Raw genomic sequence first — 206,150 nt, forward strand, 5'->3', positions numbered from 1 at the left:
GTTTTTTATAAGGTGTATATCGGACCGCTGAACAAGGACGAACAGGGAGCAACCTTGGAGACTTTCCAAAAATTGGGCTTTAAAGACGCGTTTTTGAAAAAGGCTCCTTAATATTCCGGTATGATAACGGCCGATAGTCTTTGAAAATATTACGGAGAGGTGGGAATGGATTTCCAACGGAAGAAGGATTTTTTAGTCTGTATCGATAGCGACGGCTGTGCTATGGATACGATGAACCTCAAGCATTACCGCGCTTTCGGGCCGGAGCTGGTAAAAATATTCAATTTACAGGATCATGCGGAACCGATACTGCACTATTGGAATAAAGTAAACCTGTTCAGCAAAAAACGCGCAATCAACCGCTTTAAGGGCTTTTTTGAAGTATGCCGGTATATCGATAAGCATTTTATTCCCGTCGACGGATTGGCAGTGTATGAGGACTTCTTAAATTCCGGCGGAAAGTTATCGAACGAAGGTATCAGGCTGGCGTATCAAACTTCCGGGCATCCCATTTTCGCGCTTGCCGAACAATGGTCGATAAATGTAAATAAGGCTATCGCTTCCATACCGTTGGAAGATAGGATTCCTTTCCCGTATGTCTACGAAGCCGTCGAGGCTGTCCATGCCGTTGCCGACATAGCGGTTGTCAGTTCCGCTCATAATGCGGCCGTTACTGCCGAATGGGAGCAAGCCGGTTTAACAAAGTTTGTTACCGGTATCTTTACCCAAGAAAGCGGCAGTAAAAAACAGGTGATTGCGTCATTGGTGCAGACCGGCGGTTATGGCAGCGGATGTATGTTAAAACTCGGAGACGCTCCCGGCGATTTACAGGCAGCTCAAGGTAACGGAGTGTTTTTTTATCCGATAATTCCCGAAAAAGAGGCGGGAAGTTGGCAGCAGTTTAAGGATACCTATTTACGTCTTTTTATTGACGGACGGTATGCGGAACAGGAGCGGCAGCTTATCGATCGGTTTTATTCGGAACTGGAAGACTAACCGCCCCATTGCGGGTGGTTCTGCGGTTTATTCTTCTCCGGAGCTTTCTCCTGCGCCGGCAGCAAATTCGTCAAGCTTTCTATGCAGGGTTTTACGCCCGATGCCGAGCACGTCGGCGGTTTTCGATTTATTTCCGTTATAGGCTGCGAGGGTTTCCATGATGATATGCCGTTCCGCTTCGGCAAGGGGAGTCCCGATTTGGATGCGGACGGAAGCGCTTTGTTCCGCTTCGCGTACCGGCTCCGGTAAATCGGATAGGCGGATGGTATCGTCCGAGCTCATCACCACAGCGCTTTCCAGACAGTTCCGCAGCTGCCGGATATTGCCGGGCCAATCGTAGGCGTAGAGCGCCGCGCGGGCTTTCGGCTCGATGGCGGCAATGTGTTTTGCGTTTTCTTCCGTAAATTCTTTGATAAAGGCGGCAATCAGCAGCGGAATATCTTCTTTGCGTTCCCGCAGCGGCGGCACGTGGATGTGCACGACATTCAGGCGGTAGTAAAGATCGCTTCTGAACGTACCGGCAGCGACCTCCTTTTCAAGGTCGCGGTTGGTCGCGGTGATAAGCCGGGTATCTACCGTGATGGACTTTTCTCCGCCGACCCGCTCAAACTGTTTTTCCTGCAGTACGCGCAGTATTTTTATCTGCAAACTCTGATTGATTTCCCCGATTTCATCCAAAAAGATTGTGCCTCCGTCGGCGAGTTCAAAGCGTCCCCGTTTTTGACTGACCGCGCCGGTATATGCGCCCTTCTCGTGCCCGAACAGCTCGCTTTCCAGTAGGCTTTCCGCAAGCGCGGCGCAATGTACCTTTACATAGCTTTTGTTTTTCCGCGGAGAAAGGTTGTGTATTGCGCTCGCGATCAGTTCCTTGCCGACGCCGCTTTCCCCCGTGATGAGCACGGAGGCGCGGGAGGGCGCGACCTTTCTAATCATCTCAAAGACGTGCTCCATCGCCGCGCTTTTTCCGATGATATGCTCGAAGGTTTTATCCGACTGCATCTGCTCCACGAGCTCACGGTGCTGCAGCACCAGTTCCCGGTTTTGCAGTGCCCGCTTAACTAACAGCGAAAGCCGGTCAAGGTCGAGCGGCTTGGTTAAAAAATCATAAGCACCCATGCGCATCGCTTCGACGGCGGCTTCGACGGTGCCGTGTCCCGTCAGCACGATAACCGGTACGCCCGGCGTTTCCGAAGTTACCCTGCGTAGGATTTCCTGTCCGCCGACACCCGGCATTCGAAGATCGGTGATAACGAGGTCTACCACCTCCGACAAGGCTTTTTGCAGTCCGTCTGTTCCGTCTTCCGCGGTCAATACCTCGTAACCTTCATCCTCAAGCGCCATTTGGAGCCCTTCGCGGATGTTTTTTTCGTCGTCGATGACTAAGATTTTAAACTTCATGCTTTATGCTCCCCAAGCGGCGATATCCCGGCCGACGATGTCCCGGCGGTACTTTGTGTACTACGCGCTTCAATTAAAAGAGGCTTTTCGCTTCGGGTAATAGGCAGCATCAAGGTAAAGCGGGTACCGCTGCCGACTTCCGAATGCACCTGAATATCGCCGCCGTGCTCCTTAATCACCTTGTATGTCATGGTAAGCCCGAGGCCGCTGCCGTCCGGCTTTGTCGTAAAATACGGTTCAAAAATCTTATGCAGTATGTCAGGCGGAATACCTTTACCGGTATCGGTAACGGTGATGTATACTTTTTCTTCGTCAAACCGCGTTGTAACGCCGAGCTCCCCGCCCGCAGGCATCATCGCGGCCTTGGCATTGGTCAGGATATTCATCAGCGCTTGGCGTAAAAAACGTTCGTCCGCTTGAATAACCGGAAGCTCGCTGTCGAGCTGAGAAACAAACGTAATGCCCGCCGCGGAAAATTCTTCCTGAAAGGTTGCAAAAAGATTTTTGATCAGTTCGTTGACATCGACCGGCGCAAATTCGCATTGGAGCGGACGGACGGCAAAGAGAAAATCCACTACAATCTTATTTAACCGCTCGATTTCTTCTTCTACTACATCAAGGTGTTTTTGCGCCTTTGCATTAATCTCCAAATTGCACGCTTTAAAATTTTTCCGCAGCAGCTGCACGTGGATACTGATGGCCGCAAGCGGATTTTTTATTTCGTGAGCAACCGCCGCCGCAAGGTTGGTAAGGCTTGCAAGGTTTTCAAGCCGACGGTTATTGATTTCCTCGCGTTTCCGTTGCGTAATATCTTCAACGGTAATAATCGTGCCACGCACCCTTTTTTCTTTTACGAGCGGCAGCACCGAAATTTCAATATATTGATTTCCTTCGTCGGCAACGATGATAAATTCTTCCGCCGTTATGGCTTCTTCACTTTTTATGACCGTATGAATAAAATCCGCCAGCTTGGTATCGGAAATGGATGCCCACAGCGGACGGTCGGGACTTTCGGAAAGCGGAATGCCGAGAATACGCGAGGCCGCGCGGTTTGTTTTTATAATCGCATGGTTGGAATCTAAAATGATAACGCCGCTTGTAAGCGAATCCATCATTGCATCGAACAGCGCATAGTCGTCGGCAATCAGCTGAATAAAAGAGCGCAACTGCGAATCGTTCATACGCGGCAATTTTCGCAGCGCGCGGCTCATAAATTCTCTCATGCGGCAAGTATAGCGTAAAACGGTAAAAAGCGCAATTTTTGGCAGACCCGCAATTAGAGTTAGGCGATGGGGAACCTCTAAAAATCTAACCGAGTTGTTAGAGATGCCCTATAATACAATTATTATGGATTCATCCCTATTGATATTTCAAAATTAATTGATACATTGATTGAATTATGGAAACAATTATATTGGGACTCGGCTCCAATCGCGGAGATTCAAAAGAGATCCTTACAGGGGCAATTAAACTGCTCACATCATTTTTACAGGATGTCCGTACTTCATCTGTTTATATTACAAAACCGCAGGACTATACCGATCAAGACGATTTTTACAACATGGTTGTAGCTGGGTTTTACGCAGGTAGTCCTTCTTCGCTGCTTAAAGCGGTGCAGCAGGTTGAAGCAGCTTACGGCAGAAATCGAAAATACGAGATTCCGAAAGGCCCTCGTACACTCGACATCGATATTCTCTTTTTAGGTGCGCAAGTAATTACACTTGATAATCCGCCGCTCATTATTCCTCACCCCGCAGTATACCGGCGAGCCTTTGCACTTATTCCGCTGCTGGAACTCTATCCCGATTATATTGATCCTATTACTCAACAGCCTTTAGCCGCTGCACTCGCTGCCCTGCCGGATCAAGGTGTACGAAAAAGTAATTGGACGCTCTAAAGACCTCAGTTTTTTGCGGATGTCATTATATCCTTTGCCGGTAGCGTTTGTCCTGCAGTACGGCAGCTTTACTTCGCTTGTTTTGCCGCTTCTACGGCAAGGGTGTCGCACAGCTCATTGTAGCGGTTGCCGGCATGTCCCTTTACCCACATCCATTCAAGGCTGATCTGGGAGGCAAGCGAATCGAGCTGCTGCCAAAGGTCTTGGTTTTTTACCGGTTCTCTGGCGGCTGTTCTCCAGCCGTTCAGCTTCCACTTTTTTATCCACGAAGAAATTCCCTGCTGCACATATTGAGAGTCCGTATGCAGCGTTACCGGACAATCGGCATAGCGGGGTAATATCTTTTCCTGATAGGCTGTAAGCGCTTGAATAACCGCAAGCAATTCCATTCTATTGTTCGTAGTCAATTTTTCCCCGCCGGAACCCCGCAGCAATTCCTGCTCCGGCTGTCCGCCTTGAATGTCTTTCAGAATCATCACAAATGCCCAGCCCCCCGGACCGGGGTTTTGAGAGCATGCTCCATCGGTGTACAATTTAATTTTTGCTGTCATAAAACTATCTCCGAGTACAGGACAAGCGCGTCAGACATCATTGTGAATATCCACGCAGAATAATGGGGCTGCTCAACCAGAGTTGAACCACTTCGCGGTTCAAATGGTATCGCAACCCCATTATTCTGCGATTTTTATCTATCTATCTGTCTGATGCGCTTATCCTTCCTTTAAATAAACCGTGCGAAATTTTTGACAAAATTTCGCACGGTAAAGAAGGCAACTGCTTGATATATTTCTAATGCAGTTGCTCTGCCCATAAAACTGCGGCTTCGGCGAGGAGGGATTCGGTCATTTCCCAGCTCATGCACGGGTCGGTAACGGATTTGCCGTATTCGCTTTTTTCGGTGCAGTGTTCCAGCGCGGCGGTTCCCGCCTGAATAAAGCTTTCGAGCATACAGCCTCGGATTGCCGCAAGCTGCGGCTGTTCCAGTCTTAGGCGGATGCTTTCCAACAGGATATCCCGCTGTTTTTCGGGATTCCGCTGCGAGTTGCCGTGCGAGCAGTCGATTAAAAGCGCCGGCCGTATTCCCCGTTCCGCTAAGGTACGGCTGCTTTCCTCTATCGAAGCCCTGTCGTAATTTATCCCGTGCACGCTTCCCCTCAACACAAGGTGCGCATATTCGTTGCCGCTCGTATGCATCACTGCGGGGCTGCCGTTTTGCATGATGCCGAGGAACGCATGCGGTTCCCGTGCGGAAACAATCGCATTTATCGCCGTGTTAATATCGCCGTCTGTGGGATTTTTAAATCCTACCGGCATCGACAGCCCCGAAGCAAGTTCCCGATGGATCTGACTTTCTGCGGAACGTGCGCCGATAGATGCCCAACTGATAAAATCCGCAGTATATTGCGGCACAATAGGGTCAAGCAGTTCCGAAGCGGCCGGCAGCCCAAGTTCGGTAATGGCGCTCAGCGTTTTTCGCGCTGTTTCCAATCCGCCGGCAATATCGATTACGCCGTCCATCCTCGGCTCCACAATCAAACCGCGCCAGCCCAAACCGGTGCGGGGTTTTTCAAAATAGACCCGCATGATAATGCAAAAGCTGCCGCTGTATTTTGTTCTAAGGCGCATCAATCGTTGTGCATAATCCATTGCGGAAACCGGATCGTGGATGGAACACGGCCCTACAATCAATAAGAACCGGTTGTCTGCGCCGGACAAGATTGCTTCCACCTCTTTTCTTCCGGTCAACACCGTTCGGCATGATTTTTCCGATACGGGAAGCTTTTCAAGCATTTGCTGCGGAGAAATCAACGGATGGATTCGCTCAATACGCCGATGGTATAAAAGCGGGCGATTGTTCATAATACTAAGCTACTCTTCAATATCCGTACTGTCGGAAGTCCGTGCAATATCGATCAATGTAAATAAAAGGATAACGAACATCGGGCCAAGCACGATTCCGTTCAATTTGAAAAAACGGATACCGCCGAGTATCGAAAAGAAAATCAGCAGCGGGTGTATCTGGATACGGTTTTGCAAGAACATCGGCCGTAAAAAGTTATCGATCGAGCTGATAAAAAATCCTGCGACGCATAAAAAGAGAATGCCTTTAAGCAAACCGGCCGTCAGTAGTATTTCGACACCGAGCGGCAGCCATACCAACGCGCAGCCGAAGAAGGGTAAAAACGAGCTGAAAAAAGTTAAAAAGGATAAAAGCAGCGCTCCTTCCACCCGAAAAATAGTGTATACGATAAACGCCGCGGCAAATTGGCATATCGAAACTAAAAAATAGCCCATAAAAAGATTGGTGATGGTATCTTTTATCTTTGCCGCGAGTTTTTGCCCTTCGGATACCTGAATCGGAATAGCCGTTACAAACACCGAACCGAGGTATTGCCCGTCGATAAACAGAAAATAGAGTGCAAAGCACATAAACAGAAGCGAAAGCACAAAATTACCGATGTTTTTTGCAATACCGGTTGCATAGCGGATAATCGTATCTGCGTATTGAAGGAAGAAATTCATCAGTTCTTTTTTTAAATCAAAGGACGATAAATCGATTGTTCCCATCGAAATCTGCATGACCAATTCATTCAGCGGCGAATCTTTTTCCATTGTAAGCAAGTGCGGATGCGTAATAAAAAAATTCATCACTTTTTTTACAAACATCTGCCCCTGTCCGATCAGTTTAATGAGAAAAAAGAACATAACACCGGCGACCAGTATGATAATACCGGCCGAAAATATAGCGGCGATAATTTTTTGCCGTGCTTTAAACCACCGGGACTCAGGGTTTAGTTTGGTAATCAGCTTATGGTATAACGGCCCGAACATAATGTAGAGGATTGCCGACCATAACAGTACGCTTGCATAAGGCAGAAAAACCCGCGCGACCAATGCAACGGTAATTGCCAATATGATAAAAAAAGAAACGGTTTGAAACTTGAGCGATTTTTGCATGCTTATTTTGAGCCGCCCGTTGAAATTGAAGATTCAATATCTTTAAAATACCGGACGGTTCCGACGCGGAGTTCATCGGTAGCCGGTTCATCGCACACGATTATTGCATGCGGATGCATCTGCAATGCAGAAATTGTCCAGATATGATTAACGCTGCCTTCTACCGCATGGCGCACAGCCCGCGCCTTGTTATAACCGGTTGCAAGGATCATCACCTCTTCCGCATCGGTGATAGTGCCTATGCCGACGGTAAGAGCCGTCTTGGGAACAGCCGCCGTATTGCCTTCAAAAAAACGGGCGTTCATCGCAATGGTATCCTGCGTCAGTGTTTTCTGCCGGGTGCGGGACGAAAGCGAAGAGCCGGGCTCATTAAAAGCGATATGCCCGTCCGCTCCGACTCCGCCCATGAATAAATGAATTTTTCCGTACCGTGCAATCGCCGCTTCGTATTTTTCACACTCCGCTTTCGGATCCTCCGCCATACCGTCTAAAATGTGGATGTTTGAAGGCTCGATATCGATGTGCTTAAAGAAATTTTCATACATAAAATAATGATAACTTTGCGGATGGTCGGGGGATAAACCGACATATTCGTCCATATTAAAAGTAACTACGTGTTTAAACGAAATCTTTCCTTCCCGATACCGCTTAATCAATTCTTTATAGACGCCGAGCGGGGTAGAACCGGTAGGCAGGCCGAGAACAAACGGTTTTGACGCTGCCGGAGCAAAATCAGTAATCTTTTTACAAATATAGTCCGCCGCCCATACGGAACAAGAATCATAATCGTTTTTTATAATTAAACGCATAACATCCTCCTATAAAAACATTTGCAGGAATTGGCAATTCCTTTCTTTAAAATAAAGTTTTTTTCAGATTTCCTTTTATGACCGTTGCAAGAATATTGAACTGCTTATCGAATACGATAAGATCTCCTTCGTACCCCGGCATAATGGAACCGCGTTTGGAATACCGCATAATTTCGGCAGGATTTGCAGAGCCGAAGCGGACAGCTGTTTCTACAGGGAAACCGAAAGACACAAGATTTTTAACCCCGCGGATCATCGAAAGACTTGAACCGGCAATAACGCCGTCCGCTTTACGGTGAAAGCAGCCGTCTTGGAACACAACCTCATCACCATTTGCAATCAGCTTACCTCCGCGCTGCTCCGTCGGTTTGAGGCTGTCGGTTACCAGAACAATTTTATCGATCGGCTTATCCCGTACCAAGAGCCGAATGAGATCGGGATGAACATGAATACCGTCCGCAATAATTTCGCAGGACATTTCGGGGTGGATTAAAATAGCTCCGACGGCGCCGGGGTTGCGGTGGTGCATCTGGCTCATTGCGTTAAAAAGGTGTGTTGAGTGTAAGATGCCTGCCTGCATTCCTTCCAGCATATTCTCGTAGAGCGCATTGGTATGCCCCGCTTGCAGTACAATATTCTTTTTGATGCAGTACAGAGCAAGCTCGCGCATATTTTTAAGCTCCGGAGCAACCGTCATATTAACGATATTTCCATTTGAAGCAGCCCAAAGTTTATCCATCAAATCAAAATTGACGGGACTGATTGCAGAAGGGCTTAATGCTCCGGGTTTTTCCGGCGAAATAAACGGCCCTTCAAGGTGCAATCCCATGATGGTTGCTCCCTCTTCATGTCCCATTGCATCGACAATTGCACGGATACATTGAGTCATGTTCTCCGGTTCGGTAGGATACAGCGTCGGGTTAAAGGCCGTTACGCCGTAGCCTGCGAGCGCCTTCGACATTTCGAGTATGGAATCGGGAGAGTTGTCTTCCGTTCCAAATCCGGCAAAACCGTGAATGTGGGTATCGATTAATCCGGGAGCAATATATGCTCTATCGACATCGATGATTCGCGCCTCCGATGGGAAGCGTTTATTTAAAAAGCGGCGTTCGCTAAAGACATCTTCAATTTTTCCGTCCTTAACATAGACACAGCTGTTTTCCATTAAGGAGTAACCGGTTACTACCGTCGCATTATGAAAACAAATTGTATTTTCCATGATTTTCTCCATAAACTTGCGCAATTTTATCAAAAAAACACTAAAAAGCCTAGAGAGAACTTGATAAGATTGAGAGAGTATACTGCATATTTTTCACTCTGCCTGTGGGAAATACAAGCAGAGTGCAGCGGGTATCGGCCGCATCGCTGCGCTGGGGCAAACGATGGAAACGGACACGGTTTGGGGTGATAAGACTGAGTTGCGGACTATTACTGATTATCGTCTGATTCGGAGTTTCCGTCTTCTTGGAACATGTCGACCATCGCGGTTAAATATTCCTGCGCAAATTCCATACTGCGCTCGTCGGCAAGCTCTTCGTTTGCGCTGCGCAGCTTTTGCAAAAGGCTGAATACGATATACGTCATCATCACCAATCCCGCCTTGGGATAAGCATTGATGTATTTTTTAAATTGACTACGGGAAAGAATCAGCACGACGGTATCTTCGGCTGCGCTGACGCTTGCGGTACTAAGTTCATCTTCCAACAATGCCGACTCGCCGACCGAGGCGTGATCGCGCAGCGTTGCGACGTGCACCTGCTTATTCCATTTTCCTTGTTTTACCACGTCGAGGGATCCGCTCATCAAGATATAAAAATTGGCGTTTATTGTGCCTTCCGCAATCAGAACTTCGCCTTCGTCAAGTGCGCAAAGCTGAGAAAACTGCGCGAGCGCGTCCAGTTCGTCTTCGGTGAGGCAGGATAAAAACGACACGGCCGACAGTTCGTTCCGCAACAGCGGCAGGGGAATTTCTACAATATTCATCTTCTACACTCCACAGGGTAATCATTCCGGACTGTCTCTTTAACACCCCGCAGGATAAGTGAGGCCATTCGACCAGAGTTGAACCTCTTCGCGGTTCAAATGGTCTCACGGCCTCACTTATCCTGCGATTCTTATTTGTCCGGATAGATTACCCTTTTCGTTAAAATAAAGGGGCTGTCCAAAAACTTCAGTTTTTTGACAGTTTCCTTAGATTTAAGTGCGATGTTTAAAATTAAGTTATTATTGTATAAAGACTTAATTTTAAACTCGCGAGGATGTCGAAAAAGTAACCAACTTTTGAGACATCCCCAAGGATGGATGGCGACCGCTTGAAATAATTCCGGGGCGGTTCTCTGTTACACTCCACTTATGTACACGCTTTATTTAGCGGTATGATTCAAAAAAGCTTTCTAGCGAAAAGCCGTTGATGACGGTGTTTTTGCCGTAGTGCTGCAGGATGTTTACCCTGCCTTCTTCCAGCTGTTCGGAGCGGATGCCGAAGTTGATGGAACTATCGGCTTCTACAAAGGCCGCTATGTGATCTGCCACGCGGATCAGTTTACCGTCAATCCCGTAAAACTCAGGCGCCGAGTATGTTGTATTCAGCTCTTCGCTTGTTACAGGGCGGGTTTCACCGTTCAGTTTAATACGGTTTTCAAATTCATCCTGAATAAAATACAGCACCTCTTCGCGGTAATATTCGTCCATCAGCGGCAGCAGCTCCTGCGCGACGATTTCGTCTTCAATATGCTTTACCACTTCGGGCAGCCGATCGGTGGCCTGTTTTACCGGAGAGATAATATCGCGGGTAACCGCTTCCGGTAAATCGTGAAACAGCGCCGCAAAAAAGTTAATCGAAAGCCGATACGGCGGCAGTTTAAGCGTGCGTGTCATTAAAAAGACCAGCGCGGCGACAAAGTATGAATGCCCGAGTACCGTTGTGGCCGGAACCCGCGGTGTCTGGTTCCAACGGGTTTGGAACCGCAGTTTTTCAATTTCCGTAATAAAATAGTACGGCTGCTGCTTCGCCGTCAAAAGCTGCAATCCCTTTAAATCCATAAAATCGGCAATGTCCGCTTCCAAGCATTTATCGATTTCGGTAAGCCGGAAAGGCTCGTTCACCATACGGATCATATCGAGTTCACGCATTGCCGAGTATTTATGTGCGGCGCGCAGTACCCGGAAGCTTATGTCCGTAGGGTCAACCGGATCGAAGAGGTAGGCAGCAAATTCGTCAAGAAACAGCGGGTCGGTGATAATCGTCTTGTATTTATCGAGCACCCAGCGGTTCAGTTTTTTGTATTCTTCGGGATATTCCGAGCGGATGATGCGCTGCACCGGAGACTTCATGTCGCATAGTGCGATGCGGCGCAGCAGTTCAAAGAACGAATGGTTAATAATGGTAGGCCAATTAACCGTCTTGCCGCTCTTTTCTTCATATTTACCGATGATAAAGCTAAGGAACATTTTTTCCGCGGTCTTGTCCATTTCAACGATATCGAAGGGGCGGACTAAATCATTCCACCGCTGAATGGAAAATGCTTCAAAGAGTTTGAATACTATTTCTTTACTGAACATTTTTATTTTGCTCCCGCTTGTCTAAAGGGAACCTCTAAAAATCTAACTGAATTTTTAGAGACGCCCTATGCTTTTTTCCGCCGCTGTAAATCCTTTTCCATTTTATCCGACCATATTCCGATTTGCCGTTTTACTTCTTCTGCGGCGCTCCGTTCATTCAGCAGGATATGCATACGCCGGGCAGCCTCCAAATATTGAATGGCAAGCCTGAAATCTTCTATACTGGAAGTTACCGTTTCGTACCGTGCACGGTATTGATCGGCCGCCTGCAGTAACAGCTTTTTTACCAGCTTGAGATGGAACATCGTGCTTTCGTAGTCGGGTGAATGAGGATCAAAACCTGTTTCCGCGCTATCCTTTAAATCGAGGATGTTTTTAGCGACCGTTGCGTACCGTCCTTGTATTTCTACAAATGACCACTTCCATTTCGTGTTATCGCTGTATGCCCGAATTACGAGATCTATCACTAAACCTAATTTCCGGATCAAATAAAACCGCTGTTTTTGAGGCACGTGCTCAATCTTGCGTACTTTTTCTTCATAGTCGGAAAAAGGAGCGTCGATAAAGTTTGAAACAATCTCTTCAAGGTTGATAATGACCTTATAGATTGCCTTTCGAGCTTCGTTGAGCATTGTTTCATTTTTCTTACCTAAAAAAGAAACCGCTATTTGATACTTTGCCAAATAGAGCGTTACCATGTATATCAATTCATCGACAAGCATGATCTTTTTATACATGCCACCTTCAGGACCTTTTGCGGTGAGCTCTGCCATCGCTTTTTCCTGTTTGAGTATTTGATCGATTTCTTCCTGATAGTAACGGAGCTTTTCTTCGTATACGTTTGTTCCCTGCTGTGGATTATCCATATCGCGCTATCCTATGCTTCCATACCTTGATAATAACTCTTTTGCGTGAATACGTGAAGCGGTACTAACCTCATCACCTGCGAGCATCCGTGCAATTTCTTCAATGCGGGCTTCTCCGTCTATTGTTTGAGCAGATGTGCGGCTTGCATTGTCGGATTGCATCTTCAATATCTTAATATGAGTATCGGCAGCAGCGGCAATAACCGCAAGGTGTGTAATACAGAGTATTTGTTTATTACCGGCTAAACTCTTGAGGTGTTCCGCGACGGTACGGGCAACCTCTCCGCCGATACCGGTGTCTATTTCATCGAACACAAGGGTATCCGCTTCATCGGCAGCCGTCAAGACGGTCTTCAGTGCCAGCATCACGCGTGAAAGTTCGCCCCCCGACGCTATTTTATTGAGCGGCTTGACCGGTTCTCCCGGATTGGTGCTGATTAAAAACTCCACCGAATCGAATCCGTACATACCGGCAATCTGCTTGTTTCCGTTCGGTTCGGCCGCCGTAACCTGCACGGTAAATACCACTTTAGGCATGCCGAGACGGGTGAGGGTGTCTTGAATTTTCCGCTGAAGTTCTGCTGCCGCAGTTTTCCGCTTTTGAGACAAGGCGGTACCGGCAGCAAAAAGCTTTGATTCAAGCGCGGGGATTTCCTTCTCCAGCGCGGTCTTATCCTGTTCGCTTTCACCGAGGGAATCCAGTTCCGCTTGTGATGCCTCCCGATAGGCGAGAATATCCTTGATGGTTGCGCCGTATTTTTTCTTGAGCTTATTGATAAGGGAAAGCCGCTCCTGTACCTGCTCCAGCCTGTTTGGGTCAAACACGAGCTTTGAAAGATAGGAGCTGAAAAATTCGCCGATATCCTGCATTTCGTAATAAGCGTTTTCTATGCGTTCGGCATATTCGTGCACCGTGGGGTCGATAGCGGTAACACTCTCGCTAATATGCTGCAATCGTTTAAGCTGCGGTACGATTCCTTGTTCCTGCGTACACAGGTTTTGCAGCGCATCGGCCTGCTCGTACAGCTTTTCATACTGGCAAAGCTTTGTTTCTTCCGCCTCAAGCGTTTCGTCTTCTTCGGGCTGTAAGCGGGCGTTATCGATTTCGTCGATAACAAACGCGAGATAATCGGTCCGTTCTGTCCGCTCTTTTTCGGAACGGCGTATCGTTTCCAGCCTTGCTTTTATTTCGGCGAGGCGGGTGTAAAGGACGCTGAATTCGCGTACCTCATCGAGGATACCTGCGTAGGAATCCAAGAAGCGGCGGTGTTCCGCTGTTTTAAAAAGAGATTGATGGTCGTGCTGGCCGTGGATGTCAACTAAAAAAGAGGTAAATTCTTCAAGCTCGGAACGGGACACTTGGGCATCTTGAATCCAGATGCTGCCGCGTCCGTTTTCTTTCAGCGTACGCCGTAACAGTATCCTGTTGTTTTCCGGCTCGATTCCCCGTTCATTAAGCCATGCGGCAGCTTCGGGATGGGTGTTGGCAAGGTAAAAAGTCCCGGACACCGCCGCTTCTGCAGTACCCGTCCGGATAATATCCGCCGTAACTTTTCCGCCGAGCAAAAAGCTGAGCGCTCCGATCAAAATGGATTTTCCCGCGCCGGTTTCTCCCGACAGTACATTGAGATGAGCGTTAAAATCGAGAGAAAGCTCGTCGATAAGCGCAATATTTTTTACCGAAATGGTTTCGAGCACATCAACCTCCGTGCTGTAGGCTTACTCCTGCAGCATACTTCCCGACCACGCCAATTTTGACCGGAGCGCCGTATAAAACGTCTCCGGCGAGCATCCGATAAGTTTTAACCGATGCCGCGACATCTTAATATCGATTTTGTCGCCTTCGCAGAGCGGAAACAGCTCCTGTCCGTCTATAGATACAATAACATCTTTTTGGCGATTATGCAAAACCTCTATACGCATGGTGCCGGAAGCGGGCAGCACAATCGGCCTATTCGACAGCGAAAACGCGGAAATAGGCGTAACTACAAAGGCTGCAACCGTCGGATCCATGATGGGGCCTCCGGAGGCTGCCGAATATGCCGTTGAACCGGTCGGGCTTGACACGATAACGCCGTCCGCCCGATAGACGCCGAAGGAGATGCCGTTAAACGAGAGTGCAAGGTTGACAAGCTTTGCAATGCCGTCTCCCGAAACCACGACATCGTTGAGCGCATCAAAAGCGCCGACGCATTTGTCTTCGCGGTACACGGCAGTGGAGAGCATCAGTCGTTCATGCTGTTCCGCATTGCCTGCAAGGTATTCGCTGAGCGCCTGTTTCCAATGTGTCTGCTCAACTCCGGCGATAAAGCCGAATTCACCGAGATTAATCGGAAACACCGGTATTTTTTTAGGCGCACAGTACCGCGCCGCGAACAGCACCGTACCGTCCCCCCCTAGGCTGACAGCAAAATCATACCGTTTCCGGATCGGTTTTGCAGGGGGTAGGCCGTCATATTCGTAGATGTCGGCTCGAATGCCGTTTTCGTGAAAAAAAGCGAGCAGTTCTTTGGATATCTCCGCTGTGTGCGGTTTATAGGTTGTCAGGATGATGATTGCATTCTTTTGCATACGCGTCCGTTACGGCAGTGTTCCCAGTACCTTTGCAATCTTTGCTGCGTTATTAAGCCCCAGCCGGGGGTAGAGCGGAAAAAGCACCGTCCGCAGCAAAAGAGACGCCGCACTGATGCATTTATTTTCTTCTTTTAAAAAATCCGCGATTGAATTGGTGAATGCAAGTTCTATTTCTATATCCTTGCGGTTGACATATTGTTTTACGTCCTTAAAACCGCTTTCCAGTATTACCGGGAAAGAATAAACGGGATTGCGCACTGCTTCGGAAAAGACCAACGGCTTATGCCGTGTCTGTAAAAGTGCACGGAGATACAGTTCCCGCATTTCGTCGCGGAGCTGGAGATTTTTTTCCATATTTTTAAGCTGCACAAAGGCAAGGGATGCATTGATGTCGGGTAAAAAGTCGGTTACCGGAATTGTTTCCGCCATGTTCTTTAACACAGAGGCATTGCGCCGTTCTACAGCAATCAGTATACCGCCGCCGCCGCCCGTTAAAATGTCGCGCTCTTCCAACCCCAATATTGCAAAGGATCCGAACGTTCCCGCCCGTTTTTCGCCGTATAAGGCGCCTGCGCTTTGAGAAATATCTTCTATAATCGGAACGGAAAGAGCGGAAAACGCTTCCATATCGGGCAGATTTCCGAGCGTTTCATGCAGTACCAGCACTCTGCCGCCCTGTTTAATGCCTTCTTCAACCGCTTCAAGCGTAACCAAACCGGTTAACGGATCGACATCCAAGACAATCGGCGTAAAACCGTTCCGCTGCACCTCGATATACTGCCACGAAGGCGCGAGCGCCGATAATAGTACGCCAGCCTTTTCGGGGAGATCGAACATTTTCAGCGCATACACCAAGGCCATCGCCGGGCTGCGTAATGCAAGCGCGCCCTCGGCTGCGTAAAGCTCGCGCACCAATTTTATGAGTTTTTGATTCATCTCTCCCGGGCCGATTTTTTCTTCGACCATACAGGTGAGCACTGCATCCATTTCCGAACGGCGGATAGTAGAGCTATAAACAGGTATCGGCATCTTAGAAAGAGGTGAGTTTCTGTAATTCTTTCGGATTAAATAATCTGCGGATATCCAAGAGGATTAAATATCCCGAATCTTGGCGGATAACCCCATTGATGTATTCGGTACCGATACCGGTAATCATCTGAGGGGGAGGCTGAACATCTTCCTGCCGTACCATAACGACACGAGCAATGCGGTCTATTACGATACCGATTTTGTATTTGCCGATTTTAAGGATGATAAATCCTCCCAAATATTCATCGTCGCCGTCTAAATCCGCTTTTTTAAGATGAAAGCGCTTATGTAAACTAATAATCGGTATAATTTCGTTCCGCAAGTGGAAAAAACCTTCGACATAATACGGTGCATTCGGGATCTGCCGGACTTCTTGAACCTTTACTATCTCTTTTACATCCATTATATCGACACCGTAAAGCTCTTCACCGAGCTGAAAGGTTACCAGTTGAAACTGCGCGTCAGTAATCGCCATATCTATCCTCCACTAAAATTGATAACGCCGAACGTGTGCGTTAAAGATACTATAATTTTTAACTTTTTTCAAGCATGGCGATAGGACTCGTGAATATGGAAATGTCGCAAAAATTGAGTGCTTTTTCGGCATTCCCGGAGAATTTAAAAGATTGTCGTTTTTTATAAAATAGTATATATTTTCACTATGCAAGAGACAGCTGATTTTTTTAACGACAGTGCAGTAATGCTTGCCGCCGAGGGGTGCCATAACGAAGCAATAGCGTGCCTGCGGCGCGGCCTACAGCTTGAACCGTACAGCAGTTTGATGTGGTTTAATTTGGGACTCAGCTACTATGCGCTTGATGATAAAGATAATTCTCTCTATGCGCTCTATCAGGCGGCGCGTTGCAATCCCTTTGATGCCGATATCTGGGATACACTGGGTGTTGTGCTCCATGAAACCGGCGAAATGGAAGCTTCGCGGCTTGCATATACCAAGGCACTTGAGCTGGAGACTGAAAACGGCCGAATTTGGAATAATTACGGTACGCTCCTTTTTAATGAAGAAAAATATGAACAAGCCCGCCGTGCCTTTGAATCCGCTCTGACCCTCGATCCCGAGTCTGAAGATACGCTTTTTAATTTGCGCGACACATATACGATGCTGGGGTATAAAACGCTTGCAAGAAAATGTTCTAAAATAATCGATAGAATGGCTTTAACAACGCCGAAAGCACCGGTAAAAAAGCAGGACAGACTGTGAGAATTTTTTATATCGCCGAAATTACCGGTAAAGTAGGCGTATGGGCTGTTAAAAAAAATATTGCGGAGATTAAGAACCGCTATCATCCCGATTTTATTATTGCAAATGCCGGTATGGCGACCGGCGCCGGCGGGCTTGGTAAACAACATGCCGGTTATCTAAAGAAGATGGGAATCGAATGCATCACCGGCGGCGATTGGATCTTTCAGAAGAAAGATTTGGTTGAAAATCTTCCGCAGATGCCTTTTGTGCTGCGTCCTTGCAATCTACCGGAGCAAAGCCCTGGGAAAGGGTATCGCTCTTTTACAACCCGAAGCGGAGAAAAACTTGCGGTTATTTCGCTTTTGGGACGGGTAGGGCACCACCGGCTTTTGGCCGACAACCCCTTTACTCTGATGCAAGGGATTCTGCCCGACATAGAAAGAGAAACGCCTTTTATCATGGTTGATTTTTCTTCAACCGCTACCGCCGAAAAACAAACTATGGCGTTTTTCCTTGCAGGGAAGGTTTCCGCATTGATCGGATCGGGTACGGGCGCCGCCACAGCCGACGAGCGGCTGATGTCCGCCGAATGCGGGTTATCCGCCGGTTTTGCCGCAGCGGAATATACCGACACGGCCGCGATGCAAACGGCATCTGCAGAAAGCGGAAAAAACGGCGGGCGGCAAAACCGAGAAACCGCCTATATCACTGATGCGGGGCGAACCGGCAGCTTTGACTCCGTCGGCGGACATGCCCCGTCCGGCAAGATACGGGAGTACCGTACCGGTCTTTTTGAATATCCTCAAGAGACATGGCAGCGGGTCTGTGTTCAGGGGCTGGTTATTGAATTGGACGGGGCGGGCGGCGCCCATTCGATAGAACGCGTCCGTATCGAAGTTCCGTCCGCTACGGCGCCTCATGTATCGGAGTAGCAGGCATTGCCGATTTATTTGATTTTGGAGGGTGTTATGGAAAAAACAGGAAGAATTATACGTATGCCGATAACAAAACGGAACGGTATGCAAATTGCGACCGTTCAATATGATACTCCCGAAGCGGATCTCTGCTCAATTAAATCTACCGACAGCCGCGGTGGCTGTCCGTCATGCGGAGGCGGCTGCCATGCGTGCGGAAAAAGCGATGCGGAAGGCTTACTTGCGGTACAGGGCAATGTTGTTAATGCGTTGAATGTTTCGGGAAAGGATCTGTGGATCGGAAATAAGGTCGGCGTATTTGTTTCCGAAAAGGCGGCGCGCTTTCAGGGGCTTTGCGCAGTCGGCATTCCGCTTATCCTTGCAGCATCTGCTTTTACTGCAATCTTTTTACGGACTCGAAGCGAGCCGCTTGCGCTTGCGGGTATCGCCGCAGGGCTTGCGGCAGGCGCCGCTATCGCTTTCGGGATTAGCCGAATATTAAAAGAGCGGGCTCTTCCGCAGATTGTTACCGTCTATGAATAAAAAAAATACTGTCGATACCGCTGATGTTCCGATCACGGAGGTACATTTAGCCGAAGCCCGGCTTCCGGTACGGAAAAAAATCGGATTTGGAATTGCCGACATCGGTGGAAATTTATTTTTTACGGCTATGGGGTTTTGGACGCTGACATATCTCACCGATACGGTGTACCTTGCACCCGCTCTTGCAGGAATCGCCGTTATGACGGCAAAAATATGGGATGCCGTGACCGATCCTATCGTCGGCTTTTTTTCCGACAATACCCGCACCCGTTTCGGACGGCGCCGGCCGTATCTGTTATTCGGAGCGTTGCCGTTCGGCCTTTCGCTCTGGCTGTTTTTTACCAAGCCTTCGCTTACCGCACAAACGGCGCTGTTTTGGTGGGCATTGCTGATGCTCTGTCTAGTGAACACGGCCATGACTCTTGTGAATATTCCGTATTCGGCGCTGACCCCCGAATTAACCTCCGATTATAACGAGCAAACCTCACTCAATGCATATCGTTTTTTATGTGCCGGCATCGGTACGATAATGGGAGCTGTCATCGTCATGCCGATTGTCAATATATTTCCATCCAAAGCATCGGGATTCTCCGCAGCAGGCGCCGTTATCGGCGGTATTATTCTGGTAACAACGCTTATCACTTTTTTTTCAGTGAAAGAGTCTGCCGTACCGCCGAAAACAAGTACGGGGAAGGCGAACGCGTTCTTTGCTTCCTACCGTTCGGTGTTTAAAAATTCCGCATATACGGTGCTTTTAGCGGTTTTTGTATTGCATATTACCGCGCTCAATTTTTTACAGGGAATGGTTGTGTATTACCTTAAATACATTTACCGAGCGGAATCTCTATCAAGCATGATTATGGGACTGTTGCTGATAACGGCGATTGTTTCAATTCCTATTGCGGCGAAATGTTCAAATCTATTGGGAAAAAATTTTTCGTACCGTACCGGACTTGCCGTGTTGTGTGTTTCTACTATGGTTATCTTTTTTATAGGGCACCGTATCGGCGTAACCGGTCTTGCAATCTCATTCGTATGCGCAGGAATAGGGGTCGGTTTCGCCTTTGCCACTCCTTGGGCAATGCTACCCGATGCGATTGCGTGGCAGCCCGATACGGTACGCAACGAGGGCTGTTATTACGGAGTGTGGACCTTTGCCAGTAAGCTCGGACAGGCTGTTTCGACCGGTGTTTCAGGTTTAATTCTCAGCGCTGCGGGCTATCATGCGGATACAATTCAGTCTCCTCAAACGATTTTTGCCATCAGGCTTATCGCCGGACCGATTGCTGCCGCTGCATGCTTATTGGGGTTTATACTTATCCGTTTCTATCCTATCGATAAAAAAAGAAAGGCGCTAGCATAATTCATACTTTTAGTTTATAATGATAGTATTAAAAATAGCCGGTTTATAACAGGGATGGTTTGTCATGCCCTTGTGATAACGGCATACAGTATGGAGAATTACAGCATGAAAGAATTAATTTCTCATCCCGGTGAAAAATATACCGAAGCGGTTCGTCTCGGTTCACTGTTTAAAAAAGCTGTCCATCATAAAAAATGTCTTTTTTCCGCCGTATTAGCGGCGTTTGTTTTTTTGGGAAGCGGCATGGCTGTCTATGCAGAAACTGCACCTACGGTACAAGGCGGCGTAATCGATTTACGAAACTGGAATTTTGATACCAAGGGAAAAGTGTCGCTTAACGGTACTTACGGCTTTTTCTGGAACGAATTTCTGGAAGATTGGAAAGAACCGTCAGACTATATAGCGGTACCGTCCTCTTGGACTGCTAAAGCAGCGGGACAGGGGAAAGCATATCCTTCAAACGGCTATGCGACATATGCTATAAGACTGCTGTTGCCTAAAGGAGCGCCTTCTCTTTCGCTGTATCTGAAAAACAGGTTCCCTTCGCTGACCGTATTTGCAAACAGTGTGCAACTTGACGCATATAATCCTTCCGGAAGAAAACTCACGGATGCGCAATCTTCTTGTTTTGTCTTACCCTCAGGCGAAACGCAGATCGATCTTTTGATTCAAATAAAGAGTATTGATCACAAAAAACAAGGTATATACAATCCTGTTATTCTTAATAAAACATCCGTCATCGAATCGTCGATATATCAGCGTAAGCTTATCGAAGCAATGATTTTCAGCTTTGCATTAGCGCTCGGTCTTTACCATTTGATATTGTTTATTTTCAGATCAAAAGAAATCAGTATTTTGTATTTTACCCTGCTTGTATTTATCGTTATGATACGAATACTTTCAACAGGGACGATGATCGGATGCGATTTATTCGGTTTTTCTTGGATGACAGCGCTTCGTATGGACTATTTCAGCTTTGCAACGGTCTCAATTCCTGTCATCCTGTACTTTTATGCGCTTTATAAGAAATATATTAATAAGATTATTGTTATCGTTTGGGTAGCAGAAGGGGTGTTGTACGGGATTTTGACGCTTGTTACAAAAGGTGCTTTTTTTACATCGTTTCTCTTTATACACCAAATGATTTGTATTTTGCAGGTTGTATACCTTCTCTATCTTATCATCCGGTTGATGTATAAAAAAGAAAAAGAGGCATCTTTCATTGCAACCGGCTTTGCCGTACTGACAATTACCGCCTTGATCGATATCCTTGAGGGAATGGATATTATTCAAACGCCGGCAATGCTTCCCTTTGGGCTTCTCTTTTTCCTGCTGATTCAAGCTGTCTCATTCGCAAGAATATTCTATTTTGAAAAGCGAGAGAGCGAATTGATGCGTGATAAAGTCATTGCTTCTTCCGGTCAATTGGGTACATTTATCACCGAAATTAAAAAAGTTATTGAAGATTTGGCAAACGAAGATACCGTACTGACTTCGAATATGCATAGCGCTCAGTCCTATGTAGATAAAATTTCAAGCTATATTAAGTTGGTACTCGAAGAGGTATCCTCACAGAAAACGAGTTTGATCGATACGGAAACCAATACTAATCATTTAAATACTTTCCTTGAAGGCTTGGATACTCAAATTACGCAGCAAAGTGAAAAATCAAAGGATGCAATGGATAAGCTTATGGACTTAATCCAAAACACGAAGCTGCTGACGGAAAAATTCAAGGTTATTCAAGATAACTTTATGAATATCTTCCAAGCGAATGAAGTCGGTAAGACGAACTTTTCAAAGATGACCAAGACAATATCCGATATTACTACCCGTTCCGCTGTTTTGCTTGAAACCAACCAGTTGATAACACAGGTCGCCGAGCAGACGGATATGCTCGCAATGAATGCTGCTATCGAAGCAGCGCATGCCGGAGATGCGGGAAAGGGATTTGCCGTTGTTGCCGAAGAAATCCGGAATTTGGCTGAGAGGGCATCTGCGGAATCGGATTCAACCGGAAAAATTATTAAGCAGATTACTGCTTCCATCGACGAAACCGCTTCTGCTACGGATATTTTAGCTCAGAGTTTTGCCGATATTAGCGATAAGGTGACGGACTTTGAACACATGCTCGCGGAAATCGCAACCTTTATCGGACATACGGATGCTCATACTACCCGTATGGAGCAAACGCTGAAGGAAGTATTGGAAGAAATGACGGCGTTAAAGAACGAAAATAGCCGCATAATTGAAACACGTGAAAATACGGTTTCCAGCTTTGGCCGCTTAACAAAGGCAACGGAAAGAGTTAATGCAGAAATCGATTCAATGCTTGACAATATTACCAACTTAATACGTATTTTTTCAAAAACGGCGGAATCGCAGGAACAAACACGGGAAATTATCGGCCGCTTAAATCGTTTATCTTTTCAGAATCGGGAAACGGTCCCTGATGAAAATGAAGTTCCTGAAATCTAATTTCATTTTCGGTATTTCTTAAAAATAATGGGAATCTCTAAAACTTCGATGTTTTGAGATTCCCCTTAAATATTTATGGATTAAGGAAAAATGATGGCTCAAAACAGTAAAATTACTCCTGAAGTATTTGACAATTTACTCTATCTTTCTCGCCTTTCTTCCAACGATAGCGACATGGAGTCTATTGCCGGACAGGTTGGTCAAATTGTTGAATATTTTGATATTCTTAAAAAGTATGATGTGCCTGCGGAGGCGGACAACGCGGCAATGCTTTCGCAAGGATTACTGCGCAGCGATACTATTGAGGCCGGTATAACGCAATCGGATTTGAAAAAAATGTCGAGCGAATATATGGACGGCTATTTCCGTGTACCTAAAGTTCTTGGGAGCGGGGTGTAATCATGAAGGATATTTGTACGGCAAGTTTAGCCGAATTAAAAACGTACTTGGAAGAAGGGGCGGTAACTTCCGTTGATATAGTCCGCGCATTAAAGGCAGCATATCAGGCGGATGAAAAGCAATCGACACCGCTGCACGGATTTATTGAATTTTTCGATGACGCGGAAATACAAGCAGAAAAAGCCGATGCGCTGCGAAAAGAAGGTAAGACGGCTGGAAAGCCGCTTTTAGGGCTTCCCTTTGCAGTGAAAGACAATATTTCCATGCGCGGAAAACTCTGTACGTGCTGCAGCAAGATATTGGAAGGCTATAGAGCTCCGTATAATGCGACGGTTATTACCCGTTTAATAGAAGCAGGGGCAATACCGATTGGTAGGGCGAATATGGATGAATTTGCGATGGGCTCTTCCACCGAGTATTCGGTATATGGGCCGTCTCGCAATCCGGTAGATCGCAGTCTTACTCCCGGCGGTAGTTCGGGTGGCTCCGCAGCGGTTGTTGCCGGGTTTCAGGCTCCTTTTGCACTTGGCACGGAAACGGGCGGTTCCGTTCGGCTCCCGGCCTCATACTGCGGAATATACGGCTTAAAACCCACCTACGGCGCTATCAGCCGGTACGGTGTAGTTGCATTCGGCTCTTCGCTCGATCAAGTGGGGCTTTTTGCCCGCTGTGTCGATGATATCGGTTTAGGCCTTTCTATTGCAGGCGGCGCCGATTCACACGATGAAACGAGCGTCCGGCATGATTTTTCTCCCTGCGCACGTTTGGAAACTTATACCGGCAGCGAACTGAAAAAACTCCGTATTGCATTGCCGGTCGAATTTACGCAAGCAAAGGGGTTGGATGCGAATGTTGCGGCAATATTTGAAAAATTCCGTACATGGTTTACTTCAAAAGGTGTGCAGGTAGATCCCGTTTCAATTCCCGTGTTGGAATCTTCGATTGCGATGTATTATGTTATCGCCCTTTCCGAAGCTTCAAGCAATCTTGCCCGTTTTGACGGTATCCGTTACGGTTTGCGGAAAGATCCGGGAAAAGGCTATGACGAGCTGTACTGTGCTACCCGTTCTGCAGGATTTGGACGGGAAGTAAAACGGCGTATCATAACCGGAAACTATGTATTGTCCCATCACCTATCCGGTGATTGTTATGAAAACGCGCTCCGTGTCCGCGCCCGTATGGAAAAAGAAGTTGGTGCGATTTTGCAGCAGTACGACTTTATTTTCTGTCCTACTGCGCCTACGCCTGCCTTTAAACTTGGAGAGCGTGTAGACGATCCTATGGCAATGTACCTTTCCGATCTGTTTACTACATTTGTGAATTTATCGCACATTCCGGCCTTATCGATACCTGCGGGGAAGGCAAAAGACGGCCGTCCGGTCGGTATGCAAATCGCGGGCGCAAAACTTTCCGAAGAGAAAATTTTGCGCTTAGCAAAAACGTTGGAGGCGGCACAGGTATGAGTTCGGAATTATCCTACGAAGTAATAATCGGTTGTGAAATTCACTGCCAACTGTTAACAAAGACAAAAGCTTTTTGCTCCTGCGAAAACCGTTACGGAGGAATGCCTAATTCGCGTGTTTGTCCGGTATGTTTAGGGTTGCCCGGAGCTTTGCCGTTTATCAGCGACGAATATGTGAAACTCGGCATTAAGGCCGGTTTTGCGCTCGGCTGCACCGTCAATGAATTCAGTAAATTTGACCGTAAGCATTATTTTTATCCCGACTTAGTGAAAGGGTACCAAATTACGCAATTCGATAAACCGATTTGCGAAAACGGCAAGGTTGAAATCAACATGGCGTCTCCCAATGAAGCACCCGAGATGCGGACAATCCGAATTGAACGCATCCATCTTGAAGAAGATGCCGGTAAAAGTCTTCATATTGAAGGATCGCATAGCTATGTAGATTATAACCGCTGCGGGGTTCCGCTTATAGAAATCGTATCCAAACCGGATATGAAAAGCCCTGAAGAAGCGGCGCAATATATGCAGACGATTAGGGAAATTTTAAAGTTTATCGGCGTTACCGACGGTAACTTGGAAGAAGGGGCGATGCGCTGCGATGCAAACATCAACCTGAAAGTATTTGAAAACGGCAAAGAATACCGTACGCCTATTTCCGAAATTAAGAATATGAACTCGTTTAGAACGGTGCGCGATGCGTGTGCGTATGAGGTTCAGCGGCAGCTTGAGGAGTTTAAAACGGATCGGCAGGAATATTCGGCCGACTTTAAGCGCACGATGGGGTGGGACGAACCGAGCGGTAAGACGGTTATCCAGCGGACAAAAAACTCCGCACTGGACTACCGATTTATGCGTGAGCCGGATATTCCCCCGCTTGTACTGAGCAGAGAATATATCGATTCGGTATGTAAAACCGTCGGCGAATTACCGGCAGCAAAACGGGAACGGTTTAAGAAAGAGTACGGACTTTCTCAATTCGATGTGGAAACGCTTACAGCCGAGCGAAGTTTGGCGGAGTGGTTCGAAGCCGCCGCCGTTAAGACGAAAGACCCCAAAAAAGTTGCCAACTGGGTTCTTGCGGAAGTTCTTGCAGTATTGAACGAAAAGCATATCGGGCTCGAGCAATTGCCTTTCGGTTCCGATCATATTGCCGAATTGGTGAATGCACTCGATGCACAGACTATTACCAGTAAGCAGGCAAAGGATGTTTTTGTAGAAATGATGGAAAGCGGCGAACATCCGCAGCAGATCATTAAAAACAGGGGCATGACGCAGGTAAGCGATGCCGGCGCTATCGAAAAACTGGTAGACGAGGTCTTTGCGGCCAATCCTCAAGCTATCGCCGACTGGAAAAAAGGCAAAACCAATGTTGCCGGATGGCTGATGGGGCAGGTGATGAAAAAGTCGCAAGGCAAGGCGAATCCCAATCAGACTACGGAATTGGTACAAAAAAAACTTGCGGCGTTATAAAAAGTAATAATCGGCACTCGCTAAAAACGATGATTGTTAGCGAGTGCTAAGGCCTTGTAGATGATTATGTATATAAAATACGGTAACCATGGTTCTTTTTGAGGGCGTGCATATTTCTTTTTATAAAAATCTTGCAGTAATTAGAAAGTTATAATAGAATTATAGAGTATAATGTAATATAATATAATAATGTAAGGATTTGATGATGGAGCAGAGACGGAGAGATGATTTTGCTTCTCCGGCAATGTTAATCATCCCAAATCCGAATGCGGAGCATTAGATGTCGGAACAAAAAGAAAAAAATCAACAGGAAAAGGTACGTTTTCCTATAGGCGCGAAATTGGTTATCATGATTTCCGTTTTGCTCATCATTGCGCTTGGCGCTATTACGCTGCTGGTAACATTATTCGGCAGTGAAGATGTTCAAATTACAGCCGAAGAAAACAACCGAACGGTGAACGCGCAAGCTGCAAATTCCGTTGAAAGCGAACTCTCTTCTATTAGAGCAAATGCTTTTTTGCTTTTGGATCTTATCAATACGGCTGAAAGTTCAAGCAGTTTTGCAAAACAGGCTGCAACCTTTTATTTTGAACGGAATCCTTCGGTTGCCGCCGTCCTTGTTACCGATTCGCGGCGTCCTGACGGTGTCGATCGTACATTACTGAATACGACATTCTTTTTATCCCATGAGCTTGATCCTTCATTGGTAGAAACATTTTTAAAACAGGAACGGGAGGCTGCGGGTCAGGTCGAGCAGGGAATTATGAAAATCCTCAATGCCGCTCCGCTTTTTAATCAGCCGATGCTCGTCTTATTTTATCCGTATAAAGAAAAAGGCCTTGCCCAAGGGCTTGCCGTGTTCTTTTCTGCAGAAAAGCTTTCCGACGGATTCGGGCAAGGAACATTGCAGACAACCTATCTGGTAAACGATACGGGTGATGTGCTTATCCATCCCGATTTCGATCTTATCCGCAACGGTACGAACGTGTCCTCTTTCGCTCTTTTTAAGCAGATGCGGGAAAACGGCGATACAAACCGGCAGATGTTATTTGAAGATGAGGCAGGTAAAAAATACTTCGGGTCGTACACACGGCTTTCGCTCGGCGATGCGGCGGTTCTTACTACAGCCGAAGCTGCACAGGTGCTTGAGCCCGTCAACGATACGGCGAAGCGGAATCTCTATTTGAGTATAGCGGTTCTTGCCCTTTCGGCAATGTTCGTGTGGTTTTTGTCAAAAAGCATCAGTACGCCGATTAAGCTGTTGACCGTTGCTGCTCATCAAATTGAAGCGGGCGAATATGAGCTTGACCTAAAACCGAAAACGCATGATGAGGTTGGGCTTTTAACGTCCAGTTTCGTACAGATGGGCAAGGGACTTGCAGAGCGGGAACGGCTCAAAGATTCGTTCGGCAGGTTTATCAATAAGGAAATTGCGGAGCTTGCCGCGCAGGGTCGGTTGGCACTCGGCGGCGAAACTAAGGAAACGACAATCTTCTTTTCTGACATCCGTTCGTTTACCGCTATTTCGGAAAAGCTCGAACCGTTTGAAGTTGTCGGTTTCTTAAATGAATATATGACGCAGATGGTTGAATGCGTTAACGACACGCACGGCGTTGTAGATAAATTTATCGGCGATGCGATTATGGCTGTATGGGGTGCGCCGACAAGTTCAGGCTCTCCTCGCCAAGATGCATTGAATTGTATCCGTGCAGCGCTCCGTATGCGGGCTGCGCTTATGCAATTTAACCGCGGACGGGGAGGGGATAAAAAGCCGATTATCCGTATCGGGTGCGGTATTAATTCGGGTCCTGTCGTTGCCGGACAAATCGGATCTCAAAAGCGTATGGAGTATACGGTTATCGGCGATGCGGTAAACCTTGCTTCCCGAACGGAGGCTTTGAATAAGCCGATGGGAACCGATATTCTTATCACCGAATACACGTATAAGCTTGTGCATGATGAGGTGCTCGTAGAAGAGATGCCGTCGGTTACCGTAAAAGGAAAAGAGAAACCGCTCCGTATGTTTGCGGTCATTAATATGCCCAACGAAAAAGGTATTCCGGGGGCAGGAGAACAAGGTCCGACAAGCCTTAACCAGATTAGAAACGTATTGGGTATTCCCATTCCCGATTTTGCAAAGGTGAATCTTAATGAAGACGAGAAAAAATACAAGATCCAATCCTAGTTTTACCAATGTCGGCGCAGATGTTTCCGTCGTTGTCTTGTCTCTTCTAGTGATTTTTGCCTCTTCGTTTTTGTTTGTGAAAAATTTAAACAGAACTTTTTCACGTAACGATAAGACACCTGTTGCAACCGTAACCTTTAAGTATAAATCGGTTCAGCGTAAATTTCTTGACCGTGCTGTCTGGGATCACCCGCAGCAGAATTCTCCCGTTTACAACGGCGATACCATACGTACATCCCCCGAAGCTGAGGCAACGCTGTATTTTGTTGACCGCAATGTCGTTGAACTCGGTTCGAGTACGATGATTCAAGTATTCGTTAATAATGAAGAATCCCGAATCGATTTGACGAGCGGGCTCGTGTCGGTTGAAACCTCCGATTCTTCCAATATGCTGGTCAGCTCGGAAAACACTACGGCAAAGATTTCTAAGGGCTCATCTTTCCGTGCCGATAAAAGCGGCGAGGGGAACCTTCAGTTAATTGTAGAAAAAGGTGAAGCCGCCGTTACCGGACAAGACGGTGCGGAAAAGGCAGAGGTCTTAACGCAAGGCGCCGTTATGCAGACAGGGGTACAGACCCCGTTGGTAATGGTAAGCCCCGGAAAAAGCGTAAAGCTGCTCAAACAGAGCGGAAACGGTGTAGATGTACCGTTTCAATGGTACAGTTCTTTACCTGCCGGTGAAGATCTAATACTGGAAACCTCACCGTTCAGCAGTTTTTCCGAAGCAACACAGGCCTATACGGTTACCGGTTTAACCGACTACACACTCGCAAAGCAAAACCAATCATTCTATTGGAGACTTTATTCTTCTACTGCCGGAACATCCGATGTTAATGTACAATCGGGTAAGGTCAATATTATCGACGCTCCCGCTCCCGTCTTGTTGGAGCCGGCGGTTGATGCGGAGTATACCTATACGACAACTCCACCTACAATCCGATTTTTATGGGAAGGTAATTCTCTCGTTGCGTCTTATTTGTTGGAAGTTTCCGACAATCCCGAGCTGAAAGACCCTCAGTTGAGCCGTTTTGTCAATACACAGTCGCTTACCTTATCGGACTTTGCTGAAGGAACATGGTATTGGCGTGTTACGCCCCGTTACCTTATCGGGGCTGAAAATGCACCGGAAACCTCGAAAATAGCTTTTTTTCATATAGAGAAACAAGCTATTGCAACGGAAACTGCTCAGATATTGTTCCCGCAAGCGACGGCGGAAACGGCGCAGGGAAAAGAAATGTCTTTTGCATGGAAAAATATCTCCGAGACGAAGTCTTATCGGTTGAGAGTTGCGAAAGACGCTCAAATGAAGACCATCGTAGTTGATACCATCGTTGAATCGAATTCTTTTAAGCTTGATAATGCAGCCGCGCTGCTTCCCAACGGCGACTATTACTGGACGGTGTCAGGTATTGATGCAAAAGGCACCGAGATGCCCGCGACGGCGCCGGTTAAATTTGAAACGGTTAATACCGATTATACGTTGCGCGGTATTTTCCCGCCTAGCGGATATGTGCTTGCGGATACTCTCTGTCCCGACACACGCTTTACATGGAAAACGAATGTTGAAACGGAGAAACACTTTCAAGTATCCGCTTCTGAGGATTTTGCTACGCTTGCCGTCGATGTAAAAACATCGGGTAACGGTATTGATGGCATTTCTTTACCGCAGGGACGATGGTATTGGCGGGTTGTCGCTGATAGTGCGGCAGGCCTCTTAAAAGCGGAACCCAAGCAGTTTACGATTGCGTCTCCGTTGGGAAAACCGAATTTATTCGATATCGGAAGCATGATAGTTGTCTTCCCCGAAGGAAAAACGAAATTTGTGTGGTCTCCGGTTAAGGGTGCGGATTATTATCAGGTTCGCATTGTAAAAATCGGTGATGAAGATTCTCCTTTATACGAAAATTTATTTATTACCGAAACTCAAGTGGAGATTGCTTTACAACGTGTCTTAGATGGCAACTACCGCATTAGCATCCAAGGATTTGCTTCCGCTTCTATAACGTCAACGCGGCGCTACGGCTTAGCTGTCGATCATAACTTTGTACTCAAGCATCTAAAACCGGTAGAACTGTTATATCCTGCAGACGGTGCAAGAATAGACGGACTTGAGGCCGCGCTTCATCCGTTTACCTTTGAATGGCAAACGATGGTGCCGCCGGCTTCGTCAAGGTTAATATTGCGGAAATCAGGTACTGCAAATCCCGTTTTTGACGTATCCGACCCTGCTGTGGAAATTCAAGCTCCTCCGCTTGAACAGGGACGATATACATGGGAAGTAAAGGCCGCCGTACCGGAAGGATTTGATATTTCATCACGCAAACGGTTTACGTTTACCGTTTTGCCGATACCGCCGCTGCCGCCGGTTACATTTAATTTCCCAAAAGCGGATGAAGTGCTTAATGCTTCTTTCTTTAAGTCGAACCGGAGTATCGATTTTAGATGGAATAGAGTACCGGATGCAACCCACTATCGGTTTAAACTTTCCGATTCTTCCGGGCGTTCAATATTTACAGCCGATATCCGTGCGGACAGCGCCGGACAGCCGGTTGTAAGTTTTAAAGATATTGCACGCTTATCTCCCGGAACCTTCTCTGCAGAAGTGGTGGCACAACGGCGGCTAAGTAACGGAAAGGTATTTCAAAACGGTACTGCCGCACGTTTACGTTTCCAAATAGATATTCCTAAGGGAAGAACGGTATCGACGGATGAAACGGGAGTTCTATATGGAAAATAAGCACGGTTTGCTACTTGCCGGTGTTCTTTTGTTGAGCCTTATCCCATTGTCCGCTCAAGAAGCTGCCCCCTCCGTGCAGGAAGTAAAAAAAGCAGGGAATGAAAAGAAAAATTATTTTCTCAAAGAGACCGATCAGGGCGTCACACTTGTCCAGCGTTTGTCTTGGGAAAAATTGGATGATATTTTAGGCTTTGAATTCGAACTTGAACAACAGGATAAAAAAACGAAAGTGTGGCGCTTAATTGATAAACAGACCGTAAAAACCAATTATGCGGATGTCTCTTTAGCGCCGGGAGATTACCGTTTCCGTGTACGGGTTATAAATCTTCTAGGGCAAAAAGAAGATGCAAGCGAGTATCGTAACTTTGCTATCCGTATTGCGTATCAGCCGGAAGTTACTGCGGTTTCTCCTCAAGTTATCAACTTTGATGAGCTCGAAGACCAGACGCTTACCATAACCGGTAAAAATTTCCATGAAGAAACCTCTTTTATTCTTACGAATAATTTGAGCGGATCCGTTTTACGCGGAACTATTACGGAATTAAAAGATAACGGTACTCATGCGGTTGTTACTTTTGATTTTATGAGGGCAAACCCGGGAATTTATACATTTGCAGCGGTTGATCCGAGCGATCTGTCGGCAGAAAAAGAAAATATTGTATTCCGATTCCAAAAACCGCTGGATGTATTTATTTCAGCTGACTATGTTTTTAACGGTTTTATCGGCAACCGGATATTAGGAAAGGAAGAATATTTCAATACGAATATTGCCCCTTTGGCAGGCGGTATACGGCTGACAGTTGTTCCGATAAAGCGGTTTTACGGCAATTTCGGGGTTAATTTTACCGGCTCCGGTACTTATTTAAAAAATAAAACCAATGGGTATACGCTAACGAGCGGTTTGTTATTTGCTCAACTGAATGCAGCATATTTTGTATCGATTATTAAACACCGGCTGGTATTTGACGTTCATGCGGGTATGGGAGCTGCTTTTCTGGTAAATACCCAGTTTTCCTATGATGCGGCGGAAAACATAACGAGCAATAAGGCATGGTATTGGGGCTTGACGTTTAATGCCGGTACAGCTTTGTATGTGTATGTATACAAGAAGCTCTATATTGAACTCAATGTTGACCACGTTATCCCAATCAGACAGGGAAACGGCTTCCCTATATATATTATTCAACCGCAGTTGGGTATCGGATGGGAATTTTAGAAAGTACTTAATCCTGATATTCGATGGCTTCTACCATCCGATCCTTTGATAACACCGTATTGGGGAATATCTCCTGTGCATCCTTTAAAAGCTGCTTTAAGTCATAATCCGTATAACGGGGACTGTAGTGGATAAGTGCCATCTTTTTCACTGCAGCATCCCGTGCAATTCGAGCAGCCTGTGTACAGGTCATGTGTTTTTTTTCGGCAGCGTCTTGTTCCATACCTTTTTCAAACATGGATTCGCATACTAAGAAGTCCGATCCTGCCACTTCCGGAGCGATGGTAGGAAGATATTTCGTATCGGTTACAAAGCTGAATTTCCGGCCGCTTCGGGGATGGCCGAGTACTTGACTGCTTTCCACGACAGTGCCGTCCGATGCTTCTACCGCTATTCCTGCCTGCAGCTTTGACCATAGCGGTCCGCACGGAACATTCAGCCTGCGTGCAGCTTCGGGATCAAAAGCTCCCGGACGCGGGAACTCTTCAAATACATATCCGAGGCAGGGTTTCGTATGCTCAAGCCAGAACGCCCGCACTTGAAACTCGTCGGTTTTATATACGATACCGGGTTCGGTAATTTCTTTGATAATGATTTCGTAATTGATATACATATCGAGAACTTGTCTGCTTGTTTCGATATATTCTTTAATTTTCGGCGGCCCGATAATGTAGAGCGGTTCATCACGATCAACCTGTGCTGATAACATCAGTATGCCCGGTAGTCCCGTTACATGATCCGCATGGGTATGGCTGATAAAGATAGTATTGATTTTTTTCCATCGGAGATTGAGACGGCGCAGGGAAACTTGAGTTCCTTCCCCTGCATCAAAAAGAAATAGGTCGCCTTCACGGCGAAGCAGTACCGAAGTAAGATGACGGTACGGTAAAGGCATCATGCCTCCGCAGCCCAAGATAAACGCTTCAAGATTCATAGATGGAAAACAGTATACCGATTTTGGGGCTTGACGTAAATAGTAAAATAAGATAAACTCTACTCCGTTATTTATTATATGCGGGCAATTAGCTCAGTTGGTTAGAGTACAAGCATGACACGCTTGGGGTCGCTGGTTCGATTCCAGCATTGCCCATCTCTCCGCATAATGTCTAATCGAACGATTGGTATACCGTATTAATATTCCTAATACATTCCGAACAAAGTGACGTCTGTTTTGTATCTTGTTCCGCAAGCGAATGTGCATAAGCTCGTGCGCAGCCTTTTATTGAACAGCGTGGAATACCGATGAGGTGTCCGGCAGAGGCCAGTCCCTGCATCACAGCACGGTTTATAATAACGCTGTTTTTTGCTTCGGGGGTGATAAAGCGGTGCAAACTCATAATAGCGATATGCCGGTCATATAACCCGAACAGAAAGTTATTATTATCTTCACCGGAGTAAATATCCTTTGATGTAATAGCCAACACTCCGATAATATTGGGGTTGGTAAGTTTTTGCTTTGTATATTGTCTTATTTGTCGTATAAGAGTATTTGCATCATATTGCATCGTATATTCTCGATTAAAATCTTCCCAATCTTTCCGGTCATATCCCGATTGGATAAAGGCATATTTCATAAATAATAATCTGTTCTGTTTTTCTTTTAAATCATCTTTTGTCAATCCTATTTCTTCCAAAATAGGTGCAAGTTCTGTTTCGCTGTGCTTCTCGTATAATTGGGTGATGTACTCGCGTATATATGCATCAAGGGTGTCTCTGGTATGCTCAGTGCTTTCAGGAACATCGATATACTCCTTGATGACTGATAGTTTAAAATCTTGCCGTATTCGTTCTGCGACTGCATCGGCTGCCAATGTGTGTGCATTGGGAAATACGAGGACAAGTATTGATTTTGCATACATCGGTTGGACGGTCTCTTTTTCAAGAGGCGTATTCGGAAACTTTGCCAATAGCTCAGTACAGCACTGTATGATTGATGAATCATTACAGGCTGTCAATATATATTGGAGACGCTCAAAAGCTTCTCTATATTTTTTAAGACAAAATTCAAAATAAGCAGCTCTATATTGATAGAAGTAGTTTGATGAATCGAGCTGTAATCCTTTGATAACGGTTTGATAGGCTTTTTCATATTCTTGTTTTTCAGCATATATGTCGGATAATGTAAAATAGACATCGACATATTTCCGGGCAGAAACATTGAACATTCCGTCAAGCTCCGCAGCTTGACGTTCTAATTCATGTAGGTTGTTGCTCTGCTTTTCAATTGACTGATTATTTGCAGTTGACCGGTTATTTGATGTACACGCACAAAATAAAAAAAATGTGATGACGCCGAATATCGTTCGGTATTTATTTTCTCTTTTCATCTTTTTTTGCTTCTCTTTTTAGTTTTGAGAGAGTTTCCTTAGATTTAGATGCGACGTTTAAGATTAAGTCATTGCTGTATAAAGACTTAATTTTAAACTCGACGGGGATGTTCCAAAAGTAACCAACTTTTGGGACATCCCCATACTGAACCTTTATTTATTCCATAGATTTTTTAAATACGTCGGTATTCCAGAAAAACGGAAATGTAAACCGAATTTTAAGTAGCAGAAAGCGGCAGTCCCGGCGATGAGTATGCCGAGTATGATGAACAGAGCTTTCCGTCCGTTTTTCTTGTCGGCAAAGGGGTCGATGGGAACCACAATACTTCCGAATGGAATAGCGGCAAGTTTTGTAAGCTGAGTTCCGAACGGAATATTGATTCTTGTGCGGATATTTACCGCCCAGCCGTTTGCTTCAAGAATCGGAGCAATACTGCGTTTGCGCAGCTTCATCGAAGCTAAGATCATCGATGGACCGGAAATACAGAGTAAAATGCCGATAAGTCCGAGCGGAACCCAAAAACCTAAGCCGAATAATGCTTGCAGAATACTGCCGATTAAGGCTGAAATACCGCCTAATGCAGTACCGATCAAGGCAATAGTTCCTAAGTCGAGTTTTTTGGTGGCTACAGGTGCGGCAGGTGCTGGGGCTATACCTGCTGCGGCTTGCTTGTCAGCGGTTGTAACGGTGGCGGCGGTCTTGGAAAGCAAATCGGCGGATTTTGCTTCGCCCGCTGCAGCTCGTGCCGCAATTTGGCTTTCGATCATTGCTGCTAATTGCTTATAAGGCATAAAGAACGCCTCTCGTACGCTAATCGAATTGGCAATAACCTTTGTAACGACTGCATTCCAGTCATTTCCTACGCGGTCATAAAAAATACCGTTTCTGCCGATTACGATATTGTCGCTGTCGCCGTTTGTAAACAAGGCGACGATTTTTTTACCCGTTTCTCCTTTTCGGCTTATGTCGCAATATACCAGATATGCGCCGGAAAGCGTGTCCAAGGTCGTATGGCGGGCATCACCGTTAAGTTCAAAGCATAAATCCGCTGCACGGGAATCAAAATACAACACACCGGCCTGAAAAACGGAGCCTTTTCCTTCATAAAAGTCGCTGAAGCTGATGTAGTTTTTCAGCAGTGTCACAAAATCGCGGCGCAGAAGTACAAGCTTTTCCAAATTGGATACATTTCCGCGTTCTTTTTCGATGGTTAATGCGTATCGAATGAGTGAGGAAACTTCTCCTTGTTTTTCGCCGTTTGTGAGTGCTTGTAAAAACGGGACACTGAGTAAAGCTGCCGATGTTGTAGGTTTGCTGTTCAAGCGTTCTTGATACGGTGCCAGTTTTTGTACGATAAGGGTAAATTCATCCTGCGTGATGTGCTCTTTTTGGCCGAGCAGCGGAATAACGGCATCTTCCGCAAAGGCTTGCAGTTTTGCCTTCCATGCGGGATTGATCCCCTGTGTTAACGGCAGCGGTTTATCGACGGCCGCAGAGGCGAGCGGTAGTGCATTGAGCGCTTCGTTGCTGCAGTGAATACTTTCGGCGGCAAGTTGTTGGAACACTTGCTCATCGGCAGACAAGGCAGCCGCTTTGTCAGGGGCGTATTCAATTAATTTACAGCGTAAAAAATAATCTTCCGCTTTCTCTTTTATAGCAGCGAGTGCGGCTACTGCTTTTTGCGTATGCTCTAAATCAAGCGGAAGGATTCCTTCTTCTTCCAGAGAAGTTTGCCACGTTAAGAAAGTTTGCGCATCCGTCATCAAATCCTGCAGGATATGCTGCTGAACGCCGTCTGCAAAAGTACCGTTTGCAATACAGGAAACAACGGCAATATTGATGATTTGTTTTAATTTGTCATCATCCGAACCGTCCGGCGGTATCGGTGCATTGCAATCCGGTGTATGCGCGTCAAAAAATTTTTTTTGCGTCTCTATATCCGCTATTGAAATTTCTTGGACATCATTTTTTTTAATATGATCCAACAGCCAACGTGCGCTTGCACGGAGCGTTTCATCTTTTATCGATACCAGCGGAACGGAATCTCCCGCTTCCATTAAGAGAGAGAGATCTACAAGTTGTGCCGTTATCCAATCGGCTGCAGCGAGAATTTCAGGCGGGCGGATAAAACCGTCTGCATCATTGTCAAGCAATGCAATTGTCTTAGGATCGAGAAATATGCCGTGCGTCGGCATTGCCAACACCGTCCATAATTTCAGGTCGAGTTCTCGCAAATGGGTAATATCATCCGCATCCTTCAGGAGAACTTGTGTAACACCGCCGAATCGTGAAAAATTCCACCGGTGTTGGTCAGTATTTGTTTGTAGTATCATAGTACCTCTCCTCTGCATTTTCGATAATTCCGTTTGAAATGTCAATCATGGATATGTTGCCTTGTTAAGCATAATTTAAATGCCGGCCATCATACATATTGACATAATGGCGTTTTATCGATAATATGCATTTCTGTTCTTGAAACAAAACGGGCAATAGCGCAGTTGGTTAGCGTACAAGTCTGGGGGACTTGGGGTCGCCGGTTCAAATCCGGCTTGCCCGATATTTTTTACTTTTCTTTTATAGTTTATCTTTCCCTGTATCCTTATCTTTTTTCTCCGGTTGTCAACAAAAAGGTTTGACATCTTTTTTTCTCAGGTTTGCAGAAGCACCGTCAATATGATATAGTAATAGTTGCATCTAAAAGTTTAATCGTTTTTTTAAGGTGCGTTTATTACATATTGATTGCCTATTTTATGGAGGTTCTATGTCAAATTTTTTAACGGTAAAAGATTTTATTGCTCAACAGAAAGATAAGATGATTGAGCTTGAACGGCTCTTGTGTTCCGTTCCCGCCCTTGCTCCCGATTCCGGAGGAGACGGCGAATTAAAAAAATGCGAGGCACTGCAGGCCTACTTGAAAAAGCTCGGATTTACTCAATTTGAACGGTTCGATGCGCCCGATACGCGGGTATCATCCGGCATACGGCCTAATCTCGTCGTTACCATTCCGGGAAAAGACGATTCAAAACGCATTTGGATAATGGCGCATACCGATGTCGTTCCCCCAGGCGAGGCGGCAAAATGGGAGAGCGACCCGTGGGTGTTAAAGCAGGACGGCGATAAGATTATCGGACGCGGAGTTGAGGATAATCAGCAAGGGCTTACCGGTGCGGTATTTGCCGCTTATGCGTTTATTGCGCTCAAGATTCAGCCCGCTCATACCGTAAAATTGTTGTTTGTGGCCGATGAAGAGGTCGGGTCGAGGTACGGAGTCATTTATCTTTTAAATAATCATAAGTTGTTTAGACCTCAGGATATTATCGTTGTACCCGATGGCGGCGATCCTTCGGGCGAGACGGTTGAAGTTGCGGAAAAAAATCTTTTATGGTTGAAGGTCGTGGTACACGGGGTACAGACACACGCTTCCCGTCCCGATTTAGGTAAAAATGCGCATATCGCTGCGGCGGATTTAGCGCTCCGTCTGAATGCGCTGGAAAGCTTTTTTTCCAGTCAAGACGATTTATTCGAACCTCCGTATTCAACATTGCAGCCGACAAAAAAAGAAGCGAATATTCCCAACATCAATACTATTCCGGGCGACGATGTGTTTTACATGGATTGCCGCATACTCCCGTGCTATACAGTCGCCGAGGTGATGGATAAGATCAAGGCGGAAGCTGTCGCGATTGAAACAAAGTACGGCGTACAGGTAGAGCTCATTATCGATGATTCGGCGGAATCCCCTGCGACGCCGGTCAATGCCGAAGTTGTTACGATGCTGGCAAAGGCTATTGAAAAAACGCACGGTAAGAAAATAAAGACCATCGGTATCGGCGGTGGAACCGTCGCGGCTCCGCTCCGTCAGGAAGGCTTTAATGCCGTTGTATGGAGTACGCTGGACGATATGGCTCATCAACCGAATGAATATTGCATTATGTCCAACTTAATAGCCGACTCACAGGTAATGGCGGCATTGATGTATGGGGTTGATGCGCTGTAAATGTCTGACGGAGGTATGAACGCCGCACAGCACGATAATTGGCGGGATGAAAATGATTCCCGTACGGTAATCCGCTTGCCGGAGCATGTTTCGCCGGCATTTCAGGCATTGATTACCTCCGCAGAACCTGCCGCTTCGGCTGCGCTCCGCCGGCAGGTTCTTTCCTCCGACAGTGAACAGCTCGTGTCGGAGGAAGAGCGGGGCGACCCGCTCGGGGAGGCGCGTTATTGCGTTACCCCGTATTTGGTACACCAATATCCGAACCGTGTATTGCTGTTAAGCACCGGCCGCTGCATTTCTTATTGCCGCTACTGTTTCCGGCGGGAGTTTACCGCCCGTTCAAGCGGCTTCCTTTCTGAGGCGCAAATCGGAACGGTAACATCATATCTTAAAACACATCCTGAAGTGCAGGAAATTCTTGTGTCGGGCGGTGACCCGATGAGCGGGGGCTTTGGCGAGATAAAACATCTGTTGGAATGTCTCCGCTCCGTCTGCTCCGATTTGCTGATTCGGCTCTGCACCCGCGCACCGGTTTTTGCACCGGAGCTTTTTACCGAAGCATTTATTATGCTGCTGCGTTCCGTCCGGCCGCTCTGGGTGATTGCGCATATAAATCATCCTGCGGAACTCGGCAAAGCGCAGCGGCAGGCTTTAACCCGCTGCATCGATTCGGGGATTCCGGTGCAAACCCAGACCGTATTACTGCGCGGCGTCAATGATGAGCCTGCCGTCCTTGCGGAGCTTTTTCATGCACTGGTATGTATGGGAGTAAAACCGGGCTATCTGTTTCAAACGGACTTGGCGCGGGGAACCGCTCATTTTAGGGTGCCGCTTGAAAAAGCCGCTTCTATATGGAAGGAATTGCGCACGCGCCTTTCCGGTTTATCCCTTCCGCAATTTGCGGTCGATTTACCGAACGGCGGGGGCAAGTTTCCGCTTTCAGCCCTGCTGCGTTATGAAGATATTATCTCCCCGTTACAAGACGGCCGCTTTTCGGCACGGGGTATAGACGGAAAGACCTATACCTATCCGAGGTAGTGTAGGGTGTATTGCCTAATGGCAGGCAAGGAGCGCCGGTATACCTGTATTTTAACTGTTTTGTATCACAACATGCGGCAAGCCGTGTACTGCGATACAGGTTAATCGCATAAACACAATATATTGAAGCAAAAATGAATCTATAAAATATAGGTGAAATTCTATAGGAGCGTGATGATGAATCTAAACATCAGTGAAATAAATGGCAAATTTTTTAAGTGGGCAGCAACCGTACTGATACTTGTTGGAATTATCAAAATACTGGAGCGGATTGGGCGTACCGAACTTAATGCCCTTGATTTCCTGCAAGTTGATATAGAAGACTTCCTGCTTCATCGGTGTTGTTCCGCCGAACTTAAAACGGCTGAACGTTTCTTTTAAGGCATCGCCGAAGCTGCCGCTGAAAAGAGAGGGAGCCGAACTGTTATCAACCTTAAAATATCCCGGCTCCGCCGTGTAGTCGATAATTTTTCCGCCGTCTACCAGCATCATAAACTGATTTTAATTAACGTGGATAATCGACCCGTTAGAAATCACATCGCTTGAACCTTTGGTATTCCTGTTGCGTTTATCCGTGCGCACCGGCACGCCCTTTGCGAGTACGATGCCCTCACCCATATCATCCGCTTCGACGACCTCAAGCCACTGATCCGCTAAACCGCCGCCTACCGCGCTGAGCGCCCCTGTTATCAATCCCATAGTATTACTCCTCTCTGTTTGTAAGATCTCTATTTTATAAGCTCTATATTATTATAGAAATGAAGAATCGGTAAAGAGGGGGAGATAAGTAGAACATGGAACTCAGTTTTTAAAAAGGCTACTCAAAAAATAAGCAATAATAAAAGATGGGATGGGATACACGTTTGCGACGAATGATGTCCCATGGGATGCCGGGAGGTAAACTTCTTGCAGAATGTATTAAAATATGCTATAACAGCACTAGCTTGTAAACCAAGGTAAACAAGAAGAATACATTGATGCTGCAAAAAAAATTCTCTGTTGAAACAGTAAAATATCTTGTTTTATTTTTATTCCTGATAGCGATAACGATTTTTTCCATATTTATTGCTGTTTCGCTCGGCCCTGTTAAAATCGGATTGGCAAATACATACCGGATTATGCTGGGAAAAGCAGTTGTCCCCAATTTACTGACCGGTATTTCAAACGCTGCTATTGCGATTGTATGGAATATGCGTGTACCGCGGGTTTTACTCGGGTTTTTTACCGGTACAGGGCTTGCCGTTTGTGGATGCGTTATGCAGACAACGGTCAACAACCCGATTTCTGAGCCGTACATTTTGGGTATTTCTGCCGGTGCAACATTTGGGGCTGTTGTCAGTATCATTCTCGGCTTTATTTCTGCCGTAGGGCTTGGAGCCTTTCTCGGCGCGATTGCCGCGACCATATTGGTGCTGATCATCGCTTCATCACAGCGAAAGATGACCACGACAAGTCTCATCTTATCAGGTACCGTGGTAAATGCCCTGTTTACGGCGTTTGCCAATTTTATCATTTCAATTGGGGCAAATTCTGACAGTATTATGACGGTTAAGTTTTGGACAATGGGTTCTCTTGCCGGTACTTCATGGTCATCACTCCCGTTACCGCTGCTCGTAGTCAGCCTTTCGTATTTTTTTTTCTTCTTACAGTACCGCGTTTTTAATGCAATGATGATGGGCGATGAGGTCGCGATAACGTTGGGGATTTCGCTCTACTTCTATCGGTATCTTTTTATGGCAGTCATTGCGGTAATAACCGGTGTATTGGTGTCTGTCTGTGGCATCATCGGGTTTGTTGGGCTGATTACCCCGCATATTGCCCGTACACTTGTGGGAGCAAACCATCGTAGACTCTTTCCCGTCGCTGCGCTCTTGGGTGCGCTTTTTATTATCTGGGCGGATGTATGTGCGCGAATATTGATTCAAAATGCGGAATTGCCGATCGGGATATTCACCGCATTGGTTGGAGCTCCCTTTTTTATCTTTATTGTTGCAAAGCATCAACGGGGAGCAGGGCAGTAATATGGATTTGATGTGCAAGGATGTCCACTGCAGTATCGCTCATAAAGAAATTTTACGAGGTATATCGCTCCATGCGGACGGGCATAAATTTTATACGATACTTGGCCCAAACGGGTGCGGTAAGACGACGCTCTTAAAAAATATCTACCGGATTATCAAACCGGACTCGGGTGCCGTGTATCTTGACGGAAAAGACATCCGTGCTGTCCGCCTCAAGGATTCGGCAAAGGAAATGGCAGTTGTCGCACAATTTAATACGCTGAATTTCAACTGTTCGGTACAGGATATTGTGATGCTGGGGCGGACACCTCATATCCGCTTTATGCAAACCGAACGGGAAGAGGATTTTACCATTATACAGGATGCACTGGCAAAGGTCGGGATGTTGACTCGAAAAGATCAGCCGTATCAATCGCTATCAGGGGGAGAAAAACAGCGAGTTGTACTTGCCCGTGCAATCGCTCAGCAACCTTCTCTCTTATTGCTGGATGAACCGACCAACCATTTGGATATAAAATATCAGCTGGAGATATTGCAGATTGTAAAAGATTTACGGATTAATGTACTGGCTGTGCTGCACGATATACAGTTGGCATGTCGGTATTCGGATTATTTGTATTTGATGAAAGACGGGGGTATTTTATATGAAGGAAGTCCTCGCACAACTATTACCGAAGAATCCATGCTGACGATCTACGGTGTCCGGTGCAATATCAGCTGGACAGAGGATTCGCAGGCGATGATTCACTATAGGGGGCCGCTATAATATCTTTGGCTATGCTATCTTTGATAGATAGAAAAGACATCGGCATCTCTAAAAATCTATATCTCAGTTTTTAGAGAGTCACACAACTCTCAGGAGGTTATTCAAATGAAGCAATGTATTAGTATTGCATTGGCTCTTTTTCTTGCTGCCGCAGTGAGTGCGGAAACGGCATATCCGGTCAGTGTTACCACCTATGACAAAGACGGCAAAGCGATAACACAGGTCTTTAAGCAAGCGCCTAAAAAGGTTATTACCAATAATCTTTCAATGACGGAAATGCTGATCGAACTCGGCTTGCAGGATCGTATTATCGGTATGCTGGATCCGGATAATGCAGTGACCGGTAAGTATAAGAAAGCGATCGATTCTATCCCTCATATCGGGAATAAGAAAACTGTTTCCCGGGAAGTGGTATTTTCGTATGAACCGGATGCAGTGCTCGGTAGAAACATGATGTTTTCCGAAAAATCTTTGGGTACGGTGAGCTTTTGGAACGAAAATGGTATCCCGATATATGCACAAAAAGCTTCGGTTTTAAATATCAAGCAAGACCTTCAAAATATTATCGCAGATGTGAGAAATCTTGGTATTATTTTTAATGTACAGGACAAGGCAGAAGCGTATGCAAAGCAACTCGAACAACGTTTGAATGCTGTGCTGCAACATATTTCAACAAAGGGGACTTCTTTAAAGAAGGCGCTTATTATGTGTGCATATAATGGCACAACGTTCGGGGCGTATAAATCTGCATTGCAAGAAAGTCTCCTGAATGTACTCGGTTATACCAATATTGCAACGGGTACGTCAGGGCTTACGACAGAAAATCTGATAACTATGAATCCTGAACTGATCATCTATGTAACGAGCGACCGGAATAAAAAATTAGACACAAATGCGGTTTCGTCTTTGCAGGCAAATGTAGTACTAGTTGACGTACCCGCTATTGCTCAGCGTAAAATTATGACGATTTCCTATGATGAGCTGATGGACTATGGTCCGGCTGTGCTGAATGCCTTGGAAGCTGTTGATGCCTTCCTGCGGAAGTAGCTTCAGTACGAAACGCAATATAACGAACCATATCAGTCTGTCCGGTATAGACATTACCGTGTCGGAACCTGCAGAATATAACCTGCAGTACCGTTATCCTGCGGTTTTTGTCAACGACGGACAGATTGAATATCTGGAGTCACTTGCCCCGAGTATTTTCTTGTTCGGGCTGCACGCACGCAACCGATTTGACGACTATACACCATGGACTGCCGAGTCATTCCGCACCGATTGTCCTCCTTTCGGCGGCAAGGGCGCGGAATATCATCATCTATTGTTCAAGACTCTACTGCCCGAGCTGAAAACTAAATATTCCCTTGACGATTCGAGGCTTGCATATGGCGGCTATTCCCTCGGGGGCTTAGCTGCCGTGTGGAGTTTATTCGAATATACCGATATACCGTATATATTTTCCCTTTGCGGTTCGTTTTGGTATCCCGGATTTCCGGAATACTGCCGTGAACACAAAGTTTTGCATAGCAATGCCTCTGTCTATTTGCTGAACGGAAAGAGAGAGGGCGGAAAACACGGCAACCGGTTAGAGAATGCGCCGAAATACGCAGCAGAAGTACATCAGGCGCTTAGAATGCAGATAGCACATACAACCGTTGTGTTCGATCCGTTCGGGCATCACGATAAAATGCTTGAACGCTTCAGGGCAGTACAGCAGTGGCTTACTGAATGCTGGCAGCTATAGAGCGATATTGATTCGTGCGGAGAATCAGTTAATCATAAAAAAATTTAGACCTTCCAAAATATTTTTAGTTTTTTTCTTGCGTTTTCTCCAATTCTATGGGATACTGAAAAGAGAGTATATTCTACCGGTGCTTGAGTACAAGCGTCCAAGTACTGTGTGTCAATCACATAAAAGTGGAGGGTTAATTCTATGTTATTAGTTGGAAACGGTATGCTTATCACCCGCGATCCGGACAAACCTTTTATCGAAAACGGTTGTGTCTGCATCGACGGCGGTTCCATTAAAGAAGTCGGTACCGATGCCGAATTGCGGGCAAAGTATCCCGCGGCGGGGTATATCGACGCAAAAAAACGGTGCATCATGCCTTCTTTTATCAACACGCATCATCATATTTACAGCGCCTTTGCCCGCGGTGTTGCGTTAAAAAACTATAACCCGCAAAATTTTTTGGATATTTTAAAAGGTCTATGGTGGCATCTTGATAATAATCTCCTTTTAGAGGACACAAAATACAGCGCGTATACAACGCTGATCGACTGCATTAAAAACGGCGTAACCACGGTTTTCGACCATCACGCAAGTTACGGCGAAACAACGGGAAGTCTTTTTACCCTTGCGGATGTCGCGGAGGAGCTCGGCTTGCGGGTGAACCTTTGCTATGAAGTTTCAGACCGGAACGGCGAGGCGGAAATGAAAAAGGCTGTTGCCGAAAATGCCGAATTTATCCGCGCCTGTCAAAAAAAGAAGAATCCCAAACAGGCGGCGATGATGGGGCTCCATGCGGCATTCACGTTATCCGATAAAACGCTCGAATATTGCGCTTCTCAGCTTCCGGCGGGTGCGGGCTACCACATCCATGTAGCTGAGGGTATGTCCGATGTATTCGATTCGGTGCAAAAACACGGGAAACGGATTGTGCAGCGCCTCTACGATTTTGATATCCTCGGTAAGCATACCTTTGCCGTGCACTGTATCCATATCAATCCTTTGGAAATGGATTTATTGAAGGAAACCGATACGATGGTTGTACACAACCCCGAATCGAATATGGGCAATGCGGTAGGCTGCCCGCCGGTATTGGAAATCTTTAAACGCGGTATTTTGATCGGGCTCGGCACGGACGGATATACCAGCGATATGCTTGAATCGTATAAGGTCGCGAATATCCTGCATAAGCACAATACCTGCGATGCCACCGCCGCATGGACGGAAATTCCCGAAATGCTCTTTACCAATAATGCAAAGATTGCCGCGCGGTATTTTGACGGTGAACTCGGCGTTCTTAAAGCGGGAGCAAATGCGGACGTGATTGTTACCGATTATAATCCGCTGACGCCTCTCCATGAAGGTAATGCAAACGGTCACATTCTGTTCGGTATGAACGGCCGCAGCGTAGTAACAACCATCGCGGCGGGCAAGGTACTGATGAAAGACCGCGTCGTTACCGTCGCCGATGAAGAAGCTATCTTTGCCAAATCGCGTGAAGTAAGCGCCGCCCTGTGGAAACGGCTGTAAGAGGCCGCCCAAAAACTTCAGTTTTTGGACGGTTTCCTTAGATTTAAGTGCGATGTTTAAAATTAAGTCATTATTGTATAAAGACTTAATTTTAAACTCGCGGGGCTGTCGAAAAAGTAACCGGCTTTTGAGACAACCCCATGTCGGTATCCATAAGAGTATGCATCTAAGAGATACCGGAAACATCGTATCGGACTCATGATGAGACGATGAGATAAGGGAGAAAATAGAGTATGAGTGACAGAATGAACCCGATACCGTTCAAGAATTTGATGGAATGGATTAGAACGGAGTATCAAACCGAGGGGACAATTTTCGGTGTGAAAAAACTATACCGCGCCGATCCCGCCCGCTCTATAGAGCTGTTCGGGCAGAAGTTTGAAAATCCGCTCGGGCCCGCGGCAGGGCCGCACACGCAGCTGGCGCAGAATATTGTGGCCGCTTATGCTGCGGGCTGCCGTTTCTTTGAATTGAAGACGGTACAAAAGATAGACGGAGAAGACCTGCCGGTCGCAAAGCCGTGTATCAATGCGGCGGACGAATGCTACAATGTCGAATGGTCTACCGAGCTGCGTGTGCCGCAGGCTTTTGACGAATACGTAAAGGCGTGGTTTGCATTAAAGGTTATTTCTCAAGAATACGGCTTCGGCAGTCCCGACGGTTTTATCTTTAATATGAGCGTAGGCTACGATCTTGAAGGGATTAAGACCCCGAAAGTTGACGCCTTTATCGAAGGAATGCGGAATGCCTCTAATACGCCGGTCTGGAAAGAATGTACCGACTACCTTTTGAGCCATACCGATCTGTTTCCGTCCGTGTCCGAAGCGTTCCTCGACAGTTTGCCGACGCAGGTATGTACGTCCATCACGCTTTCCACCTTACACGGCTGCCCGCCTGCGGAAATCGAACGCATCGCCATGTATCTTATCACGGAAAAGCATCTTCATACCTATATCAAGTGTAACCCCACGCTGCTCGGTTACGAATTTGCCCGCGACCGCATGAACAAGATGGGCTATGAGTACGTGCAGTTTGACGATCATCACTTTAAAGATGATTTACAGTTCAGCGATGCGGTGCCCATGCTTGAGCGGTTGCTGCAGGAGTCCGATAAACGCGGGCTGATGTTCGGGGTTAAGATTACCAACACCTTCCCCGTCGATATTGCCCGCGGAGAGCTGCCCGGACAGGAGATGTACATGTCGGGGCGGTCGCTGTTCCCGCTATCCATCGCCGTTGCGTTAAAGCTTTCGGAAGCCTTTAACGGAAAACTCCGCATTTCATATTCAGGCGGCGCGGATTACTTTAACATTGCCGATATTTACGAAACGGGGATTTGCCCCATTACCATTGCGACAACGATTTTAAAGCCGGGCGGATATGCACGCTGCAAGCAGCTGGTGGAAGAGTTGACCGCCAAGCCGTTCAATAAAGATTTTTCCATCAACCTTGAAAAGCTGCGCCGCCTTTCAAACTCCGTCGTTGAAAATCCGCGCCATCGTAAATCGGTAAAGCCGGAAGCATTCCGCAAGATCCCCGCAAAGGTGCCGCTCGCCGATTGTTTTGCCGCGCCGTGTATTTCCGGCTGTCCCATCAATCAGGACATTCCTGCGTATATCAGACTGACCGGCGAGCAAAAATACGAAGAGGCGCTCCGCGTTATCACCGACAAAAACCCGCTGCCGTTTATCACCGGCACGATCTGTAACCACCGCTGTATGACCGGCTGTACGCGGAATTTCTATGATGATCATGTGCATATTCGTGCCGTTAAACTCGAAGCGGCGCGCCATGCCATCGAAACTTTGAAACAAAACCTAAAGGTGCAAAAACCGGCGCAGAAAAACGGAGCGAAGGTTGCCGTTATCGGAGCCGGCCCTGCCGGTCTTGCAGCCGCCTATTTCTTAACCCGCGACGGAGCGGACGTTACCGTGTTTGAAAAGAAAGCGCGCGCCGGCGGTATCGTTCAGTACGTCATCCCTGAGTTCAGAATCCCTGCCGCGTCGATCGGGCAGGATGTTGAACTTGCCTCGTCCTTCGGCGCTTCCTTCGTGTATAACAGCGAGCAGCGTTCAGTCGAAGCGCTGAAAAAGCAGGGCTTTACCCATGTCGTGTTTGCCATCGGCGCGTGGAAGCAGAGTACGCTGGCCTTGGAAAAAGGCGCGGCTGCAAACGTTATCGAATTCCTTGAACAGGCAAAGCAAGCGCCCGAAACGCTCAAGCTGGGAAAGAATGTAGTGATCCTCGGCGCGGGAAACACCGCGATGGATGCCGCCCGCGTTGCAAAGCGCACCAAAGGCGTCGAGCATTCTTCTATCGTATACCGCAGAACCAAGCAGTTTATGCCCGCCGATGCGGAAGAACTGGAACTTGCCTTGGAAGACGGGGTTGAGTTTAAGGAACTGCTCGCGCCGGTTTCGTATGAAAACGGCGTTTTGCGCTGTGAAAAGATGAAGCTCGGCGAACGGGGGGCGGACGGCCGTCAAAAGCCGGTACCGTCGGGAGAGTTTGTAGATATTCCTGCCGATACCGTGATCGCCTCTATCGGTGAAAAAATCGACACCGATCTCTTTGCGGAATCCGGCATCGCACTGGATGGGAAGGGCAGGGCGCAGTACAACCCCGCAACGTTTGAAACGAATGTAAAGGGCGTGTATGTAATCGGGGATTGCGCCGCAGGGCCTGCGACAGTCGTACAGGCTATCGCCGATGCAACTAAGGCGGCAAAGGCAATTACCGAATCGGTAAAAGCCCGCGCATGGACGGCTCAATTTACGGCGCTTAATTATAATCCCGATACTGCGCCGGTTTATGCAAAGCGTGCAATCTTAATGCCGATGAACCTTGCCGGTTCCGGCGGCGTTGCAAAAGAAAGCGTCCGCTGTTTGGAATGCTCGACCGTTTGTGAATCCTGCGTCGATGTGTGCCCGAACCGTGCTAACCTTGCAATCACCGTACCCGGCATGCGTATGAAGCAGATCGTTCACGTGGACGGTATGTGTAACGAATGCGGCAACTGCGCGACATTCTGCCCCTACGAGAGCGCCCCCTACAAGGATAAGTTTACGCTGTTCCACTCGGAAAAAGACTTCCTCGATAGCACGAACGAAGGCTTCTTCTACCTTGACGATGCACGCAGCCGATGCAGGGTGCGGCTTTCCGGCGAAGTGCGGGACATTACGCTTGCAACGGAAACCGTTATGCCCAAAGAGCTCCTGCATATTATCAATACCGTAAAAACGCAGTACGCATATTTGCTGTAAGTGCAGCTCTCCGCCGGAACTTCAGGGAACCTCTAAAAACTTCAGTTTTTAGAGGTTTTCCTTAAGCTTATTTGCGATGTCTTTTGATCTGCGGAGATGTCTCAAAAGTTGCTTACTTCTTCGACATCCCCCTATCAGGTGTAAAACATTTTTCCTTCTGCACCTGTGCGGTTGTAAACCGCTCTTTACTCTTTGCTTGCCTTTAGCTCTGTATTTTACTATACTAATAGTATGCAAACGCAAAATTTTACCGTTACCGGTATGAGCTGTGCCGCATGTTCCGCTAATGTGGAAAAGGCGGTCGGCCGTCTTGCCGGTGTGGAAACGGTTCAAGTAAATCTTCTAACGAAGCGGATGGCCGTTAAGTATAATCCTGAGGCTGTTGATGAACATACCATCATACAAACAGTAGAAAAAAGCGGTTACGGCGCGTTTTCTCTTTCAGAAGGAAATACGGCTCAACCCCCTGCGCAACACGCTGATGCCGAAATAGCCGACTCCGAAAAAAAGCAGTTTATTTTTTCGCTTTTCTTCCTTATCCCATTGATGTATGTGTCTATGGGGAGAATGCTCAAGCTGCCCCAACCGCCCTTTTTTACGGGGGCGGAGAACGCGCTCATCTTTGTCTTTACGCAATTTCTGCTCACTCTGCCGGTTTTGGTGTTGAACCGCCGCTTTTTTATCAACGGACTTACGAGCTTATTCCACGGCGCTCCGAATATGAATAGCCTTATTGCCGTCGGTTCAGGCGCCGCAGCAATCTACGGTGTGTTTGCGCTGTACCGGATCGGATACGGCTTGGGGCACGGTCAGTTGGATATTGTACGCCTCTATGTAAAGGATTTGTATTTTGAATCCTCGGCGATGATTTTAACGCTGATTTCTTTAGGGAAATTTTTGGAAGCGCGGGCAAAAAAGAAAACCTCCGAAGCGTTGGAAAAATTGATCCAGCTTCGGCCTCGGACTGCACAAGTATTGCGGAACGGGATTGAGGTTGAAATTCCCGTCGAAAATATTGCGGTTGGCGATACAATTATTATTCGACCCGGACAAACGCTGCCCGTTGACGGTACTATTATAGAAGGAAGTACATCGCTTGACGAATCGGCCGTTACCGGAGAAAGTCTCCCCGTGGAGAAGACGGTGGGCGATTCAGTCATCAGCGCCTCGCATAATTTATCGGGCAGTTTTATCTTCCGTGCCGATAAAGTAGGAAACGATACGACATTGGCGCGGATTATTGCGCTTGTGGAAGAAGCGTCTTCATCAAAAGCTCCGGTTGCAAAGCTGGCGGATGTTATCAGCGGGTATTTCGTACCGATAGTTATGCTCATTTCGCTCGCAGCCTTTATCGGCTGGCTTGTCGCAGGGGCTTCTTTTGAATTTGCGCTTTCAACAGCCATTTCCGTGTTGGTAATTTCGTGCCCCTGTGCACTCGGTCTTGCGACGCCTACTGCCATTATGGCCGGTACGGGCAAGGGCGCTCAACTCGGCATCCTCATCCGTTCTGCGGAAGGACTGGAACTTGCCCACCGTGTTACCGCCGTTCTGCTCGATAAGACGGGTACCATTACGGAAGGAAAACCGACGCTGCAGCACATCGAAGTATTTTCTCCCCAATACACCGAGAATGATATTCTGTGGATTGCCTACAGTCTTGAACATTTATCCGAACATCCGCTCGCCCATGCAATTATCATGGCTGCAGAAGAAAAAAAACTGGCGCCGTTTAAGGTAAACGGTTTTATGGCGGTGCACGGAAAGGGAATTTACGGAACCGCCGCAGTCAATGACCTTAACGGAACCTCATCGATCGGAAATGTAAGGATCGGTGCAGGAAATACGAAGCTATGCAGCGAGTTAGGCATTCCGGTATCGGGGACTGTTCAGGCACGGCTTGCGGAGGCTGCCGAAAACGGCGCTTCGCCGTTGCTGATTATAATCGGAGATGAATGTGCCGGCCTTATCGCCGTCGCCGATCCGGTAAAAGAAGGCAGTATCCGGGCTATTCAGGATTTTCACGAGATGAGTATCCATACGGTTATGCTGACCGGCGACAATCAACGGACTGCAGAAGCCATTCAAAAGATTGTCGGCGTCGGGGAAGTCGCTGCGGAGTTATTGCCGCAGGACAAAAAGGCAAAGGTCGAATATTATCGCTCAAAAGGTTTTTCACCGGCCTTTATCGGCGACGGTATTAACGACGCACCCGCACTCACTGCTGCGGATGTCGGCATCGCAATCGGCGGCGGTACGGATATCGCAATAGAAAGCGCCGATATCGTACTGATGAACAACAGCCTCGAAACTGCGGTCACCGCAATTCAGCTTAGTAAGGCTGTTATGCGCACGATTAAGCAAAATTTGTTCTGGGCGCTTTTTTATAATTCGCTCTGTATCCCGCTTGCCGCCGGGGTATTTTATACCCTGTTTGGGCTAAGGCTTAGTCCCATGTTTGCCGCCGCCGCAATGAGCTTCAGTTCGGTGTCGGTGGTTACCAATGCGCTGCGGTTGAATAGATTCCGTCCTAAACATATTGAACAGACTGCCAATAATATGCAATACTGCGCCATCGCTACCGCGGAGCCGGCGGAAAAAACGGAAAATATAACTCATAAGGAGAATACCGATATGAAACAAATTACGTTAAATATTGAAGGAATGTCGTGCGGGCACTGTTCCGCTCGTGTTGAAAAAGCACTGAATACTATCGAAGGGGTTTCGGCAAAAGTAAATTTGGAGGCAAAGACCGCCGCTGTCACGTATCCTGAAAATGTAACCGTTGAAGCTCTTAAAGCTGCCGTAACCGATGCAGGTTATTCGGTAACCGGTTCACACTAAAGAGCATAACCTAACACAGATTAGATACGGATTTATATCGGTTCTCGCTGCCATGTATAAGTTACGGCTATCCCTTGCTGCCTTTATTTTTTCCCTCTTGATGAGCCCGCTTTTAGCGGCGGCTCCGGTAAAAATTACTTTTTCTGCCGATAAGATGCAGGGGTCCGGCCAAAAAGGGCAAAATTCAACCGCATTAACCGGTAACGCAAAGGTAAGTGTCGATTCTCTCAATATTTACGGTGAACGAATCGAGCTCTACGGTAAGGATTACCGGTATATCAGGGCAAGCGGGAACGTAACCGGAGAAGATGCCGAAAAAGGATTTACGTTTTCTGCAGCCTCATTATCTTATGACCGCGAAACGGAAGTAGCGGAGTTTATGGGGCAAGCAAAGGTCGAAGACACCAAAAATAAGGTTGAAACGGCGGCCGAGCGTATCGAATATAATCAAAAAAACGAAATTATTCTTTTACAAATGGCCGTAAAATTAAAAAGCAAAGATATTATCTGCGATTCGCTTTTTGCCGTGTATAACCGGAATACCTCTATGCTGGAACTCACCGGAAAACCCGCGGTTAAGAAAGGAAAAGATGAATTTAAGGCTGCCCGAATATCGGTTGACCTTGAAACCGAGGATATTAAACTTGAAGGAAAGGTGAGTGGTTCCGTTACGGAAGAAAAAGAAGATGCAACTGCAGCCGAAACTTCTGCAAAGGAAGAACCGAAAACACCATGAGCGATAGCCTTGAATATGTATCTCAAGAGAATGAAATGCAGCAGGATATTGAACATTCGGAACTGAATACGGAGATAGCGCTCATTGTTTCCGAGCCGTTTGATGAGCCTGATAGCCCTGATGTGCCGGTACAAAATAATTTTTTATACGGTACTCAGTGCTCTGCAGATTCTAATGTGCCTAAAAGTATCTTACGCGCAGAAGGTTTGAATAAATCATTCCGCAAAAAACAAGCAGTCAAGGATGTGAGTTTTTCTATGGCGCAGGGGGAAGTTGTCGGACTTCTCGGTCCGAACGGAGCGGGGAAAACAACCAGCTTTTACATGATTGTCGGGTTCTACACCCCGAATTCCGGCGGCATCTACCTTGATGACCGGCGTATTACCGAACTTCCGATGTATAAGCGTGCCCGCATCGGCATATCTTATTTACCCCAAGAGGCCTCCGTATTTCGTAAACTCTCCGTTGAGCAAAATATCGACGCTATTTTGGAAACACGGAAAGATTTAAGCCGTGCGGAGCGGAAGGAAAAACTCGATTCGCTATTGGAAGAATTCGGAATTACTGCCAATCGGAAACAACCCGCTTATACGTTATCCGGCGGAGAGCGTAGACGTACCGAAATTGCGCGGGCCCTTGCTATCGAACCTAAATTTTTATTGCTCGACGAACCCTTTGCCGGTATCGATCCGATCGCCGTACACGACATCAAGTTGATTATCAGATTACTTGCACGGCAGAACATCGGTGTGCTTATTACCGATCACAATGTCCGCGATACCTTGGAAATTACCGACCGCGCATACATTATCAATAAGGGCGAAATTGTGGAACAGGGGCCGCGTGATAAGATATTGGAATCCGAGATTGCACGGAAAGTCTATCTCGGAGAAGAATTCAGAATGTAATGGAGATTCTATGAAATATATTTGGCTTGCGGCCGGCTGCCTTTTTTTAGGATTCGGCCTCGTCGGTGTTGTGCTGCCTATTTTGCCCACAACCCCCTTTATACTTGTTGCGGTTTTTTGTTTTGCAAAAAGTTCTGAGCGTATGCATCGATGGCTGCTTTCTACCCAATTGTATCAGAAACACGTTAAAAAGTTTAACGAAACCCGCACAATGACGCTTAAAGAAAAAATAACGATTTTAGCTGTCGCATCCGTGATGCTGCTTGCAGGATTTTATTTTTCAAAGCAAATATATGCCCGCATCCTTATCATCATTGTGATGTGTATTAAATATTATATCTTTATTTTTAAGATAAAAACCGCTCCCGGCAAAACGAAAAAAGAAATGCCGGAAGTATCGGCTATTGATTCGGATCGGCAGAACTAGGCGAGAGTTCTTCTTACTCCTGCTCATTAAGGGAGTTTTCGTTTCCCTCATCGGACGCAGGGGCTTCCGGCTCCGCATCTTTTACAGAAAAAAGCTGCATGGTCAGCTTTTTTCCCATACCGTCTACCGCTAAGGTAAGGTTACAGGTATCAGGGCTGAGCGTTCCCGTTAAGACTGCCTGAGGTTTGGACATCGCAACCTTATAAATTCCTACAAGGCTGTCAAGTGCATATCCGCCGCCGGCCTTTTGGGCTACTTCTTCTTGCGGAATAAGAAATTGAAAAGATGAAGCAAACGGCATCTTTCCCAGCTTAAATTTTTCCGATTGTATTTCAATATCGCCTGACGGAAGTGAGGTTACAATCAGCGTTATTTTATTCTCAACGGTTTCTTTCCCAACGGTACTGTAGATAGTTTTTTCTACGCCGTTGGAAAGTGCTTTAACATTGACCGTTTGGCGGTACAAAACCGTACTTTCGGCGCCGAAGACAAGGGCTACAGCGCTTAGATAAAAAAAGGTTAATAAAACTTTCATATTTTTTCATCATAATATCGGCATAAAAAATGTCAAGGCTTGATTACAAAGATGCTGCAATACGTCTAAGCCTATTTCTGATATACCAGTTTGATGGGACAATGATCGGAGCCTAATACATCAGCCATAATTGACGATTCACGGATATTCGGTAAAAAGGCGTTATCAACGCAGTGATAATCTATCCTCCATCCGATATTTTTCTCACGGGCATGGAAACGGTAGCTCCACCATGTATACCGGTGAGGTTCCGCACAAAAATGCCGAAAGGTATCGATATATCCCGCCTGTGTAAAAGTATCCATCCATGCCCGTTCTTCGGGTAGATAACCGGGGTTTTGTTCGTTGGATTTCGGATTAGCAAGATCGATAGGTTTATGGGCGATGTTGTAGTCCCCGCAGAGTACGATATGCCGGCCATCCTTTTGTAACGCATTACAAAACTCAAGCATTGCGGCGCAAAAATCAAGCTTATAGTCGAGCCGGGCGCCTCCTTCTTGGGAGTTCGGAAAATATGCAGAAATAACCGATACCGTATCGAAATCGGCGACAAGAACCCGCCCTTCATCATCAAAGGCGGGTAGATTCATCGTACGGATATTGAGCGGTTCTTTTTTACAGAAAACTGCTGTTCCCGAATAGCCGGGCTTTTTAGCGGCCTGCCAATACGTTTTATACGTTCCTTCTTTCCAAGCAGGGGTTATCAGCTCCGAAGGCAGCTGCTCTTTACGAGCCTTCGTTTCCTGTAAACAAAGTACGTCGGGGCTTTCGGTATAGAGCCATTCCAAAAAGCCTTTTTTTTGGGCTGCCCTAATACCGTTTACATTCCATGATATAACCGAAGTCATAGTTCGTTATTCGATTGCAATACCGTGGCGTTTTTTAGGATACTGTTTAAGCATCGCAATTGAATTTCGTTTATCGCCGAATACAAAGCCGCCGTTCCAATACTCAAGCGCAGCAAATAAAGCGTTTCCGCCGTCGTTGTCATCGCTTTGAGCCGTTCTAAAAGATACATAGTCGCCAAGGTTGGTAAAATCCTGTTTATGCAAACATTCAAGCCGTTTTCGGTTAAACTCGTTCCATTTTTCTATGTCCTGAAAGCCCGCTCCTTCATCTTCTACAATGAGGTGGGCATGTTCGGAACTGAATTCGTACCATACCTTTACCTTTTTTTTAGGATCGCATTTATTCCCGTGTTTTACGGCATTTTTGATGATTTCGCTAATTTGCTGTTCCAGCAAGTTAATTCCCTTAATTTCCAGCGGGGCTGATTGCACAATTAAAAGGGTAAAATAGCGAATCTGCCGAAAATCGGAAGGAAATTCCTTGTAAAGCATACCGGTTTTATCGAATAACGGATCCTTTCCGTCAACGCGTAATTCTTTAATCATAGTATAACATTCTCCTATTGACTATTCGCTAATTTTTGTAAAGCTTCTTCCAAACTATTGGTAATGGGAAAGAAACCCATCAGCTTTGTTAATTCGATAACTTTTTTTACCGAACCGTGAATATTGGTAATATACAATTTCAAATTTTTCTTTTTTAAGGTGGAACAGATATAAATCAGCGCGCCGATGCCGGAAGAATCGATGTATTCAACTTCTTCAAGGTTGAGTACAATACATTTAATCTGGCGTTCAAGCATCTTTGCAATCAATTCCTTTAGTTTATAGGAATTGTACAAATCCATCTCCCCGCTTATATCAACAATGTACACCTCTTTGTTTTTTCGAATTTTCAGTTCCATACTCTGTTCTCCTTAACGCTACTTTACCTTAATAATCATCACCGTTTGGTCATCATGCGGTGAGGTTTTTCCCATAAAGATTTTTAGTTGTTTATTAATTGTATCGGTAATCGCCTTTGCAGGCAATGAGGCATTTGCAGCTAAAAGTTCAGCAAGCGCCTTGAGGCCGAACGGTTCTCCCCGATCATTAAGCGTTTCAATAATGCCATCGGTAAATAGCACTGCAATGTCTCCTTTTTCAACAGGAATCTTTTTGCATGTATAGACCGATTTAATATCGACGCCGATAGGATCGGATTTTTGCTCAAGCCGGACTAATTTTTTGGCTGAAGCTTTCCACAAAAGAAGCGACTGCGTGCCTGCATTGACATATTCGATACTCTTCTCTGCAGGAATATACGCCAATAACGATATGCTTGCATAGTGATCGATTGAAATTTTACCGGTAATTCCCTTATTCAAAATATCGAGAATACTCTGGGTGCTCTGTGCCGTATTGGTGATAAGATAGAGCAGCGAGCGAATCATCACCATAACGATACAGGCATGGATACTTTTACCGGCAACATCGGCCGTAATGCAGAAAAGCCGATCTTTCTGATTCTGAATAATATCGTAATAATCGCTGCAAACGCCCCGCGCCTGATTAAGAAGCACCGAAAAATTCAAGTCGGGCGTATCGATAAGCTTCTTAGGCAGTAAAATTCTCTGAATACGGCTTGCAATATCGGTTTCGTTTTCAATCGTGTTTAATTCGGTTTCTTCCTGCAAGTCATATATCAGTTTAAGCGCTGCCGTTGCATAGCTTGCCAGTATCTCGCCGATTTTGACGTCCGCTTCGGTAAAAGGCGCATGATCGGTACTGCGTGATAAAGAAATAAGCCCTTCTACCGTATCACGGTATACCATCGGAATGGTCAGCAATGAGCCCGGTAAAAGGAACGGCTCTTTACCGTTAACAACAATTCTACTGTCCTCTTGCGCATTTTCGATGAGAATCGGTTTTGCCGAACGTGCTGCTTCGCCGAAAAACGAATTATTAAGCGGAAATTCCGCATATCTGAAATTAGTTGCGACCTGCTCCTGTTGGTGCGGTACATCGTTGGGCAGCTTATACGGCGGCGGGTAATTTCCTCCGTATGCTTTAACAGTGAGCACATCTTCAAATTCTCCGATGGTAAGAATAACTCCTCCATCCGCGAAGAGCCGTTCAATCATGATTTTATTGATAAAACCGAGAATCCCTGCCGTATCCATTTGCTGCCGTATTGCTTCCGCCGCTTTTATCAGGAAAGTATTGCCGACAGGCAGCAGCTCTTTTGCTCTCATAGCGGTTTCATCGGGGCGTTGTGCCTTAATCAGTTCTTCCTGCATCAGTTCCATCTGAGTTTTAAGCGCCGTATATTCCCGCCGGTAGACCGCATCATTTGAAGCAATTACCACCAATAGAATAAAGCAGAGAGCACCGAGCGCTAACGAAGCAAGCGGGATAGAAACATGTTTGAAGGATCCTGCTGCCGCTATAGACAAGAGCATAATCACAACCAGTGCAATATTATATAATTGAACCGATCGCGTATTTTTTCTGTTCTTTATCGCCCGTATTCCGAAAAACACGCAGCATACTATACTTACCGCAAGAAACACCATTGCGGCGGGAACTATTTTCATAAGCGCAATTCTATCATCTATTACGGGTATCGTCAATTATAAAACCCGTCAACTTTTCAAATATGCGACTTGTCTATATTGCTTTTTTTGAGTATGTTATGCCTTATATACTGGGAACCTCTACTGCCTTCACCGGAGTTTTGAGCGGAATCCTAAAGTAACAGAAAGATGAGGCAACGGCTATTATGAATCAGAATGATGATAAGAACAAAAAGGATCCGAACGAACAGGATCCCTTTAATTTTTTTAAGTTGAGTCCGGAACCGTCCAATAATAATAACAAGGATCAAAAAAAGCCTCGGCTGCCATTCGTGGCGATTATTATCGGCGTGTTTGTCGTGCTGCTTCTGGCAAACCAATTTTTAATGAGGCAAGACGCAAATATTATTCCTTTTTCGGAATTTAAGGATCGCGTTGCGTCGGGCGAAATCGTTAAGGTTATTATGGGGCCTACATATTTCATCGGGCAGACAAAGACACAGGCGAACAGCGAGCAAACAAAAAGCAAACTGCCGTTTTTACCGGCCGATACTACGGGAGATGCCTATCAAACGGTCGGTATCTATTCGGAATCGTTTTTACAGCTGCTGGACGAACACAATGTCATTTATTTGGTGCGCCCTAAAGAAAACAACCTTATCGTTGATTTTTTAGTTCAATGGATATTGCCGTTCGGCTTTATTTTCCTTCTGTGGCATTTTGTTATGAAGCGTTTTACCTCAAATCTCGGCGGACTGGGGGGCACTATCTTTTCGGGCGGACAAGCCCGCTCCGCAGCTGTTGAGGAAGGAAAGGTTACTACCCGTTTCAGCGATGTCGCGGGGGTTGATGAAGCAAAGGAAGAACTGGTCGAAGTTGTAGACTTTTTGAAGTTTCCGCAAAAATACACTGAAATAGGCGGTAAAATTCCGCGCGGCGTTTTATTGGTCGGTACGCCCGGTACCGGAAAGACACTCCTGGCGCGTGCCGTCGCAGGTGAATCGGGCGTTCCTTTCTTTAGAATCAGCGGCTCGGACTTTGTAGAGATGTTTGTAGGTGTCGGCGCTTCTCGTGTGCGCGATCTTTTTAAACAGGCACGGGAAAAGGCTCCTTGTATTATCTTTATCGATGAGCTTGATGCTATCGGTAAGTCCCGCTTAAATTCAATCCATTCAAACGATGAGCGGGAGCAGACGCTCAATCAGCTCCTAGTAGAAATGGACGGGTTTGATAACAGCACCGGACTCATTTTGCTTGCAGCAACCAACCGGCCTGATGTCCTTGACCCTGCGCTGCTTCGTCCCGGACGCTTTGACCGGCAGGTAGCGGTAGATCGTCCCGATATGAAAGGACGCGAGCAAATCCTTAAAATACACGCTAAGAATGTTAAGCTTGCAAACGGTATTGATCTCGGCGACACCGCGCGGATTACCAGCGGTTTTTCGGGCGCCGACCTTGCAAATGTGATTAACGAAGCGGCGTTACTCGCTGTACGCGGCGGCCGTAAAGAAGTTATCACGGAAGATCTCAATGAGGCGGTAGAAAAAGCTATTGCCGGTTTACAGAAGAAGAGCAGGGTAGTAAAGGAAAAAGAACGCCAAATTGTTGCCTATCACGAAACCGGGCACGCAATAACGGCCGCCTTCACCGACGGGGCTGATAAAGTCCATAAGGTCTCTATTATACCGCGCGGTATCGCAGCGCTCGGCTATACCTTGAATATCCCCGAAGAAGACCGCTTCCTGCGTACCGAAAAAGAATTGCTGGCAGAGGTTGACTGTCTCCTCGGAGGGCGGGCTGCCGAATTCGTGCAGTTCGGCGTTGTTTCCACCGGTGCGGCAAATGATCTGTCGCGTGCTACCGATATTATCCGCGGCATGATAACCGACTACGGTATGAGTGATCGCTTTAAGAACGTTGCGCTGTCAAAGCGGGGCAGCGGATACGGAGCGGGCGATCCCCAGCTGGTACGCGAATATTCGGAAACCACACAGCAGTATATCGATGAAGAAATTGCCCGCATTATGGAAGAACGATATGCTGTGGTTGTAAATCGTCTGAAAGAAAAAAAACCGCTGCTGGAATATATTGCAAAACGTCTGCTTGAGAAAGAAACGATCGATAAGCAGGAATTTGACGATATTATCAAGGCGGAATCTCAGTTGCCCCGGCAGCCCGCCCTTGAAGCGCCGGAGGCTGCAAGTTCCGGTGAAACTATTTAACAAGCAAGAATTTCTCTGCCTATCCGGCTCGTTCATAACTTTGCCGGATAGGCAGGGTGCTCATTTCTGCATCGCTTGAACACCGATAGCGGCTGTCCATACATAAGCGGTATTCATCGGCCGATTTACCGTCAAAAATCAACCGAAACCAAGAATTTCATTTTGCCGATTGCGCGTTGTTTTAACGGATGCGCATACTCAAGCCCGATCTTTGCCGAACCGCTTACCGTAACGGCTGCCCGCCCGTAAACCGACTGATAAACATAAGGCGTAAGCGGCGGCGCGCTGTTTCCCAAAAAATTAAGCACGGCTTTATATCCGGCGCTTATCTTTAGTCTATTGTAAAAAATCGGCAGCCATGAGCTGCCGGTTTGAATGTCATAACTCAAAATAGTGCACTCCGTGTCGAATGCAAAGCCGGCATTTATCGCGCCGCCGCTTGTGCTTATCGTTGTGTTTGATTGTAAGTGCTCCGGCATGGACGGAAGATATGCGTTCATCCCCATAAATGCAGGATTATTGAAAAAAGTATAGGAACCGAATTCAGGAACATAATAGGCATTGTAACCGGCGTATCCGCTGCATTGAATCGTGACGGGCAGCACCGGCATATATGCCGCTACGAGCGCTTGGACGACCGCTGCATTGGAGCAGCTTTCAAAATGGTACCCGTGTTTTATCCCTGCCTGTAGCTCGATCCCTGCTATCGATTTTGCAAAAAACGGCGTATCCAATGCAATGAACGGCCTAAGATAGGCATACCGGAAACTTATCTGCTCCGAAAGAACGGTATCTTTGAGCGCGTATCCGTAAAGCGTTTTTTGCACGGTATAGTCTTTGGGGAAGAAAGAGAATGCTTCCGCCGAGATTCCCGCATTGACAGCAATATGCCGGTACCCGTTCTTAGTCGGTATCGGGAAAGCCGCTCCCACGGAACCACCTACGGTTCTATAGCGGAAATGATTATTCAGATCGTATATTTGGAATGAAAATCCCACCGGTTTTGTATTAACGGAAAGGTTTGCATGTATTTGATAAAAAAACGGCTTAAAATAAAAGATAGACGCTGCTTTGAGGGATAAAAGCGCTGTCGGATCAATCCCGTAAATATCCAGCGCGAGACCGGTTTCATTCGCTTTTGTCATATCATCGGGAAGGGTAACATATAACAGCGGAAACACCCGCCACATCCATGAAAGATACCGATATTTTTTGGGGCTCAGCAACTCCGGCTTAGGCGCAATGCTTTGTACGTGCATTGCATCCGGCGTATAATCGGTGAGCGCTGCTTTTTCTTCGGTGAAAAGCCGTTCCGAGACCGTACAAAGCGTATTATACTTTGCGTGTACGCCGGTATAGACAAGCAAACCATCCGGCGTTCCGTTCTCTGCGGCGGGTATATCGGGAGACATCGGAGATGAACTGTCCCGTATCACGGCTGCAGCTGGTGCAGAAACTACGGTATCAAGCGGAGAGGCTGTATTCGGTAAGTGCAGATGCTCTTGGGGCAGCAGTACCGGATAAAAAACGCCGCCCGAAATATCTTCCTTTAAAACTTTCAGCATGTTCGTTGCCGGATTATATGTTGCCGCGCGGTACAGCATGCCTTTTTCCGCCCATGAAAAGGTAAGCAGCGTCCCCGAATCGGTGCTATTGGTCTGCAGACAGCGGATTGCCGGGAGCGGCTTTTCAAGCAGTAGCTTTTGGATATGCTTGGTGTTTTTGTTGATAAACAGAATATCGCGGTTAATACCGTTTGCCGCAATAAAAGCGATGCTATCTTCTCCCGCGTATACGGGATCATAGATGGCGGTGTAGGGCATACCGGGACCCGCAGAAAAAAGAGAGTCCTGTGTACCGGCATTTTGCATGTCGGCAATCACCAGATGAGAAAATTGCCCGTCGATTTTTACGCCGCAGATACGGCCGTTGTCGCAAAAAGCGGCTGTCCGCAATGAGTAATATTCGTCAGGTAAAAACCGTTTTGTACGCATATCAAAAATTGCCGACCGATGTTTTTCCCCTTCAAGCGATTGAATGGTATCCGTTACCAAAAGCCGCTCTCCGTCCGGCGAAAAGTTGAGATGAGACAGGGTTCGATTGGCGGTAAATAATTTTTCGGAGCCGCCGTCAGCCGTATAAAACCGGACATCCCCTTGCGTAAAATCATAACAGACAAAACCTTCGCGGTTGGCAGCAATCAGCATAAAGCCCGATTTACGCAGCTCCCGAAAAGGGACCGGCAAACGGATTACCGGCGGCGGCTGAATAGCCGTAAGAAATTCGCTCCACAGCGACTTAAGCGGTTTCCCGAAAATATGCTTGGTTTTACTCTGAGGAAAGAGAAAAAAGGAACTATGCCAATAGCGGGCGTACGATTCCATACCGTATTTTTTTTGAAGATAGTCGGCAAATCCGGCGCCGTAGAGGTAGCCCCAAAATGCACCCGGGTATACGTCGCGCTGCCCTGCAGCCTCCTGCCACGAAGGAGCGCATCCGTCGATTTTGCCCTGCATTAGATGATGGTAAAAGAGCGGATCATTCAATCGCCCCTGCTTACCGTCAAGGCTTTCATACGAAACGGCTGCACCCTCATTAAATGAAAGCGGCAGTACCGGTAAAAAATAGATCATCGATATTGCATGAGTTAATTCATGGTAAAAAACTTTCAGCATCGAATCGCTTAAATTACCGAGTGTGCCGTCGTCAGGCACGGTATCGAACACCACAATACGCGGATAGGGGAAAAAAGTAAAATATCCGTTTAAACTTTCGGCTCCGGAGAGGATGTACACCGGCATTCTGACTAAAATATTCTTGTTAAGACGGGAGGCAATTTCTTCGGCATAGCGGTCGGCATATTCGGCGAGCAGCGCAGCGCTTTTTTCGGATTCTTTTGCATAAATAATATCAAAATAACCCGTTTTATGTACTAAAAGTCCTGCGCCGAAGACATGGGATATGAGCCATAGAGAGTATAAGATGAAAAGAAACGATTTTTTACTCACATACATAGAAGAGCTGTAGCCGAAAAAAAACAGAATGTCAACTGTTCCGTGCAGGATATCCATATAGAGTGTGTTATAGAATGTGTTAAAAATAGGGTGGTTAAAACTTTTTACCCCGCCGGGAGAGCCGTACTGAAATATTTTGAATATTGCCCTGTTCAAATACTTGATTTCATATAGTGGTATTCATATAGTGATATACGTAGAATACGACAATTAGAGGTACAATATGAGAGCAGTAATACAGCGGGTTCGATCGGGAAGCGTTGCAATAGAAGGCTTTGAAACACAGACTATCGGCAAGGGCTTTGTGATTTTGTTGGGTATCTGCCCGGAAGATACCGATGATGATATTGATTGGTTGATTAAAAAAATCTTACAGATGCGGATCTTTGAAGACGATGCAGGCAAGATGAACCTCGCTCTCGCCGATGTGCAGGGCGATATTCTGCTGGTAAGTCAATTTACGCTGTTTGCCAGCACCAAGAAAGGGAACCGTCCGTCCTTTAATGCGGCGGCAGATCCTTCGATTGCGATTCCGCTCTATGAACGCTGCATCCGTAAACTGAGCGAAGCGCTCGGTAAGCCGGTAAAGACCGGCCAATTCGGAGCGGATATGCAGGTGGAAATTCACAACGACGGGCCGGTTACCATTTTAATCGATACAAAGGTAAAAGAATGATTTCGTTGATAGCATTTTTAGGAAATACCGGACGGGAGTATGGACGCACCCGGCATAACGCAGCGTGGATTGCTGCGGATCGGTTGAATATTTGCCGAGGAATTTCATGGCAGCATAAGTTCCGCGGATTGTACGGGCGGTTCCCGGCAGCGGTTACCGGAGGACAGGCTGTCCACGCTTTAAAACCGGAAACGTATATGAATTTATCCGGTGAGTCGGTAGGAGAGGCTGCACAGTTTTTTAAAATCCCGCCGGCAGAAATACTCATCGTGCACGATGAGCTTGAGCTGCCTCCTGCGGTGCTGAGCTTAAAATGGTCGGGTGGGCTCGGCGGGCATAACGGTCTCCGTTCCGTAAAGGCAGCGCTCGGTACGGCGGACTTTTGGCGGCTGAGGATCGGTATCGGGCGTCCCGGCGGGAAAAAAAGCAGCAGCGCCGATCATCCCGATATTGCAGGCTATGTACTCTCTCCGTTTTCTCAAGAAGAATTTACACTGCTGGATACGGCGCTGCCGCAGCTCGAACCGCTTTTTACGGCGCTTATTACCGAACGGAAAGAACCGCAAACGCTGCTGCCCGCATGGACTAAGGTGCTTCCCGGTACATCGGCATAAACTTCAAACAGTCTGATGCGATTGTTTTCCTTTTGCGTGAAATTTTCTTAAAATTTCACGCATCTTTTCCCTGCAGGAGGGTAATCGCATCAGACAGATAAATAAAAATCACAAAATAAATAGGCTATGAGACCATTTGAGCCGCAAAGCGGCGAAATTCCGGTTGAATAGCCTATTTATTTTGTGGGAAATATAGCAAAACAGTCTGATGCGATTACCCTACGGAGTCAGGTCGGTCAAAAGAGCTCGTTGTCGCCGTCAAAAGCGCTGCCGGGCTTCGATTTATGAGCAGATGATGCAGCCGAATCTGTGCTTGCATTTTTCGCATCTTCGGCTGCGAGAGCGGCTCTTTCAAGCATGGATTTTTTCCCTGCGGCAGAACCCGCTTCTTTGTCTGCCGTAGTGCCCGCCGTTTTTATGCCGGCTGTAGACTTTGCACCCGCCGCTTTTGCCGTCTGCGAGGCTTCTCCGGAATCCGCACCGGATTCCTGATTCGATATTGCAAAGCTCGACACATACTTTTGATTGGGAAAGAGCCGAGCCCGTAAGGTCTTTTCAAGATCGATTGCAACATCGGGATTGTCTTCCAAGAATTTTACGGCGTTGTCATGCCCTTGCCCGATTTTATCTTCTTTATATGAATACCATGCGCCTTTTTTGTCTATCAACTCATATTTCACCGCACAGTCCAGCAAGCTGCCGTAGGGAGATATTCCCTTGCCGAACAGAATTTCCAGTTCAACCTTCCGGAACGGCGGTGCAACCTTGTTTTTTACAACTTTGATACGAACCTTGTTTCCCCATGCTTCATCCTCATCCTTACCGAGCACTTCACCCTTTCGGACTTCGATACGTACCGATGAATAGAATTTAAGCGCATTACCGCCGGTGGTGGTTTCGGGGTTACCGTACGCAATGCCGATTTTCATACGGATTTGGTTAATAAAAATCAGAATACATTTTGAACGCGAAATAATTGCCGTTAATTTACGGAGCGCCTGACTCATCAATCGTGCCTGCAATCCCATGTGCGAATCGCCCATTTCGCCGTCGATTTCCGCTTGCGGCGTAAGGGCAGCAACCGAGTCTACAACGATAACGTCAACAGCGCCCGAACGGACAAGGTTTTCGGTGATTTCCAATGCCTGCTCTCCCGCATCGGGTTGGGCAACCCATAGTTCGTCGATATTGACGCCGAGCTTTTGCGCATACTGGGGATCAAGGGCATGTTCGGCATCCACGAACGCCGCAATGCCTCCCCGTTTTTGAGCCTCGGCGACAACGTGAAGGGCAAGCGTGGTTTTTCCCGATGATTCCGGGCCGAATATTTCGATAATTCTTCCGCGGGGATAACCGCCGATACCGAGCGCCTCATCGAGCAGAATGCTGCCTGACGGGATGACTTCAATACCGCTTGCCTCGGTTTTTGAGCCGAGCTTCATCAGAGAACCCTGTCCGAACTCTTTTTCGATTTGCAGGCGTGCGGCCTCCAATGCTTTGAGCTTTTCATCGGCATCGGTAATATTGGTTACCTGGTTTATTTCTGATTTTGTTTTTGCCATTTAGTGCCTCCATAACATAGTGCATTCGTCCGCCGAAATCGCATTTGCAATGATATTCTGCAAAAGCGCATTTTACTCCGGCGGCTTCCGAACGCTGCATCGCTTCTTATCTTTGTTATATGACTTTGCTGCGATTTTGGCTTGATAAAACTGATAAAAAATCACTTTTTTTAGAATTTTTTTACAAAGTATATCAGTCTACCACTGAATCTTAACTTATAACATAGGAAGGTAATATAAATCAATATTACGGAAGATTTACACTTTTGAAAGGGTACCGGCATCCATTCGGTAGGTTGTACAATGAGGATCCAAAATATTGGAATCATGCGTAACAATCAGTACGGCAGTTCCCAGCCGGTTTATATCCTTTATCGCCTGCATAACGCCTGTTGCGGTTTCCGCATCCAGATTTGCAGTCGGCTCATCGGCAATCAGCAGCTTTGGGTCATTCATCAGTGCACGGGCAATAAGCATCCGTTTTGTTTCTCCGCCTGAAAGATTTTTCGGCATTTCATCTTTTAAATGCGCTATTCCCATCACTTCCAGTAAACTCAATGCCCGTCCTTCGGTATCGCCGTCCCGTTCAAATAAAAAAAACGGTACACGCACATTATCAAGCACCGAAAGGTTCGGTAAAGCGCCGAGCGATTGAGGCACAAACCCTATCGATTCGTTGCGGTAATAACTTTTTTCGGTGTCGTCCATGAGTGTAATGTCTTTGCCGCCGAAAAACACAGTACCTGAAGTCGGCTTTAAAATTCCTGAAATAAGATTTAGCAGCGTTGTTTTTCCCGAACCTGAACGTCCTACAATAAATACAAAATCGGATGCGTCAATACTGAAATCGGCATCCTTGACGGCAAAGAAATCGGAACCGTTTCTGGTAAACGTTCTGGAAAGATTTTGCGTTTGCAATAACATACTGTAATGATCCTGTTGCCTCTTAACGATGTTTTTATCTTTTTCTGGTAAAAAATAGATAACCTGTATTGATTACGATCAGAATAATAGCCAATAACAGAATAACCGGTTTGGCATATACATTACAATGCATTGTAGGAGATTTACAAGTACCGATAACAACCGTTTGCAATAATATCAAACAAATACCGAGCCCGATATTGGAAAACGCGATACCGATTCGGGAACTCTTGAACAGTAAGAATACGACGCCTAATGCAGCAATTAAACCGCCGAGCATTCGGACAGCCTCGCCCATCCAATGGCACTTCATAAAACCGCCGTCAGCTTTCGGAAAACAGACATGTGCATATCCGAAGGGAGCAAATAAAACGAGCAAACCGACTATAACGATTAAAGCACCTACAACATATTTTTTCATATAAAACCTCACATTTGGAATAGGTCTAGTATATACGAAATACACTGAAAGTCAATCTACGGTTACTTTATTTCTAGGAATTTCCATCAGTTATTCTTGGCACTTTAAGGGGGAAGGGGGAATATGGAAGATAAGTTCAAGTTGATGAACTTATATAAAGAGCATCCTCAAAAACAAATAAATAAAAATCGCAGAATAAAGAGGCTGTGAGTTTTAAAAAAGGCATTTCTATTAGCCTTTTAAAAATAGGCGAGGTAAGTACGCGAAGCGAATAAAAATTAACCGCAGGCGTATCTTTGATACGTTGAGGATTAATTTTTACGAAGCGACAAAGTAATTATCCGCATATTTTTAAAAGAAAAAACGTCTGATGCGTTTGCCCTGCGACCCGTCTAATACGTCTTATTGTGCGGAAGGATGATCGGGAACAGCTTTACGTCCTTTGACTTTGCCGCTTCCATAACCGCTTCTCTTGTAATTGAACCTTGGGGGCGGGCATGGGGCGGGGCATCGCCGATTAAGATCAGTTTACGGTCGGTATCTTTATCGGTGCGCCATTCAAGGTCGAGCCCCGCATCGATGCCTTCATACACCGCTTCGGGAATATCGCGGCCGCCAAATACGCTAAATCCCCTCAAGGCAGCGGAAAAGCGGTTGATATCCGAGGTAAAATCGGTCGCGGTCTTCGTTAAAAAATCGTCATAGTAGTCTTTATAAAGCACAAGTCCTATGCGATATGAATCATACTTGGGCAGCACCTTATTTAGAGAATCCGCGAGCAGCTCCCTTATCTTTTGTATATCATCCTTCATACTTTCGGTTGCGTCGATGACAAATACCGCATCGAGTTTCTTATGTTTTTTCGGTGTAAGGATTACTTCGATTGCCGGCATAATACCGTCAACGGTGTCCGAATAGATCAGTTTATTTCCGCTCAAACGTGCCAGTTCCGAAAAAGCATCGGCGGCAGGAGTGCTAAAGGCCGGTTCATTCTTTTCTTTGATTGTCTTTTGAGTTACACGCAGCACGAAAGGGTTGTCGCTAAAAGAGCCGGTATAATCGGCATACGGTTTTTCAAATGCGCGGATATTAAAAAACGTGCCGTCCAATACCTGCACCTCACCGTGTCTGTCCCATTCATACCCGTAATAGATAATATACGGTACCCAGATATGGAATGCTTCGCCGAGCGGCGTGTCTTGTTCCGGTGTGGAATCTATCAAACTGTAGAGCCGTTTCCCGCGGGTGTCCAGCTCCTTGCCGTTTAAGATGCGTTTTTCATCGCCGTTAATGCTGTTGTATTCGGAATCGCGGTATGCAAAGTTATCCAGCCGCTTTTGAGGATCCTTTGTCGTCTCCGTCATCAAAATGGAAGCGATATCGGGTTTTTTCCGAATATAGAAGTGATATCCGGCTCCCTTGGGGTCTTGAATAACCGCGAGATCGCTTTGGTCAAGCTCTAAATCCGCTCCGAATAACGGGAACAGGAATCCGATAAGTGCAATAACCGTAACAATACCGTTCTTTTTCATACCTTTAATATCGAACGGATTACTTATGCGGCTTAATCTTTTTCCGCACTTTTTCGGTGTTTTCCTTTTTGCTTTCTTTGACATCCCACTCAACATCGATAAGGCGGGCGTCCAAATCGGGAATCCGTGTGAGGTTCCGGCAGGCTTTTTTATGGATGATAACGCCTCTGCCGTTGGCAACATAGCCGCAGATGGCGGAATCGGAGGTTGGTTTGCAGCATCCGGCAAAACGCACGGGAAAGTTGGTGGAACCGCCGATGCGTATCCGCAATGCGGGATTTTTATGAGGATCTTTTTGAGCTGCTTCAAGCGCTTGTTTTGCCGTTTCGGCTTCTTTCGGTGTTTCTTTAGGAGGCCGTGCCGCCTCTTTCGCTTGCTCATCCGTAAGATCCGTCCGTTGTTTTTCTTCTTTTTCGGTACGGAGGAGATTTTCGTTCAGCTGGAGCCATGCACGGATTTTTTGGCGAGCCCGCGTCGTATGGGCGTTTTCGTACTGATTGTGCGTGGGGTGCGCGTTCGGATGGGTGATAACCTCTACCACCTGCGTGTTTTTAAGCGGGCGGGACAGCGGGATGATAGCGCCGTCGGCCTTAGCGGATACGAGTTTTTCTCCGATCGACGAGTGGATACGGTAGGCAAAATCGACGGCGGTTGAACCTGCAGGCAGCTCTATAATATCGCCCTTTGGCGTAAACACAAAAATCGAATCGCTTAATAAGTCGCTTTTAAGTTCCGCAAGAAATTCTTCATTATTAAAGCGCTGCTGTGCAAGCGATTTGACTTGTTGAACAAACGATAATTCCTGCTCGTTTGCGGTCTTATTCTTACTGTGTTTTTTGTATACCCAGTGACTGGCGACACCCCGCTCGGCTATTTCGTGCATTTCGTGCGTGCGGATCTGAATTTCTAAGGTTTGACCGCCCTTGCAGATGACGGTTGTGTGAAGACTTTGATAGCCGTTTGCTTTCGGCATCGCGATATAGTCCTTAAAACGTCCTTCAAGCGGCTTCCATACCGTGTGCATCAGGCCGAGAATGGCGTAGCACTCGTTTACGGTTGTACATAAAATCCGCACGGCGAGAAGGTCGTATAATTCATCCGCCGCCTTGTTCCGCTTTTTCATTTTCTGATAGATAGACCAAAAATGTTTGGCGCGGCTTTGCACCTTAACCTTAATTCCCGCCTTTTCCATCGTTTGATAGATGGTTTTTTCGGCGCTCTGCAAAAAGGCTTCGCGTTCTTTTTTCTTTGCCGCAACGACATCTTTTATCTGATCGAATGCTTCGCGGTTGATATATTTGAGGCTTAAATCTTCAAGCTCATTTTGAACGGTGGAAATACCCATCCGCTGGGCAAGCGGCGCCCAAATTTCACTGATTTCTCGAGCGATGCCGCGCTGCCGTTCCGCAGGGTATTCTGAAATATACCGTATCTTATCGAGCCGGTCTGCAAGTTGGATAATCATCACCCGTAAATCGCTTACGAGCGAAAAAAACATCTTGCAAACCGTGTCGGTGTGTTCTTTGCTTTTGTTATAGAGCTTTACATCGGAAAATTTTGCCGCCGCATTCAGGATATCCGCCGTCATATTCCCGAACTGAGCCCGCAGCTGCTCGTCCGGTAAGGCAAAACTGCCGTCTTCGCTGTAAAGCAGTGCGCAGATGATGCTTTCGGAATCCATTTCCAGAGCGGCAAGGCTATGCACCATGCGCAGCGAATGAGCGGCATCGTGCGGAATGGGGGCATCTACTGCCGTATCGGGTATACGGTTTGTAAGCAAAAGATTCCACGCGGCGGTAATCCGCGCGGAATTCTCCGCATTTTCCGCTTCCGCATAACAAGGATACTGCGCAAAAAAATGTTCAAGACTGGTTAAGTTTTCAACTTTTTGTATCATCGTACGCCCTCCGGGCAATCACAGCAGCCATTTTTTTGAATTCCCCGCAAAATAATTGAGGCTGTTCGACCAGAGTTGAACCTCTCCGCGGTTCAAATGGCCTCACCGCCTCAATTATTTTGCGATTCTTATTTATATATTGGCTACTGTGATTGCACTTTGTTTAAATAGACTGTAAAAAATTTTGAAAATTTTTTACAGAAGGAATGCAACCGTACTGGAGATCCCATAAACAATGTACGTCTTTGCACATTGCTTGATGGCGAATTTGTGGCAAAACAAATTTACTGCTGCTTAATACGTTCGCATAATTTTGTATTAAGATAGAGCAATTGCTTCCACTTCTTGGACAGTTAAGCCGGTCGCCTGCATGATATTTTTACTTGATAAGCCCATAGCGCGTAAATTCCGTGCAGTTTCAAGTTTTGCTTGGCGGGAACCTTCAGCAAGGCCGCGTTCAAGACCTTTCCGTTCAGATTCGTTTATCATCGACAGTCGGTCGCTTTCATATTCCCATGCTGCTTCATACCGTTTCCGCTCTTGCTCATCCAGATAAAATATATCCATTACTTTATTCGCCTTTGTCATTACAGGATTTCCTTGTGCTAACATTCGTCTCTTCTCCTTGCTATCCGTTTTGATAAACATAAGCCATTTCTCTAAGCTTGTCAAATTCTCTTTCGGCAGTTTGGTTAAATCTAAAAAATGAATCTCCAATAGCTCATCCAAGAGTGTCTGTTCTTCGCTTTCCCGTATCTGATAAACCGAATGTACCTTACGGCTCAGTTTAAATAGACTGTTCAGCACATTGATTGCAATACATTTTTTCAAATCCATGTACTGTAAACCGCTGAAAAAATGCTCATGGATCATTTTTGAACAGTAAAAGACACTCCGTTTGGGATAGTAATCAAAATACGTGTTCTGCATTTCCACATCGATTTTTCGCCCATCGTTTAAGCGGATTTTTATGTCGAGCCGTCCGGTTTTATCGTTATAAAAGCGTGGAATCTGCTCGTTGTTGTCTATACGGACATCATCAAAATCATCCTGACTTAAGTGGGTTACCAACGAAAGAAATTCAATCATGATGTCCTTATTCTCCTCGGTACCGAAAAGTTTCTTGAACGCGTAATCATTTCGAGCGGTAAATCTCATCGGGCTAGTAGGGAATTTCTGCATTTTTTATGCCTCCATGCCCTCTATATAAAGCACAAATGGCAAAATGGCTAAGAAAATCGGCAGGTAATCATGTTTTTCTATAAATTTGTCCTTTTGAAATATACAGAACATCTGCTACGTCGCATCATTAAAAGTATACATCCGTTTATCTCTCTGATTGAATGCAATCGCTTTTAGCATTTTGGATTCGGTTACCCGGATACGCCCTCGATTAATCTGTCCTGGCCTGCTAGATCCTGCCGGATGCGGACGTTTGAAAATCCTGCATTTTCAAAGAGCCGGCGGGCGGCGTGGGCATGGTATTCTCCTACTTCGCTTAAAAGGACACCTCCGCCGTTCAGGACGGTACGGATATTATTTGTCAAAATGCGTATAAAATCAAGACCATCGGAGCCGCCGTCGAGGGCTAAGGCCGGTTCATTCCGACCGTCTTTGAGCAGTTCCTGCGTCAGTGCAGAGGGGACATACGGCGGATTGGCAGCAATAAGGTCGAAGCGGAGAATATTGGGGAGTAGGGAAGATGGAGATAGTGATTCTCTAACACGGGCGATTGTTTCCGGCAACGAGCGCATATCTCCTTCGATGAAGCAAAGCCGCCTTTGCGCTTCCGCAGAAAGGAGCCGCTCCGCATTGAGCCGGGCTATAGCGAGAGCTGCGGGGGAAATATCTACGGCAACGCAGACTATATTCCGGATACCTTCCACTTCAAGCGTATATAGAATGGAGATTGCAACGCAGCCCGAGCCGGTACAGGGATCCAGTAAGTACAAGGTTTGTTCCGGCGGCCGAAGCGCTTCCGCTTTTTCTTTTATGACGGCGAGGCTCCGTTCTACCAGCAATTCGGTGTCGGGCTTAGGGATAAGCACATCGGGGCTGACCTTGAAGGAGAGTCCCCAAAAGTCTTTTTCTCCGGTAATATAGGCAATGGGTAAACCGGTGCTGCGCCGTTCCACCGCCTCGCAAAATGTTTCCCGTATCGGGGAAATATCGGCATCGTCATGGGCAAAAAGCCATGCCCGCGGCTTATTCAGAAAGTGCTGCAGTAGTACATCCGCATCGAGCATTAATGATGAGCGGGCCTGCGTTTTCAGCCTTGCCGACCGTGCAAATAACTGAACGGCGTAGCGGCGGGCATCGGCGACGGTGAACATCCGGTTATGCTTGAGCCTTCATCATTTGCTCGCGGGCTGCAATGCAGAGCGCCTCGACAATTTCGTTAAGGTCTCCCTGCATGATTGTATCGAGCTTATACAGGGTAAGGTTAATCCGGTGGTCGGTTACGCGGTTTTGCGGATAGTTGTAGGTGCGGATGCGCTCGGAACGGTCACCCGAACCGACTTGATTTTTCCGATCTTCCGCCCGCTCCGACTGTTTTTTTGCTTCTTCCATGTCGTAGAGCCGGCTCCGCAGTACGCGCATCGCCTTTGCTTTATTCTTAATCTGGCTTTTTTCGTCCTGACAGATAACGACAAGCCCGGTCGGAATATGGGTAATCCGTACGGCGGAGTCGGTAGTGTTGACGCACTGACCGCCGGGGCCTCCCGCACGCATGACGTCGATGCGCAGGTCTTCCTGCTTGATAACGATTTCCGTTTCCTCCGCTTCGGGTAATACCGCAACGGTTACCGCGCTGGTGTGGATACGCCCCGAACCTTCCGTTTCCGGTACGCGCTGCACGCGGTGTACTCCCGATTCATAGCGGAGACTTCCGTATACGTACTTGCCCGAAATGGACAGCGTTACTTCTTTAAAACCGCCAAGTTCGGTTTCGTTGGAGGAAAGAATTTCATATTTCCAGTTTTTCAGTTCCGCGTAGTGCGTGTACATTTTTAACAGATCCGCCGCAAAGAGCGCCGCTTCTTCTCCGCCGGTACCGCCGCGTATTTCCATGATGATGTTTTTTTCTTCCAGCGGATCGGGAGGAATCAGCAGCACTTTAAGGTTATTCTCGCTTTGCTCAAGCTGTGCTTCAAGGTTATGCAGTTCTTCCCGCGCCATCTCTTTAAGCTCATGATCGGTTTCCTCCTGCATCATTGCGCGGGTTTGTATAATTTCCTGTTCAAACCGGAGATACTGCGCATATTCTTCCATCAGTTTTGAAAGGTATGCATGTTCCCTCATCGCTTCCTTGTAGCGGTTTTGATTTTTAATCAACGCAGGGTCTTGTATTTCTTCTTCCAGTTCTTTCCATCGAACCGATAAACTTTCAAGTTTTTCTTTCATAATAATTCACCTTATAATGTGCTTTTAGCCGATAAGACGGCTCATACTGTTTTGGTAGTTACAAGAAATGATAGGATAGTATCGGAGCCCAGCTAAGGCTGCTGCATGGCTTCTAAAATGTCTTTATTGTGGAACAGTTTTGCATAGCCGAGTGCCGACATACCCAGCACATCGGCAATATTGTAGTCTGCATGATGTTCGACGAGCAGCTTTACCATCGGAACATCTTGTCTGCCGACGGCAAGAATCAATGCCGTTTGTCCGTCCTTACTTTGAATGTCCGTATCTGCATCCTTTGAAAGGAGCAGCTGGGCTGTTTTTAAATCGCCGAGCTGAGCGGCTTCCATCAGAGCCGAATAAGAACGGTCTTCGGAGCAAAGATTGATTTCCGCTCCGTGGGTAAGTAATAATGATGCTATATCATACTGTGAATTTCTAACGGCAAGAGAAAGCAGCGGAGTTCCGCGTGTATCACGCTGGGAAGCATCAAAACCGGCCTCTAAAAAAAGCCGGACAATTTCGTATTTACCCTCCTGTACCGCTGCAGCAAAATTCGATTCAAAACAAGGAAAACCGCTGTTTAAAAGTTTTTCGCGGGCAAGCCGCTTGCGTTCTACCATTAGGAAATTTTGTTGTTCTTTAATAAAATACTCTTCAAATATATCGAGGGCAAGCGGTACGGCAAATTGCATACAATTTTTGGGTAAGGGTAATACAGTCCCTTGACCGAGCGTTAAGATCGGGAGATTTCTTCCGATACCGAGGCCTAAAAAGAAAATAAATGCCGAATTGAGTGTGGACGTATTCTTGGCAAAGACAAATAGAATATGCGATGCGTCCTGTAATAGTGAGGTAGGGGGACAGGTACTGTCTTCCCAGATTGTATCGGCTTGACGATATACGACATCACATTCATGAGATTCAATGATATGAGCGACAGCTTCGGATATTTTTTTTCCGTTTTTTTCATATAGGATAACAATTTTCATGGTAATTCCTAGATAGTATAATGTAAAACGGAAAAAATTTCAATGTAAATGCGCAGATTTGTATTCGGACATCAACTAGAACCGATAAAATGAGACCGGCGGGATTCGAACCCGCCACCTACTGCTTAGAAGGCAGTTGCTCTATCCAAATGAGCTACGATCTCTTACACTTACAGTTTGTTACTGCAAATATGCTATATGTATACAATAGGAACGAAAAAAAGTCAACCGCCTGAAAGATTTTATAATACGGGTAGTGGATACAATGCTTAACCATTTTTTTAATTAAAAATCATTCCGAATATTTGACATCTTGCCGTAAATTTACTATTTTGTGTGCATGAAAGTTAGAATATTATATGTATGCCTCGTTTTTAGTCTTTTTGTATTCGGATGTTCCGCTAAACAAACTCAATCGGCTGCATCCGCTTCAACACCTGAGCCGGGAACCCGGCAAACTGCTGCCGCTTCTGGAGTGCAAGTATCTACAGCTCAACAGTCTCATGCCGATTCCGTCTCATCGTTAAGCTCGCTCGGTTTCTATGTGTACGACACGCCGATCGATTTGCCCATATCTTCATCTATTCCTGCACTCGCAGGTGATTCTATTAAGGTTGGGGCATTTACCGGTAAAATCAGCCTTCTCAATTTTTGGGCGACATGGTGCCCGCCGTGCCGTGCGGAAATGCCCTCGATTGAGCGCTTACACAAGCAGATGAGCGGTACAAAATTTCAGATTATTGCCGTCAATTCAGGCGAGCGTCGCTCGCAGGTGGCCTCCTTTATCGAAAAAAATAAGTATACGTTCCCCATCTATTTAGATGAATCGAATGAGCTGTCGTCAATCTTTGCGGCGCGCGGCCTTCCGTCGACGTATCTTGTCAATAAAGAAGGAAAAGTTATTGCCGCCCGTATCGGAGCGATGGAATATGACCAAGCGGAATTGATCAAAGTGCTCAAGGAATTGGCCGATGGGTAATGCATCGCTTCCCGGCCTCTTCGGGGCCTTTTTTGCAGGGCTGCTTTCCTTTTTAAGTCCCTGCGTATTACCGCTTATTCCCGTGTACCTTTCGTTTATCTCAGGCGAATCTTTAGCTGAAATTCGGGAAGGCGGCAGCGGCCGTATGCGCCTTTTTTTACGCAGTATCAGCTTTGTATTGGGATTTACGGCTGTGTTTGTGCTGCTCGCGATCTTATTCGGTACGGGCGCCCGGTTTATCGGCAGTTCGGCTCCGCGTATGATTATGCGGGGTGCGGGAGTAGTTGTTATTATCCTCGGCCTTAACATGCTGTTTGATTTTATCCCTTTTTTACGCGGAGAGGTAAAAGCGCAGACGCCGAATAATGCCGCAAGTTTTTCAAAGGCATTCCTTTTCGGTATGCTGTTCGCTGCCGGATGGAGCCCCTGCATCGGGCCGATATTGTCATCAATTCTGCTCTTTGCGGCTCAAGCAGGGAACATCGTAAAAGCAGCCTTTTTGCTTGGAGCGTATTCGCTCGGGCTGGGGATTCCTTTCCTGCTGGTAGGGCTGTTTTTTGATAAAGCGGAGCCGGTGCTGCGGTGGTTTAAGCGGCATACGCGCGGGGTTAAGATAACCGCCGGATTGCTGATTATCTTTTTCGGTGTATTGATGGTAACGGCCGGTTTATCGAGCATCACAACCTTCTTTATTAAGATAGGCTATGCGCTCGAAGATTATGCTCAAACGGGAACTCCTCCGTTCAGCACTATTGCCGGAGCGCTAGCCCGCTGGCTGCAGTTCCAAGGAGTGTAAAAGGACTACGGGATGCCCCAAAGGGCACTTACTTTTTCCCTGTGGAATATGCAACGGCACAATCTAAAAATTCCTGTAAATATGTCGGGAGCGTGATCTTTTTATTCCATACCAAATAAAGATCTCTGTAGCGGTGCGGAATATTCTCAAGCGAGAAGGCTAGCAGCTCTCCGCGTGTAACCATATCGTCTACGGCAATTTTGGAAATAAATGAAGTGCCCGCTCCCTGCGCAACAAGCCGTTTTATCACTTCGATATTGTTAATCGAGGTGATAATATGGAGCGATTCCGTCGCAATATTCGCAGAGGTCAGCATGAGCTCCATATTTTGTTTTACGGCGGAACCGCTTTCCCGTACGATGAGCGGTTCCTGCGCCAGCCGCTTTAAATCGGGGTTTGTCTGCTGCAAGGCTCGATAATAGGGAATATTGGGGGTGATAAAGACAAACTCGTCTTGGTAAACCGCCCGGAATTCACAATTTTCATCATCGGTTTTCATTCCGACGATGCCTGCGTCAACCTTCCGTGCGGAAATCCGTTTAATCGTTTCGTAGCTGTTTTGCTCCTCAATTTGAATGAGGATGCCGGGATGGTCTTTTCTAAACCGGCTTAACATGAAAGGTAGTATATATCCGGTAGGAATGGTAGAAGAGCCGATCCGCAATACTTTTTGATTTGGATTGACAAACCGGTCGATAAGCGAGGCACGCTGCTGCAGCAAATCTTTTGCTTCGCGGTAAAGGGTTGTTCCTTCTTCGGTAATTTTTAATTCCCGTGTCGAACGGATAAAGAGGGGGGTATCGAGCTCTTCTTCAAGCTGTTTAATGTGTAAACTTACAGTCGGCTGCGAAATATTCAATTCTTCTGCTGCCACAGAAAAACTTAAATTTTCTACCAGCTTTACAAATACTTCAAGATGCTTAAATTCCATATTTTCTCCAACGGTATTAGGGAATCTCTAAAAACTGAACTGTTTGGATAGCTCCATGTCTTTTATTTCCCGCGCGGTGCCTTTGCAGGATCAAGCGGCTTATTGTTTTCGTATACCATAAAATAGAGCCTCGGCGTGCCTGTGAGGGAGTCTGATGCAAGAGTACCCAGTTTTTGCCCGACGGTAATTTGAGCGCCCGCTTGAGGAAGTATCTGCGCTAATCCTCCATACACATAGACGTGTTTTGTTTTGGATTGAATAAAGATGACCTGTCCGTATCCTCTATGCGGGCCGATGGAAATAACGCGTCCCGAAGCGATAGCCTGTACCGGAGCATTGGCCGTCGAATCGATAGCAACGCCGTAGAGTTTCCCCGAAAGATACGCAATATCGACGACGGAAACCGGCCACAGTAAGTTTTTATCTATCGATTTTTTGACGTAGGAACGTGGATCCTCCCACGACGCTTGAGAATTTTGCCGAGCAGCTGCCGCATCGGTGGAGACTGCTGCCGTATTGTTCGAGGAGCCGGCTGCAATACCGTTTTTTTTGCTTTCCGGGATAATCAAAATTTTTCCGACTTTTAGAACTTCCGAATTGGAAAGACTGTTCGCTTTCCGCAACGCTTCGACGGTAACTGAAAATCTTTTTGCAATACTGTAAAGCGTATCTCCTTTTTGTATCGTATAGGTTTCGGGAATATAAATTTTCTGTCCGGCGGAAATTTTCCCCGCATCGCTGATATTGTTCCGTTCAAGGAGAATAGCCACCGGTATCGAATATTTACGGCTCAAGGCATAGAGTGTTTCACCTTTCTCCAATATATGCAAGGTATCCGCGGCAGCGGCGGAATAAACGGCAAGAAAAAAAATAAAAAAGCCGATGGAATAACAACGCTTAGACATAGTCATCTATGAATATCGACCGATTATGCAAAAAATTCAATATCTGACTACTGGACATTTATACAACCTTTGACTATTATCGTAACCATTCTTATTTTAAGTTGTAGGAGTTGTTATGGAAAATTTAATCGGATCAAAGATTATCGACTTTACCTTGCCTGCATATTGCAAAGGGCGGTTTACAACCGTATCAAGCGAATCACTGCTGGGGAATTGGGCTGTGTTTATGTTTTATCCCGCAGACTTTACATTTGTATGCCCTACCGAATTAGCCGATTTGGGCAAGCTCTATTCGGAATTTCAAGAAATCGGATGCAGGGTGTTTTCCGTCTCTACAGATAGCGAATTTGTGCACAAGGCTTGGGCTGATGCAAGTGCGACGATCGCCAATCTCCCTTATGAAATGATTGCCGATAAGGCCGGCGTTTTTGCCTCTTCTTTGGGTATTCTTGTGCCCGAAACATGGGTTGCGCTCCGCGGCTCTTTTGTCGTCGATCCCGACGGTATCATTAAAGCGTATGAAGTGCATGATAACAGCATCGGCCGCGATGCTTCCGAACTGCTGCGCAAGGTGCAAGCCGCTCAATTTACCGCTGCACACGGCGATCAGGTGTGTCCTGCAAAGTGGCATCCCGGTGAAAAAACGCTGTATCCCTCCATCGATTTAGTCGGGAAAATCTAAAAGTTATTCACATACGTAATCGCCGCCGCCAGCGCATCGGCGGCATGATCGGGTTTAGGGATTGTTTTTAGCCCGAGCAGCAACTGAACGGTTAGCTGCACCTGTTGCTTTTCCGCCTGCGCGATGCCGGTAACCGCTTTTTTAATAGCATTCGGCGCGTATTGAAAGACGGGAACTCCCGCTTGCGCCAATGCAAGCAGCGTTACGCCGCGCGCTTCGGAAACGCTTAACGCGCTGGTTACGTTTTTTGCAAAATAGAGCGTTTCGATACCGGCGGCGATAGGATGATAGGCGCGAATAAGCTCGGTGAGCCGGTCAAAGACAATGAGCAACCGGTTCCCCTGTATCTGTCCCGCCTCCGTTTGAATAACGCCGTAGTCGATACAGCGCATCCTGCTGCCGGTTACGGCGATGATGCCGTAGCCGGTAGAGGCAAGCCCGGGGTCGATGCCCATAATAACCCGCCCTGCGGCTGTTCGTTGTTCCGTCATCGGAATATTCGCTTGCGCATTAGAGCGCCTGTGTCCGCTCTTTTAAGAATGCGCGGTGCGCTTCATCTAAACGGGGTTCCAAGGCGGTGCGAACCGTTTGATTATAATCGTTCAGCCATTTCAACTCTTCGGGCAGCAGCAGTTCTTTGACAACAGGCCGCGTGTCGATCGGGCAGAGTGTCAGCGTTTCAAACTCCAAGAATGTTCCGTATTCCGTTGTTTTCCATTCCTTTGTCAGCGTGAGGTTTTCGATGCGGATTCCGTGACTGCCCGCACAGTAAAAACCGGGCTCGTTGGAGGTAATCATTCCAACCTTCATCGGAATATCCAGATAGCGGAGCCCGATATTTTGCGGCCCTTCGTGAACGGACAGCACATATCCGACGCCGTGGCCGGTGCCGTGCTTATAATCCTTGCCGTATTGCCGGAGCGGATTGCGGGCGAGGATATCGAGCTTATAGCCGGTTGTGTTTTCGGGAAACTTTGCCAATGCGAGCTGGATATGCCCCTTTAACACCAACGTATAATCTTCTTTTTCTTCCGCTGTGAGCGGGCCGAGCGGAATGGTACGGGTAATGTCCGTCGTTCCATCTTTGTATTGTCCGCCTGAATCGAGCAGTAAAAAGCCTTTGGGCTGCAGCGCAGCGGCGGTTTCCTTTTTAGGCCCGTAGTGAATGATCGCCGCATTCGGTCCGTATCCGGCAATCGTGGTAAAGCTCGCTTCTATAAAGTCGGGCTGTTCGGCACGGAAACGAAGCAGCTGCTCGGAAACATCCCATTCGGTGATGCCGCTCGCGGCATGTTCTTCCGCCCATTTGAGGATTTTAACCATCGCGACGCCGTCTTTTAGGAAAGCATTCCGGTAGTTTTTCACTTCAATTTCGTTTTTAATTGCTTTCATCGTAGAGGTGATATTAAGACCTTCTACGATCTCCGCTTTTATCTTATTACGGAGGAAGACGTTTGTCCGTGCAGGATCAAGGTAGACCTTACCGCGCAGTTTTTCGGCGTCGGTAAAAACCGCTTCGTAGGGAGCAACCGAAACACCTTCTTTTTCCAACGCTGCCCGCACCGCATCCGTCATTTGCCGTGCATCGATGTAAAGCCGCGCGGACTGCATATCGATCAAGGCGTAGGCGGTAACAACCGGCGTACATTCAATATCGTTACCGCGGATGTTAAACAGGTAGCAAACATCCTCTAAAGCTCCGATGACCGTTGCATCCGCCTTTTTTCCCCTAAGGGCTGCGCGGACTTCTTTGATTTTTTCCGATGCGGATTTGCCCGTATAACGGACATCGAGTAAAAAGGCTTTGCTTAATACGGGCGCGGGGCGATCCGTCCACATCTCGCCGATAAGATCGCGGCCGGTAGCAAGCTTCATGCCGGGAAGCGATGTGTTAAACTGTGTAAAGGAGTTAACCGCCATAACTTTCCCGTCCATGCCGATCGTACTTCCCGCAGGAAGCGTTTGTGCAAGGTATTCAAATACGGTCGGTACTCCCGGCTCTCCGCTTTTTTGCAAAAGGATACCGCTTCCCTGTAACTCTTTTTCAGCCTGCAAAAAATACCGGCCGTCAGTCCACAAAAAGGCCTTGTCTTTTGTAACCAGTACCGCTCCTGCAGATCCGGTAAAACCCGAAATAAAAACACGCGTCTTATCGTGTTCGGCAAGATATTCGCACTGATGAGGGTCGGCGGTCGGAATATAATAGGCGTCGAAGCCGCATTCCGCCATATTCTTGCGTAATAAGTTAATACGTTCAACTATTGTCATACAAATCTCCTTAGTTTTTAGAGGTGCCCTATAGCCCTGCGTACATTCGGCGCAGCAGCTGGTCTATCTTATGCCCGTAAGCGGGATCGGATGCCCATGTTCCTGCAAGGTTGTAAATATGCGGCGCCTTGCCTTTGGGATTTACATAGCGGTAACGCGGATCAACGGAAGGTTGATTGAGCGGTTCGGCGCTGGCGTATGCTTTTAAGTGCTGAATATGCGCTCGGACTCCCGTTTGTTCGTCGGGAAATACCAACCCCGGATTTTCGGCATTGATGGCGCCGAGTCCGCAAAAATTGTTCATATCTGCGGTTACCAATCCGCCGAATTGTAAAAAGCCTGTTTCCAAACACATCTGCGCAAAAGCAATGTCGGCATTTATTCCTTCGGCGGCGGATTCTTTTACATAATATTCCGCCAGCCGTTTAACTTTCTCCTGATCGGCTTTGCCCGCTTGCGTTAAGGCTGTTTGGGTTAAAAAGAATGACGCAAGCTGCTCTTTGGTCATACGTCCGGTTCCCATAATCGTTCTCGGGATGGACGGAGGAACCGAGCGGCACGAAAAGCAGAAAAACACCGCAAGCAAAGCAAAAAAAAGAAAAAAGCGTTTTACGCGAAGGTTCGGAACGTTCATACGGCTACCGTTACTCCCATTCGATGGTTGCGGGGGGCTTGGGCGTAATGTCGTACACCACGCGGTTGATGCCTTTTACTTCGTTGACGATGCGGAGCGCAATCTTCTGCAGCAGCGGATACGGAATTTCCGCGACTTCGACCGTCATTGCATCGACCGAGGTTACGGCGCGGATTGCTATGAGATTATCGTAGGTCCTGCCGTCGCCCATTGCGCCGACCGTGCGGACATTGGGGAATACGGTAAAATACTGCCAAATAGAATCCGACAAGCCTGCCTGCGCAATTTCTTCACGCAGAACAGCATCGCTTTCGCGCACGAGGCGGAGTTTTTCGGGGGTAATCTCTCCGAGGATACGCACGGCGAGTCCCGGCCCGGGGAATGGCTGCCGTTTAACCAGTTCGTCGGGAATACCGAGCGCTTTGCCGAGTGCACGTACTTCATCTTTAAACAGCATCCGCAGCGGTTCTATCAATTCTTTAAAGTCGATATGTTCGGGGAGACCGCCGACATTGTGGTGGGATTTAATAACCGCGGCTTTTTTGCTTCCGCCCGATTCAATAACATCGGGATAAATGGTTCCCTGCACCAAAAAATCGACGGTGCCGATTTTTTTCGCTTCTTCTTCAAAAACACGGATAAATTCTTCACCGATAATCTTCCGCTTCCGTTCCGGTTCGGTAACCCCGGCAAGTTTTTTTAAGAACCGCTCGGAGGCGTCTACATGGATGATATTGAGGCCGAGCGTTTCGCGGTAGGTTTTCAGCACTTGTGCCGCTTCGTCTTTGCGTAAAAGTCCGTGGTCGACAAAGATACAGGTGAGCTGATCGCCGACTGCCTTATGCACCAGTACGGAAGCGACGGAGGAATCCACTCCACCGGATAGAGCGGAAATAACTTTTTTATCTCCGACTTTCCGTTTTATTTCCTGAATAACGGTGTCGGCGGCGGTTGCGGCGTTCCACACTTCCGTGCATCCGCAGATACCGCGTACAAAGTTTTTGAGTATTTGCGTACCGTATACCGAATGTAACACTTCGGGATGGAATTGTACGCCGTAGCATTTGCGTTCCGTGTTTGCCATCGCGGCGATGGGGCAGTTGTCCGTTTGCGCAATGGTGTTAAACCCTTTGGGGAGTGCGGCTACGCTGTCGTTGTGGCTCATCCACACAATAGAGTCCGCGGGACAATCTTTCCATAATGCCGCCGCCTCCGATTTTTCATCGATATGCAGCTTCGTTTTACCGAATTCGCTTTTTTCTGCAGGCTGTACTTTTCCGCCGAGTAAATAGGTCATCAGCTGCATTCCGTAGCAGATTCCCAATACCGGCACGCCTAAATTGAATATTTCGGGATTACAGGTTGCCGCGTCTTCGGCATATACGGAGTCGGGCGCTCCGGTTAAGATAATTCCCTTTAAAGAAACACTTTTTATACGGTTAAGTTCGGCGTCGAAAGGAAGGACTTCGCAATAAACTCCGCATTCGCGGACACGGCGGGCTATGAGCTGGCTATACTGCCCGCCAAAATCAAGGATAATAATTTTTTCTGTGTGCATATCCTACTATATCAAGGAGCGCCGTGTTAGACAAGCCGGAAAAACAGACGGAAAACAGGCAAGCCGGAAAGCGTTGAGCAGGAAAGCGCCGAGTGTTGAGCAGGGATGTGCCGGCACGCTTACCGTAAGTTAAGCTCTAGGACAAGAGCCGGAAAATCTGTTATAATCCGGTATGCACTTGCGGCTTGATTGCGGAAAAGGGCTTACAATAGAAACCGGTTTGCCGGCTTTTATCATGGGAATCGTTAATGCAACGCCCGACTCGTTTTATGAACCGAGCCGTTCCGTCGGTTTACAAAAAGGCTTGGAACGGGTATTAGCCTTGGAGGCGGAAGGCGCCGATATTATCGATATCGGGGGGGAATCGACACGTCCCGGCTCTTCGTATATCTGCGAAGCGGAAGAACTGGAGCGGGTTATCCCGTTAATCGAGGCGGTGCGGAAGCGTAGCGCGGTGCCCCTATCGGTGGATACGCGGAAAGCTGCGGTTATGAAGGCCGCTTTTAAAGCGGGCGCAACGCTCTGCAACGATATTTCGGCTTTAACCGACGACCCCGCACTCGGCACGTTGATTGCGGAAGAAGACGGCGCCGTTGTTCTTATGCATAAACGGGGAACCCCGCCTACAATGCAGCAGACAGTCCCGCAGTATCGGAATGTCATATCGGAAGTACGGGATTATCTTGAAGAACGGGCGGCCTACGCTTTAAGCTGCGGCATAGCGCGTGAGCGCATCATTATCGATTACGGTATCGGCTTCGGAAAAACAGCTGAGGATAACTACCGGTTGATTGCGGCAAGCGCGTGTTTTATCGGCTTGGGGTATCCGCTTTTGGTAGGGCTGTCGCGGAAGTCGTTTATCGGCGCCGTTACCGGATGTCCTCCCGAAAAACGGCTTGCGGGAACGCTTGCGGCAACGATGTATGCGGTGCAGCAAGGCGCATCAATCGTACGGGTTCACGATGTTGCGGAAACGAGGGAACTATTACTGGTGTTAAAGGAATTGCGAAAATATGGAACTACTTAGGGATATGCTGTCGTTCTACCTCTCCTATATCGGACCGGTGCTGGATGTGCTGCTCCTTGCATTTCTGATGTACAAGTCATATCAGATACTGATTAAAACGCAGGCTGCGCAACTTGGAAAAGGAGCATTGTTGATGCTCCTCATTTATGCGGTTGCCTTTTTACTGCACCTTACGACGCTGCTTTGGATATTGAATACGCTTGCGACGGGAGTTGTTATCGGTGCGGCAATTATCTTTCAGCCCGAACTGCGGAGGATGTTCCTGACGATGGGGCAGAACGACTGGTTCAGACGTTCCCGCTCTCAGCACAGCCATATCGATTATGTATTAACCGCCGCGGAACGCCTTTCTGCAGAACGCCGCGGTATGCTGGTTATATTTTTACGGCAGAATAATTTAAAAGAGATTATCGAAAATCCTTCCGCGACCCGCATCAATGCGGAAATCAGCTCGAACCTGCTTGTTACCATTTTTGAATTTGACACCCCGCTGCATGACGGCGCAGTCGTTATCGACAACGGACGTATTATTGCGGCGGGCTGCTATCTGCCGCTTACCAAGCAGGAAGATATCAACAAGAGCTTCGGAACACGGCACCGCGCGGCGCTCGGCATTGCGGAAGAAACCGATGCGGTGGTGCTTGTCGTATCCGAAGAATCGGGGGCAATCAGCCTTGCGTACGATTCAAAACTGTATTACGACCTTACGACGGATAATATTGAATCGGAATTGACCTATCTGCTTAAAGTCAAAGCAAAGACGCAAACTGCCGACAAATCCGAAGGAAGCGCTTCATGAACATAAAACAAATTCTACTTCGTCTTACCGAAAATTGGCCGGTTAAAATTATCTGTCTTGTATTTGCCGTTTTTCTGTCGGAGTTTTATCGCGGAAACCTTTTGGATAAGCGCTACCTCATCGTTCCGCTTACGGTTGTAAATAACGGCCCGCTCACACCTGCAGAGCAATATCCCACTAAGATAAAGGTTACGCTTTGGGGAGAAGCCATCGGAATCGGTTCTATCGGTGAAAATGATATTACGGCATCCATCGATATATCGGATTTTAAAACCGAAGGGACGTACCGGATTCCTATCGAAACTCGATTGCTTGGAACGGTAACGCCGCTCGGTAATATGGAAATCAGTACGGAACCGGCAATCTTAACGTTAAGGCTGACAACAAGTATACGCAAGCAGGTTCCCGTTACGCTGTCTCTTAAAGGAATTCCTGCGGACGGATATGAAGTAACGGAAAGCTCTCTTGATCCGGCCGCTGTAGAAATAGAAGGCCCCGCCGAACCGGTAGAAAAAATCGATGAGCTTACTACGGAGCCTCTTTCGGTAGAAGGGCGTACAAACGGATTTTCGGGAACGGCGGACATTATCAATGACGATCCGCTGGTTTCGATTGTCGGCAAGGCGCAAGTGCAGTCTACCGTTAAAATAAGTGAAACGACTATTCAAAAGCAATTTGATAATATCCCCATTTATTTTGAAAAGTCGAATAAAGAATTGTCGATAACCGCCGACAAAAAAACAGGTAGTTTAGAAGTACAGGGGCCGAAGCGATTGCTGGAAACGTGGACTCCTCCTCAAAATATCTTGACGGTATCGTGCGAAACCGTTACCGAACCCGGTGTGTATACGCTGCCGGTTGTGCCGGTTCTCTCGGTGGAGTATTCTAAACTCAAGATAGTGCAGGTTAATCCTAAATCGGTACAGATCACGGCGGAATTGCCGGAAGCTGCGGAAAGGGATACGGTACATACATGGTCGTCGGGTTCGGAATAGATGCCGTTGATATAAGCCGTATACGGCGGTGGATGGAAAACGCAGGGCTGCTTGCCCGTTTCTTTCATCCTCAAGAGTTGGCGGAAACCAAGAGTAGGGGTTTAACCGCCGCATACTCTTTGGCAGCACGCTTTGCAGCAAAAGAGGCTTATGGGAAAGCGCTCGGTACCGGATTAAAAGGCATAACGCTCAAAAATATTCTCGTTACCAATAATCCCAATGGCAAACCGGAGCTGACGCTCTTAGGCGATGCAGCCGTGCCGTTCGAGCGTATACACGGTACCCATATTCACCTTTCACTAACCCACGAAAGCAATATGGCTATTGCCGGGGTTATATTAGAAAGTTAAAAGGAGATCCCGTAATATGAAACGTGAAGAAGATCTACAGAGCAAAAAAGAAGCCGCTATTTCTTATTATTCTAAGGATCAGATTGAATGTCCCGTATGCGGAGCAAAATTTAAACGGGAAGAAATGTATTCAGGCGGCGGCCGCGTTATTGCGGGCGATTTAACGGAAGAACTGCGCCGTTTATACGAACCGTCGGCAAAATACGGGGAGGTATATCCGCTCATTTACAGTATGACCGTTTGCCCGCAGTGTCTGTACACAGGCTTTACGCAGGATTTCCGAGTAATTGAAAGACCGATTGCCGAAAAACTGCTTGAAGCAATGAATGAGCGCTATAACGCAATAAAAAATCTTTTCGGGCATATCGATTTTAATACTGCAAGGACGCTTCATGCAGGAGCTGCCTCCTATTATCTCGCCTTACTCTGTTACGATCATTTTGATTCCAAGTATTCTCCGACTATTAAGCAGGCAATATGCGCACTCCGCGCTGCATGGCTTTTTTCAACACTTGGGGAAAAAGAGCCGGAGGAAAACTACACTTATATTTCCAAACTCTTTTATCAAAAAGCCCTGTTTTTGTATCGGCGTGCTCTTGAATTGGAAACAACCGGTAAAGAGATGATTGCCGGTTTAAAATCATTCGGACCCGATGTGGATAAAAACTACGGCTACGACGGCGTTATCTATTTGGGCGCTTTGCTTGAATACCGGTACGGTCAAAGGCAGGATGCCGAAACTCGGCTTAAGCGGCTGGGAATGCATAAAATTGCATTGGCAAAAATGTTCGGCCTCGGAAAATCCTCCAAAAGTAAGCCCGGCCCGATTTTGGAACATGCCCGCGCCCTCTATGATGCGTTGAAGGTTGAATTACACGAAACCGATGACGACTGATTCCGCTTCTTTCCGTCGGAATATCCTGCTTCGGATATCGTATGACGGCACACGGTTCCACGGATGGCAAAAGCAGCTGCAGCACGGGGAAGAATCTTTCCGCACCGTACAGGGGGAAGTCGAGCGGGCGCTGGCGTTGCTGCATAAGCATCCCGTCGAGCTTTTCGGTTCGGGGAGAACCGATGCGGGCGTCCATGCCTGCGGGCAGGCTGCTCATTTTTTTACCGATATAGCGCGGATTAAACCGGAAAGTTTTGTACCGGCGCTCAATTCCGCCCTGCCTAAGGATGTACGGATTATCGAGGCAGCTCACGTTTCCGATAACTTACACGCCCGCTTCAGCGCCCGCTCGCGTACATACCGGTATTTTATTCACTGCGGCAAAACCGCCTTTGCGCATCAATTACCCTATTGCTGGCATATACGGCGCGAACCGGATATTAACCTGCTTAACCGGATGGCGGGTGTTTTGTCGGGAGAATTGGATTGCACAACCTTTTCCGCCGCCGGAGACCAGAGTAAGAGTAAATCGCGCTATATCTATACGGCGCACTTTTTTACCGACCGTGATTTTCTGGTTTTTGAAATTTCGGCAAATGCCTTTTTGTGGCGTATGGTACGCTCCGTCACCGGAACCTTACTGCATTATGAACAGCAAAACGGCACAAAAGAAGATTTCGAGGCTGTGCTCCGCTCAAAAGACCGCCGGAATGCGGGAGAAACCGCCCCTCCGCAGGGGCTCTTTTTATGGTCGATCGACTATCCGCAGCAGTTACTTACGCCGTAATGGCCGTCTATTTTCAAATGCCCCGATAAAATACTTCCATTTTATATTATTTTACAGTATATTACAAAACATTGCAGTTAACATTTGAGGAGAAATTATATGAAAAAACCATTAGTACCTATTACATTGCTCTGCGGGTACTTAGGAGCAGGAAAAACAACATTGATGAATATGATCCTTGCGAACCAAAAGGGTTACAAGGTTGCGGTGATTGTCAACGATATCGGCGAAATCAACGTCGATGCAAGTTTGATAGAAAAAGACGCCAATATTACGGATAAAGGCAGTCTCGTACCGCTTACCAACGGCTGTATCTGCTGTACGCTCAAAACCGATCTGGTAATGCAGATTGAAAACCTCATCGCGTCGGGAAAGTACGACTATCTGTTGATTGAATCGAGCGGCGTATGTGAGCCGATGCCGATTGCGCAGGCCATCGAAACAATCGAAAACGGATACTTGGATAATGTCGTAAGCGTGGTCGATGCAAAACGGCTGGTAGATGAATTCGCTGATGGTGCGCAGCTTTTAAAAAAAGATATGGGCGAAGAAGATATCGAGTCGCTGCTCGTACAGCAGATTGAGTTTTGCTCCACCCTTATTATCAATAAAAAAGATTTGGTAACGGAAGATCAGATGAAAAAAGTGCGGGCGGTTGTCAATAAGCTTCAGCCCCATGTTAAAGTGATAGAAACAACGCGGTGTCAGGTGCCGTTAGAGGATTTACTTGCAACAAAGCGGTTCGATTTTGAGAAAGTCTTTGAAAGCGCGGGCTGGGTTGCCGAATTGGAAAAGCGTGCGGAAGAAGACGATGATGATGAGTGCGAACATGAGCACGGTGAGCATGACGAACACGATCATCATGACGAACATGAGCACCATGGACACGAACATCACGACCATGAACACCACGATCATGATGAGCATGAAGAACACGGTCATCATCACCATCATCATCACGAGCATAAGCATGAAGGCGCGGATGAAGATGAATACGGTATCGGCTCTTTTGTCTACTACCGCCGCCGCCCGTTTAACAGGGAAAAACTTGAAAAATACGCAGGAGTATGGCCGCGCAATATTATACGGTGTAAGGGCGTAGTTTGGTTTAGCGATGAACAGGATATGGCCTACGTCTTTGAAACCTCAGGGCGGCAGATTCAGGCAGGCGCTTCCGGCAGATGGCTCGCATCGGTTTCCAAGAGAGAGCAGGAAAAAGTTCTTGCCCAAGAACCTCGGATGAGGGAAGAATGGGACGAAAAAGTCGGCGACCGGATGATTAAACTCTGCATCATCGGGCAAAAGCTCGATAAACAAAAGATTTCTGCAGACTTGGACGCCCTGCTCGATTAAAATCAATCAACATCCCCCGCACGAATAAGGTGATATAAAATGGAAGAAGTAAAGGCAAGGCCTATCGGTCCGGCTGAAAACAAAATGGGGATCATGCCGATTATGAAGCTGATCCTCAATATGTCGCTACCGATGATGTTTTCTATGTTGATTATGGCGCTGTACAACATCGTCGACAGTATCTTTGTCGCAAAAATCAGCGAGGATGCGTTGACGGCCGTATCGCTTGCCTTTCCTATTCAGAACCTGATGATTTCGTTTGCCGTAGGTACGGGCGTCGGCGTCAATGCGCTGCTGTCAAAACGGCTCGGTCAGCACAATCAAGAGGATGTCAATAAAACCGCGATGAACGCCGTGTTTTTGGCGGCTTGTAATTTTATCGTCTTTTTTATTGCAGGACTGATACTGGTACGCCCGTACCTTGCTTCCCAAGGCGTTGAGGCGAATATCATTGCGTATGGGGAAGAGTATTTGAATATTGTGCTCAGTATGTCGTTTGCGCTCTTTTTCGGCATTACCTTTGACCGTCTGCTGCAATCGACGGGACTGACGCTGTATACGATGTATTCGCAGCTTTCCGGCGCGGTTTTCAACGTGATATTCGACCCGCTTTTGATATTCGGCATCGGACCGTTTCCTAAAATGGGTATACGCGGGGCGGCGCTTGCGACCGTACTCGGGCAAATTATCGGTCTTTGCGTCTCCGTTTTCTGCAATCTGACAAAAAACCGCGAAATTCAGTTTAAGCTCAAGAATATTGTACCCGAACCGCGTATCATTGCGGAAATCTATAAAGTCGGGGTGCCGTCTATTCTGCTCAGTTCGATCACCTCGGTTACCACCTACTTTCTCAATATCATCCTCAGCGCTTTCTCAAGTACCGCAATCGCGGTCTATGGTGTGTACTTTAAACTGAACAGCTTTATCTTTATGCCGGTGTTCGGACTGAATAACGGTATGGTACCGATTATCGCGTATAATTACGGAGCACAAAACAGAAAACGGATTACGGTTACGATACGGAACGGCCTCCTTCTTGCGATAGGGATCATGCTGTTCGGTATGGCGCTTTTTGAACTGTTCCCCGCGCAGCTGTTGGGATTGTTCGACGCCTCTCCGGCGATGCTCGCAATCGGTGTTCCTGCAATCCGCATCATTGCATGCAGCTTTATCGGCGCGGCGCTCGGCATCACCTTTTCTTCGGTGTTTCAAGCCTTCGGCAGCGCAGTATACAGCATGATTGCAACGTTTGTGCGCCAAATCGTAGCGCTTCTGCCGGCCGCATATCTGCTTTCGCTTACCGGCGATGTAAATGCCATCTGGTGGTCGTATCTCATCGCCGAAGTTGTCTCCATTATTGCCTGTCTCTTTTTTATGCACCGCATTTACAAAAAGAAGATAGCGCCCATGCCGATGAATTAGCAATTAAGAATTATGAATTATGAATTATGAATTAGAGATAGGAGTTGATATGCAGGAAATTATCGATTTACTGGAAAATGATGCGCGTCTCACCCCGCAGGATATTGCCGCAATGACGGGCAAGTCCGAAGATGAGGTGCGCGCTGTTATTAAAAAATTGGAAGATGACGGAATTATCTTAAAATATTCTGCGGTTATCAACCGTGAACGGCTTGCGAGCAGCGACACGGTATCTGCGATGATCGAAATTCAGGCCGCCCCTGCGCGGGAACACGGATTTGACCGTATTGCGGAGCGGATATACCGCTATCCTCAGGTAAAAACAGTTCAGCTGATGTCCGGCGGATACGATCTGCACGTACTTGTAGAAGGAAAAGACTTAAAAGAGGTTGCCTTTTTTGTGTCGGAAAAGCTTGCGTCGCTGGAGGGGGTTATCAGCACGCGGACTCATTTCGTGCTGAAGACCTATAAGGAAAGCGGAACGTATTATATCGATCCGAAAAAAGACCCCCGTGAAGAGATTACCGCATGATGGACAGAGCAGATAAATTTTCCAACCGGATTGTGAATATCGCTCCTTCCGGTATCCGCCGCTTTTTTGAACTTGCCGCCGGACAGGATGACATTATTTCGCTGGGGGTAGGGGAGCCGGATTTTGCGACACCGTGGGTAATGCGCGAAGAAGCGTGGTATCATCTCGAATGCGGGCACACCTCCTATACTTCAAACTGGGGACTTGAACTGCTTCGCAAAGCGGTTGCAAGCTATTTAAACCGCTATGGTATGACCTATTCGCCTAAAAACGAAATATTGATCACCTTCGGCGTTTCCGAAGCAATCGATATTGTGTTCCGGTCTATCTTGAATCCGGGAGACGAGGTTATCGTTGCGGAGCCGTGCTATGTTTCGTATCAACCCTTGGTGGCTCTCTGCGGGGCAAAACCGGTTGCACTGGACACCTCGGCGAATCGTTTTATTCCGACGGCGGCTGCCATCGAAACGCTTATTACGCCGAAAACCAAGGCGTTGATTCTCTGCAGTCCGAACAATCCCACCGGTACGATGATCCCTGCTGATGAAATGGAAAAGATCGCCGCCGTCGTTAAAAAGCATAAGATTTGGGTGCTCTCCGACGAGGTGTATTGCGAACTTCGGTATGAAGCGCCGCATGTGTCCATCGGTTCCTTTCCCGGAATGAAGGATTACTGTATTATCCTCAACGGGTTTTCAAAGTCCTTTGCGATGACCGGCTGGCGTATCGGGTTCATTGCCTGCCCGCAGGAACTGATGGCTCAAATTCATAAAATTCATCAATATGCGGCAATCTGCGCCCCGATTATGAGCCAATATGCGGCGCTGGAAGGATTGGAGCGCGGCTGGGACGAGGTTGAAAAAATGCGGGTATCTTACCGGCAGCGGCGCAACTTGATGATGAAAAGTTTGGATTCGATGAACCTGCCGTATATTACGCCCGACGGAGCCTTTTATCTGTTTGTCGATATCCGCCGTACCGGTTTAAGCTCGGAAGAATTTGCGGTTAAGCTGATTACCGACTACAAAGTTGCGGTTGTGCCCGGTCACGTATTCGGAAGCTGCGGCGAAGGCTTTGTCCGTTGCTGCTACGCTACCGACATAAGCAAGATACGGGTTGCGCTTGAGCGTATCGGTAAATTGTTGAAAGGCGAGCCACTGTAATGGAAAAGTTGAAAAATATAGAAATTATCGCAATGGATTTGGACGACACCCTTTTGCGGGATGATCTGACGATTTCAGATTACACGGTGTCGGTTTTACAGGCCTTGATGAAAAAGGGTGTACTGACATTGCTCGCTTCGGGGAGAAGTCCCCGCTCGGTGCATTCGTATGCGCAGCGGATCGGTTCGGATAAAACCGAAAGCTATATCCTGTGCAACAATGGAACACAGATATTGACCTCCGATATGAAGCTGGAAATTATCAGCCGCTGCCTCGGCGCCGATCTTGCGCTTGAGATTTACGATTATATAGAGTCGCAAAATCTTTCCTGTCATCTCTATTTTGACGATACCATTTATATCGTTAAACGGACGGTTTTTTCGGATAGGGACGCGCATCTGACAAAAATGAAGATTGTCGTGCCGAAGGACTATCGGGAAATTTTGCGCACCAAGCCGGTGTATAAGCTGCTCATCCCTGCGGAGCCGGATGTTATCGCTGCCGTCGAGCCTGAGTTTAGAAAGCGGTTCGGTACGCGGGCTGTCCTGTTTACCAGTAAGCCGTATTTTTTGGAAATTATTCCGTTGGATACCGGCAAGGGGGAATTCCTGCAAGAGCTGGCATGGCTGCTTGGCATCAGAGATAAGGCAGTGATGGCCTTCGGCGACAGCATGAATGACGAAACAATGATCCGCTATGCGGGATACGGCATCGCTATGAAAAACGGCCTCGACGCTATCAAAGATATTGCGTATGCAGTAACAGACTACACCAATAACGAAGACGGTATCGCTCACTTTTTAGAGAAGTACGTGCTGTAGAGTATAAGGATGCGGTACCTTCTTTCTGTGCGAAATTTTGGATAAAATTTCGCACATTTTTTCTAGCAGATGGGTAACCGCATCAGGAAAAATTGATAAACATCGCAGAATAATTGAGGTCGAGAGACCATTTGAACCAACGGTTCAACTCTGGTTGAACGGCCTCAATTATTCTGCGGGGATAACAAAAAAGCCTGATGCAGTTACCCGGATTTTTTTTATAGGTGTACAGTTGCAAAAATTCGGTATTCGTGATACCGTGTTATACAGCTATTAAAAAAGGTTATAAATACAGTAAACTATCATGGAACAAAACAATTTATTGACCGTTAAAAATTTGCACACGGCTTTCCGTATCGACGGCAACTACTATGATGCCGTTGATGGGGTATCGTTTGACGTTCATCCCAACGAGATGCTTGCTATTGTTGGGGAATCCGGCTGTGGAAAAAGCACTATCGCAATGTCCGTTATGGGACTGCACGATATGCGTTTTACCCGGGTTTCGGGCGAAATCCTCCTGAACGGCAGGGATTTGCTGACACTACCCGAAGACGAGATGAACAAAATCCGCGGAAAGGATATCGGATTTATCTTTCAGGATCCACTTGCTTCACTTAATCCGTTGCAGCGGGTAGGGAAGCAGATTGAAGAAGCCCTGCTGTACCACACCAGCCTCAACGAAAAAGAGCGACAGGAGCGGGTTTTACAGCTTTTAAATGATGTCGGTATTCAGAACCCCAAGCGGACGGCGCAGCGGTTCCCGCATGAGCTTTCCGGCGGAATGAGGCAGCGGGTACTTATCGCAACTGCACTGTCTTGTAATCCGTCGCTTATCATTGCCGATGAGCCGACAACCGCGCTCGACGTAACAATCCAAGCGCAGATTCTCGATCTCATCAAAGACCTGCAGGAAGAACATAAGGCGGGTATCATCCTTATCACCCATGACCTCGGCGTCGTCGCACAGGTTGCCGACCGTGTCGCGGTTATGTATGCGGGGCAGATCGTCGAACTGACTACTGTGCAGGAATTGTTTACTCATCCCTTGCACCCGTATACCCGTTCTTTGCTTAAATCGATTCCGCAGGCGGATAAAGACGATGATATGCTGCACGTTATTAAAGGTATGGTGCCGTCGCTTAAAAAACTCAAGCATACGGGCTGTCGGTTTGCCGACCGTATACCGTGGATTCCGGCTGAGGAACACGAAGAGTCTCCGGTCTTGCACGAAGTAAGTCCCGGACATTTTGTCCGCTGCTCCTGCTGGAAAAATTTCCGGTTCGAGGGTGAGGTTTAGAGGAGGCGGATATGGCATTATTGGAAGTAAAAGATTTAAAAGTACATTTCCCTATCCGCGGCGGCTTTTTTAACACGATACAGGATCACGTACGAGCGGTAGACGGTGTTTCTTTTCAAATTGAAGAAGGAAAAACCTACGGTCTTATCGGGGAGTCCGGTTCCGGAAAAACCACCATCGGTAAAGCGATTGTCGGATTGGAACAGCCTACCGGCGGAGAAATCCGCTACGAAGGAAGTCTTGTAAATACCAAGGCACAGCGGAAAAAGATTAAATATAACGAAAACGTCCAAATGGTGTTTCAAGACGTCATGTCGAGCCTCGACCCTAAAAAACGTATCCGCGACATCATCGCAGAACCCATTAGGAATTTTGAACGGCTTTCAAAGCATGAAGAATTAAAAAAAATACTTTCGCTCTTGCAGATTGTCGGGATACCGCCCGACGGTTTATATAAGTACCCGTATGAGTTTTCGGGTGGGCAGCGGCAGCGTATCGGTGTTGCGCGTTCAATTGCCGTTAATCCGCGACTCATTGTGGCGGACGAACCGGTTTCCGCGCTTGACCTTTCGGTGCAGGCGCAAATTCTCAACTTTCTTAAAGAAATTCAGCGCGAATTTATGTTGAGCTATCTGTTTATTTCGCACGACTTAGGCGTTGTCAAACATATGTGCGATTACATCTACATTATGTACCGCGGCCGATTCGTAGAAGCGGGAACGCGGGAAGATATTTACCGTAACCCGATGCATATTTACACCAAGCGGCTTATCGCAGCTATCCCTGAAATGAATGTCGAAATACGCGAAGAATATAAAAAACGCCGTGCCGAAATTGAAGAAATATACAAGCGTGAATCGGAGCGTTACTTTAGTCCCGAAGGGCGAGTGTACGATTTAAAGAAAATAAGCGACACTCATTACGCTGCATTGAAGGATTAGGGGGAAGAGTATGTGGAAGACGATAGTACGCCGTATCCTTATTATGATACCGCAGCTGTTTGTATTGAGTGTTTTGGTGTTCTTAATCGGAAAAATGATGCCCGGTGATCCCTTTACCGGCCTGATAAATAATCCGAATGTCGATGCGAGCCGTATTGAAGAACTACGGGAAAAAGCAGGTTTAAACGATCCGTGGCCGGTTCAGTATAAGAATTGGATGGGGCGTATTCTGCTGCACGGTGATTTCGGTGTCTCTTATACGTATAAAATTCCGGTAAAAGATAAAATTCTATTACCGGCGCAAAACACCCTGTGGCTTTCGCTTTTAACCGTTATTTTGACGTATGCAATTGCCGTACCTCTTGGTATCCGCGCAGGGCGTTATAACGGATCGAAATTCGATAAGGCGGTGTTGGTTTATAACTTTATCACGTATGCAATTCCGACGTTTATCCTTGCACTTTTGAGTCTTTTATTATTCGGCTATCGGCTCAAAATTTTTCCGACGTCGGGTTTTGTCGGGCTGGATGCGATGGGACACAGGGGGCGCTTTATCCTAAGCCGTCTGTATCATATGCTGCTTCCTGCAATTACGGCGGCGGTACTGCGTACAACAAGTATCGTGCAATATCTTCGCAACGAGATTATCGATGCAAAAAGTCAAGATTACGTTAAAACGGCGCGGAGCAAGGGCGTACCGATCGACAAGGTGTATACGCATCATATTTTCCGAAATTCCTTATTGCCGATAGCGGCTTTCTTCGGCTTTACGGTAACGGGCTTGCTTGCCGGTTCAATATTCGTCGAAACGATTTTTATGTATCAAGGAATGGGCATGTTGTTCATCGAATCGATTATGTCACGCGATTATTCGGTTATCAATGCACTCACCTTATTGTACGGAACGCTGGCTCTGTTCGGTAGCTTGATTTCCGACATTATTATGATAATCGTCGATCCGCGGATCAGAATTGAATAAAATCATCAACTGATGTATCTCCTTGTACATCAGTTGATTTTGAGAGGGTATTATGGAAAAAACGGCATTTGATATTGATAGTATAGACGAAGCGACATTGAAAGAAATGACTTCCGTGCCGTCGTTTTGGAAGATCGTAAAGACGGAATTTAAACATGATAAAGCCGCAATCCTTGCACTCGGCATATTGGTTATTATTTTTGCAGTGATTATCATCGGCGGTTTTGTACTGGATACGGAAACGGTTATGAAGGTAAGCTTACGGGATAAGTTTTCGGTGCCCGGTAAAAAGTTTCTGCTCGGAGCAGATCTTGGTGGTCGGCCGATTTTGCCTCAGCTGATTATCGGAGCGCGTAATTCCATCCTTATTGCATTCAGCGTAACCATTATTACCGAAATCGTTGGCGTCTTTTTCGGCCTGATTACCGGTTTTTACGGGGGAAGGGTCGACAATGTCATCATGCGTATCTGCGACTTTATTATGATTTTGCCGGTCGTTATGCTGATTATCGTATTTGTAACGATTGTTCCCTCTTATAATATTTGGACGTTTATCTGTATAATGTCCTTTTTTTATTGGGTGCATATTACCCGGCTTGTACGCAGTAAGGCCTTGTCCGAAAACCGCCGCGATTATGTGAATGCATCGCGCATTATGGGAACAAGTGACTTTAAAATTATGTACGGCGGCATTTTGCCGAATATCGCTTCGATTATTATCGTTGACTTTACGCTCGGTATGGCAGGTAATATCGGTATCGAAACGGGAATGAGCTTTTTAGGCTTCGGTCTCCCGCCGACATCGCCGTCGCTTGGTACGCTGATTGGCTATGCGCGCGATCCGGGAACTATTTCCGGTAAGCTGTGGGTATGGCTGCCTGCATCTATTCTTATTATGGTGTTAATGCTGTGTATTAACTACGTCGGACAAACGATAAAACGCGCCTCCGATGCAAAGCAGCGTTATAAATAAGGTGAATTCAAGTGCTTAAAAATGGCATTGGCTTGAGTTGAACGAGGAGGAACAAATGTCAAAAGGTTTAAAAATTACTGCGTTTTTATGCGCGGTAATGATGGTACTTGCAAGCTGCGGCGGTAAGACGGAACAAACGCAAACTGCACAAAGCGGCGAGAGGAAGGAAGCAAATAAAGAATTAAAATTGTTGTTTCCACAAATGATCGAACGGGAAGGGGAAATACTTGCCGGCGGTACTCTGGTCTGCGGTCTTGTCGGTGATACACCGTGGAAAGGAATATTCAATACGTTCTTATATGAAGATAATCCGACGTATGAGGCAATGCTGCCGATGTTGGCTAACTTCATGGTTGATGGTCCCAATCACGAAATCAGAAACGGCGGATATTGTGATATGACATTCGACCGTGAAAAGAAAACAGCTACCTATCATATTAATCCGGGGCTCACATGGTCGGACGGCGTACCGGTAACTGCTGAAGATATTATTTTCTGTTATGAGTGTATCGGACATCCCGATTATACCGGTGTTCGTTATGATAGCCGTTATGCGAATGTTGTCGGTATGGTTGACTACCATGAAGGTAAGGCTAAAAATATTTCCGGTGTTAAAAAAATAGACGATAAAACGGTAGAAGTAACTTTTATAGAGTATGAACCCGGTATCTTATGGGGTTCAGGCCTTACCTATAATGCGGAACCGTATCATTACCTTAAAGATATTCCATTGACGGAAATGGCTTCTCATGACCGTGTACGGAAAACACCGCTTTCCTGCGGTCCCTTTGTGATCAATTCTATGGTAGAAGGTGATATTATCGAGTATGTACCTAATCCTTATTGGTATGGCAAAAAAATCGCACTCGATAAGCTGATTATGAAACGGATTGCGCCGACATCTCTTGCCGCAGCTTTGAAAGCCGGTGAAGTGGATATTGTCGATTATTTTAGAGCTGATTTATATGACCAATTTGTTGTGCTTGATGACGAAGGAAGAACGGTATTTGACGAAAACGGAAAGCCGAAGTTGAAGGTTGATAATCTTGATTTCATCTGTAATGTAGATAATGCCTATGGGTATTTAGGCTTTAAGTTTGGTGTATGGAATAAAGAAAAAGGCGAATGCGAAATGTTCCCCGACGGCGGTAAATTTAAAGACAAGGCGTTGCGTCAGGCGCTCGGTTATGCGATGGATAACGATGGAATAAACGATATCTACTACCATGGCTTACGGTTTACTGCCAACTCCTTTATTACGCCGTATCACCCCGGATTTTACGATATAAACCGGAAAGGATACTCATACAATCCTGAAAAAGCGAAACAGTTGCTCGACGAAGCAGGCTATAAGGATGTTGACGGAGACGGCTATCGTGAAACGCCGGATGGAAAACCGCTCAAGATCAATTTCTTGTATATGAGCGGCAGCGATGTAGCAGCTCCGATTGCAAATTACTATATCCAAAACTGGAAAGATGTCGGATTAAATGTTGCGCTGAACGACGGTCGGCTGATCGAATTCAATGCCTTTTATGATAGACTGAGAAACGATGACCCTGCTGTGGAAATGTATATGGCTGCATGGGGTGTAGGTTCAAATCCCCGTCCAAACGGTCTTTACGGCAGAGATGCTCAATTTAACCGGCTCCGCTGGGTTAATGAGAAAAATGATGAACTGCTTGCTAAGATTTCTTCGGAAGATTTCTTTGACGAGGCATTCCGCGCTCAGGCTTATAAGGAATGGGACGAAAATATACTGGAAGAAGCTCCTGCAGTTCCAACCGCATATCGCATAAGACTTTGTGCTGTTAACAAGCGGGTTAAGAATTGGGATATACGGTTTGTTAAGGACTGGGACTGGTGCGATGCGGCGCTTGTTAGCGACAAACCTGCCGTCAATACAATGAAATAACGGTAAGCAGGTAAAATAACAATATGCGATAACACTGATCCGCCGGATAAAACGGGTCAGTGTTATCGTTGTTTAAAGTAAAAATAGCGGAGAGCTTATAGAAAAATTTTTGCCGGCTCTCTTAATAAATTAAAATGGTTATGAGGTTGTAGCGCATGATACGAAAACAACAAGAGTTTTGGGGGAAATTAGTTATTTTTACCGGTATTAGTTTGATCTTTGCATCATTCATGCTGGCATTAAGTCCCCGTTTTTCGTTTTTAGGACGCTTGATTTCTGCGAAAGATCTGACACTAATGGTAACACAGTACCGAATGCTTCCTAATTTCAGCTTCCTTACCCGTTTCGGTTTTGCCTTTGTTATCTTTGCTATTGCTTCCATTATGGTCTCTATGGCAACCGTCTTTTTATCCCATAAGGTACGGGAAGACGTTTATAGCGAAATGGAAACCGCTCTTTTTGCTTCCTTTATCAGTGGACTGCGCTTTTGCTATACGCGTGAAAACCTTATCGAAGCTATTCAGCGGGAACTTGAATATCAAGCGGATTGCTCCGTGTTACTCACCAATACCGACACGGATTTGGTTGTATACAACAGTGCTTCTGCATACGTTTCGGATCCGGATGTGTATGCAAAGTTAGCGCAGCGGTTTTCAACCGACTGGCTGGAACATTGGGGAGAAGGAATTTATTTATTGGATTCCGATATGCAGATGATATCCGATAGAAAAAAAGCGCGGGGAATTGTCGTTGCGTATAGTTCCGCACGTTTTTTTATTATCTGCCGGTACATCCGTGCTGTTGAACCGGAGATTTTTCCGCAGCTTTTTACGGAATTTAAAAACTATTTCGGCCGCGAAAGAACGCTTTCACAACTCCTTTATTATTCGGAGCTTGCACAGGAATGGCAGATGGTTGCCAATACTCAGCATGCATTCTTGCCGCAAAAAATACCTGCACTTGATAAGTTGGAAGTAGGTATTTATTTCCGTCCATTGGTAAACGTATCGGGCGACTATTATGATATTATTCCCATCGACGAAGATAAAACTCTTATTATTACGGGCGACGTTTCCGGAAAAGGACTTGCAGCTGCGCTCGTTATGGGTGTGGTAGTAAACACGATACGGATTATGGAAAATAAAGAAGACTTAGCCGGTCTGATACTTGCGGTAGACAGCGCTATTAAGCGCATGAATCTCCTCGATAAATACACCGTCGTGTTTTTAGGTCTCATCGATACTAAGGCGATGAAAATACGTTATGTAAACGCTTCGATGGAAGCGCCGATGATCTTTACCAGAGCTGCAGAAGGATACAAAGTTAAGCCGCTGGATTCAAATTGTTCCGTTATCGGAATTATCGATATCGATTCGGTAGCGGTTGCCGAAAAGCCTTTGTACCGTAACGATTTGTTGGTTATTACGACGGACGGTATTCCCGAAATAACCAATGAAGAAGGTGTAGAGCTCGGTGACAATGACGTATATGTTGAATCAATAAAGTCTTTTGCATCATCTGATGCATCGTCAGTAGCCGCAAAAATAGCCGATTTAGGATTGAATTATAGCGCAACGAAGACGTTCCGCGATGATACCACTATTTTAGCAGTCAAATTAAAGGAATAAGGTATGGGTTTAATTTTCTTTACGTATTTTTGCGTGATTTTGCTTCTTGTGGATTCATCGTATCTTTCGTTTCATCAATCGAACCGTATTAATGTTTTGTTAAATAAGATTACGGTACCGGCAACCCTTGTTGCACTTTGCATTGCACTATCTGTTCACTTGACCTTTTATGGAAAAACCACGATACAACCCATTGTATCAACATGTGCATTTTTCTTTATGGTGCTTGCTTCTTATCATATTCTTAATATGGCCTTTATTATCTCCGAACTGAAAGCATATCGAATATTGCAAAAGATTAATGCGGTGTTTCATCTTACCGGTATCGGAGTTATCATATTTTATGTAGGCAGATTCCAATGGGATCCGCTTAGAGGCTTTTACTTTGTACAACGCGATATTATGCCGGGGATGAGCGGTGTCAGGTTCTTCATGTATGTTTATATATTCTTGGTTCCTGTGTTATCAATCGTGATATGCTTTGTAAAAATGTTTTTTGTTAAAAGTAATATTCATCGGCAGCGTCTGCTTTTACACGGACTTTCCCTTGGACTCGGACTTGCAATATGGATTGCAGAATACCGTTATTTTCTGATATTTTCTTGGGTATTTTCATTTATACCGTTCGGTTATGCAGCTATGCTAGCCTTGGATAATATGGTATTTTCGCTGACACGTGTTTTTGATATTAAGCAAATCCTATTCGGCCTTATCAGGTTTATTGTTTTTACTGTTTTATTCGCTGCTGTAGCCGGTTTGACGACAGCGGGTATTATGCAGCTTTCCCATTCAGTCAGCATTTGGTTGGTATTAATTACAATTTCGTGTGTGGTTATTTTCTTTATAAGAAATTTTGTTGCCGGTAAACTTGGATACATATTCGGAAAAACAGCCGATTACGAAGCCGTATTGGATGCCGAACTGCAAACACTCGATTTCGGAAAGGGGCACGATGCTGTTTTGGAAGCTTTTCCGCGAATTATGAAGCAGCATGTCACTTGTAAGGGACTTGATATCCTTGTCAGCGATGAAAACATGAATTTGCAGACGGTCTATTCGGACTTTAACCATCATAATACGCTGAGTGCAAATCTTGCTTGTTTTGAATATTTGCTTAGTCAAAATACTATCGTCATTACAAAAACGGAATTAATTGCGAATTATCAGTATGAATCTATACGGGATGTACTGCTCGATATATTTGAAACAACGCAAACTGAAATTCTTATCAGTATGCGGGAAGGACAAAAGCTCATCGGTTGTATCCTGTTGGCTCCAAAGACGCATAGTGCGGAATATACTCCGTACGATATACGCGTATTGTCAAATATGTATTCATATTTCTTTTTGGTTATCTACTACCTTAGAAATATTTCCAAGCAGGATATTACCGCCACGATTGACCGTGAAGTTGAAATGTCAGATCAAGTTATCGGATCTATTCAGAATTATAAGGATACGCTTGAAGCACATCACTTTTCGATGGAGTCGATTGCATATTCGGCACATCAGCTTGGCGGCGATTTTATCGACTATATCACACTGAACGATAAACGGGCGATGTTCCTTATCGGTGATGTTTCGGGTAAGGGGTTAAGCGCCAGTATGTCGATGGTCATTTTAAAATCGATTATCCATACCTACCTACAGACGATTTCAGATTTTAAGGAGTTGGTAACAAAAGTAAATCGGTTTATAAAAGATAATCTGCCGCGCGGAACTTTCTTTGCGGGGCTTTTCGGTATTATAGATTTTCCTACCAATACTATTTACTACTTAAACTGCGGCATTCCGTTGATGTCGATGTATATCAGTTCATATAAGAATGCAATCGAAATTCAGGGAGAAGGCAGGGTTCTCGGTTTTGTAAAGAATATTGCTCCTTTCTTAAAGGTTCGGAAAATCACTTTGCATAAAGGAGATGTGATTGTCTTTACGACTGACGGTTTGCTGGAAGCAACAAACCTTAAAGGAGACCGGTTCGGCAGCGACCGAGTTGGCCATATCTTGCAAGAAAATAGCGATGCAAAAGCTTCTCAGATTGCAAGAACTATTTACAACAACCTTCTGGATTTTATTTTGCGTAAAATCGATGATGATGTTACCATATTGGTATTAAAGTATAATGAATAGGGCATCTCTAAAAATCTGACCGAGTTTTTAGAGGTTCCCGATAATATTAGAGGAGCATGATTTATGGACAATTTAGCAATTACGGAAAAAATGAACGATGCTTTTGTGTTATTAACGGTATCGGGTTCAATCAATTCCTATACCTATCATGAATTTGAAACAAAAGTGTACAACCTGATTAAGGAACGCTCAATTGTACTTGACGTATCCCGCGTTACAAACCTTTCCTCATCGGGATTGGGCATCTTAATGGCTGCTTCCGAAGATGGAGCTGAACTGGGTCATAAAATTTATATTATGAATCCGTCGGAGATTGTAAAGCTTGCAATTGCCTCAACAGGTTTTTCGGAAGTGTTTCCTATTATTCATTCGCTTGACGAAGTAAAATAGGCCGATACGGTATACGCGCGTGGATCATTTACAGGTGGAAGCCGACTTAAAAAATATCGGCTTTATTGAAGGTTTTATCTCTAACTCTAAAGATATTCCCGAGAATAGACGAGCGGCGGCACTTATTATCTCAACAGAAGTGTTTGATAATATTGCCGAGCACGCAAAATTTGCTGAAAATAGAGGTATTCAATTAAGCGTATCAAATATTTTTTTCCCGCGTCTTTGTTTTTCATATCGGAGCATGAATTTTGATAACCTTCTCCGCGCACTCAAAAGGACAAAACCTCATTTTGATCCGGATGCAAAGCGGTATCGCGGTTTCGGTTTGTTGATGACAAAAAATCTTGCCCGTAAGGTATGCTACCGACAAGATCCGTCCCGCTCCTGTATTATTGTTTACTTATAAAAGAATTGATTAAAAGAGTCGGTGTTATGAAAAAAGCGCTCTGTATAATGACGTGTATATTGTCATTTTTTTGTGTAACGGCTGCCGATGCAGCTATGGAAATGCAGCTGCGGGATTTCGTATATCCGGCGGCTATTCCGGCGGATATACGGCAGAACATCGGCAATAATGCGGTTTCTTTTTTAGCCGAATTAAAGCATCTTTTAGCGGCGGAAAGAGAAAACCTCTTGGTGCTGGTTGATAAGCGGCATCTTCTGCCGGATGGATACACACCGCAAAATCTCGTAACGCTGACTGCCGGCCGCGCCTATATGATTAACCGGAAAGATTTATCCCTTACAAAAACAGCGGAACAGGCGATGCAGGAAATGGCGCTTGCTGCAAAGCAGGACGGCGTTACCCTGCTTATCAGTTCTTCGTACCGTTCATACGCATATCAAAAAAATTTATTTGACCGGTATATGCGGGAGTCCGGCGAAAAGGAAGCGGAACGTTTTTCCGCCCGCGCAGGGACAAGTCAGCATCAACTTGGTACGGTTGTCGATTTCGGTTCCATCTCGGATGAATTTGCGCAAACACGCGCCGGCAAGTGGGTGCTGCACAACGCGTCAAAATACGGCTGGTCTCTTTCTTTTCCTAAAGGCTACGAAGCGGTAACCGGCTATGTTTGGGAGTCGTGGCATTACCGTTATATCGGTACGGAAGCTTGCGCCTTTCAGCAAAAATGGTTCGGCGACATTCAGCAATACATGCTTGAGTTTATCGACGCATGGAAAAAACAGACGAAATAATCTTAACAGGCAGAATAACCTTATGGAGGAAACAATGAAGAAATACGTTATAGTAGGCGGTGTGGCCGGAGGTGCAGGAGTTGCAGCCCGGTTGCGCAGATTGGACGAATCGGCGGAAATTACCGTCTTTGAGCGGGGAAAGCACATCAGTTTTGCAAACTGTGGCCTTCCGTATTATGCCGGTGGCGTTATCGAAAACCGTGATGCGCTTTTTGTAATGACCCCCGAAAAATTTAAGGCTTCGCTGAATGTTACTGCAAAAGTACAACATGAAGTAACGGCAATTAACCCTGCTGCAAAAACGGTAACGGTCAAGCGGTTGAATACGGGAGCGGAAGTTACCGAAAGTTACGATACGCTCATTTTAAGTCCCGGTGCATCTCCTATTAGGCCGCCGATTCCGGGAATTAACGACGATGCTATTTATACGCTGCGCTCGGTTGCCGATATCGATGCAATCAAGCAGCGGATAGATAATCCGGCGACAAAACGGGTGGCTGTAATCGGGGGCGGATTTATCGGTTTGGAAATGGCAGAAAATCTCCACCGCCGCGGGATAGCTGTGTCGATTATCGAAGCAGTCGATCAGGTTATGAATGTCATCGATTACGATATGGCGGCAATCGTGCAGGCGAATATCCGCAGCAAGGGTGTCGGTTTATACCTGAAAGACGGAGTAAAATCTTTTGAACGGCGTGGTACCGGATTGGCAGTGTGCTTGCAGTCGGGTACCGAGGTTGTATGCGATGCCGTCCTTCTTTCGATCGGCGTACGTCCCGACACCAAATTGGCGAAAGACGCCGGCATTGAACTTGCACCGAACGGGGCGATAAAGGTCAATGAATATTTTGAAACCTCGCAAAAAGATGTGTACGCAATCGGCGACGCCATTTCGTTTAAGAGTCCTCTGCTAAATACCGATGCGACCGTTCCGCTTGCCGGCCCCGCGAATAAGCAAGCCCGTATTTGTGCGGATAACATTGTGTACGGCAACAAAAAAGCATACTGCGGAACAATCGGCACCAGCATTGCGCGGATATTCGATTATACCGCAGCCGCTACAGGGTTGGGCGAAAAAGCTTTGGATAGGGCAGGGCTTCCTTACAAGCAGGTTGTAACCCATGCCGCCCATCACGCGAGCTATTATCCGCACGCTTCTATGATATCGATTAAAATTCTGTATAATCCGGAAAACGGCCGGTTATGGGGTGCACAGGCAGTCGGAATGGAAGGTGTTGACAAACGGATCGATGTCCTTGCCGCCTACATTAAAAAGAACGGCACCATTTCCGATTTGGCCGAATTTGAACAAGCGTATGCACCGCCGTTTGATTCTGCAAAGGATCCTATCAATATGCTCGGGTTTATTGCGGAAAACGACCGTGACGGTTTAACAACGGTTATTTCATGGCGGGATATACCCCGATATAAGGAACAGGGAGCATTCTTTCTTGATGCGCGTACTCCGGAGGAATTCGGCTGCGGGGCGATTCCGGGGGCAGTTAATATACCGCATACCTCGTTGCGTGCCCGATTGAATGAGGTGCCGAAAGACCGGCCGATCGTTATTAATTGCGGCATGGGCTTACGGGGGTATATTACGGAGCGGATTTTACGGCAGAACGGATACAAGAATACAGCAAATCTTTCAGGTGGTTTTATGACCTATAACACCGTTCATAGCGAACTGTCCCGTTTATCCTGATTGCTTGACGGTTTGACCAAAAAAGCTTTTATCTATAAGATAGCGCCATGAAAATAATTTATCGATATGTATTGTTATGTTTTATCATAATAAGCATCGCAGCGGGATGTACTTCCGTCCCGTCTCCCGTAAAAGACGAACCTGTGCAATCCCAAGAGGTCGCGGTTCCCGCACCGGAGCCTGTTATAAAACAGGAACCGGTTGAACCAGCAGTTCCGGTAGAACCGGCTAAGCCCGAATCTTCGGCAAAAGCGGAAGAATCTCCTGTAGAGCCTGCTCCGGTGGTCAAGAAACAAGAACCGGTTGTTGAAGTTAAACCGGAACCGGCCGAAGAGAAAAATACCATCATTGCCGAGTTTGAAGGGGTTACGATTACGAAAGAAACCTACGATCAAACAAAGACGGAGATGGAAAAAATTGTTGAAAAGCTTAACCGCATTACGGCGACGAAGGACTATACTCAATGGAGAACTTTCTTATCGGAAGAGTATAAGGAGCAGTATTCTCAACCTCTTACGCTTAAAAAAGTTTCCGAAGCATTGCCGGTAAAAGGAATAAAGCTAAAATCTCTAAGAGATTACTTTACTTATGTTTTTGTTCCTTCCCGGCAGAATGTGCGGGTAGACGATATCAAGTTCGTTTCTCCGACGCGGGTTGATGTCATTATGCAGCAGGGAAATACTTCGCTGCTCGTTTACGGTTTGGAAAATATTGACGGCAGCTGGAAGCTGATTCCGCCTAAACTATAACAGAAGGTATACGATAATGCGTAAGAGTATTATTTCCGCGGTTTTTGCCGCATTAATTTGTGCGGGATGGATGATGGCTATTCCTGTTGGTCCTATCCCGATTGTACTTCAAAATGCGCTTGCCGTGCTTGCCGGTTTGCTGCAGGGACCGTTGTTCGGCGGTCTTTCGGTGCTGCTCTTTTTGATTGCCGGAGCTGCGGGGCTTCCCGTTTTTTCGGGCGGTAGCGGAGGTTTTGCCGTATTTGCAGGGCCGACAGGCGGTTTTTTAGTTGGCTACCTCGCGGCGGCGGTTGTCGGCGGCTTGATTATGAAGCTTTTCCGGCAAGAACAACGGCCGCTGCTTGCATGCGGTATCATTGCCGTAGCGGGGCTTTTGAGTTTCCTTTCCATCTATGTTTTCGGGCTTCTTTGGTTTAAGCATGCGCTTAATCTCAGCTGGACGCACACATTTATGAAGGGATTCGTACCTTTTATTCTGCCCGATCTGATTAAGCTGGTTGTTGTTGTGCCGATTACGCTTAAATTACAGCCGATTATACGGCGGTACACGGAATAACTGCGGAGCCGTGCTTTTTTAAGCCGATGCCGAAATCTAAGAACCGATGACGCCTCCTAATGAGCCCTCTGCATTGATTACGCTCACCGATGTGAGTAAATCGTTTGCCGGATCCGGACAACCGGTGTTGTCCGGTATCTCTTTTTCCGTATTTGACGGCGACTGTATTGTGGTATCGGGGCCGAACGGCTCGGGGAAGACGGTGCTGATGACGCTGATTGCCGGTTTGGAAGCTCCTTCCGCCGGTTCGATACTCCGCAAAGGAAAAGGCGCCGATGAGCTTCGTATCGGGCTGGTGTTCCAGGAAGCCGACGCCCAAATCCTCGGAGACACGGTCGAAGAGGATGCGCTTTTCGGGATACGGGACAGTAAGCTGCCTAAAGAGGTTATCTCGCAGCGGCTGGAAACAATCTTAAAGCAGCTTGGCCTATACGAAAAGCGCCGTTCGCCCGCACGCAGTTTATCGGGGGGCGAAAAGCGGCGGCTTGCAGTTGCCGGTATTTTGATGATGGAAGCGGACGTTATCATATTTGACGAACCTTTTGCAAACCTTGATTTTGCAGGCGTTGTGCAGGTTACGTCAATGATAGACCAGCTGAAGCACAGCGGAAAAACGGTTATGGTGCTTACCCATGAGCTGGAAAAAGTGCTTGCGCTTGCGAACCGGCTGCTTATCCTGCATAGGGGAAGCTTAGTGTATAATGGGGAACCGGAACCTGCGCTCTCCGGCGGCATTCTTGAACAATACGGTATACGGAATCCGCTCTGCTCTTACCGTGCCTTTGCAGATCTTGTATGGAAGGCCGATGACTGCCGATAAACAGAGTTTTCTATTCCAATATCATCCGAAAAACACTTGTATTCATCGTCTTCCTGCCGGAATAAAGTTTTGTGTATTATGTATTTCTTCCTTTGTTTTGTACGGTGCGTCTCCATTACCGGCTGCTGTGTATGCAATCTTCCTTGTTTTTGTCTGCATTGGAGCAAAGCTTTCATGGGTAACGGTAAAAAAGAATTGCCGATTTTTATGTATATACACGGTTTGTATCTTTTGTATCAAAATAATTGGTATGCCGTTAACGGCAGAAGTTTTAAAAGCAACGGCTGTAGAAACACTCACGTTTATGCAAAAACTTACGCTCATCTTATTTACCGCCTCGATCTTTTATGAAACAACCTCAAAGCTGGAATTTTTTATGCTCTGCGAAAAAATCGAACGCTTTTTTTGTAGAAAAAAATATACGGGCGCTTTTTCAACGCTGTTTACCATTACATTGATGTGCGTTCCCCGTGTATTTGAAGTTTGGGGACAGTTAAACTATGCTTATGATGCGCGTACCCATAGACGGCGCGATATTGTAAACGCTTATCGGCGTTTTACTTCCTTATTCCCCGCCCTTATCGAAAACCTTTTACGCTTTGCCGTTACCGTCGACAAAGCGTTAAAAAACAGAAGCTAATTTGTCAAAAAGCGTCTTATGAACTACTCGGAGCAGCCCTAGCTATAAATACGAAAATGCGGTACACTTAATTCAACCTTTTCTAATTGTACTGGAGAGTATATGAAAATACGAACATCGGTTAATTTATTTTTAATAGCGACGCTTATCATTGCCGTTTGCGGGGCTTTAGCTTTTAGCGTTATGCAATCAAAATCATATATAGAAAATAATTTTTACAAAACAGTGCCGTTTATGCTGAACGCGTCATGTTCCGAACTTCAAACAAATCTGGCAGTAGGATTGGCTCTTTCGCAGGATTTGGCGGAAGAACCGTATTTAATAGATTGGTTGGAAAATCATGAAAGAGATGATGAAAACGGTGCCAAAGTTACCGGCAAACTGGTCAAGCTTAGTAAAGGCGAACAGTTTTCTACTTGTTTTGCCGCTTCAAAATTAACCGGCAGTTACTATGTTGTTGATAATACTAAACATATTCGAAAAGACATGCTCACCGAAGACGGCGATCAGTGGTTCTTTACGATGATACAAAGTCCGCAGACATTGTTTTACAATGTAGACTATAATAAAACGCTTAATGAAACCAATTTTTGGTTTAATGTAAAGATATTCAATACAGCCGGCGAAGCGATCGGTTTCGCCGGCATGGCGGTTAATTTGCAAAAAGCTATCGCTGAGATAAATAAATCGCTGCCGAGTCCGCAATCTTGGATTGGGATTATAGATAATACGGATACAATATCGCTTTGCTCAAATGCCGATTTTACAAATAAAAAAATCGATAGCGTGATCGGTACTCTTTCTGATTTAACAGGATATAATAATCTTCAATATTATGATGATGCTTTGCTGGGTAGAGTTATTATCGCAAAAAAGCAGCTTGCAGGTTTGCCCTACTATACTATCATGGCAGTTCCCTTAAAAGATTTTATACCGCCTATTCTCCCCATTTTAGGCTATTCGCTTTTATGGACGGCCGTTTTGCTGGTCATCATGATCGTGATTAATCAATTTATGCTTCGCTATTTATTCGGGCGGTTTATTAAACTTCATGCTATTTTTACAAAGGTTGCCGAAGGAGATTTTACCGTTCAAGCTACGGTACATTCCGATGAACTCGGTTCCATCGCATTGTCGATAAACAATGCAATAGAAAAGATCCGCACTTCTTTTTCGGTTATTACCGACACGGCAAAAAATATGCAATCTGTCAGCCAAACGTTATCCTCACGGATGGTGGAATCTGCTGCAGCACTTAACGAAATAACAGGTAACATCGAAAGCGTAAAGGATAGGTTTGTTGTGCAGCATACCGAGGTTAATGAAACCGCCGCAAAGATCGATACTATTACACAAACTATTTCGAGCCTCGATTCTCATATCGATAATCAAGCCCAAAGTATTTCGGGCTCATCGCTTTCAATCGAAGAAATCGTAAAAAATATTCAGATTGTTCAGGAACGGGCCGAAAAGAATCTCCAGTCGATTAAAACGCTTGAAAAGACGACTCATACGGGTAAAGAGACCGTTGCGATGGTTGTTGACGTAACCAAAGTAGTAACGGAACAATCCGAAGGTCTGCTCGACGCTATTACGGTTATCCAGAATACTGCAAGTCAAACAAACCTTCTTGCGATGAATGCTGCAATCGAGGCTGCCCATGCGGGAGAGGCCGGAAAAGGGTTTGCAGTCGTAGCCGATGAAATACGGAAGCTGGCAGAAGAATCGGGTGCTCAGGGAACAAGTATCACCAAAGTTTTGGAAGAACTTAAACATAAAATTGAAAGTCTCAACGGTGCAGGACCTTTGGTTGCAGAACAATTTGAAAAAATCAGCGCTATGATGGATTTTATTTACCGGCAGGAAGACGGCATGATCCGTACTATGAAGGAACAAATGCAGGGCGGCGAAGAAGTCTTGAACGTTATTAATGGAATGAATGCAATAACGGCAAAGGTTAAAGAAGATTCAAATGAGATTCTAGCGGAAGCTTCGGATATTTCTACAGGCATTCAAAAACTTGCCGATTTGTCGCAAACTATTACACAAAGCATGGCGGAAATGGCAGCCGGTGTAGCGGAAGTGAATAAAGCAATGCAGGAAGTGAATACTATCGCGCTTAACAATCAGAAAAATGCCGCAAGCGTTACCGGCGAAATAGAAAAATTTAAGGTCTAACGATCCTGATATAGGATATCTCTAAATGCTTCAGGTTTTAAAGGTGCCGTTACAGATAGGAGCATAAATGGGAAGTTTTTTTGTAGCATTCAACGCGGTTATGCCGGTTGTTCTCTTAGTTGCCTTCGGTTATTTTCTAAAGCAACAGGGGTATTTCAGCAAGACAACGATTGCCCAACTAAATAAGCTATGCTTCGATTTACTGTTACCGATCGTAACTTTTAACAATATCAGAAAAACGAATTTAAATGAAGTTTTCGATTTACGTTTTGTTCTGTATGCAGCAGGAAGTATCTGTGCCGCAATCTTCCTGCTTATTATCATTGTCCCCCTTTTTGAAACGGAGCGAAAAAAACAAGGCGTTATTATACAGGGAATATTTAGAAGTAATTTTGTGATGCTCGGGATTCCGCTTTCTTCTTATATTGCAGGAGAAAATAGCGCCGTGTTGGCCTCGATGCTGATTATGGTTATTATTCCCATCTTTAATGCTTCCGCCGTTATTCTGCTTTCAATTTACGGAGGACAAACCGTCAATAAAAAGAAACTTATCATGGACGTATTAAAGAATCACATGATAATTGCCTCTATTTTAGGAATTCTTATGTCCTTGTTGCATCCGCCGGTTCCGCTTTTCTTGAATAAAGCGTTAACGGATGTCGGAAAAGTCGGCAGTGTATTTCCAATTATCGTACTTGGCGCAATGCTCGATTTTTCAAAGGTATCGGCAAACTTTAAAAATTTAATGATTACGATTGCCGGTAAGCTTATCGGTATGCCGCTGATTTTTATTCCGCTTGCCGTTTATCTCGGCTTTAAATCGAATGAAATCGTGGCACTGGTAGCTCTTTACGGTTCTCCCACTGCCGTTATTTCAGCAGTGATGGCCGAACAGCTCGGATGCGATCATGAACTCGCCGCCCAAGTTGTTATTTTCTCGACGGTAATATCGTGCGTTACTATTTTCGGTATTGTCTTCGTTCTTAGTTTTTTAAAGATCATATAAGATTTATAAACTTATTGTATGCCGGTCTTTTTTCTGGTATACTTTTCGGGTTATGAGTTGTATTGTATTTACCGGCGGAGGTACCGGGGGGCACATCTTTCCCGGCATTGCCGTTGCCGAGGTGTTAAAAAAAGAAACCGGCATATCGGTTATTTGGATAGGTTCCAATAACGGCACCGATCAATCCTATGTATGCAGTGCGGATATTCCTTTTTACGGAATACCGGCAGGAAAACTCCGCCGTTATTTCAGCTTTGAAAACCTTATCGATGTCTTTAAGATCATTGGCGGTTTTTTTGCTTCTTTGATTATCCTTTTACGGCTTAAACCCTGTTGCGTATTCTCTAAGGGTGGTTTTGTATCGGTTCCGCCGTGCGCTGCCGCACGGTGTTTAAAAATTCCGGTTGTTACGCATGAATGCGATTTTTCACCGGGACTCGCCACCAAAATCAATACGAAATTTGCCGCTCAAATTTTTGTTTCATACGCAAAAACAACCCATTTTTTTCCAAATGAGGTGCAGCAGAAAATTACCGTTACGGGGAATCCCGTCAGAATGCGCTTTTATGCGGCTGATGCGGACGCAGGAAAGACTTTTATTCAATATACCGGCGATAAACCTATTCTCTTTATACAGGGGGGAAGCCTCGGTGCGCTGCAAATTAACGTATTGGTGGAGCAAACGATTCTTTTCCTTGCCGAACATTTTTTTATCGTACACCAAACCGGTGCTCAGCACCGCGCACAGGGGGAACGGATTAAAAAACGGTTAAAGGAAGAACGGCCGGATCTCATTGACCGATATAAGCCCTTTCCTTTCATCGTTGAACAAATGCCTGACGTCCTTGCCGCATCCGATCTTGTGATGTCGCGTGCGGGAGCAAACACCATCTGGGAGGCGGCGGCAGCAGGGAAACCGATGCTTTTGTTACCGCTTGAAAAAGGTAGCAGCCGCGGTGATCAAATTGAAAATGCGGATTTTTTTACCGAGCAAGGCGCAGCTATTACGCTTTCGGCTAAAGATGCGACTCCTGCTGTACTTTGCAGTACATTAACCCGTCTTTTAGAACATCCTGAAGAGCTAAAAGCGATGGCCAAAGCATCGGCCTCTCTTGCCGGTGAAAAACCGGCCGTTAAAATTGCTCACCTTTTACAACAATGGATAACGGAATGAGTATCAATATACTTGATATGGTGTTATTGCTTATCGGCATTATTGTCATCATTAAGGTTACCGTTCGAGGCTTTATCGATGAGTTTTTTTCGATGGCGGCTTTTTTAGTTGCGATTGCTGTAGCTTTTTGGTTTTACCGTCCGCTTTCTTTGCATACAAAGGTAAACGGCCTCTCTCCTGCGGTGATGAAAATTATTGCCTTTTTCATGATTTTTATCGTAGTTTTTATTGCCGTTAAATTGCTGCAAATGCTGATTTCCGCTGTTTTTGATAATGAAATCTTCAATAGCCTCGACCATGCGCTGGGCTTTTTTTTAGGCTTATTTGAAGCATATATCGTCCTTATTATCCTTGTCGCTATTTTGCAGCTTCAGCCGTTTTTGGATCTCGATGCCCTTATCGCCCGCAGCATGATTGTACGGATACTGATTCCCCTTCCGGTAGACAGCGATAATATCTTGCAGATAATCAAAAGCGGCATATAGAGAGTGTATATGTTTGAAAATGTACTCGGACAACAGGTTATTCAATTACTCAGCGATGAAGTTGGGCGGGATAAAGTACCGCCGGCATTGCTCTTTGCAGGGCCGGAAGCGAGCGGTAAGCTCACCGCTGCACTGGAAACGGCACGGGTACTTTCATGTACCGAAGACGGCAGCTGGACATGCACCTGTTCGTCCTGTAAACGGCATAAAGATTTGTCGTCGAGCGATCTTCTGATACTCGGAACACGGGATGCCGTACTTGAAACAAAGGCAGCCGCCCATGCACTCTGTACTGCCAAAACGACGGCCGCACGGTATCTTTTTGTCCGCGCTGTACGCAAGCTTACCGCCCGTTTTGATTCCCGTCTCTGGGACACCGATGAATCGCGCTTTATTAAAGCAGCTCCGCTCCTTGCCGATATAGACGAATCACTGTCCGATCTTATCGAGCAATACGGTACCATAGAAGATATATCGGAAGAAGAAGCAACAAAGCTGGAAAAGCAAACGGCAAAAATTACCGATCTCTGTCAAAAATTGCAGGAAGACTGTATGTACGATACTCTGCCTGTTAATCAGGTACGAAAGGCATCCGCATGGGTACGGTTAATGCCTACCGGTAAAAAAAAGGTATTAATCATAGAGAATGCGGATAAAATGCAAGACTCCGCTCGAAATGCATTTTTAAAAATCTTGGAGGAACCTCCCGAATACGCGGTTTTTATTTTAACGACTACACGCCGCGCTGCCGTTATTTCCACTATTTTATCCCGCGTACGTACCTATCTCTTTACCGAACGGGAAGCCAAGCATCAGCAGGCTGTTATTGAACGGGTATTCCGCGATCAGTCTTTCTGCGCGGCATTACCTTCATCACAACCTCCCCGTATTGTTTCTTACTTGCAGAGTTTTTTACCGGTTGCGCCCGAACATTTTCGGGAAGCTGCTGCTGTCTTTTGGGAATATTGCTTGAGTAGGAGAGTGGGACAAAAAATACAATTTACCGCACTCATGCAAACTATTGCATCTTACCGTACCGAACATCCGGCTGCTTACGATCCTTCGATTACGGTTATATTAAAACTGCTTAATAACTGTAAACCGCGCCGGATATATGTACTTTTTTTAGAAGCGCTTCTTTCATTTTTACAAGAAAGCGTTCGCAGCGGTGCATGTACACCGCACGAATTAAAACAATACGCAGCAGTTTCTTCTTTTATTCACACGGCAATGCAGTCGGTCGATATTTTTAACAGCGCGCCCCAAGCAGCATTGGAAACGTTAAGCGAACAGATCGTTTTTTCCTAGGATAGGGCAGCTTTTAAAAAGCCGGTTAGCTTTTAGAGGCGTGCCGTACAAGTCAGTATTATAAACCGAAAGTGTTTGCCGGATTTACCCCTGCATAAAAATACAACGGGTGCTTATCTTCTTCAAAAACACCTTTTAACCGCTTAGCTTCTTCCACCAGTGCAGGAGCATCCTTAATTACTGTGGTCAGCGCGTTAAGGTTTGCAAGATTTTTATTGATAATCAACTCAGACTTTCGGGCAAGCCCCTGTAATCGGCATGCAAGATTTATGCCGTAACCGACATAATCCCGATATTTTAAGGCAGATGCTTCAGCGGAAATTTCATACTTGTATACCATTTCCATCACTAAAGCTCCGCCAAGACCCAATTCAGGATAGGGTTTAAAAAGCTCTTCACCGAGAAATTCGGTATACGTCTGAAATACCATAATTGCTTCACCTAATGTCGTCGGGGTTGTTTCATCCCAGATAACCAGAGCGCCATCTCCAAGAAGCTTATAGTATGAGCATCCGTATCCGAACTGATTTACACAGGATAAAAAATTCGATGTAAATGAGGTGATGAGTGAAAATACCGCCTTTTCATCATGTGAACAGAGAAAATTACTGAAACCGCGGACATCGACACATAGAATAAGAGCATGAGGCTTTACATCACCGACATATACGTTATCGAATATATCAACCGGCATTTTTTTTAATCCGGCAAGAGTTGAAGAATCCAACTCAACAGATCCGTTTGCAGCATTAGAAAATACCAAACTATTAAGTGATTCTGTATCCATCGACGTAGAATTTAACATATTTTATTTAAAAAGGCAAGGTAAAAATATCTTGAATATTTCCAGCATTCCCCTCATACTGGAAGGGAATCGGCCATTCTGAGATTTTTACTAATAATTTTTGCTAATACCTGAAGCCGTAAGGAGTAATGTATCTATGCGCAGCCGTCCGGCAGTTTTTATGTTTATGTTCCCTATCTTTTTTTCGTGGTGTGTTAGCGCCGCTTCTTTACCGACAGATGCTTCAACAGTGCAAGAGAGTTCTCCGGCGGCTAACACCCTGATTTCGGCCGAAAGCGCTTCCAATTCCTATACGCCTTCCCATACTCCGCCGCTAGTGCTCACCTTTGCAGGCGATTTGATGGCTCATACCGTGAATTTTAATATGAAGATGTATAATTTAATATACACTGATGTCGAAAAAATATTACATGATGATGATTTAAGTTTTGTAAATATCGAAACACCTGTATGCGATACACTGCCTCTTTCAACATATCCGAATTTTAATGTACATACGCCTTATTTACGTGCTGCCGTCCAAGCAGGTTTTGATGTGCTCGGCTTTGCAAACAATCATACCAATGATCACGGTACAACCGGTATTGACGGAACGCTTGCTGCAGTACGAACCGTACAAAAGGAACGGCTTGCTGCCGATGATGTTCTTCCTCCATTCCTCGCTTTTTCCGGTTTAAAAGACTCTGTAAATGAGCATATACAAGTAACGCCGCTTTTCTATAAAGGATGGAATATTCTTTTTTGTTCCGTTACCGAGATTTTAAATTCTTATGATGCATCAAAGGATCGGCTTTATTACAGCGCGCCGACAAAACAGGGCAGGGCAACACTTCTTTCGCTCATTAAAGAAGCACGGAGCAAATATCCTTGCGATTTATTTATACTGGGACTTCATCTTAATGAACCCGAGTATGTACGGACGGTTTCCGAATCTAAAAAAGCATGGTTTAAACAGCTCGGCGAAGCGGGAATTGACATTATATGGGCTCATCATCCCCATGTGATGCAGACATGGGAGACGATTACTGTCGAGCGGCCTTTACTTTTACCGGATACCGCGAGTGGCAGCGCCGTTGTTATTTCTGAGCAATGTAAGGTCTTTTGCATGTATTCTATGGGGAATTTTATTTCCGGACAGCGCTGGCATACCCGGTATGACGATCCCGCGTTTTATCGGGAATATACCGGCGATGCGGTGATGCTGCAGTTAACATATACGCGGAATAAAGCGGGCAGGGCGGACTTTTCGGTTTTACCGCTTCTTATAACGCAATACAATGAACCGGAATATCCGGTCGTTAAACGTTTTACGCAGGAGTGGATAGACACGCTCAGCGAAAAAGAAAAAAAATATTTTACAAAACGATTTGAGCTAATGAAGGAATATCTTCCAACGTTTCACGATCTCCTTTTTTGAAAATCCATTGTTTTACATTATCTGCTATACAATGAGTATGTCCCCTGCAATGAAGAATTGCATTCCGCCCGAACAAGGAGTATACTGTTGAATATAAGGGAGACTCTATGCAAAAAAAGAATATTTTAAAAAGGTATCTGGATGCCAGTCTCTTAAAGCGATGTATAAAATCGTCGGCGGGATTATGCAATATGCTCCGATCGGCGTATTTGTTTTAATTTCAATCGTATTTGCACAGCAGGGGCCGCAGGCAATCGGGCCTCTTTTAATGGTAACACTGTGCGCCTATCTCGGTTTTGTGGTGCAAACGGTGGCCGTGTATGGAGCTATTCTTGCCGCATCGAAAATTTCTCCGGTCGATTTTTTTAAAAAGATTCACGAGATTATGATTACCGCTTTTGTAACCCGTTCATCGTCGGGAACATTGCCGGTTACCATGCGGGTAGCGGAAGAAAATTTAGCGGTTCCGCGCAGTATTTCTTCGTTTACGCTGCCGCTCGGTGCGACAATTAATATGAACGGTACCGCCATCTATCTCGGTGTTTGTGCGATGTTTATCGGATACGCAATCGGTTCTCCGCTGACTATCGCGCAGCAAGTTACCGTTGTACTTACGGCAACATTGGCCGCGGTCGGCACTGCAGGCGTTCCGGGATCGGGTGCGATTATGCTGCTGATGGTACTCGATTCCTGCGGTTTAAAACTCACTGAAGGTTCTGCCGTAGCTGCTGCATACGCAATGATTCTCGGAATTGATGCGCTGCTTGACATGGGAAGAACGTGTATCAATGTAACGGGTGATGTTGTAGGTACGCTTATCGTTTCAAAACAGGAAGAAAAATATCAAGCGTCAAGCAAGACGGGGGCATAATCGCAGCTCAGATCAAGGAAACTGTCCAAAACCGGTTGGCAGGTACGCTTTTGCAGGATATGATATGCTCAATCATTTCCTTTTATTCGTTTCGTGTCTTAGAAACAAAGCGGGTACATTCGCTGATAAATTCAAGATTGACGGTAGCAACCGGCCCGTTACGCTGCTTTGCAACAATCAATTCGGTATCGGGGCTTTCGCGTTTTTCTCGATGTAGAAACATAACGACGTCGGCATCCTGTTCGATAGCGCCCGATTCCCGTAAGTTAGCCAGTGTCGGCGCCGTTCCTTCAGCATCACGCCCTACCTGTGATAGCGCTACGACGGGAATATTGAGCTCACGGGCGAGGCTTTTCAGCGACTGGGAAATTTCAGCAAAACGCTCATGGCGCGGGATGGTATTATTTTCCGATGCGATTAAACCGAGGTAGTCGATAAAGATAATTTTTACCCCTTCTTGCAAGCAGAGCTGCCGCGCCATCGCCCGTAAATCGAGCAGTTTCATATTCGGCATATCAACGATGTAAAGAGGTGCATCATAGAGTCTGCCCGCGGCGTCTTGCAGTTTTGCAAAATCGGCACTCTGTAAATTTCCGGAACGGATTTTTGAAGAAGACACCCGCGATTCCAGAGAGAAGAGCCGGTGTATCAGCTGCATGTTGGACATTTCAAGTGAAAAGAAAGCCGCCGGTATTTTTTTTGTTACTGAAATGTAGTCGGCAATGGTGAGGGCAAGCGCTGTCTTTCCGATCGAAGGACGGGCTCCGATAATAATGAGCTCCGAGTTTTGGAAACCGCTGGTAAGGCTGTCTAAAAATTCAAAGCCGGAAGGAATTCCGGAAAACTCATCACGGTGCTTTGCACGGGCTTCGATAATCTCAATCGCTTCAAGGATAAGATCTTTCGGAGTATGGAAAGTTGCCGATTGTCCCGCATCGGTTAAATCAAAGATATTTTTTTGCGCCTGCTCCAGCACGGAAGAGTATGCGACGGTTTGGTCAAAGACATCGGCATAAATTTGATGCGAAACTCTTAAGAGTGATCTGCGGATCGCAGCATCAAGCACAATTTTTGCATAATAAGCGACATTCGCGGTACTTGGAACGGCATCCGTGAGCGATGCAATATATGCTGTGCCTCCCACAGAATCGAGGAGACCTTCCTGTCGCAGATGCTCACTAATGACAAGGATATCGACATTCTGCCCTTTGTTGTAAAGATCGACAACCGCTTGAAAAATTTTTTGATGTGTGAGCGTATAAAAACTTTCTGCACGGATATATTGTAAAACCGTTCCGATAGCCTCTGAATCAAGTAAAACAGCCCCAAGTACCGCCACTTCCGCTTCCGTATTATTCGGAGGGATTTTATCCTTTAATGAAGATAGTTGTTTCATCATATCCGACATTTTATTTTCCTTGATGTACGTGCTTAAAAAATAAAAGAGAAGCCCTGCAATAGAACTTCTCTTTATGATTAGCTTTATAGGTGTACTCTCTGTTAGAATACAGGGCGGAACACTATTCCTGAGTTTCGGCAGGTTCTTCCGCTTTTGCTTCTTCTTGAGCTGTTTCAGCCTGACTGTCTTCCGCTGCTTCCGTCTTTGGCTCCGCATCCGCTCCTTCCTGACGGCGGCGAGAGCGTTTCTCGGGTTTTGCCTCGGAGGTTTTTTCAGCTTCCGGTTGTGCTTCTACTACGATTGGAAGTACTGCAACGGCAGCTTCATACAATTTGAGCGATGCATTATAGTGTCCTACGCTCTTAAAGGTAAGACCGGGAAGTTCGATGCGCTTGCGTTCGATTTCAAATCCGAGTTTCTGCAGCTCGTCGGAAATCGTCTGATTGGTAACCGCACCGTACAATTTTCCGTTAGGACCTGCCGGCATTACAATGGTAAGGGTCAAGGCTTCAAGCTGCTCTTTTAAACCGGCCGCATTTTGCCGTTTAACGGCTTTCCGCTGTTCTATTTCTTCCTTACGGCTTTCAAAATGGGCAAGGGTAAAAGAATTGCAGGGAACTGCTAAATTCCTCGGAAACAGATAGTTACGGGCATAGCCTTTGGCAACATCTTTAATATCGCCCTCTTCACCGAGGTGTTTGACATCTTCATTTAAAATTACTTTCATTTCAAGCTCCTTATAAAGGGGAATGGTTTAAAAGTCGGTTGTTTTTTCATCATTCCCATAATGTTAAAAAACGGAAGCCGCCCTGCATTCCAGGAGTTGGAAGCGGGCAGCAGGTAATTGGGAAGACCCCCTAAAAACTTCAAGTCCTTAGAGGCTTCTATTATGGTTGTTAGTCTACAACGTACGGAAGCAGAGCCAGTGCACGTGCCCGTTTAATTTCGAGAGCAAGCTTGCGCTGATGCTTTGCACAGGTGCCGGTAATACGGCGCGGCAAAATCTTTCCGCGTTCGGTAATAAAGCGGCGCAAAGAATCCGGATCTTTATAATCGATCTTTGCCTTCTGAGAGCAGAAACGGCAAACTTTTTTGCGGAAAAACATTTTTCCTTTTTTATTATTTCCTTGCCGTTCTTCTCCTCCTTCCCGAGGATTTTCTTGTGTATTTACATCTACTTCAACAGTATTCAATGCTTCATCTGCCATGTTCGGTCTCCTTAAAATGGAATATTGTCATAATTGGCATTATCAAAGTCGGATTCGTATCCGTCATTAGGCGGCGGTGTATTTTGCCGCGCTTGATATGCCGAAGGAGCGTTTGATCGCTGATACGTTCCCTGATTGCCGTTATTCATCTGCTGGCCGCTTCCGGAACCGCCGCCTAAAAGCTGAAGATTATTCGCGATAATTTCTACTTTACTGCGGGATTGTCCGTCTTGCTCCCATCGATTTTGCCGAAGTTCTCCCTCAACAGCGACCTGTTTTCCTTTTACAAGGTACTGATTGAGCGCTTCTCCCTGTCTGCCCCAAAGCACGATATCAAAGTAGTTTGCTTCTTCAACCCACTCTTCACCATTTTTACGCCGCCGGTTGATTGCAATCGAAAATCTGCATACGGCAGCGCCACCTTGGGTATATTTTAATTCCGCATCGCGGGTAAGCCTGCCGACAAGTACGACATGGTTTATATCTGCCATCAATATTCTCCTGAATTATTCATCAACTTTGATAAATAAAAAGGTTAAAAGATTTTGATTCAATTTAAATTTATGATCTAGTTCAATAATCTTATCCGGTTCGGCATGGATATTGAATAACACATAGCGACCCTTCGTCCTTTTTTTGATTTCATACGTTAACTCGCGGTCTCCGAACGGATCTTCGGAATCAATTTGAACGCTGAAGTCTCCTAAAACGGATCGGACGTCTTCAATGCCCGGCTTGAACTGCGCTTCCTCAATGGGAAAGACAGTCATCAATTCATACTTTCTCATGTGCCCTCCTGATGGCCATTAGTCCCGCATTTGCTGCGGGATGGAGTATTTATCGGCTTTTATCCCGATATATCGTTTACTGCCTTTTATATAATAAACATGAATAAAACCATGTATAAAAGGGGTAAACAGACGTTTCAGCATACTATAAAAAGCTTTGCTTAGTCAATGCCGTTTAAGTTCAGTTATTTAAGTTCAGTCTTGCTTGCGTATTTCCTTAATCCTGTCCCAATAAAAATCGAGCTCATCCGCTTTAAGGAGCGGTTCCTGCGGCGGCCGCTTAAGGCTGTTATGCCGCGTTATTTCTTCCTGTAAATTTGAAATCGGAGAGCGGGTTAAAAACGGTTCGCCGAAAGCAAAAGCCCCGTCCCTTTCATCGTAATATAAAGGAAGCGCCTGAATTTTCGGGTATGTTTGGTGAGGATAGACATCGCCCACAGCATGGGTTCCCGGTCCGCCGCCTTGCGGTGTCAGCGTCAGCCGCTGCACACCGTCCACACTGTCTATCGATACGGTTCCTTTTTCGTAGTTTTTCAGTTTTGACCCGTTATCGGTAATGCAGCTGTATATTGCGTCATATTGCCGGATAAATTTCGGTACGCTTACGTGCGAACCGTCATCGCACACAAAACCGGCGCGTTTTTCTTTATATTCAAAGTCTCCCGTCCAATAGCGGAATCTGATATACTGCGTTCCGTGAAAGAAGAAGGCATCAAAAAAAACGGGGGCTTCCTGCTGATATATCAATATTCCGTTACGGAATCCTTGTTCAACCCAGAATCCCTCCAAGACGGTTGCCGATAAAGTCACCGCCGCCGGCTGCGGATTGGCGGATATCTCATCAATTCCGGGTTGAGTAGCATCTGTCTGCGTACCGGCTGTAAGGGCATGCGGAACTTTTTTGTAAAATGAGGTGAATAGTCTGTCGCCATGTACCCATACAGCAGCAGGCACCGGAGTTTTATATCCGGGATACCGGATACGCAGCGAATAAACATTTCCGGTGTTTTCTTGTTCCGCAGCAACGGGGTAAGTGCCCATATCGTCGTACACAAAGCGGTAATAGGTCTTTAAAACGATCCGCATCGTGTCTTCCGCAGTGCCGCCGGTTTTTCCGGTATCGGTATATTCGATAAAGCGTTCGGAATTTTCCCAGAGACCGGTCAACGGCTGAGCGGGGCAGGGGAGCGAAAAAAAGAGACACAAGAATAAAATGATGCAAAAATACTTGATATGTTTCACGGCTCTATGAGTATATCACATCATTGGTATTTTGTTTAGTAAATTTGAATTATAACCACAGCCGTGTAGGCATAACCGTAGTTCTCGTCTAGACATAACCGTGGTTATATAGTATATATTGGAGAAATTTAGTAAAGTTGCCGTACCGGACACGACAATTAAGGATTAATTGTGAAAATTAAAAGTATAACATTCATTCTTATACTCCTTGCACTGAGCCTTTATACTATGTCTTGTACAAAGGAAGAACGGTTGTATGCTTCACACGGTATTTACGATATTTCGAATATCGATAATGATACGGTATATACTCTAAAAGGCTCTTGGGGGTATGCAGAAAAAGAATTTGTTTCCGCGGTTATGCCGCTTGATGCATATATGCATTTTCAGCCGCTTGAATCTGCATGGACAAGCTATACTCCTCCTCAGCCGGTACAAGGATATGCCTCGTATGCGATAAAAATCCGCGGTTTTGAGCCTGAAAAAGTATATGCAATTCATTTTACGCGTACATCCTCGGCTTTTACCGTATTTTTGAATGGAGAATTATTCTATGCATCGGGAGTTCCCGGAAAAAAATTTGAAGAGGAGATTTTCGATTGGCATGCCGATACGGTTATCTTGCCGCTTGATCACGAAAACGAAGCAACTATTGTCATTCATTTATCGAATTTTCACGATAGGAATCCGGGGGTAGAAACGCCCTTTCTTTTCGGCCTATATACAACATTGCAAGCAAAAAAAGCGTTGGATAAACTTATTTCCTCCGGAATATTTTCTATTTTATTGAGTATGGCGACTTTCTTTATTTCTTTATTCCTATTTTACAGGAAAGAGACTACTGCCGGAATTTTCGGTTTTCTTTGTTACGGCTTCGCCGTCAGAACTCTTTGTTACAATGATTTTTTATTGAGAGATTTTTTTCCGGGTGTATCGACGGATATTATGTATAGGCTAGGATATTTAACTTTTCCGCTTTGTGCCGTCTTTACATTTCTCTTTATCCTTAATCTATTTATTAAAAAACCGTCAAAAATCTTTTATTTTTTGACTATTCCGCTCCTCTTATACGGTGTAATGACGCTTATTGCACCGATGCCGGTATTCGTCGGGATATTGCTGATTGTGCAGCTGTATATATTATGTCTCTCCGTTATTGCATTCGCAGTGGTAGCCCATGCATTAATTAAACGAAAACCGTTTGCATTGATGTTCTTAATTTCATTCTTATTTTTTATAAGTGCGGCAATATTTGACGCTTTAATTTCGAACGGTATCATCAACGCTCCGTTCATCTCTCATTTTGCGATATTAATGTTGATGATACCGATGGCGTTTATTGTAATCCGGCATTTTTCAGCAGCTTTTAAAACGCAGGAACAGATGATCGAGGTAATTGAAAAGACGAACATATCTTTTGAACGATTCTTTCCGAATGAATTTTTGCAATTTTTGGATAAGAAAAACGTTACGGATATTTCACTTGGTGATAACACTCATAAGAATATGTTTATTGCTTTTATTCATCTCGGTATTAATGCAAAGCTTTTGTCGAGTCAAGCACGTGAGGAGTTATTGATTTTATATAATACGGTCATTCAAGCCGCCAATCCTGTTATCAAAAAGCATGACGGGTTTATCGATAAATACCTAACAGACGGGCTTATGGTGCTGTTCTACGGCAGTGCCGAAAAAACCGTTGATTGTATTATTGAAATTACGCAGCTTATTAAAAAAATCAATCTCCATAGACAAGAGCAATCATTACCGCCAATTCATATTTCATCGGGAATTCATTATGGGAAACTGATGATGGGTACCATCGGAGAAACGGAACGGATGGATACTACCGTTATCTCCGATGTTGTCAATATTTCTTCCCGTATGCACAACTATGCAACTCAAAAAAATGTTAATGTCATTATCAGCGAAACCGTTAGGGAACAGCTTCCCGAAAGCTATTGGCGCACCCATGCCTGTTTTTATTACGGAAAAATACAATTTCACGGCAAAAAAAATTTAATAAATGTTTATGAGGTTGATTTACTATGAAAAAGATACTCTTAGGGGCTTTGCCTTTTTTCTGTATGTTAGTTATCATCACATTTATTAGTAAGGCAAAACCGATACAGCACCTTAAGGAGCATTCGGTAACTGTTCAGCATGGACTTTTAACATTGCCTGCGCATACCGATACCGATATATTCAGTATAAATGGCCAATGGCATTTTACTCCTAACCAATTCTACTATTTTAGTGATGCTACGCGGCCGTTATACGGACCGTTTCCCGGAAGGCTCAGCGAAACAGTGATGCAAACCGATTACGGTTATGCCTCGTACGGGTTGCGTATTGTCGGACTTAATCCCGACAAAGTATATGCCCTACAGTTGAACCATATTCTTTCCAGCTGCACAATCGTCATTAATGGCATTGATAGGGCGGGGCAGGGGCAGCCCGGCATATCAGCACAAACCGAAATACCGGGTAAAACAATCAGTATTGCTACGTTTAAACCGTTAAAAAACGGTACGGCCGATGTTATTATCAATATGTCGAATTTTCACAACCGTTATGGGGGAACCGATCAATCGATTACACTCGGTTCTGCAGAGATGTTAAATCAGTCGTTTGTATTCAATCTTTTATTTTATAATATTGCATGTACCGTATTGCTTCTATTCAGTATGTTTTTCATCGTATTGCATTTAAATTATAAAAAAATGCCCTATATATTATGGTTTGCATTTACTGCTATCACGATTAGTATCCGAATTAGCGTATTCTATCCGCATATTCTTGCGCATATCTGGCCGTCAATTCCATGGAAGTTATATTTTGTTTTACGCTATTCTTCAATGCCGCTTGCATCCTTATTTTTTACGGTATTTATTAAGAAGATGTTTAACATTCGGCATAAATATATTTATTGGGGCATTATTAGTATATGCCTTATATCAACTGCTGTTATCGCCTGTTTTTCAACGTCTTTTATATCCCGTTATTTATATATACAGCAAGCCATTATATTTATTGCAACTATCTATAACGCGATAATTATTATTCAGGCATTGCTTAAAAAACAGAGGGGCGCCGGATGGATTGCTGCCGTATTATCCATTTTGGCCGGTTTTGCACTATATGACACACTCGTAAGCCAATGGGTTATTTCAGGTAAACTGCTGTTACAAGAAGGCGCAATGGTCGCGATTATTATTGCAGTTATTATGAGTATTGACGGATATGCCACCTCCATATATGAAATTGAACGGCTTGTAGAAGAACAGAAGAAAATTCAAACAGCCTTGCGCCGTTTCTTCCCTAATCAATTATTACTTTTTCTTCAAAAAAACAGTATTACGGAAATACATACCGGTGATTCTTCGGAACTATCTATGACAGTTCTTTCAATTGATATTCGATCTTTTACCAGCATATCCGAACAGCTGACCCCTGACGAAGTTTTTGTACTGCTTAATAAATATTTTGCATTAGTAGCCCCTATTATTCGGAAATACGGCGGGGTAATTATGAAATTTTTAGGAGATGGTTTTACGGCGTTATTTTCCCAAAGTCCCGATAGAGTAGTAGCCTGTGGAATTGAAATTCAGAAAAGATTACAAGAAGAAAATATACAATTAAGAAATCTGTCTCCGATTAGAGCCGGCATCGGAATTGATACGGGGAAGATTCTTTTAGGGGTTATCGGGAATGATAGCCGGTTAGATAGTGTTGTTATTTCAAATACCTGTTACACCGCAGAGGAGCTGCAGGCTGCAACAAAGATATATTCCAACACAATCATTATTTCCGAGTCAATCCTCAAATTGCTCCAAGATCCGGGAGTTTTTCATATCCGCTGTGTGCAAGAGGCGGCGGTTATTGACGGACGAGAGCTCCCGGTTCTCTATGAAGTATACGATTGTGACATACCGGATACGCGAGAAAAAAAACAAAAGACAGCATCATATATTGAAAAAGCGTTGAAAAAAATCCAAGAAAAAAGCTATGCCAATGCAAAGACCTATATTGCAAAATCATTGGAAATATTTCCGGATGATCCGTTGGCCTTGCATTATCAAAAAGTTATACAAGAGGCAATATACAACCTTTGATCAATTCATCATGTACGCTCTGGGTATCTATCTTGGTTTGAAATAAATATATTCTAGTAGACAGAACTGTCATTATTAATAGTCTTTAACTATATATTATAGCACATATTATGGCAGCTTGTCTAGTATCGCTTCGATTGTGTCAATACTACTGTCTGGGGTTGAAGCACCGGCGGCAAGTCCGATAGTATGATAGCAGCAAATCTCCGATGGAATATCTGCGGCGGTTTCGGCAAGCCATGCCGGTTTACCGCTATCGACGGCAGTTTGTAAGAGACGGCGCGTATTAGCGGAATTACTGCCGCCGATAACGAGTATTGCATCCACTTCCTTAACAAGCTCAAGTAGCGCTTCCTGCCGTTCGTCGGTTGCGGAGCAAATAGTTTCCAGAACGGTAAGATGAGCGATCTTCTTATGAAGTATATCGGCTATTGCGCGGTATTCATCCCGTTTAATCGTTGTCTGAGCAATAAGAACGGTAGGAGCGCCGTCGTCCTGCAGAGTTTCCGCCTCGGCTGCCGTTTGAACGGTAATGCATTTACCGTTTGGAACTGACAACACATATCCTCTAATTCCAATCAATTCTCCGTGATTTTTATCGCCGGCAAGAATAACCGTATACCCTTTTTGTGAATATTGCGCTGCTTTGAATTGGCTTGCAATAACCTTTGGGCAAGTAGCATCGATGATGATAGCGCCGCAGTCTATAAGCTCTTGCCGTTTTTGAGGGGAAATACCGTGCGCCCGAATAATGATCGGCGATTGGGGTATTATCTGCGGTTTTAGCTCTTCATCGGGGTTTACGATATGCACCCCTTTTGCTTCTAAAAGCCGCATCGTTACCGGATTATGGATGAGCGGGCCGTAAGTATAAACGGTTTTATCGGGATAATCGGCAAGCGCACGATATACGGCATCCACCGCCCGCCGTACTCCCATGCAGTAACCGAGTACCTGTGCACGCTTTACGATATGCTGCCGTTGCTGCCCTTCAGAACGGCTCTTTTGTAAATGGCTACCTTGAGGAGCTATATCCCTGTTTTCTTCCATATCGGAAACAGTCGCACTAAAAGGTGCGGTATTCGACTTCGGTATATCGGCTGATTTCATGTTAATTAAAATCTTTGACGATTTCCGTTACAGCGGCAATAAGCTGTTCCAAATCACTCTTTTCCGTGCTATGCCCGATGGAAATGCGTATTGCATTTTGTGCAATTTCAGGGCTAACGGAAAGTGCCGCAAGTATCGGCCGATTTTTTTTCTTTGAAGAGCAAGCCGATCCGGCTGAAACAAAGATGCCGCGATCCGATAGGCATCGGGTCATAATTTCTGCCGGAACATTTTTAAAGCTTACTTGTATAATCCACGGAGAAAATGCACGGGGAGATGCTTCAGCTAAAGCCGGTGCTTCAGCCATGTCTGCCGATATTCTTGCGGTAGGGATAACCGAACATTCAGGGAGCCGATGCAAGGCTTCGATGAGAAAGCGCGATAACTCCCCTGCTCGCTCGAATTTTTGCTCAAAATCCGTGTATGTTTTTTCGAGACAGCGGGCAAGCGCACACGCCCCTGCAAGATTTTCCGTTCCGGGCCGAATATTATGCTCTTGTGAACCGCCGCGGATTCCTGAGCTAAAGGGCTGTTTTAAATATAAAAGCCCGATACCGCGCGGTCCGCCGATTTTATGCGCGCTCATCGAAGCGGAGTCTACATCTGCAAGTCCGAGCTCCGCTATCGGTAATTTTCCAATCGATTGCACCATATCGGCGTGAAAATGAACGGGTCTTTTTCCGGCAGTGTGAGCCTTTAACGCCCGTGCAATCTCCCGCACCGGCTGAACGGAGCCGACCTCATTGTTCACCCCCATAATTGCAACCAGCATGGTATCCGCCCGCAGCGTATGCAGCACTGCATCGGGAGTAATGCAGCCGTTCTTATCGGAAGGGGCGGTTAAAACCGCCCAGCCGCAGTGCTCCAATACGGCGGCTTGTTCCCGTACCGACGGGTGTTCGATAGTACTGATAACAAGGCTGCCTGCCGACGGGCGGGTTAACAATGAAAGAAGTACAAGGCTGTTGGATTCCGAAGCGCCGGAGGTAAAATAGAGCGTTTCGGGAGAAACACCGAGCACTGCGGCGCAACGGCTGCGGGCATTCTCAAGCATAGCCCGCGCATCTTTTCCGAAACGGTGCTGTGCCGAAGGATTTGCAAATACTGCTGTTGCCTCCCGGTATGCAGCTTCGATCTCATCGGCGTAAGGAATTGCCGATGCAGCCCAATCCAAGTAGATCATATCAGTACCTCCCGTATTGTAGAAATTTCGACTTCGCGTATCTGCGTTTTGAGTATATTTTCTTGAAGGATAAGCCGAATCACCCCTCCCCGATTCTTTTTATCCTTCTTCATGCGTGCAATAATTTCATCAGCAAAAGAACAAGTCTTAACATGTCTACTAAAGTAGACAGGGTTAGTACACCATCCGTAACGGTTAAGAATGGTTGTAAAGGAATTTGCATAATCGTTATCGGTAAGCTGTAATCGGAGCCCTACAGCCAAGGCGCGGGACATACCCCATGCGACGGCATCGCCGTGTGATACGGAAAAGCGGGTTAAACTTTCAAGGGCATGAGCAAAGGTATGGCCGAAATTCAAGAAAGCGCGCTCCCCCTGCTCGGTAAAGTCCCGCTCGACCACCCGCGCCTTGGCCTCCGCAGCACGGCGTATCAATTGCGAAATACAAGCGCTATCTCGAGCGATGATTTCATCATAATGCGTTGAAAACATCCGGTAGAGTTCGGAATCATAGAGCGCGCCTGTTTTCAATATTTCGGCAAGACCAGAGCGGTATTCGTTTTCGGGCAAGGAGCAGAGTACCGGAAAACAGAGTATAATCGATGAGGCGGCAAAGAAGGTACCGATAAGGTTTTTATAACCGGAAAGGTTAACTGCCGTTTTGCCTCCGATACTTGCATCTGCCATTGCGAGCACGGTTGTCGGCACCAGAATACAGTGTACGCCGCGCATATAGAGCGAGGCAGCAAGAGCCGTTATGTCGCAAACCATGCCGCCGCCGAATGCGATAAAACAGGCTTGCCGGTCAAGTTCGTATTCGGCGGCTTTTTCGGCAATGAGAGCCAGATTGTTCAAATTTTTTGATTCATCTCCTGCCGGCAATACTACCAACGGCACTTTATCGGAAAAATTTTCAGCCTGCCGTAAGAGCGGAAGTGTATGCTCGTCGCATACATACAATGCGTCTACCCTGCCCTTTTCCTCCGGAAATTGCGGGAGCCGAACGGTATTCGAGTACCATACATAAGTACTTCCATGAGGCGTAGAAAATGAAAACGATTGCGGTAACTGTATCATCTCATCTGTTTTACTCGGTATGCGCGGCTGTTGAAGCTGCATTCCGCAAGTTTTTTCTGTTCTTTATTTTAAAAAAAAGCAGTTTTTCCGTTTCATAATTTGAGTTTAAATCGGTTCGCCAATAAAAAAACATCCGGACACCGCGTATCAGCTGTTCAACGGTTTCCGATCCTTTTTTACAAATACCGTAAACGGGAATAACAATAAACCCCGGTACCTCATTGGCTTCTATTGTAAACTGTATCTTTCCTTCGGGGTCTTCAAGCTGTATCCATGAAACTTTATTGAAGACATCGGTTGTAATACTGCGTTCTTTTTTTTGATTTTCTTCGCAATCATACAGCGATAAAGAGGGCGTAATGGAATCGGTTTCTTCCAAAGCGATGTCGATTTCGACAACAAAGTATGCTGAAAGGTTAAAAGGACTATCGTTTTTTAATATATATTGAACCTGTGCCCCATCGGAAAAAAATGTATATTGTTTCCGCAGTGAAACCGGCTGATCAATACTGGTATCAAATAAACCGGAGGTTGATAGCTTCAGCTCCGAGCGGATAGTATTCACCTCAGTTTCTTGATATATATTATCGGAAAATACGGATGTCAGAGCTTCGAGGTTACCTTCTTTGAGATGCTGCAATGCTGCTTCCGGCAAGAGGTAGTCGATAAACATGCCTGAATGCTCGAACGGCATATCGGAATAATTTTTATAAGCAGAAAACACATCGCATTCAAAAATCTTTCCGCCGTGATGGTGCACATACATATTTAATGATGAACGTTGGGATAAAACTTCTTTAAGGCCATCCATATCGATGTCATATCGGGTAAGACCTTCGGTAAATATTCCCGGAAGCCGCGTTTGTTTTTCGGCAACGAGCAGGTTTTTATAGGCAATACGGCGCAATTCGTTATGATATTCGGGAATACACGGTTCAAGTGCAAAAAGTTCGGCATTTTGAGCCTTCCACAGCTCCTGTAAGGCATATTTTTTGCGCGCCTTATCTCCTTTCACACCGTTTGCCAGCATATTGACATACATCATTTTGGAATAGATTTTGAAGGCAACCCGCTGCATCGTAACTGCCCGTTTTGTCGCATGACCCGTTGGGGCATCGCAAAGAATTGTATTCGGAGCAATATACATGGGCGGATGCGGCTGCCGATGCTTCATCAGTTCAGCCGTATGGGTGAGCCGTATGACCGAATCCGGCTGACTGCATATATCGATAAACGAGGAAAACCAATTTGTCCCGTCTTTGTTTTTTTCAAGACATTTTATATATGTTTTAACCGGTAGGAAAAGAAGATACATGATTTCTCCCGTAGAAGGAGCTGTTGCCGCTAATTTTTCGTAAAATTCCTGCGGTGTACGGGTTATAAAATCGGGATCATCGGGAATATAGGGAAATACGGTGATTGTTTTGCCTTTATCTTCAACAACGGCAGGAGAAAAACCGGTGTGTAAACCGTGTTGTTCGCTCATGTCTGTAGGGAATAAACGATAATCGAGGAGACAATACTCCATACCGCACCGGATAAACGGGGTAATTAATGACGGCGTCCATGCAGAAGCGGTTAAAAAAAGCCCCCGGGGACGCTTTCCGAAATGGGTGCGGATGGCAGAAGTCATCATTTCAATTTGCCCGATAACGTCGGAAGCAGGTAAAAGCGATAAATAAGGCTGGTAATACCCTCCGCTGAGGAGCTCGATCTGCTTACGGGAAAGCATGTTATTTAACAATATTGAATATGCCTGACGCTTTCCTTTCTGCCACTCTAAAAAGCTGCCTGCTGCGAAAATAGTTAAAGGCAGTTTTTCTTCCGCCTGAATACCGGAAAAAAAGGCTTTATACAGCGATGCATTGTCATTTTTATCAATCTGCTGCAAATAAGAGATAGAAAGCTGTACGCAAAAGCATAAATGCATATTTTTTTTGGGGGTATTCACAAATCATCCTTAGTAAAACAATATTCATTGTATACTATTTTTGCCGATTATGGAAGTACAAACCTTTTCATCTTATCCGACCTCCGTGCTGTCAATCCCCGTGCTTGCCAATTTTCAATGTTTAAGTATAGTATTAGAAAATATATTGAAGATCCCCTTTATACCGTACTGATTTCAGGAGTGCACTATTCAAATGGACACGAAAAATACGGAGCTTTTACAGGCTGGCTTAGCCGCATTGCACATTGAAGATAACCATGGAAAACTGCAGGATATGCTATCGCGCTATATCCGCGAACTTGAGACGTTTAATGCCGTATTTAATTTGATAAAAGTGCAAAACACTCAAGAGCTGATTATCAAACATATCCTCGACAGCCTTGCGCCATGGGAATTTTTAGCGGAGTGGATCGATACTCATCAAGCCGAAGGCCGCTGCACCATTGCGGATATCGGCTCCGGAGCGGGGCTGCCGGGAATCCCGCTTGCATGTTTGTTTTTACTCAAAGATCCGAGTATTGAATTTACATTGATAGAGCGGATGCACAAACGATGCGCTGTTTTGGAAAACATTCAAGCAATGCTGGAACTAACCAATACAGCCATTTTAGAATCCGAAGTGGAAAAAGCTTCTGCCAATTATTTCGATATTGCCGTATTCCGTGCATTTCGGCCGCTTGATCGGACTATGCTTGCTGTCTTGCAAAAAAGGATCCGCAGCGCCGGTATTTTAGCGGCGTATAAGGGAAAACGCACCGCGATTGAGGAAGAGATGCAGGCGCTCGGAGAGTATAAACCGCCTTATCAAGTGATACCGGTAAATACCCCTTTTTATGATGCGGAACGGAACCTTGTTATAATTCAATTGTCATCATGTCCGTATTGTTAACATTATTACATTCGATAAAAGGGTGCGGTTGTAGTAGTCTACGATAAAAAACAGTATAATGCAGCAATGAAAAAGCCCCGTACACACCGAGAAGAAAAACTCGATATTTTATATGAAGACACATCCCTTATTGTAATCAATAAACCGTCCGGTTTGCTTTCCGTTCCGTATCCGGGCAGTAGCGCCCGAACTGCCGCCGATATACTTGAACGCATTATGCGGAGCAAAGGAGCATACTCGAAACACCACAGACCTTTTGCCGTACACCGGCTTGACCGCGACACTTCAGGCGTTATGCTGTTTGCCTTAAACGAACGCACAAAGGATGAATTCATGCGCTCATGGCACACACTTGTTACCGAGCGTATATACCGTGCGGTTGCCGAAAACCCGGCAGAAGGCGGGCTTGCCGATTCAGGCATTATCGACGCACCGCTTGCGTACAATGCCTACAACAGAGCCTTTGTGCCAACTGCCGAAAAACACGCGCACTTCGATACGGTCGCCGCGCGGACACGGTATAAGATAATCGAACGGGGGGCAGCTTATACGCTTTTTGAACTTTCGCTGGATACCGGTAAAAAAAATCAAATACGTGCACACCTCGCCGCAAACGGCTACCCGATAGCGGGAGACCCAATCGGGCATGCGCGTACCGACCCGTTCGGACGCCTTGCCCTCCATGCGCGTTCACTGGCATTTACCCATCCGGTTACACGGAAAGTCATGCGCTTTGAAGTCCCCGAACCGGAAGCATGGCTCGCATATATCCGTTTCAACCGGCGCTGAGTCGCATTGCATATTGAAATTTCTCCCCATTTTATGGCATACTACGCTCCGCCGCTATGAGGAGGAGTGTATGGAGTTTATACATCAAGAAAATAGAATTTATGCGGAAAATGATGCCGGAAAAGTTATTGCCGAAGTTACCTTTCCGCCGGAAAACAGCTCGACGGTCTGCCTCGATCATACCTTTGTCGACAATTCGCTGAGGGGGCAAGGGGTCGCCGGAAAACTCGTTAAAGAAGTCGTAGACTACGCCCAAAAGAACGGAAAGAAAATCCGACCTCAATGCTCGTATGCAGCCGATTGGTTCGATAAACATTCGGAATACGCCGATTTACTTGCACACTAATCAACCGACATCCTCTAAAAGCCGGACGAGTTTTTAGAAGATCTTCAATCGGTTATCCTTATCCCTCGCAAAGAGGAGGCGTTTGAGCCCTTATGAATGTTTTAGCTGAAAAATTTAAAGAAGTTATTTTTTCAGTTTTACCCATCGCCGTGTTAATTTGTATTTTGAACTTCCTCTTTGTGCGGGTTGATTATACTTTTTTTATCCAGTTCGTAATCGGCGTTGTTTTTATCTGTCTCGGACTTACGATATTTTTATTCGGCATAGACATCGGTATTACGCCGATCGGCGATGTGATGGGACAGTTCATCACCGCAAAAAATAAAATCTCGATAGTGATTATCGGAGCGCTGATACTCGGCTTTTTTATTTCGATTGCCGAACCCGATCTGCAAATCCTCGGCGCTCAAGTTATGCAAGTGACCAAGGGCGCAATTCCGCAAACGACGCTGATTGTCATCGTTTCAGTCGGAGTCGCGGTCTTTCTTGCCGTCGGGTTATTAACGATTGTCTATCATATTCCACAGCACAAGGTTTTTACCGTTTCTTACGGCTTGATACTACTCTGTTCGATTTTTTCGGTACGGGAAGGCATATCGATTGCCTTCGATTCTTCGGGCGCGACAACCGGCGCTATTACGGTACCCTTTGTACTTGCCATCGCCGCGGGTGTTTCCCGCATGAAGAAAAATTCCATCGCATCGGAAACCGATTCTTTCGGACTTGTCGGAATGGTGTCGGCAGGGGCAATCTTGAGCGTACTCGCAATCACCTTGATACGGCATCTACCGGCCTTTGACGAAGATTTCAGTATTTCGGAACCTGCAGCCGGTACATCGATTTTTACCGTCATATTCGACGCGCTTAGCCATGCGGCTTCGGAATCCGCCTTGTCGCTCTTACCGATTGCGGTTATCTTTTTACTCACCGATGTATTTTCTTTAAGGCTGAAAAAAAATACCTTGAGCGGAATTATTAAAGGCGTTGTGATTACTTTTGTCGGCCTCATGCTCTTTTTAGCGGGAGTAAAAACGGGATTTTTAGACCTCGGCTTTCTTATCGGGCATAAAATTGGAGAGATCGCCAATCAGCCGCTCATTTTGATTATCGGCGCCTTTATCGGGTGTGTGGTAATCCTTGCGGAACCGGCGGTGTATGTTTTAACCAAACAGATTGAAACCGTAAGCGCGGGCTATATTCCGAGAAAATTGGTGCTTATTTTCCTTGCGCTCGGTGTGAGTATTGCAACATTTCTTTCGATGCTGCGGATTGTCATTCCCGCATTTCAGTTATGGCATATCCTATTGCCGGGCTATATGATCGCCCTTGTGCTTTCGTGGATTGTACCGGAGCTTTTTGTCGGTATGGCATTCGATGCGGGAGGGGTTGCATCCGGTCCGATGACGGCGACCTTTGTACTCTCCTTTGCCCAAGGATTGGCGGCGGCAACACCGGGTGCAAACGTCCTTATCGACGGATTCGGTATTATCGCAGCGGTTGCGTTGGCGCCTGTCATCTCGCTACAAGTGCTGGGGCTTATTTTTTATTTAAAACAGAGAAAGAGGAATCTCTAAACATTGATCAGATTTTAGAGGGGCTTAAAGAAGGAAAGAGAACATGACCGCTTTTTCATTATTAACCATCTTAGTGCCGCATGGACAGGCGCGGAAAATTATTCACGAAGGCAGGGAACTCGGCCTTATCGGTGCCACCACACTGCTTGCCCAAGGCACGGTAAAGAGTAAGCTGCTCGATTTTCTCGGCATCAATCAAATCCAAAAAGAATTGATTTTGACTATGGGAGAACATCGCAAACTGACCGCGATTATGGAAGAACTGAACCGGCGGCATAAGGTAACCAGAAAAAATTTCGGCATTGCGTTTATCATTCCGATTACCTATTCGAACAAACATACAAACGGAGCAATGCTGCCGGAAACGCAAAAGGAGATACAAGCTATGAAGTCGGCGATTTTTACGATTGTAGATAGAGGAAGAGCTAATGATGTTGTTGACGCTACTATAGAAGCGGGTGCACGCGGCGGCACCATTCTCCACGCCCGCGGTTCGGGAGCAAATCAAACAAAACTGATTTTCGACATTGAAATTGAACCCGAAAAAGAAATTGTCTTAACGATTGTCGACCCTGAACAGGTTGAAACCGTCGTTGCCGCCATCCGCAGCCACAGCGATATTGAAAAGGACGGCCACGGCATCTTATTCGTGCTCCCCATCACCGAAGCCTACGGAATAAAATAAAAACAGTTATTTCATATTTATCAATGTCTAGATATTATGATAAAATTATGATATTATCCTGATAACGGAGGTTCGTATGATGCAAATTAGACCTGTTTCAGATCTGCGTAATAAATTTTCAGAAATAGAAAATATAGTTTCAGCAAACAGAAGTCCCGTATTCCTTACAAAAAATGGTTATGGCTCTATGGTTGTGATGAGTCTTGATTTGTACGAAAGCCTTACACATACTATTGAAAGCCAACTTAATGAAGCGGATACTCAAGCGGCATCAACAAATGCTCGTCTTTCGCATAAAGAAGTTTTTTCTCATATCCGTTCTCAAATAAAGATAAGCTGATTGATGGGCAAATATACTTTACGCTACCTTCCTCTAGCCAAGCAGGATTTGAGCGAAATTGTGAATTATATTCAGAATAATTTGGAAAATCCGATTGCAGCAGAAAATACTCTTTCAAAAATTGAAGCAGCTATTCTTGAACGGCTTGAATCTCCTGAATCTTTTGCCGTATGGCAATCAAAAAAACAACGCCCATATCCGTATAGAAAGATTAATGTAGGCAATTATACGGTTTGGTATGTGGTAATTGATCATATAATGGAAGTGAGACGAATTTTATATTCACGGCGGGATGAAGAGACTTTGATTTAAAAATAGCGACTTTACACCGATTGAGGAATGAAATGGACAAGGAACTAATTGATTTTTTAATAAAAGCTAAACAGAAAACATATATGAATGTTATTTCCATGGTGGGCTGATAAAGTAGAAACGGTCAACCTGAATTTATACCACACCTCCCATGGCTTCTACGCTGTCGATAATGCCGCCGCCGAGTACCCTACTCCCGCGGTAAAATACGGCGGCTTGCCCCCGTGCGACGGCGCGTTCCGGCTCGGTAAATACGATGCGCACGCGGTTGTCTCCGATCGGCTCGATACGGGCTTTTTTCAGCTGCTGCCGATACCGCGTCTTTACCTCCGCATAAAAAGGTTCGTTAGGTATTTTGGCGATCCAATTTACATCCCGTACAAAACAGGCGGCGGCGAAAAGCCCATTCTCCGGAGCGACCGTAACCGTATTATGCTCTGCAGATTTTTCCACCACATAGATAGGATAGCCGAACGGTAAGGCAAGTCCCCGCCGCTGCCCGATGGTATAACGGTGCAAGCCGCGGTGAGTTCCTACCTTGATGCCGTTCATATCGATAAAATCGCCTTGGGGAAAAGCATCGGGTGCAAAGGCCTCGATCACCGCCGTGTAGTCGCCGTCCGGCACAAAACAAATATCCTGACTATCGCTCTTATGCGCATTGACCAATCCGGCCTTTTCCGCAATGAGGCGCACTTCCGGCTTGGTAAGCTCTGCAAGCGGAAAAAGCGTCCTGCTCAGTTGCTCTTGACTCAGCAATGCCAAAAAGTAGCTTTGGTCTTTCTGCGCATCGACTCCCCGTTCCAGCACATACCGTCCGGACGGCTCCTGAAATACCTTTGCATAATGACCGGTCGCAACGGCATCGCATCCTTCCTGCAAAGCCCGCTCCAAAAGCAGCCCGAACTTGATTTGTTTGTTACAAATATAACACGGATTAGGAGTTTCTCCGTTGCGGTAGCTTTGAATAAAATAATCGATAATATGCGTTTGAAATTCCGCCCGAAAATCATACACACGGTGCGGGATACTGAGTATCCTTGCCGCCTGTGCCGCTTCGCCGATAATCCGCTCCGACTGCTCCTTCGCAACCGGATTTTTTTCGTTCAGCACGCGGAGCGTAACGCCGCATACTTCATGTCCCTGTTCCATGAGGAGCTTTGCGGCAACAGTAGAATCCACCCCACCGCTTAAACCTACTGCAATCTTCATGCCCACACTTCGCCTATCCTTCCGTACTTCACGAGTTCTTCCGCTTCTATTTTTTTACCGTGCTCCGCAATGACAGCGCCTTACCGTCCGTGAGTATAACCGCTTCCAGCTGTTTATAGGTATGTGCGGGAAATTGCACCGGTACGCTTAAAGCGCTGCCGATGTAAATAGCGTCAACCGTTTTGCTCTCTTTTTCTTCGGTATCGCGGTTCGACGCGGTAATACGGACGGTAAGCGGCAAGGTATAATCATCACGCTGCTCCGTAGCGCCGAACGAAATATTCACATAGAGATATTCCTGTTGAGTCAAGTATTCCAATTTAACCGGCACCCCCTGAATTTTTCCGGACTGCCGGTCGGTTTTTAATAGAAAAGACATAAAAGTAAGTGCAAAAACGGCGACAATGGCAAACAGCACGGAACGCGAAGACCGCGTCGCAGTCAAGCTTTTCAGCAGGCTGATCTTTTTTATATAATCGGGTTCATACATCTGCTGCACTGCTTCGGGCGCACGCTTTAAACGCTCGTTCCGGTCATAGCGGAGATACGACCCTCCTCCTTCACTCCATGAATCCGGTTGATCATTCATTTTTCGACACTCCGGTAATTTCGTTTGTCTTCCACCAGACGATCTCCGCCTGCGTATCTCCTGCAAGAAGCGCCGATAAAATACCGTCGGAAGAAAGATTGAAAGCGTTATACACCAGTTCTTCTGCAGAAACCGATAATACCCGCGTATATATCTTATTGGAATGTAAGTCGATTAATTCGAGCATATATCCGTCGGAGCGCGGGGTTGTTAAAAAGCACCAATTATTTGCGGTTACACCGAGCAATCCGTAAACTTTTTTAACATGGCGGACACCGGTAGAGGTGTCTTCCGTATCTTCATACGGTACAATGTCGATTGTCCGCTCATACCGCTGCTCTTCGATGTTAAACGTGTAGAGACAGCTTTTATCATAGCTGATCCCTGCGCTCACATTCGTCTCCGCATCGATATCTTCACGGTAATAATCGACTTTAATATACAGCTTCTTTGCGGTAAAATCGGGAACCGCTTTATCAAGGCTGGAAAAGCCCTTTACTTCGTTGGTATAAGGCGACGGCAATCCGCTGAACGCAATGGGGATTTTGTACAGCAAGCTGCCCGTATTGTCGTACCAGTATACCCTAATCCCCGTTGCCGTCCGGCACACAACAATAAGGCCGCCGTTTGAATCCGCATAAAGCCCTTCGATGGGCGGAAAGGGAGTGCCGCCCGCCCCCTCTTGCCCAACGGTATCGACGAACTCACCTGCCTCGTTAAAATGAATCACCGTGTCGCGCAACGCAAGGTTTTCCGTTTGATCGTATTCAATCCGTTCTTCGTTGACCGTATCGACGGCAAAAAGATGCTTGCTCGGCGTTACGGCAAGATATGTCGGATGATTCAACGGATAGGGAACAGCCATACGCGTTGTAATTTTATCCGTTTGGTCGGCATCGACGAATGTCGGCTGCGGGTTTTTTTCGGGATTGTAATAGAGCGCAAGTAAATCGCCGAACGATGTCAGCCGCATGATTTTTCCGGCGCTTGAATTGCTGAGGTAAAAAATACCGTCATCCATAGCGAGCTGACTGTCGGGGCGGATATACGGACTTGCCAGCTGAAAGAGATCCAGCTGGTCTTCAAAATTCCCGTACTTAATGGAAAAAAGATGCTCCCGCTCCAAGTTCCCCGTTGTTTCTTTACCGCACGAAACGGCACAAAGGGAAAAAACGCAATATATGGCAATACAAAGTCCTTTAAAGATACGGCGGCGGCGCAACATTACAATCATCTATTTCCTTAAGACCTATTTGACAACTTCCGCAATGCCCGAAACGAGTCCGGCCATATTCTGAATATCCGCAGGGATGATAATTTTTGTCGATTTTCCGTCGGCTACTTTTTCAAAGGCTTCAAGACTGCGCAGTTTAATCAGCGCAGGGTCGGCGCCGACATTTTTAATAAGGTTCAAACCTTCGGCAGTCGCTTTCTGGATAGCCAAAATCGCTTCCGCCTCTCCCTGCGCCCTGCATATAGCGGACTCTTTCTCCGCTTCCGCCTGCAAAATCATCGCCGCTTTTTTTCCTTCCGCTACCAAAATGGAAGATTGCTTTTGTCCCTCCGCAATGAGGATAGCCTCGCGCCGTTCCCGTTCGGCACGCATCTGTTTTTCCATCGCTTCCTGAATGGATTCAGGCGGAATGATATTCTTTACTTCTACGCGGTTTACCTTAATTCCCCACGGATCGGTCGCCTCATCCAAAATACTCCGCATACGGGTGTTGATAACGTCGCGGCTTGTCAGCGTGCCGTCAAGCTCCAACTCACCGATAATATTCCGCAAGGTGGTCGCCGACAGATTTTCAATCGCATTCATCGGATTTTCAACGCCGTAGGTATAGAGCTTAGGATCGGTAATCTGAAAATAGATAACCGTATCGATCATCATGGTAACGTTGTCCTTTGTAATAACCGGCTGGGGCTTAAAGTCGAGCACTCGTTCCTTGAGCGACACCTTATTCGCGATCCTGTCGACAAACGGCATCTTAACGTGCAGACCGACCTCCCATGACTGGAAATAACCGCCGAGCCGCTCGATGATAAACGACTGAGACTGCGGGACAATTCTGATATTTAAAATAAGCAGGATAAGGACAAATATGATTAACGCAAAAACGATCCACATAATAAACCTCTTTTATATTTTTTTCACGATGAGGGTAACGCCCTCTATCTTTTTGATGATACACTCATCTCCGGCAGATATTGTCTCGCTGTCGGCGGAAGCGGCAGTCCACACATTCCCGTTGATTTTAACCTGTCCCTTTTCCCATTCGGTAATGGTTTGAAGCACGAGGGCTTTCTTGCCGATAAGGCTGTCCGCATTGGTCTTTTCCCGTTTGGTATGCAGAAATTTCAGCGCAAGGGGACGCGTAAAAAAGAGCAACAGCAGCGCGATAAGGGCAAACAGAACGCACTGCGCATAAAACGGCGGCTGCAATAGCGAGATAAAGATCATCAGTACGGCGCTGAGTGCAAACCAAATAGTGGTTAAACCGAGCGTCAATCCTTCGATAACTGCGCAGACCACTGCAATGCCGAACCAAAACCACGGCGTATAAAGCGCTAAAAGCATCGGCAGGTTAAGGAGCATGAAGAAGTTTCCTTACGTTCGGGCCAGCGCCGCTCCGATAAAGTCGCGGAACAGCGGGTGCGGCTTATTCGGGCGGGAGGCAAATTCGGGATGGAACTGCACCGCAACAAACCACGGATGATTTTTCAGTTCGACGATTTCCACCAAATTACGTTCAGGGTTAATTCCCGAAAGCAGCATATCGGAGTTTTCAAACTGACTGCGGTACAAATTATTAAATTCATAGCGGTGCCGGTGGCGCTCGCGTATTTCATGCATTTTATATGCCTGCTCCGCCTTGCTGTTTTCGGCAACCATGCAGCGGAAGGATCCGAGCCTTAACGTACCGCCGAGCTGCACGTCTTTTTGATCGGGCATCAAGTCGATAACCGGTTCGCAATTTTTGATAAACTCGGAGGAATGCGCGCGCGTTAAGCCGAGTACATGGCGGGCAAATTCGATAACGGCAATCTGCATACCAAGGCAAATACCGAAATAAGGAACCCCTTTGGTGCGCGCGTATTCGGCGGTAAGCACCATGCCTTCAATACCGCGCTCGCCGAAACCGCCCGGAACGATAACCGCATCTGAGCCTTTTAACAGCTCCTCGGCCTTTGCTTCGTCCGTAATTTTCGCCGCATCGATCCACACCTGTTTTACGCGCGCGTGGTGATACACCCCTGCCGCAGTCAGCGCCTCGCTCACGCTTAAATATGCATCGGGCAGCTCGGTGTATTTGCCGACAAGGGTAACCGTAACCTCTTTTTCGGGATGATAATAGGATTCAACCATTTCCCTCCACGACTGCAAATCGGGTTCGGGATTGGGAATATTGAAAAGCTCGCAGATTTTCTTACCGAGGTTACCTTCCTCCAGCATCAGCGGAACTTCGTAGATGGACTTTGCGGTAAGGTTTTCGATAATGGCATCTTGACTGACATTGCAAAAGAGGCTGAGTTTTTCACGGATGGATTTGCTGAGTTTTTTTTCACTGCGGCACATAATGATATCGGGCTGGATTCCGAAGCCGAGCAGTTCCTTAACGCTGTGCTGCATGGGCTTGGTTTTAAGCTCGCCGCATTCCTTTAAATACGGTAAAAGGCCGAGGTGAATAAAAAGGCAATGCTCCCTACCGACCGTGTTTCTGATTTGCCGGATTGCTTCTATAAAAGGAAGCGATTCGATGTCGCCGACCGTACCGCCTATTTCCGTGATAACGATATCGCTGCCGGTTTGCTCCGCCGTCCGCATAATACGGTTTTTAATCTCGTCGGTAACATGGGGGATAACCTGCACGGTCGCTCCGCAATAGTCCCCTGCCCGTTCATGGTCTAAAATGGAAAGATACACTTTCCCAGCCGTGTGGCTGTTGAATTTATGCAACGCGACATCGGTAAACCGTTCGTAATGCCCGAGATCGAGGTCTGTTTCGCCTCCGTCCTCCGTTACAAACACTTCCCCGTGCTGATAGGGGTTCATTGTCCCCGGATCGATATTCAAATAAGGATCAAATTTTTGATTGATAACCGAAAAACCTCTGCTTTTAAGCAAAAGTCCGATAGACGCAGCGGTAATGCCCTTTCCAAGAGAAGAAACAACTCCGCCGGTAATAAAAATAAAACGCGCTTTCATCATGGACGCTACTATACCATATTTTGAGGGCTTCCGCAATCAACATATCTCAACGCAGAACGCACAGATTCAATTCATAATTATGAATTATTTTGTTATCCCTTATTTACATATTGCATTTAAATAAAAAAATCTATACAATGAGACGTTTCTAAAAGCTCCGGTTTTTAGAGAATGTCAATTATTAAAAACTCAACGGGGTATTCGTCCCCTTGAGGGGTATCATTTAAGGAGGGTCATAAAATGACCGAATGTACAAAAAGTCTGCAGCGGGTGGGCCTGCGCAGGAGTATTTGGCGTAAATGCCTTTTAGCAGGGAGCGTACTGCTTGCAATGTCGCTCTTTTTTTCATGTCAGCCGAATGTGCCGTCAGGCGGCAATTCAGATAAAACGTACACCGTCAACCATAATTTTGCAAGAGTTGAAAGCGGTTACGATGTAGAGAAGGAAGAACTTTCCGGTCCGGTCGATAGCGAAACGAAGGCTGCCGCAAAGCAAAAGGACGGCTTTGAGCTTGACAAAACCAAGCATACTGACGGAAAAATAGCACAAGCAACAATAAAAGCCGACGGTTCCACCGTTGTCGATATTTATTATGCACGCAAAGAGGTTACGCTCACCTTTAAGCTGAACAGCGGTAAATTCGGCGAAAGTACGGATGACAAAACGATGAAAGGAAAATTCGGCGAGCCATTAATTAAACCGGAGGAGCCTAAACAGGACGGCTATACGTTTACAGGCTGGGAGCCTAAGCTTCAGGGAACATTCCCTGCTGCCGATACAACCTATACGGCAAAGTGGGCAAAGGGCGAACTGCCTAAATACACGGTAAACCACTGGCAGCAAAACATCAATTCGGAAACGGGTACGGTGTATGACAGTGCCGTCTATGCAGCGCCGAATTATACGTGTAAAGAAGCAGAGACTAAGCACGGTTATGAAGGAGAGCAAACCCAAGCGGAAGCAAAAACGGATTATGACGGCTTTGAGCTGGACAAAACCAAGCATCCTGACGGAAAGATAACACAAGTAACAATTAACGCCGACGGTTCCGCCGTTGTCGATATTTACTATGTGCGCAAAGAAGTTACGCTCACCTTTAAGCTTGACGGCGGTAAGTTCGGTGAAAGTACGGACGACAAAACGGTAAAAGGTAAATACGGCGAAACCAAAGTCGAAGGCAAAGAGCTAAAAGACTATATTACCAAACCGGAAAAAGACGGTATGCAGTTTGCCGGATGGAACACGGACAAAGTTGAAACTCCTGCAAGTTTCCCGTCAAAGGACACCGAATACACCGCGCAGTGGGAAACACCCAAAGAGGGATCCTATAAAGTCATACATTGGAAGCAGCCGCTCCCCGGTAATCAATATAAACCTGAAGATAAAGAAGAACAGTCTCTGAACGGCACTGTAGGCGATTACACCAAGGCGGAAGTCAAAACAACCTATACGGGTTTCCATTTAAGTAAATCGCAGCATCCGGACGGTACAATAAAACAGCAAAAAATCGAGACAGGCGGCAAAACCGTTATCAACATTTATTATGACAGGGATGTGTTTGACGTAACATTCAAACTGGGGAACAACCATCAGGATATTAAAATGTCAAAACCATACGAAACGCCGATGGATGAATCTGTTGTGCCTCAAAATATAGCGCCGCCGGAAGGAAAAGTTTTCGATAAATGGGAGCCGGGTCTACCGGCCACCATTACCGAAACAAAAACCTATACGGTAGTATGGAAGAATCGCCCGGCGAATACGGCATCCTACAAGGTTGAACATTGGAAGCAGAAAGTTAATGCCCTGACGGGAAAAGTCTATGACAAAGATGATAAAACAAATGGCTATGAGCAAAAAGATCCGACTGAAACGAAGAATGGTTCAATAGGTAGCTCGACAGCGGCAGTCGCTAAAGAGTATGAGGGCTTTGAAACACCTACCGTTACACAAGAAATCATAAAAGCAGACGGTTCAACGGTTGTAAAGATTTATTACGTGCGCAAAGAAGTTACGCTTACCTTTGACCCGAACGGCGGAAAAATCGGCGCAAGTACGGGTGTTAAAGAGGTGAAAGTCCGATTCGGCGAAACAATACAAGAAACCGATGTCAGCACGCCGGAAAAAGATGATGCGGATTTTGACGGCTGGAAGCCTCAAGTATATCCGGGGACAACCAAGGTTCTCGTCACTGATGCAACAACATATACCGCACAGTGGAAGACTGTAAAGGAACTGGAAATTACAACCCAGCCGAACAAAATTGCCTATAATAAGGGCGAGCAGCTTGATCTTGCAGGATTGGCATTCGTTGTAAAATATGTTGAAGGGGGTTCTAAAACACTAACGCATAAGTGGGATGCCGGTAAGTATACGGTTTCCGGCTTTAATCCAACTACGACAGGAGAGCAAACGATCACCGTAACCTATAAGAAAGCAGCGCTCACATTTAAAGTTACCGTCCAAGAGCAAACATTGCCGAGCCAAACATTTGCTATCGGCGATATTATCGACAAGGACAGAACCAAGTATAAAATAGGTGATTTTAAAGGTCCTGCTTCCGGTAAAACATGGAAGGACTACTATGTCATCATTGCGGTAGACGGAACAAAATATGTCGGTGTGCAGTATATACCGGATAATACGGGCTATATATGGACAGGTGATAATATTGAGACGGCCTATAAGCGGCTTACAGAGTTCGGTAATCGATATCTGACCAAAGATGAGGTCAAAACGATTCTTAATAATAAAAACAGTGTTAAACAAGCGATAGAAAAAACAGGAATTCTTGACTACGAGAAGTATTACCTTCGGAACACGCAGTTTACTGCATCTACTATTGTATCATCGAATAATGGTACTACTTTCGAGGATGGAGACGGTATGTCGGTAAATCCTAGCGGTGGACAAAACGTTTTACCGATAGCTGCCAGAACGTTTGAGTAAGCAAATAACTTTGCTCTCATATCTTTTCTACCCTGCGTAAAAGCATGGCCGGGGATGTCGAAAAAGTAACCGGCTTTTGCGACATCCCCAATCCCGCCCGGCGGTATCCGTTGGGCGGGATTTTTTATTTACAGAGGGGGGCGGAACTCTTTCGGGCATCTTTAAAACCTGCCGCCGCTGCATCATAGTGCATCCGTAAAAAACTGAAATATTGACTTTATCGCTCATTTCTGCTTTACTAGTCGAGTGAAAAAAACGATAGCTTTTGCAGCCGTTATATTCGGCTTTTATATAACAGCATTTTGCCAATCCATTACAACTGCAAGCGTATTTTTTGCCGGCATGTCCGAACAATACGGTGCGCTTTCCGATTACACTGCAAATTTAACCGTTTCAACCGGATCGGGTTCAAAAGTTCAGACAATGGAAGCAACCGTATATTTCAAACGCCCGAACCGGCTGCGCATCGATTTTACCAAACCGAATGAGCAGGTTATTCTTTTTACCGGCGACACATTGACCATTTACGTTCCCTCCTACCGGATGGTTTTAAACCAAACGATAGAAAAAGATTCTTCTGCCGGTACAGCCAACCTTGCAACTCCGCAAGGTTTATCGCTGCTAAGGCGTTCGTACACTATCGCGTATGAAACGGGAGCCGATCCCCAGCCGCTGGAAGAAGGTTCTGCCGAACAGGTTGTGGTGCTTGCGCTAAACCGCCGTTCCGCTTCGGAAACTTTTAGAAATCTCCGCCTGCTCGTTTCTCCCGAAACCAAATTGATTAGGCGGATTGAAGCATGGCCTATTTCCGGCAGTAAGATAACATTCGATTTTTCAGCTTACCGATTGAATACGGGGATTCCGGATTCCCGATTTTTATATGATATACCGCCGAATGCGGATATGCTGAACAACTTTTTATTTGAAGAATAACAGTGCGGTGAGCCACGCACCAATGCAGCAGTTTCCAAAGCGGATCCTTTGTTCAACTGCTGCATTTTAAGGAAGGAATAGATGCAGGATATAGGCAATGTATTACAAAAAGCACGTAATGAAAAACAAATAGGACTTGAACAAGCTTCCAGAGAAACGAATATTGCCCGCAGATATTTGGAGGCCTTGGAAACCGGTATGTATGAGGTGTTCCCCGGCGAACCGTATATTGTCGGTTTTTTAAGGAATTATGCGGAATACTTAGGATTAAACCCGAACGAATGCGTTACACTGTATAAACAGGCAAAAATACAGGAAACCGCTGTTCCGCCCGAAAAGCTTATTCCACACAGGCAGTTTACCGTCCCCCGCGGGGTGTTTATAGGGGCGGGCGTATTTATTCTCTTAATAGTGATATTTTTTATCGGCAGAATAGCGGCTTCAAAAATCGGTACGATGATAAGCAACAGACCGGTACAACAAGCCGGACAAACTGAAGTAATCGAAAAAAAAGAAAACGCTTCCTACACGCTTTCTCAAGAAGTTTTTGAAAAACGCTTATATCAGGGTGATACCGTTATTCTCCCGCTTGACGGAAAAGAGTATCAAATAAAAGTAGAAAAAACAGCGCCCGAACTGTATCTTGCAACGGATATCGGCACGCAAATTATTGCATTAGGTCAAAGCCTTGTCCTCGACCTGAACGGCGATGTCGCCGGCGACTTAAAGATTTCCGTTGAAGATATCGATGTATCCGATGAATCGAAAGGCGCTTTGGTAGAAATTCTGACAACCGGTTTTTCGGAGTCTGCTGTTGCAGAAGTTCCGAACATCAAGGTTTCCGATCAAGATACTCAATCCGAATCGTCAAAATACAAGGTACTGTTCGATGCAGGTTCTGCCTATCCGGTAACCTTAAATGCAACATTCCGCAGCTACTGTCTTTTCCGCTATGAGCAGGACAGAACTAACCGCGATGAACGGTACTACCAAAAATCGGAACAGCTGACCGTCCAAGCAAATAACGGCATCCGCATTTGGGCTTCAAATGGAAACGCCGTTAAGATGCAGATTATTGCAGGCGGAAAAACCATCGATATAGAAGTAAGCCGCCCGGGTGAAGTCATCGTTAAAGATTTAAAATGGGTCAAGGATGATGAATCCGGCCGCTATAAATTTGTGGTAATGGAAGTTGACTAAGCGTTTCTTTCTTGATCAGCACGGATGCGCAAAAAATCAGGTGGACGGCGAGCTACTTATCGGAATTTTAACCGATAGGGGCTGGCAAAAAACGCCGGAACCTGAAAAGGCCGATTTAATTATCGTCAATTCATGCGGCTTTATCGAACCGGCAAAACGCGAATCGATAGAAGCGGTTATAACTGCCCGCGCAGCCTACCCCCACGCTAAAATTTTGCTGGCAGGCTGCTTAGCGGAACGGTACGGCGACGTATTTAAAACCGAATTTGAAGAGGCCGACGCTTTTTTTGGCAACGGAGACCTCTCTCAGCTCCCCGTGCTTATTGACCGGCTCTTTCCGGATGCATCGCCTGCCGAGCAGCAATCATCGGCTACTCTCCGGCAGGAAAAGTATCAACCGGTATCTCCTACCGGACACAGCCGTCCATTCCTCAAACCGGCGCAGAAGGGGGTCTGTTGCGGGCAGCGTCCCGAATTATTAAACTTCCCCCGTTCGGCTTTTATCAAGATTACCGAAGGCTGCAATAATTGCTGTTCATTTTGCGCAATACCGCTGATACGCGGTTCGGTCAGAAGCCGGCCGGCCGCCGATATTGTCAGCGAAATCCAAAGCTTTGTGCGGCAAGGTTATAAGGAATTCAACCTTATCGGGCAAGACCTTGCCGTGTACGAAGCTGCGCCGCCGGCTGATGCCATCGACAGGCCTTTGCCGTTAAAGACGGAAGCGAATAAGGCTGAAACGAATAAACGGAAGCCGAAACTTTCAGGGTTGGCGCAGCTTTTACACGCCATTTCCGGTATTAAAGGGCAATTCAGCGTCCGGCTGCTCTATATCCATCCCGACCACTTTCCGCTCGATATTTTGCCGGTTATGACTGCCGACACGCGCTTTCTTCCCTATTTTGACATACCCTTTCAGTCCGGTTCCGATCCGATTATCCGTGCAATGAACCGCTGCGGCTCTGCGGAAGCCTACCTTAACCTGATAGAAAACATCCGCGCAGCTTTTCGCAGTGCGGAAAGCCCCTACGGGGAGGCTGTTATCCGTACCACCTTTTTAACGGGCTTTCCCGGAGAAACCCAAGCTGATTTTGAGCGGACGGCAGCCTTTTTGCAAGCGGTACAGAGCCTCTGGTCCGGGGCATTTGCCTATTCGCAGGAAGAGGGCACCAAGGCTGCCGATATGAAAAAGCAGGTACCGGCAAAAATCGCCGAACAACGCAAGGCTGCCCTTAACGAACTGCAGCTTAAAATTACCGAACAAAAGCTTGCCTCTTTTTGCGGGTTGGAAACGAACGTGCTTATCGAAGAGATTATCCCGCAGGATAAAAACAGCGAAGACAGCACACAAGGCTGCATTGCACTTGGCCGTGCATGGTTCCAAGCGCCGGAAGTTGACGGTGCAGTGGTTGTAAACTTTTCCGAAGCGCAAAAAGACAGCGAAGGTCAGCCGATAACGGCAGGCAGCCTTGTCCGGGTACGGATAACCGCCCTACGCGGAATCGACCTCGAAGCAGACGCAATCTAAGCGGTTGTTGACACGCTTTTTTATAAAAAAGATTGACAAACTGTTGTTTTTAAACTACAATTCAAACATGAAGGTGCTAAAAAAGACCGAAGTATTTAACACATGGCTTTCAAAACTAAAGGATGAAAAAGGAAAGGCCAAAATTACTGACAGGATAATGCGCCTCAAAAGGGGAAACAAAGGCGACTACCGCACAATCGACAAAGATATTTACGAACTGCGTATACACTTCGGTCCCGGCTATAGAATATACTGCACTGATAGAAACAACGAAATTATTTTATTATTGATTGCCGGAGATAAATCTACGCAATCAAAAGACATTAAAAAAGCCCAACAAATGATAAAACTGTTAGAGCAAGGAGAGGCAAAATGAAAATAACCGACTTTGATCCCGCTGATTATTTAACGACAAAAGAAGCAATGATTGAATACTTAAACGAAGCTCTTAAAACCTCTATCGAAGACAATACCCCCGAACACTTTATGGAAGCACTCGGAGATGTAACACGTGCTCAAGGAATTACAAATGCTGCAAAATCAACAGACTTAAACCGTGAACATTTATACCGTTCCTTATCAAAAAAAGGCAATCCGACATTTTCAACTATAATTAAACTTATAAAGTTTTTAGGTTTGGAAATAAATATTACCGAAGCACAATCAGTAAAGACAGCCATTGCTTTATAAATTGTTTGGTTGCTTTCCGATAATATCAACTTTCGTTTCCACCTCTAACATGGAATAACACTACAAGCACGGCAAACCGCAACAGCGTAAAATCAATGATTTGATAAGTCTATATATAGCAAGAAATAATTTTTCGGGATGGAGGGATTTGAACCCCCGATCTTCTGGTCCCAAACCAGACGCCTTAGCCCCTAGGCTACATCCCGTAACAAGAGTTGTAACTTTACTTAAAATAAAGTATCCTGTCAAGCGGAAGTCAGGGCAATCGTACCAGACATTCTTCTGAATAGCCCCGCAGAAACAAGGGGTTGTTCAACCAGAACTGCCGAGGATGGCAGTGGTTCCATACAGCAGCGATGTTTTGTGCACGCACAAAACTCGCCTTCAACTGTTGTACACGGATGTACAGCAGTTGAAGATGGTTCAAATGGTCTCACACCCCCTTGTTTCTGCGGAATTTGGTTTACTTGTCTGGTACGATTGCCCTTCTCCTAAAAATAAACTGTGCGAAATTTTAGATAAAATTTCGCACAGTTTATTAGCGACAAGAAGAACCGCATCAGATGAATAAAGCATAATCCGTAGAATCATAGGTTGGGCGACCATTTGAGCCGCATAGCGGCGAAATTCTGGTTGAACAGCCTATGATTCTACGGGGAAACACTACAACATATCTGATGCGGTTCTTCCGACGGACGGAGGCTTTTATGCAAGGGTTTGAGATCACATTTCCGGACGGTTCAAAAAAGCAATTTATCGAACCGATTTCTGCACGCGCTGCACTGGCTTATTGTAAGGAACCGGATGCTGTTGCATTCGGTATGAAAGTGAATAATGAACTGGTTTCGTTAAACAAGATGATTGATGTGCGTGCTACGATAAAACCGGTAGTAAAAGGCACTTACGACGGCTCGAATATTTACCGTCGTACGTTATGCTTTCTTTTAGCTGCAGCTGCACGCAAAGTATATCCCGATTTACGGCTCTTGGTTGGGCACAGCTTCGGCTATTCCTACTATTATACCTTTGAAGGCGCACATGCTTCCGAAATCGATCTCAAAATAATCGAAGATAAGATGCACGAAATAGTCGATGCGGATTTACCGATACACACGAAATCCGTGGCGTACTCCGAAGCGCTCGAACTTTTTGCAAATACCAATCAGCCCGATGCATACCGGTTACTGTCATATAACAGTAAACCGAAAATCACAATCAATATCCTCGACGATTATTACGACTTATACTTTCAGCCCTTGATGGATCGTGCCGGTTATTTAAAAGTATTCGGACTGATGAAGTACGAAGACGGCTTTTTGCTCCGCTTTCCTTCGACGGCTGACACCGATACGCTACCTCCGTTTAAAGATATTCCGCCTCTTTTTACCGTGTACAAGGAGTACAAGACGTGGGGTAAAATGATCGGAGTTTCTTCCGTCGGCCAATTAAATGAAATTATCGAAAGCCGTAAAACAAAAGACTTTGTTGAAATTACGGAAACGCTGCAAAATAATAAACTGGCGCATATTGCCGAACAAATCAAAAATAAAAAAGATGTAAAAGTAATCCTGATAGCAGGGCCGTCCAGTTCCGGTAAAACGACGTCTGCAAAAAAGCTTTCGATGCAGCTGCGTGTTGTCGGTTATGAACCGTACGTTATCAGTCTTGACGATTATTATGTCGGCAGGGATAAAACACCGCGCGGCAAGGACGGAAAACTCGATTTTGAATGCCTTGAATCCTTGGACGTACCGCTCTTAAACGAGCTGCTGCTTAAATTATTTGCCGGAGAAGAAGTTGAACTGCCTTCGTATAATTTTAAGACGGGCGAGCGGTTTTACACCGGAAAAAAACTGCGCCTTAACAGCCGCTCCATACTCATCTTGGAAGGAATACACGGATTAAACGACAATTTAACTCCTCAAATAGACCCGTCGCTCAAGTTTAAGATATATCTTTCGGCCTTAACACAGCTGACGTTGGATGATCATAACCGGATACCGACTTCCGATAACAGGCTCCTGCGGCGTATCGTGCGCGATGCCCAGTTCAGAGGCAGCTCTGCGTCGGTTACCATCGGCATGTGGTCGGATGTGCGGGCAGGCGAAGCAAAGCATATCTTTCCGTACCAGGGCAGTGCCGATGTCATCTTTAATACGGCGCTCGATTATGAGCTTTCGGTGCTGAAAATTTATGCGGAACCGCTGCTCCGTGCGGTGAAACCCACCGATCCGGCATATAGCGAAGCCTCCCGGCTGCTTATCTTTCTGAATAACTTCCTGTCGGTTTCGCCGTCATTCGTACACGGCCAATCCATTTTGCGGGAATTTATCGGGGATAGCGACTTTTCCTATCATTAAGCGTAAGAAAAGCGTACTAATTTTACTCATTGCAAAACCCCGCGGTTTTTGCTACAGTGAACTGCGATGAAGCTCATACTGGCGCCGCTTGCAAATATCAGCCATTCGGGATTGAGGATGCTGATTCACACCTTCGGTGATCCCGACGAATATTTTACCGAAATGATTCATGCGCCGTCGCTGATTGCAGGCGGGCGGTTTGAACAGTGGTACCTTAGAACAAATCCCGTACCGGAAAAACTGGTGTGGCAGCTTACCTCGCCTAAGGGGGAAGCCTTCGTACAGGCGGTACCGCTGGTGCTGCAGCAAGGAGGCATCGGTGTCGACTTAAACATGGGCTGTTCGGCGCCTCCGATTGTACGGACGGGTGCGGGCGCCGCATGGATGCTGAAACCGTTAAACGAAACAGCCGAAGCGGTGTGCTCGGTTAAACAAGCGCTCGATGTATATGCTGCGGCGCAGAGCAGACCTTTCAGGTTGAGCGTAAAGCTGAGGATCGGCGCGGCGGCCGACTACGCGTATCTCTTACGCTTTTGCACCATGCTGGTTGAGGAAGGCGTGCAGCTCATCACGATACATCCGCGGCTCCAGCGGCAAAGCTATGCACGGCCTGCCCTTCACGAATACACGGCGGCGCTCGCAAAAGATTTGCCTATTCCGGTATACGGTAACGGAGACATCGATTCCGCAGAAAAACTGCAAACCGCCGCAGCTCGCTATCCCGCCTGCGCAGGCTGGATGATCGGGCGAGCCGCAGTGCAAAAGCCGTGGATTTTTAAAGAGATACGCAAACGCACAATCAAACGCGCAGCAGAATCGGATAAATCATACAAGGCCGGAGCGGATAAACGTGCCGCGGATACAATGAGCGGCAGTATCGCCGGCAGCGGCTCGGATGACGCGCCCTACTCTATTGACCTTGAACAAACGGCCTTATTGTTTTTGCAGTATCTTGAAACCGAACAGCCGCCGGAATTTTTCCTTACGCGGGCGCAGCGGTTCTTTCAATTTTATTGCGAAAATTTTTCATTTGCGCACTATTGCAGAACACAGCTGCTGCGGGCGCGGGGCAAGGAAGAAATGGTTCAAATACTGCATACCTACTTTGAAGAAGCTCCGAACGATAGGGTGATTCAAATCTAATAGGGAAATCCCAAAAGCCGGTTACTTTCGGGATCCTATTTAAAGTTTTCGGTTTATTTTCCGATGCTTATTAAATGGAAGTGTGGGGATGTCTCAAAAGTTGGTTACTTTTTCGCCATCCCCGCGAGTTTAAAATTAAATCTTTATACAGTAATGACTTAATTTCAAACATCGCATCTAAATCTAAGGGAAACCTCTAAAAACTCAAGTTTTTAGAGGTTCCGTGTTAAAATATTCGGGGAGGACATCATGTGCAATGCAATACGGCGGAAGGCCGTGGCAGTCTTTTTTTTCTTGTGTATACTGATCGCGGCGCAAGCGGAGCAAGCAGCCATCGACACATACACGTACGGCGAACTTGTTGAAACAATTGCACGAACCGATGCACCGCTTATTACCGGCAAATATATCATTTTTACGGCAGCAGGCTCGGCACGGCATGTCGGCATTGCGTTTGAACATGAAAATTTTCAATCGATCCATTCTTTCCAACGTTTATACCGAAGCGACGATAGTACCGAAACGAAAAAATCCATCCTCTTCTATATTATGCAGATACCTGAGGAAATGAGAGAGCTTAGATACCGGCTCGTTATTAACGGACTCTGGTCTACCGACCCACTCAATCCCGATGAAATATTCGACTATTCCGCCGGAATGTCTCTTTCAATCTTAAAAATTCCGTATCAAAAAGAATACAAAACCGCTGTAGAAAACAACGGACGTACCCGTTTTGTCTATCAAGGAGAATCGGGAAAGCGGATATACCTTGCAGGCACATTCAACAACTGGGATCCGTTTATGTATATTTTGGAAGAAGTGATGCCGGGCAGATATGAATTATATCTCCCGCTGCCGAACGGTGTTTGGTATTACGCATACTTTAAAGACGGAAAGCAGATACCCGATACGACGAACCGCGAACACGTGTATATGGCCGACGGCAGAACCGCTTCGGTTATTTCCGTTAAATAAATAGAGCATTTCTTCGCCTATGAAGACATTTCTTAAGCAATCGACGGAAGCGCGGCGCGAACTCATCCTTACGGCCAATCCCGTTAAAACATTGCTTATTCTTTCTCTTCCCTCATTACTGATGAATACCGTGCAGGCGATGATGCCGTTTACCGACGGGCTCTTTATCAATAACCTGACCGGTTATGCGGTAACGGGGGCGGTAACCTTTTCTCAGCCGATTATCTCGATGATATTGGGACTGTCGCAAGGGTTAAGCGTCGCTGCGATGGCAATTATCGGGCAGCTGAACGGCAAAGGAGCAATCGAAGAAGGCAAGAGGGTTGCCACGCAGATATTCGTATTTGCGGTTATGCTCGGTATTATCAGTGCACCGCTGCTCCTTATTATCAGTGTAGCGGTTTCACGGGGATTACAGAGCGATATTGCGCCGTATGTCCGCCAATATATCGCATGGTACAGTATAGTTCTGCCGTTCAGCTTTTTGGAGTCCGTGTACAACGGCATTAAAAATGCAAACGGAAAACCCGAATCGGCTTTTACCCGAATGACTATTCTCTTTGTCTTAAAGGTTATCGGAAATTCTATTTTCCTCTATATTCTGCGGCTCGAAATCCTCGGCTGTGTGCTCGCTTCGTTGTTAGCAAACGTATGTATCACCGTCTGGATGGTATACGAATTATTTATCCATAAAGGCCCCGACCGGCTCAGTATCAAAAACTTCAAATTCGATTCAAAAATTATCAAAGAGGTGCTGAAAGTCGGATTTCCGGCAATGTTCAACTATTCTTTTTTGTATTTAGGCTTTTTTCTTATCAATAAAGAGATTGAACGGTACGGCGCCGTCGTTGTTGCCGCTCAAGGAATTGCAAGCAATATCAATGCGCTCTGTTTTAACCTGCCCGCAGCGTTCAGCGCGGCTATTACGACAATGGTCAGTATGCACATCGGCGCCGGCTGTCCGGAAAAAGCTAAGCGGGATTGCCTGCTCGGCTGTATCACCAGCATCATCATCGCTATCGTACTTATCGCCGTGATGATTCCGCTCGCCCCCTATCTGACGGTTTTATTCAGACGGGAACCGGAAATTATCGAAATTGCAAATAACGCGCTCAATATCTATACCTATTCAATTATCGGGTTTGGCATCTGCATGACCATTCAGGGCGCCTTTATCGGACTCGGCAAAACAAAGATGCCGCTCATGCTCGGTGTGCTCCGTATATGGCTGCTCCGCTATATCTTCGTATTGGCAACGGAACATGCACTGCAGTATTATGCAGTGTTCTGGGGAAACCTCTTTTCAAATATCATGACCGCGCTCATCGCAACCGTGCTCATTCTGCGGACAAAGTGGGTGTCGGCTATCTCCATCACAACCGAACAAAAGGAGTAACCGCTATGCAAAACCCTTTGGCGCAAATACCGCAAGTTGAAAAATTGCTATCGCATACTATGCTGGCCGAGTGTATTGAAAAGCTCGGCAGGCCGATTGCCGCTTCTATCGTATCGGAGTATATCAACGAAATACGGACTAAGGCGTTGAAAGGTGCGGAGGTTCCCTCTTTCGACACCTGCATAACGGAAATCCGGAAGCGGTGTGCACGGTTGATGCGGAAGCGCATTTCCAAGGTTATTAACGCAACGGGTATTATCCTGCACACGAACCTCGGACGAAGCCCGCTTCCGCACGGTATATGGGAGGCGGCGCAGGATGCAGCTCAATCCTATTCCGCAATCGAGATGGACTTGGAGAGCGGGAAGCGGGGACAACGATTTCCCTTCGCCGTAGAAGCGATGAGCACGCTTGTCCATGCGGAAGCGGCGTTGATGCTGAACAACAATGCCGCCGCCGTATTTTTGCTCTTAAAAGCGCTTGCAAGCGGAAAAGAAGTTATCGTTGCACGCGGTCAGCAGGTGCAAATAGGCGGCGGCTTCCGAATCCCCGATATTCTGCGGGAAGCAGGCTGCACGCTGGTAGAGGTGGGAACCACCAACATTACCACCCTCGACGATATTATCGAAGCTGTAACCGCGCAGACGGCGATGGTGCTGTGGGTGCATACCTCAAACTATAAAATCCGCGGCTTTACGGAGCAACCGTCCCTTACCGTCATACGCAAGGCGTTACCCCCTGAGGTTATTCTCGCGGTGGATCAAGGTTCCGGTAATATTTCTCTTACCGCGCAGGACGAGCCGACCGTACAGGCCTTGTTAAAAGAAGGAGCCGACCTCGTTTGTTTTTCCGGGGATAAAGTATTCGGCGGCCCGCAGTGCGGATGGATTACCGGCAAAAAAGATTTAATCGCCCTCATTGCCCGCCATCCGCTGATGCGCACCTATCGGGTAGGCCGCGCCGTCGCCGCTTTAATGGAAGAGACCCTCGTGCACTACCTGAATAACGGAAAGAGCGCCGCGGCCGAAGCGCTGCAGCTTGACCCTGCCGAAATAAAAAAACGCAGCGAAAGCATTGTTGCGGAGCTACCTGCCGGTATTGCGTCGGTTATTTCCCATCCTTTTTCGCTCGGCGGCGGCAGTACACCCGATGAAGCGTTTCCGTCATGGGCAATTATGCTGCATACAAAAAAGCCGGAAGCGGTAAAAACGGCGCTGCGGTTTTGCAGCACTCCGATTATCGCCTTTATTTCGGAGGATAGGCTGCTGCTGCACCTCGCCGCAATAGCTCCCGATGACGATGCATATATCGCTCAAGAATTAACGGATCTCTCTAAAAACTCGGCCGGCTTTTAGAGGTTCGCTAAAAAAATCACAGAGGTTCGTTGACTATGGCATATATTTTAGGAACCGCCGGACACGTCGATCACGGCAAAACCGCATTGGTAAAATGCTTAACCGGAGTGGAAACCAGCCATATCCCCGAAGAAAAAAAGCGGGGCATGACCATCGAACTCGGCTTTGCATCGCTGCAGGATCCCGTCCACGGTACGGTCGGCATCGTCGATGTTCCCGGCCATGAACGGTTTATCCGAAACATGGTTGCAGGCACGTGGGGGCTTGATGCGGCAATGCTGATTGTTGCGGCGGACGACGGCTGGATGCAAATGTCGTCGGATCACCTGCGGGTACTCAAAGCGATGCATATCGAATCCATTCTGTTGGTAATAACCAAATCCGACTTGGCCGATGCCGATATGATCGAGCTGATACGGGAGGATGCCAACCGCCATTGCCGCGAAATACTCGGACGGGAATTGCCCTCCGTTGCCGTTTCCGCACAGACCGGCGCCGGTATCGACCTTCTCAAGAGCAAAATTACGGAATTATTGAGTACCGTACATACCGCTCCGCTAGACAAGCCGTTTTTATATGTCGACCGCGTATTTACGCTGAAAGGTATCGGCATCACGGTAACGGGTACGCTGCGCGGTAAAAGCGTTTCCGTCGGCGATCAGCTTTCGATCTATCCGGGCGGAACCGAGTGCAAGATTAAAAACATCCAAAACCACCACGCCGACGTAACCTCCTCCGAATCGGGGATGCGGACGGCGCTCAACCTTAAAATCGAAAAAGAGAAGATAGAACGCGGTATGCTGCTCGCAGATTCGGGGGAAAGCCCCATTCTTCAAGGTACCGAGCTGCTCGTCCGCGTCGATGAATATTTTAACAAGCAGGAAAGCGGCGCCGGTATTAAAAATCATATCGAACTGGAACTCGCAACCGGCAGTACCAATTCCATCGGTGCAATTCACTTTAATAAAACGGATCCTTCGCTTGCGCGGGTCTCCCTGCAGGAACCTATCGCCGGACGTTGGAACCAACCGGCCGTGCTCATCCGGCACGGAGGAAGCGCCATTCTCGCCTCATGCAGGATACTCGCCGCCTTTGATTCTTACCGTGCGGTAGTATTTAAACAATACTTTACGGTCTATGCCGGACGGGAATTACCTTCATGGAAAAGCTCCGGCTTTTTTATCAACGGATATATCGAAAAAGACCGCGCGGAACCGAAAGAGCTTTCGGCCGAGGCAAAAGACGTTACCCCTTGCGGTAAATGGCTGCTCTTTACCCAAAAGCTTGCCGAATGGGAAGCAAAGATTTTAGAGACCGCAAAAAAGAGTCAGGCGGGTTTTACGGTTGAAGAAATCGATGCGTCCGTGCCGGTAAAGGTGCGGCAGGACATCCTTAAAAAGCTCTGTGCGGAGAACAAACTTGCCGGCGAAAGCAGTACCTATAAGCAGGCGGGAAGCGGGAATACACTGTCGAAAACGGCGCAGCAGCTGTTACAGTTGGCGCTTAAAGCAGGGTTTGATGGCATCGAAATAGACAAAATCCAACTGCCGCAGGTGCGTAAAGACGCCCGCGATCTGGTAAAGCTCGGTAAGCTCGTCGTATTGGAAAACTTTTTGCACTATCACCGCGAGGTATACGACAAAGCAGCAGCAGCCATCCTGAAAGGGAAAAAAGCGGGCGACATTATCACCATCTCCGACGCCCGCACCGCAACGGGGCTTTCGCGCAAGTACGTTATTCCGCTGCTCAATGTTTTGGAAAAAACCGGCAAAGTAAAACGCAACGAGAATGATCGCATTGTCTTATAGGGAAAAAAGGAATATGTGCGGATTTTCCTCGACTTTTTGAGGTTTATTACGTATACTTAATAGAGAAGGTTTAATGTGCGCCGCTGGAACGGCGGGACTGTAAGCACTGACGAGATGCCCTTCGGCAGCCGTTGCGAGCCTTCAAACACCTGATACCGTATAGGAGGTCTGCTATGAACATCAATGTACAGGCGGTAAAATTTACGCTGGACGAAGATCAAAAAACCTTCGTGCACAAGAAATTTGAACGGATTAAGTATGCGGAAGATTTAATCGTCGACGTTCTTTGCACGATAAAATTCGACAAGAAGTTTACCTACGAATGTACCGTCAATTTTAAGGGCGGAACGGCTCACGTTTCTACCGAAGATTACGACTTTAAAGCAGGAGTCAATAAATTGATGGATGTTTTGGATCAAAAAGTACGAAAAGAAAAAGACAAAATACAAGCTAAAAAATAAAAAAAGCGCCGGCGGCATCCGGAGAGTATCTCTAAAAACTGAAGTTTTTAGAGGTTCCCCGTACCTGCCGGCGTTCGCGCTTATAAAGCCGCGTAGAAATCATTTCCCTTATCATCGGTAATCAAAAATACCGGCAAGTCCTTAACCGAAATCAGCTGTACCGCTTCCATCCCCAAATCGGGGTAGTCGAGCACCTTACGGGCGGTAATATGTTTTTCCGCAATCAGCGCGGCAGCGCCGCCGATGGTGCCCAAATAAAAGGCGCCGTATTTTTTACAAGCGGTACGCCAGAGTTCCGAACGGTTCCCCTTTGCGATGGTTATCAGCGCCGCACCTCTACTCATCAGATCGTCGGCATACGGATCCATGCGGTTTGCCGTCGTCGGCCCGAAGCTGCCGATAACGGCGCCCTTCGGTGTTTCCGCAGGACCTGCATAGAGAATCGGATAATGCAGCGTATAATCGGGCAGCGGCTTGCCGCTTTCCAACAAGGCTTTCCAGCGGGCATGAGCCGCATCCCGCGCTACGAGAATTTCGCCGGAAAAAAGGAACGCCTGCCCTACAGGGTACTTCGATAATGCGGCGCGGGCAGCATCGATGGAGCTAAGCTCAACCGCAACAGGCTCCCCGTGATGCGAAGCGGTATGGGCAGTATATGTCGCCGCTTTTTCAAAGAACGGCCGCGGATCGGAAACGTTTTTTTGCAAGAACGCGCCTTCGCGGCTGATATACCCAACGAGATTCCGATGCGCATTGCAGGATACGCCTATGGAGGCAAAGCAGCTGGCTCCGTGCCGCGGCAGCCGGAATACGCGGGCGTGTGCGGCAAGGTGAGACCCACCGAACTGGGCGCCCAATCCCGTTTCCGCTGCAATCTGTAATACCCGCTCTTCCCAGTCCCTGCACCGCAGCGGGCGCACCCCGCCTACCGTATCAGTCCAGCGGATAGAGCCGCCGATTTTATTCAACGCCTCCGCAGCATCCCAATAGCCCGTGGTTGCCAGCTTGAGGGTTTGCAAATTCTGTTCGGGACTCAAGCCTCCGATAACAACGGCAATTGTGTACGGCGGACAGGCGGCCGTCCCAAGGGCGGCAATTTTCGTTTTTAAAAAGCGTTCAAAGGATTGCAGATTTAAAAGCGCCTTTGTCGCGCAGGTAAAATCGGTTTTATTGGAAGAACCGCCGCCTTTGGCGCAGAACAAGAAACGGTAGGAGGGCTCCGTACTATCTGAGCCGGTTCCGTTGCTGCAGGAAGAGCCGGCATATTCCGCAGTTTCCGTGCCCGCACCGTTTGTACTGAATATATCGACTTGAGCCGGCAAATTGGTTGCCGAGTTTTTTTCATCAAAAAGAGAAGAAGGAATATTGATAGAAAATCTAAGATTATTCTCTTTATAGGCCTTACCGACACCCGCAGTGAATGCTTCCTCATCGGAGCCGAAATGCACTGTCCCGCCCGCAGCGGTTAACGCAGTGCACACGCCCGCATCCTTCCACGCAAAGACCTGCGCAACGCCTGTGTCCTGACAAAGCGGCAGCGTACCTTTGGCCGCAATCACGGCGTTTTCCAACAGCTTTACTGCAACCAGCCGGTCGTTTTCGGAGGAAGCGGGATCGCACGCGACATCCACCAAACTTTCCAAATGCTCTTGAGGAAAGATAAAGGATAATCGTTTAAACGCTTGCTCCGTAAAGGCCGCAAGTACGCTGCCGTCCACAGTTAAACCCTGCCCGCACTGCTCCGCCGCAAGGCCGGAGGCCGAAATAATCTTTTCAAATTCCATATACAACCTTGTTAATCTTCGTATGAGAACAGGGATGTCTCAAAAGTCGGTTACTTTTTCGGCATCGCCATACTCTCTTATCTATTTAATTTTTATATGTTATAGAATCTGACCTACTCTTGTCAACATTAAAATTGACGACAACAGCTCCCGCTATGGGCTTTTAAAAAAGCCCAATCTTCGATATAATACCCCCCATGATGACTCCCGAAGATGAAAAAAACGAAGAACAGAGCGGCGAGGCACTGACTGCATTTAAAGTGAACGATTTTGAAGGGCCGCTCGACCTTCTGCTCTTCTTAATTAAGAAAAATGAGATCAATATTTACGATATTCCCATCGGAGATATAACCGAACAATACCTTGAGTATTTGGATTATGCGGTAAGCCTCAATCTGGACAGTTTAACCGAGTTTTACGAACTTGCGGCGCATCTTGTCTACATTAAAAGCAAGATGCTTCTCCCCGTCGAGGTCGATTTGGAAGATGAGGATATCGAAGACCCGCGTACGGAATTGGTAAACAAGCTGATCGAATATCAGAAATTCAAAAAGCTGTCGGTCTTAATGGAAGAAAAAGAAAGCGAAGCCGAATGGTTTTTTGAACGAAAGAAAATACAGCACGCGCTGCCCTTTACCGAGGAGAACCTGTGGGAGCGGGTTGACACGTGGGAACTTTTGCGGACATTTTCCAAGCTGATGTCCAATTATAATTCGGAGCAAATTCTCGACTTGTACGAAGAGGTGTCTGTCAACGAAAAACTAACGCTGATGAACGAGCTTTTGGAAGAAAAAGGCGAATGCTTGTTTACCGATTTGATTGTGCGGAAGGGAAATTTGCTGGATGTTATTTGCGCTTTTATGGCGCTGCTTGAGGCCGTCAAATTCAGGATTGCAAGTATCTGGCAAAACAGAATGTTCGGCGATATAAAAATACGCCCGTGGGAAGATATCCGCAGCGATGATGGAGTATAAAATGGAAAAAGAAACAGCCCTCGTAGAGGCTATCCTCTATTTGGAAGGAGAGCCGCTTGACGATGCTGCAATCAGTAAAATTGCCGGTTTATCGGTGGATGTCGTAAAGGAATGCATCAAGAATCTGAAAGATTCATATTCGGAAGGTTCAAGCGGCATCGAAATTACGCAGATGATGGGCGGATGGATTATCACGCCGAAAAAAGAATTTTGGGATGCGCTGAAAGACCGGTACGGTAAAAAGAATGAGAATAGGCTTTCACGCGCTGCGATGGAAACGCTTTCGATTATCGCGTATTCGCAGCCGATAACCCGTGCGGAAATTGAGGCAATCCGCGGAGTTTCCGCCGATACGATGATTAGGCTTTTGGTAGAAAAAGAGTTAATCAAGGAAGTAGGGAAAAAAGACATTCCCGGAAAGCCGGTGCAGTTCGGCACGACAAAGGAATTCTTAAAAGTGTTCGGCTTAAACAGCATTGCGGACTTACCCAAGATGGATGAGACGGAACAGGAGCGGTTCGAACTTGCGCGATAACAATCATTTTTCTCAAAGCAGCAAACCTGAGATGAGGCTGCAAGTCTACCTTGCCCATGCGGGAGTCGCTTCGCGGCGCGCCTGCGAAAAGATTATTGAGGAAGGACGCGTGTCGGTAAACGGAACCGTTGTTACCGGTATGGGCAGCAAGGTATGCGCCGGAGATACGGTGCTTTTCGACGGGAAACCGGTGCATCCCGAAGCGCGTAAATGCTATGTGCTTTTGAACAAGCCTGCAGGCTTTGTCTGCACGCTCTCCGACGAAAAAGGACGCCCTACCGCCGCGGATCTTTTAAAAGAGGCCTACAGCGAACGGCTCTACAACATCGGCAGGCTCGATATGTTTTCAAGCGGCGCCATCCTCTTTACCAACGACGGGGATTTTTCCGCCCGGATTGAACACCCGTCGGCGCAAATCGAAAAAGAATACGTCATCGAAACCACACAGAACTTTCCGCCGGAGATGCTCACCCGCTTTGAACGCGGTATCCGCGTTGACGGCATTTTTTACAAATGCCGTTCAGCCGCTGCCGTAAACCGCCGTAAGCTGCGGATTGTACTTGTCGAGGGGAAAAATAGAGAAATCCGCCGCGTGCTGGATTTTTTTAACTGCACGATAAAGCGGCTGGTGCGGGTTCGCATCGGAAACCTCGAGCTGGGTACCCTCAAAGCGGGAGAATTCCGAGACCTCACCGTACAAGAGCGGCAAGCCTTGCTCGGCTTAGCGGCGCAAAACGATAATTCATAATTAAGAATTAGTCGAAGATCAGTTCGCCCGAATAATACCGGTGTTCCTTATCCGCTTCCGCAATACAAAGTGCGCCGTCGAAAGCGATTCCCGTAAGGACTCCTTCGATAATATCGTCTTCCTGTTGACCGCGCATAAAGCGCACCATGGTACCCCGCTTCCAAAGCCGGCGGCTGATTTCTTCATGCCAGTCGCGGCGGGTAAGACATTCCCGTATGTTGTTGAGCAGTGCGGGAATAAACACTTCAAAAGAAGGGCATTTATCGGCACCGATGACCAATGCAAGCGAGGTTGCCGTATGCTCTATGCTCCGTAAAAAAGCTGTTTGGAGCAGATTGATGCCGATGCCGGCAAGAATGCAGCCGCCGGCGCCTTCGCAGAGAATACCGGCTGCCTTTTTGCCGTTAATAAAGATGTCATTCGGCCATTTAACGGCTGTACGGAGACCCGGCGGCAAAAACGAATCGAGCGTCAAACTGACAGCCAGTCCTATCCGCAGCGTAAAGTCGGTGGAAGCAGGCTGTTTTAAAATAAGGGTGCCGAGCAGGTTTTCCCCTGCGGGAGAAAGCCATTGCCGGTCGGACATACGGCCGCGTCCCTCCGTTTGATAGCCGGCATAGATGAATGTGCCGTCGGGGCAGCCGTCCGCAAGGCATTCGCGGGCAGCCTGTAATGTAGAATCTGTCCGTGCATAATAATACACCGGTGCATTAAAAGGATTTTGGATTGAGGTTGTTTCTCGTTTTTGTTGAGGTATCAAAATAAACTCCGTGAATAATCTTTCTCTTTTTGCTCTTCTTCAGGAGCTAACAAGCTGGCCGCATCCGTTTCCGCACGGATTTTTTCAACCAGTTCAGGATTGTTTTTTAAAAATCCGTTTAAAATCTTGTCAAAAAGTTCCATACAGACACGGGCATCGTCCTCGGCACGATGCGCTTCCAACGCCGTAATGCCGAACTGTACGGCAAGATCCTGCAATGCATAGCTGGAAAGGCCGGGGAATACTTCTTTTGCAAATATCCGCGTATCAACAACTTTATTTCCCAAAGGAGACTTTCCGATGCGCTTTAACTCCGCATTAATATAGTTTATGTCAAACGGCGCATTGTGCGCAACCAAAACACCCGTACCGATAAAATCGAAGAAATCGGGAAAAACAGCGGCAATCAAGGGCTTATCCTTCAGCATCTCATCGGTAATTCCGTTTACCTTGCCTGCTTCCTCCGGCATCGGCATTTCAGGATTGATAAGAACATTATACCGGGCGGCAATTCCGCGCCGGTCGAACTTTACGGCGCCGATTTCGACAATCCTTCCTGCAGCAGGGTCAAGCCCGGTCGTTTCGGTATCAAAAGCAATAAAGGCTGCCGTGTCGTATACGGCAGCCAGCCAATCATAGCTTGTCATTAGACGATAGTATCCAGCGCTTGGGCAAAAATTTTCACCTGCTGTTCCGCTCTAGTCTGCGCTACGGCAACATCGTTACCCTGCACCGGCTGCGGATGGATGATATAGAATTTAATCTTAGGTTCGGTACCGCTCGGACGGACACTGATAATCGTCCCGTCTTCAAGATAATATTGCAATACATTGCTTACCGGCAGGTGTACTGCTTCTTTTTTATCGGGGGTAAGCGGATTATAGGAACAGGACTGATCGATGTCGCGGATTGTCAACACCTTTACACCGGCAATTTCCTTTAATGCGGAGGCGCGTAGTTTTATCATCATATTTTTCATAATTTCAACACCTTCCGCACCGGGGAATACTTTATTGATGGTAGTTTCGCAGAAGCAATCATACTGCGCAAAGAGTTCGCTTAAACGATCCAGCAGGCTCTTCCCTTGTTTACGCCAATAGAGAGCCATCTCGGCACAGAGCGCAGAGGCCGCAATTCCGTCTTTATCGCGGATTTCCATCCCGAAATTATAACCGTAGCTTTCTTCAAAGCCGTAAATATAGTGATAACCATTCTTGCTAATCTCATCGGCCTTATTACAAATCCATTTAAATCCCGTTAAACATTCAAACGAAGTAACGCCATAATGTTTTGCAATGCGGTCGCACAAGTGAGACGTTACAATAGACCGGACAATAGCGGGCTTTACCGGCATAACGCCGAATTCTTTTGCGGTCAAACACAAATAGTCGGTAAAGAGAGCGCCCATTTGGTTACCGGTGATAAGGTGCATTTTCCCGTTTTTATCTTTTACTGCCGAAGCAAACCGGTCTGCATCGGGGTCGGTAGCCATCAGAATATCGGCTCCTTCTTTTTCCGCAAGAGCAATTGCCATTTTAAGTGCCGCAGGGTCTTCCGGATTGGGATAGCTGACTGTCGGGAAATTTCCGTCCGGTTTGCGCTGTTCCGGCACCGTTAAAATATTAAAGCCCATATCGCCGAGAACTTTTTCGACGTGCATAGCTCCGGTTCCATGCAGCGGCGTATAGACGATTTTAACGGACTTTGACATTTCTTTAATAAGATCGCCGCGGTGCAGCTTTACCTTTACACTTGCCCAATACGGCTCATCAATCTCTTTATCGATAATGATGAGTTTACCGGTTTTAATGGCCTCATCACGGTTCATCATGTTAACTTTCTTAACCGTGTTGACTTTATCGATAATACCCTTGTCGTGCGGCGGTATAACCTGCGCGCCGTCGTTCCAGTATGCCTTGTAGCCGTTGTACTGCGGCGGGTTATGAGAAGCGGTAACGACAACACCGGTGTCGCAGCCGAGTTTCCGGATTGCAAAGGAAAGCTCCGGCGTCGGGCGCAATGCCGAAAAAAGATATACCGTAAAACCGTTTGCCGCAAAGATGAGCGCGGTTGCCTCTGCGAACACATCCGAATACCGGCGCGAATCGTGCGCGATAACCGCTTTCAGCTTACCGCTCTTTGCCTTTTCGGGAAAGGTTTCGATAATATAGTCGGCAAGTCCCTGTGTCGCTTTTTTGATTACGGTCGGGTTCATACGATTTGTTCCGCCGCCGATAATCCCGCGTAAACCGCCGGTGCCGAATTCCAATTGACGATAGAAGCGGTCAAACAGTTCCTTTTCATCATTCTTTGCGATGAGTTCTTCCACTTCCTTTACAAATGTAGGATCGGTTTCTTCCGCCATGTACTGCTTTGCATAAGTTAGAATTGTGTTACTATCCATAATTGAGTCTCCCTCTACGAGTTAACGTGTACACTTACAATAAACTTCTTGTAAACATTCAGTTTGCTTTTAGATACTGCTATTTGTTTAGTGTAACCTCTTTTTATAGATTACGCAAGTTAAATATTGGGGATGATTAGCAGTATATATTTTATTAATTTATATTTTTTTACTCTTTACGGTAGTATACCACTCAGGTCTTTTTGATTCATTCAAAGGAATGCTGCTAACCTTTTCCTCGTTATAGAGGAAACCTTCTGCAAAAAAGTGCTGATAAAAGCAGGTGCGCAGTTCGACCGGATAAAAAAACCGGTAATAGATTCAGGGTATCCTGTCGACAGAATTGACAGTTATTAAAATATTGGCGGGCATCTTTTAAAAATCTGACAGGGTTTTCAGGGATGCCCTCTAACCCCGTCTTTATGCCCAAGGTAATCGCAGGACTTAATAAAATTTCCTCACGCCGGATGTTCACAATATCCCCAAAAAGGTATAAACTATAAAAGATTGCCGCTTACCTTGGATGAACAAGAATCGGCAGTAACTTGAGGAGTTAATAGACAGGGTGTTTCTTAAAAGTCTTGAAATATTCGGATTTAAATCGTTTGCGGATAGGACGCGGATAGAGTTTGCGGAAGGTATTACCGCCTTGCTCGGACCGAACGGCTGCGGCAAAAGCAATGTCGTCGATGCGATGAAGTGGGTACTGGGCGAACAGGCGTCAAAAACGCTCCGTGCAGAAAAAATGGAAGACGTTATCTTTAACGGCACCGAATCGCGGAAGGCGCTCAATGTGGCCGAGGTAACGCTAACCATCAGCAATGAAAACGGGTTGTTAAATCTTGAAGTAAGTGAAATTGCCATTAAACGCCGGCTTTACCGGTCGGGAGAAAGCGAATATTTTATCAATAATACGCCGGTGCGTTTGAAAGAGCTGCGGGAGCTTTTTTGGGATACGGGTGTCGGTAAGGCGGCGTATTCCGTCATGGAACAGGGGAAGATCGACCAAATCCTTTCCAGCAAACCGGAAGACCGCCGCTATCTGTTTGAAGAAGCGGCAGGTATCACACGGTTTAAAGTACGCCGCGCCGAAGCGGAACGCAAGCTGCAAAAGACCGAAGAAAATATGCGCCAAGTGGAAGGGGTATTGGGCGAGGTACGCCGCTCGTACGACGTACTGAAGGTACAGGCGGAAAAAACCGTCAAACACCGGTCGCTGCGCGATGCAATATTTGAACACGACCTCGACATCCAGCTGCTGCGCCTAAAAAAATTCACCGACGACTACGCGCAGCGCGAGGAAAGCATCAAAGAGGCAAAGGCCAAACGCGATGACGTGCAGGCTAAAATCGATTCCATCCATACGATGCTTTCCGAGAACATGGACGAAGTAAACAGCTTAGAAAAGAAGCTGGATGAACATCAAAAAGAGATTTACGGACTCGCTATCGAAAAACGCGGAAAAGAAAATCAGGCACGCTTACAGGCGGAGCGGCAAACCGAGCTGAAAACCAAGCTCGGCCAGCTGGAACTGCGTAAGGCAGGGCTTGAGGAACGCATAGAAAACCTTGAGGAAGACGCCGACGAGCAGGATGCAAAAGTACACGACTTTCAAAAGAAGGTACAGGATATTCAGAAGAATATCGACGACTTTGAAGAAAGCCTCCGGCTCGCATCGCAAAAGATTACCGACAACGATACAACCCGTATGACGCTGCAGGAGCAGATTGAAGCGCTTGATAAAAAACGCGCCGGTATGGAAGTAGAGCTCCGCGCCATTACCGAAGACATCGTTACGGAACTGGATAAAAACCTCTCTGCAGCAGGCTATTCGGCGCAGGGACGCACAAAACTGGAAAAGCAGGTGTTCGACTGCATCGGCCAAATAAAGGTGCTGTTAAACGGCCGTAAGAATATCTTTTCGGACTTTGCCGCGTTAAGCGATCATACTGAAAAAGAGACTGCGCAGTTTGCGCAAAATGCCGTACAATCGTTTACGGAACTGCTCGGTTTAACGGAATCGCTGGAAACGTATTTGCAGGAATACAAAAAATCTTCCGCAAGCTTTATCGACGATTTTTTAGCGCCGGAAGGCATTATCACTCAAAAACGCAGCATCGACGCAGCAATAGAAGCTAATCGAAATACAATAGAAGAAAAGCGAAACAAAATCGCGAATCTGCATACCGAAAACGAGCAGCTTGCGGTAAAAATAAACGAATACCGCAAAACGCTGGAAGATCTGCGCATCCATAAAACCAAGATGAAGGCGGAATCCGATGCCGCCGAACAGCAAGCGGCGTTTTTGCGGAAGGAATTGACCGTACAGCAAAACGCGCTCCGCGAGCTGGAAAACGAACTGTATACGGAGCAAAAACGCTTCGACGAGATCAAAGAACAGCTGCTCGAAATTGAAGGCGAAATCGCGTCGATCGACCGTAAAGGTAGGCAGCTGACCGAAGCGCTCGAACAGCTTGAAAAAGAGATCGCATCCCGCAACAACGAGCTTTCCAGCAACGAAGGAACGCTCAAAACGCTCAATGGGGAACTTGCCAAGCACAATTCGCTCATAGAAAAATATTATGTCGATACGGCGACCCTCGAAATAGAAATCAAAAACGTCAAAGACAACTTTAGAGAAGCTCATTCGCGCGAATTGATGGAGTTTGAAGAGCGGATGTATAAGATCACCGCTTCTCCGATGGATTTACGGACGGAACTCGCCGAGCTGCGCCGCCAGCTGAAAGAACTCGGCAGCGTCAACCTGATGGCTCCCGAAGAATTCCAAGAAGTAAAAACCCGATTCGATTTTTTAACCGGACAGATCAGCGATCTTGATAAGGCACGCTCCGATTTGCAGCGGATTACGGATGAAATAAAGGCGGAGTCTACCGAGCTGTTCCTCGTAACCTACAATAAAATCAAGAAGAACTTTCATAATATGTTTAGGCGGCTCTTCGGCGGCGGCAGGGCGGAAATTAAGCTGACCGATCCCAAGCAGGTGCTTGAATCCGGTATCGAGATATTCGCGCAGCCTCCGGGGAAAAAGCTGGAAAACATCGGCCTGCTTTCGGGCGGCGAAAAATCCATGACGGCGGTGGCGCTCCTTTTTGCAACCTACATGGTTAAGCCTTCTCCGTTCTGCCTCTTGGACGAGATAGATGCTGCGCTCGACGAACAGAACGTCAGCAGGTTCGTTACCGCGTTGTCAGGCTTTGCAAACGTCAGTCAATACATCGTTATCACCCATAACAAAAAGACGGTACTCGGCGCCAACACCATGCTCGGCGTTACGATGGAAGAATCGGGGGTATCCAAACTGATTGCCATCAAATTGGACAATGATATTGAGCTGTTAAAGCAGGAAAAAGCGGAAGAAGATGCCGATACTTTTATAGAAGAAGATGTAGAACCGGAAGAAGGTATCTATATTCCATCACGCCCGCCGAAGCGGATACATACAACTCAGGAGGAGCAGCCGGATGAACATCTTGGAAACGATTCGGACGCATAAACTTATTGTTTTAGGCTCTGCACTCGGCCTGTTGATTATCATGCTGATTGTTGCCGTGATTATTTTAGTAAGCGGAACAAAAAAACCGAACGCCGATCCTGACGAGGTAATGATTTCAATCGATCCGATGATTTTTATGCTTCCCGATGAGCCGCTTGAACTTCCGCCGGTACAATATTCGCGCAAACAGAAAAAAATCTGGACCGATTCGGATTTGCAGTATTGGTATACGATTCCCGATGCGGACGAGATGCAAAAACTGCACGATATAAATGAACGGCAAATGAACAAATTATGGGAGAGTGTTCCGTGAAAAAATCGAACTATGCGCCTTATCTTATCCTTTCCGCATTACTCCTGATACCGGTTACCGCCTGTACGACAAAGACCGCTGCGGAAAAGCCGCAAGAACCTCCCGTCCGGCAGGAACAGCCCGCGGCCGACGCAAGCTCCCGCGCCGACGATGTCCCCGCGCAGCCTGCAGCTGCAGAAACGGCAAAACAGCCCGATGCGGACTCCCTGCAGCCGGCTCCGCAAGACGCTGCCGCAAAACCCGATGCGGTATCGGGCGCAACAACGGACACGGTGTCCGGCGCGACCGTATCCCTGCAAAGCGGCGCTCCCCGTAAAGAAGCGCCCCGTTCCGATGCTGAAACGACAGCCGCTGCGGATAACAGTGCCGCACAGCAGCCGACCGATTCCTCCCCTGCCCTTGCCGCTGAACCGGTTGTCTCCGGCACTGTTCCGGCACACTCCGATACCGCCCCCGTATCGGCTCCGGCAGAGCCCGTTACGGCTGCTGCCGATGATCAATCGATACACTCCGATACCGCCGATATACCCACCCCGGCAGCAAGCGCCGAAATGGTATCCCCAACCGTCGCTGCCGAACAGACTCCAATAGCAGCAAACACCGAAGCGGCATCTCCGGCAGCCACCGCAGAGCCGGCGCAACTCGCAACAAGCGAATCGGTCATCCCCGACCCCATGCCTACAGCCGAAGAACCGGCGCAATCCGTTGCGGCAAGCCCCGAAGCGGATACTCAGGAACCTGTCCCGGAGCAAGCTCAGCCGGATTACGAAACGTCGCTTGCGGATCTTATCACCGATTTTGAACGGCAAGGCGGCACCCACGGCTACGAACCTCCCCCAACCTTCCATGAAGAGATGCTCGACCTGTTTTCTCCGCAAATATTCACCGTTGCGCTTTCAAAAGAACCGGAAACCGAACAAAAGCCCAAAGTATCGCGCATGGTAGCCGTCGAAGAAAAACAGCGGCTGGAAATAACCTATCCGGGACACGGATGGGTCTATGTCGGTGAGCAAACCTCCCAGCCGGGATTAAAATATGAACAGCGGAAATTACAGGATGAAAACTCGATTTTTATGTTTACCGCAGAGCGGAAAGGCGACTATGTGCTGCATTTTTCCTATTTTGACGTCTTTACCAATGATTTTATCACCGACGCGGTAGCGGTATCCGTCAGCGCAGCCCGTTCAGCAGCGGCAAAATCAACGGTAAAAGCGCCGGAGTATCAAAACGGTTCGGATTCGGACACAGCCGGAGCGGAGACTACAAAAGCAGCACAAACAGCTCCGCAGCTATCAAGCAGCTCGGATGATATAGCCGAAGCAGTTTCCGCAGCGCAGTCGGCACCGAGTACCGCCGCTTCGCAAGCAGCGGAAACTGCCGGCGGTTCAACGGGGCAGGCATCCGCATCAGATGCCGCGGAAGAAGCGCTCAGTCCCGACCAATTACTCGAAAAAGCACGAACCGCAATCGCATCCGCCGACGCAGGAGCGGCCTTAACATATCTGGATACATTCTTTACCACAGCGGAACAAAAGCTGGATGAAGGGTGGTTTTTAAGAGGCCGGGCGTATGAATTAAACGGTTCGGCTCGTAATATTCGGCTTGCCCTTGATGCCTACAGAACGCTTACCGATACGTTCCCGCAAAGCAAGTTTTGGGCGGAAGCCGACGCACGGATACGGTATATTACCGGTTTCTATATCAATATCCGATAGAATCCGCTCACGTTGGATTATATTGTGAGGGGCTTTTATCATTTTTATCTAATTTTTATTAAGCCTGCCCTTGAGTAAATTATCTATCTATGGCAGTATTGTCCATTAACCATCCGATACCACCGGTATGCTGATGAGTTTATTTTTAGCTATCGAAGGGAAAAACAGTTCCCTATTATGCTCCGATTAGGCGGAGCTTATCTGAAAGGAGAATATCGTGTTAAAACATACACCTGCATTAAATGAAGAACAAATTTCAGCATTTCTCAGAGAAGCAGTAGAAGCAGTTAAAACGGAAGAAGATCCTGACGTCCTTAACGCGTATCGTAAAATTTTTAGAAAAAACGTACCCTTTACGATGCGTTCGTATATTGCCGCTTATCTTATCAAAGAATTTGAAGGTTCATCCTTCCCCCGCTCAAAACCGTACGGACGGCGTTCAAATCCGCGGTTTGCCGACCGTTCACGGGGATATTTTCCCGACCGCCCTCCTGCGGAACGTCCGATGCTGGAACCTTCCGAATCGGTGAGTATCTTTATGAGCATCGGTAGAAGCCGCCGTGTCTTCCCCCGCGATATTATTACGCTGCTTATTCAAAATGCCGACGTAAGCCGTGAACGGATCGGGGATATCCGCATCCTCGATAATTACTCGTTCGTACAGGTAATGAACGAAGACGCGGATAAAATCATTGAAAAGCTTAACGATTTTCCGTACCGCGGTAAAAATCTCTCCGTCAGCTACTCCCGTAAACCGGAAGAAGAGGGCGTAATCACCGAAACCGTTATCGAAGCTGCCGGAAGCGATGCTGAATAAATGAAGATATTGCCTGTCTTTATTGTTTTTTTCTGTACCGCATGCTCATTTAATTATCAGGATTTACCGGAACAAACGGTATCTCAACCCGATATGATATTTGCAAACGTTACGTTAAAACGATACGACAATGCGCTTGTCGATTTAAGCGTGCATGCACAAGAGCTTGAAATGTACGATGAAGAAAAAATCTGGGCAGGCAAGCATATCGACTTTGTACAGTACGATAACAAAACTCAAAAAGAATCTATGAGGGGCGAAACCGGTATTCTATACATCGATGAAAAAGCAGAAGAATATTCGCTCGGCGATACGGTGTTTTTTCATCTGATAGAAGACGATTTTTCAGTCCGGAGCCCCGCCCTTATTTGGAAAAAGAAAGAAAATCTCTTATCGGCGCCCGCCGATGAAACGGTAACGATTACTCAAAAAGATGAGGTTACCGTCGAAGGTAAAAGTTTTGCCGCAAATACCGCCGCAAAAGAATTCGCCTTTAACGAAAGTACTGCCGGCACCATCCTAATAAAAGAAAAAGATACCCCGTAAATACTCGGGCATCTCTAAAAACGTGATTTTTTATAAAAAACATCAAAATTTTTCTCAAATCCTTAGCCAAATTTCTCCTCGTGCCCTATATATCTTTTAAGAAATATTAATGGGGCATCTCTAAAAACTGAAGTTTTTAAAGGTTCCCTAATAGGATAAGGAGCAAAAAATGACGATTATGAGCTTTGCCTCTTTCGGCTATGAGGGTGAAATTATTAAGGTTGAAGCGGATTTACGGCGCGGACTGCCGATTATCGATATTGTCGGCTTGCCGGGTTCCGCGGTGAAGGAGGCGCGGGAACGGATGCGCGCAGCTATCGGTAATTCGGATCTATCTTTCCCGCAAGAGCGGATACTGATCAATTTAAGCCCTGCCGATCAAAAAAAAGAAGGCAGCGGGTTTGACCTGCCGATTGCGCTAACCGTATTGCAGGCGGATTGTCCGCTCGACACACCGGTTATGGTAATCGGAGAGCTGGAACTATCGGGACGGGTACGGCCGGTTCGGGGCGTGTTGGGGGCTATGATTTCGGGCTCGGCCGCAGGTATCGGATACTTTATCGTGCCGAAAGAAAACGAAGCGGAAGCCCGTATCCAGAAAGGCGTGCGTATATTCGGCGTCGAAACACTCCGGGAAGCCTTGGAATGCTTATATGAAATCGAAGCGGAACTGCGTACGGAAAAAGAGCGTAAACCGGCTTCAGGTGAGCAAAACGGCAGTTTACCGGTACAAGGTTCGGCTCAATCAACCGGTTCCATGCATACACCGGAACAATCGGCACCATATCGGAACAATACCCCGGACGCAAGCTTTTTATCCGCAGCTTCTTGGTCGGAACCTACTCAGGCGGATGCCGCCGCCAATACGGGTACCGGCGGATTGTTTGAAGAAGTATACGGACAACGTGAACTGGTACGGGCTTTGCACATTGCGGCGGCAGGCGGGCACAGTCTGCTTGCGTATGGGCCGCCCGGCTGCGGTAAAACGCTTTCGCTGCAGCGTTTTGCAAGCCTACTCCCCGATCTTGATCCCAAAACGGCGGAGGAAGTTACTCATATTTACAGTATCGCAGGCCTTTTACCCCGTGCGCACGGGCATGATGTACGGATTAAACGTCCGCCGTTCAGGATGCCGCACCCTAATGCAAGCCTTGAGGGCATGATCGGCGGCGCAGGGAAGTGTATGCCCGGAGAAATTTCACTTGCTCACGGCGGTACGCTTTTTTTGGACGAGGCCGTGCAATTTAAGCAAACGGTACTGCAGACGCTTCGTGCGCCGCTTGAAACGGGAACCGTTACCTTGAGCCGTGCCGGCAGAACGACCACCTTCCCTGCGCGGTTTCAGCTTTTAATGGCGCTTAACTCATGCCCCTGCGGGAATCTCGGCGCCGATGGAAAGGTATGCACGTGTATGCCCGCAGTAGTAGAACAATACTGGAAAAAACTGACGGCGCCGCTGATCGATCGCATCGATTTACGGATTCCGGTATTTCCGCCTCAATCCTACGGACTGCCGGAAAAAGCTTGTTACGATACCGTGGATATGCGCAAAAAAATCGCCGCTTCGGATATGCTGCAGCGGGAACGGTATGCGGCATATCATCCCGGTACGCAGCTGTCGTACAAAAATGTGCACCTTACCCCATCAGCCTTATCTGCACTTTGTCCGCTTACAAGTGAAGCCGAACGGATATTTACCCATAATGCCGAAAAAAAAGAACTTTCGGGAAGAGGCAGCCATGCCGTTTTGAAGATTGCCCGTACCATTGCGGATCTGGCACAGGAAGAAATCATTTCCACCGCGCATATCGAAGAAGCCATCCGTCTCCGTGAATGGAGCTCCTTTTTACCGTTTTTTATGCACTGAATTTCTACCCTGCATCGAGGATTTCAAAGGTACGGACACGGCGCACTTACGATTACGTGCTTGCAGCACTTAAAGAAAATCGCTATAATCTGCGGTATGATTTTTCCGTTAAAAGAATTGATTGAATTTAAAGGCAATATTTACGAGATCACCTGTGCTGCAACACGGCGTGCGTTTCAGTTGGTAACTATTCAGGATCCTATATTGGAAGAAAACAACGATAAGGTTGTATGCACCGCTGCCTCGCAAGTGTTTACCGGTGCTATCGATTATAAAATAGAATATCATCCTGATTATTCCTAATCCTTGCCCCCGTCTCAGGTAATTCCGGCAGCGGTTATTTTCGGCGCTACAGCTTGCGGAAAAACCGCGCTTGCCGCTCATCTTTTTACTTCTCATACCAGACCTATTAACGCAGAGATTATATCTGCAGACTCCGTACAGGTATATCGCGGTATGCCGATCGGCTCGGCGCAGCCGCCCCAAGAATTGCTTGATGCCCTGCCCCATCACCTTATCGGAATCTGCGCCCCCTCCGAAGAATTTTCCGTAGCGGACTTCGTGCGCAATGCTGACGAGCTCTGTAAAGATATTTTCAGCCGCGGCAAGCTTCCCGTTATCCTCGGCGGAACAGGGTTTTACATTAAGCATTTTATGTACGGTATGCCTGTAACGCCACAAGCAGACCCGCTTATTCGTGCACAGCTGCAAGAAAAAATGCAGCGTGTCGGTGCTGCGGCAATGCACGCAGAACTTGCAGCTTTTGACCCGGTTTCGGCAGCAAAAATACACATCCGCGACGAGTACCGCATTCTCCGCGCGCATGAAGTATATTGCAGCTCGGGGCGACCGCTCAGCTCATTCGAGCTGCCCTACCGTTACCGCGAGGGCTTCCGCTTTTGTCCCGTCTTTTTAGACCGCTCCCGCGGTGAACTGTACCGGCGCATCGAAGACCGTGTTGATGAAATGTTTGCACAAGGACTACAGCAAGAAGTGCGGCAGCTCGTTGCACAGGGATGCACTGCGGCATATCCTGCAATGAAAGCAATCGGCTACCGTGAGTTTTTCGAGCTGTCCCCTGATGCGCCGGAGGCCGCCCCGCTCGATGCGGTGAACGCCCTGATTAAACGCAATAGCAAACGGTACGCCAAGCGACAGCAAACTTTTTTTCAATCTTTTCCAAACGTTCACCGCATCGATATGTCCGATGATGCAAGCGAACAACAAGTTGCGAAAATACTACACAAATTCTGTAACTCCGGTCATTGAGCGTACCATCTGCCATAGACTGCAATTTCAGATCATACCCCTTGATTCCTCCGATAAAAAATGATAGAAAGAATAAACGGGCATCTCTAAAAACTCGGTTAGATTTTTAGATATGCCCGACGAGATGATATGTTTAAGTCTTTATAATGTAATGACTTAAACAAAAACGTCGCAAATTAAATCTAAGGAAAACCTCTAAAAAACTGATTCGCAGTCCGCGAAGCGGATAACTTAATGAATTTCTTTACAGAACAAGCCGATAGGCTTGCAGTTTTTAGAGGTTCCCAAACTATGCTTTTTACAGGAGTTTTTTTATGAAATGCAGATTTTGTGATAAAGATATAAAACCGGCCGGTCATAATTTAGTAACCGCGGCCGACGGAGACATTGTTTGTACCAAAAATCCGACAAAAAAGCATGTTGCAGTGTATGACGGTGTTCATTGTATTCACTGCGGACGCCAAGCGAACTTACTTGGTGATAGAATCGTTACCTCAGCCGGTATCAGCTGTCCGGCTTCTCCCTCAGGACGGCATGTTATAAAATAGCGGTAAAACCGGATAGAAGATCCGGCCGTTTACTGCTTTTGCCCGCCCAAAAGAAAAATGCCGTTTTATAAACGCAAGCCTTATAAGAAACTATAGCGATTTATTTCTTAGCAACAAAGTGCAAGAAGTATTGTCCAAAAATGATGCCAATACCGGTGATTGACATTTCATGGGTAAGCTGGTAAAGTTGTCAGCTGTCTATTTCAAAAATGAACAAAATTAAAGAAGAATTTATACACATTAAGGAAACAAAACTATGGCAGGTGTAAAAAAGAATACTTTAGCAATCGGAAGTATTATCATCCTGGTGTTCTCGGTTATTACCTTTGTCTTTATCCCCGCGGCGGGAGGACAAGCAGGCAGCAATGCTAAGACGATGCTTGGTAAATGGAAGAATAAGAGGCTTGACTATACTGCCGACGGACTCTTTTTACGGGAATACCGGCAGCTCCGCAGTTCTGCCGAAATGCGCGGATATCTAAGAAGCGATAATAAAGCCCAACAGGAATTTATGGAACGGCAGATTATGCGCACGGCATTTAATGCTTCGATGATTCAGCTTGCCGCTCAAGAAGAGGCCTTAAACGCAGGTTTCTATCTGCCTAATAAGAATATCAACAGAGCGCTTATTTCCTTTTATACCGATTCGACGGGTGCTTATTCTGAAAAATTATACAATGAAACATCGGAACAGCAGCGCCTTGCATATAGAAGACAAGTAATCGATTATCTTACCGCACAACGCTATATTGAAGATAACTTCGGTACTTATGATAATATATTCGGCTTAAAAACCAGCTCGGCAGAAACAGCTTTTGTACAGAAGATGGCTGAAAAAGAGCGCATTTTTAACTATGTCGTATTTGAAGAAAGTCAATTTCCGCAGGAAAAAATCCGTGAATATGGAGAAGAACATGCCGATCTGTTTGCGGAGCACAATTTATTGATGCTGACTTTCACCTCGCAAGAGGATGCAAATAAAACCGCTCAAGCCCTCGAAAAAGGGGAAATCACATTTGAAGATGCCGTGATAACAAATTCTACCAAAGTGGGAACCGATTCCAACGGAAAGTTACTGTCTCCCTACCGCACAACGGTAAACCGGACTTTTCCCGAATCGAAGGATCTTGATACCGTACTCAAACTCGGCGTGGATGAAGTGAGTCCGGTTGTTAAAACTTCTTACGGATATGCAATCGTGAAATGTACCGCTCCTGTTACGGCTGCCGATTTTACGCTGACAGAAACCCAAGACCGTGTATTTTCGTATATGAAATCGAATGAGCGGGGGATCATTGAAGATTACCTTGAACAGAAGGCAAAAACATTTGCCGAAGCTGCAAAAATCGGCGGATTTGCACATGAAGCATCTGTAAACGATTTGGTTGTGCAGACAAGCAACCCGATAACGCTCAACTACGGTAATGCCGCTATTCTACCGCAAATTTCAGCCCAGTCGGATTCTTTCTTTGCCGCCGGTATACGGAATGAAAACTTCTATAAAAAAGCCTTTGCGCTGAAAACGGCGGAAATTTCCGAGCCCATTTTGCTCGGTTCAAATGTGCTGGTATTGCAGCTGGAAGAAGAGAAGACCGGCTCGGAAGAGACGCAGAATGACATTGCAACATCATACCGGCAGTTTGCATCGATTTGGTATTACGAATATCCGCTCGCCATGCTTGCCTATCAACAGCTTTCATGGGGACAGCAGACCTTTATCGACTTTGTCTTAAACAGCAAGAACTTTACCGACAATTTTAATACGGTATTCAACTAAAAAGCATTGACTAAAAACAATGAATATGAAAAGCCTCTGCCGATTCCAACAAGCAGGGGCTTTTCCGTTTTATATCGGCATAAATACTTATATTCAAAATATAATCCTCAAGCAGCGGTTACCGCTCAAATTGAGTCATTACAGATTCCCGATTCCGCATTAATACTGTGCTTTTCTCCGGTACTGGGTTACGGACTCAAAGAATTGATGGAAAAGCTGCCTGCTTCTTCTTATATGCTTGCGCTGGAATATGACCAAGTATTGATGCGGTTTTCGCTTGATCATTGCGACTTTTCTCCGTTTGCACATCAGCGGTTTTCCTATATCCGAACGGATTCAATCGCGGAGGTATTAAAAAAGATAGAGTCATTGCCGCTGTTTCCCTTTAAAAAATGCCTAGCCGTTTCCTGCTCGGGCGGGGTACAGCTGTATCAAACTTTTTATGATGAGGTCAGCCTCTATGCGGATGAGGTGATTGCACGGTTTTGGAAAAACCGGATAACGCTGATGCACCTCGGCAGGAATTACGTGCATAATACGTTCCGCAATCTCCTCTCGCTGGCGAGACCGCTTGCGAGACCGCTGGCGAGACCGCTGGCGGGGGCAATGACGGGATCGCCGGCGAAGCCAACGGAGAGCTTGCCGGCAGAATTCTTTGCATGGGGTACACCATCGGATCAGAACAAGTTCCGTTTACTCACCGGCGATGAGCGTATCCGCAAGCCTCTTTTGGTTGCAGGCGCAGGCCCCTCGCTGGATACTGCACGGGACTTTATCATCAAGAATAGAAATTCCTTTTTTTTACTTGCGGTGGATGCCGCAGCCGCAGCGCTTTTGCCCGACATCCGGCCTGATGCGATTGTGTTGGTGGAATCGCAGTATTGGATTGATTCGGCGTTTATCGGCTTACAAAAATACGGCATTCCTATTTTCGCCGATTTAACGGCTTCTCCCCGTGTTCTGCAAGCCTCGAGCGGAAAGGTGTATTTTTTTTGCACCGAATATGCACGGCTGCGGTATTTGGATCGCCTATATCGGACGCTGCGGCCGCTCATTCTTCCACCGATGGGCTCGGTAGGATTGAGCGCAGTGTATCTTGCCTTAGCGCTCATCTCCCCTCACCTGCCGGTACTGCATACCGGCTTGGACTTTGCATGGCAAAGCGGTCTTACCCACGCCGCCGGAAGCAGCCCCGTAAAAAAACTTTTTGCCGAAATAAGCCGTACCGAATCGCCGTATAAGCTCAGTCTCTCTACCGGTATGCAGCGCATTTCCGGAAAACAAGGGCGCTCCTATTGGACAAATTCGGTACTTTCCGGCTACGCGGAACTATACCGTCATACCTTCTCCGGTAATGAACGGATTATAGACATCGGAACGGAAGGCTGCTTTCTGAACAACCGGCAGAACGGCAGGGTAGACGCGGAACAAATAGAGCGGATACTTGCCGATTCCGATAAACGGCTTACGACAGATCCTAATACGCAACGAATTACGGCAGAAACATCGATTATCGGAAACAGTGGAACGGATATGACAACCGAACAGCACAAAGCGCTCTGTGCCTATCTCGACGGCGAAGCCGAAGCTTTAAGTATGCTGAACGAACATTTACAGGGAAAACGCAGGATCCCTGAACAAACGATGGAACAACTCTTAGCCGATCGGGACTACCTGTACAGCCACTTTCCCGATGCGGTACGCGGCTATTCGCTTGATCTCGGTTTTTTAAAACGAACAGGAATCGAACTGCGGTATCTATTAAAGATTCTCGACTAGCCGTTGATATATCCCAGTACCGCATTACAGGGTACGCATTGCATCCCGTAAATCTAACGAAAAAGTCATGTCAGACGGGGAAGCTGAGTCATCGCTCTTTTGTTGAGGAGATATGCCCACGCCGTAAAAAGCAGGCCGGCGGAAAACGCCGCGGCGGGAAATATCAACCGCCCTACTCCGGTTTCCGGCGTAATAAGCGGCAGACGGGCAAAAAAATCCGCTACCGCAAAAATTATCCGGTATGCGGCGTTGAGCCCGTATCCCAGCAGCGGACTGATCGGCGGGCATATCAGTGCAAGCGGAATGCAGATGAGCCCTGCAATGAGAAAAACCGAGACAAGCGGGCTGACTACGCAAGAAGCGGCTATCCCCGCCGCTGCAATAGTGCCGATTGCTGCGATAACAATCGGGGCGGTAAAAAGCTGTGCGCCGATGGAAGCGGAGATACTCTCGGCAGCAGCAGGAGGTATTTTCCCAGCCATAAGACGCGCGCAGGCATTGCCGAATATGATAATACCTGCGCATGCCCCATACGAAAGCATAAAGCCGAGCGTTATCGCATCGGAACTTCCGATTGCAATATGCACAGTCAGCATGGCGCACAGCACCGAAAGAGGCGGCGGTTTTAAACCGAGCCCTTCTCCTACAGCGGCAACGCACACCATTCCCAACGCGCGGTTCAGTGAAGGTGCAGAACCTGCAAACCACACAAAAAGACAAACCGCCGCAAGCGAAAACCATGCGGCTCGCTTTCTATGTCCGAATATTCTGCCGCCTTGCAGCGCCGCCGTACCGATTAATGAAAGGTGCATCCCCGATAACGCCAGAATATGGACAAGGCCGGCATTGCGGAAAGCTTCCGTGCATGCCGCAGGCAAGAAGGCCTTATCGGCAGCGAGCAGCGCAAGCAGAAGCCCGCCTGCCTCGCCCCACCCGTATAGAAGCCGCATAAGGGCAAAGCGGAAAAACGCGCGGATACGGCTGAGCGGAGAATTCCAACCGAGAAAGACCGGCTGTACCGGCTTTGCATAAAATACCGTCCCCGTTTTTCCGAAGCGCCCGTCAATCGAAAGCCGCATACCGCGTACATAAAACCGGCAAACTTCCGGCTTCTGTAAATACTCGGCAAATGCAGCCGTACCGGGCAGAAGCGGCGCTGCATGAGACTGAAGTGCTCCGCCGATGCGGGTAACGCCTCCCGAATATGTTCCTCGGACAAGCGCCGCAGGAACCAACAGCTGCACGGCGCCCGATACGGAAAACTGTTCATTGCGGCCGGTTGTACAGGCAATCAGGTTAACCGGTATGCGGTAGTAATCGGCACCTGCCGGAACAGGCTCTCCGGTTAACTCGGCAATAACCGTCCGTACTGCCGGCAATGCAGTAAGTGTTGCAGGAGGCCGCTGCTGCTTTTGCAGCGCCAGCGCCGAATATGAACCGATCACTGCCCCAGCCGTTATACAAAGTGCAAAACGGCGTGCACGCCGTATACGAATACGGACACGGTGCTTCCGGCCGCGGAGTTCTAAACTTTGGTGCGGCAGTTTACCGGCTGCGGACGCTGCTATCAAAAAGAGCAGCACACACAGCAATAAGCCTGCACCTAAAAAAACAGAAGACGCAATATTGCCGCCGATTAGCGAAAAGGCATAAAGCCCGTAGAAAACCGCTGCCGCTGCAGCACCGATAACCGTAACGGGCGGTATGATGTGTTTATCCATACAAACCTCTTACGATTACTTATATGACAGCACTGCCCTAAATGGCCATAAATTATCGGTTTTTACGGTATGGATTTGATATTTTTATGTGATAAAGCGTATGATTATCAGGATTTCCGTTAAATTGTATTTGCTGCCGCTGGACGGTATCGGTAACGGAAAGAATGGAACGTTTAACTGCGGGGATATTAAACAAGTCTTGGGAGATGACAACCTCATTCGGAAGCGCGGTATCTTTGATATGAGCGGCAGTATTAACGGTCAGCCCAAAATAATCGAGCCGATTGTTTAAATTTACCACCAACACGGGGCCGCTGTGCAAGCCCATTTTAATTTCCAACCGATCGGTTACCGGCTTATTTTGGGCATGTTTTATCAACTGCCGTTGAGCCTTTACAGCGGCAGAGACTGCCTTGCCGGAGTCGGTAAATACACCCATAACGCCGTCGCCGATTGTCTTAACGGGAACTCCTCCGCATTTTTTAATCACAGCGAAAAGAATCTTTGCATACTCTTTTAGCAATGAAAATGCCTTTGCATCGCCTAACGAGGTATAGAGTTTCGTTGAGTTTTTAATATCGGTAAATAAGACTGTCGCATTCGCCAATCGGAGCGATTGATTGCCGATAAGCACTTCGGAACGCATCAATTCACGGTATAAATTATTTTGTATAATATCGACACCCCGTACGGCCTCCGGCTTATCCCATGTTCTATACTTCCCCTCACGGATATCTTTGCCTATTGTTGCGAGGTAATTCATTTTATATATGGGATCAATCGTCTTTAACCGCGGATGAATCGAAAAACACACTTCGACATTGGTATCAAGCGTATTATCAAAAGCCTCATTGCAAACCGTACAAAAATTTTGAGACGAAGCTTGATGCAGAGACGGTGCCTCATACGCAACGTGTCCGCACGTAGGACAATGATAAATCCAGTCTAAGATAAAAACGCCGTCATAAACACCCTGAATAAAGATATTTAAAATATCTTCACGGGATATTTCTAAGGTTTTACCGATCTCATACAGAGGAATATGAAAAAGCAACCGATCGGAAACATTCGCCAATAACGCTGCAATTTTATCGGCTTCTTTTTGATTCACTTTACAGCGTAGTCTTATGCTCATAAGCTCTCCTTTTAATAAAAACCATAAAGCTGAAAAGCAAGAGATGTACAGAAAATAATTGGCGGGAAAAAGATTATCTTTATCGCACCATCGTAAACAGCCGGTCGGTAAAATGGTTATAAAAAATATTTGACAAATCGTTTTTTTTTATGCTATAGTAAACAGGCAATCGGTGGTATTACCACAATTACACAGCATTCCAGATCGAACCTATGAAAGACAAAAAACGAAAAACGGCCAAAAGCAATAAAGAACGCTTTATAGAGCAGATGGAGACCCTGCTGCTGATGCACCTTATCCTGCCGGGAGAGCTGCTGCCTCCGGAACGGGAACTGGCACAGCAAATGGGGGCTTCACGCCCGGTTATTCATGAAGGGCTCTTAGAGCTTGGAGCACGCGGGCTCATTTCCATTCGGCCGCGGCACGGTTGGATTGTTAACAACTTTGCCGAAGAAGGTGCGCTGCCGCTGCTTTCAAGTCTCTACCGCTTTTCGGCTCCGCAATCGGCCGCCCGTATCGATGCCGATTTGGAAGAAGTCCGCCGAATGATTTTAAAACGTTCCTTGGAGCAATATTTTTCTTTTGCTGCAGAAAAAGAAAAAAGTAATTTACCGCTTATCGAAAAATTAAACAAGCTCCTTAGAGAAGAAAAAAAGCAGCAAGACGAACATTTACGGCCTGCCCAGATACGCAGGCTGACGGAATTGGATTTTTTGTTTTATCGGGCAATTATCGAAGCAGGAGACAATACCGTATTCCTTCTTCTTTTTAATTCCGCACGGGAACTGTATCATCAAAAACTCGAACAATTTTTTACCGAAAATACCGGCAGTATCCAAACGGCAGCCGCTTTAAAATCGGAGTTGATTGCGCATATAGCCGAAGGTAACCGACAGGAAGCATTGGCATTGCTTGAAAAAATGACTTCAATCGGTGCATATATCGATCCGGAATCGAGTAACAAAGGGATAGTACATGAAGACATATCTGCACAAACTCGAACAAAAGATTAAAGAAAAATATCCGCAGCTGAAAATTTCGGCAGCGTGGGACGGACGATCGATAATTCTAACCGGTGATGCTCCTACCGTCGAAGAACGGTATGCTGCGGGTGTTTTCTTTGTAAAAAAATGTAAACATCTCCCCGGATACAAGGGCTTAGTCAACGATATAACCGTAGCGGGAAAGAATGAACCGCCGATGCGGATGCCGGAGCTGCGGGATACGTTTTTGGAAGGAAAAACGTTCGACGTATTGATCATCGGTGCAGGGGTTGTCGGATGCGCAATCGCACGGGAACTGTCGCGCTATGACCTCGCAATCGCCGTTGCCGAAAAAGAATGCGATTGTGCAATGCAGGCTTCATCCCGTAACGACGGTATGATTCATCCCGGTTTTGCAGACAGTCCTTCAAAGAAAAAAGGCAGATTGAACACCCGCGGCAACCGCCTATACCGTAAGCTCGATAAAGAACTCGGCTTTCAAACCGAATGGCCGGGTAGCTTTATGCTGTTTGACTCTCCATTATTGAAATCCCTTGTGCCGTATATGCGCCGGAGGGCGGCAAAAAACGGCGTTGACGGACGGGTCGGTTATAAAACCAAGCAAGAAATACAAAAAATGGAGCCGAACCTCAGCACAAAATACTACGGCGGTTTTTGGATGCCGTACTCCGGTATTGCCTCCCCTTTTAAGGTAACGATAGCTTTTGCGGAAAATGCTGCGGCAAACGGCGTATCCTTTTTCTTTGAAACCGCCGTAACAGGTTTTGATAAAACAAATGAATTAATATCGGCAGTGCACACGAACCGCGGCACACTGAATGCCCGCCTTGTTATCAACGCAGCAGGCGTATGGTCTGATAAAATTGCGGAATGCGCCGGCGACCGTTTTTTTTCCATTCATCCGCGGAAGGGTATGGATATCATCCTCGATAAAAAGAAACGGGATTCCCAGCATACGATTATCGGAAAACCCAATCTGCTTACCTCGTCAAAGCAGCATTCAAAAGGCGGCGGGATTATTCCTTGTATAGAAGGAAACGTCCTTGTCGGACCTACTGCGCATGAGGTGTATGATAGGGAAGACTACAGCACCGATTCGGAAGACGAGCACAGCTTGCTTGCACAGATGTCTATGAACAAAACACTTTCACGCGGCGATATTATCACTTACTACAGCGGAATCCGCGCAGCAACGTGGGAGGAAGATTTTATCGTTGAAGTTTCCGAAAAAGTGCCTAACTTAATCCACGCGGCGGGTATTCAGTCCCCTGGGTTTGCCTCGGCGCCGGCGATTGCGGAAGACATTGCGGAACTCGCACTCAGGCGCTTCCCTGCCATTCTCAAAGAAAAACCGGATTTTTCACCGCGCCGTGAAGCGCCGCGTGAAACAGCCTCGATGCATGATGCCGAGCGGCATACCTTAATTAAACGCGATCCGCTCTACGGCAAAATTGTCTGCCGCTGCGAGCAGATTTCCGAAGGAGAAATCCGGGATGCCGTACGGAGCTGCCGTGCGCTCGGAATGCAGACAATCAGCGTTGATGCGGTAAAACGTAGGTGCCGTGCCGGAATGGGGAGATGCCACGGCGGCTTTTGCACACCGCGCGTAATGGAAATTATCAGCAGGGAAGCCGGAATCCCGCTTGAAAACATCACCAAAAAAGGCGGCGCCTCGTACATATTGGCTCATTCAATTCCGGCTGCGCAAGGAAGTGCAAACGTATGAAAAGTTTTTACGATATTATCGTGATCGGAGCGGGGCCTGCCGGTATGGCAGCAGCATTGGCTGCCGCCGAAAAATCCCCCGAATGCAGTATCGCCCTGATAGAACGGGAAGAGCATATCGGCGGTATTTTAAAGCAGTGCATTCACGACGGCTTCGGGCTTATCCGGTTTAAAGAACGGCTGACCGGTCCCGAATATGCGTGGCGGTACCGCGATATGCTCGCTCAAAAATCCAACATCGATATATTCGTGTCCACATTTGTTATCCGCATTGCACGGCAGATAGGCGGCGGCTTTGAACTGAGCTTCACCAATCCTCAAAACGGAATTTTTAACCTTACCTGCACTGCGCTCATCTCCGCAACGGGCTGCAGAGAACGTACCGACCGACAAGTGTTTATTCATGGCGACCGGCCGTCGGGGATTTTTACAGCAGGACAGGCTCAAGCCTTTATCAATTTAAAGGGATACCTTCCCGGCAAACGGTTTGTCATTTTAGGCAGCGGCGATATCGGGCTGATTATGGCGCGCCGGCTCACCCTCGAAACTGCAAGCACCGGCGGCAGCGTAGAAGGCGTCTATGAGGTAAAAAGCGAACCGTCGGGACTCACCCGCAATATCGTACAATGTCTCGAAGACTACGGCATTCCGCTCCACCTTTCAACGACGGTGAGCGCCTTGCACGGAACAGGGCGCTTGGAAGGAGTAACCGTTGTTCAGGTTGACAAACAGATGCGGCCTATCGCCGGCACGGAACGGTACATTCCCTGCGACACCCTCATTCTAAGTGTCGGACTCATCCCCGAAAACGATATCCTCGACGGCCTTACACCGAAAATCGATGCACGGACAAAGGGTCCGCAGGTCAATCAATATATGGAAACAACAGTTCCCGGCCTGTTCTCTTGCGGAAACGCCCTCCACGTGAACGACCTCGTAGACTATGTTTCGGAGTCAGGCAGCATTGCCGGAGAGCAGGCAGCCATCCTCTGCAACGGAAAGAGAACTTCCGCGGGGCATACTCGTGAAGACAGCCAGCAGGATAAAGCGGCGGAACCGTCCGAATGCCTTGCTGAAATTCCGATCGGCGCGGATAAAACGCTGCTCTATCAAACGCCCGCCCGCATCGTGCCTGACCGGAAACCGGCGGTGATATACTTCCGCTCTGCCGCACAGCGGGAACACGCAACATTAACGATTAACGCGGAAACGGCAGACGGTACAACGGTTCTCTTTAAGAAAACATACCGTTCGTTAAAACCGCCGGAGATGGAGCGGATTGTGCTGGATACCGCATCGATACCGGCACATACCGAAAGACTTCTCTTTTCGCTGGAAAACGCGGAAGCGCCGCATCGCTCAAAGGAGGAGATATGACCAAAAATCTGATTTGTATTGCGTGCCCGCGGGGCTGTCATTTAACCGTGACAATCGGCGCCGCAACGGACACAATAGAGGTAAGCGGAAACAGCTGCCCCAAGGGACTGAGTTACGGCAAACAGGAGGTGCTCTGCCCGATGAGGACGCTGACTACCACCGTGAGCTGCCGGCTTCTGCGCAGCGGGGATACAAGCGGGCATAAGCAGGCCTTTGCCCGGCTGCCGGTAAAAACGGGACGTGAAATTCCGCTTGAGGAGATGAAGTCTATGATAGAAAACATCCGCAGCATTACCGCCTCCGCTCCGGTGCGGTACGGGGATTGCCTTGCGTTGCTTAAAACTCAAAACGGGACGGAAATTCCGATACTCGCCTGTGCAAGCACGGAGGGATGATAAAAACATGGAAAAAAACATAAAAAACGGTCAATCGACCCTTATTTCAATCGACTGCGGCACGCAGAGTTTACGCGTGATTATCTTTGCGGAAGACGGTTCGCTGCTCGCAAAAAAACAGGTCATGTATAAACCGTACGTCAGTCCGCGGCCGGGATGGGCGGAACAAAACCCTGCCGTGTGGTGGGGTGCACTCTGCACAGGCGTAGCCGCACTGAAAACCAGTCATCCCGATTTAATAGCCGCTGCAAAGGGAATCGGCATAACCGCCCAGCGGGATACCGTCATCCTCATCGGCAAGGACGGAACCGTACTGCGCCCTGCAATTACGTGGCTTGATACGCGGAAAGCGCGCGGCCGGTACCGCCCGAATTTTATTATGAAGGCTGCGCTGAAAGCCGTCGATTACTACGAAAAGATCATGCACTCCCAAAGCGACGGGCAATGTAACTGGATACAGGAAAACGAACCCGAAATTTGGAAGAAAACCTGGCGGGTACTGATGGTATCGGGGTACCTGCAATACCGGCTTACGGGAATTGCCGCCGATTCCCCTTCATCCTTGGTAGGACACATTCCCTTCGATCATAAAAAACAAAAGTGGGCATCACCCGGGCACATCACAGCGAAAATATTTCCGATAGACGACGATAAAAAATGCGCCGTTGTGCAAAGTGGAAAGGAAATCGGGAAGGTTTCAGCTCAAGGCGCTGAAGAAACGGGACTGCCTGCCGGTATACCGGTAATTGCCTGCGGCAGCGACAAAGCGTGCGAAACGCTCGGCATGGGTTGCCTTAGTGCGGAAACGGCATCGCTCAGCTTCGGGACAACGGCAACGGTAGAGATATGTACCGACCGCTATACTGAGCCTATACGCTTCCTTCCCGCATACAGCGCCGCCTATCCCGGGCGGTGGGTGCCGGAAATCGAAATTTTTCGCGGTTACTGGATGATCAGCTGGTTTAAAGACGAACTCGGATATGAGGAACGCGCAAAGGCAACGGCTACCGGTATTATTCCGGAGCAAATTATGGATCGTCTCCTCGATTCATCCCCGCCCGGCTGCTACGGCCTGATGCTCCAACCGTACTGGGGAGCAAGCCTGAAAGATCATTATGCAAAGGGTTCGATGATCGGCTTCGGCGACGTACACGGGCGGCACGCAATATACCGCGCAATTGTCGAAGGGCTTGCCTACTCGCTCAGAGAAGGCTTGGAGCAGCTTGAAAGTCAAAGCGGCGTCCCCGTACAAAAAGTCGCCGTTTCCGGCGGAGCATCGCAGAGCGACCGTATCTGCAGCATTACTGCGGATATATTAAACAAGCCGCTTGTCCGCGGTGCCACAACCGAAACTTCGGCGTTGGGGGCGGCAATTTTAACCGCTTACGGGACGGGAAGCTATTCCACTATCGAAAAAAGCGCCAAAAATATGGTGCACATAGCGGGGGAATTTGAGCCGTCGCCGGACAACCGCGTATTATATGATGAACTCTATAAAATATACACGCAGATATATCCTATCTTAAAGCATGTATATAAACGGATACGGGAAGTAACCGGCTATCCGTCATAAAGGCATATTTCAAATAGGAGATAAATATGGCTGAACGTAAGGTATACAAGGATTTTAAACCGGAATGGGAGCAGGTGCCTCCGCCTCCGGATTCATTCCGCTCGATTTTAAAATGGGGAGACCCAAACGAATTTAAGGAACCGAATGAACGGCTCTTTAAATTTATGAAAGGAGAGCTTGGTTTAACCGATGCCGATTTTCAACGGAAGGGCGCCGACGGGCATGAAGTTGTGCCTGACGCATTGGCGACGCAGCCGCTCGAACCGGAGCATGTCGCTTTCTTTGAATCCGTGTGCGGTAAAGAGAATGTCAGCACCAAGGGATATAACCGGCTTTCCGTAGCTTATGGGAAAACCATGTACGACCTGTACCGGCTGAGGGAAAACATCACCGAAAACGCCCCGCGAGCGGTACTCTATCCTTCAAGCCACGAAGAAATCGTGCAGATTGTCGAATACTGTCAAAAACAGCATATTCCGCTCTATGTATACGGCGGCGGTTCCTCCGTCACCCGCGGTGTGGAAGCGTTCAAGGGCGGCATCAGTCTCGATATGCGGCGGAACTTTAATAAGGTAATCAAATTTAACGAAGTCGATCAAACCATCACGGTTGAAGCGGGCATGTCCGGCCCTATGCTCGAAAAAATCTTGAGCGAGGCAAAGACACGCTTCGGCGCACGGCACGCATACACTTGCGGACACTTCCCGCAGTCGTTTGAATACTCCTCCGTCGGCGGCTGGACGGTAACGCGGGGCGCGGGTCAAAACTCAACCTATTACGGCAATATCCACAATATCGTGATGGGGCAAACGTATGTTACCCCCACCGGCGTTATTAAAAGCTACGGACTTCCCGCTCACGCCGTCGGCCCGGACATCGATGAGCTGATGATGGGTTCGGAAGGAGCATTCGGCGTATTGACTCATGTAACGCTGAAAATTTCCCGCCGCACTGCGGAAAACCGCCGGTATTTCAGCTTTATGTTTAAGGATTGGCAAAGCGGCCGCGACGCAGCGCGGGAAATTATGCAGGCCGAAGCAGGCTACCCTTCCGTATTCCGCCTGTCCGACCCCGAAGAAACCGATGCAATGATGAAGCTCTACGGCGTAGAAGGAACCCCGCTCGAAACCTTGATGAATCTCCGCGGCTACAAGGCGCACAACCGCTGCATCTTCTTAGGCTGGACGGAGGGAGAGCGGGGCTTTTCTTCCAATCTTTTCCGCATCGTAAAAAGAATCAGCAAAGCGCACGGAGGACTGTACCTCACCGGTTATCCTACACATAAATGGGAAGAAGGCCGCTTTAACGACCCGTATTTGCGGGAATCGCTGCAAGACTACGGCATCATCCTCGACACGATGGAATGTTCCGTTACATGGGAAATGATGGGCAGAGTGCATGAAAAAGTACGGGCTTTCGCAAAGTCCCGCCCGAACACAGTCTGTATGACTCACCTTTCCCATGCGTATGAGCAAGGGGCAAATCTCTATTTTATCTTTATCGGAAAGTTTGCCGACAAAGAGGAATACGTCGACTATCAGTTCGGTATCTTTGATAATATCATGGAACAGGGCGCTGCGATGAGCCACCATCACGGCGTCGGAAAGATGACGGCAGCATGGGTTGAACAATCGATCGGCACGGATAGGCTGAACATTTTCCGCGCGTTAAAAAAGCACTTTGATCCCGACAACATTATGAATCCGGGCGGAACCCTCGGCATCGATATGACCGAAGAACAAAAGCGCAAGCCGAAATTCTGCAGCAGGACATGGGATAACCCTGCATATTAAAAGAAGTCTTTAATACGCAGAAGCGGTGTTCCGTGCAAGGGGATGTCTCAAAGGCCGGTTGCTTTTTTGCCATCCCCTCTCTATGCTCCCACTGTCTTGCCAATATGCAGCCGCTGTGATAGTATGCCCCCCGTGATACGGTTTAAAAAGTACCTGTTTATCTTTTTTGCGTTTTGTGCCGGGATTTTACACTGTTCCTGTTCTCATGATCGGCTCAGTTATCTGTATACCGGTTTACACGAGCACAAAAATGAGCAAAAAGACTTAGTTGCCTTATTCGAAAAAGAAGACGAACCTCAAATACGATTCGCCCTCATCGACAAAATTGCGGCTCATTTGCAAGCCGAGCATAAAATCAAGTCATTGGCAGTATTCCTGCAGTCCGTTATTGACGCCGAACCGGACAATCCGTATAATGGCTACTTTCTTTTACGGCTCGCAGCAGCGTATCGGGATGTCCAAGAAGATGCGATTGCCGCCTATTATTTTGAATACATCGTACAGAATTATTCCGATATGATTGTAAACGGCCAGTCTATCCATTTGCTCTGCCTAAAAAATCTGATAGAACTTTCCGGTACCGGAACAAAATCGGTTGTTTATTATTCACGCCTTTTGACCGATTTTTATAATGAGTTCGACCCTGCACAAGCTTACTTTATGCTTGCCCAAGCGTATGAAAAACAAGGGGAGTGGCAGCTTGCAATCCAAGCCTATACACAGTTTTTAAACCTGCACCGGTTCGATGTCATCATTCCGGGTATCCCCGACAGCTACGGCTATGCACGTAAGATTGTCGATTACAGTACGTCGACAAAAAGCTGGACGTTCAATACGCTTGACGATCTTGTAAAGACTATCAAAGCGGCAATCCGTGCAAGAGACTACGCAACATTGGAACGGTGCCGCTCAAAGGTGAATTTCTTTGCAATGTCGTGGAAGCAAGAGTTATCCGATACGCAGCAGCAGCCGGATACCAATCTAAGGGATTTTATGTACGGCAGCGCCATTAGTATTGCCTCCGAACTGGATCCGTCCTCCACGCCTTACGAAGCTTATTTAAGGACTTCCGGATGGAACCAATACATCCGTACATGGTATCTCTACTTTAAAAAAATTAATTTTCCTGCCGATCCGACAATCCACGGCCGCTGGGAATGGGCAGGTATCTATTATGGAGAAAAAATTTGAGGATACATACACGTTTTACCGGTAAAAAACCGCCCATACAACGCTTCTGCGTCGGCGTCATAGCGGGAGCTTTGTGTATTCACCCTATCTATGCAAACGTCCAACCGAAACCGGCAACTTCGGACACGGGGATGCATTTAAATAAACCGCTGCTGCAAGACCTTCAAAGCAACACGTTTTTACATACGGCTCTTATTCCTCACGATCATCCGTTAATCGAAAAATTCCGCAAGCAGTATATGTGTACCGACGGCTATAACTACCTTTCAAAAATAATGAAACGCTCCGCTCCGTACCGTGATTTTATCATAGAACTGCTCGAAGCCGAAAATATGCCTGCCGAACTGTTGTTCCTACCCGTCATCGAATCGGGTTTTTTTGAAACGGCTACCTCAAAATCGGGTGCAGTAGGAATTTGGCAATTTATGAGAAACAGCATCGGAGGATACAACATCCACATCGATGATTGGATTGATGAACGGCGGGATCCTTGGAAAACAAGTGTCGCTGCGGTAAAAAAACTCAAGTGGAACTACAGTCAATTCCACGACTGGCCGCTTGCACTTGCCGCCTATAATAGTGGAGTAGGCGCAATACGGACGGCAATCAAAAGAGCCGGCAAGGCGGACTACTGGTATCTTGCGGAACACGGTTACTTAAAAAAAGAAACGCTGTACTATGTACCGAAATTCCTTGCTATTGCGGAAATACTTTCCCGCAGCGACGAGCTGAACATCGATTGGGGAAACACTCAAGACCATCCGCCTACCTCCACCATCGAAATTAAACGGGCAATCGATGTCCGCCTGCTTGCGGAAGAGCTCGGCCTTGAATCCGAATCGATTAGAAAGCTCAATCCTTCGCTCCGCTACTTTATCACACCGCCGAGCATCAAATATCAGCTGCGTCTACCTTCGGCATATACGGAGGCGGCACAAGCAGTGCTCAATCAATCGGATAAACTGCTGATAAAATACTACCAATATCGTATCAAATCGGGCGACACACTTTATGCGCTTGCAAAGCACTACGGAGTCAGCATTCAGAGTATCTTAAACTACAACGAAGGTCTTAGACCGGAAACGCTCAAAATCGGAAAGACCATCTTAATTCCCGCATTAAAATCCGTCGAGATGTATGCCGGTAAGAGCGCCGCGCAGGCGGAAAATTTTAACGGTACGCATACCATCCAGTCGGGTGATACGCTGTGGTCGCTTGCGCTGAAATATTCGGTTTCCGTGGAGCTTTTGGCGCAAAAGAATAATCTAACGGTAAACAGCATCCTCAAGTTAGGGAATACCTTAAAAGTGCCGATACTGTAACGAGGATGTATCTATGAAATATTCGCTCTCCCTTACCGTTTTCATTTTATTTGCTTCGGCATTCTGCTACAGCTACCCTTCGGGGATGGAATCCCAAACGGTACAAAACTGGGAAACCGCTCAAGTAGATTCAAAAATCACAATCGATTTAAACAAAAGCGGGCTATACCTTCCCACCGATAGAAATGCGGCGATACGGCTTATCCAACAAAACCGCTCTTCTTTATTAAAGAACGCATATCTTGCCGTATTAGTGGATTCGTCTCACCGGATCGGCAATTACCTTGCAGAGGAAAGAATTTCTCTCACCGATATCAATACCGTGATTAACAGCGGCAAAAGTACGCCGCCCGTTCTTTCTCAAGAATTGCAAACGGCTATTGTCTATCATCAAAATCCTTTACAAGAACTTGCGAACCTCTTTATAAAACACAATACGCCGTACACTCCTTCGTTCTTTCCTCTCGGTACGGCAAGTAAGGTATACACCGGCATTTTAATTGATGCCCGCGGGAAGCTGCCTGTGCACGGCGAGTATTCAAGCGAACAGCTCAATCCCTGTCTATTCCCGAAAATTTGGAATAAAAATATGAATCTTATCTACGAAAAGAACATCGTAGACCCCGCACAGGCAAAAAAACACAGTATCGTTTTTTATACCGATACCCTTGATGAAAGCGCATATCGGGACAGAATTGGTACTGAGCCCTTGCGGATTATTGCGCGCGGCGTTTTCGGAGATAACCGTACGGATCCTATTATCAGCAATGAGGATGCAGAGCGGATACTTGCAAAAAGAGAAAACATCGAACTGCTGCGGCAAGGGAAAATCGTTATCGTATGCGATAAAGATACGTTACAGGTTTCTCCCACGTATCCGCTTGCAGACGAGCAATTTTATTTTATGTATCGAGACATAGAAAAATTCTTCCTTGACCGTGAACCCGAAAGCATTACCGTCAAAGCGCCTAAAAATATCATCAAAATCACCATGTACGATATCAGATTCGTCGCGGATTCAGCTGAAATTCTCCCTGACGAAACAGGCCGCCTTGATGTCATTGCGGAAGCACTGAAAAAAGTAGGCCCGAATACTCACTTCTTAATCGAAGGACATACCGCCAACCTTAACCGCCCGGAAGGGGAACGCATCCTTTCCCTGCAGCGGGCAGATAAAATTGCGGAAGAGCTGGCAAAACGAGGTATTGAGGCAAGCAGAATGGAAACGGCAGGTTACGGAGCCACCCGTCCTATTGCCCCGAATGATACTGCCGAAAATAGGGCAAAAAACCGCCGCGTTGAAATTACCATTTTACGCGACTAACTTAACTTACACCTATTCTAAGGAGCTTATTAATGAAGATAAAAAACATAGCATACCTGTGCTGCATGATTATGACGATGAGCCTTTTTTCGTGTATGACCGTTCCTAAGGAATCCGAAATACCGGAAGATTCATCGCCGGCGGATTTAACACAGAAAGCGCAGGAGGCTTTCGATTCCGGTAACTACCGCGCTGCGCGTGTATATTATGAAGTAATTCTCAAACGCTTTCCGACCGATGAGAGCGCCTGCATTGCCGCCCAATACGAAATTGCACATTTACATATCAAAAAACACCAATGGAAAGCTGCATACGCCATACTCGAAAAGATTATTGCCCAATATGAAGGGCCGATGGCAATGCATTTACCGCCCGACTATTATAAACTTGCAAAAATCGATTACGCCCGTGCTGCGGAAAAACTCCGCATTAAGGCAAAATCGTAGACCGCATCGGTTTTAGCTATGGTTCTAAACGGGATAGACCGGATTCGCGAGTTTGATTCTCTTCTTAAAGGGAAAAAACTCGGTGTAATCACATCGCTGTCCGGTCTTTCTAAAGATTTTATCCCTTCATGGAAAATCCTTGCCGAACGCTATACGGTACGCGCCCTCTTTGCACCGGAGCACGGACTTTATGGTTGTGAAGACGCCGGTGCCGTATGGGAGAGCGGAAAAAAATCGGTCTCCGGTATTCCGCTCTACAGCCTCTACCGGCAGGACGGGCAAGATTTTAAACCCGCCATGCTGGCCTATATCGATACCTTGGTTTACGACATCCAAGATGCCGGCGTCCGGTTTTATACCTATATCTCTACGATGATACTGGCAATGAGGGTGGCTTCGGCGCACGGTAAAGCTTTTATCGTACTTGACAGACCTAATCCGCTCGGCGGCATTAAGATAGAAGGAAATACCGTAAAAAAAGGCTTTGAAAGCTTTATCGGCATATACCCTCTTTGCATCCGCTACGGTTTAACCGCCGGCGAACTTGCCCGGCTGGTGCATACTGAGGAACAGCTGCACTGCCCGCTGTACATTGTGCCGATGGAGCACTGGCGCCGGGATATGCTCTTTACCGGCACAGGCCGCGTATGGATACCGCCCTCCCCTAACCTACCCCACTTTGACAATACACTTGCGTACCCCGGTACCGCACTATTTGAAGGCACCGAAGTGTCGGAGGGGAGAGGTACGGCCAATCCTTTTACCCTTATCGGCGCTCCGTACATCGATGCGGAAAAACTTGCCGATACGATGAATGATGCCGGACTGCACAGCGTGCATTTTTTGCCTGCCCGTTTTACCCCATCGGCATCCAAGTATGCAGGAGTTCCGTGCCGCGGCGTACAGCTCCTTATTACCGACTACCGAACCTTCGAGCCGGTTAAAACGGGCGTAACGCTTTTGTTTGCCGTTAAAACCGCTTATCCGGATGATTTCCGGTTTTTATCTCCTACGGAAGAAACCGCCGCGGCTTCGATAGAGCGGCTTGGAGGAGACAGCTTATTGCAGACGGCTTGCTCTGCGGGAGAGGTTTGCAGTATCTTTGAAAAAGAAGCGGAAGCTTTTTCGCGGCGTATACGGCCGTTTTTTATCTACGAATAAGAATGGGAGTAACTATGAACAGCACAGGGTTGACTGAATATATCGGACAGATGTTTGCGTGCGGCTTTCCGGGAACGGAGATGCCGGAAGACTTTATTGCATTGGTAAAAAAATACAAGGTCGGCAATGTTATTCTGTTTAAGCATAACATCAGAAGCCTCGCGCAGCTCAAAGCACTCTGTGCGGATATACAAGCCCTCATCACCGCCGAAACGGGACATTCCGCTTTTATTACGATCGACCAAGAAGGCGGGGCAGTTTCGCGGCTTGCGGAAGATTACTATAACGTACCGGGCGCAATGGCGCTGGCTGCAACAGGGGATGAACGGAACGCATATACTGCCGGAAAGATAACGGGAGAAATTCTCCGTTCGCACGGCGTAAACTTCGATTTAGCGCCGGTGTTGGATGTCAATTCAAATCCTAAGAACCCCGTTATCGGAGTGCGCAGCTACGGTGATAATCCTGCGCTTGTCGGCCGTTACGGGATTCAAATGATACGGGGGCTTATTGCAGGCGGAGTGCTCAGTGCGGCAAAGCATTTTCCCGGCCACGGCGACACACCGGTCGATTCGCATTTGACACTGCCGACCGTCCGTAAATCGAAGGCGGAATTGGAACAAACGGAAATAGCCCCCTTTGCCGCCGCAATCAAAACAGGGTTTCTCCCGGCCGTTACCATTTCTCATATTCTTTTTCCCGCCATCGATGAGCAATTTCCCGCTACGATCTCGAAAAAAATCGTAACCGGCTTATTAAAAGAAGAACTCGGGTTTAACGGGTTGGTTATCAGCGACTGCATGGAAATGAAGGCCATGCAAACCTTCTTCGGTACCGAGGAAAGTGCGGCGGCGGCAATCAACGCCGGTATCGAACTGATTTTTATTTCCCATACCATACCGACAGCCTGCGCCGCCATCGAAACGGCAACACGCGCCTGTGCGGAAAACCGGATATCGTTAGCGACCGTCGAACAGGCCGCAAGGAAGATTATCGCTTTAAAAAAGCAGCTTACCCCTGCACAGCCGCTGCCGGAAGAGACGATGAGCGAATACCGAAAGGTTATTGCCGGCTTACGGCGCAAAACGCTGACGGGCTATCACCTTCCCGAAAGCGGATTTCCAAACCTTGGCGGTAAGCCGTTTTTTATCGGCCCGCAGCCGTTCATCGTTACCAATGTGTCAAACGATGTCGATAATTCCATCAGCTTTGCACACTCCATGCAAACTGCATTCGGAGGCACAGGCATCGATACGTCGATTGACCCCGGCGAAGCGGAAATAGCCCAGATTGTTGCGCAGGCGGAATCGGCTACCGGTATTGCCGCAGCAAGCTATAACGGGCATGTCAAACAAGGACAGCTCAAGCTGATTCAAGCCCTCGCCCGCCTGCATAAGCCGATGATTGCCGTCGCTCTGCGTAATCCTTACGATCTCGGCTCCCTACCCGCTCACGTCTGCGGGCTTGCAGCTTATGAATACAGCAATGCGGTGTTATCATGTATCGCCGATATGCTTAAGACGAACGAAAAACCTACAGGAAAGTTCAGCGTTGCTATCCCGCAGATTGCGCTATAAAATAAATATAAGGAGGATTTAAATATGAACAACACACATCATCAAGCTTGCACCACCGTATTGGTCGGGAAAAAGGCATCCGTTGACGGGTCGGTGATAATTGCCAGAAACGAAGATTTTCACGAGGCAATTTCGGTAAAGCTTTTTACCCTGATGCCGGCGAGCGAGGTAAAAAACCGTACCTATACGTCAAAGAATACCGGCGTTACCGTTGCGCTGCCGGAGAAGGCGCTGCGCTGTACCTCCGTACCGCAGGCGTTTCAACAGCTGAAAGGCGAAGAAGGCGAATACGGTGAAGCGGGTATCAACGAAAAGAATATTGCCGTCAGCTCCACCGAAAGCGTATACGGCAACCCGCGTGTGCTGGCTTACGATCCGCTCGTGCCGGACGGTATCGGAGAAGATGCTATCCACAACATCGTAGCGCCGTTTATCAATTCCGCGCGGGACGGGGTTGCGTTTTTAGGAAAACTGATTGCACAATACGGTTCGGCGGAAGGCAACGGTATTCTCTTTGCCGATGCGGACGAAGCATGGTATATGGAAATCCCGTGCGGACATTATTGGGTAGCGCAGCGCATTCCCGACGACTGCTATGCGGTTGCCCCCAATCAGGTCAGTATCGAAAAAATCGATTTTTCAAATGAGCATGATTTTATGTGGGCGGACGGCATTCAGGCATTTGTGGAAGCGCATAAGCTCAATCCCGACCGCGAAGGCTTTAACTTCCGGCATATTTTCGGCACCTCAACCGAAAAAGACCGCGTATACAACACACCCCGCGCATGGTTTGCGCAAAAGTACCTTAATCCCGAAATAGAGCAAAGCCCCGTCTCCAACGATATTCCGTTTATCAGAAAGGCGAGCAGGCTGATTTCGGTAGAAGATGTACAGTACATTTTAAGCTCTCATTATAACGAAACCGTTTACGATCCGATCGGTACGGCGGGTACCGACTATGAAAAAACGCGGTTTAGAGGTATTTCTCTTTCCCGCACGGCGGAATCTCATATTCTCCAGCTGCGGCCGGACGTACCGGAGGGTATTGCCGCTATCCAGTGGCTGGCGTTCGGCACCACGGCCTTTACCCCCTACGTGCCGTTTTTTACCAACGTCAACGACACGCCGAAAATCTACAAAAAAAAGACGGCAACCGTTTCGCTCGAAAATGCCTATTGGCTGTTTAAAATCCTCGGTTTTTTAACCGAAAGCCGCTATCAAACCTTTCGCGAAGCGAATACCACCTATTTACACGAAATGCAAACCTACGGATTCAAACGCGTCCATGAAATCACCGAAGCGGGCAAATCGCTGACAGGCGAACAGCTAACCGATTTCCTCACTGCAGAAAACGAAAAGACTGCTGCGTACGTCATCAAAAAGACCAAAGACCTGATTGCGCAGCTGATGCTGGAATCGTTTAACTATTCAAAGCTGAGCTTCAAAATGGATAAGAATCTGTAAATAATTCGTAATTAAGAATTATGTTTACCCCCGCTTCCGCAATATCAAAATCGAACAGGGGGCAAGCTGCAGCCCTTTTAGATTATCCGAATGATACACCGTTCCGTCAGTCAAGCTCTCATATTCGCCCACCGGAACGGAAGGCAAAAAAATAAAGCCTTGACCAAAATCGGAATTAACGATAATCAAAATACGCTCTTCGCTGCACTCGCGCCAAAAAGCGAATTGCCGGTTTGCAATAAACTCCTGCCGGTACGAACCGTGCCGCAACGCAGGGTGCTGCTCCCGTATGCGGGCAAATGCAGCAATCGACGTCCTGATAAACCCCGCATCAAAGCCGGGCTGCGTAAAATCAGGCAGCATACCGAAAGGCGGAAGCGGCGGGCGCAGTTCATAATCGCAATTGTTTTTCCGCACCCCTCGTATGCCGTATTCACTGCCGTAGTAAATGGACGGAATACCGGGAATCGTAAACAGCAGCCCGTACAACAGATGAATATGCTGCTCCGGTGAGGCAAGCGCACTAACCGCCCGGTTGACATCGTGATTATCCACAAAATTGTACAGCGCGCTCTCTTTATACATCCCGTTTTCACTATTGTATTCCTTATTCAGATTGTACGAAAGCTCATACATATTCTGATCATTCAGACACGACCACAGCGCTTTGTAAATCTGATAGTTCGTTACCGAATCGAGCCTGCCACCCCGTGCCCATTCCGAATAGTCGCCGTGCACCACCTCGCCCATCAGCCAAAAATCAGGCTTTATATTTCTACAAAAAGAGCCGAGCGCATCAAGAAAGTTTTTACTTAACACATCCGCCGCATCAAGCCTGAGTCCGTCTATCCCAAATTCTTCAATCCACATTTTTACCGCGCCAAAAAGATGCTCCCGCACCGCCCCGTTGTCAACATTCAGCTTTACCAAATCCTTGCAGCCTGCCCATCCTTCATAGTCAAAACAGTCTCCCCACGCACTCCGCCGGGTAAAATCAATATTTGCATACCAATCCTTATAGCAGCCGCCGTACCCTCTTTGCTGAATATCCTTAAACGCAAAAAAATCCCGCCCCGTATGATTAAACACCGCATCCAGCACCACCGCAAAGCCCTTTTCGTGGCACAGACGGCAAAACTCCTTAAACCGCTCATTATTCCCCAGCCGGCGCTCAATATGATAGTAATCCACCGTATCATACCCATGCGCACTCGACTCAAAAACCGGCCCGATCAGCAGCGCATTACAGCCAAGCCCCCGAAACCCATCCAACTGCCCCGCAAGTCTTTCAAAAAAATCCCCCGCAGGACACGCAAAATCATTCCGCTTAGGACAATTCCCCATCCCCAGCGCATAAATATGATAAAAAACCTTATCCGAAAATAAATATGACATATAAACCTCTATAAATACTAACTCGATACTCCATACACAAAAGATTGAATGACCCTATAAATAGTCTGATCATCCCTGTGCAATTTTTGACGTATGCACAAAAGCGCGACCGAAATGACATTATTGTGATAGAGGAGTGCATACAGCGCTTCCTTACCGCGCATGTTGCCGAATTCGTGTGCGGATTTAATGAAAAATTCTTCAAACAGTGCCTCAAAACGCCGCTTCAATGGTGCGTAGGCAGTCTCCGTTTCCGCATTGCCGGGGGCATGTAAGAGCACGCTGTGCAGATTAAAAAACGCAGGATTCTCAAGCGCAAAATCGATGACCGCTGTCAGTATTTTTGTCAAACTTTTAATAAAGTCGTGCTCATACACTGCCGCATCGCTGACTTTTTGTAAGAGTTCAGCTCCCTTTGAATCCGCTATCGCCTGTAATAATCCCTGCTTGCTTTTAAAAAAATAGTACAAGGTCGGTTTTGTAATACCGGCGTGTTCGCAAATTTCCTGCACACCGACCCCCTCATACCCTTTTTGAGAAAAGAGAAGAATAGCGGCGTTCAGAATTACTTCCTTGCTGTTATCGTTTGTTATCATGTTCTATACCTTTCGGTATATAATATACCTATCGGTATATGAATTGTCAAGAGGTTGGGATGGTTGTATGTAAAGATCCGGCATCATTAGCCGGCATTGTTATCCGTCATCGTTAAAAACAGTCGCTCAAGCGAATCGTTTGTGCCGCGCTGAGCTTGCAGTTCAGGCAGCGACCCGCAAAACAGCATCTGTCCCTTGTTGATAATCGCGAGTTTATCGCATATCTTTTCGGCAATTTCCATAATATGTGTGGAAAAAAACACCGTCTTTCCCGAATCGGCGTAGCTCCGCATCAGAGTTTTCAAGCGGAACGCGGATTGAGGGTCAAGCCCGACGATGGGTTCATCCAAAATCCACAGTTCCGGCTGATGGATAAGGCTCGCCGCAATGAGCAGCTTTTGCTTCATTCCGTGCGAAAAACTCCCGATACGCGTGTTCAGTACCGTATCGATTTCAAAAAGCGCAGTATATTCCGCGATCCGCTGCTGCCGCTCTTCAGTTGAAACACCGTATACATCCGCGACAAAGTTGAGGTATTCAAGCGCCTTAAACTGCACAAACACTTCGGGATTGTCCGTTACATACCCGATTTTTCGCTTTGCTTCCAGCGGATACTTCAGTATATCGGTACCGCCGATGAGAATATCCCCCGAATCGGGCGCAATGACACCGGTGATCATTTTGATGGTCGTCGTTTTTCCCGCTCCGTTCGGCCCCAAAAAACCGAAAATCTCTCCGGTTTTTGCCTCAAAAGAGAGGTTATCAACCGCCTTTCCCGCCGACCGTCCATACGTCTTTGAAACATTTTGTATCGTAAGCATCTTGCCACCTTAGTTAATTGATAATTTGTAATGGTTAATGTGTAATTTGTAATTACTGTATACTGTGCTATCTATAAGGTGGGGGAAGTCTCCCCCTAAGCTCCGGCTCTTGCCGCCTTCTCTGTCGTATCGGAGCAAGGATTTTCGGTTCAAATATACATGGACGTATATTTTGGGCTGTGTCTCCGTTTTATTTCGGCTAGGCTTCTAGCATCTGCTCCACCTATTTTTAAAAGGCTTACGACAAGTTTCTTTTCAAAAACACTTATTTATCCGTGCCGCTACTGAAAATCCTCAACGTATCATAGTCATATTCGGCTGCTAACATTCGCTTAATCTGCAAATGGGCATAATCCCGTTTGTCAGCGTTGAAGCGGATGTTAGACAATTTATGCATATGCGTGCATTTTTATTGTTTCAAATTCTCGGGAATGATTATTGTTTTCTTCTTCTAAATCATACAGATTCTGAAGATTGAGCCAGAATTCTGCTGTCGTCCCAAAGAATTTTGAAAATCTGATAGCGGTATCCGCAGTAATTGAACGCTTTCCGTGAATTATCTCTGAGATTCTTGTTTCAGGAACATTGATTTCTTTTGCCAGACGATATGCAGAAATGTTCATCGCATCTAAAAAATCTTCTTTAAGAATTTCCCCTGGATGAATATTGGGTAATTTTTCATCTTCATCAGTGATAATCTGTGATTCTAACATTTTCTGCACCTCCATTTTCAAACTTAAATACAATTCTCCATTGATCATTTATTCTGATTGAATAAAATCCGTCTAAATTCCCAACAAGTTTTTCTAAACGATTTCCCGGAGGAATCCTTCTCTTTATCGGTACACTGTTGAGCGGTGAGCGATTTCGATGACGGTGATAATCAGCTCGTCATCACGGATACGGCACAAAATGCGGTAATCGCTCACACGGTAGCGCCATAGGCCGGCAAGGTTTGAAGTAAGCGCTTTTCTGCGGGAACGCGGATTATCGAGAAGCTCGACTTGTTCAAGGTAGTCCAAAACACGCTTTGAGATTGCAGCATCCAGCTTTTTTAATTGCCTTTTGAATGTGTCCGTCAAAATGACTTTCATAATCCCAGCTCGCGCCGCACTTCGGCAATGGTATATGTCTTTTCCCCGCTTTTTTCAAAGTTGGTCCACGCTTTTTCGGCACGTGCCGCGTCTTCGGCGTCTTCCTGCAATTCAGCAAGGTAGCAGCTCAGGGCATTTTCCAAAACTGCGTCTTTAGTTGCTCCGCTCATTTGCGCCGCCTGTTCCAATTCCCGGTACGCTTTATGTGTCATAGTCATTGTAGGCATAGCAAACCTCCTCGTCCTTTATTATACCACAGTTACCGCTGTGTTTTAAGGGGAGGGGTAAATACAAAAAAACCGCCCCCAAGCCAAGATTTTCCGGTTTGAAGACGGTCAGTCTGTTTTTTTAATGTTTAATTTCTAATGTGTAATCAATTTGTAATGTGTAATTTGTAATGTGTAATGTGTAATTCATAATTACCCATTACCCATTATCCATTATCCATTATCCATTACCCATTAAATCAATTCCCCATTCTCTTAAATGTCGCTCGGGAATCCGAAGCGATCCGTTTTTTTCATCTTCCAGTGCTTTATGTTTTTTGCGTTCTCAAAGGCTGTTTTCAACTCAGCTGGAGTGTTGAAGTCTTTACAGTTCTCTTCGGAAGCTGTTTGGTCGGCATAAAGCAGAGCCTTTGCCTTGTCGCTTACCTCACGTGCCGGCAAATCGTTAAAGAGCTTTGTGAAGGCATCGGCATTAAGCTTATTTTGGAAGCATTCCAGCTTTTTCAAAGCGGTGCAACTTTGCACGTTGAGGGCAGTGAGCTGATTATTGGAGCAGTACAGCTGTTGTAATTTAATTAAGCCTTGCACGTTAAGCTCAGTGAGCTGATTGCTGGAGCAACTAAGCTCTTGCAAGGCGGTTAAGCCTTTCACGTTAAGGGTCTTGAGCTGATTGGTGTTGCAGTCAAGCTCTTGCAAAGCGGTTAAGCCCGACACGTTAAGGGTCTTGAGCTGATTG

General features: G+C 46.7%; 185 protein-coding genes and 4 tRNA genes (1 of these 189 running past the window's edge). 116 read left to right on the forward strand and 73 right to left on the reverse strand.

Features of this window, described 5'->3' with window-relative positions; all coding sequences use genetic code 11:
- Both HMPREF1222_RS01265 and HMPREF1222_RS01270 read left to right on the forward strand, forming a co-directional pair.
- Positions 1 to 111, forward strand: partial view of an SPOR domain-containing protein gene (locus HMPREF1222_RS01265; protein ID WP_016517878.1) — the final stretch only. It extends 1,479 nt beyond the left edge of the window; 111 of the gene's 1,590 nt are visible here — the last part of the coding sequence; its start codon lies off the left edge, out of view; the stop codon is at positions 109 to 111.
- Positions 112 to 165: 54 nt separating this feature from the next.
- The gene (locus tag HMPREF1222_RS01270) at positions 166 to 996 is read left to right on the forward strand and encodes an HAD family hydrolase (RefSeq protein ID WP_016517879.1); all 831 of its coding nucleotides are present in this window, start codon (positions 166 to 168) and stop codon (positions 994 to 996) included.
- A 27-nt stretch (positions 997 to 1,023) separates the two neighbouring features.
- Here the strand turns inward: HMPREF1222_RS01270 and HMPREF1222_RS01275 are convergent, their stop codons facing one another.
- Complete coding sequence (locus tag HMPREF1222_RS01275; protein ID WP_016517880.1) at positions 1,024 to 2,394, reverse strand: sigma-54-dependent transcriptional regulator; 1,371 nt, start codon at positions 2,392 to 2,394, stop codon at positions 1,024 to 1,026.
- On the reverse strand, positions 2,391 to 3,605 hold the full coding sequence (locus HMPREF1222_RS01280; RefSeq protein WP_016517881.1) for a two-component system sensor histidine kinase NtrB: 1,215 nt from the start codon (positions 3,603 to 3,605) through the stop codon (positions 2,391 to 2,393). Before HMPREF1222_RS01280 ends, HMPREF1222_RS01275 begins: the two co-directional genes overlap by 4 nt.
- Before the next feature lie 188 nt (positions 3,606 to 3,793).
- Here HMPREF1222_RS01280 and folK point away from each other — a divergent pair, with 188 nt between their 5' ends.
- Complete coding sequence (gene folK, locus HMPREF1222_RS01285) at positions 3,794 to 4,291, forward strand: 2-amino-4-hydroxy-6-hydroxymethyldihydropteridine diphosphokinase (protein WP_016517882.1); 498 nt, start codon at positions 3,794 to 3,796, stop codon at positions 4,289 to 4,291.
- 68 nt (positions 4,292 to 4,359) lie between these two features.
- On the opposite strand, the gene rnhA is transcribed toward folK, so the two are convergent.
- The 12 genes from rnhA to HMPREF1222_RS01350 all read right to left on the reverse strand — a co-directional run bounded on the left by rnhA (position 4,360) and on the right by HMPREF1222_RS01350 (position 16,563).
- A complete protein-coding gene (gene rnhA, locus HMPREF1222_RS01290; protein ID WP_006189416.1) occupies positions 4,360 to 4,842 on the reverse strand; it encodes a ribonuclease HI in 483 nt (160 codons plus the stop codon).
- Between the two features lie 238 nt (positions 4,843 to 5,080).
- A complete protein-coding gene (locus HMPREF1222_RS01295; RefSeq protein ID WP_016517883.1) occupies positions 5,081 to 6,151 on the reverse strand; it encodes a 3-deoxy-7-phosphoheptulonate synthase in 1,071 nt (356 codons plus the stop codon).
- A 9-nt stretch (positions 6,152 to 6,160) separates the two neighbouring features.
- Positions 6,161 to 7,249, reverse strand: a complete 1,089-nt coding sequence (locus tag HMPREF1222_RS01300) for an AI-2E family transporter (protein WP_016517884.1) — start codon at positions 7,247 to 7,249, stop codon at positions 6,161 to 6,163.
- A 2-nt stretch (positions 7,250 to 7,251) separates the two neighbouring features.
- A complete protein-coding gene (gene nagB / locus HMPREF1222_RS01305; RefSeq protein ID WP_016517885.1) occupies positions 7,252 to 8,058 on the reverse strand; it encodes a glucosamine-6-phosphate deaminase in 807 nt (268 codons plus the stop codon).
- 46 nt (positions 8,059 to 8,104) lie between these two features.
- The gene (nagA, locus tag HMPREF1222_RS01310; RefSeq protein WP_006189425.1) at positions 8,105 to 9,277 is read right to left on the reverse strand and encodes an N-acetylglucosamine-6-phosphate deacetylase; all 1,173 of its coding nucleotides are present in this window, start codon (positions 9,275 to 9,277) and stop codon (positions 8,105 to 8,107) included.
- Positions 9,278 to 9,486: 209 nt separating this feature from the next.
- Complete coding sequence (locus HMPREF1222_RS01320; protein WP_016517886.1) at positions 9,487 to 10,041, reverse strand: cyclic nucleotide-binding domain-containing protein; 555 nt, start codon at positions 10,039 to 10,041, stop codon at positions 9,487 to 9,489.
- A 384-nt stretch (positions 10,042 to 10,425) separates the two neighbouring features.
- Positions 10,426 to 11,619 carry an HD domain-containing protein gene (locus tag HMPREF1222_RS01325; protein ID WP_016517887.1) on the reverse strand — a complete coding sequence of 398 codons (1,194 nt, stop codon included), beginning with the start codon at positions 11,617 to 11,619 and terminating at the stop codon, positions 10,426 to 10,428.
- A gap of 65 nt (positions 11,620 to 11,684) precedes the next feature.
- On the reverse strand, positions 11,685 to 12,485 hold the full coding sequence (locus HMPREF1222_RS01330) for a hypothetical protein (protein WP_016517888.1): 801 nt from the start codon (positions 12,483 to 12,485) through the stop codon (positions 11,685 to 11,687).
- Between the two features lie 6 nt (positions 12,486 to 12,491).
- Positions 12,492 to 14,183 carry a DNA repair protein RecN gene (recN, locus tag HMPREF1222_RS01335; RefSeq protein WP_016517889.1) on the reverse strand — a complete coding sequence of 564 codons (1,692 nt, stop codon included), beginning with the start codon at positions 14,181 to 14,183 and terminating at the stop codon, positions 12,492 to 12,494.
- 21 nt (positions 14,184 to 14,204) lie between these two features.
- Complete coding sequence (locus HMPREF1222_RS01340) at positions 14,205 to 15,056, reverse strand: NAD(+)/NADH kinase (RefSeq protein WP_016517890.1); 852 nt, start codon at positions 15,054 to 15,056, stop codon at positions 14,205 to 14,207.
- 9 nt (positions 15,057 to 15,065) lie between these two features.
- Positions 15,066 to 16,088, reverse strand: a complete 1,023-nt coding sequence (locus tag HMPREF1222_RS01345) for a DegT/DnrJ/EryC1/StrS family aminotransferase (RefSeq protein WP_016517891.1) — start codon at positions 16,086 to 16,088, stop codon at positions 15,066 to 15,068.
- A gap of 1 nt (position 16,089) precedes the next feature.
- Positions 16,090 to 16,563, reverse strand: a complete 474-nt coding sequence (locus HMPREF1222_RS01350; RefSeq protein ID WP_006189432.1) for a chemotaxis protein CheW — start codon at positions 16,561 to 16,563, stop codon at positions 16,090 to 16,092.
- A 186-nt stretch (positions 16,564 to 16,749) separates the two neighbouring features.
- On the opposite strand from HMPREF1222_RS01350, the gene HMPREF1222_RS01355 reads away from it, so the two are divergent.
- The 11 genes from HMPREF1222_RS01355 to HMPREF1222_RS01405 all read left to right on the forward strand — a co-directional run bounded on the left by HMPREF1222_RS01355 (position 16,750) and on the right by HMPREF1222_RS01405 (position 32,059).
- A complete protein-coding gene (locus HMPREF1222_RS01355; RefSeq protein WP_016517892.1) occupies positions 16,750 to 17,307 on the forward strand; it encodes a tetratricopeptide repeat protein in 558 nt (185 codons plus the stop codon).
- Positions 17,304 to 18,221 carry a TIGR00282 family metallophosphoesterase gene (locus HMPREF1222_RS01360; protein WP_016517893.1) on the forward strand — a complete coding sequence of 306 codons (918 nt, stop codon included), beginning with the start codon at positions 17,304 to 17,306 and terminating at the stop codon, positions 18,219 to 18,221. The genes HMPREF1222_RS01355 and HMPREF1222_RS01360 overlap by 4 nt, the downstream gene beginning before the upstream one ends.
- Before the next feature lie 36 nt (positions 18,222 to 18,257).
- Entirely contained in the window at positions 18,258 to 18,746 is a 489-nt protein-coding gene (locus tag HMPREF1222_RS01365) for a SoxR reducing system RseC family protein (protein ID WP_016517894.1), read from the forward strand.
- On the forward strand, positions 18,739 to 20,109 hold the full coding sequence (locus HMPREF1222_RS01370; protein ID WP_016517895.1) for an MFS transporter: 1,371 nt from the start codon (positions 18,739 to 18,741) through the stop codon (positions 20,107 to 20,109). Before HMPREF1222_RS01365 ends, HMPREF1222_RS01370 begins: the two co-directional genes overlap by 8 nt.
- A 105-nt stretch (positions 20,110 to 20,214) precedes the next feature.
- Entirely contained in the window at positions 20,215 to 22,587 is a 2,373-nt protein-coding gene (locus tag HMPREF1222_RS01375) for a methyl-accepting chemotaxis protein (RefSeq protein ID WP_016517896.1), read from the forward strand.
- Positions 22,588 to 22,677: 90 nt separating this feature from the next.
- Positions 22,678 to 22,986, forward strand: coding sequence for an Asp-tRNA(Asn)/Glu-tRNA(Gln) amidotransferase subunit GatC (gene gatC / locus HMPREF1222_RS01380; RefSeq protein ID WP_232502135.1), 309 nt, complete (start codon positions 22,678 to 22,680; stop codon positions 22,984 to 22,986).
- Between the two features lie 2 nt (positions 22,987 to 22,988).
- Positions 22,989 to 24,449 (forward strand): Asp-tRNA(Asn)/Glu-tRNA(Gln) amidotransferase subunit GatA, encoded by a 1,461-nt coding sequence (gatA, locus tag HMPREF1222_RS01385; RefSeq protein ID WP_016517897.1) that lies wholly within the window; start codon positions 22,989 to 22,991, stop codon positions 24,447 to 24,449.
- Positions 24,446 to 25,921, forward strand: coding sequence for an Asp-tRNA(Asn)/Glu-tRNA(Gln) amidotransferase subunit GatB (gatB, locus tag HMPREF1222_RS01390; RefSeq protein ID WP_016517898.1), 1,476 nt, complete (start codon positions 24,446 to 24,448; stop codon positions 25,919 to 25,921). The genes gatA and gatB overlap by 4 nt, the downstream gene beginning before the upstream one ends.
- A 280-nt stretch (positions 25,922 to 26,201) precedes the next feature.
- A complete protein-coding gene (locus HMPREF1222_RS01395) occupies positions 26,202 to 28,106 on the forward strand; it encodes an adenylate/guanylate cyclase domain-containing protein (RefSeq protein WP_006189441.1) in 1,905 nt (634 codons plus the stop codon).
- Entirely contained in the window at positions 28,072 to 30,843 is a 2,772-nt protein-coding gene (locus HMPREF1222_RS01400; RefSeq protein WP_016517899.1) for a FecR domain-containing protein, read from the forward strand. The genes HMPREF1222_RS01395 and HMPREF1222_RS01400 overlap by 35 nt, the downstream gene beginning before the upstream one ends.
- Positions 30,833 to 32,059 (forward strand): fibronectin type III domain-containing protein, encoded by a 1,227-nt coding sequence (locus HMPREF1222_RS01405; protein WP_016517900.1) that lies wholly within the window; start codon positions 30,833 to 30,835, stop codon positions 32,057 to 32,059. Before HMPREF1222_RS01400 ends, HMPREF1222_RS01405 begins: the two co-directional genes overlap by 11 nt.
- Positions 32,060 to 32,066: 7 nt before the next feature.
- On the opposite strand, the gene HMPREF1222_RS01410 is transcribed toward HMPREF1222_RS01405, so the two are convergent.
- Positions 32,067 to 32,993, reverse strand: coding sequence for a ribonuclease Z (locus tag HMPREF1222_RS01410; protein WP_038076398.1), 927 nt, complete (start codon positions 32,991 to 32,993; stop codon positions 32,067 to 32,069).
- Positions 32,994 to 33,075: 82 nt separating this feature from the next.
- On the opposite strand from HMPREF1222_RS01410, the gene HMPREF1222_RS01415 reads away from it, so the two are divergent.
- Positions 33,076 to 33,149, forward strand: a tRNA-Val gene (locus HMPREF1222_RS01415).
- Positions 33,150 to 33,165: 16 nt separating this feature from the next.
- Here HMPREF1222_RS01415 and HMPREF1222_RS01420 read toward each other — a convergent pair.
- Both HMPREF1222_RS01420 and HMPREF1222_RS01425 read right to left on the reverse strand, forming a co-directional pair.
- Positions 33,166 to 34,386, reverse strand: a complete 1,221-nt coding sequence (locus HMPREF1222_RS01420) for an archaemetzincin (protein WP_244870093.1) — start codon at positions 34,384 to 34,386, stop codon at positions 33,166 to 33,168.
- A 153-nt stretch (positions 34,387 to 34,539) separates the two neighbouring features.
- On the reverse strand, positions 34,540 to 36,720 hold the full coding sequence (locus tag HMPREF1222_RS01425; protein WP_016517903.1) for a YccF domain-containing protein: 2,181 nt from the start codon (positions 36,718 to 36,720) through the stop codon (positions 34,540 to 34,542).
- 150 nt (positions 36,721 to 36,870) lie between these two features.
- On the opposite strand from HMPREF1222_RS01425, the gene HMPREF1222_RS01430 reads away from it, so the two are divergent.
- The 3 genes from HMPREF1222_RS01430 (at position 36,871) to HMPREF1222_RS01440 (ending at position 39,422) form a co-directional block, all read left to right on the forward strand.
- Positions 36,871 to 36,944 (forward strand) — tRNA-Pro (locus HMPREF1222_RS01430).
- 204 nt (positions 36,945 to 37,148) lie between these two features.
- Positions 37,149 to 38,384: a M20 family metallo-hydrolase gene (locus HMPREF1222_RS01435; protein ID WP_006189448.1), complete on the forward strand. Its 1,236-nt coding sequence runs from the start codon at positions 37,149 to 37,151 to the stop codon at positions 38,382 to 38,384.
- Positions 38,385 to 38,399: 15 nt separating this feature from the next.
- Positions 38,400 to 39,422 (forward strand): KamA family radical SAM protein, encoded by a 1,023-nt coding sequence (locus HMPREF1222_RS01440; RefSeq protein WP_038076401.1) that lies wholly within the window; start codon positions 38,400 to 38,402, stop codon positions 39,420 to 39,422.
- Positions 39,423 to 39,605: 183 nt separating this feature from the next.
- On the opposite strand, the gene HMPREF1222_RS13370 is transcribed toward HMPREF1222_RS01440, so the two are convergent.
- Entirely contained in the window at positions 39,606 to 39,914 is a 309-nt protein-coding gene (locus HMPREF1222_RS13370) for an SPFH domain-containing protein (RefSeq protein ID WP_244870094.1), read from the reverse strand.
- Between the two features lie 9 nt (positions 39,915 to 39,923).
- The gene (locus tag HMPREF1222_RS13375) at positions 39,924 to 40,121 is read right to left on the reverse strand and encodes a hypothetical protein (protein ID WP_016517906.1); all 198 of its coding nucleotides are present in this window, start codon (positions 40,119 to 40,121) and stop codon (positions 39,924 to 39,926) included.
- A 278-nt stretch (positions 40,122 to 40,399) separates the two neighbouring features.
- Here HMPREF1222_RS13375 and HMPREF1222_RS01450 point away from each other — a divergent pair, with 278 nt between their 5' ends.
- The 10 genes from HMPREF1222_RS01450 (at position 40,400) to HMPREF1222_RS01495 (ending at position 53,643) form a co-directional block, all read left to right on the forward strand.
- Positions 40,400 to 41,443: a FecCD family ABC transporter permease gene (locus HMPREF1222_RS01450; RefSeq protein WP_016517907.1), complete on the forward strand. Its 1,044-nt coding sequence runs from the start codon at positions 40,400 to 40,402 to the stop codon at positions 41,441 to 41,443.
- Between the two features lies 1 nt (position 41,444).
- On the forward strand, positions 41,445 to 42,209 hold the full coding sequence (locus tag HMPREF1222_RS01455) for an ABC transporter ATP-binding protein (protein ID WP_016517908.1): 765 nt from the start codon (positions 41,445 to 41,447) through the stop codon (positions 42,207 to 42,209).
- Between the two features lie 105 nt (positions 42,210 to 42,314).
- Entirely contained in the window at positions 42,315 to 43,256 is a 942-nt protein-coding gene (locus HMPREF1222_RS01460) for an ABC transporter substrate-binding protein (protein WP_016517909.1), read from the forward strand.
- Positions 43,219 to 43,953, forward strand: a complete 735-nt coding sequence (locus HMPREF1222_RS01465) for an alpha/beta hydrolase-fold protein (RefSeq protein WP_244870095.1) — start codon at positions 43,219 to 43,221, stop codon at positions 43,951 to 43,953. The genes HMPREF1222_RS01460 and HMPREF1222_RS01465 overlap by 38 nt, the downstream gene beginning before the upstream one ends.
- Positions 43,954 to 44,142: 189 nt before the next feature.
- Positions 44,143 to 45,468: a putative aminohydrolase SsnA gene (gene ssnA / locus HMPREF1222_RS01470; RefSeq protein WP_016517911.1), complete on the forward strand. Its 1,326-nt coding sequence runs from the start codon at positions 44,143 to 44,145 to the stop codon at positions 45,466 to 45,468.
- Between the two features lie 233 nt (positions 45,469 to 45,701).
- Positions 45,702 to 48,731, forward strand: a complete 3,030-nt coding sequence (gene ygfK / locus HMPREF1222_RS01475; protein ID WP_016517912.1) for a putative selenate reductase subunit YgfK — start codon at positions 45,702 to 45,704, stop codon at positions 48,729 to 48,731.
- 231 nt (positions 48,732 to 48,962) lie between these two features.
- Positions 48,963 to 51,572: a heavy metal translocating P-type ATPase gene (locus tag HMPREF1222_RS01480; RefSeq protein ID WP_016517913.1), complete on the forward strand. Its 2,610-nt coding sequence runs from the start codon at positions 48,963 to 48,965 to the stop codon at positions 51,570 to 51,572.
- Positions 51,573 to 51,624: 52 nt separating this feature from the next.
- The gene (locus tag HMPREF1222_RS01485; protein WP_016517914.1) at positions 51,625 to 52,308 is read left to right on the forward strand and encodes an LptA/OstA family protein; all 684 of its coding nucleotides are present in this window, start codon (positions 51,625 to 51,627) and stop codon (positions 52,306 to 52,308) included.
- Positions 52,305 to 53,216 carry an LPS export ABC transporter ATP-binding protein gene (gene lptB, locus HMPREF1222_RS01490; protein WP_016517915.1) on the forward strand — a complete coding sequence of 304 codons (912 nt, stop codon included), beginning with the start codon at positions 52,305 to 52,307 and terminating at the stop codon, positions 53,214 to 53,216. Before HMPREF1222_RS01485 ends, lptB begins: the two co-directional genes overlap by 4 nt.
- 10 nt (positions 53,217 to 53,226) lie before the next feature.
- Entirely contained in the window at positions 53,227 to 53,643 is a 417-nt protein-coding gene (locus HMPREF1222_RS01495) for a YbaN family protein (protein WP_006189462.1), read from the forward strand.
- A gap of 13 nt (positions 53,644 to 53,656) precedes the next feature.
- On the opposite strand, the gene HMPREF1222_RS01500 is transcribed toward HMPREF1222_RS01495, so the two are convergent.
- The 5 genes from HMPREF1222_RS01500 to HMPREF1222_RS01520 all read right to left on the reverse strand — a co-directional run bounded on the left by HMPREF1222_RS01500 (position 53,657) and on the right by HMPREF1222_RS01520 (position 57,602).
- Positions 53,657 to 54,178, reverse strand: coding sequence for a hypothetical protein (locus HMPREF1222_RS01500; protein WP_016517916.1), 522 nt, complete (start codon positions 54,176 to 54,178; stop codon positions 53,657 to 53,659).
- 71 nt (positions 54,179 to 54,249) lie between these two features.
- Positions 54,250 to 55,026 (reverse strand): exodeoxyribonuclease III, encoded by a 777-nt coding sequence (locus HMPREF1222_RS01505; RefSeq protein ID WP_016517917.1) that lies wholly within the window; start codon positions 55,024 to 55,026, stop codon positions 54,250 to 54,252.
- A gap of 6 nt (positions 55,027 to 55,032) precedes the next feature.
- Entirely contained in the window at positions 55,033 to 55,572 is a 540-nt protein-coding gene (locus HMPREF1222_RS01510) for an ATP-binding protein (RefSeq protein WP_006189465.1), read from the reverse strand.
- Positions 55,573 to 55,586: 14 nt separating this feature from the next.
- Positions 55,587 to 55,931 (reverse strand): STAS domain-containing protein, encoded by a 345-nt coding sequence (locus tag HMPREF1222_RS01515; RefSeq protein ID WP_006189466.1) that lies wholly within the window; start codon positions 55,929 to 55,931, stop codon positions 55,587 to 55,589.
- A gap of 18 nt (positions 55,932 to 55,949) precedes the next feature.
- The gene (locus tag HMPREF1222_RS01520; protein ID WP_006189467.1) at positions 55,950 to 57,602 is read right to left on the reverse strand and encodes a PP2C family protein-serine/threonine phosphatase; all 1,653 of its coding nucleotides are present in this window, start codon (positions 57,600 to 57,602) and stop codon (positions 55,950 to 55,952) included.
- A 185-nt stretch (positions 57,603 to 57,787) separates the two neighbouring features.
- Between HMPREF1222_RS01520 and ftsH the strand changes: the two genes are divergently transcribed.
- Complete coding sequence (ftsH, locus tag HMPREF1222_RS01525; protein ID WP_016517918.1) at positions 57,788 to 59,803, forward strand: ATP-dependent zinc metalloprotease FtsH; 2,016 nt, start codon at positions 57,788 to 57,790, stop codon at positions 59,801 to 59,803.
- A gap of 131 nt (positions 59,804 to 59,934) precedes the next feature.
- Here ftsH and HMPREF1222_RS01530 read toward each other — a convergent pair whose 3' ends face one another.
- Entirely contained in the window at positions 59,935 to 62,973 is a 3,039-nt protein-coding gene (locus HMPREF1222_RS01530) for a hypothetical protein (RefSeq protein WP_038076404.1), read from the reverse strand.
- Between the two features lie 67 nt (positions 62,974 to 63,040).
- On the opposite strand from HMPREF1222_RS01530, the gene dtd reads away from it, so the two are divergent.
- Positions 63,041 to 63,493 (forward strand): D-aminoacyl-tRNA deacylase, encoded by a 453-nt coding sequence (gene dtd / locus HMPREF1222_RS01535; protein ID WP_016517920.1) that lies wholly within the window; start codon positions 63,041 to 63,043, stop codon positions 63,491 to 63,493.
- A complete protein-coding gene (pth, locus tag HMPREF1222_RS01540) occupies positions 63,490 to 64,107 on the forward strand; it encodes an aminoacyl-tRNA hydrolase (protein ID WP_016517921.1) in 618 nt (205 codons plus the stop codon). Before dtd ends, pth begins: the two co-directional genes overlap by 4 nt.
- Positions 64,108 to 64,343: 236 nt before the next feature.
- Here the strand turns inward: pth and recA are convergent, their stop codons facing one another.
- The 10 genes from recA to HMPREF1222_RS01590 form a co-directional block, all read right to left on the reverse strand.
- Positions 64,344 to 65,669, reverse strand: a complete 1,326-nt coding sequence (gene recA / locus HMPREF1222_RS01545; protein WP_016517922.1) for a recombinase RecA — start codon at positions 65,667 to 65,669, stop codon at positions 64,344 to 64,346.
- 258 nt (positions 65,670 to 65,927) lie between these two features.
- Positions 65,928 to 66,593: an ABC transporter ATP-binding protein gene (locus HMPREF1222_RS01550; protein WP_006189480.1), complete on the reverse strand. Its 666-nt coding sequence runs from the start codon at positions 66,591 to 66,593 to the stop codon at positions 65,928 to 65,930.
- A 34-nt stretch (positions 66,594 to 66,627) separates the two neighbouring features.
- Entirely contained in the window at positions 66,628 to 67,014 is a 387-nt protein-coding gene (locus tag HMPREF1222_RS01555) for a DUF4418 family protein (RefSeq protein WP_016517923.1), read from the reverse strand.
- A 392-nt stretch (positions 67,015 to 67,406) separates the two neighbouring features.
- Complete coding sequence (locus HMPREF1222_RS01560; protein ID WP_016517924.1) at positions 67,407 to 68,546, reverse strand: vWA domain-containing protein; 1,140 nt, start codon at positions 68,544 to 68,546, stop codon at positions 67,407 to 67,409.
- 19 nt (positions 68,547 to 68,565) lie between these two features.
- The gene (locus tag HMPREF1222_RS01565; protein ID WP_016517925.1) at positions 68,566 to 70,443 is read right to left on the reverse strand and encodes a RelA/SpoT family protein; all 1,878 of its coding nucleotides are present in this window, start codon (positions 70,441 to 70,443) and stop codon (positions 68,566 to 68,568) included.
- 318 nt (positions 70,444 to 70,761) lie between these two features.
- Positions 70,762 to 71,625, reverse strand: a complete 864-nt coding sequence (locus HMPREF1222_RS01570; RefSeq protein WP_016517926.1) for an Rpn family recombination-promoting nuclease/putative transposase — start codon at positions 71,623 to 71,625, stop codon at positions 70,762 to 70,764.
- A gap of 191 nt (positions 71,626 to 71,816) precedes the next feature.
- On the reverse strand, positions 71,817 to 72,776 hold the full coding sequence (gene prmC, locus HMPREF1222_RS01575; RefSeq protein WP_016517927.1) for a peptide chain release factor N(5)-glutamine methyltransferase: 960 nt from the start codon (positions 72,774 to 72,776) through the stop codon (positions 71,817 to 71,819).
- 4 nt (positions 72,777 to 72,780) lie between these two features.
- Positions 72,781 to 73,848 (reverse strand): peptide chain release factor 1, encoded by a 1,068-nt coding sequence (prfA, locus tag HMPREF1222_RS01580; RefSeq protein ID WP_006189485.1) that lies wholly within the window; start codon positions 73,846 to 73,848, stop codon positions 72,781 to 72,783.
- Positions 73,849 to 73,940: 92 nt separating this feature from the next.
- Positions 73,941 to 74,837 carry an ankyrin repeat domain-containing protein gene (locus tag HMPREF1222_RS01585; RefSeq protein WP_016517928.1) on the reverse strand — a complete coding sequence of 299 codons (897 nt, stop codon included), beginning with the start codon at positions 74,835 to 74,837 and terminating at the stop codon, positions 73,941 to 73,943.
- A 90-nt stretch (positions 74,838 to 74,927) separates the two neighbouring features.
- A tRNA-Arg gene (locus HMPREF1222_RS01590) sits at positions 74,928 to 75,001 on the reverse strand.
- Between the two features lie 176 nt (positions 75,002 to 75,177).
- On the opposite strand from HMPREF1222_RS01590, the gene HMPREF1222_RS01595 reads away from it, so the two are divergent.
- The gene (locus HMPREF1222_RS01595) at positions 75,178 to 75,816 is read left to right on the forward strand and encodes a TlpA family protein disulfide reductase (RefSeq protein ID WP_016517929.1); all 639 of its coding nucleotides are present in this window, start codon (positions 75,178 to 75,180) and stop codon (positions 75,814 to 75,816) included.
- Complete coding sequence (locus HMPREF1222_RS01600) at positions 75,809 to 76,612, forward strand: cytochrome c biogenesis CcdA family protein (protein ID WP_016517930.1); 804 nt, start codon at positions 75,809 to 75,811, stop codon at positions 76,610 to 76,612. The genes HMPREF1222_RS01595 and HMPREF1222_RS01600 overlap by 8 nt, the downstream gene beginning before the upstream one ends.
- Positions 76,613 to 76,640: 28 nt before the next feature.
- Here the strand turns inward: HMPREF1222_RS01600 and HMPREF1222_RS01605 are convergent, their stop codons facing one another.
- Both HMPREF1222_RS01605 and HMPREF1222_RS01610 read right to left on the reverse strand, forming a co-directional pair.
- Complete coding sequence (locus HMPREF1222_RS01605; RefSeq protein WP_016517931.1) at positions 76,641 to 77,543, reverse strand: selenium metabolism-associated LysR family transcriptional regulator; 903 nt, start codon at positions 77,541 to 77,543, stop codon at positions 76,641 to 76,643.
- 62 nt (positions 77,544 to 77,605) lie between these two features.
- Positions 77,606 to 78,448, reverse strand: a complete 843-nt coding sequence (locus tag HMPREF1222_RS01610; protein WP_038076408.1) for a M23 family metallopeptidase — start codon at positions 78,446 to 78,448, stop codon at positions 77,606 to 77,608.
- 115 nt (positions 78,449 to 78,563) lie between these two features.
- On the opposite strand from HMPREF1222_RS01610, the gene HMPREF1222_RS01615 reads away from it, so the two are divergent.
- A complete protein-coding gene (locus HMPREF1222_RS01615) occupies positions 78,564 to 79,130 on the forward strand; it encodes a redoxin domain-containing protein (RefSeq protein ID WP_006189491.1) in 567 nt (188 codons plus the stop codon).
- Here HMPREF1222_RS01615 and ruvC read toward each other — a convergent pair.
- Genes ruvC through guaA form a run of 4 tightly spaced genes read right to left on the reverse strand, consistent with a single transcriptional unit; the run spans position 79,127 to position 83,590 of the window.
- Positions 79,127 to 79,621: a crossover junction endodeoxyribonuclease RuvC gene (ruvC, locus tag HMPREF1222_RS01620; protein WP_006189492.1), complete on the reverse strand. Its 495-nt coding sequence runs from the start codon at positions 79,619 to 79,621 to the stop codon at positions 79,127 to 79,129. The two genes, HMPREF1222_RS01615 and ruvC, sit on opposite strands and share 4 nt — an antisense overlap.
- A gap of 19 nt (positions 79,622 to 79,640) precedes the next feature.
- The gene (locus HMPREF1222_RS01625) at positions 79,641 to 81,398 is read right to left on the reverse strand and encodes an aminopeptidase P family protein (protein WP_016517934.1); all 1,758 of its coding nucleotides are present in this window, start codon (positions 81,396 to 81,398) and stop codon (positions 79,641 to 79,643) included.
- A 28-nt stretch (positions 81,399 to 81,426) separates the two neighbouring features.
- The gene (locus HMPREF1222_RS01630; protein ID WP_016517935.1) at positions 81,427 to 82,032 is read right to left on the reverse strand and encodes a glucosaminidase domain-containing protein; all 606 of its coding nucleotides are present in this window, start codon (positions 82,030 to 82,032) and stop codon (positions 81,427 to 81,429) included.
- A gap of 10 nt (positions 82,033 to 82,042) precedes the next feature.
- Positions 82,043 to 83,590, reverse strand: a complete 1,548-nt coding sequence (guaA, locus tag HMPREF1222_RS01635; RefSeq protein ID WP_006189495.1) for a glutamine-hydrolyzing GMP synthase — start codon at positions 83,588 to 83,590, stop codon at positions 82,043 to 82,045.
- Positions 83,591 to 83,762: 172 nt separating this feature from the next.
- On the opposite strand from guaA, the gene folP reads away from it, so the two are divergent.
- The 31 genes from folP (at position 83,763) to HMPREF1222_RS01795 (ending at position 115,814) form a co-directional block, all read left to right on the forward strand.
- Positions 83,763 to 84,617 (forward strand): dihydropteroate synthase, encoded by an 855-nt coding sequence (gene folP / locus HMPREF1222_RS01640; protein ID WP_016517936.1) that lies wholly within the window; start codon positions 83,763 to 83,765, stop codon positions 84,615 to 84,617.
- The gene (cdaA, locus tag HMPREF1222_RS01645) at positions 84,604 to 85,416 is read left to right on the forward strand and encodes a diadenylate cyclase CdaA (protein WP_006189498.1); all 813 of its coding nucleotides are present in this window, start codon (positions 84,604 to 84,606) and stop codon (positions 85,414 to 85,416) included. The genes folP and cdaA overlap by 14 nt, the downstream gene beginning before the upstream one ends.
- The gene (locus HMPREF1222_RS01650; protein WP_016517937.1) at positions 85,413 to 86,411 is read left to right on the forward strand and encodes a CdaR family protein; all 999 of its coding nucleotides are present in this window, start codon (positions 85,413 to 85,415) and stop codon (positions 86,409 to 86,411) included. The genes cdaA and HMPREF1222_RS01650 overlap by 4 nt, the downstream gene beginning before the upstream one ends.
- Positions 86,390 to 86,761 carry a holo-ACP synthase gene (gene acpS, locus HMPREF1222_RS01655; RefSeq protein WP_016517938.1) on the forward strand — a complete coding sequence of 124 codons (372 nt, stop codon included), beginning with the start codon at positions 86,390 to 86,392 and terminating at the stop codon, positions 86,759 to 86,761. The genes HMPREF1222_RS01650 and acpS overlap by 22 nt, the downstream gene beginning before the upstream one ends.
- Before the next feature lie 16 nt (positions 86,762 to 86,777).
- The gene (locus HMPREF1222_RS01660) at positions 86,778 to 87,656 is read left to right on the forward strand and encodes a DUF2225 domain-containing protein (RefSeq protein WP_006189501.1); all 879 of its coding nucleotides are present in this window, start codon (positions 86,778 to 86,780) and stop codon (positions 87,654 to 87,656) included.
- On the forward strand, positions 87,646 to 88,443 hold the full coding sequence (truA, locus tag HMPREF1222_RS01665; protein ID WP_016517939.1) for a tRNA pseudouridine(38-40) synthase TruA: 798 nt from the start codon (positions 87,646 to 87,648) through the stop codon (positions 88,441 to 88,443). The genes HMPREF1222_RS01660 and truA overlap by 11 nt, the downstream gene beginning before the upstream one ends.
- Positions 88,444 to 88,542: 99 nt before the next feature.
- Positions 88,543 to 89,796 (forward strand): CobW family GTP-binding protein, encoded by a 1,254-nt coding sequence (locus HMPREF1222_RS01670; protein ID WP_006189503.1) that lies wholly within the window; start codon positions 88,543 to 88,545, stop codon positions 89,794 to 89,796.
- 39 nt (positions 89,797 to 89,835) lie between these two features.
- Entirely contained in the window at positions 89,836 to 91,218 is a 1,383-nt protein-coding gene (locus HMPREF1222_RS01675; protein ID WP_016517940.1) for an MATE family efflux transporter, read from the forward strand.
- 49 nt (positions 91,219 to 91,267) lie between these two features.
- Positions 91,268 to 91,750 (forward strand): Lrp/AsnC family transcriptional regulator, encoded by a 483-nt coding sequence (locus HMPREF1222_RS01680; protein WP_016517941.1) that lies wholly within the window; start codon positions 91,268 to 91,270, stop codon positions 91,748 to 91,750.
- Positions 91,747 to 92,913 carry an aminotransferase class I/II-fold pyridoxal phosphate-dependent enzyme gene (locus HMPREF1222_RS01685; RefSeq protein ID WP_016517942.1) on the forward strand — a complete coding sequence of 389 codons (1,167 nt, stop codon included), beginning with the start codon at positions 91,747 to 91,749 and terminating at the stop codon, positions 92,911 to 92,913. Before HMPREF1222_RS01680 ends, HMPREF1222_RS01685 begins: the two co-directional genes overlap by 4 nt.
- A complete protein-coding gene (locus HMPREF1222_RS01690) occupies positions 92,913 to 93,734 on the forward strand; it encodes a Cof-type HAD-IIB family hydrolase (protein ID WP_016517943.1) in 822 nt (273 codons plus the stop codon). The genes HMPREF1222_RS01685 and HMPREF1222_RS01690 overlap by 1 nt, the downstream gene beginning before the upstream one ends.
- A 304-nt stretch (positions 93,735 to 94,038) precedes the next feature.
- On the forward strand, positions 94,039 to 95,034 hold the full coding sequence (locus tag HMPREF1222_RS01700) for an ABC transporter ATP-binding protein (protein ID WP_016517944.1): 996 nt from the start codon (positions 94,039 to 94,041) through the stop codon (positions 95,032 to 95,034).
- A gap of 11 nt (positions 95,035 to 95,045) precedes the next feature.
- The gene (locus HMPREF1222_RS01705; protein ID WP_006189510.1) at positions 95,046 to 95,975 is read left to right on the forward strand and encodes an ATP-binding cassette domain-containing protein; all 930 of its coding nucleotides are present in this window, start codon (positions 95,046 to 95,048) and stop codon (positions 95,973 to 95,975) included.
- Between the two features lie 10 nt (positions 95,976 to 95,985).
- The gene (locus HMPREF1222_RS01710) at positions 95,986 to 96,954 is read left to right on the forward strand and encodes an ABC transporter permease (RefSeq protein ID WP_016517945.1); all 969 of its coding nucleotides are present in this window, start codon (positions 95,986 to 95,988) and stop codon (positions 96,952 to 96,954) included.
- A gap of 52 nt (positions 96,955 to 97,006) precedes the next feature.
- Positions 97,007 to 97,927 (forward strand): ABC transporter permease, encoded by a 921-nt coding sequence (locus tag HMPREF1222_RS01715; protein WP_016517946.1) that lies wholly within the window; start codon positions 97,007 to 97,009, stop codon positions 97,925 to 97,927.
- Positions 97,928 to 97,982: 55 nt separating this feature from the next.
- Entirely contained in the window at positions 97,983 to 99,842 is a 1,860-nt protein-coding gene (locus HMPREF1222_RS01720; RefSeq protein WP_016517947.1) for an oligopeptide ABC transporter substrate-binding protein, read from the forward strand.
- 155 nt (positions 99,843 to 99,997) lie between these two features.
- Positions 99,998 to 101,470 carry a PP2C family protein-serine/threonine phosphatase gene (locus HMPREF1222_RS01725; protein ID WP_006189515.1) on the forward strand — a complete coding sequence of 491 codons (1,473 nt, stop codon included), beginning with the start codon at positions 99,998 to 100,000 and terminating at the stop codon, positions 101,468 to 101,470.
- Positions 101,471 to 101,473: 3 nt separating this feature from the next.
- Complete coding sequence (locus tag HMPREF1222_RS01730) at positions 101,474 to 103,603, forward strand: PP2C family protein-serine/threonine phosphatase (protein WP_016517948.1); 2,130 nt, start codon at positions 101,474 to 101,476, stop codon at positions 103,601 to 103,603.
- A gap of 63 nt (positions 103,604 to 103,666) precedes the next feature.
- Positions 103,667 to 103,993, forward strand: a complete 327-nt coding sequence (locus HMPREF1222_RS01735) for an STAS domain-containing protein (RefSeq protein ID WP_016517949.1) — start codon at positions 103,667 to 103,669, stop codon at positions 103,991 to 103,993.
- 19 nt (positions 103,994 to 104,012) lie between these two features.
- Complete coding sequence (locus tag HMPREF1222_RS01740) at positions 104,013 to 104,402, forward strand: hypothetical protein (RefSeq protein WP_244870097.1); 390 nt, start codon at positions 104,013 to 104,015, stop codon at positions 104,400 to 104,402.
- 26 nt (positions 104,403 to 104,428) lie between these two features.
- Positions 104,429 to 105,193, forward strand: coding sequence for a M15 family metallopeptidase (locus HMPREF1222_RS01745; RefSeq protein WP_016517950.1), 765 nt, complete (start codon positions 104,429 to 104,431; stop codon positions 105,191 to 105,193).
- A 34-nt stretch (positions 105,194 to 105,227) separates the two neighbouring features.
- Positions 105,228 to 106,898: a CoA-disulfide reductase gene (locus HMPREF1222_RS01750; RefSeq protein ID WP_016517951.1), complete on the forward strand. Its 1,671-nt coding sequence runs from the start codon at positions 105,228 to 105,230 to the stop codon at positions 106,896 to 106,898.
- A 47-nt stretch (positions 106,899 to 106,945) separates the two neighbouring features.
- A complete protein-coding gene (locus tag HMPREF1222_RS01755) occupies positions 106,946 to 107,647 on the forward strand; it encodes a hypothetical protein (protein WP_016517952.1) in 702 nt (233 codons plus the stop codon).
- Between the two features lie 16 nt (positions 107,648 to 107,663).
- The gene (locus HMPREF1222_RS01760; RefSeq protein WP_016517953.1) at positions 107,664 to 108,203 is read left to right on the forward strand and encodes a biotin transporter BioY; all 540 of its coding nucleotides are present in this window, start codon (positions 107,664 to 107,666) and stop codon (positions 108,201 to 108,203) included.
- A gap of 46 nt (positions 108,204 to 108,249) precedes the next feature.
- Positions 108,250 to 109,023, forward strand: a complete 774-nt coding sequence (locus HMPREF1222_RS01765; RefSeq protein WP_016517954.1) for an ABC transporter ATP-binding protein — start codon at positions 108,250 to 108,252, stop codon at positions 109,021 to 109,023.
- Positions 109,010 to 109,663, forward strand: a complete 654-nt coding sequence (locus HMPREF1222_RS01770; protein ID WP_038076414.1) for a hypothetical protein — start codon at positions 109,010 to 109,012, stop codon at positions 109,661 to 109,663. Before HMPREF1222_RS01765 ends, HMPREF1222_RS01770 begins: the two co-directional genes overlap by 14 nt.
- Before the next feature lie 102 nt (positions 109,664 to 109,765).
- Positions 109,766 to 111,841, forward strand: a complete 2,076-nt coding sequence (locus HMPREF1222_RS01775) for a methyl-accepting chemotaxis protein (protein ID WP_016517956.1) — start codon at positions 109,766 to 109,768, stop codon at positions 111,839 to 111,841.
- Between the two features lie 67 nt (positions 111,842 to 111,908).
- Positions 111,909 to 112,847: an AEC family transporter gene (locus HMPREF1222_RS01780; RefSeq protein ID WP_016517957.1), complete on the forward strand. Its 939-nt coding sequence runs from the start codon at positions 111,909 to 111,911 to the stop codon at positions 112,845 to 112,847.
- Between the two features lie 52 nt (positions 112,848 to 112,899).
- Positions 112,900 to 114,021, forward strand: coding sequence for an undecaprenyldiphospho-muramoylpentapeptide beta-N-acetylglucosaminyltransferase (gene murG / locus HMPREF1222_RS01785; protein WP_016517958.1), 1,122 nt, complete (start codon positions 112,900 to 112,902; stop codon positions 114,019 to 114,021).
- The gene (locus HMPREF1222_RS01790) at positions 114,018 to 114,506 is read left to right on the forward strand and encodes a CvpA family protein (RefSeq protein ID WP_006189528.1); all 489 of its coding nucleotides are present in this window, start codon (positions 114,018 to 114,020) and stop codon (positions 114,504 to 114,506) included. The genes murG and HMPREF1222_RS01790 overlap by 4 nt, the downstream gene beginning before the upstream one ends.
- A gap of 9 nt (positions 114,507 to 114,515) precedes the next feature.
- Positions 114,516 to 115,814: a hypothetical protein gene (locus HMPREF1222_RS01795; RefSeq protein ID WP_016517959.1), complete on the forward strand. Its 1,299-nt coding sequence runs from the start codon at positions 114,516 to 114,518 to the stop codon at positions 115,812 to 115,814.
- 58 nt (positions 115,815 to 115,872) lie between these two features.
- Here the strand turns inward: HMPREF1222_RS01795 and HMPREF1222_RS01800 are convergent, their stop codons facing one another.
- Positions 115,873 to 116,601 (reverse strand): adenylate/guanylate cyclase domain-containing protein, encoded by a 729-nt coding sequence (locus tag HMPREF1222_RS01800; RefSeq protein ID WP_016517960.1) that lies wholly within the window; start codon positions 116,599 to 116,601, stop codon positions 115,873 to 115,875.
- 154 nt (positions 116,602 to 116,755) lie between these two features.
- Here HMPREF1222_RS01800 and HMPREF1222_RS01805 point away from each other — a divergent pair, with 154 nt between their 5' ends.
- Together HMPREF1222_RS01805 and HMPREF1222_RS01810 are read left to right on the forward strand one after the other, a co-directional pair.
- Positions 116,756 to 118,036, forward strand: coding sequence for a CapA family protein (locus HMPREF1222_RS01805; RefSeq protein ID WP_016517961.1), 1,281 nt, complete (start codon positions 116,756 to 116,758; stop codon positions 118,034 to 118,036).
- A 184-nt stretch (positions 118,037 to 118,220) separates the two neighbouring features.
- Positions 118,221 to 118,907 carry a dicarboxylate/amino acid:cation symporter gene (locus HMPREF1222_RS01810; RefSeq protein ID WP_016517962.1) on the forward strand — a complete coding sequence of 229 codons (687 nt, stop codon included), beginning with the start codon at positions 118,221 to 118,223 and terminating at the stop codon, positions 118,905 to 118,907.
- 82 nt (positions 118,908 to 118,989) lie between these two features.
- On the opposite strand, the gene dnaB is transcribed toward HMPREF1222_RS01810, so the two are convergent.
- The 6 genes from dnaB to HMPREF1222_RS01840 all read right to left on the reverse strand — a co-directional run bounded on the left by dnaB (position 118,990) and on the right by HMPREF1222_RS01840 (position 123,544).
- Positions 118,990 to 120,315: a replicative DNA helicase gene (dnaB, locus tag HMPREF1222_RS01815; RefSeq protein WP_006189535.1), complete on the reverse strand. Its 1,326-nt coding sequence runs from the start codon at positions 120,313 to 120,315 to the stop codon at positions 118,990 to 118,992.
- Between the two features lie 112 nt (positions 120,316 to 120,427).
- On the reverse strand, positions 120,428 to 121,033 hold the full coding sequence (rplI, locus tag HMPREF1222_RS01820; RefSeq protein ID WP_016517963.1) for a 50S ribosomal protein L9: 606 nt from the start codon (positions 121,031 to 121,033) through the stop codon (positions 120,428 to 120,430).
- Between the two features lie 169 nt (positions 121,034 to 121,202).
- Positions 121,203 to 121,514 carry a 30S ribosomal protein S18 gene (gene rpsR / locus HMPREF1222_RS01825; protein WP_016517964.1) on the reverse strand — a complete coding sequence of 104 codons (312 nt, stop codon included), beginning with the start codon at positions 121,512 to 121,514 and terminating at the stop codon, positions 121,203 to 121,205.
- Positions 121,515 to 121,525: 11 nt separating this feature from the next.
- Positions 121,526 to 122,005 carry a single-stranded DNA-binding protein gene (gene ssb, locus HMPREF1222_RS01830; RefSeq protein ID WP_006189538.1) on the reverse strand — a complete coding sequence of 160 codons (480 nt, stop codon included), beginning with the start codon at positions 122,003 to 122,005 and terminating at the stop codon, positions 121,526 to 121,528.
- A 15-nt stretch (positions 122,006 to 122,020) separates the two neighbouring features.
- Entirely contained in the window at positions 122,021 to 122,302 is a 282-nt protein-coding gene (gene rpsF / locus HMPREF1222_RS01835; RefSeq protein ID WP_006189539.1) for a 30S ribosomal protein S6, read from the reverse strand.
- Positions 122,303 to 122,497: 195 nt separating this feature from the next.
- Positions 122,498 to 123,544: a hypothetical protein gene (locus HMPREF1222_RS01840; protein ID WP_016517965.1), complete on the reverse strand. Its 1,047-nt coding sequence runs from the start codon at positions 123,542 to 123,544 to the stop codon at positions 122,498 to 122,500.
- Positions 123,545 to 123,772: 228 nt separating this feature from the next.
- On the opposite strand from HMPREF1222_RS01840, the gene HMPREF1222_RS01845 reads away from it, so the two are divergent.
- Entirely contained in the window at positions 123,773 to 125,596 is a 1,824-nt protein-coding gene (locus HMPREF1222_RS01845; RefSeq protein WP_244870098.1) for an adenylate/guanylate cyclase domain-containing protein, read from the forward strand.
- Positions 125,593 to 127,659 (forward strand): adenylate/guanylate cyclase domain-containing protein, encoded by a 2,067-nt coding sequence (locus tag HMPREF1222_RS01850; protein WP_016517967.1) that lies wholly within the window; start codon positions 125,593 to 125,595, stop codon positions 127,657 to 127,659. The genes HMPREF1222_RS01845 and HMPREF1222_RS01850 overlap by 4 nt, the downstream gene beginning before the upstream one ends.
- A gap of 108 nt (positions 127,660 to 127,767) precedes the next feature.
- On the opposite strand, the gene ispH is transcribed toward HMPREF1222_RS01850, so the two are convergent.
- Genes ispH through HMPREF1222_RS01870 form a run of 4 tightly spaced genes read right to left on the reverse strand, consistent with a single transcriptional unit; the run spans position 127,768 to position 132,979 of the window.
- On the reverse strand, positions 127,768 to 128,769 hold the full coding sequence (ispH, locus tag HMPREF1222_RS01855; protein ID WP_016517968.1) for a 4-hydroxy-3-methylbut-2-enyl diphosphate reductase: 1,002 nt from the start codon (positions 128,767 to 128,769) through the stop codon (positions 127,768 to 127,770).
- A gap of 1 nt (position 128,770) precedes the next feature.
- Positions 128,771 to 129,952, reverse strand: a complete 1,182-nt coding sequence (locus HMPREF1222_RS01860) for a cysteine desulfurase family protein (protein WP_016517969.1) — start codon at positions 129,950 to 129,952, stop codon at positions 128,771 to 128,773.
- Positions 129,949 to 131,028 (reverse strand): 3-dehydroquinate synthase, encoded by a 1,080-nt coding sequence (locus HMPREF1222_RS01865; RefSeq protein WP_038076777.1) that lies wholly within the window; start codon positions 131,026 to 131,028, stop codon positions 129,949 to 129,951. The genes HMPREF1222_RS01860 and HMPREF1222_RS01865 overlap by 4 nt, the downstream gene beginning before the upstream one ends.
- Positions 131,029 to 131,038: 10 nt before the next feature.
- Positions 131,039 to 132,979 carry an alpha-amylase/4-alpha-glucanotransferase domain-containing protein gene (locus HMPREF1222_RS01870; RefSeq protein WP_016517971.1) on the reverse strand — a complete coding sequence of 647 codons (1,941 nt, stop codon included), beginning with the start codon at positions 132,977 to 132,979 and terminating at the stop codon, positions 131,039 to 131,041.
- 193 nt (positions 132,980 to 133,172) lie between these two features.
- Between HMPREF1222_RS01870 and rsmG the strand changes: the two genes are divergently transcribed.
- The 7 genes from rsmG (at position 133,173) to HMPREF1222_RS01905 (ending at position 137,914) form a co-directional block, all read left to right on the forward strand.
- Complete coding sequence (gene rsmG, locus HMPREF1222_RS01875; protein ID WP_016517972.1) at positions 133,173 to 133,868, forward strand: 16S rRNA (guanine(527)-N(7))-methyltransferase RsmG; 696 nt, start codon at positions 133,173 to 133,175, stop codon at positions 133,866 to 133,868.
- Positions 133,869 to 133,934: 66 nt separating this feature from the next.
- Positions 133,935 to 134,657, forward strand: a complete 723-nt coding sequence (locus HMPREF1222_RS01880; RefSeq protein ID WP_016517973.1) for an RluA family pseudouridine synthase — start codon at positions 133,935 to 133,937, stop codon at positions 134,655 to 134,657.
- The gene (locus HMPREF1222_RS01885) at positions 134,551 to 135,003 is read left to right on the forward strand and encodes a GNAT family N-acetyltransferase (protein ID WP_342302479.1); all 453 of its coding nucleotides are present in this window, start codon (positions 134,551 to 134,553) and stop codon (positions 135,001 to 135,003) included. The genes HMPREF1222_RS01880 and HMPREF1222_RS01885 overlap by 107 nt, the downstream gene beginning before the upstream one ends.
- A 92-nt stretch (positions 135,004 to 135,095) precedes the next feature.
- Positions 135,096 to 136,577: a DUF1538 domain-containing protein gene (locus HMPREF1222_RS01890; RefSeq protein WP_016517974.1), complete on the forward strand. Its 1,482-nt coding sequence runs from the start codon at positions 135,096 to 135,098 to the stop codon at positions 136,575 to 136,577.
- Positions 136,578 to 136,620: 43 nt separating this feature from the next.
- The gene (locus tag HMPREF1222_RS01895; RefSeq protein ID WP_016517975.1) at positions 136,621 to 137,262 is read left to right on the forward strand and encodes a P-II family nitrogen regulator; all 642 of its coding nucleotides are present in this window, start codon (positions 136,621 to 136,623) and stop codon (positions 137,260 to 137,262) included.
- Positions 137,263 to 137,338: 76 nt separating this feature from the next.
- Complete coding sequence (locus HMPREF1222_RS01900; RefSeq protein WP_016517976.1) at positions 137,339 to 137,602, forward strand: type II toxin-antitoxin system Phd/YefM family antitoxin; 264 nt, start codon at positions 137,339 to 137,341, stop codon at positions 137,600 to 137,602.
- A 3-nt stretch (positions 137,603 to 137,605) separates the two neighbouring features.
- Entirely contained in the window at positions 137,606 to 137,914 is a 309-nt protein-coding gene (locus HMPREF1222_RS01905; protein ID WP_016517977.1) for a type II toxin-antitoxin system RelE/ParE family toxin, read from the forward strand.
- Positions 137,915 to 138,049: 135 nt separating this feature from the next.
- On the opposite strand, the gene mnmA is transcribed toward HMPREF1222_RS01905, so the two are convergent.
- The 6 genes from mnmA to HMPREF1222_RS01935 are packed head-to-tail and all read right to left on the reverse strand — an operon-like array spanning position 138,050 to position 143,922.
- Positions 138,050 to 139,126 (reverse strand): tRNA 2-thiouridine(34) synthase MnmA, encoded by a 1,077-nt coding sequence (mnmA, locus tag HMPREF1222_RS01910; RefSeq protein ID WP_038076420.1) that lies wholly within the window; start codon positions 139,124 to 139,126, stop codon positions 138,050 to 138,052.
- A gap of 46 nt (positions 139,127 to 139,172) precedes the next feature.
- Positions 139,173 to 139,715, reverse strand: coding sequence for a hypothetical protein (locus HMPREF1222_RS01915; RefSeq protein ID WP_016517979.1), 543 nt, complete (start codon positions 139,713 to 139,715; stop codon positions 139,173 to 139,175).
- Positions 139,708 to 140,949: an LIC_12708 family protein gene (locus HMPREF1222_RS01920; RefSeq protein WP_016517980.1), complete on the reverse strand. Its 1,242-nt coding sequence runs from the start codon at positions 140,947 to 140,949 to the stop codon at positions 139,708 to 139,710. Before HMPREF1222_RS01920 ends, HMPREF1222_RS01915 begins: the two co-directional genes overlap by 8 nt.
- A gap of 15 nt (positions 140,950 to 140,964) precedes the next feature.
- On the reverse strand, positions 140,965 to 141,843 hold the full coding sequence (locus tag HMPREF1222_RS01925; RefSeq protein WP_006189559.1) for an SPFH domain-containing protein: 879 nt from the start codon (positions 141,841 to 141,843) through the stop codon (positions 140,965 to 140,967).
- A 12-nt stretch (positions 141,844 to 141,855) separates the two neighbouring features.
- A complete protein-coding gene (locus HMPREF1222_RS01930; protein WP_006189560.1) occupies positions 141,856 to 142,311 on the reverse strand; it encodes an NfeD family protein in 456 nt (151 codons plus the stop codon).
- A 12-nt stretch (positions 142,312 to 142,323) separates the two neighbouring features.
- On the reverse strand, positions 142,324 to 143,922 hold the full coding sequence (locus HMPREF1222_RS01935) for a CTP synthase (protein WP_196799944.1): 1,599 nt from the start codon (positions 143,920 to 143,922) through the stop codon (positions 142,324 to 142,326).
- 243 nt (positions 143,923 to 144,165) lie between these two features.
- Between HMPREF1222_RS01935 and HMPREF1222_RS01940 the strand changes: the two genes are divergently transcribed.
- The 6 genes from HMPREF1222_RS01940 (at position 144,166) to HMPREF1222_RS01965 (ending at position 151,225) form a co-directional block, all read left to right on the forward strand.
- On the forward strand, positions 144,166 to 146,874 hold the full coding sequence (locus HMPREF1222_RS01940; protein ID WP_016517982.1) for a bacterial Ig-like domain-containing protein: 2,709 nt from the start codon (positions 144,166 to 144,168) through the stop codon (positions 146,872 to 146,874).
- Between the two features lie 246 nt (positions 146,875 to 147,120).
- A complete protein-coding gene (locus HMPREF1222_RS01945) occupies positions 147,121 to 147,807 on the forward strand; it encodes a LolA family protein (RefSeq protein WP_006187500.1) in 687 nt (228 codons plus the stop codon).
- 81 nt (positions 147,808 to 147,888) lie between these two features.
- Positions 147,889 to 149,007 (forward strand): helix-turn-helix domain-containing protein, encoded by a 1,119-nt coding sequence (locus HMPREF1222_RS01950; RefSeq protein WP_016517984.1) that lies wholly within the window; start codon positions 147,889 to 147,891, stop codon positions 149,005 to 149,007.
- Positions 149,000 to 150,535, forward strand: a complete 1,536-nt coding sequence (locus HMPREF1222_RS01955) for a MiaB/RimO family radical SAM methylthiotransferase (protein ID WP_038076424.1) — start codon at positions 149,000 to 149,002, stop codon at positions 150,533 to 150,535. Before HMPREF1222_RS01950 ends, HMPREF1222_RS01955 begins: the two co-directional genes overlap by 8 nt.
- Before the next feature lie 7 nt (positions 150,536 to 150,542).
- Entirely contained in the window at positions 150,543 to 150,911 is a 369-nt protein-coding gene (locus tag HMPREF1222_RS01960; protein ID WP_244870099.1) for a type II toxin-antitoxin system RelE/ParE family toxin, read from the forward strand.
- Positions 150,908 to 151,225 (forward strand): addiction module antidote protein, encoded by a 318-nt coding sequence (locus HMPREF1222_RS01965; protein WP_006187504.1) that lies wholly within the window; start codon positions 150,908 to 150,910, stop codon positions 151,223 to 151,225. The genes HMPREF1222_RS01960 and HMPREF1222_RS01965 overlap by 4 nt, the downstream gene beginning before the upstream one ends.
- 133 nt (positions 151,226 to 151,358) lie before the next feature.
- On the opposite strand, the gene HMPREF1222_RS01970 is transcribed toward HMPREF1222_RS01965, so the two are convergent.
- A tRNA-Pro gene (locus tag HMPREF1222_RS01970) sits at positions 151,359 to 151,431 on the reverse strand.
- A gap of 501 nt (positions 151,432 to 151,932) precedes the next feature.
- On the opposite strand from HMPREF1222_RS01970, the gene HMPREF1222_RS01975 reads away from it, so the two are divergent.
- The 7 genes from HMPREF1222_RS01975 to HMPREF1222_RS02005 all read left to right on the forward strand — a co-directional run bounded on the left by HMPREF1222_RS01975 (position 151,933) and on the right by HMPREF1222_RS02005 (position 160,723).
- Entirely contained in the window at positions 151,933 to 153,585 is a 1,653-nt protein-coding gene (locus HMPREF1222_RS01975) for a nucleoside kinase (protein WP_016517987.1), read from the forward strand.
- Between the two features lie 66 nt (positions 153,586 to 153,651).
- Positions 153,652 to 154,728 (forward strand): tRNA-dihydrouridine synthase family protein, encoded by a 1,077-nt coding sequence (locus HMPREF1222_RS01980; RefSeq protein WP_016517988.1) that lies wholly within the window; start codon positions 153,652 to 153,654, stop codon positions 154,726 to 154,728.
- A 249-nt stretch (positions 154,729 to 154,977) separates the two neighbouring features.
- Positions 154,978 to 155,703, forward strand: a complete 726-nt coding sequence (locus HMPREF1222_RS01985) for a glycogen-binding domain-containing protein (protein WP_006187508.1) — start codon at positions 154,978 to 154,980, stop codon at positions 155,701 to 155,703.
- Between the two features lie 19 nt (positions 155,704 to 155,722).
- Positions 155,723 to 157,099, forward strand: coding sequence for an MATE family efflux transporter (locus HMPREF1222_RS01990; RefSeq protein WP_016517989.1), 1,377 nt, complete (start codon positions 155,723 to 155,725; stop codon positions 157,097 to 157,099).
- A 5-nt stretch (positions 157,100 to 157,104) separates the two neighbouring features.
- Positions 157,105 to 158,454, forward strand: a complete 1,350-nt coding sequence (gene selA, locus HMPREF1222_RS01995; protein ID WP_016517990.1) for an L-seryl-tRNA(Sec) selenium transferase — start codon at positions 157,105 to 157,107, stop codon at positions 158,452 to 158,454.
- A 35-nt stretch (positions 158,455 to 158,489) separates the two neighbouring features.
- The gene (gene selB / locus HMPREF1222_RS02000) at positions 158,490 to 160,262 is read left to right on the forward strand and encodes a selenocysteine-specific translation elongation factor (RefSeq protein WP_016517991.1); all 1,773 of its coding nucleotides are present in this window, start codon (positions 158,490 to 158,492) and stop codon (positions 160,260 to 160,262) included.
- 173 nt (positions 160,263 to 160,435) lie between these two features.
- Positions 160,436 to 160,723, forward strand: a complete 288-nt coding sequence (locus tag HMPREF1222_RS02005) for an HPF/RaiA family ribosome-associated protein (protein ID WP_006189737.1) — start codon at positions 160,436 to 160,438, stop codon at positions 160,721 to 160,723.
- An 80-nt stretch (positions 160,724 to 160,803) separates the two neighbouring features.
- Here the strand turns inward: HMPREF1222_RS02005 and HMPREF1222_RS02010 are convergent, their stop codons facing one another.
- Positions 160,804 to 162,507: a FumA C-terminus/TtdB family hydratase beta subunit gene (locus HMPREF1222_RS02010; protein ID WP_016517992.1), complete on the reverse strand. Its 1,704-nt coding sequence runs from the start codon at positions 162,505 to 162,507 to the stop codon at positions 160,804 to 160,806.
- 197 nt (positions 162,508 to 162,704) lie between these two features.
- On the opposite strand from HMPREF1222_RS02010, the gene HMPREF1222_RS02015 reads away from it, so the two are divergent.
- Genes HMPREF1222_RS02015 through HMPREF1222_RS02025 form a run of 3 tightly spaced genes read left to right on the forward strand, consistent with a single transcriptional unit; the run spans position 162,705 to position 164,764 of the window.
- Complete coding sequence (locus tag HMPREF1222_RS02015) at positions 162,705 to 163,481, forward strand: segregation and condensation protein A (RefSeq protein ID WP_016517993.1); 777 nt, start codon at positions 162,705 to 162,707, stop codon at positions 163,479 to 163,481.
- Position 163,482: 1 nt separating this feature from the next.
- Complete coding sequence (gene scpB / locus HMPREF1222_RS02020) at positions 163,483 to 164,016, forward strand: SMC-Scp complex subunit ScpB (RefSeq protein WP_006189743.1); 534 nt, start codon at positions 163,483 to 163,485, stop codon at positions 164,014 to 164,016.
- A 31-nt stretch (positions 164,017 to 164,047) separates the two neighbouring features.
- Positions 164,048 to 164,764: a pseudouridine synthase gene (locus HMPREF1222_RS02025; protein ID WP_038076782.1), complete on the forward strand. Its 717-nt coding sequence runs from the start codon at positions 164,048 to 164,050 to the stop codon at positions 164,762 to 164,764.
- Between the two features lie 7 nt (positions 164,765 to 164,771).
- Here HMPREF1222_RS02025 and HMPREF1222_RS02030 read toward each other — a convergent pair whose 3' ends face one another.
- The 3 genes from HMPREF1222_RS02030 to HMPREF1222_RS02040 are packed head-to-tail and all read right to left on the reverse strand — an operon-like array spanning position 164,772 to position 167,928.
- Positions 164,772 to 165,524 carry a biotin--[acetyl-CoA-carboxylase] ligase gene (locus HMPREF1222_RS02030; protein ID WP_016517995.1) on the reverse strand — a complete coding sequence of 251 codons (753 nt, stop codon included), beginning with the start codon at positions 165,522 to 165,524 and terminating at the stop codon, positions 164,772 to 164,774.
- Positions 165,521 to 166,171 (reverse strand): 3'-5' exonuclease, encoded by a 651-nt coding sequence (locus HMPREF1222_RS02035; RefSeq protein WP_016517996.1) that lies wholly within the window; start codon positions 166,169 to 166,171, stop codon positions 165,521 to 165,523. The genes HMPREF1222_RS02030 and HMPREF1222_RS02035 overlap by 4 nt, the downstream gene beginning before the upstream one ends.
- Complete coding sequence (locus HMPREF1222_RS02040) at positions 166,171 to 167,928, reverse strand: phospho-sugar mutase (protein ID WP_016517997.1); 1,758 nt, start codon at positions 167,926 to 167,928, stop codon at positions 166,171 to 166,173. The genes HMPREF1222_RS02035 and HMPREF1222_RS02040 overlap by 1 nt, the downstream gene beginning before the upstream one ends.
- A 565-nt stretch (positions 167,929 to 168,493) precedes the next feature.
- On the opposite strand from HMPREF1222_RS02040, the gene HMPREF1222_RS02045 reads away from it, so the two are divergent.
- The 11 genes from HMPREF1222_RS02045 (at position 168,494) to HMPREF1222_RS02095 (ending at position 182,073) form a co-directional block, all read left to right on the forward strand.
- Positions 168,494 to 171,442, forward strand: coding sequence for a chromosome segregation SMC family protein (locus HMPREF1222_RS02045; protein WP_016517998.1), 2,949 nt, complete (start codon positions 168,494 to 168,496; stop codon positions 171,440 to 171,442).
- Positions 171,411 to 171,755, forward strand: coding sequence for a hypothetical protein (locus tag HMPREF1222_RS02050; RefSeq protein ID WP_016517999.1), 345 nt, complete (start codon positions 171,411 to 171,413; stop codon positions 171,753 to 171,755). The genes HMPREF1222_RS02045 and HMPREF1222_RS02050 overlap by 32 nt, the downstream gene beginning before the upstream one ends.
- The gene (locus tag HMPREF1222_RS02055; protein WP_016518000.1) at positions 171,752 to 173,470 is read left to right on the forward strand and encodes a hypothetical protein; all 1,719 of its coding nucleotides are present in this window, start codon (positions 171,752 to 171,754) and stop codon (positions 173,468 to 173,470) included. The genes HMPREF1222_RS02050 and HMPREF1222_RS02055 overlap by 4 nt, the downstream gene beginning before the upstream one ends.
- A 217-nt stretch (positions 173,471 to 173,687) precedes the next feature.
- Positions 173,688 to 174,287: a DbpA RNA binding domain-containing protein gene (locus tag HMPREF1222_RS02060; RefSeq protein ID WP_006189754.1), complete on the forward strand. Its 600-nt coding sequence runs from the start codon at positions 173,688 to 173,690 to the stop codon at positions 174,285 to 174,287.
- Positions 174,288 to 174,833, forward strand: a complete 546-nt coding sequence (lptC, locus tag HMPREF1222_RS02065; protein ID WP_006189755.1) for an LPS export ABC transporter periplasmic protein LptC — start codon at positions 174,288 to 174,290, stop codon at positions 174,831 to 174,833. It begins immediately after the preceding gene.
- A gap of 169 nt (positions 174,834 to 175,002) precedes the next feature.
- Positions 175,003 to 176,700 carry a YifB family Mg chelatase-like AAA ATPase gene (locus tag HMPREF1222_RS02070; protein ID WP_016518001.1) on the forward strand — a complete coding sequence of 566 codons (1,698 nt, stop codon included), beginning with the start codon at positions 175,003 to 175,005 and terminating at the stop codon, positions 176,698 to 176,700.
- 96 nt (positions 176,701 to 176,796) lie between these two features.
- The gene (locus tag HMPREF1222_RS02075; RefSeq protein WP_006189758.1) at positions 176,797 to 177,003 is read left to right on the forward strand and encodes a DNA-directed RNA polymerase subunit omega; all 207 of its coding nucleotides are present in this window, start codon (positions 176,797 to 176,799) and stop codon (positions 177,001 to 177,003) included.
- Positions 177,004 to 177,006: 3 nt separating this feature from the next.
- Complete coding sequence (gene miaA, locus HMPREF1222_RS02080) at positions 177,007 to 177,969, forward strand: tRNA (adenosine(37)-N6)-dimethylallyltransferase MiaA (RefSeq protein ID WP_016518002.1); 963 nt, start codon at positions 177,007 to 177,009, stop codon at positions 177,967 to 177,969.
- A 314-nt stretch (positions 177,970 to 178,283) separates the two neighbouring features.
- The gene (locus HMPREF1222_RS02085; protein ID WP_006189760.1) at positions 178,284 to 178,517 is read left to right on the forward strand and encodes a hypothetical protein; all 234 of its coding nucleotides are present in this window, start codon (positions 178,284 to 178,286) and stop codon (positions 178,515 to 178,517) included.
- A 256-nt stretch (positions 178,518 to 178,773) separates the two neighbouring features.
- Positions 178,774 to 180,294, forward strand: coding sequence for a peptidyl-prolyl cis-trans isomerase (locus tag HMPREF1222_RS02090; protein WP_016518003.1), 1,521 nt, complete (start codon positions 178,774 to 178,776; stop codon positions 180,292 to 180,294).
- A gap of 6 nt (positions 180,295 to 180,300) precedes the next feature.
- Positions 180,301 to 182,073 carry a 6-hydroxymethylpterin diphosphokinase MptE-like protein gene (locus HMPREF1222_RS02095; protein WP_016518004.1) on the forward strand — a complete coding sequence of 591 codons (1,773 nt, stop codon included), beginning with the start codon at positions 180,301 to 180,303 and terminating at the stop codon, positions 182,071 to 182,073.
- A 65-nt stretch (positions 182,074 to 182,138) separates the two neighbouring features.
- Here HMPREF1222_RS02095 and HMPREF1222_RS02100 read toward each other — a convergent pair whose 3' ends face one another.
- Both HMPREF1222_RS02100 and HMPREF1222_RS02105 read right to left on the reverse strand, forming a co-directional pair.
- Positions 182,139 to 183,794, reverse strand: coding sequence for a ComEC/Rec2 family competence protein (locus tag HMPREF1222_RS02100; protein ID WP_016518005.1), 1,656 nt, complete (start codon positions 183,792 to 183,794; stop codon positions 182,139 to 182,141).
- A 52-nt stretch (positions 183,795 to 183,846) separates the two neighbouring features.
- Entirely contained in the window at positions 183,847 to 184,929 is a 1,083-nt protein-coding gene (locus tag HMPREF1222_RS02105; RefSeq protein ID WP_016518006.1) for an adenylate/guanylate cyclase domain-containing protein, read from the reverse strand.
- Between the two features lie 212 nt (positions 184,930 to 185,141).
- Between HMPREF1222_RS02105 and HMPREF1222_RS02110 the strand changes: the two genes are divergently transcribed.
- The 13 genes from HMPREF1222_RS02110 (at position 185,142) to HMPREF1222_RS02170 (ending at position 201,281) form a co-directional block, all read left to right on the forward strand.
- Positions 185,142 to 185,942, forward strand: coding sequence for a FadR/GntR family transcriptional regulator (locus tag HMPREF1222_RS02110; protein ID WP_016518007.1), 801 nt, complete (start codon positions 185,142 to 185,144; stop codon positions 185,940 to 185,942).
- Positions 185,905 to 187,659: an NAD(P)/FAD-dependent oxidoreductase gene (locus HMPREF1222_RS02115; RefSeq protein WP_016518008.1), complete on the forward strand. Its 1,755-nt coding sequence runs from the start codon at positions 185,905 to 185,907 to the stop codon at positions 187,657 to 187,659. Before HMPREF1222_RS02110 ends, HMPREF1222_RS02115 begins: the two co-directional genes overlap by 38 nt.
- Positions 187,656 to 189,035: an NAD(P)/FAD-dependent oxidoreductase gene (locus tag HMPREF1222_RS02120; protein ID WP_016518009.1), complete on the forward strand. Its 1,380-nt coding sequence runs from the start codon at positions 187,656 to 187,658 to the stop codon at positions 189,033 to 189,035. Before HMPREF1222_RS02115 ends, HMPREF1222_RS02120 begins: the two co-directional genes overlap by 4 nt.
- Complete coding sequence (locus tag HMPREF1222_RS02125) at positions 189,032 to 189,430, forward strand: DUF1667 domain-containing protein (RefSeq protein WP_016518010.1); 399 nt, start codon at positions 189,032 to 189,034, stop codon at positions 189,428 to 189,430. Before HMPREF1222_RS02120 ends, HMPREF1222_RS02125 begins: the two co-directional genes overlap by 4 nt.
- Positions 189,431 to 189,437: 7 nt before the next feature.
- Positions 189,438 to 191,003 carry an FGGY-family carbohydrate kinase gene (locus HMPREF1222_RS02130; RefSeq protein ID WP_016518011.1) on the forward strand — a complete coding sequence of 522 codons (1,566 nt, stop codon included), beginning with the start codon at positions 189,438 to 189,440 and terminating at the stop codon, positions 191,001 to 191,003.
- Positions 191,004 to 191,029: 26 nt separating this feature from the next.
- Positions 191,030 to 192,796 (forward strand): FAD-binding oxidoreductase, encoded by a 1,767-nt coding sequence (locus tag HMPREF1222_RS02135; RefSeq protein WP_016518012.1) that lies wholly within the window; start codon positions 191,030 to 191,032, stop codon positions 192,794 to 192,796.
- Positions 192,797 to 192,919: 123 nt separating this feature from the next.
- On the forward strand, positions 192,920 to 193,987 hold the full coding sequence (locus HMPREF1222_RS02140; protein ID WP_016518013.1) for a tetratricopeptide repeat protein: 1,068 nt from the start codon (positions 192,920 to 192,922) through the stop codon (positions 193,985 to 193,987).
- A complete protein-coding gene (locus HMPREF1222_RS02145) occupies positions 193,984 to 195,309 on the forward strand; it encodes a lytic transglycosylase domain-containing protein (protein ID WP_016518014.1) in 1,326 nt (441 codons plus the stop codon). The genes HMPREF1222_RS02140 and HMPREF1222_RS02145 overlap by 4 nt, the downstream gene beginning before the upstream one ends.
- Before the next feature lie 13 nt (positions 195,310 to 195,322).
- Positions 195,323 to 196,633: an OmpA family protein gene (locus tag HMPREF1222_RS02150; RefSeq protein ID WP_006189782.1), complete on the forward strand. Its 1,311-nt coding sequence runs from the start codon at positions 195,323 to 195,325 to the stop codon at positions 196,631 to 196,633.
- 32 nt (positions 196,634 to 196,665) lie between these two features.
- Positions 196,666 to 197,079 carry a tetratricopeptide repeat protein gene (locus tag HMPREF1222_RS02155; RefSeq protein WP_016518015.1) on the forward strand — a complete coding sequence of 138 codons (414 nt, stop codon included), beginning with the start codon at positions 196,666 to 196,668 and terminating at the stop codon, positions 197,077 to 197,079.
- A gap of 18 nt (positions 197,080 to 197,097) precedes the next feature.
- Complete coding sequence (locus tag HMPREF1222_RS02160; protein ID WP_016518016.1) at positions 197,098 to 198,240, forward strand: exo-beta-N-acetylmuramidase NamZ family protein; 1,143 nt, start codon at positions 197,098 to 197,100, stop codon at positions 198,238 to 198,240.
- Between the two features lie 14 nt (positions 198,241 to 198,254).
- Positions 198,255 to 199,817 carry a glycoside hydrolase family 3 protein gene (locus HMPREF1222_RS02165; protein WP_016518017.1) on the forward strand — a complete coding sequence of 521 codons (1,563 nt, stop codon included), beginning with the start codon at positions 198,255 to 198,257 and terminating at the stop codon, positions 199,815 to 199,817.
- Between the two features lie 24 nt (positions 199,818 to 199,841).
- Complete coding sequence (locus HMPREF1222_RS02170) at positions 199,842 to 201,281, forward strand: C69 family dipeptidase (RefSeq protein WP_016518018.1); 1,440 nt, start codon at positions 199,842 to 199,844, stop codon at positions 201,279 to 201,281.
- A 24-nt stretch (positions 201,282 to 201,305) separates the two neighbouring features.
- Here HMPREF1222_RS02170 and HMPREF1222_RS02175 read toward each other — a convergent pair whose 3' ends face one another.
- The 8 genes from HMPREF1222_RS02175 to HMPREF1222_RS12685 form a co-directional block, all read right to left on the reverse strand.
- Positions 201,306 to 202,676 carry an alpha-amylase family glycosyl hydrolase gene (locus HMPREF1222_RS02175; protein WP_016518019.1) on the reverse strand — a complete coding sequence of 457 codons (1,371 nt, stop codon included), beginning with the start codon at positions 202,674 to 202,676 and terminating at the stop codon, positions 201,306 to 201,308.
- Positions 202,677 to 202,693: 17 nt separating this feature from the next.
- Positions 202,694 to 203,272: a TetR/AcrR family transcriptional regulator gene (locus tag HMPREF1222_RS02180; RefSeq protein WP_016518020.1), complete on the reverse strand. Its 579-nt coding sequence runs from the start codon at positions 203,270 to 203,272 to the stop codon at positions 202,694 to 202,696.
- 86 nt (positions 203,273 to 203,358) lie between these two features.
- On the reverse strand, positions 203,359 to 204,093 hold the full coding sequence (locus HMPREF1222_RS02185) for an ABC transporter ATP-binding protein (RefSeq protein WP_016518021.1): 735 nt from the start codon (positions 204,091 to 204,093) through the stop codon (positions 203,359 to 203,361).
- A 389-nt stretch (positions 204,094 to 204,482) separates the two neighbouring features.
- Positions 204,483 to 204,806: a HigA family addiction module antitoxin gene (locus tag HMPREF1222_RS02190; protein WP_006189792.1), complete on the reverse strand. Its 324-nt coding sequence runs from the start codon at positions 204,804 to 204,806 to the stop codon at positions 204,483 to 204,485.
- Positions 204,781 to 204,933 (reverse strand): type II toxin-antitoxin system RelE/ParE family toxin, encoded by a 153-nt coding sequence (locus HMPREF1222_RS13320; RefSeq protein ID WP_081636898.1) that lies wholly within the window; start codon positions 204,931 to 204,933, stop codon positions 204,781 to 204,783. The genes HMPREF1222_RS02190 and HMPREF1222_RS13320 overlap by 26 nt, the downstream gene beginning before the upstream one ends.
- Positions 204,930 to 205,187 carry a type II toxin-antitoxin system RelE family toxin gene (locus HMPREF1222_RS02195; RefSeq protein WP_006189794.1) on the reverse strand — a complete coding sequence of 86 codons (258 nt, stop codon included), beginning with the start codon at positions 205,185 to 205,187 and terminating at the stop codon, positions 204,930 to 204,932. Before HMPREF1222_RS02195 ends, HMPREF1222_RS13320 begins: the two co-directional genes overlap by 4 nt.
- Positions 205,184 to 205,414 (reverse strand): hypothetical protein, encoded by a 231-nt coding sequence (locus HMPREF1222_RS02200; protein WP_006189796.1) that lies wholly within the window; start codon positions 205,412 to 205,414, stop codon positions 205,184 to 205,186. Before HMPREF1222_RS02200 ends, HMPREF1222_RS02195 begins: the two co-directional genes overlap by 4 nt.
- A 255-nt stretch (positions 205,415 to 205,669) precedes the next feature.
- Positions 205,670 to 206,150 (reverse strand): leucine-rich repeat domain-containing protein (locus HMPREF1222_RS12685; protein ID WP_016518022.1); only part of this gene is annotated, 481 nt, incomplete at its 5' end.

Origin of the sequence: Treponema vincentii F0403, from assembly GCF_000412995.1 — a bacterium.
Taxonomy (GTDB): Bacteria; Spirochaetota; Spirochaetia; order Treponematales; family Treponemataceae; genus Treponema; species Treponema vincentii.

Bases quoted from the DNA above. Each gene is read 5' to 3' on its own strand.
- lptB (WP_016517915.1), top strand. From the start codon at position 52,305: ATGAGCGATAGCCTTGAATATGTATCTCAAGAGAATGAAATGCAGCAG.
- HMPREF1222_RS01410 (WP_038076398.1), bottom strand. From the start codon at position 32,993: ATGAATCTTGAAGCGTTTATCTTGGGCTGCGGAGGCATGATGCCTTTA.
- HMPREF1222_RS01365 (WP_016517894.1), top strand. From the start codon at position 18,258: ATGGAAAAAACAGGAAGAATTATACGTATGCCGATAACAAAACGGAAC.
- HMPREF1222_RS01790 (WP_006189528.1), top strand. From the start codon at position 114,018: ATGAGTATCAATATACTTGATATGGTGTTATTGCTTATCGGCATTATT.
- lptC (WP_006189755.1), top strand. From the start codon at position 174,288: ATGAAGATATTGCCTGTCTTTATTGTTTTTTTCTGTACCGCATGCTCA.
- HMPREF1222_RS01295 (WP_016517883.1), bottom strand. From the start codon at position 6,151: ATGAACAATCGCCCGCTTTTATACCATCGGCGTATTGAGCGAATCCAT.
- HMPREF1222_RS02180 (WP_016518020.1), bottom strand. From the start codon at position 203,272: ATGATAACAAACGATAACAGCAAGGAAGTAATTCTGAACGCCGCTATT.
- scpB (WP_006189743.1), top strand. From the start codon at position 163,483: ATGGAAAAAGAAACAGCCCTCGTAGAGGCTATCCTCTATTTGGAAGGA.
- HMPREF1222_RS01270 (WP_016517879.1), top strand. From the start codon at position 166: ATGGATTTCCAACGGAAGAAGGATTTTTTAGTCTGTATCGATAGCGAC.
- HMPREF1222_RS01900 (WP_016517976.1), top strand. From the start codon at position 137,339: ATGATGCAAATTAGACCTGTTTCAGATCTGCGTAATAAATTTTCAGAA.
- HMPREF1222_RS01595 (WP_016517929.1), top strand. From the start codon at position 75,178: ATGAAAGTTAGAATATTATATGTATGCCTCGTTTTTAGTCTTTTTGTA.
- HMPREF1222_RS02075 (WP_006189758.1), top strand. From the start codon at position 176,797: ATGATTTTTCCGTTAAAAGAATTGATTGAATTTAAAGGCAATATTTAC.
- HMPREF1222_RS01615 (WP_006189491.1), top strand. From the start codon at position 78,564: ATGGAAAATTTAATCGGATCAAAGATTATCGACTTTACCTTGCCTGCA.
- HMPREF1222_RS02140 (WP_016518013.1), top strand. From the start codon at position 192,920: ATGCCCCCCGTGATACGGTTTAAAAAGTACCTGTTTATCTTTTTTGCG.
- HMPREF1222_RS01275 (WP_016517880.1), bottom strand. From the start codon at position 2,394: ATGAAGTTTAAAATCTTAGTCATCGACGACGAAAAAAACATCCGCGAA.
- HMPREF1222_RS01810 (WP_016517962.1), top strand. From the start codon at position 118,221: ATGCAATATGCTCCGATCGGCGTATTTGTTTTAATTTCAATCGTATTT.
- HMPREF1222_RS01780 (WP_016517957.1), top strand. From the start codon at position 111,909: ATGGGAAGTTTTTTTGTAGCATTCAACGCGGTTATGCCGGTTGTTCTC.
- rpsR (WP_016517964.1), bottom strand. From the start codon at position 121,514: ATGGCAGATGAAGCATTGAATACTGTTGAAGTAGATGTAAATACACAA.
- ftsH (WP_016517918.1), top strand. From the start codon at position 57,788: ATGAATCAGAATGATGATAAGAACAAAAAGGATCCGAACGAACAGGAT.
- HMPREF1222_RS02195 (WP_006189794.1), bottom strand. From the start codon at position 205,187: ATGAAAGTCATTTTGACGGACACATTCAAAAGGCAATTAAAAAAGCTG.
- HMPREF1222_RS02150 (WP_006189782.1), top strand. From the start codon at position 195,323: ATGAAATATTCGCTCTCCCTTACCGTTTTCATTTTATTTGCTTCGGCA.
- HMPREF1222_RS01770 (WP_038076414.1), top strand. From the start codon at position 109,010: ATGACTGCCGATAAACAGAGTTTTCTATTCCAATATCATCCGAAAAAC.
- HMPREF1222_RS02155 (WP_016518015.1), top strand. From the start codon at position 196,666: ATGAAGATAAAAAACATAGCATACCTGTGCTGCATGATTATGACGATG.
- nagB (WP_016517885.1), bottom strand. From the start codon at position 8,058: ATGCGTTTAATTATAAAAAACGATTATGATTCTTGTTCCGTATGGGCG.
- HMPREF1222_RS01670 (WP_006189503.1), top strand. From the start codon at position 88,543: ATGAAAAAACCATTAGTACCTATTACATTGCTCTGCGGGTACTTAGGA.
- HMPREF1222_RS02025 (WP_038076782.1), top strand. From the start codon at position 164,048: ATGAGGCTGCAAGTCTACCTTGCCCATGCGGGAGTCGCTTCGCGGCGC.
- HMPREF1222_RS01795 (WP_016517959.1), top strand. From the start codon at position 114,516: ATGTTTGAAAATGTACTCGGACAACAGGTTATTCAATTACTCAGCGAT.
- rpsF (WP_006189539.1), bottom strand. From the start codon at position 122,302: ATGAGAAAGTATGAATTGATGACTGTCTTTCCCATTGAGGAAGCGCAG.
- HMPREF1222_RS02125 (WP_016518010.1), top strand. From the start codon at position 189,032: ATGACCAAAAATCTGATTTGTATTGCGTGCCCGCGGGGCTGTCATTTA.
- HMPREF1222_RS01495 (WP_006189462.1), top strand. From the start codon at position 53,227: ATGAAATATATTTGGCTTGCGGCCGGCTGCCTTTTTTTAGGATTCGGC.
- HMPREF1222_RS01885 (WP_342302479.1), top strand. From the start codon at position 134,551: ATGCGCGTTCACTGGCATTTACCCATCCGGTTACACGGAAAGTCATGC.
- HMPREF1222_RS01940 (WP_016517982.1), top strand. From the start codon at position 144,166: ATGACCGAATGTACAAAAAGTCTGCAGCGGGTGGGCCTGCGCAGGAGT.
- HMPREF1222_RS01880 (WP_016517973.1), top strand. From the start codon at position 133,935: ATGAAAAAGCCCCGTACACACCGAGAAGAAAAACTCGATATTTTATAT.
- selA (WP_016517990.1), top strand. From the start codon at position 157,105: ATGCAAAACCCTTTGGCGCAAATACCGCAAGTTGAAAAATTGCTATCG.
- HMPREF1222_RS01895 (WP_016517975.1), top strand. From the start codon at position 136,621: ATGACCGCTTTTTCATTATTAACCATCTTAGTGCCGCATGGACAGGCG.
- rplI (WP_016517963.1), bottom strand. From the start codon at position 121,033: ATGAAAGTAATTTTAAATGAAGATGTCAAACACCTCGGTGAAGAGGGC.
- HMPREF1222_RS01570 (WP_016517926.1), bottom strand. From the start codon at position 71,625: ATGCAGAAATTCCCTACTAGCCCGATGAGATTTACCGCTCGAAATGAT.
- HMPREF1222_RS02185 (WP_016518021.1), bottom strand. From the start codon at position 204,093: ATGCTTACGATACAAAATGTTTCAAAGACGTATGGACGGTCGGCGGGA.
- HMPREF1222_RS02070 (WP_016518001.1), top strand. From the start codon at position 175,003: ATGACGATTATGAGCTTTGCCTCTTTCGGCTATGAGGGTGAAATTATT.
- dtd (WP_016517920.1), top strand. From the start codon at position 63,041: ATGAGAGCAGTAATACAGCGGGTTCGATCGGGAAGCGTTGCAATAGAA.
- mnmA (WP_038076420.1), bottom strand. From the start codon at position 139,126: ATGAAGATTGCAGTAGGTTTAAGCGGTGGGGTGGATTCTACTGTTGCC.
- HMPREF1222_RS01720 (WP_016517947.1), top strand. From the start codon at position 97,983: ATGTCAAAAGGTTTAAAAATTACTGCGTTTTTATGCGCGGTAATGATG.
- HMPREF1222_RS01805 (WP_016517961.1), top strand. From the start codon at position 116,756: ATGCGCAGCCGTCCGGCAGTTTTTATGTTTATGTTCCCTATCTTTTTT.
- HMPREF1222_RS01375 (WP_016517896.1), top strand. From the start codon at position 20,215: ATGAAAGAATTAATTTCTCATCCCGGTGAAAAATATACCGAAGCGGTT.
- HMPREF1222_RS01705 (WP_006189510.1), top strand. From the start codon at position 95,046: ATGGCATTATTGGAAGTAAAAGATTTAAAAGTACATTTCCCTATCCGC.
- gatA (WP_016517897.1), top strand. From the start codon at position 22,989: ATGAAGGATATTTGTACGGCAAGTTTAGCCGAATTAAAAACGTACTTG.
- HMPREF1222_RS01400 (WP_016517899.1), top strand. From the start codon at position 28,072: ATGAAGACGAGAAAAAATACAAGATCCAATCCTAGTTTTACCAATGTC.
- rsmG (WP_016517972.1), top strand. From the start codon at position 133,173: ATGGACACGAAAAATACGGAGCTTTTACAGGCTGGCTTAGCCGCATTG.
- HMPREF1222_RS01950 (WP_016517984.1), top strand. From the start codon at position 147,889: ATGCAGGATATAGGCAATGTATTACAAAAAGCACGTAATGAAAAACAA.
- HMPREF1222_RS01460 (WP_016517909.1), top strand. From the start codon at position 42,315: ATGAAGCAATGTATTAGTATTGCATTGGCTCTTTTTCTTGCTGCCGCA.
- HMPREF1222_RS01455 (WP_016517908.1), top strand. From the start codon at position 41,445: ATGGATTTGATGTGCAAGGATGTCCACTGCAGTATCGCTCATAAAGAA.
- HMPREF1222_RS01710 (WP_016517945.1), top strand. From the start codon at position 95,986: ATGTGGAAGACGATAGTACGCCGTATCCTTATTATGATACCGCAGCTG.
- HMPREF1222_RS02135 (WP_016518012.1), top strand. From the start codon at position 191,030: ATGGCTGAACGTAAGGTATACAAGGATTTTAAACCGGAATGGGAGCAG.
- HMPREF1222_RS01320 (WP_016517886.1), bottom strand. From the start codon at position 10,041: ATGAATATTGTAGAAATTCCCCTGCCGCTGTTGCGGAACGAACTGTCG.
- HMPREF1222_RS02190 (WP_006189792.1), bottom strand. From the start codon at position 204,806: ATGTTAGAATCACAGATTATCACTGATGAAGATGAAAAATTACCCAAT.
- HMPREF1222_RS01715 (WP_016517946.1), top strand. From the start codon at position 97,007: ATGGAAAAAACGGCATTTGATATTGATAGTATAGACGAAGCGACATTG.
- HMPREF1222_RS01350 (WP_006189432.1), bottom strand. From the start codon at position 16,563: ATGGCGATTACTGACGCGCAGTTTCAACTGGTAACCTTTCAGCTCGGT.
- HMPREF1222_RS01355 (WP_016517892.1), top strand. From the start codon at position 16,750: ATGCAAGAGACAGCTGATTTTTTTAACGACAGTGCAGTAATGCTTGCC.
- HMPREF1222_RS02165 (WP_016518017.1), top strand. From the start codon at position 198,255: ATGAACAGCACAGGGTTGACTGAATATATCGGACAGATGTTTGCGTGC.
- HMPREF1222_RS02015 (WP_016517993.1), top strand. From the start codon at position 162,705: ATGATGACTCCCGAAGATGAAAAAAACGAAGAACAGAGCGGCGAGGCA.
- HMPREF1222_RS01550 (WP_006189480.1), bottom strand. From the start codon at position 66,593: ATGTTATTGCAAACGCAAAATCTTTCCAGAACGTTTACCAGAAACGGT.
- HMPREF1222_RS01280 (WP_016517881.1), bottom strand. From the start codon at position 3,605: ATGAGCCGCGCGCTGCGAAAATTGCCGCGTATGAACGATTCGCAGTTG.
- HMPREF1222_RS01505 (WP_016517917.1), bottom strand. From the start codon at position 55,026: ATGACTTCGGTTATATCATGGAATGTAAACGGTATTAGGGCAGCCCAA.
- HMPREF1222_RS01920 (WP_016517980.1), bottom strand. From the start codon at position 140,949: ATGATTGTAATGTTGCGCCGCCGCCGTATCTTTAAAGGACTTTGTATT.
- HMPREF1222_RS01520 (WP_006189467.1), bottom strand. From the start codon at position 57,602: ATGAAAATAGTTCCCGCCGCAATGGTGTTTCTTGCGGTAAGTATAGTA.
- prfA (WP_006189485.1), bottom strand. From the start codon at position 73,848: ATGAAAGAAAAACTTGAAAGTTTATCGGTTCGATGGAAAGAACTGGAA.
- HMPREF1222_RS01425 (WP_016517903.1), bottom strand. From the start codon at position 36,720: ATGATACTACAAACAAATACTGACCAACACCGGTGGAATTTTTCACGA.
- HMPREF1222_RS13370 (WP_244870094.1), bottom strand. From the start codon at position 39,914: ATGATGCTGGTAGACGGCGGAAAAATTATCGACTACACGGCGGAGCCG.
- cdaA (WP_006189498.1), top strand. From the start codon at position 84,604: ATGGAACTACTTAGGGATATGCTGTCGTTCTACCTCTCCTATATCGGA.
- HMPREF1222_RS01510 (WP_006189465.1), bottom strand. From the start codon at position 55,572: ATGATTAAAGAATTACGCGTTGACGGAAAGGATCCGTTATTCGATAAA.
- HMPREF1222_RS01450 (WP_016517907.1), top strand. From the start codon at position 40,400: ATGCTGCAAAAAAAATTCTCTGTTGAAACAGTAAAATATCTTGTTTTA.
- HMPREF1222_RS01585 (WP_016517928.1), bottom strand. From the start codon at position 74,837: ATGAAAATTGTTATCCTATATGAAAAAAACGGAAAAAAAATATCCGAA.
- nagA (WP_006189425.1), bottom strand. From the start codon at position 9,277: ATGGAAAATACAATTTGTTTTCATAATGCGACGGTAGTAACCGGTTAC.
- HMPREF1222_RS02110 (WP_016518007.1), top strand. From the start codon at position 185,142: ATGAAAGACAAAAAACGAAAAACGGCCAAAAGCAATAAAGAACGCTTT.
- HMPREF1222_RS01905 (WP_016517977.1), top strand. From the start codon at position 137,606: ATGGGCAAATATACTTTACGCTACCTTCCTCTAGCCAAGCAGGATTTG.
- ruvC (WP_006189492.1), bottom strand. From the start codon at position 79,621: ATGACGGAACAACGAACAGCCGCAGGGCGGGTTATTATGGGCATCGAC.
- HMPREF1222_RS02120 (WP_016518009.1), top strand. From the start codon at position 187,656: ATGAAAAGTTTTTACGATATTATCGTGATCGGAGCGGGGCCTGCCGGT.
- HMPREF1222_RS02005 (WP_006189737.1), top strand. From the start codon at position 160,436: ATGAACATCAATGTACAGGCGGTAAAATTTACGCTGGACGAAGATCAA.
- HMPREF1222_RS01965 (WP_006187504.1), top strand. From the start codon at position 150,908: ATGAAAATAACCGACTTTGATCCCGCTGATTATTTAACGACAAAAGAA.
- HMPREF1222_RS01565 (WP_016517925.1), bottom strand. From the start codon at position 70,443: ATGATACAAAAAGTTGAAAACTTAACCAGTCTTGAACATTTTTTTGCG.
- HMPREF1222_RS01685 (WP_016517942.1), top strand. From the start codon at position 91,747: ATGATGGACAGAGCAGATAAATTTTCCAACCGGATTGTGAATATCGCT.
- pth (WP_016517921.1), top strand. From the start codon at position 63,490: ATGATTTCGTTGATAGCATTTTTAGGAAATACCGGACGGGAGTATGGA.
- HMPREF1222_RS01765 (WP_016517954.1), top strand. From the start codon at position 108,250: ATGACGCCTCCTAATGAGCCCTCTGCATTGATTACGCTCACCGATGTG.
- HMPREF1222_RS02115 (WP_016518008.1), top strand. From the start codon at position 185,905: ATGAAGACATATCTGCACAAACTCGAACAAAAGATTAAAGAAAAATAT.
- HMPREF1222_RS01725 (WP_006189515.1), top strand. From the start codon at position 99,998: ATGATACGAAAACAACAAGAGTTTTGGGGGAAATTAGTTATTTTTACC.
- HMPREF1222_RS02035 (WP_016517996.1), bottom strand. From the start codon at position 166,171: ATGACAAGCTATGATTGGCTGGCTGCCGTATACGACACGGCAGCCTTT.
- HMPREF1222_RS01605 (WP_016517931.1), bottom strand. From the start codon at position 77,543: ATGGAATTTAAGCATCTTGAAGTATTTGTAAAGCTGGTAGAAAATTTA.
- HMPREF1222_RS01435 (WP_006189448.1), top strand. From the start codon at position 37,149: ATGTCAAATTTTTTAACGGTAAAAGATTTTATTGCTCAACAGAAAGAT.
- HMPREF1222_RS01700 (WP_016517944.1), top strand. From the start codon at position 94,039: ATGGAACAAAACAATTTATTGACCGTTAAAAATTTGCACACGGCTTTC.
- HMPREF1222_RS01650 (WP_016517937.1), top strand. From the start codon at position 85,413: ATGAACATAAAACAAATTCTACTTCGTCTTACCGAAAATTGGCCGGTT.
- HMPREF1222_RS01925 (WP_006189559.1), bottom strand. From the start codon at position 141,843: ATGTGGATCGTTTTTGCGTTAATCATATTTGTCCTTATCCTGCTTATT.
- HMPREF1222_RS02090 (WP_016518003.1), top strand. From the start codon at position 178,774: ATGGCAGGTGTAAAAAAGAATACTTTAGCAATCGGAAGTATTATCATC.
- HMPREF1222_RS01345 (WP_016517891.1), bottom strand. From the start codon at position 16,088: ATGCCGATACCTGTTTATAGCTCTACTATCCGCCGTTCGGAAATGGAT.
- HMPREF1222_RS01980 (WP_016517988.1), top strand. From the start codon at position 153,652: ATGAAGCTCATACTGGCGCCGCTTGCAAATATCAGCCATTCGGGATTG.
- HMPREF1222_RS02040 (WP_016517997.1), bottom strand. From the start codon at position 167,928: ATGGATAGTAACACAATTCTAACTTATGCAAAGCAGTACATGGCGGAA.
- HMPREF1222_RS01675 (WP_016517940.1), top strand. From the start codon at position 89,836: ATGGAAGAAGTAAAGGCAAGGCCTATCGGTCCGGCTGAAAACAAAATG.
- HMPREF1222_RS01760 (WP_016517953.1), top strand. From the start codon at position 107,664: ATGCGTAAGAGTATTATTTCCGCGGTTTTTGCCGCATTAATTTGTGCG.
- HMPREF1222_RS01340 (WP_016517890.1), bottom strand. From the start codon at position 15,056: ATGCAAAAGAATGCAATCATCATCCTGACAACCTATAAACCGCACACA.
- gatB (WP_016517898.1), top strand. From the start codon at position 24,446: ATGAGTTCGGAATTATCCTACGAAGTAATAATCGGTTGTGAAATTCAC.
- HMPREF1222_RS02175 (WP_016518019.1), bottom strand. From the start codon at position 202,676: ATGTCATATTTATTTTCGGATAAGGTTTTTTATCATATTTATGCGCTG.
- HMPREF1222_RS02100 (WP_016518005.1), bottom strand. From the start codon at position 183,794: ATGGATAAACACATCATACCGCCCGTTACGGTTATCGGTGCTGCAGCG.
- HMPREF1222_RS02200 (WP_006189796.1), bottom strand. From the start codon at position 205,414: ATGCCTACAATGACTATGACACATAAAGCGTACCGGGAATTGGAACAG.
- HMPREF1222_RS01440 (WP_038076401.1), top strand. From the start codon at position 38,400: ATGAACGCCGCACAGCACGATAATTGGCGGGATGAAAATGATTCCCGT.
- HMPREF1222_RS02105 (WP_016518006.1), bottom strand. From the start codon at position 184,929: ATGAGCATAAGACTACGCTGTAAAGTGAATCAAAAAGAAGCCGATAAA.
- murG (WP_016517958.1), top strand. From the start codon at position 112,900: ATGAGTTGTATTGTATTTACCGGCGGAGGTACCGGGGGGCACATCTTT.
- HMPREF1222_RS01860 (WP_016517969.1), bottom strand. From the start codon at position 129,952: ATGATCTACTTGGATTGGGCTGCATCGGCAATTCCTTACGCCGATGAG.
- HMPREF1222_RS01465 (WP_244870095.1), top strand. From the start codon at position 43,219: ATGCCTTGGAAGCTGTTGATGCCTTCCTGCGGAAGTAGCTTCAGTACG.
- folK (WP_016517882.1), top strand. From the start codon at position 3,794: ATGGAAACAATTATATTGGGACTCGGCTCCAATCGCGGAGATTCAAAA.
- selB (WP_016517991.1), top strand. From the start codon at position 158,490: ATGGCATATATTTTAGGAACCGCCGGACACGTCGATCACGGCAAAACC.
- dnaB (WP_006189535.1), bottom strand. From the start codon at position 120,315: ATGTCGGATATGATGAAACAACTATCTTCATTAAAGGATAAAATCCCT.
- HMPREF1222_RS01370 (WP_016517895.1), top strand. From the start codon at position 18,739: ATGAATAAAAAAAATACTGTCGATACCGCTGATGTTCCGATCACGGAG.
- HMPREF1222_RS01555 (WP_016517923.1), bottom strand. From the start codon at position 67,014: ATGAAAAAATATGTTGTAGGTGCTTTAATCGTTATAGTCGGTTTGCTC.
- prmC (WP_016517927.1), bottom strand. From the start codon at position 72,776: ATGTTCACCGTCGCCGATGCCCGCCGCTACGCCGTTCAGTTATTTGCA.
- HMPREF1222_RS02050 (WP_016517999.1), top strand. From the start codon at position 171,411: ATGAACATCTTGGAAACGATTCGGACGCATAAACTTATTGTTTTAGGC.
- HMPREF1222_RS02085 (WP_006189760.1), top strand. From the start codon at position 178,284: ATGAAATGCAGATTTTGTGATAAAGATATAAAACCGGCCGGTCATAAT.
- HMPREF1222_RS01755 (WP_016517952.1), top strand. From the start codon at position 106,946: ATGAAAATAATTTATCGATATGTATTGTTATGTTTTATCATAATAAGC.
- HMPREF1222_RS01865 (WP_038076777.1), bottom strand. From the start codon at position 131,028: ATGATACAGTTACCGCAATCGTTTTCATTTTCTACGCCTCATGGAAGT.
- ssnA (WP_016517911.1), top strand. From the start codon at position 44,143: ATGTTATTAGTTGGAAACGGTATGCTTATCACCCGCGATCCGGACAAA.
- HMPREF1222_RS01800 (WP_016517960.1), bottom strand. From the start codon at position 116,601: ATGGATACAGAATCACTTAATAGTTTGGTATTTTCTAATGCTGCAAAC.
- HMPREF1222_RS01630 (WP_016517935.1), bottom strand. From the start codon at position 82,032: ATGAACGTTCCGAACCTTCGCGTAAAACGCTTTTTTCTTTTTTTTGCT.
- HMPREF1222_RS01560 (WP_016517924.1), bottom strand. From the start codon at position 68,546: ATGAAAAAGAACGGTATTGTTACGGTTATTGCACTTATCGGATTCCTG.
- HMPREF1222_RS02010 (WP_016517992.1), bottom strand. From the start codon at position 162,507: ATGGAATTTGAAAAGATTATTTCGGCCTCCGGCCTTGCGGCGGAGCAG.
- HMPREF1222_RS01930 (WP_006189560.1), bottom strand. From the start codon at position 142,311: ATGCTCCTTAACCTGCCGATGCTTTTAGCGCTTTATACGCCGTGGTTT.
- HMPREF1222_RS01325 (WP_016517887.1), bottom strand. From the start codon at position 11,619: ATGTTCAGTAAAGAAATAGTATTCAAACTCTTTGAAGCATTTTCCATT.
- HMPREF1222_RS01660 (WP_006189501.1), top strand. From the start codon at position 86,778: ATGAAACGTGAAGAAGATCTACAGAGCAAAAAAGAAGCCGCTATTTCT.
- HMPREF1222_RS01750 (WP_016517951.1), top strand. From the start codon at position 105,228: ATGAAGAAATACGTTATAGTAGGCGGTGTGGCCGGAGGTGCAGGAGTT.
- HMPREF1222_RS01300 (WP_016517884.1), bottom strand. From the start codon at position 7,249: ATGCAAAAATCGCTCAAGTTTCAAACCGTTTCTTTTTTTATCATATTG.
- guaA (WP_006189495.1), bottom strand. From the start codon at position 83,590: ATGCACACAGAAAAAATTATTATCCTTGATTTTGGCGGGCAGTATAGC.
- HMPREF1222_RS01775 (WP_016517956.1), top strand. From the start codon at position 109,766: ATGAAAATACGAACATCGGTTAATTTATTTTTAATAGCGACGCTTATC.
- HMPREF1222_RS01730 (WP_016517948.1), top strand. From the start codon at position 101,474: ATGGGTTTAATTTTCTTTACGTATTTTTGCGTGATTTTGCTTCTTGTG.
- HMPREF1222_RS01625 (WP_016517934.1), bottom strand. From the start codon at position 81,398: ATGACAATAGTTGAACGTATTAACTTATTACGCAAGAATATGGCGGAA.
- HMPREF1222_RS01600 (WP_016517930.1), top strand. From the start codon at position 75,809: ATGGGTAATGCATCGCTTCCCGGCCTCTTCGGGGCCTTTTTTGCAGGG.
- HMPREF1222_RS01480 (WP_016517913.1), top strand. From the start codon at position 48,963: ATGCAAACGCAAAATTTTACCGTTACCGGTATGAGCTGTGCCGCATGT.
- rnhA (WP_006189416.1), bottom strand. From the start codon at position 4,842: ATGACAGCAAAAATTAAATTGTACACCGATGGAGCATGCTCTCAAAAC.
- HMPREF1222_RS01420 (WP_244870093.1), bottom strand. From the start codon at position 34,386: ATGAAAAGAGAAAATAAATACCGAACGATATTCGGCGTCATCACATTT.
- truA (WP_016517939.1), top strand. From the start codon at position 87,646: ATGACGACTGATTCCGCTTCTTTCCGTCGGAATATCCTGCTTCGGATA.
- HMPREF1222_RS02160 (WP_016518016.1), top strand. From the start codon at position 197,098: ATGGTTCTAAACGGGATAGACCGGATTCGCGAGTTTGATTCTCTTCTT.
- HMPREF1222_RS01935 (WP_196799944.1), bottom strand. From the start codon at position 143,922: ATGAAAGCGCGTTTTATTTTTATTACCGGCGGAGTTGTTTCTTCTCTT.
- ygfK (WP_016517912.1), top strand. From the start codon at position 45,702: ATGAGTGACAGAATGAACCCGATACCGTTCAAGAATTTGATGGAATGG.
- HMPREF1222_RS01690 (WP_016517943.1), top strand. From the start codon at position 92,913: ATGGAAAAGTTGAAAAATATAGAAATTATCGCAATGGATTTGGACGAC.
- HMPREF1222_RS01485 (WP_016517914.1), top strand. From the start codon at position 51,625: ATGTATAAGTTACGGCTATCCCTTGCTGCCTTTATTTTTTCCCTCTTG.
- HMPREF1222_RS01515 (WP_006189466.1), bottom strand. From the start codon at position 55,931: ATGGAACTGAAAATTCGAAAAAACAAAGAGGTGTACATTGTTGATATA.
- HMPREF1222_RS01890 (WP_016517974.1), top strand. From the start codon at position 135,096: ATGAATGTTTTAGCTGAAAAATTTAAAGAAGTTATTTTTTCAGTTTTA.
- HMPREF1222_RS01745 (WP_016517950.1), top strand. From the start codon at position 104,429: ATGAAAAAAGCGCTCTGTATAATGACGTGTATATTGTCATTTTTTTGT.
- HMPREF1222_RS13375 (WP_016517906.1), bottom strand. From the start codon at position 40,121: ATGGGATTGATAACAGGGGCGCTCAGCGCGGTAGGCGGCGGTTTAGCG.
- HMPREF1222_RS01395 (WP_006189441.1), top strand. From the start codon at position 26,202: ATGTCGGAACAAAAAGAAAAAAATCAACAGGAAAAGGTACGTTTTCCT.
- recA (WP_016517922.1), bottom strand. From the start codon at position 65,669: ATGGCAAAAACAAAATCAGAAATAAACCAGGTAACCAATATTACCGAT.
- gatC (WP_232502135.1), top strand. From the start codon at position 22,678: ATGATGGCTCAAAACAGTAAAATTACTCCTGAAGTATTTGACAATTTA.
- HMPREF1222_RS01330 (WP_016517888.1), bottom strand. From the start codon at position 12,485: ATGGATAATCCACAGCAGGGAACAAACGTATACGAAGAAAAGCTCCGT.
- HMPREF1222_RS01845 (WP_244870098.1), top strand. From the start codon at position 123,773: ATGTCTTGTACAAAGGAAGAACGGTTGTATGCTTCACACGGTATTTAC.
- HMPREF1222_RS01975 (WP_016517987.1), top strand. From the start codon at position 151,933: ATGCAAGGGTTTGAGATCACATTTCCGGACGGTTCAAAAAAGCAATTT.
- ispH (WP_016517968.1), bottom strand. From the start codon at position 128,769: ATGAAATCAGCCGATATACCGAAGTCGAATACCGCACCTTTTAGTGCG.
- HMPREF1222_RS01915 (WP_016517979.1), bottom strand. From the start codon at position 139,715: ATGAATGATCAACCGGATTCATGGAGTGAAGGAGGAGGGTCGTATCTC.
- folP (WP_016517936.1), top strand. From the start codon at position 83,763: ATGCACTTGCGGCTTGATTGCGGAAAAGGGCTTACAATAGAAACCGGT.
- HMPREF1222_RS01850 (WP_016517967.1), top strand. From the start codon at position 125,593: ATGAAAAAGATACTCTTAGGGGCTTTGCCTTTTTTCTGTATGTTAGTT.
- HMPREF1222_RS01985 (WP_006187508.1), top strand. From the start codon at position 154,978: ATGTGCAATGCAATACGGCGGAAGGCCGTGGCAGTCTTTTTTTTCTTG.
- HMPREF1222_RS02170 (WP_016518018.1), top strand. From the start codon at position 199,842: ATGAACAACACACATCATCAAGCTTGCACCACCGTATTGGTCGGGAAA.
- HMPREF1222_RS01500 (WP_016517916.1), bottom strand. From the start codon at position 54,178: ATGAAAGTTTTATTAACCTTTTTTTATCTAAGCGCTGTAGCCCTTGTC.
- HMPREF1222_RS01680 (WP_016517941.1), top strand. From the start codon at position 91,268: ATGCAGGAAATTATCGATTTACTGGAAAATGATGCGCGTCTCACCCCG.
- HMPREF1222_RS01735 (WP_016517949.1), top strand. From the start codon at position 103,667: ATGGACAATTTAGCAATTACGGAAAAAATGAACGATGCTTTTGTGTTA.
- HMPREF1222_RS01405 (WP_016517900.1), top strand. From the start codon at position 30,833: ATGGAAAATAAGCACGGTTTGCTACTTGCCGGTGTTCTTTTGTTGAGC.
- HMPREF1222_RS01990 (WP_016517989.1), top strand. From the start codon at position 155,723: ATGAAGACATTTCTTAAGCAATCGACGGAAGCGCGGCGCGAACTCATC.
- acpS (WP_016517938.1), top strand. From the start codon at position 86,390: ATGGTCGTCGGGTTCGGAATAGATGCCGTTGATATAAGCCGTATACGG.
- HMPREF1222_RS02130 (WP_016518011.1), top strand. From the start codon at position 189,438: ATGGAAAAAAACATAAAAAACGGTCAATCGACCCTTATTTCAATCGAC.
- ssb (WP_006189538.1), bottom strand. From the start codon at position 122,005: ATGGCAGATATAAACCATGTCGTACTTGTCGGCAGGCTTACCCGCGAT.
- HMPREF1222_RS01610 (WP_038076408.1), bottom strand. From the start codon at position 78,448: ATGTCTAAGCGTTGTTATTCCATCGGCTTTTTTATTTTTTTTCTTGCC.